The sequence below is a fragment of the Streptomyces sp. NPDC018029 genome, from assembly GCF_044327655.1.
GTDB lineage: Bacteria > Actinomycetota > Actinomycetes > Streptomycetales > Streptomycetaceae > Streptomyces.
Genome location: NZ_JBIRFV010000006.1, coordinates 114,778 through 342,615, shown reverse-complemented (window position 1 = coordinate 342,615; position 227,838 = coordinate 114,778). Strand labels below are relative to the sequence as shown.

Below are 227,838 nucleotides of genomic sequence, written 5' to 3'. Positions count from 1 at the left end.
GTTGCAGACGACGCTCGGGTACGAGGCCCTGGAGGCGGGCACGGCGACGCTGCCGATCACCGTACTGATGCTGCTCCTGTCCGCGTCCGCCGGTGACCTGGCACGGCGTCTCGGCCCGCGGCTGCCGCTCGTCGCGGGGCCGTTGGTGGCAGCCGCCGGGGTGCTCCTGATGCTGCGGGTGCGGCCCGGCGCGGCGTACGTCACCGACGTGCTGCCCGCGGTGGTCGTCCTCGGCCTCGGCATGAGCGTGTTCGTGGCACCGCTCACGGCGACCGTGCTGGCCTCGGTGGACGCGAGCCGCGCGGGACTCGCCAGCGGCGTCAACAACACGGCGGCGCGCATCGCGCAGCTGCTCGTCGTCGCCGGACTGCCGCTCGCGGTCGGCCTCTCGGGCACGGCGTACGCGGATCCGGACGCGCTGAACACCGCCTTCGGCAAGGCCGCCGTGGGCTGCGCGGCCCTGTTCGTCCTCGCGGCGGCGGCCGCCGCGCTGTTCGTCAGGCCGAGCCCGCCGGCCTGGCACGGCGCACGCGGCAACGAGCCGCGGTGCAAGACCTGCTGCGACCTTCAGGCGCCTCCGCTGGAGCCCGGGGGGCGTCCCGCGGAGTGACCGGAGTGACCGGAGTGACCGGAGTGCGCGCAGTGACTGGTGGACACGGCTAGCGGGGCGGTGTCTCGCGTACGAACAGCGTCACCGACACGCTCGCCTCGAAGCCGTTGCGCCGCATCAGGGCGGACGACGCGGTGTTGCGGGACTCGACGTCGGTCACGACGGCGCTCGCTCCCGCCTCCGTGAGCGTCGCGCAGCAGGCCTTCACCAGCCGGCTCGCGATGCCCTGTCCCTGATACTCGGGGGCGCTGGCGATCCACTCCAGGTTGCCCCAGTCGGAGCGCTGGTCGAAGCCCATCGAGCCGAGCACGAAGCCCGCGAGGTGGTCCCCGTCCAGCGCGACCCAGCACGCGGACGCCTCGCTGTCCAGGTGCCTCGCGATCGCGGAGAGCGACCAGGAGGTGTACGGCTTCACGGACGTGTCGTAGACGCGGCGGCCCAGGGCGAGGACGTCGGCCAGATGGGCGGCCGTCATCGGCGCGAGACCGATTCCGGCCGGGTGGTCGGGCGCGGCGGGATGGTCCGGCACGGAGGGGTGGTCCGGCGCGGCGGAGTGGGACATGGGGCCTCCAGGGGGGGGCGGGCGCGGCGCCGCGCCGCGGCTGTCTGCGCCTCACGCTATGAGGCGGCCGCTGCTCGCGCACGCCGAAGCACCGGCCCGGAGCGACCCCCGTGGGCGCGCTCGAAGCGCCGCGACGCGGTGTCGGAACGCTCCCTCGAATGGCCGAAAGGTCGCACCGCCCGCCTCCCACATCCCAACTCACCCGCACCGAAGGTCCTTTGATCGGTTGGACGCCTGTCCGAGGCACCCCTCCGGAGCCCTTATCGTGGACCGCATGTCCGTTCCTGAGCTGATCCGTATCGTCTCCCGCTCCTCCCCCATGGCCCTCGCCCAGGTGGAGCGCGTCCGCACCGAACTCGCCGCGCTGCACCCCGGTATCCGTACCGAGGTCGTGCCGGTCACCACTTCGGGGGACCGCTGGATGGGCGATCTGGCGGCGCTCGGCGGCAAGGGAGCCTTCACCAAGGAGGTCGACGCCGCGCTGCTCGCCGGTGAGGCGGATCTCGCGGTGCACTGCGTGAAGGACGTGCCGGCGGACCGGCCGCTGCCCGCGGGCACCACGTTCGCCGCGTTCCTGAAGCGGGACGACATCAGGGACGCGCTGATCCACCCCGGCGGGCTCACGCTCGACGAGCTGCCCGCGGGGACCCGCATCGGCACGTCGTCGGTCCGTCGCGTCGCGCAGCTCGCCGCTTCGCACCCGGAGTTGGAGTGCGTCCCGATGCGGGGCAACGCGGGCCGCCGGCTGGAGAAGCTCGCCGCGGGCGACGCCGACGCCCTGCTGCTCGCCCAGTCGGGCCTGGACCGCATCGGCCGCCCCGAGCTTGCCAGCGAGATCCTGTCGGTGGAGACGATGTGCCCGCCGATCGGTGCGGGCATCCTCGCCCTGCAGTGCCGCGAGGGCGACACCGCGACCATCGACGCCGTGACGGACCTGGGCGACAAGGACGCCTGGCGGGAGGCGACCGCGGAGCGCATGTTCCTGCACGTGCTGCAGGGCCACTGCAACTCGCCGATCGCCGGGTACGCGCGCTCGGAGCGCGGCGGGGACCTGTCGCTGCGCGCCTGCGTGTTCACGCCCGACGGCAAGACGGTGCTCAACGCGCACGAGTGGGCGGGCCCGCTCGACCCGGCGACGCTCGGCACGTCCGTGGCCGTGGCGCTGCTGCGGCAGGGCGCCCGCGAGCTGATCGACGGCATCGCCCACTGAGCAGCACCGGGTGAACCCGCGGGCGTGGTGCGGGAGATGCGGCAGGTGTGGAAGACACGGCAGATGCGCGGCGGGCGATCCGCGCCTCTGTCACAGAACGTCGACAGCGCCAACCGGACAGCCGGTTGCCTCCTCTTGCACGGCGGACCGACCGACAGCCCGTCCGCCGCGTTCCGCCGTGTGCGGTCACCGAGGAGACCTTCACCATGCCCGAGACAACCGCTTCCGTGCCCCGGCGTCCGCGCGCCCGCGCCACGGGACGCGCCGTGGCCGTTACGGCCCTGGCCCTCGCCGTCACAATCCCGGCGACGGCCGCCACAGCCACGACCGCGACCGCGCAGACCCGTACCACCGCCGCCGACCCGGTCTCCGTCCTGAAGTTCACCGCCGACGAGCGCAAGGACGCCCTCGCCTACTGGACGCCCGCCCGCATGAAGGCCGTCGGGAAGTCGGTGGACCTCGGCCCCACCGGGCCGAAGGCCAAGCCATGGCGCGGCACCGCCTTGAAGACGGTGGGCCGGCTCTTCTTCGTCAACGCGAGCGGCGCCGACACCTGGTGCACGGCCACCGCGGTGAAGAGCGCCAACCGCTCCGCCGTCATGACGGCGGCTCATTGCGTACGCCGGGGCTCCTCCCCCTACAACACCAACTTCTCGATGGTCTTCGTCCCCGGCTACAGCAAGGGCAAGGCGCCGCACGGCGCGTTCGCGGTCCGCCGGGCGGCGACCCCGCGCACCTGGCAGGTGGACTCCGTGAACGACATGTCCGCGCTGACCGTCGACGCCGGCAAGGACGGCAGGAAGCTCACCGACGTCGTGGGCGGCCAGCCCATCGCGTTCAACCGTCCCGTCGGCGGCACCATCTCCTCCTTCGGCTACTCCGCCACCCGCCCGCAGCTCGGCGAGGAACTCCTCCGCTGCGTCGGTACGGCGAAGAAGGAGCACGGCACGCAGGTCATCCCCTGCGACATGAGCGGCGGCTCAAGCGGCGGCCCGTGGCTGGCCGACTTCGACGCGAGCACCGGCAAGGGCGTCCTCGTCTCGGTCAACAGCTCGCTGGACAACCTGACGCCGACCAAGATGTACGGAGAGGTGCTGGGGGCCACGGCCAAGAAGGTGTACGACCGGGCTCAGCAGAACTGACACGGCCGTACGTGCAGAGGGGACGGCGGCGGTGTGTGACAGGACTTCTCGCCAGGTGTGACGGGAGTGCTCCCGGTAGATGATGAAACGATGACAGCGCCCCTGATCTGCGGTTCCGCGGGTTCTGCTGGACGACATGAACACCGAGAACACTCCTTCCCCCCACCCCCGGCGCCCCCTGTGGCGCACGACTGCGATCGCCCTCGTGGCGGCGGGGAGCATCGCCGCTCTCGCCGCCTGCGGTGGCGGCAATGGCGACTCCGGCTCCGGCTCCGGCGACCGGCACAAGAACACGAACGCGGACTCGAAGGCGAACGCACCCAGGGTCCTGTGGATGGGCGACTCCATCGCCGGAGCCGAGGCCCCGGCTCTCGGCGCGGCGTTGCGAGCCGACGGCGCGCCCTTCAAGTCGATGGCTGCCGACGGTGGCGGTGGCGTCATCGGTGAGATCGCCGAGCCGACCTGGGACCAGCTGCCCAAGGAGCTCACGTCCTTCAAGCCGGACGTCGTCGCGTACCAGATCACCACCTACGACTGGGGCAAGCCCGGCGAACAGCGTGCCGCCTACGAGAAGCTGGCCGAGAAGGTCGGTGCCGCCGGCGCCGAACTCGTCTTCGTCACCGCGCCGCCCTTCAAGATCGACGACTTCTACAAGCCGCATGAGGCCGAGATCAAGACGGCCGCGAAATCGGCCCGGGCGGTGGCCGAGCGGCACCAGGGGAAGGTCCGCTTCCTCGACGCCTCCGCCCTGTGGGGCACCGACAGCGGTGCTCCCAAGGCGCAGCGCAGCAAGGACGGCATCCACTCCTGCCAGCAGGGTTCGGCCGCCTTCGCGCAGTGGCTGAGCAAGGAGCTGGGCCGGTTGTACTCCTTCACGCCCGCCCCGGCCGACCGGTGGGCCACCGGTTCGTGGACCGGCGACAAGGTCTACAGCTCGCTGGGCTGCAAGTAGTCACGCCTTCCGGAAAGAAGCCCATGCCCGCGCCCGCCCCTGCCCTGTCCCCCACATCCACCGCCGTCCCGGGCTCCGCCTCCGCGGCGTCCCCGCCCCGCCGTCATATCGCGCCCTTGGACGGTCTCCGCGGGCTGGCCGTCCTCGGCGTGCTGCTCTTCCACGCCGGCCGGTTCAGCGGCGGCTTCCTCGGCGTGGACCTGTTCTTCGTCCTGTCCGGGTTCCTGATCACCGGTCTGCTGCTCAAGGAGACGGCCCGCGACGGCCGCGTCGACCTGGTCGCCTTCTGGGGGCGGCGCGCCCGCCGCCTGTTTCCCGCCCTCGCCGTGGCGCTCGCGGGAACCCTGCTCCTGGTGTGGGCCTTCGGCTCGCCCGCCCTGCTGCGCTTCGGGCTCGACGACACCCCCTGGGTGCTCGGCAACCTCGCGAACTGGCACTTCATCGCCGACCAGGTCGGCTATTGGGACTCCGCCGACACCCGCGTGTTCAGCCACCTGTGGAGCATCGCGGTCGAGGAGCAGTTCTACCTCGTCTGGCCGCCGGTCCTCTGGCTGCTGGCGCGCGGCCGGCGCCCCCGCGGTCCCCGGGCCGTGGGGGTGCGGGTCGCCGTCGTGGCCGCCGCCGGGGCCGCGGCCTCGCTGGCGCTCATGATCGCCTTCACCGGGCCCGTCGACACCACGCGCGTGTACGAGGGCACGGACACCCGCGCCTTCTCGCTGCTCCTCGGCGCGCTGATGGCGACCGGGCCGGCCTCCCGCCTCGTGGCGCGGCTCGGGGCGCGGGCCGCGTCCTGGGCGGCCCTGGTCCTGGCCTGCGGGATCGTGACGTATTGGCTGCTCGCCGACGGGCAGAACTCCCCCTCCCTGTTCCGGGGCGGACTGTTCCTCCACGCGCTGGCCGCGGCCCTGCTCATCGGCTGCCTCGCGCACACCCCGGACAGCCCTGTCGGCCGCGTCGTGGGCAGCGCCCCGCTCCGCTGGTTCGGCGCGATCTCCTACAGCCTCTACTTGTGGCACTGGCCGGTGTACGTCCTGCTGAGCGAAGAGCGCCTGGGCACGGCGGGCTGGGACCGTACCGCGATCATCGTCGCCGTCTCCGTCGCGGCCGCCACCCTGTCCAAGTACCTGGTGGAAGACCCCGTGCGATTCCGCGCCCGCTGGGCACACGGCCGCTCCGGAGCGCTCGCACTCCTGACCGCCCTCGCCGCGCTGGCCGCTCTGTGGGCGGTGATTCCCGAGCCACGGTCCGGGGCCGGGTCCGTGGACATCACCCGGCTCGCCGCCTGCGCCCCAGAACTCACCCACGGCGACAAATGGTAAAGAAGGAGGCAAACATCAATACACGCACACGCCTTAATACGCACCCGGAGAAGAGCGCATCGCCATGCCACGAGTTCTGCTGATCGAGGACGATCCCGCGGTGCAGAAAGGGGTGACGCTGGCACTGCGGCGCCGGGGGCACGAACTGGAGGTGGCGGCGAGCGGCGAGACCGGCCTGCTCACCCTGGAGCGGTTCCGGCCCGATCTGGTGCTGCTCGATCTGATGCTGCCCGGCATCTCCGGCCTGGAGGTGTGCCGCCGCATCCGCGAGACCCGGCAACTGCCGATCATCATCCTCTCCGCCCGTGGCGACGACATCGATCTGGTCGTGGGCCTGGAGGCGGGCGCGGACGACTACATCGTCAAGCCCGCCAGCGGGGAAGTCATCGAGGCCCGGATGAAGGCGGTCCTGCGGCGCGTGGTGCCGCAGGACCCCGCGGCCGATCCCCCGCGGGCCGGGCAGAACGCGTACGCCGGACCGGTCACTCCGGAACGCCACGGTGACCTCTCCCTCGACCGCAGCGCGCTTCTGGTGTCCAAGAACGGTCAGGAAGTTCCGCTGGCGCCCTCGGAGTTGAAGCTGCTGCTCTTCCTGGCCGCCGCGCCCGGCCAGGTCTTCAGCCGCCAGCTTCTGCTGGAACAGGTGTGGGAGCACAGCTTCTACGGCGACGCCCGCCTCGTCGACGCCTGCGTCATGCGGCTGCGCGGCAAGGTCGAGGACGACCCGCGCCACCCGGTGTACATCCAGACGGTACGAGGCTTCGGCTACCGCTTCGGTCCCGTACCGTCATGAGGCCGCGCCCCCCGCGAGGGCTCCGCGTACGCCTCGTCGTCGCCTTCCTGCTCGTGTCGGCGCTCAGCGCGTTGATCACCGCCGCTCTCACATTCCGCCAGGCCCGGTCCGCGATCCTCGATCGTACGCAGGACAACGCGGTCCACGACCTGCGCGCCCAGGTCGACTCCCTCGCCCCCGACCTGCCCTTCCCGCCGACCGCACAGGACCTGCGGAACTTCACCCTCCAGCTCGACAGGGCCGGCAGCTCCCGCGACTGGCACACCGCCGCGTCCTACCGGAGCGGCCCACCCGTGACGGCCCCGGGCGCCCCACAGAGCACGGCGATTCCCGCGGCCCTGCGCGCCGCGGTCGGGGAGCGGCAGGACTCGGCGGTCCGACAGCGGATCGAGCGTGACGGCGCCCCCTGGCTGGTCATCGGCATGCCGGTCGGTTACGCCGCAGACCACCCGGACGACGACGATCGTGCCGCGTCCGGCCTGGTCGTGTACGCCACCTTCTCCCTCGACGGCGACAAGGCGGACATCTCGGCGCTGGTCACGGCGGCGCAGGCGGGCGCCGTCCCCGCGCTGGTCATCGCCCTGGCGCCGGCTCTGATCGCGGCCCGCCGGGTCCTGCGCCCCGTCCGAGGACTGCGCAACGGAGCCGAGAGGATCGCCTCGGGCGAGCTCGGCACCCGGCTCCCGGTGACCGGCCACGACGAACTGTCCGACCTGACCCGCACCTTCAACACGATGGCGGCGCACCTGGAGAGGGACGACGCCGAACTGCGCCGCATGGAGGCCACCGCACGCCGCTTCGCCGCCGACGTCGCGCACGAACTGCGGACACCGCTGGCCGCCATGACCGCGGTGACCGGGGTCCTCGACGAGGACGCGCAGAGCGGGGTCCTGCCTCCGGACACCGCCGACGCCGTACTCCTCATCAGTGACGAGACCCGCAAGCTCGCCCGCATGGTCGAGGACCTGATGGAGGTGTCGCGCTTCGACGCGGGCGCCGCCGCCCTGCACCCGGACGACGTCGACCTGCGCACGCTCGTCGAGAAGACCGTGCAGCTGCGCGGCTGGCGGACGCCGCCGGGGCAGGTCGTGGTGGAGGTGCCCGAGGACGTGCGCGTGTCCGTCGATCCGAGACGCATCGACGTCGTGCTGGCCAACCTGATCGGCAACGGGCTGCGGCACGGGGCCCCGCCGGTCGTCGTCCGGGCGTGGGCGACCGCGGGGACCGACGGTGACGGTGACAGGGCGACTGTCACCGTCACCGATCACGGTCCCGGCATCCCCCACGACGTCCTGCCGCACGTCTTCGACCGCTTCTACAAGGCGGACGCGGCCCGCGCCCGGTCCGAGGGCAGCGGTCTCGGCCTGGCCATCGCCGCCGAGAACGTACGCCTGCATCACGGCACCCTCACCGCCGCCAACTCGCCCGAGGGCGGCGCGGAGTTCACGCTGACCCTCCCTCTCTCCGGCCCAGTCCCCGACGCGGAGGAACAGCAGCCATGAGAAATCGCCTCTCCCTGCTCTCCCTGCTCGTCCCGGTGCTGCTGCTGGCGGCCGGCTGCGGGATCAGCCCCACCGCTCCCGAGAAGGCGGGCGCCCCTGCCTCCGGGATCCAACGCCCCGGTACCGGTGCCGACTTCGCACGCCTCTACTTCGTGGGCCCGTACGGCCTGCGCGCCGCCGCCCGTCCTGCCGACCGCCCGCTCAGCCCGCAGCAGGCCCTGGACCTCCTCCTGGAAGGCCCCACCAGCGCGGAACGCGAACGCGGCCTGATCAGCGAGGTCCCCTCGATGAATGGCCGCCTGACGGCGACCGCGACCACCGGCACGGTCGACGTCTATCTCCCTGTGAACATCAAGGAACTCCAGGTCGCCGCCGTCAGCCAGCTCACCTGCACCGCCGCTCACGCCGACGTGCCCGGGGGCCGGGCTCCCACGACCGTGGACGTCCGCTTCCACGAGAACCTCGGCCGCGCCCCGAGCCCGTGGACCGTACGCTGCGACGCCAACGGCAACGCCCATCCCCTCACCGACTCATGACGTCCCGCACCTCGTCGGGCCCCTCGTTCCTGTCGGCGTCGTACGTTCCGGCGAGTGCGTTCACCGTGTCGGCCATGGCCCGGCGGAGTTCCGCCGGAGCGACGACCTCGACGTCGACACCGAGTCGCAGCAGTTCACCGCAGGCGTGCTCGGTGCTCTCCGTCGGGATGACCGCCTCGGTCCATCCGTCGTCGCCGACAGGGGTCGCGGTGTCCTCGACGGCCCGCGCCACCTCCGGGGGAAGGTTGTCCGGCAGCCGTCGGCGTCCCCTCGGCGAGAGACGGACCGTGGCCGTGCCGGTGAAACGGCGCTTCTCGAAGTCGTCGAGATAGGAGGCCCAGTAGGCGCCCAGGTCGAAGTCGGGCGGTCGGTCGAACCGCTCGTCGCTCAGGGCCGCGTCGAGGACCTGGGTGACGCGGTAGGTCGCGGTCCGGCTCTCCGTGGCGGCCACGAGGTACCAGACGCCCGACTTGAGCACGAGACCGTACGGGCGGAGCCGACGCCGCACTTCCTGCGGCGCGCGCCACCGCCGGTAGCGCACGTCCACCACGTTTCGACCGAGCACCGCGTCGACGAACAAGGTCAGATATGGCGCCGGTTCGGGCTCCCGGTACCAGGCCGGAGCGTCCAGGTGGAACACCGCCGCGGTCCGCGCCGCCTCCTCGCGCGCTCCCGCGGGCAGCGCGGCCAGCAGCTTGAGCCGTGCCGCGGCTACCTCCTCCGCGAGCCCCAGGTCCGCGGCGGGACCGGGCAGCCCGGCGAAGAACAGCGCTCGCGCCTCGCCCTCGCTCATCCCGGTCAGGCGCGTGCGGTAGCCGTCGAGCAGCTGATAGCCGCCGTTGCGGCCCGGCTCCGCGTAGACCGGCACCCCGGCGGCCTGCAGCCGGGCCACGTCGCGGTACGCGGTCCGCACGGACACGCCCAGCTCGTCGGCGATCCCCCGCGCGGACATACGGCCGCGGGATTGCAGCAACAGCAGCACTGACAGCAGTCGACCGGCAGACATGGCCGCATTCTCCCCGTAAACCCTGACAGCCCCTGGCACAAGGCCGCCCTACCGTCGGTGCCCAGCCCCCAACAACTGGCCGCCGCATCGAACGCCACGAAGGAGCCTGCCGCGTGTCTCTCGCCGAGACTTCCAGCCGTCCCGCCGTCATCGAGCTTCGCCAGTACACGCTGCGCCCCGGCCGTCGCGACGAGCTCATCGAGCTGTTCGACCGGGAGTTCGTCGAGACCCAGGAAGCGGCGGGGATGCGGGTGCTCGGCCAGTTCCGTGACCTCGACGACCCGGACCGCTTCGTCTGGCTGCGCGGCTTCCCGGACATGGCGACACGGCACCGCGCGCTGACCGCCTTCTACGAAGGCCCCGTGTGGGCGGAGCACGGCCCGCAGGCCAACGCCACCATGGCCGACTCCGACGACGTCCTGCTGCTGCGCCCCTTGTCGAATCACGACGGTTTGGCCGTCTCCCCCGCCGGGCGGGCTCCTATGGGCGCTCCGACCCCCGAACGGTTCGTCTGCGCCACGGTGTGGTCCTTCGTGCCCGGCAGGGCCGCTGGCAGCGCGCTGATACGGGACAGGCTCCTCCCCGTGCTGCGCGCGACGGGACCCGCGCCCTTCGCCGCCCTCACCACGGAGACGGCCCCCAACACCTTCGCCCGGCTGCCCGTCCGCACCGGGGAGAACGTCACCGTGGTCCTCACGTCGTACCCCGACGAGAGCGCGTACCGCCGGCACCTCGCCGACGTGCTCGCTCACCCGCTCGCTCGGGACGAGATCCTGCCGGGCATCGAACGGGAGCAGACGGAAGCCCCCAGGACCCTGCGACTCGCGCCCACGGGCCGTTCGCTCCTCTGATGTGCAACGGCCGTGGTCAGGCGGCGCCTTTGCCGCGGCGGCGGCTGGTTCCTGCGAGCGCGTCGATCAGCTCGTCCCGGCTCATCTTGGAGCGTCCCTCGATGCCCTGGTCCGTGGCTCGCTGGTACAGCTCGCTCTTGCTGAGTTGCTGAAGTTCGGCCGCTTTCCCGGCCTTGGGCTTGCTCTTCGCCGAGTCTTTGTTCTTCGCCGCGTTCTTGCTCTTGGCGCCGCGGGCCCGGTCGAGGCTGCCCTGCAGGACCTCCATCAGGTCGACGACGTTGGTGGCCTGCGGCGCCTCCTCCGCGGCCTCGATCTCCTGGCCCTCCGCCTTCGCGCGCACCAGCTCCCGCACCTTCTCCTGATACGTGTCGTGGTACTTGGCCGGCTCCCACGGCGCGTCCAGGGCGTCGATCAACTGCACCGCCATGTCCCGCTCCTTGCCCTTGCCCACCTGGCCGGAGGGCAGTTCCGGCAGTTCCTCGCCCGGGTCGCGCACCTCGTCCGCCCAGTGCAGGGTCTGCAACACCAGCACCTTGTCGTCGGCGCGCAGCGCGGTCAGGTACTGCTTGCCGCGCATCACGAACGTCGCGATCCCGGCCTTGCCCACCTCCGCCAGCGCCTCCCGCAGCAGCCCGTACACCTTGGCGTGGTCCTTGCCGCGCGGGGCGACGTAGTACGTACGGTCGAAGTAGACCGGCTCGATGTCGTCCAGGTCGACGAAGTCGCTGATGTCGATGGTGCGGGAGCGGCCCGGGGCGATCTCGTCCAGTTCATCGGGCTCGATGACGACGTACTCGCCCTCAGCCGCCTCGTAGCCCTTCACGATGTCCTCGGACGGCACTTCCTTTCCGGTGCGTTCGTTGACGCGCCGGTTGCGGATCCGGTCGGTGGTGCCGCGTTGCAGCTGGTGGAAGTGGACCGTGTGGTTCTCGACCGCGGTGTACAGGCCGACCGGCACGCTGACCAGCCCGAAGGTGATCACCCCGGTCCAGATCGCGCGTGCCATGAGCGCCCGCTCCCCTCATGTGTCGAAATCTCTGCTGCCCACGCTGGCACTCCCGCGCGGGGAGCGCTCGCTGGGAGCGGGCGAGTGGGCGAGTGGGGCCACCTACGTGCAGGGCCGCCTACGTACGGGAGCCACTCACGTGCGGGAGCCGCCTACGTACGGGAGCCGCCGCGCAGGCGTTCCGCTTCCCGGGCGGCAGCCCGAGCCGCCTGTTCGGCCCCGGCGACGGCGTCAGCCGCCTCCCGGCTCCGTTCCTCGGCGTCCCGCTCTGCCCGGTCGGCCCGCCGCAGCTCCTCCTGTGCCTGACGCAGTTGTTCCTCGGCCGCGGTCATCTGCCGACGCGCCTCCTCGTGCCGGTCGCGCGCCTGCTGCAGCGCCTCGTCGGCGTCCCGGTGTTCGGCGTGCCGCTCGCGCAGCTGCTCGTCCGCCGCTTCGGCGGCCTCGCGGGCCTCTTGTGCGCGCCTTTCCTGCTTCTGGCGGCGCCGCTCGGCGAGTTCGTCCTTCGCCCCGGCGGGCCGCTTCCCCGCGTCCGTCCCTGTCCCTGCGCGTGACCGCTGCGCGGCGCCCTTGGACCGGGCCGACTTCGGCCGCGCGCCAGCGGTGCCGGTGACGCCGGAGGGCGGGAATTCCGCGGGCGGAGTGAGTGCGCTTTCCAGACGTCCGGTCGCCCACTGGTCCGCCGCGTCCTCATCGGCGAGTACGGCGTGCAAGGTGGAGGCGACGTCCTGCTGCGCCGCGTCCGACAGCCGGTGCCCGGCGTCCCTGGCGAGCTCGGCAGCCTGTCGGGACAGGCTCGCGACGACGCTGCCGCGCTGCTTGGACAGCTCTTTGATCTCGGCCGCGTCCAGGGTCCGGTACGCCTCGCGCAGCTCCTGCCCGAGGTCGAGGAACCGTCGGCTCTCTTCCGGCCGGGAGTGCAGCAGCAGGTTCGCCGCCCACGCCGCGAGGGTCGGGCGGCGGGCGGCACGGATCCGCCGGGCGTCCGCCGCGCGTCCTTCCGTCCTGGCCCGCGCGGCCAACTCCTCACGGCGGGAGACGAAGCGGGGCGGCGCGGTGGCGTAGAGCTCGTCGAGCACACTCTCCGCGTCGCGCTCTTCGCTGTCCTTCGCACTCTTGCGCCGCATCCTCCTCAGCCTCCCCCCAGCCGCGTCTCCGTGCACTTCGGGTCGCCCCTAGGGGGCCAGGTCCGGACGCAGTCGGTGCCATACCGGATGGCGCAGAAGTCCGGCCCGGGTACGGGTGGCGTAGCGGACTTCGGCGACCAGCCGGGGCAGGACCCATCGGGCGCCGGGCACGGCGGGCGCGGGCGTGAAGGGGCAGTCGTCGATGGCGGCGACGTCCAGGAGCCGGGCGAGCTCGGCGCGTTCCCGCTCGCTCCACCCCGTGCCCACACTCCCCCGGTAGACCAGGACCCCGTCCTCGTACTCCCCGACCAGGACCGCACCCGGCAGACCGCCGAGGCGTCCCTGCCCCGGCAGCCAGCCGCCGACGACCGCGTCCACGGTGCGCACGTTCCTGATCTTGAGCCAGGCCGGTGAGCGCCTGCCGGGTTCGTAGACCGAGTCGAGCCGCTTCAGCACGATGCCTTCCAGACCCTGCGCGTGGGCGAGTTCCAGGGCCTCGCGGCTGTGGCCGGTGACGGCTGTGGGGATGGACCAGCCCGGCCCCGCCTCGACCAGTTGCGTCAGAGTGGCGCGGCGGTGGGTGTAGGGCATGCGGGTGAGGTCCTGGCCGTCCAGGAAGAGCACGTCGAACAGGACGAGGTGCGCGGGGGCCTGCGCGGCGAGGCGGGCGGCTTTCGCCGGGGAGCCGGCCAGCCCCATCCGGGGCTGGAGAAGCGCGAAGCTGGAACGGCCCGCCTCATCGAAGACGACGATCTCCCCGTCCAGGACCGCCGGCACGTCGCCCAGGACGTCGGACAGGGCGTGGAGTTCGGGGTAGGCGGCGGTGATGTCCTCGCCGGAGCGCGAGCGGATCAGCACGGTGTGGTCGCCGGGCAGGTACACGACCGCGCGCTGCCCGTCGTACTTGGTCTCCGTGCTCCACAGGTGCTCGCTCTGCGGGGGCGGCAGCGAACCCGGGGTGGCGAGCATGGGGGCGATGCGCGGCAGGGGGGTCATGCTTGTCAGCCCTCGCCCCATCCGGTCGCGTTCATGCGCGCCGTCGGCCCATCTCGCCCGGTCGGCCCCGCCGCCCCCGGCTCCGTCCCCGCCGCGGCGGTGGTACGGGGGCGCGCGGTTCACGCACGCCGAGTAACTGTTTTGCGACTCTGCGTAGTAATGCTTCCCGTCCATCCTCTCGATGGGTTTCGCGGGGGTCGACCTTTCTCCCCTTCGTACGCGGGAAGCACGCAGGTGAACGCCGACTCGCGGGAAGGAGGTGACGACTCGATGCGCAAGATCCCGATCCAGGCCCGGACGATGGTGCGCGCCGACCGGCAGGTCCACGGCAACAACCCTCACTGGCAGTGGCGCTGGCGCTGGGTGGCGAAGGCGGCCGGCAACGACGCCCGACGGTAGCTCCGCGCCTGACGGCAGATCCAGGGGCCGGCGCTCCCCCCACGGGCTCCGGCCCCGTTTCCCTCATCCGCCCGCATCGCCTCCGGGAGTCCCCTTGCGGCTGCGTCGTTCGCGCGGTCTGACCTGCTACTGGCACGCAGGCATGTTCGTGCTGCACCCCTACCCGCACGGCACACCGACCACGCTGCACCCGGCGGTGTCCGAGATCCTGTCCGCCTTCGAGGACTGGACGACGCCCCAGGAGGCCGCCAAGGCCCTGGACCATCTCACCCCTGACACCGTCGCCGACGCCGTCGCGGCTCTGGTCGAGGCCGGGGTGCTGCTGGCCGAGGACGACCCCCGGGCGGCACGCGACGACGAGATCGCCCGGCACTGGAGCACCTGGTCGCCCGAGGCGTCGTTCTTCCACTACACCACTCAGGACGTGTACGACGACCTTGAGCAGGCCACTTCTGAGCGGACCGAGGGAGAAGAGCACGAAGGGCAGGTAGGACAGGAAGGGCCCGCTGCCGTGGGAGTGTTCACCGGGTACCCCGACGCGCCCCGCGTCCTGCTGCCCCGGCCCCCGGCGGACCTGTCGGTTCCGTACGGGCAGGTGCTGTACGCCCGGCGTACCGTGCGGGACTTCACCGACACCCCTGTGCCGCTGGAAGCGTTGGCCACCTTGTTGGCCGCGTCATTCGGCCCGGTGCACTTCATCGACTGCGGGCTCGGCGCCCTGTACCTGCGGACCAGCCCGCAAGGTGGCGCGCGCCAGGAACTCGACGCCTACGTCGGGGTACGCAACGTCACCGGCGTGGCGCCCGGCTGGTATCACTACAACGGTCTCCAGCACTCTCTGGAGCTGCTCACCGAGGGCCTGTCCCGCGACGAGGCGGCCCACCTGTGCGCCGACCAGGAGTGGGCCGGGGCGGCCTCTGTCCTCGTGGTCCTTGCCGCCAGGCTGGAGCGGATGAGCGTGAAGTATCCGACGCCGCGCTGTTATCGCGTATCCCTGCTCAACGCGGGCCACCTCGGGCAGACGTTCGCGCTGACCGCGACCGCTCTGGGCCTGGGTCCCGCCCAGACCGGCGCCTTCCGGGACTCCGCGCTGGCCGAGCGCTGCACCTTGGACAACACCGGCCACACCCCGCTGTACGTCCTCGCCGCGGGTCCCCCGCACCCGGAACCCACGGAGGCGCCGCCGACCGCCACCGTCGGGACCTTCGGCGCCACCCGCCTCGTCACGCCCGGTGGTCGGCGGCCGCCTGGGGGCTGAAGTCCGCGAGGGTGGTGACCCCACGGATCAACGAACGTTCACGCCATAAAGAGCGGCGTTCGACGGAAGACCGCCGGTCAGCGAGCCGAGCAGGGCGTAGGCGGTCGGGACGAGGGTGTCCCGGCGGCTGTGGCGGCGAGTGGACAGGGCGACGAGCGCGGTGCCGCTGTCGGGGCGGAAGCCCAGGAAGGCGGTCTGTCCGCTGGTGGCTCCCATGTGGAAGTACATGCTTCCGCCGTCGGCGGGGTGGTGGAACCAGGCCGCGGTGTGGGTGTGCGCGTGGTTCCAGCCGCGGCGCAGCAGCGGGCGGCGCACCTCCTGGAGGGCGGCGGCGAGCGATGAGCCGTCGGGGCGCAGGTGTGCTTCGAGGAAGGTGAGCAGGGCGTCGGGGGTGGCGCGGACGGCGCCGGCCGCCTGGAAGCCGCCGATGCGGAGGGGCGGCGTGGGGGTGGTGCCGTCGGCGCGGTGGCCGGTGGCGTCGATGCCGGGGCCGGTGGGGCGCAGGGCGGTTCCGTCGAGGAGGCCGAGGGGGCGCAGGACGCGCTCGGTCAGCAGGTGTTCCCAGGGGGTCGCGGTGGCCGCCGCGAGGGTGTGTCCGAGGACGGCGACGGCGAAGTTGGAGTAGCGCCAGCGGGTGCCGGGCCGGTGGCGCGGGCGGGCGCGCAGGAAGGCGCGGACGACCCGCTCGGGCGGGTAGTGGGCGTAGGGGTTGGTGGACCAGCGGGGCAGGGCCTGGGGGTAGAAGTCGGCGGGCAGCGGCGGCAGTCCGGAGGTGTGGGTCATGAGGTGCGTCAGGGTCGCGGGGCGCGGCCCCGGTGGTCTGGCGGGGTCAAGCAGGGAGACGGCCGGCTCGTTGCCGGACAGTACGCCGTGGTGGACGAGGTCGGCGAGGAGCAGGCCGGTGAAGGTCTTGGACGCCGATCCGATCTCGTACCGGAGTCGCTCGCGCGGTACGGGTGTAGTGGGCGCGGTGCCGCCGCTGCGGACGGTGCGGTGGCCGTGTCGGGAGAGCGCGAACACGACGTCGGGCGAGTCGACGGACGCGACGGCCGCGTCGAGGAGTCGGGCGTCGTCGCCGTACCGGCCGTGATGGTGGCCGGGGCGGTTCACGCGGGGGCCTCGGCGGTGAGCCGGCCCATGGCCCGCGAGGTGGCGAGGACGGAGGCGAAGGCGGCGACCAGCGTGGAGTGGTAGACGACGTCGAAGACGTCCTCGGGGTCGCCTTCGGGCATGGCGCGCACCGCGGGCATGGCCCCGTCGGGTTGCTGGGCGGCGGCGAAGCCCTCCCAGGAGGGCGCGTCGAGGGTGGGGTCGGGCAGGCAGGCGTCGACGACGAGCAGTTCGCCGAGCAGGTCCCATCGTTCCAGGTCGAGCCAGTCGTCCAGCCAGACCGGCAGCCACTGGCTCAGGTGGTCGGCGACGTCGGCCGGCAGGCCCTCCGGTCGCTCGCCCCAGTCGGTGAGGTGGAAGACGGTGTGGGTGATGTCGTAGGCGGTGCGGGTGTCGACGGTCCAGGGCTCCGGGCGGCGTGCCAGCCATGTCCGGCGGAACGCCTCGTCCTCGGGCAGGGTCGGCGTGAGCCCGAAGCGCCGTTCGAACGCGCTGAGGGCGAGTCTCCGGACGGGCAGGACCTCGAGGGCGGCATAGCCGGTCAGCCGGTGGTTGAGCAGGATCGCCCGTTCCAGCTCGGGCTGGCTGTAGCCGAGTTCACGGAACGGGATGTAGGTCTCGAAGGGGATCGGGGAGATCGGTTCGGTGCGCTGGCCGCGCACCAGCATCCGCCCGCCGTCCAGGACCTCCCGCCAGGCGTGGTCGATCAGCCGGCGGGCCAGGTCGGCCTGGCGGGAGCCGGCGACCCCTTCGCGGAAGAGCACTGTGCAGATGAAGGCGAGTTCGCCGACGGGTTTGAACCGTTCGAGGAATCCGGTCTCGGGGTCGGCGTCGGGTTGCAGCCGGAACCCGTCGCGGTGCGCGAAGAGCCATTCGATGGCTTTCACTCCGACCGTGTGGACAAGACGGGTGCTGGCGGCGGTCATTGCGGCACTCCTCGGTGGGTCACGTCGCTGTCCGGTGCTTCGGCACGACGGGCGGCGGTCAGGGTGGCGGCGAAGGCCGCGACGAGCGTGGAGTGGTAGCAGTTGGCGAAGACCCTCGGGACCTCCTCACCGTGGGGTCCGCGGTCCGTCTCCGGCAGTGCTCCGGAGGTGTCCTGCGCCAGTGCCAGGGCCCGCCAGGCGTCGTCGGTGAGTTCGGGCGCCGGGGGGTCGGGGAGGGATGCGGCGACGGCGAGCAGTTCGCAGCTCAGGTCCCAGAGTCCGGCTTCCACGCAGTTGTCGAGCCAGGCGGGCAACCAGGCGTGCAGGTATGCCGCGATGTCCTCGGGCACGCGGTGCGGGTCGTGGCCCCAGTCCGTGAGGTGGTAGACGACGTGGGTGAGGGTGTACCCGGCGGTCCGCTCGAAGGCCCACGGCTCGGGCAGGCCGCCCAGCCAGGTGCGGCGGAGTGCGGCGGAGGTGGCCTCGTGGGGCGTGAGGCCGGTGCGGCACTCGGAGTTGAGCACGCTGAGCAGGCGGTTCGGGAGCTGTTCCGTCGTCCGCCAGGCCCGGGTTCGGACCAGGGTGGCGGTGAAGTGCTCGTACGCCGGGTTCCGCAGGCCGGCGGAGGCGAACGCGGCGTACACCTCGAAGGGGTACGAGGCCCAGGGTTCGAGCCGTTGCACGTCGAGGAACAGGGCACCGTCGCGGGTCTCGCGCCAGGCGTGCCAGAGCAGGTCGGCGGCGGTGTCGTGCGCCGTCGTGCCCGGCCGGGTGGCGCGGCGGACGCACAGGCACATCTGGGCCAGTTCGCCGACAGGTTTCCAGGAGCCGTTGACGTCGGCGTCCGGTTCGAGCGCGTCGTCGCCGAGCCGGAAGCCGTCGCGGTGGTCGGACAGCCAGCCGAGTGCGCTGTCGGCCAGCCGTCGCACCTCGGTCGTCACCGGTGAGGTCACGGCGCTCCAAGGCTCGCGGGGCGCAGGAGCCGGGCGGCGTGCAGGTGCAGTGCGACGCGTGGGTCGTCGCCGCCCATGAGGGTCACGAACTCCAGCCCGGCGTCCAGGCCCAGCGTCTCGGGCACGTCGTCGAGGAGGGCCAGCCAGCGTCCGGCGCCGGCCGCCTGGAGCCAGCCCCGGCGTCGTACGGCGCGTACGAAGCCCCGGGCGATGTCGAGGGTGCGGCCCGCCGCGGCGCGGGCGACCGCGCTGTCGGCGTCCGGTACGGCGAGCGGGGCCAGGAGGGACAGCTGGTGGGTGAGCGCCTGCCAGGGGAGGTCGTCCAGCCAGGCGGCGTCGGGGTCGGCGTCACCGGGGGGAGTACCGGCCGCCGGTGCGCCCAGTCGCCGCAGTGTGCGGGTCATCGCCCAGTGGGTCCAGCGGGAGGTGACCGAGGCGTCGGGGCCGGGCGGGTGGGCGAGCACCGCCTTCTCGCAGACCGCCAGGTCGACGGGGGCGGGTGGGGCGCCGTGCAGAACGCTCGGCAGCAGGACGTCCGCCCCCAGGACGCGGACCGCGGCAAGGCCGAGGTCGTCGTCCCCGGTGGTGACCGCCGGGCCGGCGGACAGCCGGGAGTGGCCCCCGCTCTCCAGAGCGGAGACCACGTTGGAGGCGAGTTCCCGCACCGCGCCCGTCAAAGGCGTCAAAGTGCTGGGCTGCTCCATCTGGTTGCCCTTCAACGCTTCTTCGGCCGTGGCGTCGGGGGCGACAGGAGCACCCCGCCTTGGCCGCCGGCGAGGGCCAGTGCTGCGCACTCGCGGCTGTCACGGTAAAAGCCCTGGCTTTCGCCCGGGTTGAGGGCCTCTTCGATGTCGGTCTCCGAAACCTTGGTGCTGTCCCGGAGCTCGTACTCGTTCGTCATGCCATCATCCCCTGATGCGGAACGGAATGTCTGCTTCCACTTCCAGTGGACCGCAGCCGTCCACAACACGCAACTGGCGCAAAACCGGCAATGACATACAACGTTCAAGCTCATTCCGGCCAGTTCACCGGACCGGGTCCGGGCGCGCACTGCACGCCGGTAGTTCCACCCACCCCCACCAGGGCGAGAAAAGCGGCAGCTGCGGGGGACGGCGTGAACCGGCTCCAGACCAGACGCTCCACTCGCACGGGTCCGTTGGTGACCGGCACGCTCCGCAGGCCGTGCAGCTCGACGGAGAACAGCGCGGGCAGCAGGGCGACACCCAGTCCGTGGCGGACCATCCGGGCCATCAGCTCGACGCCGGACACCTCGAAGGCCACCTCGCGCCGCAGCCCCGCCGCCGCGAACGCCTCGTCGGACTGGGCGCGCGCCGCACTGCCTTCGGCGAAGTCGACGAACACCTCCTCGACGAGGCGGCGCAGGTCCACCTCACGCTCCGCGGCCAGCGGGTGTTCCGGGGCGACCACGGCGACGTGCTGCCCGTGGGCGAGTTCGTGGTCCCGGACGCCCTGGGGGCGAAACCCCGGCTGTACGCCGAGGAACGCCGCGTCCAGCGCCCCTTCGCGCACCTGCTCCACCAGCCGTTCGCTGGAGCCCGCCCGCAGCGTGATCCGCACGTCCGGATAGCGCTGGCGGTAGTCGCGCAGCACCGCCGGCAGGTCGACGGCCGCGACGGTGGGAATCGAGCCGACGGTCAGCCGCCCCCGTATCTCACCGGTGGCCGCCGCCACTTCCGCCCGGGCCCGCTCCGCCGCCTCCAACGCCTGCCGGGCCGCGGGCAGAAACGCCTCTCCCGCGGCGGTCAACCGCACCCGGCGGCTGGTCCGGTCGAACAGCCGGGCCCCCAACTCCTTTTCCAGCTTGGCCACTTGATGACTGAGCGCGGACTGGACGACGTGGCACCGCTCGGCCGCGCGGGTGAAGCTCGCGGTCTCCGCCACGGCGAGGACGTAACGCATCTGCTGGAGATCCATCGATCCATCGTGATTCACGATGGACCGGATGACAAACATGCGTTGGACCGATGGATCGTCGTTCGGCGATGCTGAACTCACCAACGGGCCACGGCAGTCGCCGGCCGGCCCGCACCTCGCACCCCGGTGCCCTCGACCGCACGGAGACCCTCATGCGCGTGATCGCCTTCGACCACCTCGTCCTCAACGTCGCCGACATCGAGCGCTCGCTCGCCTTCTACACCGGCCCCTTGGGACTGGACCCGGTACGGGTGGAGGAATGGCGTGCGGGCCAGGTTCCCTTCCCCTCCGTGCGGGTCAGCCCCACCACCATCATCGACCTCGTCGAGGGACCCGACGGGGAGCCGAAGGGCTCCAACGTCGACCACATCTGCCTCGTGGTGGAGCCGCTCGACTGGCAACAGGTCATCGACTCCGGCGTCTTCACGGTCGTCGACGGTCCCGGCAAGCGCTTCGGCGCCCGGGGCACCGCGATCTCCCTCTACGTCCAGGACCCGGACGGCAACACCGTGGAACTGCGCTGGTACCCGGAAGAGGACTGACCGGGGGCGCTCAGCCCGCGTGGGAGAGCGCGAAGGAGACCAGGAAGCCGCTCACGGTGATCAGCCCTATGGCCAGATGCGTGTCCTCGAACGCCTCCGGGATCATCGTGTCGGCGACCATGGCGAGGATCGCCCCGGCGGCCACCGCCGTCACCGCCGCGATGACGGAGGTCGAGAAGCCACCGACCACGGCATAACCAAGCACCGCGGACACGGCGCACGCCGCGGCGATCCCTCCCCACACGCCCATGACGTACAGGCGGCCGCGGCCGGCCCGTTTCATGCCCACCGCGCTCGACAGTCCTTCGGGGACGTTGCTGAGGAACACCGCTGCCACGGTCACGAGACTGACCGCGCCGCCGTCGAGCAGGCTGACCCCGATCACCGCGGACTCCGGCACTCCGTCCAACAGGGCACCGAACGCCAACGCCGTGCCCGACCCGGCCTGTTGTGCCTCCGAGGGCTGCGCCTGGGAACTCCGGTGGCCCGAGCGTTTGCGGTGCCGGGCGCCGCGCCGCGCCAGCCACGCGTTGCCCGCGGTGTAGGCCGCGGCGCCGCCCAGCGTGCCGATGACCGCGGGGGCGAGCCCCGCCTGCTCGTACGCCTCCCCGACCAGCTCGAAGGAGACAGCCGAGATCAACACCCCCGCTCCGAAGGCCATCACCGTCGCCACGAGCTTCTGCGGCACCCGCAGCCCGTACCCCACCCCTGCCCCGAGCAACAGCGCGGAGCCCGCCACGAGTCCCCACAGTCCGGCCTGTACGACGTCTTCCATGCGGACCCGTGTACCCGACACATAGACCGCCACGCTCATGCACTGACGGCACACGGACCCCATTCACCCGTGATGATGAGATTTGCCCGCGGTGGTGCATCCATGCGGCGATCTCGTACGGAATGCTGTGCAGAGCACGGCGCATTCCAGGGTGCGCGGCACAGTGACCGGCCGGACGACCGGCGAGGGGGTTCATGCTCGACACGCAGATCGCCATCGTGGGGGCCGGCGCAGCCGGGCTGTCGCTGGCGTACCACCTGGCCGGCGGCGGCTCCGGCGGCCGGACGCCCTCGGTGGTGCTGGTCGACGCCCCGGCGGGCCCCTTGCGGCCGGCCGAGCGCACCTGGTGCTTCTGGGAGGAGCCGGGCGGCGCGTTCGACTCTGCCCTGACGGCCGCCTGGGACATCCTGCGGGTCAGAGCCCCGGACGGCGCCGCCGTCGCCGCTTCGCCCGCCCCGCTGCGCTACAAGATGCTGCGCTCCACGTCCTTCGAGTCCCTCGTCGGCGACCGCCTGGCCGGCGAACCGAACGTGGTCCGGCTCGACGGGGTGGTCGAGAACATCCGCGAACTGGGGCGCGGCGCCGAGATCCACCTGCGTCCCCAGGCCGGGCAGCCCCGCGCGCTGCGGGCCCGCTGGGTGTTCGACTCCCGTCCCCTGCGGGTCCTGCCGCCGGGGCGCACCACGTTGTTGCAGCACTTCCGCGGCTGGTTCGTCACGACCGACCGCCCGGCCTTCGACCCGCGGGTCGCGGACCTGATGGACTTCCGCACGCCGCAGCCCGCCCACGGTCTTTCCTTCGTCTACGCCCTGCCCATGAGCCCCTGTCAGGCCCTGGTCGAGTACACGGAGTTCTCCCGCCAAGTCCTGGACGACCAGGGTTACGACGCCGCCCTGCGCCGGTACCTGTCACACGAACTGGCCCTGGAGCGCTACGAGGTCACGCGGGTGGAGCACGGCGTCATTCCCATGACCGACGCGCGCTTCCCGCGCCGTACCAGCCCTTCCGTCTTCCGCATCGGCACCGCGGGCGGAGCCACACGCCCCTCGACCGGATACACCTTCGCCGCCGTCCAACGGCAGGCCTGCGCCATCGCCGCCGCCTGCCGGCAGGGCCGGACTCCCCGGCCGCCCGCCGCCCACTCACCCTGGTCACGGGCGATGGACGCCGTCCTGCTGCGGGCCCTGCACACCGGACGCGTCAGCGGGGCGGAGTTCTTCACCGGCCTGTTCCGCCAGGTGCCCATGGAGCGGCTGCTCCGCTTCCTCGACGGACGCACCAGTACCCGCGAAGACCTGTCCATCGGACTGCGCACCCCCGTGCGCCCGATGCTGCGCACCGCCCTCGAACTGCCTCTGCTGCCCAAGCACCGCGCCACTCTCGCCCGCTCCCCCGGCACGACGGGCCGCCCAGCCGACCGGAAAGAGAACTGACATGACCGTGCTGCGCGACGACGGCCTGTCCGCCGCGTTCGACCACGCCGCCCGCACCTACGACCGGCTGGTCGCCGTCAACCCCGGCTACCACGCCCACCTGCGCCGCTCGGCCCGCCGACTGCGGCTGCCCCGGGGCGGCGCCGGACTGCGGCTGCTCGACCTGGGCTGCGGGACCGGTGCCTCCACCGCCGCCCTGCGCCACGTCGCCCCGCTGGCCGAGATCGTCGCCGTCGACGCCTCACCCGGCATGCTGGAGCGCGCCGCGGCGAAAGCGTGGCCGCCCACCGTCACCTTCGTGCACGCCCCCGCCGAGCGGCTCGAAGAGGCCGGCGTGCACGGGCCGTTCGACGCGGTCTTCGCCGCCTATCTGTTCCGCAACCTCGCCGACCCCGACGCGGTGCTCGCCGCGGTCCGCGCCCTCATGGCACCGCACGGGCGACTGGCCGTGCACGAATACACCCTCAGCGGCCGTCCGGTCGACCGCCTGGTGTGGCGTGTCGTCTGCAAGGCGGTGGTACAGCCCGCCGGCACCCTGACCGGCGACGGGCCCCTCTACCGGCACCTGTTCCACAGCGTGACCGGCTTCGACACGGCGGACGAGTTCGCCGCTCGTACGCGCGGGGCCGGCTTCTCCGGAGTACGCGTCCTGCCGATGCCCGGCTGGCAGACCGGCATCGTGCACACCGTGCTGGCCTCCGCCGGTGCCTCCCACGAGGACGTGCGGTGAAGCGGCGCACCACGTCACCGGACGGGTCGGCCCGCCGCGGCCTCGACCGCCGCGCCCAGGTGTGGCAGGCACCCGCCGGCCGGTCCCGCCCTGCGCAGGGCCCGCCGCCCACGGCGGCCGTCGTGGGCGGTGGCCTGGCCGGACTCGCCGCCGCCACCGCCCTGGCCGAACGAAGCGTCCAGGTCACCCTGTTCGAGCGCGACGACCAGCTGGGCGGCCGCCTCGCGGGGTGGCCGGTCGAACTCGCCGACGGCTCCACGGCGACCATGACCCGCGGCTTCCACGCGTTCTTCCGCCAGTACTACAACCTGCGCGGGCTGCTGCGTCGGGTGGACCCCGGCCTCGACACGCTGACCCGGCTGCCCGACTACCCGCTGTGGCACAGCGCGGGGTACCGGGACAGCTTCGCCAAGGTGCCGCGCACACCGCCCTGGAGCGCCCTCGGCTTCGCCGCGCAGAGCCCCACCTTCGGCGGTCGCGACCTGACCCGCATGAACCCGCGCGCCGCCCTGCCCCTGATGGATGTGCGCGTACCGGACGTGTACCGGCGACTCGACCGGCTGAGCGCGCAGGAACTGCTGGAGCGCATCCGCTTCCCCCGGGCGGCCCACCATCTGGCGTTCGAGGTGTTCTCCCGCAGCTTCTTCGCCGATCCGCGCCGGCTCTCGGCCGCCGAACTCGCCCTGATGTTCCACATCTACTTCCTCGGCTCCAGCGAGGGCCTGCTGTTCGACGTGCCGCAGGAACCGTTCCCAGCGGCGCTCTGGGAGCCGCTGGCCGCCTACCTCACCGGCCACGGCACGGACATCCGCACCGGGCACGCGGTGGAGAACGTGCAGCCCACCCCGGCCGGCGGGTTCCGCGTCAGCACCAGGCACGGCGAGACGCGGCACGACAGCGTGGTGCTCGCCCTGGACACGGCCGGTCTGCGGCACGTGGTCGCCCGGTCCCCCGGGCTCGCCGACCGCGCCTGGCGCGAACGGATCATGCGGCTGCGGACAGCCCCGGACTTCCTCGTCTCCCGCCTCTGGCTGGACCGGCCCGTCGACCCCGACCGGGCGGGATTCCTGGGAACCAGCGGATACGGCCCGCTCGACAACGTGAGCGTGCTGGAACGGTGGGACGGCGAAGCCCTGCGCCGGGTCGCCCGCACCGGCGGCTCAGTGGTGGAACTGCACGCCTACGCCGTCCCTGAGGGCACCGACCGGATCGCGGAACAGGACCGGCTGCTGACCCAGCTCCACCGCGTCTACCCCGAGACACGCGACGCCAAGATCATCGACGAACGCCACGAATGGCGTGCCGACTGCCCCCTGTTCGCGGTGGGCACCTACCAGGACCGACCCACGGTACGCACCACGGACCCGGCCCTGACCGTCGCGGGCGACCTGGTGCGCACCGACCTTCCGGTCGCTCTGATGGAGCGTGCCGTGACCTCGGGTTTCCTCGCCGCGAACGCGCTGCTCCAGCGCTGGGACCTGCGCGGCCAGACCCTGTGGTCGGTCCCGACCCGCGGCAGGGTGGGCGCCCTGCGGGCCCTGAACCGGCTGGTCGGCACCTGAGCCGGACGGGCCCGCGTGAACCGGAGGCCGTCGGCGGCAGGGATCACTTCGCTTCAACCGGGAAAGCGGCCGGTGCTGCGCAGTGCCCAGCGCCGCTCCGCGTAGGCGATGTCGTCGCGCCACAGGCGCGCGGCCGCCGCGCGCATCAGCGGTCGCAGCGCGGCGGCGGTGGCCCTGGCGGCGACGAAGCCCGGCCGGTCGGAGGTGGCGATCACCGCTTCGACGACGGCGGTCCGGGGCTGCCCGGCACCGGCCGCGGTCAGGGGCGTCGCGTGGGTCTCCACGACCGAGCCCGCGCCTTCGCCGTGGGTGATGTGCATGACGACGGTACGGGGCTCGGGTGCGGTGAAGACAGCCCGCACCGGTACGACCGCACGCCCGCCCACTTTGAAGGACACGTCGACGGTGAACGCGTCGTCCTCGGGGCCGTCCTGACCGTCGCCTTCACCGCTCAAGGGAGCCACGGTCAGATCGACGAAGGAGTACGGATGGAACCAGGCGCCGTGCCACGGGTCGAGGCGGTTGGCGACGACGTCCTCGGGTTCGCAGCGTCCGCTCGTGGTGACCACGGTCGCCACACTCCGCGTGAGGTCCGGGCGCGGGGGGAGCACGGGCCGGTCCAGAGCGGGTTCGCCGCCGACGTCGTCTAACCGGACCCAGGTCAGGACACCGTCGTCGTACGTCGGATACGGCTGCCAGGCCCCGAACGGACCGCCGTCCAGGGCGAGTCCGTGCCAGTGGCAGATCAACGTGCCGCAGCGCACCGGGCTGTCCTTGAGCGGCGCGCCCAGGTGCGGGCAGGCGCCGGGGCCTGCCCGCAACGCTCCGTCGGCGCCGCGCCACACGACGATCTCCAGGCCCGCGACGGTGCGGCCCAGGGGCCGGTCGCCCCTGATGTCCCGGGTGGCACCGAGGACGTACCAGTTTCCCGACGGCCGGCTCTGAGCGCGTTTCGACGCCGCGGCGATCACGGCCGGCCTTGCTTCGCGCCAGGTCGGACGCTGGTGTTCCCAGGCCACGGGCCGGCGGCGCAGCCGCAGGGGGAAGCGTCCGGTTCCACGTGTTCCGTGTGTTCCATGTGGACGTGAGTCACCGGTCATACCGGCTCCTTCGGGGACGGTCGGCGGCGCACGCCGTAGGTGAGGTGCGGTGGTGTGTATCCGGCCGGTTCGGGCGATGGCGGCGGCGGTCCGCCGCCGTTGAGGCGGTGGCGCAGCCGGGCCGCGGCCAGCCTGCACAGGCCGTCGCAGGCGACGGTGGCGCGGCGCCGGCGGGGGACGACCGCCCTGCGGTGCAGGACCGCGTACCCGTCGTCGGCGACGGCGTCGAGGATGGCGCCGTACAGCACGAAAGCCGTGCGGATGCAGGGGCGTGAGACCGGATCGAGCATGGCGAGGCCGGGTGCCGCGATGCGGTAGGTGTCTCGCGTGAGAGCGGCGGCGGCCATCAGCGCCGCGGTGATCCTCGTGTCCCGTCGGCCGGTGGCGCGGCTCCATTGCAGCAACCCTCGGTCGACGCCGTGCGCGGCGAGCAGTTCGCCGGGGAGGTAGGTGCGGCCGCGGTCGAGGTCCTCGCCGACGTCCCTGAGGAAGTTGGTCAGTTGGAAGGCCGTGCCGAGTGCGGCCGCGTGCGGGGCCGCTTCCTCGCGGGGTACGACGGTTCCCAGGACGGGCAGGATCTGCAGGCCGATGACGGCGGCCGAGCCGTGCATGTACCGCTCCAAGTCGTGATACGTGGGGTATTCACTCACTTCGAGGTCCTGCCGCATGGACGCCATGAAGTCGGTGAAGTGCTGGGGGTCGATGTCGTAGCGCCGGGCCGTGTCGGCCAGGGCCGCGGCGACGGGTTCGCTGCTCGTGCCCGTGCGCAGCGCGTGGTCCAGGTGGTGCTGCAGGCGGCGCAGTGCCGTGGCCCGCTCAGCCGGTGGGGCCGTGTCCTCCAGGTCGTCGACGATGTCGTCGGCCCAGCGTGCGAAGCCGTACAGGGCGTGGACGGCGGGCCGTCGTTCGATCGGCAGCAGCCGTGTGGCGAGGAAGTACGTCTTGCCGTGGCGGGCGTTCAAGCGGCGGCAGTGGGCGTAGGCGGAGCGCAGTACGGGGTCGGTGATGGCCGCGGCGTCCAGCTCCCGGGTACTCATCCGGCCCCTCCCTCGGCGACGCGCCCGGATGTGGTGAGGGTCGGCGGGCGGCGGGGTCCCGCGATGCGTGCGGCGGCCAGCTTGCCGGAGAGGAGGACGGTCGGCACGCCGACTCCGGGGGTGGTGCCGCACCCCGCGAGGACCGCGTTCTCCGTGCCGCGCACCAGGTTCCGGGGCCGGAAGGGGCCGGTCTGCGCGAAGGTGTGGGCGGCGGAGAACGGGGTGCCCGCGGCGTGTCCCTGTGCCGTCCAGTCGGCGGGAGTCACGAGGCACTCCTCCTCGACGGCCGCGGCGATCCCGGTGAGCCCGCGCCGTTCCAGTGCGGCGAGGAGGCTGTCCCGGTAGCGGGGGGCCAGCTCCCGCCAGTCCTGGGCGCCGGGGCCGATGTCGGTGTTGGGGCACGGGGCGAGTACGTAGTGCAGGTGGTGTCCGGGGGGCGCCAGGGTGGGGTCGGTGGCTGTGGGGCGGGTGATGAGCAGGGACGGGTCGGACATCAGACGGCCGGTGCGGGTCAGTTCGTGGAAGGTGCGCTGCCAGGCGGCCCCGAAGGAGATCGTGTGGTGCGCCAGGTGGGGCCAGGTGCGGGCACTGCCGAAGTGCAGGACCACGGCGGACGGCGCGTGCCGCAGTGGTCGCGGGCGGTAGGGGGTGCGGCCGAGCAGTTCGTAGGTGCGGGGCAGGTCGGGGGTCAGGACCACGGCGTCGCAGGGGATGCGCTCCTGGTCGGTGACGACGGCCGTGATCCGGTGGCCGGTCCGCTCCAGGGACCGGACGTCCTGCCCGTACCGGAAGTCGGCGCCTGCCTGGGCGGCGGCATCGGCCATGGCCTGCGGCAGGGCGTGCATGCCGCCGCGCGGGAAGTAGACGCCGGCGACGGTGTCCATGTAGGCGATGACCGCGTACGCGGCCAGGGCACGGGCCGGGGGCACGCCCGCGTACAGCGCCTGGAAGGAGAAGACGCGCTGCAGCCGCTCGTCGGAGATGAAGGAGGCGATGCGTGCGTCCAGGCGCCCGAAGCCGCCGAGGGCGGCGAGCCGCGCCAGGTCGGGCGTGAGGAGCTCCAGGGGGGAATCGAAGTTGGTGTCGATGAAGCGGCGCATCTGGAGCCGGTAGAGGCGCTCCAGCCAGGCCCGGAGCCGCCGGTACCCCAGGGCCTGCCGGGCGCCGGCGAAGCGGGCGATCTCCGCTTCCATCGCGTCGGGCCGGGTGTGGACGTCCAGTGAGCTGCCGTCGGCGAAGCGGGCGCGGTAGGCCGGGTGGAGGGCGATGAGGTCCAGGCGGTCACGCATGGTCTGACCCACCGCGGCGAAGGCGTCCTCGACGATGTCGGGCATGGTCAGGACGGTGGGGCCGGTGTCGATCCGGTAGCCCGCCCGCCGCAGCAGTCCGGCCCTGCCGCCCGGGTGCCCGACGCGTTCGACCACCGTCACCACGCGTCCCGAGCCCAGCAGGTGCAGGGCCGTGGACAGGCCCGCGAGTCCGGCGCCCACGACCACGACGTGGTCGGTCGGCCCTGGAACGGTCTTCATAGGCTCCCGCCTTTGGTACGGGGTTCTTCTCGGGCGGTCGGCGGGCCCGGCTCACCGGCCGTGGTCGGACCGGTCACGCGGTGGGGAGATCGTCCCGCAACTGGAGGGCCATTCCGGCACAGCGACCCGCCGGGCAGGGTGTTCTGTCCCCTGCGCATTGCACGTCCTCTCAGCCATTTGATCGATACAGGGCCACAGAACACTTCGGCCCGGGAGCGCTGCCCGGATGCACGGGAAATTCCGAATGCGCGTGGATTCCCTGAGGCGCGTGCTTCGGCGGCCCGGGGGTACTCGGCCCTTTCGCCCCCCTCGGGATTCCGGCGCGGTGGGAAAGGCTGTCGAAAGGGGAACGTGATTTCGGCTCCGCACGAAAGTACGCGGTTGCGTACCGAGACGGTGCTGCTGGAGAAGCAGTGCGTCATCCTCCTCGCCGGCGAGATCGACCTGAGCACCGTCGGCACGCTCTATGAAGCGGTCCGCGCCTGCCTGGACGCCGGTCCCACCCGCGTCCTCATAGATCTGCAAGAGGTGTGCTTCTGCGACTGCGTGGGCCTGCGCGCGCTCCTGCAGGCCAAGGAGGAGATCCTGCGCGCCGGTGCCTGCTTCGGCATACACGGCCCGCTGCGCCCTCTGGTGGCCCGCCTCGTCGAACGCACCCACACCGCCGACCGCCTCGGCCTGGCCCCTGCCTCCCCCGAAGAGCCGGTGTGACCGCGTACCGCCCTGGGACAAGTCTGTTCCGTCCGGCGTTCCCGGAGGTAGCTTGGTAGACAAGTCCCCTGAGGGAGGCTGATCCGATGCCGTGGCTCGCATGGCTGGTCGCCGCCGCCGCGCTGGGCGCCGCGGAGTTCTTCACCCTGACCTTGACCTTCGGACTCCTGGCGGGTGCCGCGCTGGTCGCCGCCGTGGTGTCCGGGGTGGGCATCGGCATCGCGGGCCAGCTCGTGGCTTTCGCCGCGGCGGCGGCAGGTGGCCTCCTGGTCGTCCGCCCGGTCGCGCTGCGTCACATGGCGCAGGCACCCCTCACGCACGAGGGCAGCGATGCCTTGATCGGCAAGCGGGCCGAGGTGATGCGGGAGGTCACCGCGTCCCACGGCCTGATCAAACTCTGCGGCGAGGAATGGTCCGCCCGCGCCCTCGACGAAAGCCACGTGATCCCTGCGGGTGCACTGGTGGATGTCATGGAGATCGAAGGCGCCACAGCCATCGTCTATCCCCGCGAGCTCCTTCCGTGAACGACTGGAACTCGCGAGCTCCTTCCGTGAACAGCTGAAACTACGGCAATGGAGGAAGTGTGGATCCGGTTGTCATCCCGATTCTCGTGGCGGCGATCGTCGTCGTCTTCCTCGTGGCTTCCTCTGTGCGCATCGTCCCGCAGGCCCGCCGCTACAACATCGAGCGGTTCGGCAGATATCGCAGGACGCTGCAGCCCGGCCTGAATCTCGTCGCGCCGGTGGCGGACCGCGTCAACACGAAACTCGACGTGCGAGAGCAGGTCTATTCGTCGCAGCCCAAGCCGGTGATCACCGAGGACAACCTCGTCGTGAACATCGACACCGTGCTCTATTACCAGATCACCGACCCGCGGGCGGCGGCGTACGAAGTCGCGGACTATCTGCAGGCCATCGACCAGCTCACCGTGACCACCCTGCGCAACGTCATCGGCAGCATGGACCTGGAGGAGACGCTCACCTCGCGCGAGGAGATCAACACCCGCCTGCGCACCGTCCTCGACGACGCCACCGGCAAGTGGGGCATCCGCGTCAACCGCGTGGAGATCAAGGCCATCGACCCGCCGAACACCATCAAGGAAGCGATGGAGAAGCAGATGCGGGCCGAGCGCGACAAGCGCGCGGCCATTCTCCACGCCGAAGGGGAGCGGCAGGCCAAGATCCTCACCGCCGAGGGCACGAAGCAGAAGGACATCCTGGAGGCCCAGGGCACGCAGCAGGCCATGATCCTGCGGGCCGACGGCGAGGCCAAGGCGGTGGAGCGCGTCTTCCAGGCCGTCCACCGCAACAACGCCGACCCGAAGGTCCTCGCGTACAAGTACCTGGAGACGCTGCCCCACTTGGCGAGCAGCGACAACAACACGTTCTGGGTGATCCCTGGCGAGCTGACGGAGGCCGTCCGCACCGTCACCGCGGCCTTCGGCGATCACTCGAAGATGGGCCTTCCGGAGACCACGCGCCCCGCCGAGGCGGCCACGGCCGGTGCCGGCGAGACGCCCGCCGAAGGGAGCGCGGAGCTCGCGGCGGGCTCGCCGCTCTCGCTCGACGCCGCCGCGGCCGCCGACGAGGTCGCCAAGCAGGCCGCCGCGGCGGTGAACGACGCCAAGGCCGAGGCCGAGGCCGCGCGGTCACCCCAGGCGCCGGGCCGCGGGCAGAAGGGATAGCGGGCGGAGGGGGTGGCGGGCAGAGGGAACAGGCGGGCGCCGGTACGACCAATTCGCGCCGTTCTCAAGCTCCAACAGGCGCTGCCCGTACGGGAGTTCGTTCGATGCGCACGCCCCGAGAGGCAGATCGGCCAAGCCTACGTTCCTACTTGCGATGCCGCCGCACCGGGTCGCGACACGTACGGTCACTCCTCACCCCTGACCCACCATCGGAACTCCACATTCCGCCACAAGGCCCTACGCTTTCTTCACCGCTCCGCACTGGACTCCAGCCCCTCGGATCACCTATCAGCAGGACAAAGGCATATGCCAGAAGCACCACCGAATCGTGTGTTGCCAAATCCCTTACGGCCCACTCCCCGCTGTGCGAAAGTCGTTAGCGGTCCACCACCCGTCAAGTTGGTCGCACCGCACCTTCAACGGAGCACCTCATGCCGTCCCACGTCTTTGCGGACCACGCAGCCGCCCAGCCGCCGGAGCGCGGCACGGTCGACGCGCTGATCTCGCAGACGCGCCGGCTCCGCGGCGAGGTCGACGCCGTGCGGCGCGACGCCGTGGCCGACCACGCGGACCCCGAGGGGCGCTGGCAGCGGGCCCTGTGCGACCTGGCGGTCCACCAGCTCAACGACCTCGACGACCATCTGGCGCAGTTGCGGGACGGCCCACCGCGGGCGGGCGGGGAGCCCGCGGCACCGGCCGTTCCGAAGCCCACGGCGTCACACCGGGGCTCCCTGCTGAGCCGGGTGGGCAGCGCCGAGTGGAATCTCCTCACCGACGAGGCCAGTTGGTCCGCCGAGCTCTATGACATCCTCGGCCGCGACCCGGCCGCTCCCCCGCTCCCCCTGGACGAGTTCCCTTCGCTGGTGCACCCCGACGACCAGCCCCTGCTGACCGCGATGGTCACGGACTGCCTCGTCGACGGAAAGCCCATCGACGGCGAGTTCCGTGTCCTGCGCCCCGACGGACGCTGGCGCCAGGTGCACATGATGGGCGAGCCCGTGCTCGCCACCGACGGCTCCACCGCCTCCATGTGGGCGGTCCTGCGGGACGTCAGCGAGCTGCGCCGCAGCCAGCGCGTGGTCCGCGAGAGCCGAGACTCGCTGCAGCGCCACCGCGACATCGCACAGACCGAGCACCGCCTCGCGCTCGAACTGCAGGAGGCGGTGCTCCCGCCGTGGCGCGGCTCCCTGCGGCTGCCGCACGGCGGCCCCGCCCGCCTCGACCTCGCCGGCCGGTACCTCCCTTCCTCCACCAGCGCCCTCATCGGCGGCGACTGGTACGACGCGATGGAACTGCCCGAGGGCCACGCGCTGCTGAGCGTCGGCGACCTCACCGGGCACGGCGTCACCGTCACCTCCGGCATGGCGATGCTGCTCGGCGCGCTGCGCGGCATGGCCGTCACCGGTGCGCAGCCGGACCAGATCATGGGCTGGCTGAACCAGTTACTGGACGCCACGGTCCAGCCCGCCCTCGGCAGCGCCGTCTACTGCCGCTACGACCCGGCCACACGGCTGCTGACATGGGCGCAGGCGGGACACCCCGCCCCGCTGCTGTTCCGCGACGGGACGGGGCGCATGCTGACGCCACCGCACGGCGTGCTCCTCGGCGCCACCTCCGGGGCGAAGTACGAGCAGGCCGAAGAGCAACTGCGGCCCGGGGACCTGTTGTTGCTGCACACCGACGGCCTGGTGCCGCGGCGCGACAGGGACACGGCGACGGGCCTGCTGCTCTCCCTCGCGTCCCGCTTGGCCGGGGCGCGTACGGCAGAGGACTGCGTGCGGACCGTCGTCGAGGAGTTCGGCGAGGAACCACGTGAGGACGACGCCTGCCTGCTGGCCGTGCGGATCTGACCGCTCGCTCCGCGCCGCGTCCGCCCCTTGGCGTCCTTGGCGCGCTCGCTTCGCGCCGTGTTCGTTCCGTGCCGTCGCGTGTGTTCCGTAGTGTGTGTTCCTGTGTGCTACGCCCTGGCCGTCCTCCCCTTGGCCGCCCTCGGCAGCGCAAGCTTGATCTCCTCGCGCAGGTCCTGGATCTTCGGATAGCCGGCGTACTGCGCGGTCAGCCGGTACATCTCACGCAACCGGTCCCAGGTGCGGTGCGAGGAGTTCGCCCGCATCGACACCAGCGCCAACCGGGCGTACCTGTCGGCCTGTTCGGGGTCGTCGGCGATGAAGCAGGCCGAGGCGAGTGAGATGTAGTCGAAGATTTGCGACCGGTCGCGGTTCTTGGCCCGCAGCTCGATCGCCTCCTTGGCGTGCCGCTGCGCGGCGCTCGCCGCGGACGCCTCGTGTTCGGCGAGGGTGCGGTAGGCCAGGGCCTGCATGCCGTGCAGATCCGCCTCGTCGAACATCTGCATCCAGCTCGGCGGCGGCACGTCCCCCTTGTCCGACACGAAGAGGTCCTCGGCGATGCCGAGGGTGCGCCGCATCGCCTGGCCGCGGCCCATCGACGCCTGCGCCCACGCCTCGATGGTGTACAGCATCGCCCGGGTGCGGGGCAGGGCCTCATCGCCCGCGCCCGACTTGGCGAGCTTCATCAGGTCCAGGGCGTCGTCCGGCTTGCCGAGGTGCACCATCTGGCGCGCGGCCCGGGACAGTGCCTCACCCGCGCGCGGGCGGTCGCCGCCCTCGCGGGCCGCGTGCGCCGCGATGACGAAGTACTTCTGCGCCGTGGGCTCGAGGCCGACGTCGTGCGACATCCAGCCGGCGAGCACGGCGAGGTTGGCAGCGACACCCCAAAGGCGCCGCTGGAGGTGGTCGGGGTGCCGGTAGGCGAGCATGCCGCCCACTTCATTGAGCTGGCCCACCACGGCCTTGCGCTGCAACCCGCCGCCGCGGGCCGCGTCCCAGGCGCGGAACACTTCGACCGAGCGTTCCAGTTCCTCGATCTCCTGGGAGCCGATGGGGGCGGCCTCATAGCGGTCGAACCCTGCGGGGTCGGCGTGCAGGGGATCTTCCATACGGGGGGCGTCGGCCTTGAGGGCCGGGTCGGTGTGCAGCCAGTCGTGCATGGCGCTGCTGAGTGCGGAGCCTGCGGCAAGCGCAGCGCCCGCGCCCACCAAGCCGCGTCGGTTGAGCATGAGGTCCATTCCCGTGAATTCGGTGAGGACCGCGGCTGTCCGCTCGGGCGCCCACGGCACGCCGTCGGGGTGCTCCACACTCCCGTCGCCACGCCGCTTCCCTGCGCGCCCGTGCCGGACCAGACCTAGATCCTCAGTGGTCACGACACGGCCGAGACGCTCGGTGAACAGAACAGCCAGGACCCGTGGCACCGGATCGCGCGGGATCTCTCCCATGTCGATCCACCGCCGCACCCGCGAGGTGTCGGTGGCCAGCTGGGGGTGGCCCATGGCCGCCGCCTGCCGGTTCACCAGTCTCGCGAGCTCACCCTTCGACCAGCCGGCCAGGCCGAACAGGTCGGAGAGGCGGGTGTTGGGTTGTCCGTTCACGTCAAGCCCCCAGGTTCTCGGCTGAGTTGACAGTAACCGTCTGTCAGTTGCTGAGCGACTATTCGCCAGGGTTCGCCAGGGTGCGCCACATGGTGTGCCAGGGGACGCCGGGTGTCAGGTAGGAGTGCGCCACCCCGACCCGGTCGCCGCCAGGCATTCCCCAGGGTGCACCCGAAGCGATCGGGCCGGGAGGCGCACGCAACTCACAGGCACACGAAGGGATCTGTATCGCCCATGTACGCAGCATCGTCCTCCGTGTCCGCCCCGCCCCGGCCGCTCCGCCCGCGCCCCCCTGTCCACCGGGGACGCGAGGTGCCCCCGGCACCGGGGAGCGGCCCCTATCTGGAGCCGGTGCGCCCCGCGGGCGCACTGCCAGGCGTCGGTCGCACGCCCCGCGTGCCGGGGTCCGGCACGCAACCGCTCAGCGGGAGACTCGACTTGTCCGGCCCCCAGGGGGCGCAACTGCGCACCGCGATCGCCTCGGTGCACCGCATCTGCCCCGAGTTCAATCCGGTGCAGGTGCTGCGCAGAAGCGGCCGCACCGTGCTGCTCATCGGCACGGCCGGGCGCGGCAGCGCCGTCGCCAAGTGCCTGCTGGACCGCTCGTCCGGGTGGGAGGAGCGGATCAGGCACGAAATAGCGGTCTACCGCTCGTTCGTCCGGCACCGCCCGCCGGTCCGAGCGCCGCGGCTCATCGCTGCCGATCCCGACGACTGCACGCTGGTGATCGAGCGGATGCCCGGACGGGTGGCGGCCCTTCTCCGGCACCCTGTCGAGGCGCCGCCGCGTGCGGACATCCGTGCGGTGCTCGGCTCCGTCTTCCGCCTCAACGAGTGGCGGCCGCCGACGGAGATGTTCGGCAAGCCGATGGACTATCCCAGGCGGATCTCCCGCTTCCACGAACTGGGTCTGCTGACGGACCGTGACATGGGCGACCTGCAGAAGCTGCTGCACGGCATCGCGCACTCGGTCGGGCACCAGGGCGGCGGACACCAGGCCATGTGGCAGTTCTGCCACGGTGACGCCCTCCTTTCGAACATCCTTCTCTCCCCCGCCGGCCCCGTCCTGGTCGACTGGGAGCACGCCGGCTGGTACCTCCCGGGGTACGACCTGGCGACACTGTGGACGGTCCTCGGTGACGCCCCGGCGGCACGACGCGAGATCAGTCAGCGGGCGCAGGCCGCGGGCCCCGCGGCGCGCGACGCGTTCCTGGTAAACCTGATGCTGATCCTGACCCGCGAGATCCGTACGTACGAATCGGCCGTGCAGCGTTCGATGCACGACTCGACCCCGGTGGCGCCGGGCCCGCCCCACCCCGGTGCCGCGCCGACCGGCGAGGAACAGCGGCTGCTGCTCAGGCGGCTGCACGACGACTGCCAGCTGGCCCGCCGGGCCGTGCGCGCAGCTGTCGGTACCCGCTGACGGGGGCGAAGGCCCGCGGTGCGCTGTGGACAGGGGCGCATCGCGGGCTTTCGTATGCCTCTGGCGACTACCGCGGGACTATGTCGTCGCGAGGAGAAGCGTGGAGCGAGAAAGCCCCCCGACCGCCGACACACGTGGGGGGACGTGGGGGGCACGTTCCGGAACCGCGGGCGGCAGTATCGGCCACAGTGCCGAGTGGCGCTGACGGCCGGGGCCTTCCGCCCGTAGCGTCAGGGTATGTCCGCAACCGACGCAGAGCAGATCGACCGGGCCAACACCTCCGGTCGCACGCCCGCCGTGTTCGTGCACGGCCTGTGGATGCTGGCGAGCAGCTGGGACCACTGGCTCCCGCACTTCGAGGCCGCCGGGTTCGCTCCGGTCGCCCTGACATGGCCGGGTGAACCGGCGACGACGACCGAGGCCAGGCAGCACCCCGAGGCCATGGCGGGCACGACGGTCGGACAGGTCGCCGATCATCTCGCCGGGCTCATCGGCACGTTGGAGCGCAAACCCGTGGTGATCGGCCACTCCGTCGGCGGGCTGCTGACGCAGATCCTCGCGGGCCGCGGTCTGTCGGCCGCCTCGGTGGCGATCGACCCGGCGCCGTTCCGCGGTGTCCTCGCGATGCCGCTGTCGACGGTGCGCTCGCTGCTCCCCATGATCGCCAACCCGGCCAACCGGAAGCGCGCCAAGCCACTGACGTTCGAGCAGTTCCGCTACGCCTACGCCAACGCCGTCAGCGAGGAGGAGGCCCGGTCCCTCTACGACCGGTACGCCGTGCCCGCGCCCTGCGCCCCGCCCATGCAGGCGGCGCTCGCCAACTTCAATCCGCGCACAGAGGTCAAGGCCAACTGCCGCAATCCCCAGCGCGGGCCGCTCCTGATCGTCTCGGGCGGCCAGGACAACGCCATCCCCTGGGCGCTCGCCAGCGGCGCGTACAAGCGGCAGAAGCGCAGCCCGTGCGTCACGGAGATCGTCGAGCTGCACGGGCGGGACCACGCGCTGACGCTCGACAGCAGGTGGCAGGAGGTCGCCGACGTCGCACTGGCCTTCGTACGCCGCTTCGTGTGACGTGTGCGCCACATCACCCTGTATAGGGCACGCATCTGGAACAACAAGGGGTGGCCCGTCGTTCAGGTAAGTGTGGCTGCGGAGGGGACAGTGTCCCCGGGCCTCACCTATAGCCCATGGGGAAGATCGTTCGGCTGAAGCCCCATGGAGCCTTTCGCCGAGAGGCGACCGCCCTCCGCTCGCCACGCTTTACCGCCCCGGCTGGTCTCCCCCGTCCAGTCGGGGCTTTTTCGTACCGTCGTGCTCGTACCGTCGTGCTCGTACCGTCGCGGCTGTCGTGGACGTCCGTCTCCGCCGGCTCGTCAGCGGCCGGTCGAGCCGTCGATCTGCTCGCGGAGGATGTCCGCGTGACCGGCGTGCCGGCCGGTCTCCTCGATCATGTGCACCAGGACCCACCGCATCGAGGGCGCCGGGCCCCGGCGCGGGGGCCGCGGGGCGAGGAAGGCCAGGTCCGGGCAGGCCTCGATGACCTGGTTGGCCTGCTCGACGGTCCGCCGGTAGTCGGCGAGCACGCTGTCGACGGTGTCCTGCGTGGACGGCCGCATCGTCGCGCGCCAGTCGCCGGGTTCCTCGCCGAGGAAGTAGAACCGTTCGACGAACCCCAGATGCTTGAGCAGCCCGAGGAGGCTGGTGCCCGACGGCACTCCGCCGGTGCGGACCTGCGGTTCGGGCGCGCCCGCGACCTTGTCGGCGACCGAGGTCCGCAGCTGGTCGAGGAAGCTCCGCAGCATGGCTTTCTCGGCAGCCCCGGCCCCGGCCCCGGCCCCGAGGAGTTCGGTGTCCTTCATCGCGATACTCCGTTCCGTATGAGCCAAGGGACTGCGTCAGGCGGTGGCGCGCCGGACGAGCAGGACGTTGTCGATGACGGTGGCCGTCTCGCCGGTGGGACCTGTGGCCCGGCGCCGGGGCATGTCGGCACGCAGGACGGACCAGTACGCCGGGTCGAGATGGAGTTCGGCGGCGGTCTCGGTGGGTGTGGGGTAGTGGGTGTCGGGGTCCTGGTTCCACGACCAGGGGGCGGTGGAGCCGTGGTCGACGACCAGCAGCAGACCACCGGGCCGCAGGGCCTGAGCGGCGGTGCGCAGGACCCGGCCTCGGGGCAGGGCGAACGGGGTCTGGAAGTACTGGGCGGAGACCAGATCGAACCGGCCGTCGGGGAAGCTGTCGGCCAGATCGTGCTGTTCGGTGGTGACCCGGTCTCCGAGGCCCAGGTCCTGGGCGCGTTGCCGCACCCGTTCGACGACGGTGGTGGAGATGTCCACGGCAGTGACGTGCCAGCCCTGCCGGGCGAGCCAGAGGGCGTCGCCACCGGCACCGCACCCCAGGTCCAGGGCCGCACCCGGGCGCAGCGGTGCGACGGTCTCGGCGAGCAGCGGGTTGACGCGTCCGCCCCAGGTGCGCCGGGCGCGGTAGTGCTGCTCCCAGAACAGTTCGGCGCCGCCGCCGTCGGCCCCGTTTGCAGCGTGTCGGCTTCCGGTGGAATCCATGCGAGGTGCCCCTTCGTCGGCCGGCGTGCCGGGCGTGATCCGATCTGCGCCCGTGACGCCGGTGGTGTACCGACAGCATCGGCACCACCTTTTCCATCCGGCAAGAAAAGTTGCGGATCCGCACTGTCGGGGCATCATCGGGCCATGGAGAGCACGGACGGCAGAAACGACAGCAGCCACGACAGCGGGAATGACCGCACCGGAGACGTGCTGGCCGGCGTCGGGCCGCGGCTGCGCGCCCTGCGCCGGGCGCGCGGCACCACCCTGGCGGCGCTGGCGACGGAGACCGGCCTCACGGCGAGCACCCTGTCCCGTCTGGAGAACGGCAAGCTCCGCCCCACGCTGGAACAACTGCTGCCCCTGGCCCGGGCGCACGACGTCCCGCTCGACGACCTCGTCGCGGCGCCGCCCACCGGGGACCCGCGCGTCCACCTGCGTCCGGTGCGGCGGTCCGGTCTCGTGCTGGTGCCGCTGACCAGGCGGCCCGGTGGCATCCAGGCCTACAAGGTGATCCATCCGCCCGCCGGCCGGGCGCCCACGACGAAGCTGCAGACCCATGAGGGATACGAGTGGTTCTACGTCCTCGACGGCCGGGTCAGGTTCGTGCTCGGCGAGCGGGAGTTCCGGCTCGGAGTCGGCGAGGCCGCGGAGTTCGACACCCGCATCCCCCACTGGATCGGCAGCGCCGACAGCCGCCCCGCGGAGTTGCTCGCCCTGTTCGGGGCGCAGGGGGAACGCGCGCATCTGGAACCGTCGCCCGGCCACTGACCGGGGCCCCGTTGTCAGTGGCGGCTGGGAGGCTGGTCCGTATGGACAGCGACGACGAGCAGCTGCTGCGCGGCCGGGTCTACGGCCAGGATCACGACCACCCGGGCCCGCGCCCGGGTCAGTGCTACGCCGAGTTGGTCGGCGGCCCACTGGACGGGCTGCTGCTCGACATCACCGGCTGGACGCAGGAGGAAATCGACGCCGGTGCCGCTCTCCGGACGGAGCTGGGGCAGTTCGGCGCCGGCGGCCGGGCGACGTACCGCCCACGTCCCGGCGCCCCGCGCCGCTTCGACTGGACCGGCGACATCCGGTGACCGCCGACCGACCGCACAGCCGGGCTCGGGTCGGCGCTGTCCGGCACCGAAAATGCACAGGAGATCGAAGAACCGCGCTGTTAGCCTGAGGTCATGGCACGAGGTATCTGGTCGCAGAAGGTCCGCTCCGCCCGCTGACGGCGGCGCCTTCTCCCACTGAACGAGCGCTCGCCGTCCCGGTCCCCGCCGGGCGGCAGCTTTCCGCTGCCCGGCTCCACTGCGAGCTGCGGAGCACCCCGTGAACCTCTTCCCCTCCCCCGAAGCCACATCCCTGTCCGGCTTCCCCGCCCCGACCGGCCTGTCCGGCCTGTCCGGCCTGCCCGTCGAGGCGGGCGACACCGCCCACGTACGCGCCGAAGGCATCAGCGTCACCCTGGGATCCCGGCATGTCCTGAACGACGTGTCGGTCACCGTCTCCGCCCGGTCGCGGATCGCCGTCGTCGGCGAGAACGGCCGGGGCAAGACGACCCTGCTGCACGTCCTCGCCGGGCTCATCACCCCCGATGAGGGCACCGTGCGCCGGGCCGGCACGATCGGCCTGGCCCGTCAGGAGCTGTCCGCGCGGGACGGCGAGACGGTGGGCACCCTCACGTCCGAGGCCCTGGCCGCCTCACTCGCGGCCCTCGCCGCCCTGGACGAGGCGACCCTCGCCATGGCCGAGGGCGACCCCACGGCCGACGACCGCTACACAGCCGCGCTCGACGCCGCCACCCGGCTCGACGCGTGGGACGCCGAACGTCGCGTCGACGTCGCGCTCGAAGCCCTCGGCGCCTGCACGGACCGGCGACGCCCGCTGTCCACCCTGTCGGTCGGCCAGCGCTACCGGGTCCGGCTGGCGTGTCTGCTCGGCGCGCGGCACGACGTCCTGCTGCTCGACGAGCCGACCAACCACCTCGACGCCGACGGTCTCGGCTTCCTCACCCGCAGGCTGCGCGAACACGACGGCGGCCTCGTCCTCGTCAGCCACGACCGCGCGCTGCTCCGCGACGTCGCGGACCGGTTCCTCGACCTCGACCCCACCCGCGACGGCAGGACGCGCCTGTACGCCGGCGGGTACGACGCGTGGCAGGACGCGCGGCGTCGCGAGCGTGAGCGCTGGGAGCAGGACCACGAGGAGCAGCAGGAGGAGCACCGGCGGCTGCGGGACGCGGCGTCGAAGGCCCGCGACCGGCTCTCCACCGGCTGGCGGCCGGACAAGGGAACCGGCAAGCACCAGCGCCAGTCCCGCGCGCCCGGTGTCGTACAGGCCCTGAAGCGGCAGCAGGACGCTCTGGAGGCGCATCGGATCGACGTGCCGGAGCCGCCGCCGGTCCTGCGGTGGCCCGACCCGGGTGTCCGGCCCGGCGCGCCGCAGTTGCGGGCGCACGGCGTCACGGTCGACGGGCGGCTCCCCTGCCCGGTCGACCTCATCCTCGACGGCGGCGACCGGCTGCTGGTCACCGGGCCGAACGGGGCCGGGAAGTCCACGCTGCTCGCGGTGCTCGCCGGTTCGCTCGCGCCCACGGACGGATACGTTCGTACGGCGGCGGGGGCGCGGGTCGTCCGGGTCACCCAGGAGACGGCCGGGCAGCAGCCCGGGCTCACCGCCGACGAGGTGCACGCCCGCCACGTGGGGCAGTTGGTGGCCCGGGGAGTGCTCCGCGACGCCGATGCCGTCCCGCTCGGCTCGGTCGGGCTGCTGGACCGCGACGCGCTGCGCACGCCGGTCGGGCGGATGTCGGAGGGCCAGCGGCGGCGCCTGGACCTGGCGTTGGCGCTGGCCGGGCGGCCCGGCCTGATCCTGCTCGACGAACCGACCAACCACCTGTCGTCCGCCCTGGTCGACGAGTTGACCGACGCGATCCGCGCCACGAGCGCCGCGGTGGTGGTCGCGACGCACGACCGGCAACTGCTGCGGGACCTGGCGGACTGGCCGCGCCTGGAGATCGGGGTGCGCCGCGGTGTTCCGGGCGGCACCGAGGCTGACGGGAGCCGCTAGTTCCGTGCGGTGGACCAGGACGGGCAGGGGGCCAGGACGGGCAGCAGCAGCCCGTCCTGGTGGCGGTGCCAGGTGTCGAAGCGGCGGTGTCAGCTGTCGAAGCGCTGACGCGAGGTCTCGATCTGGCCCAGGTACCGGTGCGTCCAGGCGCACATGCCGTCGACCGTCTCCCGCAGGCGTCGGCCGGGCTCGGTGAGGGTGTACTCGACCTTCGGCGGGACGGTGGGATGCACGGTCCGCTCGACCAGGCCGTTGCGCTCCATCATGCGCAGGTTCTGGGTGAGCATCTTGTGGCTGATGCCCTCGACCTGGCTCCGCACCTCGCTGAAGCGCAGGGTCCCCTCCCCCAGCGCCTCGATGATCAGGAGCGCCCACTTGTTGGCGATGTCCGAGAAGATCTCCCGGGCCAGCGAGTCCGCCCGCCGCAGGTCCGCCTCGTCGGGCGAGCCGTCGTACTGCTTGGTCACCATCAGGTTCCCCAGTCACTGAAAAGTGCGTTCTTCCACGTCAGGGCTGACTCTCCTACGGTTTCCGAGTAACCACAAGAGACCAAGGGCACCTTGGTCGAGGAGGCGGACAACCACATGACCATCACTTTGGTGAACCCCGAAGGCCTGCCGAAGATCGACGTGTACCGGCAGGTGTCGATCGCTTCGGGATCGAGGCTGGTCTTCGTCGCGGGGCAGGTTTCCTGGGACGCGGAGGGGGCCACGGTCGGCGAGGGCGACCTCGCCGCTCAGGTCGAACAGTGCTACCTCAACGTCGGCACCGCCCTGGCCGCGGTGGGCGGCTCCTTCGACGACGTGGCGAAGCTGACCGTCCACGTCGTCGACTGGACCCCCGACAAGATGCCGCTGCTCCTGGAAGGGATCGCGCGCGCCGCCGCCAAACTGGGCGTCACGCCGGTGCCGCCCAGCACCCTGTTGGGCGTCGCGGCGCTTGACGTACCCGCCCATCTGGTCGAGGTCGAGGCCACCGCGGTCCTCGACTGAGGGCGGCCCCGCTGATGGGCCCGCCTTCACTGGTCCACGCCACTGACGCGCCGCAGGCGGTGGGGCCACCCCCGGCGAAAACCCGCCACCGACCCGCCGGAACCGGCGCTGACATGCGAAATCCCGTCTCCTGGGGATGATTGACGGATCGTCGGAGAGCCGGTACCACTGACGCACGCCCGGCCCCGCACGCCCCGTCACGCTTCATCGGCCCAGGAGGCTGCATTGCGAGGATCCGACACCGCCCCCACCTCGTCCGCCCGCAGACGCGCCGTCAGAACGGCGGGCGCCCTCGCGTCCGCCGGTCTGCTGGTGCCGCTGCTCGGCGCGGCCCCGTCGTCCGGCGCTCCCCAGCAGGCCCCCGCGGAACGGCTCCAGGGAGCCTTCGCGTCCGCCGCCGCCGAGTACCGCGTGCCCCAGAGCGTGCTGCTCGGCGTCTCGTACCTGCAGTCGCGCTGGGACGCGCACGGCGGCGCGGCCAGCGTCACCGGGGGCTACGGCCCCATGCACCTGACCGACGCGCGCACCGCCCTGGCCTCGGCCCCGCACCACAGCGAGGGCGACGAGGACCCGCGCGGTGACACCTCACGCCCCGCCCCGCCGCCGCGGGCCAAGCTGCCCGAGGAGACCGAACTCCCCGCACGGCTCAGGACGTTGCCCCGCGCGGCCGAACTGACCGGCCGGTCGGCCGACGAGCTGCGCACCGATCCCGCGGCGAACGTGGAGGGCGGCGCGGCCCTGCTCGCGGCGGCCCAGCGCAAGCTCGGCAAGCCGCTGAGCGACGACCCCGCCGACTGGTACGGCGCCGTCGCCCGCTTCTCCGGCGCGGACGACGAGGCCACCGCGGCCACGTACGCCAACGACGTGTTCGCCGTGATCCGGGACGGCGAGCGGCGCACCACCGACGCGGGCCAGCGTGTCGCGCTGGCGCCCGAGCCGGGTCTGAGGCCCGACTCCGCGCAGCTGAAACGCATGGGCCTGCGCAAGGCGCCGGCAGGGCAGACGGAGTGCCCGAGGACGGTGTCGTGCGAGTGGATTCCGGCTCCGTACGAGGAGTTCAAGGATCCCAACGGCAATCCGGACTACGGCAACCACGACAAGTCGAACCGGCCGAAGAGCCAGAGCATCGACTCGATCATCGTCCACGACACCGAGGGCAGGTGGGAGGGCGTCCTGAACATGGTGCAGGACCCGACCTACGTGTCGTGGCAGTACACTCTGCGCTCCACTGACGGCCACATCGCCCAGCACGTGAAGGCCAAGGACGTCGCCTGGCACGCCGGCAACTGGTACGTGAACGCCAAGTCGATCGGCCTGGAGCACGAGGGCTTCCTCACCGCGCCCGACACCTGGTACACGGAGGCCATGTACCGCACGTCGGCCCGCCTGGTGAAGTACCTCGCCAAGAAGTACGACATCCCGCTGGACCGCCAGCACATCCTCGGCCACGACAACGTCCAGGGCACCGTGGCCTCCACCATCCCCGGCATGCACACGGATCCGGGGCCGTACTGGGACTGGCAGCACTACTTCACGCTGCTCGGCAAGCCGTTCCGTGCCACCGCGGGCCCGGGTGGCGGAGTGGTGACGGTGGCGCCCGAGTACGCCAAGAACCGGCCCGAGTACACGGGCTGCGTGAAGCCCGGCGAGACGTGCGTGCCGCACGGCTCGGCGGCCGTACGCGTGCACACCGAGCCGCGTGACGATGCGCCGCTGATCAAGGACATCGGCAAGCGTCCCGGCGGCCAGGACTCCACGATCGACGTGAACGACGTCGGCGCACGGCTCTCCACCGGCCAGCAGTACGCGGTCGCCGAGCGCAGGGGCGACTGGACGGCCGTCTGGTACCTCGGCCAGAAGGCCTGGTTCAAGAACCCGGCGAAGCAGCCCACCGCGGTCCACGCGAAGGGCCTCGTGGTGACGCCGAAGGCCGGCGCGACCGAGGTCCCGGTGTACGGGCGCGCCTACCCGGAGAAGGAGGCCTACCCGGCGGGCGTCCCGGTGCAGGCCGTCTCCCCGCTGCCGTACAAGATCCTCGCGGGCCAGAAGTACGTGGTCGGCGACAAGGTGCCGGGCGAGTACTTCTACGCCCCGACGTTCGACACCTCGCGGCACACGGTGGTGCGCGGCAAGGACACGTACTACGTGATCCAGTACGGGCACCGCATCGGCTATGTGCGCGCCGCGGACGTGCGGGTGGAACGGTCCGGTTCATGACGCGGTAGCAGCGGTCGGGTCCGGGCCCCGGTGGAGGCGGGTCCGGGCCCGATGGGTCGTCGCCGTACGAGGGACGACGCGCCCGCCGGGGTTCAGTCGAAGACGTATCGCTGCCCTGCGCGCGCCTTCACGGTCTTCGCGCCGCCGTTGAACAGGTCGCTGTGCAGGGTGAGTTCGCGGGTGCGTGCGGCTTTCAGGGCGATGCGGGTGGCGCGGCCCGACGCCCAGTCGATGTCGAGGGTCGCGCCGCCGCGGGCCCGCAGGCCGCGTACGGATCCTGCGGGCCAGGCCGCGGGGAGCGCGGGCAGGATCTCGATGGCTTCGTGCTGGCTCTGCAGGAGCATTTCGACGATGCCCGACGTCGCGCCGAAGTTGCCGTCGATCTGGAACGGCGGGTGGGTGTCCCAGAGGTTGGGCAGCGTCGAGGACTTCAGCTGTTCGCCGAGCATCCTGTGGGCGTGGTCGCCGTCGCGCAGGCGCGCCCAGAAGTTGATTTTCCAGGCCTTGGACCAGCCGGTGCCGCCGTCGCCGCGCGCCATGAGGGAGACCTTCGCCGCCTCGGCCCACTCGCTGCCCGGCTCGATCTGCCGTCCGGGGTGGAGGGCGTACAGGTGCGAGACGTGCCGGTGGTCGTCCGTGCGGTCGTCCACATCCTCCTTCCACTCCTGGAGTTGCCCCCAGAAGCCGATGCGCAGCCCGGGGTCGAGGGCGTCGAGGGTCTTCTCCAGCTCGGCACGGAAGGGCGGCGAGTCGCCGAGCACGCGGGCGGCTTCCAAGGTGTTGGTGAGCAGGTCGTGGACGATCTGCTGGGCCATCGCGCCGCCCGCGGTGAAGTCGCCGTGCTCGGGCGAGTAGCTGGGCGTGACGATCAGGGTGCCGTCGCGCGGGTCGGTGCGCAGGTTGTCGAGCCAGAACTCGGCGGCCTCCTTCATCACCGGGTACGCGGTGGTGCGCAGGTACTCGGTGGAGCCGCCGAAGCGGTAGTGCTCGTACAGCTGCCCGGTGAGCCAGGCGGCGGCCTCCGGGAACCAGAACGCGGTCGACCAGTCGTGGACGCCGGTGAAGCCGTAGGGGTTGGTCTCGTTGTGCACCACCCAGCCGCGACTGCCGAACATCTCCTTGGCGGTGCGCCGCCCGGGTGCCCGCAGGGCCTCGACGAAGCGGTCGTACGGGGCGGTCGTCTCGGGGAGATTGGCGGCCTCGGCGAGCCAGTAGTTCATCTGGAGGTTGATGTTGGTGTGATAGTCGGCCGACCAGGGCGGGGTGGTGCTGTTGTTCCAGACGCCCTGGAGATTGGCGGGCAGTGATCCCGCGCGCGAGGAGGCGATGAGGAGGTAGCGGCCGTACTGGAAGAAGAGCGCCTCCAGCGCCCGGTCGGCGGTGGCGTTCCCCCCGCTCCCGTACTGCTTGAGCAGCCGGTCCGTGGGCACGTCGGCGGGGAGCGCCTGGCCGATGTCGAGGGAGACGCGGTCGAAGAGGGCGCGGTGGTCGCGCAGGTGACGGGCGCGCAGTGCGCGGTGGCCCGCCGAGACGGCTCTGTCGACCGTGCGGGTCACGGCGGTGTGCGGGTCGTCGCCGCGGTAGTCGGGGTAGGTGTCGGCGTAGTCCGTGCCCGCGGCGAGGACGAACCAGACGTGGTCGGCGCCGGTCACCGTGACGCTGCCGTCGCCGTTCGCGACGCGCGTCCCGCCCTGCTGCCTGATGCGCAGCTGGGCCTCGAACTCCAGCGCGTTGTCGGCGAGTTCACCCCGGACCGTGATGCGGTCCTCGTCCGCTGTCGCGGTGAAGTCGGCGCGCGGCGAGGTGTAGCGGAGGGTGCAGGTGACCTGCGCGGCACAGTCGGCGGAGAGCCGTCCGACGATCACCCTGTCGGGGTACGAGGCGAAGAACTCCCTATGGTGGCGCACCTGTTCGTGGACGTACGTGACGGATGCGAGGCCCTGTCCGAGGTCGAGGGCGCGGCGGTATGTGGCGTCGGGGGCGGCAGGCGCGCCCGGCACGTCGATGTGCAGGTCGCCGAAGGTCTGGTGGGCTCCGTAGCCACGCCGGGCCTGGCCCAGCTCCGCGGCGACGGCGTCCGGGGCGAGCCGCCCCTTCTCGTCGAGTGCCTCGCGCACGGCGTCGAGGGCGCTGGGCCTGGGCGCGCGCCAGTTGCCGAAGTCGTAGCCCTCCCGGGAGCCGGGGCCGCCGGTCCACAGCGTCTTCTCGTTGAACTGGAGCCGTTCGGAGGTGAGGGTGCCGAAGATCATCGCGCCCAGGGCTCCGTTGCCGACGGGAAGAGCCTCGCGCTCCCAGTCGGCGGCGGGAGTCTCATACCAGAGCAGTAATTCATCGGAGGTGTCGTGATCCGATGTGCCGGTGTCCGCGGAGGCCGACCGGGCGCCGCCGAGCCCGCCGTCTCCTGCGGACAGAGCGGCTGCGGCGACCGCACCGCCGAGCACGGACCTCATGGTCATCCTTCGCGTGATCCCCTGAGTCATGACCGGTCACGTTAAAAGTCCGATGACTGGGCTGACAAGAGGAGCACGGCACAAAAGTGCCCCGCTCCTTGGACGGAACGGGGCAGTGCTTGGACGGAAGTGCGGGTGTCGGCGTCGACGCGGGTGGTGCGGCGCGGGCCTTGGGCCCTGCGGGAAGAGCGCTGCGGTCAGCCCTGCTGGAACAGCTCCGCGGGCAGCGGCTTCAGGAGCGCGTACAGGTCGTCGGTGATCGGCCGGTCCCAGGCGGCGATGGTCACCAGGACGTTGTCACTGCGGTCGAACTGCACGCAGGAGATCCGGCTCTCGGAGAGCTTGAGACGGCGCACGATGAGGAGGTTGTCGCCCTGCATCACCGGCACGTCCTCGGCGGAGACGACCGTGACGTCCTCGTCGTTCTCCAGCGCGAGGAGCAGCTGGGCCACCTCGAAGGGGATCTCGCCCTCGGCGGTCTCGCGCGCCGGCGAGCCCTCGGGGAGGTTGCCGATGATCATCGCGGGGCCGCGGCCGCCGAACAGGTCGTAGCGCAGGAAGACGCCCTGGCAGCTGCCGTCGGGGGCGGGCAGCAGGCCCGCGCCGAGATTGCCGGGCCAGTCACCGGGGTCCATGGCCAGGACATCGAAGTCCGGGCCCGCGGGGGTGGCGGAGCTGCGGCGGCGGAGGAAGGACATGCGCCTATGGTACGTGGCCTGCGGGGCGTTCCGGCGCGGGGGCGGGCGCGCCTCGCGGGGGCGGACGACGGCGCGACCAGCCACGGAGCTTTCCCGCGTGAACCCGCGTGAACCCGCAAGCCGTCCCGGGCCCGACGCACCCTGGCCCGACGCCCCTGCGCTCGACCCACGCCCCGGAGTCACCCTCGGCCCCGCCCCCAGGCACAATGGCGCCCCCATCGACGGCGGAGTTCCCGTGACCCACGAATCCGTACTGAACTACTGGCGCGACGGCCTCGACGCCATACCGGACGAGGTGTGGCGCCACCCCGGCCCGGAGATCCTGCTCCTGCCTGACAACGCGCTCACGAGCCTGCCCGCCCGCATCGGCACGCTCACCTCGCTGCACACCCTTGACCTCGGCCACAACAAGCTGCGTACGGTCCCCGACGAGATCGGCGACCTCACGGCCCTCAGCCGTTTCCTCTACCTCCACGACAACGAGCTCACCGAGCTGCCCGCGTCCCTCGGCCGCCTCACCCGGCTCGCGTATCTGAACGTCGGCGAGAACCGTCTGACCGCACTCCCCGACACGCTCGGCGGCCTGGCCGGGCTCGTGGAACTGCGCGCCCAGCACAACGAGTTGGCCCGTCTGCCCGAGTCGATCGGCTCGCTCGGCGCACTCCGGGAGCTCTGGCTCCGCGGCAACCGCCTGACCGGGCTGCCGGCGGGCGTCGGCCGCCTCTCCGAGCTGCGCGAACTGGAGCTGCGCGAGAACGCCTTCACCGAGGTGCCGGGCGCCCTGCGCGGCCTGCCCCTGCTGCGCCGCGTCGACCTGCGCGCCAACCGGCTCACGGAGCTTCCCGACTGGATCGCCGAGCTGCCCGCTCTGGAGAAGCTGGACCTGCGCTGGAACGACGTACGCGTCAGCGACCGCCTCCTGGACGCCCTGGACACCCGGGGCTGCGTGGTGCTGCGCTGAGCCCCGGGCCGCCCGCTACGTCAGGTCGAACTCGCCCGCCCGGGCGCCGTGGACGAAGGCCCCCCACTCCGCCGGGGTGAAGATCAGGGAAGGGCTTTCCGGGCGGCCGCTGTTGCGCATGGCGACGAAGCCCTCGACGAAGGCGATCTCCACGTCCCCGCGCCCCTCGCTGCTCGATCGCCAGTCCGCCGTGCTGAGGTCGAGCTCCGGCTTGTCCCAGCCCGCGAGCGGATGCTGCTGAGTGGTGCTGTCGGCCACGTCCGTGCTCCTCCCGAATGCGTCGGTCGGGCGCCAGCCTAGCTTTCACCCCCGGGCGCCGGACAGGCCGCGGGGGCAGGACCTCGATCCGTCCGGCGTCGCCGGTCCCCGTCAGGTGGTGGGCGGTTCGGCGCCGACGAGCCACATGGCGAAGAACTGCGAGCCGCCGCCGTAGGCGTGGCCAAGTGCCCTGCGGGCGCCGTCGACTTGGTGCTCGCCCGCCTGGCCTCGCACCTGAAGTGCCGCCTCGGCGAAGCGGATCATGCCGGAGGCGCCGATGGGGTTGGTCGACAGAACGCCGCCGGACATGTTCACCGGGAGGTCGCCGTCCAGTTCCGTGACGCCGGACTCGGTGAGCTTCCAGCCCTCCCCCTCCGCCGCGAAACCGAGGTTCTCCAGCCACATCGGCTCGTACCAGGAGAACGGCACGTACATCTCGACGGCGTCGATCTCCCGGCGCGGGTCCGCGATGCCGGCCTGGCGGTAGACGTCGGCCGCGCAGTCCTTGCCCGCCTGCGGGGAGACGAAGTCCTTGCCCGCGAAGAGGGTCGGCTCACTGCGCATGGCACCGCCGTGCACCCAGGCGGGCGGCCGGGGCGAACGGGCCGCGCCCGCACGGTCGGTGAGGATCATCGCGCAGGCGCCGTCGGAGGACGGGCAGGTCTCCGAGTAGCGGATCGGGTCCCAGAGCATCGGCGACGCCTGCACCTTCTCCAGGGTGATGTCGTGCTCGTGGAGGTGCGCGTAGGGGTTCTTCAGGGCGTTGCGCCGGTCCTTGTACGCGACGAGGGAGCCGACCGTGTCGGGGGCGCCGGTACGCCGCATGTACGCGCGCACGTGCGGGGCGAAGAAGCCTCCCGCGCCGGCGAGCAGCGGCTGCTGGAACGGGATCGGCAGCGACAGACCCCACATCGCGTTGGATTCCGACTGCTTTTCGAAGGCAAGGGTGAGGACCGTGCCGTGGACGCGGCCCGCGACGAGGTTCGCGGCGACGAGCGCCGTGGAGCCGCCGACGGAGCCCGCGGTGTGGACGCGGAGCATGGGTTTGCCGACGGCGCCGAGCGCGTCGGCCAGGTACAGCTCCGGCATCATTACGCCCTCGAAGAAGTCGGGCGCCTTGCCGATGACGACGGCGTCGATGTCGGCCCACTCCAACTCGGCGTCTGTGAGCGCCTGGTGGGCGGCCTCGCGGACGAGGCCCGCGATCGACACGTCCCGCCGCGCCGCCACGTGCTTGGTCTGGCCGATTCCGACGACCGCCACAGGTTCCTTGGACACGGATTCCTGGGACACGGATTCCTGGGACACGGCTGCCTCAGACACGGGTTCCTTGGACACGGGGCTCTCCTTCCAGGACGGCGACCAGGTTCTGCTGCAGGCAGGGCCCGGACGTGGCGTGGGCGACGGCCCGGTCCGACGCGCCCCGGTGGATGCGGGCGGCGGCCTCGCCGAGCCGGATGAGTCCGGCGGCCATCATGGGATTGGCGGCGAGTGCGCCGCCGGAGGGGTTGACGGCGACGTCGTCCGCCAGCTTCAGGGCCTTGCGCAGGACGACCTCCTGCGAGGTGAAGGGGGCGTGCAGTTCGGCCGTGTCGACGGGGCGTTCGAAGACCCCGGCGCGCTCGGCGGCCAGGCGCGTCGACGGTGAGTCGGTGAGGTCGCGCACGCCGAGTCCGTGCGCCTCGATGCGGTGGTCGATGCCGCGGATCCACGCCGGCCGCCCGCACAGTTCCCGGGCCCGCTCTCCCGCGGCGAGGATCACGGCGGCCGCCCCGTCGCCGATCGGCGGGCAGTCCCCGGTGCGCAGAGGACGTACGGCGTACTCGCCGCGTGCCACCGAACCCGTCAGCTGCGCATGGGAGTTGGCGGTGGCGTCCGTGCGGCTGCGGTGTGCGATCCCCGCGAGAGCCGGCTCGTCGGTCTCCCCCGCGTCGATCAGGGCCTGCGCCTGGAGCGCGGCGAGCGCCACGGAGTCGGGCCAGAGCGGGGCGACGTAGTACGGGTCGAGCTGCCGGGTCAGCACGTCGCGCACGGAGCCGGGCGACGACTTTCCGTAGGAGTAGACGAGCGCGGTGTCGGCCTCGCCGGTCTGCAGCTTCACCCAGGCCTCGTACAGGGCCCAGGCCCCGTCCATCTCCACGTGCGACTCGGAGATGGGCGGCCAGGCGCCCACCCCGTCGAGCGCCATCGTGAAGGAGAAGGCGCGGCCCGCGAGGTAGTCCGACGAGCCGGAGCAGGTGAACCCGATGTCGCTGGTCTTCATGCCGGTGGCGGCGAGCACCTCGTGCAGCACCGGCATGAGCATCTCGACCTCGGAGAGCTCGTCGGTGGTGCGCAGGTGGTCACTCTGCCCGAACGCGACAATGGCGACGTCGCGGGCGGGCCGCATCACGGACGGCTTGCGGGGCGACGACTCGTGGGGCGCCATCTACACCAGCTCCTTGTACGTGTCGTAGTCGGCGTCGGGTTCGCCGGTGGGCCGGTAGTGGTCGGGGAAGCGGCCGCCCTCGGTCCACACCGGTTCGACGCGCAGGCCCATGCGGACCTGGTCGTAGGGGATGCCCGCGATGCGTGCGTGCAGGGCGAGGTCCGCGCCGTCGAGGGCGATGTGCGCGTAGACGTACGGGACCTCGATGTCGAGGTTTTTCGCCTTGATGTTGACGATGCAGTACGTCGTGACGGTGCCGCGCGGTCCGACCTCCACCCGTTCCGCCGTGGCGACGCCGCAGGTGGGGCAGGCGCCGCGGGGCGGGACGTACACCTTGCGGCAGGACGGGCAGCGCTCGCCGACGGTCTTCCGCTCGGACAGTGCCTTGATGTAGGCGGTCTGTGCGCGACCGGGCGCGTAGGTGTAGTCGAGGCGCGCGGCGGCGACGATGCCGGTGACGGGATCGCTGAACTCCCCTGTGTGCGGACCCACTTCACCGCCTGTCGCACCTTCGTCGGCCTCGAAGCAGGCGATGTCGGTGATGGCGCCGATGCGCTCGCCGGCCCAGCGGATCCGGACGCGCATGCCGGTTTCGACGGCGTCGGGGCCCGGCGCGTCCAGGGCGTGCAGCAGGGCGGTGTCGGCGCCGTCGAGCTTCACGAGGACCCATGCGAAGGGCCGGTCCAGAGGCTGTCCCCTGCGGGGTTCGTGGTTCCAGGCCCAGGTGGTGACGGTGCCGGTGGCGGCGACCTCGACCAGGTCACGTATCTCGTCGGCGGTCACGGGGTCGTATTCGACGGGCGGGACGAGCGTGCGCCCGTCGGTGGTCTTCACGCCGAGTACGGTGCGCTCGCGCAGCCCGGTGAGAAAGGCACTCTGTACGGGCCCGAGGGACCGGGTGAACGGAAACTCGACGACGAGAGGCGCACGCAGCACTTCGGGCACGGGGGCGGATGTCATGACCAACTCCGATTCTCGACGATGGGGGCGGAGGGCCGCCCTTTGCAGAGGCGCCCCGAAGGGCGCGGGGAACTGCGCGACCAGCCCCCACCGGCCCGCAGGTGGCATTCGGCCTAGGCCCGCCGGAACTCCGGGGGCCGCTTCTCCGCAAAGGCTCTGGAGCCCTCCTTCGCATCGGCGGTGTCGAAGACGGGCCACCCCCGCTTCAACTCCGCCGCCAGACCGTCCGCCTCGGACATCTCGGCGGCCTCGTACACCGACGCCTTGACGGCCTCGACGGCGAGCGGCCCGCACGCGTTGATCTGTTCGGCGATGACCAGCGCCTTGTCCAGAGCGGCACCGTCCTGGACCACATGGCCGACGAGGCCGATCGCGGCGGCCTCGGCCGCCGAGTAGGGCCGCCCGGTGAGCAGCATCTCCAGGGCGTGCGTACGAGGAATCTGGCGCGGCAGCCGCACGGTCGAGCCGCCGATGGGGAAAAGACCCCGCCGGACCTCGAAGAGCCCGAAGGTCGCCGACTCGCCCGCCACGCGGATGTCCGTGCCCTGCAGGATCTCCGTGCCGCCCGCCACGCAGTAGCCCTCCACCGCGGCGATCACGGGCTTGCGGGGACGGTGGTGGCGCAGCATCGCCTTCCAGTGCAGATCGGGGTCGGCCGTGAGCCGGTCCCGGTACCGCTCGCCCTCCATGCCCTTGCCCGCGAGGGCCTTGAGGTCCATTCCCGCGCAGAACGAGCCGCCCGCGCCGGTGAGCACGATGGAGCGGACCTCGTCGTCCTCGTCGGCCTCGACCCACCCGTCGTACAGGCCCACGAGCATCGCGAGCGAGAGCGCGTTCTTCGCCTCGGGCCTGTTCAGCGTGAGTATCAGTGTGGCGCCTTCGCGCCGCACGGAGAGGTGTTCCGTCCCACCCATTGCCGTGCTCCTTCCATCGACGGCCGGCGAGCGGCCGGCCTGTCGCCTCCGGACCTGGAACAGGTTGCAGTAGCCGGGGAGCCAGTTCAATAGTTTTCTGACACCCAGTCAGTTTCTTTCTGCGGCGGCCCTTCCCAGTTGTGGGCGCCTCTGCTCTGATGACCGCCAAGCGAGATATCAGTGAGGACGCCGGGGTCAGGAGGAGTGCGGTGGAGTACAACCTTGCCGACCTGTTCGAGTCGGTCGTCGACGTGGTCCCCGACCGCGAGGCACTCGTCTACATCGACCACCCCGGCACAGGCGACGAGCGCAGGCTCACCTACGCCGCGCTCGACGCGGCGGCCAACCGCATCGCCCACCACCTCGTCGACAGCGGCCTCGAACCCGGCGAGCACCTGGGTCTGCACCTGTACAACGGCGTCGAGTACTTACAGACGGTCCTCGCCTGCCTCAAGGCGCGACTCGTCCCCGTCAACGTCAACTACCGGTACGTCGAGGAGGAGTTGGTCTACCTCTACCGCGACGCGGACCTCGCGGCGCTCGTCTTCGACGCGGAGTTCACGGACCGCGTCGCGGCGGCGCTGCCGCGCACGGAGAAGCTGCGGCATCTGATACGGGTGGGGGCACCGCCCGCGGACGCTCCCCCGCTCGACGTGGTGGCCTTCACCGACGCGGAGGCGGCGGGCTCACCGGAGCGGGGGTTCGGGCCCCGCTCGGCCGACGACCTGTTCATCATCTACACGGGCGGCACGACCGGCATGCCCAAGGGCGTCATGTGGCGCCAGGAGGACCTGTTCTTCGCGGGCCTCTTCGGGGGCGATCCCGCGGGTGAGCCGGTGAAGCGGCCCGAGGAGCTGGCCGAGCGCGTCGCTGCGGGCGGCCCGGGCCTCGCGTTCTTCCCCGCTCCCCCGCTGATGCACGGCACGTCGACACTGACCTCGTTCATCGCCTTCAACTACGGGCAGCGGGTGGCCCTGCACCGCAAGTACGTGCCCGAAGAGGTGCTGCGCACCATCGAGAAGGAGAAGGTGTCCAGCGTGTCGCTGGTCGGTGACGCGATGCTCAGGCCGCTCATCGACGCGCTGCGCGGCCCGCTCCAGGGCGTCGACCTCTCGTCGCTGTTCAGCGTCTCCTCGTCCGGCGCGATCATGTCGGAGACGGTGCGCGCCCAGTTCCAGGAGCTCGTGCCGAACGTCCTGCTCCTCAACAACTTCGGTTCGTCCGAGTCCGGCTCCAACGGCAAGGCGACGGACGACTCGGGCCCGGAGAAGGGCTTCCGCCTGGAGGTCAACGACCGTACGCGGGTGGTGGACCCGGCGACGCACGAACCGGTCCCGGTGGGTGAGCCCGGCCGGCTCGCGCAGCGCGGACACGTGCCGCTCGGCTACTACAACGACCCCCGGAAGACCGCCGAGACGTTCTTCCAGAAGGACGACGAGCGCTGGGTGCTGCTCGGCGACATGGCGACGGTGGACGAGGACGGCATCGTCACCGTGCTCGGCCGCGGCTCGCAGTGCATCAACACGGGTGGCGAGAAGGTGTACCCGGAGGAGGTCGAGCAGGCCCTCAAGTCGCACCCGGACGTGTACGACGCACTGGTCGCCGGGGTCCCCGACGAGCGGTGGGGCAGCCGGGTGGCTGCGGTCGTCCAACTCCGCGCCGACTCCGCCCCCTTGACCCTGGAGGCGGTACAGACCCACTGCCGCACGCTGCTCGCCGGCTACAAGATCCCCCGCTCCGTGGTCTTCACGGACCACATCCAACGCTCACCCAGCGGCAAGGCGGACTACCGCTGGGCGAAGACGGTGGCGACGGAGGGCCGGGGCTAGGGCTGGAGCCGGGGCCGCATTTCCGGGCGAAGCACACCCCGCAGGCCCCCGCGCCGGAGGAAAACACCTCAACCCTGCCCGATGTCGGGCAGAAATGTGGACGTTCCACTGTCGCCGCCCTAAGGTGATCGCTCATGATCACTCTGGACGCAATAGGGACTTTCGCCCTGATAGTGGGACTTCTCACGCTCACTCCCGGACTGGATTCCGCACTCATCCTGCGCACCGCGGCGCTCGGGGCCCGCCGTCGCACGTGGGGCGTGGTCCTCGGTATCCAGAGCGGCACACTGGTCTGGGGAGTGCTCACGTCGCTCGGCGTGACCACACTGCTGACCGCCTCTCACCTCGCGTACGAGACTCTTCGCTGGGCCGGGGCCGCGTACCTGGTGTGGATGGGTGGCAGGATGCTGTGGGCCACCTGGCGCCGCCCGTCATGCGAGAGCCCGCGGACAGCGGAGGCGGGGAGCAGGGACAGAACGGGCGCCGACGACACCCTGCTCAGTGGCTGGCGACAAGGGTTCGGGACCAATCTCCTCAACCCGAAGATGGGCGCCTTCTACGTTGCGGTGCTCCCGCAGTTCATCCCCTCCGGTGCCTCGCGCCTTGCTCCAGGGGTGCTGCTGGCCGGTGTGCACATATCCCTGGCGGTCATCTGGGCATGTGCGCTGATCGCCTTCGGGCGGGTGCTCCGGGACCGCCTGCGACGCCCCTCGGCCCGCCGTCACCTCGACCGCATCACCGGCACAGTCATCACCGCCTTCGGCGTCCGGCTCGCGCTCGGACACTAGGGCGCCGGTCGAGGCAGCCGTTCAGCTGAACGTGCGCCGGTAGGTCTGCGGGCTGACGCCGGTGGTGCGTTTGAAGCGGTCGCGGAAGGTGGTGGGTGAGCCGAAGCCGACCTGGCAGCCGATGCGTTCCACGGTGTGCTCCGTGGTTTCCAGGAGGTGCTGCGCCTGGCGGATGCGGGCCCGGTGGAGCCATTGGAGCGGGGTGGTGCCCGTCTGGTCGCGGAAGCGCCGGATCAGGGTCCGGGTGCTGGTCCCGGCCCGCTCGGCGATGGCGGCGAGGGTGAGGTCGCGGGCCAGGTTCTCCTGCAGCCAGGTGAGCAACACCTCCAGTTCGGAGCCCTGCGGTGTGGGTGCGTGGTCGTGGACGATGAACTGCGCCTGTCCGCCCTCCCGTTCGAGAGGCATCACTGACAGGCGTGCGGCGTCGGCGGCGACGGCCGAGCCGTAGTCACGGCGGATCATGTGCAGACACAGGTCCATACCCGCCGCGGCACCGGCCGAGGTGAGCAACTGGCCGTTGTCGACGTAGAGGACGTCCGGGTCGACGTCGATGTCCGGATGCCGGGCGGCCAGCAGACCGGCCGCGCGCCAGTGGGTCGTGGCGCGCAGCCCGTCGAGGAGCCCGGTGGCGGCCAAGGGGAAGGTGCCTACGCAGATGGAGGCGATCCGGGTGCCGACGGCGGCGGCCGCCCGCAGCGCGTCGTACACGGCGGGAGGGAGCGGCGCGGCGACATCGGTGACGCCCGGCACGATGATCGTGTCCGCGCCCTCAAGACCCTCCAGACCCCAGGGGGCACGCAGGATGAACGCCCCGGCGTCGACCTCGTCGCGCTCGGCGCACACCCGGACCTGGTAGCCGGGCCGCCCGTCGGGCAGGCGGGTCCGGGAGAAGACCTCGATCGGGGTGGACAGGTCGAACGGAATCACCTGATCCAACGCGAGAACGGCAACCGTGTGCATGGCCAGAACCTACCTGTCCCTCAGCTCGACGGACCTGGGCCGTCCTTCCTGAAGTTCCATGTCATCGCAGTTCACGCCCTTCGAGAAGGTGTTGGCACTATCCCGTCGGAACGTGTCACCAGTGCCACTGGGCGGGCACCCGGGAAGCCGGTTGACTTCGGAACGTCCCGATGGAAAACGACACCGAAGGAACACCCATGCACATCCAGGTCGTCCTGTTCGATGGCTTCGACCCGCTCGATGTCATCGCCCCCTACGAGGTGCTCTACGCCGGCGGCTCGGCGACGGACGGCGCGGTGACCGTCGAGCTGGTCACCGCGGAGGGCCCTCGTGAGGTCGTCAGCGGCACCGGAGGACTGGCACTGCGCGCCGTCGGCGCGGTCGACCTGGAGCGCGCCGACCTGCTTCTGGTGCCCGGCGCGTCCGGCCGCGTGGGCGAACCCGGCGAGGCCCCGGAAGAAGAGCCGGGCCCCGGCGAGCGGCCGCGGGACGAGTTCATCTCCGTGCTGCTGCGCCGCACGCTGACCACCGAGCTCCCCGCGCTCCTCAAGCAGGCCATGGACGACCCGGACATCATCGTCGCCACCGTCTGCGGCGGCTCGCTCGTCCTGGCCATGGCCGGCCTGCTGGAGGGACGGCACGCCACCACCCACCACCTGGGCCTCGACACCCTGGACGCCACCGGCGCCCACGCGGTCCGCGCCCGCATCGTGGACGACGGCGACCTGGTCACCGGTGCCGGGGTGACCTCCGGTCTCGACCTGGGTCTGTACCTACTGGAGCGCGAGGTGGGCCCCCGCGTCGCGCACGCCGTCGAAGAGCTCTTCTCCCACGAGCGGCGCGGCACCGTCTGGCGCGCGCAGGGCCCGACGCCCACCGCCTTCTGAGCACCTCGAGCCCATCTCATCCTTGACGGGCCCCACTCACGGATGCGCCCACCTGTTCGTCCCGGAAGAAGTCATCCCTCATGAACCTCGTGTCACCGGTGATCGTCGGCATCATCTACTGCCTGCTGATGTCCCTGATCAAAGAACCGCACCGCCGCCACTTCAACGCGATCATGGTGGGCGGGGCCGGCGCCGCCTATCTGAGCGGGGGCGGATTCGGCCTCTGGGAGGTCCCGTTCGTCGCACTCATGGCCTATGTCGCCTACCGCGGCCTGGACTCCTGGGCCTTCATCGGCGTCGGCTGGCTGCTCCACACGGCCTGGGACCTGGCCCACCACCTCAAGGGCAATCCGATCCTGCCGTTCTACCACGACGCTTCCATGGCATGTGCCATCTGTGATCCGGTCATCGCCCTGTGGTGCTTCCGCGGAGGACCTTCCCTGATCGCACTCGTCCGCCGCCGATCCAGGACCGACCGGACAGCGGACCACGCGCACGAGCACGGTCCGGCTGCGAGCCGGCAGGCCTGATCTACACCGCGGCGGCGTCGCCCGGAGCGGCCGTGTACTCGACCTGCTGCCGGCCGCAGCCCTCCGCGAGTTCACGGAGAGCTGCGGCTTCGGCCCTGTCGACGCTCAGCGACCACCGCAGCTTCGTCGCCGTCCAGTCGGCCGCGTAGGTGCAGTAGGCGTCGGCGAGCGGCGGCAGCCACTCGGCCGGATCTCCGTCGGCCTTGGCACGGTGGCTCTTCGCCGTGACCGCCACCAAGGAACGTTCGCTGTCCAGGTCGTTGGCGTAGTCCTCACGCCGTTCCGCACTCCACTGGGAGGCACCCGAGTCCCACGCCTCCGCCACCGGCACCGTGTGATCGATGTCCAGGGCCCGCGGCTCGGTCACCGTCTTCCCGTCGTAGTACGAGTACCAGGTGCCCGCGGTGACACGGCAGTCGCCTTCGATCACCGCTCTCGTGCGCGACTCCGCGATGAGGACCTCCGCACGGGTGCTGCAGTGGTCGTGGTCGTCGTCCACCCAGCCCTTGAACGCACCGCGCACGTATCCCTCCCGGGACTCCGCGGCCACCGGCAGCCGGCCGATCGCGTCGGCCAGGCTCAAGGGGCGGGGCTGAGGGAGGGCCGGTGCGGCGTGGGTGGTCGTGGCTGTCATGGGCAGCAGTGCGAAGACGGCGGCTGCGAGGGCGCGCGCGGGCATGTTCATCACGAAGGCAGTGATACCGGGCCCGGCCGCCGCGCGGAGGCTGCCCCAGCCTCGTCTCACCCGTCAGGAGGGAACAGTCGTACCGCAGAAACGACCCGGTGCCCCCTGAAGAAGCCGGCCACTCCTCATGGTGTCCCCCACCGGTGCCGTCGGCGCCGGTCCGGTGGGGGCTACTGGTTCCGTCAGGTGCGGTACGCGAAGTAACGCGCGTCCGGGTAGGACGCGATGACGCTCGCGAGCGACCTGCGGTACGTGTCGGTGGAGTGGTACGTCAGGTACGGCATGCCCCGCCCGTTGCGGTACGTCACCATCATGGTGTGATCCTTGGACCCGTTCTTGTCGAAGTCCACCTGGAGGACGTCACCGACGTCCATCTGGTAGACGTTCGCGAGGTTGGGGGCCCGCCGGTTGGACAGCGTGAACCACGCCAATTCGTTCACGCCGACCCAGGAAGTGCTCTGCTTCGTGGCGTCGTACCACCAGTTCCGGTAGTCGTAGGCGGAGCCGGGCACGGCCTTCCAGCCGCCCGCGTACAGCGCCTGACTGACGAAGTTGGTGCAGTCGCCGCCCGCCCCGTTGAACTTCCGGTACGACGGGTTGTAGTTGTACCAGTACTTCTCCGCGTACCGCGCCATGGCCGCGTAGTCGTAGCTGCCGGCGGTCTTGCCGGAGGGCATCGGAGTGGAGGGGCGCCTGGTGGACGCCGGCGTGCCGTCCGGGTACTGGTTGCCGTCGTCGTCGACGGTGTTCACGCGGGCCACCGACGGCTCGTTGACCGCGGCGGGGCCGTTGTCCCGCGAGGTGATCGCGGTCAGCTTCCAGCCGCCGTCCTTCGTGCCGGCGAGCTTCAGCTCCTGCCGCGTGGAGAACGCGGTGGTGGCCGGTTCGTCCCCGCGCACCTTCTTGTAGGTGAGCGTCGACGACGAGGTGACCTCGACGGTCGCCGTGCGGCCGGTGATCGTGGCGCGCTCCACGGCGACGCGGGTGTCCGCCTTCGTGTAGGCCTCGCCGAGCTTCGCCAGGCGGGACTTGCGGGTGCGCAGGTCCCGCAGCGCCGCGTCCTCGTCCTTCTTCAGCCGGCCGGACATGCGCACCGTGGCCGCGCCGGCGTCGGAGCCGCCGCGTGCCGTGCGCTTCTCCACCAGGGCCTCGGTGCGCCGGGAGAGGATGTCGTCGGCGATGCGGGCGAAGACGGCGACCTGCTCGCGGTCGGCCTTGCGGGGCTTGCTGTCGACGGCGTCCGCGTGCGCGGGGGACACGAGCAGGGAGCCGGACGCCACGGCCGCGGTCACACCTGCCACGGCGGCGGATCTGTATCTCTTGGATATCACTGTGTTTTCCTCTTTTCGCCTGATCACCCCGACTGGGGCACGGAATCTTCGCACAACTGCGTGCCCTTCTTGTGCCGTTGCCCCCCGCGGAACCCGAAGGCCCCCCGCACCGGGGCGCCAGGGCCCCGGCGGCCGCGCCCCGCATACCTCTAAGGTGTGCGGCAAGCGCAGCAGAGGAGGCATACGGGGTGGGTGGGCGCAGGATGGCCGCAGGTCAGGGATCCGGGGGGCGGCGTGCGGCGCCGGGGGGCCGTCGTGCGGCGACCGGTCGGCGCAGGAAGGCCGGGGAGCGGCGCAGGGCGGGGTCCGAGGGCGGCATACCCGGCGCCCTCGCCTGGGCGCGCAGGCAACTGCGGCGGCTGCGTCCCGCGTATCCCCGGCCGGGGCGCAGCGGTTGGCGGCGCTGGGTGCCTTCGTGGCGTCAGTGGCTGGGCGCCTTCCTGTACATGTTCGTCGGCTTGACCGGTTTCGTCGCGATCGCGTACGCCGCCACGGACATACCGGACGACCTCAACTCGTTCGCCACGCAGCAGGACAATGTGTACTACTGGTCCGACGGCACGGTCATGGCCCGCACCGGCTGGGTCATCCGGCAGGAGATCCCGCTGGACAAGGTGCCGCCGAAGGTCCGCGGGGCCGTCCTCGCGGCCGAGAACGCGAGCTTCTACTCGGATTCCGGCGTCTCGCCGAGCGGTGTCCTGCGTGCCGCGACGGCCGCGGTGACCGGTGGGGAGACCCAGGGCGGTTCGACCATCACCCAGCAGTACGTGAAGAACGTCTACCTCAGCCAGGACCGCACCCTGTCCCGGAAGTTCACCGAAGCCCTGCTCGCCGTGAAGCTGGACAACCACACGAGCAAGGACAAGATCTTCCAGGACTACCTCAACACCAGCTGGTTCGGGCGCGGCACGTACGGCATCCAGCGCGCGTCGCACGCGTACTACGGAAAGGACGTCTCGCGGCTCAATGCCAGCGAGGGCGCCTTCCTGGCCTCGCTCCTCAAGGGCGCCGGGCTGTACGACCCCGCCCTCGGCAAGGAGAACCGCGAGCGGGCCGTCGGCCGGTGGAACTGGATCCTGGACCGGATGGTCGAGACCGGCCATCTCTCGCAGGCCGAGCGCGCCACGTACAAGAAGTTCCCCGAGCCCACGAAGCCGGGGTCCGGCGGCACCATCCCCGGTGCGCAGACCGGCTATCTGGTGGAGCTGGCCAAGCGGCACGCGATCAAGGCCGGGCACATCAGGACCGCCGACTACGACCTCGGCGGTTACCAGATCCGCACGACCTTCGACCGGAAGCGCACGAAGGCCCTGACCGCCGCCGTCCACAAGGCCGAGAAGGACTTCGACGCCAAGCGGCGGCCCGGCACCGACAAGTACGCCAAGATCGGCGCGGCGAGCGTGGCCAGGGACGGCCGGCTGCTCGCCGTGTACGGCGGCCACGACTTCCTGAAGCAGGGCTTCAACCAGTCGAACGCGACGACCATCCCGGCGGGTACGGCGTTCACCCCCTTCGTCTACGCCGCCGCGCTGGAGGACGGCGTGCAGCGCACCCGTGAGGGGGGCCGCACCCCCGTCTCCCCGGCCAGCGTCTACGACGGCGACGACCGGATCGCCGTGCGGACGCCGGAGGGGCCGTACTGGGACCGCAGCGGCAAGGTGGTGAAGGGACGCAACGAAGGCGGCCGGGACTGGGGCGATGTGACCTTGCGGCGGGCCGTCGCCGACTCCGTCAACACGCCCATGCTGCAACTCGGTCTCGACGTCGGCCTGGACCGGGTGGAGAGGTACGCCCTGCGGGCGGGGCTGCTCGAATCGAGCCTCGGGGAGCGGATTCCCGGATTCGCGCTCGGGGAGAACTCGACGCCCAGCGCCATCCGGATGGCCGGCGCGTACCAGACCTTCGCCGCCGACGGCATGCACACCGACCCCTACTCGGTGCGCTCGATCACCCGGGCCGGGGACGCGGTGCCGATCGCCGAGCCGAAGCCGTCCCGGGCGGTGTCGCAGAAGACCGCCCGGGCGGTCACGGACGCCCTGCGGGCCACCATGACCGACGGGTCGGCCAAGGCGGCGGGCGGGGCGCACGCCGGTGCCGTGGGCAAGACGGGGACGACGACCGCGAACACGGCGGGCTGGTTCGTGGGCGGCACCCAGGACGAGACCACGGCCGTGGTCGTCTACCGCATGTCGCTCAAGGATCTGGTGCCGCTGCCGCTGAAGGGGCTGGGCGGCGACGCCCCCGGAACGCCCGGCAGCGAGCGGGCGGTGGGCCTGTGGGCCGACTACGTCAAGGCGCTCAAGTAGACGTCGGGGCGGCCCCGCCCGCGCCGCGCTACTTGACGAGCGACTTCCAGTCCGGCGCCTGCGCGGGGTCGAGCAGGCGCATCCGGGCCAGCACCTTCGGGTCCTGGACGTCGAGCCAGTCCGCCAACTCCCTGAAGGACACGCAGCGGACGCCCTTGCGCGGACACACGTCCCGCATGACGTCCTCGACGGCGTTCATGTAGATGCCGCCGTTCCAGTCCTCGAAGTGGTTGCCGATGAACATCGGCGCCCGGCTGCCGTTGTAGACGCGGTTGAAGCCGTTCATGTACGACTTCCGGACCTGCTCCTCCCACGCCGGGAACTTCGCCGGGTCGCCCTGGGTGCTGTCGCCGGACTGGTGGTAGAGGAAGTTGAAGTCCATGGAGAGGACTTGCACCTCTTTGCCCTCCATGGGCAGGAGTTGCAGGGGAAAGTTCCATATGCCGTCGATCTTGGACGGCCATATCTGGAAGTCCCCCGAGGAACTCGCGTCGTAGCGCCAGCCGAACGGTTTGATCGCGGCCAGGAGGTTCTTCTGCCCCTCCAGGCAGGGCGCGCGGCCACCGACCACTTCCCGGTCCGGGTCGAAGGGCAGGGGCGCCTCCTGGGTGAAACCGGTGTTGGTCTTCCACTTCTTCATGAACGAGTACGTCTGCTCGATCTCGCTCTTCCACTCCGCCGGGCTCCAGTCCCCGCCGCCCTTGGGACCGCAGAAGTGCCCGTTGAAGTGCGAACCGATCTCGTTGCCGTCCTTCCAGGCGCCGCGCAGCTGCTCCAGCGTGGTCTGTATGTGCGGGACGGTGGGGTACGAGATGGCGGCCGACCCCGGATTGTGCTGCGGCGGGCGGTAGAGCGTCTTCTTGCTCTCCGGCAGGAGGTAGATGCCGGTGAGGAAGAAGGTCATGTGGGCGTTGCTCTCCCGCGCCGCCTGACGGAAGTGGGAGAAGCGGCGGTCGTCGCCCTCCAGGGCGCCGTCCCAGGAGAAGACCACGAACTGCGGCGGCTTCTCACCGGGCTTCAGCTTCTTGGGCTTGAGCTGTCCGCGCTGCGGCCCGGTGTACGAGGTGGAGCCGTCGCCCAGCACCCGGACCTTGCCGTCCCACTTCTCCTCGCCCTTCTTGGCCCGCTTCGCCGAACGCGCCTTCTCCGCCGCACTGTCCGACGACGTGGACGCGGTCTGCCCGGCGGCGTCGCTCGGGCCCCCGGAGGAGTCCCCGAGGGCGAGCACGGCCGTGGTGGTCACCCCGCCCAGGCCGAGCACCGCCGCGACCACGGCCATGCGCTTGCGCTTCCGGGCCTTCTCGCGCGCCTTGCGGGCGGCGCGGGACTCGGCCGCCCGGGCGGGTCCAGTGCCGTCGGGTTCGATCACTGCGGTCCTACCCCGTGTTCATCGCAGCAGGGCCGCGCGTGAATTGTTTGTATGAATATAGGACCGACGGGGTGGTCTTCAGTACCCCGGGTTGCACACACCACACTCCGACCCCGGAGTCATCGACTGCCTCGGGGCGCGTTTGGGGGGCTCAGTGGGCCGGTGGTTCGGCGGTTCCGGTCCGGGGCGGCCGGTCACTCCGGCCCTTGTTCGGGGCCGCCGAAGTCCGGGGAGGTGAAGTCGGGGGTCACGTACGTCGAGCGGGGAGGCTGGGTGCCGTCGTAGCCGTAGCCGGAGCCGAAGCGGGGTTGGAGGTAGCCGAGCCGGGACAGCTCGGAATCGGTGCCGCGTCCGGACGGTGGGGCGGCACCCGGGTCGGCGAGGGAGGCATGCAGAAAGGGCAGCAGGCCGCGTTCCAGCAGGGCACGCCGCCAGGCCTCTCTGGCCCGGGCCACTTCCTCCTGGCCCTCACCGGGTACGTCCGGCGGAGGCGCCTCCGCGTCATTGCGCAGCGCGGTCACCACCACGCCGAGCACGGCGATGACGAGGCCGACCGCCGTCATGGTCCCGAACAACCACGCGCCTGTGACCATGACTTGCGCGGCTGTCGACCCGGTGCCCAGCGCCTTGAGGAGAAGACCGACGGCCAGGAAGACCAGGGCGGCCACCCCGGAGAGAACAGTGCCGATCACGACGAAGGTGGCGAAGACACCTGCTCCGGCCCGCTGCCGATGGAGAGACGACGGATACGCGGAGAGCGAGGAGTGACGACGCTCGGCTGCCGACGGCGTCTTGGCCGTACGCGGCCTTTGCACCGCCTTCGGTTGCCCCTCTGGGCGTACGCGCATGCCGAGCAGCGCCGCGAGCAGACGGCGGCCGTAGGACATCTCCGCCCACCGCCGATGGGGGACTTCGCCGGTGGTGCGGCGGCCTCCTGGTTCTCCGTCTCCGGCCCCGAGGACGGCCGCGCGCAGCCGACGGCCCGGGCCTGCGGCGGCCGTGGCGGACACGGATGGGGAGTTCGGGGACGAGTACGCGGTGGACGGCCTGGTGACCTGGTTCCGGACCTTCACGTAGTGGTCGTACTCGGCTGCCGCGGCCGTCGTGATGAGGGCGGTGGCGTTGAGTGCCATGGCGCGCAGTTGCTCACGGTTGAGCGGGCCGCCGACCGGGGCGAGTTCCGAGTGGCCCGGCGCCATGCGCAGCGCGTCGTCGAGGAGCCGCTCGTACTCCGCGCGATCCTCGTCCAGCAGGTGTGGAGCGCTGTTCACAGCCCCTCCTCGCCGGTCGTCGGCCTCTGTCGCCATCGTGGCGCGCCGCGTCCGTCAAAGCCAGAGCCAGATCCGGGGCGGCGCGTGGGGTCGGGGTATTCGGCCCCGCCCGACGGGAATTCATCCGGTGCCGGTTCGCGCCCGAGTGCGGGCTCGGTCCCCGGCGCTCGAGCGTCCGCGACGGGGGCGGGCGGCCTGAGCGAAGGTGCGGATACGGGTGGGGGTGTAGGCGTACGCGCAGGCGCAGGCGCAGGCTCGGGAGAGGAAGGCACTGCGGTGTTGGGAACTGCGACGCCCGGCGCCGCCGTCGACGCCGCTGCTGCCGTCGCCGCCGGCGATGCCGCGCCCGAGCCGTCCGCCGGGCCCACGGCCGCAGCTGCCGAAGGCCCACCCGCCTCCGGGGCAGCGGGCGCGGCGGTCGCGTCCGCCGCCGTGGTCGGCTGCCGCTCGCCCGTCACCGCTTCGTTCACCGTCTGGATGCGGCCGAGTTGGGTGAGCAGCATGGGTGCCGACATGCCGACGACCAGGGCGGCGTACTCACCGTTGATCTGATCCGTCATGCCGAACAGCACAGCGGCCCCCGCGCCCATCAGGCTGTGCACGACCGCCGCCGCGGCGTCGACAGCGGGGTCGAAGTACACCTGGAACCGTGGGGCCTGGCCCTGCGCCGCGCCTGCTGCCGTCCACTGCCGGTGGGCGCGCCGGTCGGCCTGCCAGGTCACGAAGCGGGTGTACACGTCCAGGACTCCCCGCAGCAGACCACCCGCAGCCCCCAACAGGATCAACGTCGGGACGTCCACGGTCTCTCCCGAGTGAGGGCGCTGACGCCTGGCTGCGGACTTGCGGGCACCGGACGAGCCTAGAGCCGCCCGCAGGGCACGGGGAAGGCCCCGAGCGAAGTCGCCTGGCGGCCTGAATTCCCTGCCTCAAGAAGACTGCTCGGAAAGGAAGGCAGAGACCGCGTCGGCGAAGCGGTCCGGCACGTCGTGGTGTACGACGTGCCCGGCCGGCAGTTCGACACGGCGGATGGTGCCGGCCAGGCGGGCCACCATGTCCCGGGCGTGGTCGGCCGCCAACTCGTCGCTGTGGGACCCATGGATCAGGAGCGTCGGACAGGAAACCGACAACCAGTCACCCCAGTGATCTCCGTTGAGCGCCTTCTGGGACGCCACCGTGTCGGCGATGTCGAAGGAGAACCCCCAGCCGACATCCGACTGACGGAAGGAACACTCCAGATACGGGGCCGCCCCGCCCAGGGCCGCGACCAACGCCTCCCGGGACGGTGCGACGCCGGGAAGACCCGTGGTGAACGACCAGTCGCAGTCCACGACCGCACCGATGTCCTCGACGATCAGCTCGCTGACCTTGTCCGGGTACCGGGCCGCGAACTGGTAGGCGTTCACCCCGCCCAGCGAATGCCCCAGCACCGCCACCGGGCCGATGTCCAGATGCTGGTGAAAGGCCGCTACATCGGCTATGTACTCGTCCCGCCCGTAACCGTTGGCACGGTCGGACTCCCCGTGCCCGCGCTGATCCAGCGCGATCAATCGCCACCCTGGAGCCAGCGCCGCCGCCAACGGAGCGAATGCCGACGCTTCGTTGTAATGCCCGTGCAGAGCCAGAAGAGGCTTGCCGGGGCCCCCGAAGTCCACGTACGACAGCCTCCGGCCACCCACCATGAAGTATCTACGCATGGTGCGGATGGTAGGAGACGGCACTGACACTCCCCGGCTGGTCGACGCTGCCGCACGACGCAGGCCCCGGCAGGGTTTCCGAACCCGGCCAGGGCCTGTCGATCACTCACTTCAGAAAGATCTCTCGGTGGTCAACCGCTCGTCACTCGGTGACCAGCAGGCCGGCCCGGAGCTTGGCCACGACACGGGAGATCAGGCGGGAAACGTGCATCTGCGAGCAGCCGAGCTCGTCAGCGATCTGCTGCTGGGTCCGCTCCTCGACGAAGCGGAGATGGATGAGCGTGCGGTCCCGCTCGTCGAGGTCCGCGATCAGCGGTGCCAGGGAGTGGAAGTTCTCGACGAGTTCGAAGGACTCCTCGTCGACACCGATGAAGTCGGCCAGCATCGTGTCGGACTCGTCGTCCTGGCCGTTGACCGCCGCGTTCAGGGAGACGGCGCTGTAGCCGTTGGACGCCTTCTGCGCCTCGGCGACCTCGGCGGGCTCCAGCTGCATCAGCTCCGCCAGCTCGGCCGTGGACGGCATGCGCCCGAGCCGGGTCCGCAGCTCCTCCGTCGCCTTGGACAGTTCGATGCGGGCTTCCTGGAGGCGGCGCGGCACGTGCACGGCCCAGGACGTGTCGCGGAAGAACCGCTTGATCTCACCGGTGATGTACGGGACGGCAAAGGAGGTGAACTCGACCTCGCGGGTCAGCTCGAACCGGTCGATCGCCTTGATCAGGCCGATCGTGCCGACCTGGATGATGTCCTCCATCTCCTGCGGGCCGCGGTGCCGGAACCGCGACGCCGCGTACTGCACCAGCGAGAGGTTCATCTCGATCAGCGCGTTGCGAACGTACTGGTATTCGTGCGTGCCCTCTTCGAGTTCGGTGAGGCGCTCGAAGAATCGCTTGCCCACCTCCCGCGCGTCCTTTGGCGCGATCGAGGAGGGGTCCGTGTACGCGCGCTCGACGAGGTCCGCCCCGGCCGAGGTGGTGGCCGTATCCTGCGTCTGCTCCTGCGTCACGGTGATCATGGCGTTCCGCTCCTTGTCAGCTCGGCTGCTTCCCCCGCAGCGCCACGCTTACCCCAAAGGTTGCCGCTCACGCGTGCCGACTTTCGAGCAGTCAGTTCCGCCCGGGGCAAACCCGTCCAAAGCGGCAGTGATCGTCTTCCCTCCGGGCCGTACCTCGACCGTGACGCTCGCACTGAGGCGGTGGACCATCGACCAGCCGAACCCGCCGGGCCGAGCCGGATCCGCGGGCACGTGGCACGGCACCTCCTCACTGCGGTCGCTCACGCCGAGCAGCAGGACACCGTCACGGACCCGGACGAAGAGCCGGGTCAGGCCGCCACCGTGCCGGATCGCGTTGGCCGTCAGCTCGCTGACCACCAGCAGCGCGTCCTCCTGCAGGCGTCGCGCCTCCGCCGGGGGCATCGCACGGCACGCCGGTCGCAGCACCGAGCGGACCTCGGCCCGGGCCTGGGAGCAGGTCGTCCGCTCCGCGTCCGGTGTCTCGGGAGCGCTCATCGGGCTGTGATCCTTTCCCTGCACACGTGCAAACACGACCGGGTCCCACCGTTCCTTCGAGCCATTCCTTCGTGCCGTTCCTCGTCTTCGCATGCCCGACGCCGCAGCCCGCACACCTCCCTCGGGCCCGCAGGCGCCCGCCGCGTTCACAACAGTGAAATGACGCAGGTCAGTGCCGCCTTCCGGCACACGTCACCTTGACATTTCTCGCTGCGACGATGTTTGCCGAGCCGCTGAGCGGCCAGGCGAACCCCAGCACATGATGTCGATGCCAAGGGAGCGTGAGCGGACCATGACCGCCAACGAGAAGGCCAAGGCGAAGACCGAACAGGCCAAGGGCGCGGCGAAGGAAGCCGCCGGCCGCACTGTCGGCAACGAGCGCCTCACCGCCGAGGGCCGCACCGACCGGATGAAGGGCGACGCGCGCCAGGCCAAGGAGAAGGCCAAGGACATCGGCAAGCGCTGACGCGCTCACGGCACCACGCCGTCAGGGGCGGTCCCTTCTCGGGGACCGCCCCTGAGCGCGCTCGGGGGCAGTCCCTGAGCCGGATGGAGGGGGCACCCCTGAGCCGGATGGAGGGGGCGCCCCTGACCTGTTGACGCCGCGTCCAGGTAGAACTGGTTTCATTGCGGTCATGGACATCATCCGCAGGAACAACGTCACTGTGACCGGGAACCCTCACGGACCGGCGGTGATCCTGGCCCACGGTTTCGGCTGTGACCAGAACATGTGGCGGTTGACGGTCCCCGCACTGGAGCGGGACCACCGTGTCGTCCTGTTCGATTATGTGGGGGCGGGCCATTCCGACCTGACCGCGTTCTCGGCGGAGCGCTACGGCTCGCTGGACGGCTACGCCCAGGACGTGGTGGAAGTATGTGAGCGGCTCGACCTGCGCGACGCGGTGTTCGTGGGTCACTCGGTCAGCGGCGTCATCGGGGTACTCGCGGCCCGGCAGGCACCCGAGCGCATCGGGTCCCTCGTGATGATCGCCCCGTCCCCGCGGTACATCGACGACGACGGCTACCGCGGCGGATTCAGCGAGGAGGACATCGAGGAGCTTCTGGAGTCCCTGGAGGCGAACCACCTGGGCTGGTCCGCGGCAATGGCCCCACTCATCATGGGCAACCCCGAGCGGCCCGAACTCGGCGAGGAGCTCAAGAACAGCTTCTGCGCGACGGACCCGGACATGGCGCTGGTCTTCGCCCGGACCACGTTTCTGTCGGACGCCCGGGACGACCTCAAGAGCGTGCAGGTGCCGACGCTCATCCTGGAGTGCACCCAGGACGCCATCGCTCCCCGTGAGGTCGGCGCCTTCGTTCACCGGTCGGTTCCCGGCTCGACCCTGGTCACGCTCGACGCGACGGGGCACTGCCCACACCTCTCCGCACCCGAGGCCACCAACGCCGCGATCCTCGACTTCCTGGCAGGTCTGCGGTGATGTGCCGGACGGGAGCCGATCCCGACGGGCCCGACGGCGAGACCACCTCGGACTCAGCCTTCGCCGCTCTGCTGGAGGACAGCGCCGAGGAACTGTACGACAACGCCCCCTGCGGATATCTGTCCACCCTGATGGACGGCACCATCGCGAAGCTCAACAGCACGCTGCTCGGCTGGCTGGGCCTCGAACGGCAGGCCGTGGTGGGGCGGTTGCGGTTCTCGGACCTGCTGCCCGTGGGCGGCAGGATGTACCACGAGACCCACTTCGCCCCGCTGCTGCGCATGCAGGGCGAGGTCAGCGGAGTGGCCCTGGAGCTCAAGCGGGCCGACGGCGCCCGCATGCCGGTGCTGGTCTCCGCCGCCGTCAAGTACGGCGGCACCGGCACACCCCTGCTGACCCGCATCACCGTCTTCGACGCCACCGACCGCCGCACCTACGAGGCGGAGCTGCTGCGCAGCCGTAGAGCGGCCGAGGAGTCCGCGCGGCAGGCCAGGGCCGACCGGGCCCGACTGCAGCAGGCCCTGGCCGTCCTGCAACAGTCGTTGCTGCCCGCCACTCTGCCCGCGATCCCAGGGGTGGAGACGGCCACGTACTACCACACGGCCTCCCCCGACCAGCTGGGCGGCGATTTCTACGACGTCTTCCCCCTGGACGGCAAACGCTTCGGCTTCTTTCTGGGTGACGTGTGCGGCAAGGGTCCCGAGGCCGCCGCGGTCACCTCGCTGACCCGGTACACCCTGCGCGCCGCGGCCCTGCACGACCCCGACCCCGTGGCCGCGCTCTCCACTCTCAACCAAGTCCTGTACGAGCGGTACTCCGGCGACGACCCGCGGTTCTGCACCGCCGTCTTCGGCGTCCTGGACCCCCACCCCGACGACGGGCGCCTCACCGTCCGGCTCGCCTCCGGCGGCCATCCGCCGGCCCTCGTCCTGCGGGCCGCGGGCACGGCCGACTACCTGCACACCCCCGGTGGCCTGCTCGTCGGCATCCTGCCCGAACCCCGCTTCACCGCCGCCGCCGTCACCCTCAGGCCCGGCGACACGCTCCTGCTCTACACCGACGGTGTCGTCGAGGCCCGCACCGGACCCGACCGTTCGGACCTCTTCGGGGACGAGGGGCTCCGCGCGTTCACCGCCCAGCATGCCGACACGTCCGCCGAGGCCGTCGTGGCCGCGCTGACCGGCCTGCTGGCCGGCTTCGGCGACGGCCTCGACGACGACACCGCCCTCCTCGCACTGGGTGTGCCCTCCGCCGGCCCCGCATCGCACAGCACGCCCTGAAGGCCGGCGTCACACGGCCTCCGGGCCCAGCTCCGGACCGAGGACCGCGGCCGCCAGATGGTCGCGGAACCAACGGTGGCCCGGGTCGGCCGAGTTGCGGGGGTGCCAGGCCATCCCGAGGTCGATCGGGGCGAGGTCGAGGGGGATGGGGAACGTACGCAGTCCGAGTGCGGCGGTGGCGTCGGGGAGCCAGTCGTCCAGGGTGAGGGCGACGAGGTCGGTGTCCCGGGCGAGCAGCATCGCACTCGTGTGGCTGGGAACGACGACCGCGGTGCGGCGCCGCAGCCCGAGTTCCGCTAGGGCGCTGTCGATGGGCCCGTGGCGCTTGCCGAGCCGGGAGATGCCGATGTGGTCGGCCGCGGCGAAACGGCGCGCGTCGATCCGCCCGGAGAAGAGGGGATGACCGGCGCGTGCGACCGCGACCAGCGTCATCCGAGTGAGCGGCCGGGTCCTGATCTCCGGGTCGAGGTGTCCGAGGACGCCCAGTTCGACGTCCACCCAGCCCTGGCGCAGCGCGGGGCCGCCCTCCACCGACTCCGGCAGGAAGACCACGTCGACGTGCGGCGCCTCCGCGTGGATCCGGTCGGTCAGCGTCCCGGCGAGTCCCGCGAGGAGCACGTCGGTGGCCTGCACGGTGAAGCTGCGCCGGAGGTGCACGGCGTCGAAACCGGCTCCGGGCCGCAGGACGCTGTCGCACCCGCGCAGCAACGCGCTCACTTCTCCCTGGAGTTCCAGGGCCCGTGGCGTCGGCACCATGCCCTGGCCCGCGCGGACCAGCAGCGGGTCGCCGACGGCACGGCGGAGCCGGGCCAGCGTGCGGCTGACCGCCGCCGGTGACGTGCCGAGCCGCTCGGCGGCACGCGTCACGCTGTTCTCCTGGAGGAGGGCGTCCAACGCCCGCAGAAGGTTGAGGTCCATGGCCACCGGTGCGCTCCTGAGCTGCGATGTTACGCCTGCGGCAATGACTGGATGCCGATCTTTGCATTGTTCCGCAACGCCCTGCTCCCGAGAGTGGAGGGGTCGACGCAGCTACGCGTGACATCCCTTCACCCCGTTGAGGAGCTCTCCATGCAGCAGAATCCGCGTGCCGGCCGAGACGGCGACGTCCTGGCCGTGGTCAGTCAGAGCGGGCCGACCGTCTCGTTCTTCGACGCCGCGTCCGACCGGTGGCTCGGCGCGGTCGACGTACCCGCCGAGCCGCACGAGTTGTGCTTCGACGCGTCGCAGCGTCTGCTGTGGTGCACCACGGCGTACCAGTCGGGCTACTACCACGCGAACAGCGGCCGCCGCACCGAGGTGACCGTCATCGACCCCGACGCGCGCCGCGTCGTCGAGGTCGTCGATCTGGCCCCGGAACACGGGCCGCACGGCCTGGCGCTCGACCCGGTCCGCCGTCGTCTGTACGTCAGCGTGGAGGGCTCGGCCGACCGGCCGGGCGGCGTCGTGGTGATCGACACGGAGTCCCGGCGGCCCGTGGGCCGTATCGACACGGACGCACCGGGACCGCACTGGTTCGCCGTCGACCCCGCGGGCAGGACGGGTTACGCCACGAACAAGGAGGCGCCGTTCGTGTCCGTCGTCGACCTCGAACACGGCACGCTCACCGCGAAGGTAGAGGTGCCCGGCAGCGAGGGTCTCGCCGTCTCCACCGACGGCGCGTACGTCTACGTCGCCTCGCCCTACGCCATGTTCTCCGCCACCCCGGGCGCGGAGAGGCCGGCTCCCGGGATCAGGGTCATCGAGGCCGCGACGGCGTCCGTCGTCGACCTGCTGCCCACGGACGACGTCGTACTGCCGGTGCACTTGGCGTCGACGGGCAAGCTGCTCGTGGGCGAGCTGCGCATGGAGGCCGACCCGGTGTCGCAGCTCGGGCGCCAGGCCCCGGGCCGCCTGACCGTGTTCTCCGCCGATACCCGCAAGCGGCTGGGCGACGTCGAGGTGGGGAGCGGGCCGCTGACCGTCACGTCGTCGCCCGACGGCCGGATCGCCTACGTGGCCTGCGTCGCCTCGTCCACCGTCGATCTCGTCGACCTGGAGACGCTGCGGGGCCTGGCCCGCATCGACATCGCGAAGCGCGGTGAGCCCGGCGCCCACGGCCTGGCGTACATCCCGCGCCCTGCCTGACACCTGACGCCTCATGGCTTCTCAGGCCACCCAACGCGGTCGGCCGCTGCCGGTCGACGGCCCGAGCCCGTCCGCCAGGGTGGCGGCCATCCGGCGCACCGCCTCGCGCAGGGTGCCGGGCGACGCGGTGTACGGGATGCGGAGCCGCTGCTCGAAGACGCCCGGGTCGGTGGCGAAGCAGGAGCCGCTCTCGATCCGCACGCCGTTGTCGAGCACCCGCTCGGCCAGCGCCGAACCGACGGGCTCGCCGAGGTCCACCCAGAGCGAGAGGCCGCCGGGCGGCAGCCGCCAACTCCACTGGGGCATGTGCTCGTCCAGGGCGGCGGCCAGGGCTGCGCGCCGCTCGCACAGCTCTGTCAGGCGGGCCGGCAGCAGTTCGTCGGTCCGGTCGAGGAGGTCGAGGGCCACCAGCTGGTCGAGGACCGAGCCGCCCATGTCGGTGGCGACGCGCTGCCCCGCGAGTTCGGTGACGAGCCGCGCGGGGGCGCGCAGCCAGCCGATGCGCAGGCCCGCCCAGTGGGTCTTGCTCATGGAGCCGACGGTGATGAGCTGTCCCGCACCGCCCGCCGCCGCGTGCGCGGCGAAGGGCGGGGGCGCGGGCACGTCGAGGGCGAGCTCGGCGAGGGTCTCGTCCACGACGAGCCAGCAGCCGGACCGCTGAGCGGCCCGCGCGAGACGGCCCCGCTCTTCCTCGGGCATGAGACAGCCGGTCGGGTTGTGGAAGTCCGGGATGACATAGCCGAGTCGGGGCGCGGCCTGCCGGAAGGCCGACTCGACGATGCCGGTGTCCCAGCCGTCCTCGGTCACCGGCACCGGCACCGTGCGCAGCCGGGCGCGGCGCAGGGCCTCCAGGGCGTTCGGGTAGGACGGGTTCTCCGCCAGGACGCGGTCGCCCGGGCCGCAGAGAAGTCCCAGGACGAGGGTGAACGCGTGCTGGGCGCCGGAGGTGACCAGGATCTGCTCGGGCACCGAGGCCAGTCCCCGCCGGGTGTAGCGCTCGGCGACGGCGGCGCGGAGCTCCGGCAGGCCGTAGGGGTGGTAGCCGGGGGTGTGCGCGTGGGCCGCCAGTTGCGGGGCGATGCGCGTGACGGTGTCGGTCAACTCCCGCCCCGGCAGTCCGGGGGCGGCTCTGGCCAGGTCGATCGCGGTGTCCTCGGGGGCCTCGGGGGCGAGGAGCCGCCGGACACCGCTGGGGGCACGGCCCTCGGGCAGTGCCGTCCAGGTTCCCGCGCCCTGCCGGCTGTGTGCGTAGCCGCTCTCGCGCAACAGGTCGTACACGGCGGTGACGGTGGTTCTGCTGGTGTCGAGGGCGGCGGCCAGTTCGCGTTCGGCGGGGAGTCTGACGTGCGGGGCGATGCGTCCGTCCAGGATCAGTGCGCTGATCGCCCGGGCGAGGTGGCGGTAGGCCGGGCGGGCGGCGGCCGGGTCGGGCAGCATCGCGGCGAGCCGACGGCTGCCCAGCGTCCGTCCGGTGCCGCCCGCCGTGCCGTCGGACGTGCCACCCATGCGCCGCTCCGAGTCCGTGTCGACCACACCATTCTCCTCGGATTGGCTGTGTTTTGCGGGCCAATCACTCTACAGAGTGGCCGCAATGGCCTTGCGGGCACGGAAGTGGCTTTCGAGGCGCGCACTCGCACACCCGTCACGGAGGCGACCCGACATGCGGCAGGACATCTCCTACGTCCCTTTCCACGAGCACCCGTTGAGACGGCTGCCCCAACTCCTCCTCGGCCTCGCCCTGTACGGGTTCAGCCTCTCGATGCTGGTCAGGGCCGCGCTGGGCGTGAACCCGTGGAGCGTTCTGTACGAGGGCCTGGAGCGTCGCACACCGCTCAGCTTCGGCACGATCAGTGCCGTGCTCGGGGTCCTCGTCCTGCTGCTGTGGATTCCCCTGAGGCAACGGCCGACGTTCGGCACCTTCGCGAACATCGCGGTTCTCGCCGTCTCCTCCGACCTCGGCCTGCTTGTCGTCCCCAACCACCTCGGGCTGCCCGCCCGGATCGGTTTGCTCGTCGCCGGGGTGGTCCTCAACGGCCTGGCCGTCGCCGTCTACGTCGGTGCCCGCTTCGGGCCCGGACCGCGGGACGGGTTGATGACCGGTGCGGCCGCCGCGACCGGCTGTTCCCTGCGGCGGGTGCGCACCCTCATCGAGCTCTCCGTGCTGGCGGTGGGCTGGCTGCTCGGCGGGACCGTGGGCGTCGGCACGGTGCTCTACGCCTCAGCGGTCGGCACGGTCACCCAGCACTTCATGCCGCGGTTCGCCTACCGCCGCCCGTGCGACGAGCGGCGGGTGTCAGTCCGCGCAGACTGAGCGCAGCGCCCGGCCCAGGGCGGTGGAGTGCAGCGCGTCCAGCCGGTCCTCGTGCCGTACCCGCGCGGCCGCGGCGGTCAGCGCGCCCCCGCAGTACGGCGCCGTGCGCGCCGCCGACGACGCGGCGATGCCCCGTACCAGCTCGCCGTTGACGCGGTTGATCTCCTCGCGGACCTCGGCGAGGTCGGGCCGGTCGGCCGGGGCCCGGGACGGATCGGCGTCCCAGCGCCGGAACAGCCCTCGCTGCACGGCCTTGTTGGCCTCGATCTGATCGCGGAAGATCCGCACGGTCGCCTCCGGGTCGGCGCCGAGCTCCCTCGCCTGCCCGGCCACGGCGTCCAGCACCTGCCGCTCGCGGGCGGGGTCGTCGATAGGGCTGCCGGTGCCGTACTTGGCGGCGGCGACGAGGTCGGCGGTGGCCAGGCGCCGCGCGGACAGCTCGGCGAGGGGGTGGAGTCGGGCGTACGGGCCCGCGACAGTGGCGGACGGGGAAGTGGCGGGCACGGGTGCCGCGACGGCCGTGCCGCCGCCCGCGAGCAGCGCGGCGGCCAGCGCTCCTGCGGTGAGCACGCGGCGGGTGTGAGCGGCGAAACGCACGAGGGCCCCCTGGGAATCGGTGAGTGTGATGCCGTCAGTCCTGCGCGAGGAATCCCGCGACCCTCCGCACGAACCACTCTGAGTCGTCCAGCCACGGGAAGTGTCCGCCGCGCGGCTGCACTTGGTGGACGCCGTGGGGGAAGAGCGCGGCGCACTCCTCGGCATGCGCGGGGTTCGGGCCCCCGTCCCACTCCCCCGCGAGGACGAGGACGGGCGCGGCAAGGCCGGTGAGTGCGGCGCGGGTGGCGGGCGGGTCGAAGGCGCCGTCTCCGTAGAAGGCTGCTGCCGCCTCCGCGTTCTTCTCCGTGGCGCTCGCCGCCCGGTGTGCCTGCGCCGCCGCGTCCCAGCGTCCGTAGGCGAGGGGCGCGAGGGCATCCGCCACCTCGGCGATACTGCGGCCCGTTGCGATCTCCCGCAGCGCGGCCTCGGCGGCCGGATACCAGGGCTCGTCCGCGCGCAGCGCCGCGGCGTCGCGGTGGTCCCGGTCGGTGACCGTGAGGCCGAGGGAGTGCGTTGCCGGGGTGATCAGGACGAGCGTGCGGATCCGCTTCGGGTGGCGGGCCGCGTACAGCGTGGCGATGTTGCCGGCCGCCGAGTGGCCGAGCAGGTCGACCTGTTCGAGCCCCAGGTGCTCGCGCAGCGCCTCGACGTCGTCGACGAGCCGGTCGCAGCGGTACGTCGCCGGATCGTCCGGCACCGCGGAGTCGCCCGTGCCGCGCAGGTCGAGCAGGATCAGGCGGCGGTGCGCGGTGAGGCCGCCGAGGTCGCCGAGGTAGGCGGAGGCGCGCATGGGGCCGCCCGGCACGCAGAGCAGCGGTTCGCCGTCCCCCTTCTCGTGGTAGGCGAGCTTCGTCCCGTCGTACGCGCTGAATGTCGGCATGGGCGTGATCATCACATCCGGTGCCCCGCCCGGGCAACGCCGTCCCCGCGGTGGCCCATGACCGTGGCTCATGCCCTCGCGCCGCAGCTCAAAGCCGCTGTGCGCGATCTCTTGACGCCCACGCCCGTGGCTGGATTACTGAGCTCCACAGAAGATCGACGACCGAATGATCGGTCGCCCGTTCAGGACGGGAGCATTCCCTATGACGCGTATGCCGCCACTGCTCGACGCGGCGGAACGGCTCGGCCCGCGCGAGCTCGGGTCCCTGCAGCTGGAGCGCCTCCAGGACACCCTGCTGCACGCGTACGAGAACGTCCCGTTCTACCGTGCAGCGTTCGACAAGGCGGGGCTGCGTCCCGACGACTGCCGTTCGCTCGCCGACCTCTCGCGGTTCCCCTTCACCACCAAGGACGACCTGCGGGCCAACTACCCGTTCGGGATGTTCGCGGTGGAGCAGTCGGAGGTGCGCCGGCTGCACGCGTCGAGCGGTACGACGGGCCTGCCGACGGTCGTCGGGTACACGGAGCAGGACCTCTCCATGTGGGCGGACGTGGTGGCGCGCTCGATCCGCGCCGCGGGCGGCCGTCCCGGCGACAAGGTCCATGTGGCGTACGGGTACGGCCTGTTCACCGGCGGCCTCGGCGCCCACTACGGCGCGGAGCGGCTGGGGTGCACGGTGATCCCCGCCTCCGGCGGCATGACGGCGCGCCAGGTGCGGCTGATCCAGGACTTCCGCCCCGAGATCATCATGGTCACCCCGTCGTACATGCTCACGCTCCTGGAGGAGTTCGAGCGGCAGGGCGTCGATCCCCGTACGACCTCCCTGCGGGTCGGCATCTTCGGCGCCGAGCCGTGGACGGAGGAGATGCGGCGCGAGATCGAGGAGCGCTTCGCGATCGACGCCGTGGACATATACGGCCTCTCCGAAGTCATCGGGCCGGGTGTCGCGCAGGAGTGCGTGGAGACCAAGGACGGGCTGCACATCTGGGAGGACCACTTCTACCCGGAGGTCGTCGACCCCATCACCGGCGAGGTACTGCCGGACGGCGAGCGCGGCGAGCTGGTGTTCACCGCGCTCACGAAAGAGGCCATGCCCGTGATCCGTTATAGGACACGGGACTTGACGCGGCTGCTGCCCGGCACGGCACGGGTCTTCCGGCGGATGGAGAAGGTGACGGGCCGCAGCGACGACATGGTGATCCTGCGCGGCGTCAATCTCTTCCCCACGCAGATCGAGGAGATCGTGCTGCGGACGGCGGGCGTGGCCCCGCACTTCCAGCTGCGCCTGACGCGTGAGGGCCGGATGGACGCGCTGACGGTGCGGGCGGAGGCGCGCGCGGACACGCCGACGGTGCGGCGCGCGGAGGCGGCCCGGGAGATCGCGGCCGCGGTGAAGGACGGCATCGGTGTCTCGGTCGGCGTGGAGATCGTCGACCCGGAGACGCTGGAGCGGTCGGTGGGCAAGTTCAAGCGGATCGTCGATCTGCGGGACTGAACCGACGCCCGTCAGTCTTCCGGGGCCGGGCCCGCCGTGGCGCACGCTTCTGCCGCGCCGGGGCCGGCCGGGTCAAGGGAAGCTGTCCGGTGTACGCCGGACCTCGGGCCCGCGGACGGCGCCGTCGGGGCGCGGCACCCCCAGCGGTGCCTCGGCCGCCGCCTTCGCCTTGGCGACCGCGACCTCGATCTGCCGGCGCACGGCGGCCGACAGGGCGCCTCCCTCGACGGTGCTCACCACGGCCTGCGCCAACAGGTGCAGTTTGATGTTGGTGTTCTGCGACGCGGTGACCAGCACGTCCCAGGCCTGTTCGGGGCTGAGGGCGAAGGACGACATGAGGATGCCGCGGGCCAGGTCGATGGTGGGCCGGGTCTCCATGGCCCGGCGCAGCTGCGCCACGAGAAGGTGCAGATCCTGTTCGTCGCCCTCCGGCGGAATCGCTTCGTGGACGATGGGGCAGCGCGTGTCCTCGTCCTCGGGGCCGGGGGGCATGAACAGGTGGCGGGTGCCGGTCACGTCGAGCAGTCGCTCCACCGCGGGACTGGCGGAGCGGATGACGACGGTCTTGCCCTGTTTCAGGGCGTGCTGACGCAGGCTGAGCAGGATGTTGAGGCCGGAGCAGTCACAGAACTCCACGTCGGCCAGGTCCAGGTCGACCCCGTCGGCCGCGTGGGCGAGGGCACGGAACAGGTCGGCCCGCAGCCACTGACCGGTGTCGAGATCGAGCTCGCCCCGCAGCGCCAGGCTCCTCCTGGCGCCGGAGCCGGCCATGACGGCATCGAGCGGCGCACGCGGCGAAGGGGCCGTCGATGTGCTGCCGCCCTGCTCGTGCTCGCCGCCCATTTCCACGAAGGGCCGCTGTGAGTACGCGGGCTCCGGCATGGCCTCTCCCTCATGTCGCTGCCTACCGCCGTTCCTAGGCTGCCTCTCATTCCACACACACGTCAACTAATACCTGAAATCGAGTACGTGTTTTTGAAACCGTGAATGGCAGGCACTAGAGTTGACGCATGGATGGAGTGCCCGAGCCACACACTGGATGGACCTTTCTCACCAATCACGCCCGCGTACTGGCGGCCATCGCCGACAATCACAACGCCCGCATCCGTGACATCGCCGCGCACTGCCGGCTCACGGAGCGTGCCGTCCAAAAGATCATTGCCGACCTCGAACAGGATGGTTACCTCTCTCACACCCGTGAGGGACGTACCAACACATACCGGATCGATCCAGGCAAGGTGCTGCGTCACCCTGCCGAATCCGGGCTAGCCGTCGCCTCCCTGCTCTCCCTGCTGGCCAGGGATGAGGCCCACCGGACCGGTTCCGAGCAGGAAGACGAGCGACACCACGCCAGGGCCTGACACACGATCAGGCCCCCGACTCAGCCGGCCGTGAAGCGGGAGCGCAGCTCCCGCTTGAGAATCTTCCCGCTGGCGTTGCGCGGCAGTTCGTCCACGAAGAGGATCCTCTTGGGCGCCTTGAAGTGGGCGAGCTTTTCGCGTGTGTGGGCCAGCAGTTCGGCTTCCGTGAGCTCCTTGTCACCGCGTACGACGACAGCGGTGACCGCCTCGATCCACCGCTCGTCCGGCAGCCCGATCACGGCGGCCTCTGCGACTCCCGCGTGTTCGTACAGCGCGTCCTCCACCTGCCGCGACGCGACGAGAACTCCCCCGGAATTGATGACGTCCTTCACCCGGTCGACGACGGTGAAGTACCCCTCGGCGTCCCGCACCGCGAGATCTCCGGAGCGGAACCAGCCGTCACGGAACGCCGCTTCGGTCTCCTCCGGCTTCTCCCAGTAGCCCTCGCACAACTGCGGTGAGCGGTAGACCACTTCGCCCTGGGTGCCGTCCGGCACCTCCCTCCCCTGCTCGTCGACGACGCGCGCCTCGACGAACAGGACGGGCCGCCCGCAGGAGTCGAGGCGGCCCTCGTGCTCGTCGGGACCGAGGACGGTGGCGAGCGGACCGATCTCGCTCTGCCCGAAGCAGTTGTAGAACCGCAGCCCCGGCAGCCTGGCCCGCAGCCGCTCCAGGACCGGCACCGGCATGATCGACGCCCCGTAGTAGGCCTTCCGCAGCGCCCCGAGGTCACGGCTCGCGAAGCCGGGGTGGCGCGAGAGGCCGATCCACACGGTCGGCGGCGCGAAGAGACTGTCGGCGCGGCCGGCCTCGACGAGGTCGAAGATCCGCTCGGCGTCCGGCCCGTCGAGAACGGTGTTCTCGGCGCCGACCGCGAGGTAGGGCATGAGGAAGACGTGCATCTGCGCTGAATGGTAGAGCGGCAGCGCGTGGACGGGCCTGTCGGTCCCCTTGAGGTCCAGGGCGGTGATCGCGCTGACGTACTCGTGGACGAGGGCGCGGTGGGTGAGCATCGCACCCTTCGGCAGGGCGGTGGTGCCCGACGTGTACAGCAGCTGCACCAGGCCGTCGCCGCAGGGCCCTTCACCCTCGTACGCCGATGCCGCGGCGAGCCGCGTGAGCAGCGAGTCGTCCGCGTCCCGCAGGGCCAGGACGGGCACGTCGGCGGGCAGCCGTCCCGCGATGTCCGGGTCGGCGAGGACGAGGGAACTGCCGGACTGCCGGACGATGTACGCGAGGTCGTCGCCGGTCAGATTCTGGTTGACCGGCACATGGACCAGGCCCGCCCGCGCGCAGGCGAGGAACCCGATCAGGTAGGCGTCGGAGTTGTGGGCGTAGGCGCCGACGCGGTCGCCGGGGGCCAGGCCGTGGGCGCGCAGTGCGGTGGCCGCCCGCGACACGGCGTCGTCCAGTTCCCCGTACGTCCAGGACCGTTCGCCGTAGCGCAGGGCCGTGCGCCGGGGTGTGCGGCGCGCGCTGCGCCTGAGGACTCCGTCGACCGTGCTGTCGCGTACACCCGTCATGGCGTGATCCTGTGTCCCCCGACCGCCGGGGGTCAAGAGGCCGGGGACAAGGGGCAACGCAAATGACCAACCGCTTGGTACGCTCAACCGCTCCTTCCCGGAACCCAGTTGGGAGGCACGATGCGCATCCGCACAAGACGCTCGGCGGCCGTGGGAATCACCCTGCTGACGGCGGTGGCCCTGCTGCCGGCGTCCGGCGCGGGGGCCGCGCCCCGCGAGGCCCGCCCCTCCGGCGGCGGCCTGCACGCGACCATCCGCTACACCGAGTACGGCATTCCCCACATCCTCGCGAAGGACTACGAGAACCTCGGCTTCGGCACCGGTTGGGCGCAGGCCGCCGACCAGGTGTGCACGCTCGCCGACGGCTATCTCACCGTCCGCGGCGAGCGCTCCCGGCACTTCGGACCCGACGCCTCACCCGGCTCCGCCCTGTCGTCGGCGTCCACGAACCTCAGCAGCGATCTCTACTTCCGTGGCGTACGGGAGGCGGGGACCGTGGAGAAGCTCCTCGACCGGCCCGCGCCCGCCGGTCCGAGCCGCCGGGCCAAGGACCTGATGCGCGGCTTCGCCGCGGGTTACAACGCCTGGCTGAAGCAGAACCGCATCACCGACCCGGCCTGCGCGAAGGCCGACTGGGTCCGCCCGATCAGCGCGCTCGACGTGGCCAGGCAGGGCTTCGCCGTGCAGGTGCTCGGCGGCCAGGGGCGCGGGATCGACGGCATCACGGCCGCCGCCCCGCCGAGCGCCGCGGCGGACGCGGCCCCCGCGCCCGATCCGAAGCGCACGGCGAGGGCGGCCCGCGAGCTGTTCTCCGCACAGGACGCCGACATGGGTTCCAACGCCGTCGCGTTCAGCGGAGAGACCACCGCGAACGGCAAGGGGCTGCTGCTCGGCAACCCGCACTACCCCTGGCAGGGCGGCCGGCGCTTCTGGCAGTCGCAGCAGACCATTCCCGGCGAACTCAACGTGTCCGGTGGTTCGTTGCTCGGCACGAGCGTGGTCAACATCGGCTTCAACGGTGATGTCGCGTGGAGCCACACGGTCGCGACCGGCGTCACCCTGAACCTGCATCAGATCACCCTGGACCCGGCCGACCCCACCACTTATCTGGTGGACGGCAAGCCGCACCGGATGACGAAGCGCACGGTCACGGTCCCGGTCAAGGGAGGCGGGCACGTCACCCGCACCCAGTGGTGGACCCGTTACGGGCCCGTCGTCACCGGTCTCGGCCCCCAGCTCCCGCTGCCCTGGTCCGCGACCACGGCGTACGCCCTCAATGACCCCAACGCCGTGAACCTGCGCGGCAGCGACACCGACCTCGGCTTCGGCAAGGCCCGCTCCACCGCGGGCATCCTCAAGTCGCTGCGCGACACCCAGGGGCTCCCGTGGGTGAACACCGTCGCCGCCGACCGGCACGGCCACTCGCTGCTCAGCCAGTCCCAGGTGCTCCCCCGCATCACCGACGACCTGGCGCAGCGCTGCAGCACGCCGCTCGGCAAGGTCACCTACCCGGCATCGGGCGTCGCCGTCCTCGACGGCTCGCGCGGCGCGTGCGCGCTCGGCTCCGACAAGGATGCCGTGCAGCCCGGCATCTTCGGCCCGTCGCGGATGCCGACCCTCAAGGACGCTCCGTACGCGGAGAACTCCAACGACAGCGCCTGGCTGACCAACGCGGACCGGCCGATCACCGGCTACGAGCGGATCTTCGGCACGATCGGCACACAGCGCTCGATGCGTACCCGGGGCGCCATCGAGGACGTGGCGGCGATGGCGAAGAAGGGCGACCTCACGGTCCGTGACCTGCAGCGCCAGCAGTTCGCGAACCGCGTGCCCGCGGCCGGTCTCGCGGCGGCCGACACGGCGAAGGCGTGCGCGGCCCTGCCCGGCGGCACGGCAACGGGCAGCGACGGCAAGGCGGTCGACGTCCGCGAGGCCTGCACGGTCCTCTCCCGCTGGGACCGCACGATGGACACCGGCAGCCGCGGCGCCCTGCTCTTCGACCGCTTCTGGCGCAAGCTGACGGCGGCCGTGCCGAACGCGCAGCTCTGGAAGGTGCCGTTCTCGGCGGCCGACCCGGTGCGCACCCCGAACACGCTCGACACCACCCGGCCGGGCTTCAGGACCGCACTGGCCGACGCGGTGACCGAGCTGACCGCGGCGGGCATCGCGCTGGACGCGCCGCTGGGCGAGAACCAGTACGTCGTACGCGGCGGCAAGCGCATACCGGTCTCCGGCGGCACGGAGTCCCTCGGCGTGTGGAACAAGATCGAGGCCAACTGGGACAAGGAGAAGGGCTACACGGAGGTCGCCCACGGTTCGAGCCACATCCAGGCGGTCGGCTGGAACAAGGGCCGCTGCCCCGAGGCCCGCACCCTCCTGTCGTACTCCCAGTCCTCCAACCCCAACTCCCCGCACTACAGCGACCAGACGAGGCTGTACGCGAAGGAGCGGTGGGTGACGTCACGCTTCTGCGAGAAGGACATCCTCGCCGACCCGGCCCTGAAGGTGGTGCGGGTGCGCGAGCGCCCCTGAAGCCTCTTCGGCCGGCCCCTGCGCCGAGGCCGGGCCCGCCGCGCGACCAGCGGTGGGCCCGGCCTCGCGGTGCGCGACGCTGTCAGCCCTCGGTGAGCCCGTCCTCGTACGCCGTCAGCGTGTCGATGAACAGCTTGCGTTCGGCCGGGCTCAGCGGGGCGAGCGCCTTGCGCCAGGCGTGGGCGCCCCGGCCGAGCCATCCGTCGATCGACGGCCGGTGCGCGTCGGCGATGCTCACGATCTTCCGCCTGCGGTCGGCAGGGTCCTCCTGGCGCTCCAGGACTCCCTTGCGGCTCAGGTCACCCACCATGAGGCTCACGGTCGTCGGGGCGACGCCGAGGCGGTCCGCGATGTCGTTGACGCTCAAAGGCCCGTCGAACAACAGGTAGGCGAGGAGCGAGAGGTGTCGGGGCGCCAGCTGCAGCGCCTGGAGCTCGTCCGGGATCCTGATCCGCTTCACGCGTCCGACCATGCGCGGCATGAGCAGCAGCAGCGTCCTGACGGCGTCGTCGACCTCCGGCCCGGTGTGGTCGGCCGGCCGGGCGAGGCCGTCGTGCTTCTCGTCGCCGGTTGACACCCGACACTCCCCTGAATAGCTTTGCTATCAAATCTTCTTTGCTTTCAAAGCAAAGAAGCCTGTGACGCCGATGCTATCGGAGAGGCCACACTCATGCCCGACGACATCGAAGAGTTCAACCTGCGGGTCATCGAGGAGTTCCGGACGAGCGGCGGCCGGGTCGGCGGCAGGTTCGCCGGCACGCCACTCCTCCTCCTGACCACCACCGGGGCCCGTAGCGGAGAGCCGCGCACGAACCCCGTCGGCTACGCCCGTGACGGCGCCCGCCTGCTCGTCTTCGCGTCCGACGCGGGCGCCGCGAGCCACCCCGCCTGGTACCACAACCTCCTCGCCAACCCAGCGGTCACTGTCGAGGTCGGCGACGGAGCGGGCGGCGTGGACCGCTTCCCCGCGACGGCCGAGGTCTTGCGCGGCCGGGAGCGAGACGCCCAGTACCGCGCGCAGTGCGAACGCGATCCGGCCTTCACCGCCTACCAGGAAGCCACAGAGCGCACCATCCCCGTCGTCGCGCTGCACCGGCTCACCGTGACGGAGCCGGCACGCCACCGCGCGATCGCCGACCATCTGGTGCGCGTCCACGGAGAGTTACGCCGCGAGCTGGCCGCCGTACGCGAAGAGGCCGGGCAGCGAAGGACCGGCACCCCGACCCGGCCGACCCAGCCCCTGGGGCAGCAGCTCGCCCGTCACTGCCTCACGCTGTGCGGCGCACTCCACGACCACCACACCAACGAGGACGACGCGTTCACCCGGCTGGAGCGCCAGTTCCCCGAACTGTCCCCCGCCGTGACGCGGCTCCGCGAGGAACACAAGGTCGTGGCACGGGCCCTCGGCGACCTCCAGGCCCTGCTCGCCGACCCGGGCGCCGCCGTCGACCTCGTCGCCGAACTCGACAGGCTGACATCGGACCTGGAGGCGCACTTCACGTACGAGGAGGAGCAGTTGCTGCCGTCGTTGTACGGGTCCCACGGCTGAGCCCCGGGCCGGTCCTGTCACACCGTGCGCTCGCGGCCCTCCCAGTACGGCTCGCGCAGGCGGCGTTTGTACAGCTTGCCGTTGGGGTCGCGCGGCATCGTGTCGATGAAGTCGACGCTCTTCGGGCGCTTGTAGCCGGCGAGGCGGCGCTCGCAGTGGGCGAGGATCTCGGCGGCGAGCGCGTCGTCGGCGGTCCGGCCCTCGGCGACCTCTACGACGGCCTTGACCTCCTCGCCCCAGTCGTCGTGCGGAATGCCGAAGGCGGCGGCGTCCGCGACGGCGGGGTGGGTGAGCAGCGCCGACTCGATCTCGGCGGGGTAGATGTTGACCCCGCCCGAGATGATCATGTCGATCTTCCGGTCGCGCAGGAAGAGATAGCCGTCCTCGTCGAGGAGGCCGAGGTCGCCGACGGTGAAGAAGTCGCCGATGCGGTTCTTCTTCGTCTTCGACTCGTCCTTGTGGTACGAGAAGCCGCCGGTGGACATCTTCATGTAGACGGTACCGAGCTGGCCGGGGCCGAGGATGTTCCCGTCGTCGTCGAACACCGCCAACTCGCTGATGGGCCACGCCTTTCCGACCGTCCCCGGCTTCTTCAGCCAGTCCTGCGCGGTGGCGAAGGCGCCGCCGCCCTCGCTGGCCGCGTAGTACTCCTCGACGCACTCTCCCCACCAGTCGATCATGGCGCGCTTGACGTGGTCGGGGCAGGGCGCGGCCCCGTGGATGGCGTGCCGCATGGAGGACACGTCGTACGCGGCCCGTGTCGCTTCGGGCAGGGCGAGCAGCCGGTGGAACTGGGTCGGCACCATGTGCGTGTGCGTGCACTTGTGTACGTCGATGAGACGGAGCATCTCCTCGGGCGTCCACTTGTCCATCACGACCAGCGGGTGGCCGATGTGCAGGGCGGCGCCCGCGAACTGCAGGACCGCCGTGTGGTAGAGCGGCGAGCAGACCAGGTGGACGTTGCCGTCGAAGGGCTTGATCCCGAAGATGCCGAGGAAGCCCCCGAGGTACGACTCCTCGGGGAGCTTGCCGGAGAGCGGGCGGCGGATGCCGCGGGGACGGCCCGTCGTGCCCGAGGTGTAGTTCATGACCCAGCCGAGCGTGCGGTCGGCGGGCGCCGACTCCGGTCGGCCGTCCAGGAGTTGGGCGTAGGGGCGGAAGCCGGGCACGTCTCCGACCGCGTAGCGGTGGCTCGGGGGGAGGCCCGCCTCGTCGGCCGCCGCGACCGCGGCGTCCCCGTACCGCTCGTGCGCGATCAGCACCTTGGCACCCGAGTCGGCGACGATCCAGGCGATCTCGGGGCCGACCAGGTGGTGGTTGACGGGGACGAGGTAGAAGCCGGCCTGGGAGGCGGCGAGGTACGCGGTGAAGAACTCCACGCCGTTGGGCAGCACGACGGCGAACGCGTCACCGCGCTCCAGGCCGGCGGCCCGCAGCCCGTGCACCAACTGGTTGACGGCGGCGTGCAGTCGGCCCGCCGTCCACTCCTCGCCGTCCGGCGTGATGAGGACGGTGCGGCCGGGGTCGGCCGTGGCCTGGGCCCAGAAGCCGTTCGGCGGGGCGCTGTCGGTCGGTGTGCTCACGACTTGCCTTCCCTTCCCGCGATGCGGATGACACGGTCGACTGCCCGCTCGAAGCCGCGCGTCAGATCGTCGAAGACGGCCTGGACGCTGCGTTCGCTGTTCATCCGGCCGACGATCTGCCCGACCGGCGTGCCGAGCAGGTCCTGCACCTCGTACTTCTGGATGCGCGAGACGGCTTCGGCGACCAGCAGCCCCTGCAGCGGCATCGGCAGCGCCCCGGGCCCCTCCGGGTCGTCCCAGGCGTCGGTCCACCGCGTCCGCAGCTGCCGGGCGGGCTTCCCGGTCAGGGCGCGGGAGCGGACCGTGTCACCGGAGCCGGCCGCGAGCAGCTTCCGGGTGAGGGCGGGCGAATGCAGGTCGGCCTCCGTGGTGGTGAGCCACAGGGAGCCGAGCCAGACGCCCTGCGCGCCGAGCGCGAGCGCGGCCGCGATCTGCTGCCCGCTGCCGATGCCCCCGGCGGCGAGCACGGGCAGCGGCGCCACCGCCTCGACGGCCTCGGGAGTGAGCACCATGGAGGCGATCTCGCCGGTGTGGCCGCCCGCCTCGTACCCCTGGGCGACGACGATGTCGATACCCGCCTCCGCGTGCTTGCGGGCGTGCCGGGCGCTGCCCGCGAGGGCGGCGACGAGGATGTCGTGGTCATGGGCGCGTCGGATGACATCGGCCGGTGGTGACCCGAGCGCGTTGGCGAGCAGTCTGATCGGGTAGTCGAAGGCGACGTCGAGTTGGCTGCGGGCGACCTGCTCCATCCAGCCGGTGATGCGCCAGCCGGACGCCTCGCCCTCGGCGAGCTCGGGCACGCCGTGCTTGGCCAGGGTATCCCTGACGAACTGCCGGTGCTCCTCCGGAATCATCGCCTCTACGTCGGCCTCGGTCAGCGCCCGACCGTCCTGGGCCTCGACCTTCTTGGCGGGCATGACGACATCGAGGCCGTACGGCCGCCCGTCGACGTGCTCCTCGATCCAGTCGAGGTCCCTGGCCAACTCGTCCGGCTCCGTGTAGCGGACCGCGCCGAGCACCCCGAAACCGCCCGCCCTGCTGATGGCGGCGGCCACCGCGGGGAAGGGCGTGAAGCCGAAGACGGCGTGCTCGATCCCCAGTTTCTTGCTCAACTCCGTCTGCATGGGCGCAGGATGCCGCAGCCGCCCATACGAGGGAAGAGATTTTCTGATGCGGTGTCAGATCGAGCTTGCCTCGTCGGACTTGCGGACCACCCGGCCGCCACCACTGTCCGCCTCCTCGTGCCGGCCGCCGCCGACGACCGCCGCCAGGACGGCCACCGCCGGCACCAGCAGGAGCGCCGTCCCGCTGCCCGCCGCGCCCGCCAGCTGCGCCACCACCGCGGCGCCCACCGCCGCGCCCGCCGTGTCGGCGCTCGCGAGCCAGGACATCGTCTCGGTCACCCTTCCCGGGGGCGCGAGATCTCCCCCGAGCGTGCGCAGGACCCCGAAGGCCGCACCGATGACCAGCCCGGCCACCGGGCAGACCGCCAGGACCGCCGTCGGGGAGAACCGGGCGGCCAGGGCCAGGGCGCCCGCGCCCGCCGCGAAGGCGCAGAGCAGCCCGGGGAGCCCGGAACCCCGGCCGCGGGGCAGCAGCGAGGGGGCGGCTCCGAGAGCCAGGCTGCCCAGGACGCTGCCAACGGAGAGGGCCGCCAGATACAGGCCGGTGTAGGGGGCGGCCCCGTGCTCCTTCGCGTAGATCGGCAGGACGACGTCGGCGGCGGTGACGGCGGCGACGAAGAGGCCGTTGGCGGCCAGGAGGCGTCGCAGGGGCGCGGAGGCGAGGGGGCCCGCGTGGCTTTCCGGTGGGCGGGGCGGGACGGGCTGCCGGGTGGGCCCTGGATCGGGCTGCCTCGGTCGCGCGGTTCCTCCAGGCAGCCCGGAGAGTGAGCCGATCAGCAGGACGACCACGCACGTGGTCATCGCGCCGATGACGGCGAACGGCGCGGCTGCCGAGAAGGAGAGGCTGAGCCAACTGGCGAGCACCGGGCCCGTGACGAGGGCGGCGCCCGTCATCGCCGTGTCCAGGGCCATCGCGGTGGCGAGCGTCCGGCTGTCGGTCAACGGATGCCAGACCGTGCGCATCATGACGGCGACCGGAGGTGCCGTGGCGCCCGCACAGCCGGCGAGGACCAGGACCCCGACGGCCGGGCCGCCCCCGTACACCGTGAGGATGAGGAGGGTGAGGGCCGTCAGGTGCCCTGTGAGACAGCAGAGCAGGACCGCGTGCGGCGCATGCCGGTCGACGAGCCGCCCGCGCAGCGGCCCGGTCAGGCCCTGCCCGATGGCGAGACTGCTGACGGCGAGGCCCGCGGTGCCGTACGAGTGGTGCCGGCCCACCAGGAGCAGCACGCTCAGGGCGGTCATGCCGACCGGGAGTTTCGACGCCATGCCGAGCGCCGCGATCCGCCGGAAACCGGTGACCTCCGCCAACTGGCGGTAGCCGCCGAACCGTCGAGGGGCAGAGGGGGCGGCGGGGTCGGCCCCCGTCACGCCCCGCTCCGGGCGCGCAGGGCGCGGACGGCCCAGTCGAGTGCCGGAGCCAGGCTGTCCGGTGCGGGCCAGCCGTTGACGACCGCGAGGAGCCGCAGGTAGTGGTCCCTGCGGGGGTCGTTCATCCCGTCGAGGTGGGTCGCGAGCCGCGCTCGGAGCGCGTCGTCGTCGGGGCTGCCGACGATGCGGGCGTAGTGGGCGGAGAGGGCCTCGACGATCGGGCCGGCGTCCGGCCCTTCGGGGTCGATGCCGTCGCGCAGCGTCGGTTCGGCCAGGGCGCGGACGGCTTCGGCCAGGATGCGGGGCAGGCCCAGGGCGTCGTCCGGCGCACGGTCGGTCGCCAGGTTCCTGGCCATCCCCCGCATGCTGGTGCGGAAGTCGGGGTCCTGCAGCAGTCCGGCGAGCTCCACCCATGCCTCCACCTGCTCGACCTCGGGTTCGTCGGGCAGTTCGGGCGTCAACGAGCGGATGACCGCCGTGAAGGCGGGGTGGTCCTGCAGGCCGTCGAACACGGTGTCGAGGAAGCCGTCGATCAGCCGGCGGCGTTCGTCTTCGGAGAGGCGGGCGAGGCGGTGCATGAGGTCCATGAGCTCCGTTTCGTCAGCCGTGGAGCCGCGGCCGGCCACCACGGTCAGAACCGCCCTGCGCAGGCGCAGGGTCCGTATCTGTACGTCCAGCGCGTCGGCGTGCGCGGCGGCGACTTCCTGGAGCGGCACCTCCCGGTCCACCACCTTGCGGATGGCGGGCAGGTCGATGCCCAGTTCGCGCAGGGTCCGTACGAGGTCCAGGCGGGCGACGGCGTCGATGCCGTACAGCCGGTAGCCGGCCGGGCTGCGGTCCGTCGGCGTCACGATGCCGGAGTCCGAGTAGAACCGGATGGTCTTGACCGTGAGCCCGGTCCGCCGGGCCAGCTCACCGATCGAGTAGAGGATGTCGCCGTTCATGCGCTCACTCTGACGTCTCCCCCTACTGGAGACTCAAGCGCCGCCTTTCGATCACATCGGCACGCGGTGAGGGGGCGGGGTTCCTACGATGGCGGCATGGCCATCGAACTGTTCTCAGGCATCCCGGTCAGCGACTACGCGTCAGCGCTTCACTGGTACGAACGCCTGCTCGGCGAGCCGCCCGCCTTCTGCCCGAACGACGTCGAGGCCGTCTGGGAGCTCGCGGAACACCGCTATCTGTACATCGAGCAGCTGCCCGAGCACGCGGGCCATGCCCGCCACACCGTCTTCGCCGGTGACTTCGACACGCGTGTCGAGCAGATCGCCGACCGGGGCCTGCGGCCCGCCGTCCGGGAGACGTACGCGAACGGCGTCCGCAAGGCCACGTACCGCGACCCCGACGGCAACGAGATCGGTTTCGGCGGCGCGCCGCTTCCCGCGTCCCCGTAGCCGTCGGCCTCGTCAGCCCAAGGCCTCCAGCACCGCCATCGCGGCGTTGTGCCCGGGGATGCCGCTGACGCCGCCCCCGCGCACCGCGCCCGCGCCGCACAGCACGACGTTCGGGTGCCGGGTCCCCACTCCCCAGCGCCCGGCGCTCTCCGCGGCCGCGTTCTCCTGGGCGTAGGGAAAGGCGAGGTCGCGGTGGAAGATGTTGCCGCCGGGCAGCCGCAGGTCACGCTCCAGGTCGAGCGGCGTCTTCGCCTCGATGCAGGGGCGTCCCTGGGCGTCGAGGGCCAGGCAGTCGGCGATCGGCTCGGCGAGGTGTGCGTCCAGTTGGGCAAGGGTCGCTGTGAGGAGCTCGGCGCGTACGGCGTCGTTGTCGCGGGCGAAGAGCCGCGCCGGTGTGTGCAGCCCGAAGAGGGTGAGGGTCTGGTGGCCGCTCTCGACGAGGTCGGGGGCGAGGATCGTCGGGTCGGTGAGGGAGTGGCAGTAGATCTCGGAGGGCGGCGCGGCGGGTGGCGTGCCGGCCGCGGCCTGGGCGTACGCGGTCGCCAACTCCTCGTACCCCTCCGCGATGTGGAAGGTGCCGGCGAACGCCTCGCGCGGGTCGACGGACGTGTCGCGCAGCCGCGGCAGCCGTCCGAGCAGCATGTTGACCTTGAACTGGGCGCCTTCGGCGGGCGGCGGCTGCTCCTCGCCGAGGAGTTCCGCGAGGGCCTGCGGCGACGCGTTGACGAGGACGTGGCGGGCGCCCGCGGTCCGCTCGCCGTCCTCCGTCGCGTACGTCACCTCGGCGCGCCGCCCGTCGGTGGCGATCCGCGTCACCTCGCATCCGGTCCGCAGCCGGGCGCCCGACACACGCGCCGAGTCGGCGATGGCCGCGGTGAGGGCGCCCATGCCGCCGACGGGCACGTTCCAGTCGCCGGTGCCGCCGCCGATGACGTGGTACAGGAAGCATCGGTTCTGGCGCAGGGACGGGTCGTGGGCGTCGGCGAACGTGCCGATGAGGGCGTCGGTGAGGACGACGCCGCGCACCAGGTCGTCGGCGAAGCGCTCCTCGATCGCGGCGCCGATCGGCTCTTCGAAGAGGGTGCGCCACGCGGTGTCGTCGTCGACGCGGGCGCGCAGCCCGGCACGGGTCGGCAGGGGTTCGGTGAGCGTGGGGAAGACGCGGCGGGCGACCTCCCCGGTCATCGCGTAGAACTCGCGCCAGGCATCGTACTCGCGCCGGCCGCCGGTGAGCCGCTCGAACGCCTGCCGGGTGCGGGCCTCGCCGCCGCCGACGAGCAGGCCGGTGGGGCGGCCGCCGCGCTCGGTCGGCGTGTAGGAGGACACGGTGCGGGTGCGCACCCTGAAGTCGAGGTCGAGGTCCCGGACGATCTTCTTGGGGAGGAGGCTGACCAGGTACGAGTAGCGGGACAGCCGCGCGTCGACCCCGGGGAAGGGCCGGCTGGAGACGGCCGCGCCGCCGGTCGCGGAGAGCCGCTCCAGGAGCAGCACGGACCGTCCGGCGCGGGCGAGATAGGCGGCGGCGACGAGACCGTTGTGGCCACCGCCGACGATGACGGCGTCGTACGCATCACGATCAGGCATGGCTCTTCCTAACACGGCCCCCGGCGCCGGGGGCCGTGTACGCACCCGTGGCTCCGGGGGCGTCCGGAAGCGGCCTACCAGTTGTCCGGCCGCACCTCGTAGGTGAGGGTGTAGTGGGCACCGTTGTTGCGGAACACGGCGACCTGCTCGCCGCGGCCGGAGACCGCCGTGCTGATGTGGAAGTCGCCCAGGTGGTCGTCCGGGTCGAAGTCGTCCTTGTCCCACATGGAGACGACGTCGGCCCCGCTGTTGACCATCGTGAACGGCCCGTTGTTGACGTTGATGACCTGGCCGTTGTTGATGTCACCCCGGCCCCAGACGCGCTGGCCGCGGAAGTCCACCCACAGCTCGTCCTCGCCGTTGTCCTCGGTCTCGATGCACCGCAGTTGGTAGAACTTGACCTGGTATCCCATGACTGTCTCCCGGTCCTTCTCCGCGTCGGACGAGTTTCCGACACCCACGAGAATGCGCGCATCGGGACCATCCCCGCGTCCACTCCGGAGTGGATTACCCGTGTACGACCCAGGGGGTACGTTTCTGCGGGGAGAAGAGAAAGTTTCATGGATCCATGAGTGACTGGACCGACCCCATGGATGAGGCAACCGTGCTGGTCACGGCTGCTGACGTGACCCTCGAACCGATCGGCGCCCGGGCGCTCCTCGTCGACAGGGACGCGCTCCTCGTCCCTGATCCGCCGCCGCTCCTCGTCCGTCCGCCGGGAGCGCTGGTCGCCGTGATCGCGCCGGTGCCCGCCGGCTGCGGACCGGTGGAGCGGATCGCCGTGTCCGACGTGGAGCACCTCGGCTCCGGCGAGCCCGCGCCGGGCGTGCGAGCGAGCGTGGTCCGGCTGGCGGGGCGCTCGCGCTACGTGGTGCGTGCCGAGCCCTCCACCCAGCGCCGGCTGACCGAGGCACTGCTCGCCGAGGACGGCGACCTGTGGGCGGCGATGCGCACGCTCGGCTACGACGCGCCGGTGCCCGAGCGGCCCGGGAAGGCGCGCCTGGACCGGGCGAGTGGCGAAAGTCCCGAGGGGTCCAATGCCTTCGAGGCGTTCGACGCCTTCGCGGCCGGTCCCTGCCGGGTCATCCGCACGTGCCTCCCCCACCCGCCCCGCCCCGACGAACCGCACCCGCCGCACGGCGACGACCCGCACCGCGACGGCCCCCATCGCGACGACCCCCACCCGCCGACCGGACCGTGATGGCCGCCGGGTCCGGGGCCGCCCACGGCGGGCTGTATCTGTATCGGGCGGCACCCGCCGTCCAGGACTCGGTGCTTGCCGCCGCCCTGCTGCTGCCCGACCTGTTCCTCTTCTCGGACTTCGCGCTCCCGAACGTCGGCGCGGCCGACCGGCTGATCACGGTCGGGTACGCCGTCCTCGGCTATGCGGCGCTCGCGGCGCGGCGGCGCGCTCCCCGTGCGGTGTTCGGCTACGTGTGGGCCCATGCCCTCGGCGGTGAACTGCTCACGTTCGCCGCGGTGTTCGACTACAGCCCGACGCTGGCGCTGCTCGCCGCGCTGTACACCGTCGCCGCTCTGCAGAGCGCCCGGTCGGCCGTGCTGGCGCTGGCCTGTGTGACGGTGCCGGTCGCGCTGTCGGTGCGGGCGGCGCTCGCCGACGTACCCGCCGCGGAGCGGCTGACCACCCTGCTCGGGGTGGCCTGCTTCTACGGACTGCTCAACCTGGAAGTGTGGGGCGTCGGCCGGTGGGTGCGGGCGGGGCGTGCCGCGGCCGCCAGGGACGGGCTCGCGCTGGCCCGCGCCCAGGAGGCGATCCTGACCGAACGGGCGCGCACGGCACGGGAGTTGCACGACATCGTCGCCAACGCGGTCACCGTCATGGTGTTGCAGGCGGGTGGTGCCCGCCATGTGCTGCGGACCGACCCGGACCGGGTCGAGCACGCGCTCGACCAGATCGAGTCGAGCGGCAAGACGGCCGTCGCCGAGCTGCGGCACATGCTGCTGGTGCTGCGCACCGACGGTGAGCGGCTCGCCGCCGAGGGGGCCGGCTTCGGGCTCGCCGACCTGGACCCGCTCGTCAACGGGGTGCGCCAGGCGGGTCTCGACGCCCGCGTGGAGGTGACGGGCGTCCCCGCCGCGCTCCCGAGGAGCGTCGACCTGACCGCGTACCGGTTGGTGCAGGAGGCGCTCACCAACGCGGCCAAGCACGCGGGCCCCGGAGCGGCCACCGTCGTACGCCTCGACTGGCACAGGGCCGACGGACGGCTGAGCATCGAGGTCGGCGACGACGGCCGGGGCACTCCTGCGGCGGCCCGGTCCGCGCTCTCCACCGGGCACGGCCTGCTGGGCCTGCGCGAGCGGGTGGCCGTCTGCGGCGGCACGTTCGAAGCCGGGCCCACCGAGCAGGGTGGCTTCCGTGTCGCCGCCACCCTGCCGACAGAGGAACACTTCCGGCAGGAGGCCGCGTCATGATCCGGGTACTGCTCGCGGACGACCAGGCGATGGTTCGTTCCGCGCTCGCCATGCTGCTCACCGGCGAGCAGGGCATCGAGGTGGTAGGCGAGGCCTCCGACGGCGACGAGGCCGTGGCCCGCACGGCCGAGCTGCGCCCCGATGTCGTCGTCATGGACGTGCGGATGCCCGGCACGGACGGCGTCGAGGCGACCCGGCGCATCACCGCCGACGCCTTTCCCGGCGAGGCCCGCGTGCTCGTGCTGACGACGTACAACGTCAGCGAGGCCGTCTACCAGGCGCTGCGGGCCGGGGCCTCCGGCTTCCTGCTCAAGGACGCGGCCCCCGACGAACTGGTCGGGGCGGTCCGGGCGCTCGCCGCCGGGGACGGCTGGCTGGACCCCGCGGTGACCTCCGATCTGCTGGCCGAGTTCGCCGCCCGGCCGGAGCGGATCAGGCCCGCCCCCGAGGAGCTGGCAGCGCTCACCGGACGCGAGCGCGAGGTGCTCGTCCTCGTCGCGCACGGCTTCTCCAACGCGGAGGTCGCCACCCACCTCTTCATCGGCGAGGCGACGGTCAAGACCCACCTCGGCCGGATCCTCCTGAAGCTCGGTGTGCGCGACCGCGCCCAGGCGGTCGCCGCGGCCTACCAGAGCGGACTGGTCGCACCGGGTTCCTCCCCGCCGCTGCCCTGACCTGGGGGATCGGTTCAGACGGTCAGCGGCACCGGGTGGACCTCGTCGGCCCGGTGGCCCGCACGTTCGTGGATGCGTTGGACCGCTTCGGCCGACGGTGCTTCGGAGAGGCAGTAGACCGTGCCGGACTGCGGGTCCGCCCACGCCTTCTCGAAGTGGACGCCTTCTTCCTTCTCGATCGCGAGATCTGCCTGGTGGGCCTTCTTCAGGTCCTCTGCCGTGATGCCGTTCATCCCGTGGTGGACGTCCATGAACTTCGACATGGCGCCGCACCTCCTTCTGTCTGCGCTATCTCCATCCTGCGCCCGTACACCGGTGCGGTCGACTCCGTCGGAGCCTCAAAGACAGGCTCTCAGAGACTCCCGGCGCCCCGCCGCTGCCGGAGTGCCGCCACCCGGCGGTACAGCTCGACGGCCTCCGTGCCGCGGCCCAGCTGTTCCAGGCAGTGGGCCTCGTCGTTGCGGCTGGCGAGTGCGTCGGGGTGGTCGGCGCCGAAGACCCGCTCGCGGGCGGCGGCGACCCTGCGGTACTCGGTGAGCGCGTCGGCCCAGCGGCCGAGCCAGCCGAGGCCGACCGCGACCTCGCGGCGGCTCACCAGCGTGTCGGGGTGGTCGGCGCCAAGCACGCGCTCGCGGATGGCGCACACGTCACGGGCCTCCGCGAGGGCTTCCTCCCAGCGGCCCTGACGTCCCAGATTCACCCCGAGGCCGTGCCGGGCGCGCAGCGTTTCGGGGTCGGCGGGGCCGTTGACGCGCGTGCGGTCCTCGATCAGGTCGCGGTACAGCTCCAGTGCCTCGGCGCTGCGGCCGAGCCTGCCGAGGCTTATCCCCACCTCATAGCGCGCGGCGAGCGTGTCGGGGTGGTCGGCGCCGAGGGCCCGCACGCGCGCTTCGGCGACTTCGCGATAGGTCTGCAGGGCTTCCGGCCAACGCCCCAACTGACCGAGCGCGTACGCCACTTCGTAGCGGGTCACGAGCGTGTCGGGGTGGGTCGGGCCGAGCACCCGTGCGCGGGCCGCCGCGACCTCCTCGGCCAGCTGGTAGGAGTCCTCCAGACGGCCGAGGCGGCTCAGGTTGTACGCGAGGTTGTGGCGGCAGCGCAGCGTGTCGGGGTGGTCGGGGCCCGCCGTGCGCTCTCGGGCGGCGAGCACCGAGGTGTAGGTCTGGTGGGCCTCGAAGTGCCGCCCGAGCCGGCCCAGGACGTACGCCATCTCCTGGCGCGCGGCGAGCGTGTCCGGGTGCTCGGGGCCGAGCGTCCGCTCCCGCCCCCGCGCCACGCGGTCGTACTCACGCAGCGCGTCGGCGGCGCGGCCGGTGCGGCTGAGCGTGAAGCCGACCTCGTAGCGGCTGGCGAGCGTGTCGGGGTGGTCGGGGCCGAGGGCGTGCTCGCGTTCGGCGGCGACCGCGCGGTGCACCTCGCCCGCCTCGGCCCAGCGGCCGAGCCGCCCCAGGCTGAGGCCGGCGTTGTGACGGCTGGTGAGGGTGGCGACCAGCTCGGGAGAAGGTGTGGGCCGCTCGGGCTGCCGGGGGGCCGCGGCGCGGCGGGCGTCGATGCGCGGGATCCACTCGCCGGTGAGGCCCGCGGCCGCGTCGGGCGGGGTGGTGCGCAGCACGGACGCGCCGCTCGCCTTGTGGCCGGTGGTCATGCCGCGCGTCCAGGAGGGCAGCCGCGGTTCGTGCGGCGGCAGGTGGTCGTGGCGGCGCACGGGGGGCGTGGCGACGGTCGGGACGTACGTGAGCGAGGTGCGGCCCGCGGCGATGCGGCGGCCGAGCTCCCGCGCGTCGGGCGGGCGGTCGCCGGGCTCCTTGGCGAGCAGGTCCAGGACGATCCGGTCGAAGTACTCGGGCAGTTCGCCGCGGTGCCTGCGGGGTGGTTCGGGGGCGGTGTCGCGGTGTCCGACGAGGACGGCCCAGGCGTCCTCCAGGTCGAACGGCGGGGCGCCGGTGGCGATCTCGTAGAGCACGCAGCCGAAGGAGTAGAGATCGCTGCGCTGGTCGACGGGGTCGCCGCTGATCTGCTCGGGCGACATGTAGTGCGGGGTGCCCATCGCGATGCCGGTGCCGGTCAGGCGGGAGGTGAAGCCGATGTCGGCGCCGAGGCGTGCGATGCCGAAGTCGCAGATCTTCACGGTGCCGTCGGCGAGCCGCATGATGTTCGCGGGCTTGAGGTCCCGGTGCACGATGCCCTGTTCATGGGTGTACGCGAGGGCGGCGGCGACCTGGTCGGCGATCTCCACGACGTCGGCGACCGGCAGGGGGTGCTGTTTGTTGTCCTCCAGGAGCTGGCTGAGGTTGCGCCCTTCGAGGAGTTCCATGACGAGGTACAGCACGCCGTCGTACTCGCCGAAGTCGTGGACGACGGTGACACCGCGGTGCTGGAGCGCCGCCGCGACGCGCGCCTCGCGCCGGAAGCGCTCGCGCAGCACGCGCGTGAAGGACTGATCGTGCTGGTGCCCCATCGGTTTGAGGCATTTGACGGCGACCTGGCGGCCGAGCGACTCGTCGCGCGCCCGCCACACCTCGCCCATACCGCCGCGCCCGATCAGATCCAGGAGCCGGTACCGGCCCTGGATCAGCCTGGTGTCCGCCATCTCGTGTTGTCGCCCCCGTTGCCTCGCTGCGCCCTCCCCGGCCCGTCCAGTATGGCGTTCCGGCTGTCGAGTTTGTACGGGGCGGGGCGGCTGCCGGGCCCGAGCCGGGCCACGGCGCGCAGGATGTGCTTGGGCGGGAGTTGCCAGCGCACACGCGCGGGGATGCGGCGCAGGACGGTGCCGGTGAGGACGAGGCGGCGGGTGACCGTGGCGGGTGGCGGGGCGGCCCTGCCGTACAGCTCGTGGGCGTACGGCGGCAGGGAGGCGTAGGCCAGATTCGCCACGCGCCGCCACAGCAGCTCGCGCGCCGGGACGAGCAGGGGGTGCGTCGGCGGGCGCTGCAGGAAGTCGTCGACGGCGCGGGCGTCGGGCCCGGCAGCAAGCCGGGGCCTCATCTCCTCGAAGTACGCGGCGAGTTCGGCCGTCGACGCGGGTACGTCCGCGGGGTCGAGGCCGACCAGGCGCGCGCTCTGCCGGTGTTCGTCGACGTAGCGGTCGGCCAGCGCGTCGGTGAGGGGGAGGCCTGAGCGGCGTACGACGTGGAGGTAGGAGTCGATCTCCGCGCAGTGCACCCAGAGCAGCAGCTCCGGCTCGTCGACGCCGTAGCGCTCCCCCGTCTCGGGGTCGGTGGCCTTGAGCATCGTGTGGATCTTCCGCACGCGGGCGCCCGCCTTCTCGGCGACCTCGGTGGTGCCGTAGGTCGTGGTGCCGACGAAATGGGCGGTGCGCATGAGGCGGCCCCAGGCGTCCTTGCGGAAGTCGGAGTTCTCCATGACGCCGCGGACGGCGCGCGGGTGCAGGGCCTGGAGGTAGAGGGCCCGGATCCCGGCGATCCACATCATGGGGTCGGAGTGCGCCTGCCAGGTCACGGAGGCCGGCCCGAAGAGCCCGGGGTCGGGCCGGGGCTCGGGCGCGGGTCCGGACGCCGGATCGGGCGGGGATATGTGCTCGGGCATGATGCGACCCTCTCCTGACGGGTGACGCGGACGTCCGCGACCAGTATCCCGGCTCCGTGCCCTGACACCAGCGCCGCCGGGGCGGTCTCTACAGCCCGTACGTCCTGCCGATGATGTCTCGCTGGATCTCGCTCGTCCCGCCGTACACCGTGGACACGACGGTCGAGCGCAGCAGGGCCTCCATGCCGTACTCGGTGGCGTATCCATAGCCGCCCATCATCTGCATGCCCTCCAGGGCCACGTGTTTGGCGAGCTCGGTGCATTTGAGCTTGGCCATGGAGGCCTCGCGGGCGAAGACCCGGCCGGGTTCGGCGTCGATGGCCGCAGCGACGTCGTCCACCAGGAGCCGGGCGCATTCGAGCTCGGTGGCCATGTCGGCGATGCGGTGCTTGAGGACCTGGAAGGAGCCGATGGGCCGGCCGAACTGCTCGCGCTGCCGCACGTATTGAAGGGTGTCGTCGAAGGCGCGCCGGGCGGTGCCCAGCATCAGCGCGGCGAGGATCATCCGCTCCAGGTTGAGGCCGGACATCAGCTGCGGCCAGGCCTGGTCCGGGGCGCCGACGACCGCCGAGTCCGGGACGAAGCAGTCGGTGAAGTACAGGTCGTTGACCTCCCGGCCGCCCATCGTGTCGATGCCCCTGATCTCCAGGCCATCGACATCGCTCGGCACCATGAACTGGGTGAGCCCGTCGTGCTTCGACGCCCCGTGCGACGTACGGGCGATGAGCAGGATGTGGTCCGCGATGTGCGCGTTGGAGCACCAGGTCTTCTGTCCGTTGATCACGTACCCGCCGTCGGTGCGGTCCGCGCGGCAGATGAGCGCGCCCACGTCGGAGCCCGCGCCCGGCTCGGACATCGAGATGGCCTCGACCCGGCCGCCCGCCACGCCTTCGAGCACGACGCGCTTCTGCTCCTCGGTGCCGAACTTGTCGTAGGCCGCGGCGGCGATGACCGTGGTGGAGAAACCGCTGATCGGCGCGAGGCCGTACGCGGTCTCCTCCAGGAAGAGGCACAGGTCCGCCATGCCCAGGCCCGCGCCGCCGTACTCCTCGGGGACGACGATGCCCAGCCAGCCGAGCTCCGCCATCTTCTCGTAGAGCTTCTGGTTGTGCGGCTCCCGGCCGCCCTCGGTCAGCTTGTCCCGCTGCTCCTTGGTGCCGCACTCGCGGCGGCAGAAATCGCCGACCGCCTTGACCAGATCGCGTCGCTCGTCCGTCAGGACTCGGGGCATGGTGCGCGTTCCTCCTCGAACAGGGTCAAGAGCCGAAGGTCAAGGATCAAGGGCACATCGCGTTCACCGGACGGGCGGCGGTCCCAGCATCGGTACCAGGAACCGGCGCGCCACCGCCCGCACCTGCTCCTCGTCGTCGAGGTCGACCACCTGGCCGGGAATGACGAGGAAGGACGCCGACACCCGGACCATCAGCTCGGCGACCACGTCCACGTCCACGTCGCGCGCGACGTTGCCCGCCTGCTGTTCGCGGCGCAGCCTGCCCGCGACGAACTGCCGCACGACGGCCAGCGTGCGGCCCCCGTCCGTGGTCATGGACGGCACGACCGCGTCCGGCTCCGCGTCGATCAGGCCGCCGATGAGCGGGTTGCCGCGAATGGCGCGGAGCGAGCTCACGAAGCCGAGGACCACGCGGTCGGCGACGGTCTCCGCGCCCCGGACGTCGACGATGAACTGGTCGAAGTACCGCCGGAATTCGCGGCGGACGACCTGCTCGACGAGTGCGTCCTTGGAGGCGAACCGGCGGTAGAGCGTGATCCGGGAGACCCCGGCGCGGCGGGCCACGTCCTCCATCGTGGACCGCCTGATGCCCATGCGGCAGAACTGCTCGAAGGCCGCGTCGAGCACGCGTGTGGTGACCTCGTCGTGGTCGTCACCGGTCTGGTCGGCGGCCTCGGCCCGCTCGGCGGCCTCGGCGAACGCGCGGTCCAGCACGGAGTCCGAGTCCTGTGGCGCGGCGAGAAAGGGAAATGCGGGTTCCACAGTCTGGTGCTCCGTTCCGGGTTGTGCTTCTCTCGATGAAACACAGATACGGACTCTGTATCAGAGTATCAGGCAGGGTATCAGCCAGCGCTGAGGCGACTCAAGGAGGAGTTCCGGGAATGGACGAACTCAGCAGGCGCAAGATGCTGCTCACGGGCGGCGCGCTGGGCGCGCTCGGCGTGCTCGGCATGGCGTCGCCGGCGAGCGCGCGGTCCACGTGGACGTGGGCCGCGAGCGGCTCGGTGGCCGGATCGGGGGCGGGCACCGACCCGCAGTGGGTGTGGGACGACGAGGCCGACGAACTCCTTGGAGCCGTCCTCGCACGGGGCGATGTGCCCAGGGTCAACGAACTCCTGCGCACCTGGACCCGCAACGACCAGCCGCTTCCCGGCGCACTCCCCCGCGATCTGCGGCAGTTCATGGAGAAGGCGCGCCGGCTGCCGCCGTGGGCGGACCGGGCCAAGCTCGAGACCGCCGCGAAGTTCAACGAGAGCAGGGGCCTCTACCTCAACATCCTCAACGGCATCGGCGGCGGCATGCTGAGCACCGCCATCCCCCGCGAGGCGCGGGCCGTCTACTACTCCAAGGGCGGCGCCGACATGGAGGACCGGGTCGCCAAGACCAGCAAGCTCGGCTTCGCCGTCGGCGCCCTGGACGCCTACCGGCCCGACGGCACCTGCGTCGTGGAGGCCGTGAAGACCCGCATGGTGCACGCGGCGGTACGCAACCTGCTGCCGAAGTCGCCGGGCTGGACGGGCACCGGGGACGGCCAGAAGATCCCCATCAGCCAGGCGGACATGCTGGTCACCTGGCACACGCTGCCCACCTACGCGATGCGCAAAATGCGGGAGTGGAAGGTCCCGATCACGTCCGCCGAGTCCGACGCCTATCTGCACGTGTGGCAGGTGACCGCGCACATGCTCGGCATCCTCGACGAGTACATCCCCGCGACCTGGGACGCGGCCGAGGCGCAGTCCAAGCAGCTCCTCGACCCGGTCCTCGGCCCCACGCCGGAAGGCGTCGAACTGACCGACATCCTCCTGGGGCAGCTCGCCGAGCAGACGAGCCCCGGCAGCGTCGACCGGCCCCTCGTCAACGCCTTCGCCCGGTACCTCGTCGGCAACCGGATCGCCGACTGGGACGGCATCCCGCGCGAGCCGTTCTGGGAAGCGGCGGTCAAGACCGCCTGGCCGCCGCTGGTGGCCTTCCGCGAGGGCCTCATCAAGCTGCCCCTGGTGCCGCAGATCGCCTGGACGATCGACGAAGCGGCCCGCAAGTACATCTTGTTCTATCTCTCCAAAGGGCGTGAGATTCACATAGACATCCCCGACACCAACCGCCCCGCCTGACCAACGAGCCCTACAGAAGGAGGAGTTCCCTGATGGACGAACTCAGCAGGCGCAAGATGCTGCTCACGGGCGGCGCGCTGGGCGCGCTCGGTGTGCTCGGCGCGGCGTCGCCCGCGAGCGCGCGGCCCCTGTGGTCGTGGGCAGCGAGCGGTTCGGTGGCCGGGGCGGGCGCGGGCACCGACCCGCAGTGGATGTGGGACGACGAGGCCGACCAACTGCTCGGCTCGCTGCTCGACCGCGGGGACATACCGAAGGTCAACCAGCTGCTGCGGAACTGGACCCGCAACGACCAGCCACTGCCCGACGAACTCCCGCGGGACCTCAAGGAGTTCATGGAGAAGGCGCGCCGGCTGCCGCCGTGGGTGGACCGGGCCAAGCTCGAGACCGCCGCGAAGTTCAACAAGACCAAGGGGATCTACGTCGGTGCGCTGTACGGCCTCGGCAGCGGGCTGATGAGTACCGCGATCCCCAGGGAGGCGCGGGCCGTCTACTACTCCAAGGGTGGCGCGGACATGAAGGACCGCATCGCCAAGACCGCGAAGTTCGGATACGACGTCGGGGACCTGGACGCGTACCAGCCGCAGGGTTCGATGATCGCGACCGCGGTACGGACCCGGCTGGTCCACGCGGCCGTACGCAATCTGCTGCCCAAGTCCCCGGGCTGGTCCGGAACGAGCGGCGGTCAGAAGATCCCCATCAGCCAGGCGGACGTGCTGGTCACCTGGCACAGCCTGGCCACCTTCGTCATGCGCAAGCTGCTCGACTGGGACGTTCCGGTCTCCCGCGCCGAGTCCGAGGCATACCTGCACGTGTGGCAGGTGACCGCCCATATGCTCGGCGTCCACGACGAGTACATCCCGGCCACCTGGGACGCGGCCAACGCCCAGTCGCGGCAGCTCCTCGACCCGGTCCTCGCCCGCACGGACGAGGGGGTCAAGCTGACCGAGGTGCTCCTCGACATCGTCGCCGAGCTCGACGCCGGGGTGACGCGGCCCCTGGTCAGCGCGTTCTCCCGGTACACGCTCGGCGACCGGATCGGCGAAATGATCGGGTTGTCCAGGGAACCGTTCTGGCAGCCGCTGATCTCGAAGGCGTGGCCCCTCCTGGTGGCGTTCCGGGAGAAGCTGATTCCGCTGCCCCTGGTCCCGGAGGCCGCCTGGGCGATGGAAGAGGCCATCCGCAGGTTCGTCCTGCTCTTCCTGTCCGAGGGCAGACCCATCCACCTGGAGATCCCCGACGCGAACCGGCCCCACTGACATGGGGGAATCGCAGTCGAGCACGTCCGGCTTCGGGCGGCGTCGCTTCCTCGGTTACGTACTCGCCGCGCCGACCCTGGTGACCGCGGCCCCGCTCGTGTCCGAAGCCGAGGCCGCGGTGCCGTCGCCGGACGTCACCGAGCTGGTCGATCTGAACGACGTGATGACCGCGGCGGCCCTGCCGACCTCGCACCTGATCACGGTCGAGGTCGGCGGGGACGGCACCGTGTCGTTCGCGCTGCCGCGGGCGGAGGTCGGGCAGGGCATCACAACGTCGACGGCCATGCTGATCGCCGAGGAGCTGGACGTGCCGGTGGACCGGGTCCGGGTGACGCTGGCCGACGCGCGCCCCGAGCTGGTGTTCAACCAGCTCACCGGCGCGTCCAACACGACGATCTCCACGTACACCCCGATCCGGGTGGCGGCGGCCGTCGCCCGGCGTCGGCTCCTCGACGCCGCGGCGGTCGAGCTCGGCGCGGCCGTCGGCGACCTCACGCTGAAGGCCGGTGTCGTCACCGACCGCGCGGGCGGCCGGGTCGGCATCGGGGAGCTGGCCGGGAAGGCCGCGAGCCGCAGCCCGCGGCGGATGTCCGTGGAGCTCAAGGAGCGCGAGCGGTTCACCGTCATCGGGCGGCCCCACAACCGCGTCGACGCGCTCGCCGCGGTCACCGGACGCAAGAAGTTCACGCTGGACCTCGACGTGCCGGACGCCCTGCCGACCATGGTGTGCCGCCCGCCGACCCTCAACGGCAAGGTCGGCTCGGTGGCCAATCTCCAAGAGGTACGGGCCATGCCGGGCGTCACCGACGCCGCGGTGATCTCCACCGGGGTCGCGGTGCGCGCGCGGACCTTCGGCCAGTGCATCGACGCCGTACGGGCCCTGCGCGTGTCGTGGAAGCCCGGCAGCGCGGAAGGAAAGTCCGACGAGACGGTGCTCAAGGAGCTGCGGGCGGCCGAACTGCCGCTCGGGCTGCCGCCTGTGACGCCGTCGGTCGAGGCCTCGTTCACCTTCCACTTCCGCAGCAACAGCGCGCTCGAACCCAACTGTGCGATAGCCGACGTGCGTCCGGGACGGGCCGAGATCTGGTCCGCCCTCAAAGCGCCGATCGTCGCCAAGCAGGCCATCGCCGCCCGGCTCGGGCTTCCGCCGAGCGCGGTCACCGTGCACGTGACCGAAGGCGGTGGCTCCTTCGGACGGAAGCTGTTCTTCGACGCCGCGCTGGAGGCCGCCGAGATCTCCAAGGAGTTCGGCAAACCGGTCAAGCTGATGTGGCACCGCGCCGACGACTCCCGCCAGGGACGCACGCACCCCATGGCCACCTCACGGGTGCGCGTCGCGTACGCGGGCGACACCGTGCTCGGCTACAAGCAGCGGCACACCAGTGTCTCGACGGACCTCGGGCACGGCCTCGGCGAGCTCTTCACCGCCATGGCGGCGAAGCTGCCGGTGGGCGACATCGGTTTCTCCCAGACGTTCTTCCACCTCTCCCAGTCGATGCCCTACGACTTCGGCGTGCACAGCCGACTGCTCAGCGAGACCGACAAGGGCTTCAACACCGGCAGCATGCGCAACGTGTACTCCCCCGACGTCACCTGCGCCCGGGAGCTCATCGTCGACCGGCTCGCCGCGAAGATGGGCAAGGACCCCTTCACGTTCCGCCGGGAGTTCCTCCGCGACGACCGCACGCGAGCGGTGCTGGAGAAGGCCGCCGAGGTGGGGAAGTGGGGCCGGCCGATGCCTGCCCACACCGCGCAGGGCATCGCCATGCACTCCGAATACCACGCCACGAGCGCGGTGCTCGTGGAGATCGACTGCCGGCCGGAGACCGTCAACCGGCCCATCCGCGACGGGGTGACCGGACCGCGCGTCACGAAGGCCGTCATCGCCGTGGACGTCGGACTCGCCGTCAACCCGCGCGGCCTGGAGGCCCAGATGATGGGCTGCCTCATGGACGGCATCGCCCTGACCCTGACGTCGAGCCTGCACCTGCGCGACGGATACTTCCTGGAGGCCAGCTGGGACAACTACTTCTACACCCGGCAGTGGAACACGCCGCCCGAGCTGGAGATCGTCGTGATGCCGACCACGACCGGCAGACCCGGCGGTGCCGGTGAACTCGGTGTCGCGGCCTCGACGGCCGCGGTCGCCTGCGCCTACGGCCGGGCGACGGGCACGATGCCGACCACTTTTCCGATCAACCACGGCACGCTCTCCTTCGTGCCCAAACCGACCGTACCGCCCATCCCCCAGTCCCCCACCGACGGCTTGGACCACGTCCGCTGACCACCAGGAGACTTTTGTGCCCGAGCACACCTTCCGACTCAACGGCGAGCAGGTCACGGTCGACGTCGCCGACGACGTACGGCTGCTGTGGGTGCTGCGCGACATCCTCGGCGTCACCGGGCCCAAGTACGGCTGCGGCATCAACGTCTGCAAGGCCTGCACCAGCCACCTCAACGGCAAGGCCGCGAACCCCTGCGCCATCCCCGTCAAGGACCTGCGCCCGACCGACGAGGTCACGACGATCGAAGGCCTCCCGGCCACGGTCGACGCGGAGCTGCACCCGATGCAGCAGGCCTGGCTCGACCAGGACGTGGCCCAGTGCGGCTACTGCCAGCCCGGTCAGATCATGGCCGCCGTCGCCCTGGTCAGACGCGTCGCCGAAGAAGGCCGCCAGATCACCGACGCGGACCTCGACGGCATCCGCAACATCTGCCGCTGCGGCACGTACTTCCGCATCCGCGAAGCGGTCAGGGAGGGCGCCCGCAACATGTGACGCACGGGCGCCGGCGAGTCCGGGACCGGCCCGCCGACGGACCGAGTCACCCGGGCGACCCGGCCGAGGACCACACCCCGAACCACTGCTCGGCACCGTAGTCCTCGTACCGCTCCACCTCGGTGAACCCCAACTTGGCCGCGACCCGCATCGACCGCTCGTTGGCGGTCTGGGTACGCAGCACCACCGACCTGCCGGGAAGCTCGTCCGCGAACCAGCCGAGCGCCGCCGCGCACGCCTCGGCGGCGTACCCGTGTCCCCACGCCTCCGGCAGGAACAGATAGCCGAGTTCGGTCTCCCCGACATCCGGACGGACGTGTCCCGGACGGCTCGCGTCGTGCCGGTCGAGCATGACCGTACCGATCATGGCTCCGTCGAGCTCGACCACGAAGAAGCCGGGGCGCCGCCCGGGCACCTCGGGCACCGCGCGCTCGAGCTCGTCGCGCGGTCGAGGGCCGCCGACGTAGGCGTTCACCTCCGGCGAGGCGAACAGCTCGACGAACGCCGGGCGGTCCCGGGCCTCCGACTCCCGGAGCACGAGGCGCTCGGTCCTGATCGGCGCGGCAGGTGGCCAGGCCAGGGGTGCGGGTTCCGTCATGGCGGGGAACCTATCGCACGTCTGTCGGGGTGCTCTCCAAGAGGCTTGACCCGTCGCGCGGTCCGGAGCGTACCGTGCTGCGCACGATCGCTTCCTTGAAAGCTGCCGCGGCGCGTCCTGTCAGGACGAACCTGCGCGGGCTGTCGTCGGCGCGGGTGAACTGGACGACACCGTCACGTCTGCCGAGGCTGATGTTGGTGAAGATGTAGCCGATCCGGACGGGCTCCGGCTCCCTGCCCGTCAGCCTCGCCGCGACGACGTCGGCCACGCCTCGGCCCATCGGCAGGGCCGCCTGGCAGGACATGCGGCTCGGTGCCCCGCCCACCGAGAGACCGGCCGCCGCGTCGCCGACGGCGTACACCTCGGGGTGCGAGACCGAGCGCAGAGTCGCGTCGACGAGCATCCGTCCGCTCTCATCCGTCGCGAACCCCGCCGCGCGCGCCAGCTCCGGCGCACGGAATCCGGTGGTCCACACCACGGCGTCAGCGGCGAACGGCGCGCCGTCGCGGAGGTCAAGGCCGTCCTCCCGCACTGCTGTGACGAGGGCCCCGGAATGGACCGAGACGTCCAGTCGGCGCAGAGCACGCCGCAAGTGGGTGCGGGCGCGCGGCGTGAGGCCGGGCCCGACGTCATCGGCACCGGTGAAGAGCCGCACGCGCAGCCCGGGGTGGCTCTCGGCCAGCTCGGAGGCGGTTTCCAACCCGGTAAGCCCGCCCCCGACCACCGCGACAGTGCCGCCCGACGCGATCTCCGCGACCCTGTGCCGCAACCGCGTCGCCTCCTCAGGCGTGGCTACGGCGTACGCGTGCTCGGCCGCCCCCGGCACGTCGTCGAGCCATGCCCGGCTGCCCAGCGCGTACACCAGGGTGTCGTAGCCGATCGCTCCGGGCGCGCGGTCCATGACCACGGTCCGGCCGGTGGTGTCGATCGACGTCACGCGTCCGACGGCCAGCCGGACCGGTGTACCGCTGAGCTGTTGACGCAACGACGGCGCCGCCACCCGCTGCCCGGCGGCCAGTTGATGGAGCCGGACGCGCTCCACGAACCGGTCCGAGGCATTGACCAGCGTGATGGTGACATCGCTGCCGCGCAGCTTGCGGGCGAGGCGTCGGGCCGCGGACAGACCGGCGTAGCCGGCGCCCACGATGACCAGGCGATGACTCATGGCATGACTTCCTCTGGGAGTACGGGCACGACCAGGAAGGCTACCGACCGGACGGCAGCGGTAGCGTGCGGGGCACGATGATCCATTCACCTCGCGCCTGGGCACTTGAACAAAACGATCGCCGCGTCGTCTTCGCCTCCGGCGACGAGGCGACGATGTTCGCCGAGTCCCGTCCGTTCCGCGTCGCCCAGCACCGGCTGCCCGCCTGGAAGGCCGTGCTGTCGATCGGCGGCCACGCCGAACTCCGCTCGCCCGGCCGGCCCGTGGTGGCGGCGCCGGGGCTGATCGTTCCGCCCCAGCTGGTCCACAGCTGTGTGTCGACCTCGCCCTACATCGCCTTGTTCATCGACTCCTGGCTGCTGCCCTCACACCCGGGACCGATACGGCTCGATGCCGGCGAGGTCCGTCGCCTGCTTGCCGCGCTCGGCACCACCACCGATGCCGACGGTCCCGGGCCCGGTGCGGATGTGGCCGCCGGATATGCCGAGTTGCGGTCGCTCGCCGGGTCCCCTGCCCCGCTCGCACGGCTCGATCCGAGAGTCGCCCACGCCGTTCGCCTGTGCGTGTCGTGCGATCCGAAGATGTCCCTCGTGTCCGTGGCCGAAGAGGTCGGAGTGTCGGCCCCGCGGCTGCGCGCCCTGGTCCGGCGGGACGTGGGCATCACACTCGCCCACCTGCGCCGGTGGGGCCGGCTCCGCGCGGCCGTCGCGGAGCTGCCGGATTCGACCGCCGCCCTGGCCGCGGCCACAGCAGGCTTCGCCGACCAGGCTCATCTTGCCCGTACGGCACGGGAGTTCCTAGGGCGTACGCCTGCCTCGCTACGACGTAGCGAAGTGTGAGGGCAGACTTCGCGGGAGAGTCGGCGGCGGGGCTCAGCCGTCGCGCAGCCGGATCACCGCGCGGCCCGTCGCCGGGGTGTGCTCCAGCACCACGTAGCGGCTGAGGGCGGCGAGGGCGACGAGGCAGCCGCTCATCTCCAGGCCCTCCTCCACGAGGGTCCCCAGCATGAGGACGGTGCTGTGACCGCCGTCGAGCGCCCACCCGTTGAACGCCTCGGTCACCAACGCCCCGCCCAGATAGACCGCGAGTGCGCCCAGCAGCCCGTACCGCAGGTCACGCGGCAGCCTCCGCGCCCACAACACGGCACACACGGTGCCCGCCACCGCGAGGACCGCGCCGGGCAACACCCAGGCGTGCGTGGGCAGCGAGCCCCCGGCCCACTCCTTCCACGACCGGCCGACCTCGCCGAGTCGCTCGTGCCACGAGACCGTCTCGTCGATGCTGAGCAGGGCCGTCGCGGCGGCGAGACCCAGCCAGGACAACCGCCCGGGGCGCGCGCCGCGCCCGCTGAGCAGCGCGGCGGTCAGCGCCATGCCCGCCACGGCCAGCAGCAGCGTGCTGTTCCACCAGGTGGCGAGGTTGGCCTCGACGTCCACGTTCACCAGCCTGCGGACGGTCGGTATGGGGTCGTAGTGGTTGTAGGCGCGCGTGGCGAGATCGGCGAGGAGCAAGGCCGCGGTGGCGCCCGCGGCGCACCATAAGACGCGGTGGGAGCGGGACGAGGGTCTCGCGAGGCCTCCCGCGACCCGGCCCCGGGTTTGAGAATCGGTCATACGTACGGAGATTAGCCGCTCGGCCGGAGGGCGCAGGGGCTGCGACGCCTCGCGGCGGGCTCCCTCCAGCGAGGCACTAGCGACGCGGTATCAGCGGCGCACCCGCGGCATTCCCAGGCCGATCCAGGAGATGATCTCGCGCTGGATCTCGTTGTTCCCACCGCCGAACGTGAAGATCACCGCCGAGCGGTAGCCGCGTTCCAGCTCGCCGTGGAGGATCGCGCCGGCCGAACCCTCCTTCAGTGCGCCGGCCGCGCCGACGGCCTCCATGAGCCAGGCGTAGGCGTCGCGGCGCGCCTCGGAGCCGTAGACCTTGACGGCCGAGGCGTCCTGCGGGGTGAGGGTGCCCTCCTGGAGGGCGTTGACCATCTGCCAGTTGAGGAGCTTCATCGCGTCGAGCTTGGTGTGGGTCATGGCGAGCCGCCTGCGGACCCAGGCGAGGTCGATGACGCGGCGGCCGTCCGCCAGTTTGGTGTCCATCGCCCAGCGCTGCACGTCGTGCAGGGCGCGAATGGCCATGGTGCCGTGGGCGGCGAGGGTGACGCGCTCGTGGTTGAGCTGGTTGGTGATCAGGCGCCAGCCCTTGTTCTCCTCGCCGACGCGACGGGAGACGGGGACGCGGACGTTCTCGTAGTAGCTGGCGGTGGTGTCGTGCGAGGCGAGGGTGTTGATGAGGGTGCAGGAGTAGCCGGGGTCACTGGTCGGGACCAGGAGCATGGTGATGCCCTTGTGGAGCGGGACGCCCTCCTCGGGGGTGGCGGTGCGGACCGCGAGCCAGACCCAGTCCGCGGTGTCGCCGTTGGTGGTCCAGATCTTCTGCCCGTTGACGACGTACTCGTCGCCTTCCCTGACCGCCCTGGTCTTCAGCGAGGCGAGATCCGTGCCGGCGTCGGGTTCGCTGTAGCCGATGGCGAAGTCGAGCTCGCCGGAGAGGATCCGGGGCAGGAAGTACGCCTTCTGCTCGTCCGTGCCGAACTGCATGATGGTCGGGCCGACGGTGTTGAGGGCCATGAGGGGCAGCGGGACGCCCGCCTGCGCCGCCTCGTCGAAGAAGATGAACTGCTCCATGGGCGAGAGCCCGCGGCCGCCGTACTCCTGTGGCCAGCCGACCCCGAGCCACCCGTCGGCCCCCAGGCGCCGGATCGTCTCCCGGTAGAACCGTTTCTGAGCGGCGGGTTCGCCGTAACGCGCGGCGGAATGGTCCGGCACCAGTTCGGCGAAGTACGCGCGCAGCTCGGTGCGCAACTGCTGCTGCTCAGGCGTGTATTCGAGATGCACGGCCCCTCCAGGCTCTGCTGCCTCACGCTCGGACCGAGAAAATCGCCCGGCCCCGACCTGACGGCGCACACAGTAGAACCCGTTGCAGAAATAGGGAATGGACGGTGCTCAGCTCCGCGCAGGAACCCCTGCGGGACGGAGGCGGCGCAGGGTTCCGATCAGCAGTGGGGGCAGCAGTACGCACTGCAGCGCGACCGCCAGCCAGAACAGGCTCGCGTGGCCGGCCCGTTCGGCCCACGCATAGCCCTCGCCTCCAGCGATACCGCTGGCGAAGGCGCCGATTCCGGCCGCCATGCGCTGGCGGCCGAAGACGACGGCGGGTGAACGGGCGGACCCGGCCAGGGCTTCGAGGTCGTTCTTGAGGAAGAGGACGACCTCGCCGAGGCAGATGAGCAGGGCTCCGGCCAGGATGGCGGCGGGGTGGCCGAGGGCGAGAGCGGCCATGCCGGTGGCGAGCGCCGTGAAGCCGACGCGCAGGGCGCGGGGATAGGGCAGGTCGGCGATCCAGTCCGACAGGAGGGGCTGGGCGACGACGAGCAGCAGGGCGTAGAGCGCGAGGACGAGGCTGTAGAAGAGCGTTGAGGTTCTGCCCACCACGTAGATCGCGAGGTAGTGCTGGAAGAACATGAAGACGTACACGCTCAGCACGGTGATCGCGAAAGGGAGGGACAGAGCGATCGGGCCGTCACCTGGGCGCTCCCCACCCGTCTGTCCTGTCGCTTCCCTCCGCCCCTCGGGCGTCTCCACGGGCAACAGCGCGTGCCCCGCCGTGATCAGCGCGAACAGGACCGTCACAGCGGTGAAGAGCCCTGCCGATGCGGTGAGTATGAACGGGGCGGCGGCGATGGGGCCGAGCGCGATCCCGGCGTTGAGGGCTGAGCCGCTCGCGGAGAGCAGCAGCGGGCGTCGGCTCTCCCCCACGCCGTGCACCAAGTACGCCTTGTTGGCGGGCAGATAGAGCGCGGCCCCGCCGGAGACGAGGAACAGCGCGGTGATCGCGGCCGCCGGTCGGCTCAGTCCGGGCAGGAAGGCGGCGAACCCCGCCGTGCGGACCAGCAGCGCGAGCAGCATGGTGCGCTGCAGGCCGATGCGTTCGGCGATGGCGGCACCGACGACACCGCCCGAGAACTGCACGAACGACGCGACGGCGAGCACCGCGCCGACGGTGCCGAGCCCCATGCCCAGCCGTTCGTGCAGCAGGACCGACATGAAGGGCAGCACGGCGAAGCTGCCCAGGGGTATGAGGAACGAACCGGCCAGCAGGAAGTACTGCGGGCCTGTGAGTTCCGTGAACCGTGCGAGGCGGGAGTCCGGCCGCCCGAGCGGCTTCCGCGACGGCGCCTTTGTCATCCCCGGTCGTCGGCCACGACGGTCGGCCGTATGCTCCCGGCGGCGCTGAGCGCCCGGTGCAGGGCCAGCTCGGCGGTGTCGCCCTCGGCCAGCAGGATGCCGGTGCAGCCGCGCTGGTCGTTCAGGTGCTCGACGCGTCGGCCCGGGACGGCGGTGGGATACCACTCGGGTGATCCGGGGAAGGCGGAGAGGCCGTCGAGCCCGGTCCAGCCGGTGAGGGTGCCGGGACAGTCGGGGTAGACGAGCACGAACGCCGTGGCCGGACCAGCAGAACGGCGCCCGGTGGGCGGGGAGTTCAGCGCGTCCGGAGCGCCCGGCCCTACCACGGCGTCCAGCAGCGCGGGGCGCCTGCCCAGCGCCACGTCGACCATGGCGTCGTAGACGTTCGTGCCCAGGGCGCGGCACAGGGCCTCACCGACGAGCGCGCCGCCGATGCGGCGGTTGATCTCCACCAGCTCCGGGCCGTCCGCGGTGAGGACGAACTCCACATGTGCGAACCCGTTGTCGTGGCCCGCGGCGGCCAGCACACGCCCCACCCAGTCCTCGATCAGGGCGAGTTCGGCGTGCGGGAAGGCGACGGGGAAGGCCGCGGCCTCCTCGCGGACGGAGGGCTCGGGTGACATCTGGCGGCTGAGGACGCCGAGCAGCCTGGTCTCCCCTTCCCAGCCGAGGGTTTCCGCGCTGTAGACCGGGCCGGAGAAGAAGCGCTCGGCGAACAGCCGTCCCTTGAAGGCGCGTTGCGACGCTTCGGCGAGTGCCGTACGGAGCTGCCGCTCGTCGCGTACGGGCCAGACGTTCCGGGAGGAGGTGCCCGCGGAGTCCTTCAGGACGGCGGGCAGGCCGACCGTACGGAGGATGTTGGCGGCCGCGGAGACATCCGCGGGAACGTCGACCGTACCGCTGCGGCTCAGACCCCGCTCATGGAGGAGGGCGCGCACCCGGCTCTTGTCGCGCAGCAGCCGGACCGCGCTCGGGTCCGGCCCCGGCAGGCCGAACTTGGCCGCGAGGTCGGCGCCCGGGACGCCCCACGTGTCGGTCGAGTTGATGAGCCCCTTCAGGTCGGGCAGGGCCGCCAGGGCGGCGGCGCAGGCCGCGGTGTCGTCGGGGTCGACGTCGACGATGTCGAGCGCCCCGGGGTCGAGGTGGGCGAGTTCGTGACGGTAGACGTCACGGTCGCCGGTGAGCAGGCACAGCCGGTGTCCGGCGTTCCCTGCCGCCTCGACGAGGCGCCCCAGGCCGAAGGTGAGTGCTTCGAGTGCGGCGATGGTCACGGTGCCTGGTCCTCCTGGGGCGGCGCGCCGAGCGGGGCAGTCGGCTGCGCGGGTACGGGTGGGTACGCGGGTGCGGGTGCTGGGGGCGCGGGTACGGGTGAGGGGTGCGCCGGTACGGATGACGAGGGTGCCGGTACGGACGGTCGGCGTACGTCGTACCGCCTCCGGTTCCACTCCATCGCCGACCAGGGCGGGGCGAGGTCGCCGAGGTCGGCGATCTGGTGGGGCTTCAGGGTGCGCGGGTCGAGGGCCTCGCGGTGCCGGGCGAAGACGCGATCGGTGTAGCGGTGGCCGGTGTCGGCGCCGATGACCAGGTGCGTGCGGCCGGGATCGCGGGCGGCCTCCCAGCCCGCGACGAGGTGGGCCGCGCCGGTGGACAGACCGGCGAACACGGCGTGCTCCCGCAGCAGGCCGACGGCGCCCGCCATGGCGTGCCGGAAGTCGAGCCAGTGGAGGGTGTCGTAGAGATCGTGGTGGACGTTGTCGAAGGGGATGGAGCTGCCGATCCCGGCGATGATCGCCTCGGGGTCGCTGAACCCCTCGCTGCCGAAGGTGACGCTGCCGAAGGGCTGCACCCCCAGCAGGCGTACGTCGCGGCCGCGCCCGCGCAGCGCCTGGACGAGGCCGCCGCTGGAGGAGCCGGTGCCGACGGCGCCCACCACGGTCAGCGGCACGTCGGGCAGCGCGCGGTCGACGAGGGCGGCGAACTCCCGGTAGCCGGTGTAGTGGACGGCGTCGTGGTACTGGCGCATCCAGTGCATGCCGGGCCGCTCGGCCAGCAGCCGGCGGACGCGCCTGACGCGGCCCTCCTGGTCGAGCCGCAGGTCCTTCGATGGCGGCATCTGGTCCACGGTGGCGCCGAGGACTTCAAGTTGCGCGCGCATCGTGGCGTCGACGGTGGTGGAGGCGACGATGTGGCAGTTCAGTCCGTAGCGGTGGCAGGCCATGGCCAGGGCCAGGGCGTAGATGCCGCTGGAGCTGTCGACGAGGGTCTGGCCGGGATTGACGGTGCCGCGCTCCAGCAGCGTGCGGACCGCGCCGAGGGCGGCGTAGACCTTGAGGGTCTCGAAGCGGGCGAGCACGACGTTGTCGGAGAGCCGCAGCAGGTCGGGCGCTTTGATCGCGTCGGTGATGTGCTCGTGGACCGGGACGGGCGCGGTGCCGGCCGGGGCGGGCGCGGCGCTGACCGGGGCGGGCGCGGGGCTGTGGGCGGGGTGTGTCAGGGGCACGTCGCCGTCACCGCCCGACCGAGCGCAGGTAGCGGCCCAGGTCCTCGGCGCCCGTGACGTTGCGGGGGCCGCTGACGACGTCGCCGTACGACATGACGTGGAAGCGGTTGTTCTTCACCGCGGGGACGGACTTCAGGGACGGCAGCGACTTGAGGTAGGCGATCTTCTCCTTCGCGGGCTGGTCCGCGTAGTCGACGATCACGATGACATCGGGTTTGGCCTTGATGACCGGTTCCCAGCCCACCGTCGTCCACCCCTTGTCGAGGTCTCCGAAGACGTTCGTGCCGCCGGCAGCGGTGATGATGCTGTCTGGTGCGGCGTGCCGGCCTGCGGTGAAGGGCTGGTCGGTGCCCGAGTCGTAGACGAACACCTTGGCCGGGTCCCCCTTGTCGGGCCACGTCTTCTTCACCGCGGCGACGCGGTTCTTGAGGTCCTTCACGAGCTTGTCGGCCCGCTTCTCGACGCCGAAGATCCTGCCGAGGTTGTCCAGGTCGGTGTAGAGCGCCTGGAGCGGTGACACATCGGTGTCACGGGCGTTCTTCTTGCCGTAGTCCCAGCAGGTCTCCGTGTGCAGGTAGCTGGCGACGCCGACCTTGTCCAGCAGGGCGGGCGTGATGCCGCGCTCCTCGCTGAAGCCGGAGTTCCAGCCCGCGAGCACCCAGTCGGCGTTGGCGTCGACGACGATCTCCCGGGTGATGCGCTCGGTGCCGAGCCGCTCGACCTCGGTGTACTTCTCGCGCCAGGGCGAGCCCTTGATGGCGGGGTCGCCGAGCTTGTTCATGACGTATCCGCGCATACGGCCGGCCAGGCCCAGGGCGAACATCTTCTCCGCGCCGCTGACGTCGTAGGCGACCGCCCGCTCGGGACGGGTGTACGTGACTTCCTTGCCGCAGTTGGAGACGGTGACGGTGTCGGGCTTGCCGTCCGCCGCCTTCTGTTCGACCTCGGCGCCGCAGCCGGCGGTCAGCAGGAGCCCGGTGGCCAGCAGCCCTGCGGTGAGGGCTCGGGGAAACGGTGGTCTGGTCACGAGTGTGGTCCTTCCGGGAAAGCGTCGGCGGAGGCCGGTGGTTCAGCGGGAGCCAGGGGCTCGGTGGGGGCGGGGACGGCGGTCGGGTTCGGGATGGCGGTGGGGGCCGGAGCGAGGTCGTAGAGCAGTTGGGGGATGCCGGTACGCGGGTGGGGCACGACGTCCGCGTCGACGCCGAACACCTTCCGCACCAGTTCCGGGGTCAGGACCTCGGCGGGGGCGCCCGAGGAGACCAGGCAGCCGCCGCCGAGCACGGCGATGCGGTCGCAGACCTGGGCCGCCAGGTTGAGGTCGTGCAGCGCGGTCAGCACGGTGAGGCCGGAGCCACGCAGGAAGGACAGCAGCTCCACCTGGTGCCGTACGTCGAGGTGGTTGGTGGGTTCGTCGAGGACGAGGAGGCGGGGTTCCTGGGCCAGGGCACGCGCGACGAGCACGCGCTGCCGCTCCCCTCCGGAGAGGCTCAGCACGCTGCGGTCCGCGAGGTGGGCGACGTCCAGCCGGTCCATGGCCTGGCGGCACAGCTCCCGCTCGCGGCCGGTCAGCGGGTGGTTGCCCTGCGCGTGCGGGGCGCGGCCGAGGGCGACCACTTCCTCGACGGTGAAGTCGAGTTCGGTGTGGCTCTCCTGGGTCAGGGCGGCGATCGAGCGGGCGCTGTCGCGCAGTTTCAGCGACGTCAGGTCGGTCCCGTCGAGCAGGACGGCTCCGGACGTCGGCTTCAGCGCCCGGTAGACGCAGCGCAGAGCGGTCGACTTGCCGCTTCCGTTGGGGCCGACGAGCCCGACGATCGAACCGGCGGCGACGTCGAGGCGCAACCGGTCGACGAGCGCGCGCCCGGCCGCCTCGACGGTCAGGTCGTGCAGGGAGAGGACCATTCACCGGCCTCCGAACAGATAGCCGCGGCGGCGCATCAGGACGACGAACACCGGCACCCCGATCAGCGCGGTGATCACGCCGAGCGGCAGCTCCTCGGGCGCGAACGCCGTGCGCGCAACCAGGTCGACCCAGACCATGAAGCAGGCCCCGGCGAGGGGCGCGACGGCGAGCACCCGCCGGTGCGTGGAGCCGACCCAGATGCGCACCACGTGCGGCAGGACGAGGCCGACGAAGCCGATCGCGCCGCTCACCGCGACGATGAGACCCGTGACGGCCGCGGTGAGCACGAAGAGCCCGCGCCGCAGCGCGTCCGCGTCCACGCCCAGGCTGGCCGCGGTCTCGTCGCCGAGCGACAGCACGTCCAGGGACCTGCTGTGCCGCAGCAGCACCACGACGGCGATCAGCACCGCCGCGGTGACCAGGGGCAGGGACTCCCAGGTCGCCGACCCGAGGCTGCCGAGGAGCCAGAAGAGCACCGTCCGCGCGGCCTGTCCGTTCGGCGCGAGGAACACCAGGACGCTCATCAGCGCCTGGAAGCCGTACGCGAGCGCCACCCCGGTCAGCACGAGCCGCAGCGGTGTCAGTCCCGTCGGACCGCGCGCGGCCAGATACACGAGGACCGTCGCGCCGAGGGCCCCGAGGAACGCGGCGGCCGACAGGGCGTAGACGCCGAGCCCGGCGAAGATCCCGAACACGACGACCCCGGTCGCCCCCACGGAGGCGCCGGACGAGATGCCGAGCACGAACGGGTCCGCGAGGGCGTTGCGCACCAGCGCCTGGATGGCGACGCCCACGACGGAGAGCCCGGCTCCCACGACCGCGGCGAGCAGCACCCGCGGGGTGCGCACGTGCCAGACGATGGAGTACCCCGTCACCTCGTCGGCCCCGATGCCGCCTCCGGTGAGGGCGGCGGTGAGGAAGTGCACGACGTCGCCGAGCGGTACGACGGTCGGTCCCAGCGCGATGCCCGCCAGGACGGACACCACGAGCGTCACGGAGAGCGCCACCAGTGTGGTCAGCAGACGGCCGCGCCCCGCGGGACGGTCCTGCACGAGACCGTCCTCGGGGCCCGGGCGTGGCGCGCCGCGCGAGCGGGCGGCGCGACCCGGAGTCGGCGTCGCGGATGCGGCCTCGGTCATGAAGTCCCCTCGTTCACGTGCGAGTCGGCGGACGCGTCGGGCTCGACTCCGTCCACCGACCAGTAGTCGGCCGCGACCGCCTCAAAGTTCCCGGGTGTTCGCGGCCGGTTCGGGGCGGGTGCCGCTCACCACCAGGCGCTTCGAGTGGTTGTCGTAGGGGCCGCCGTCGAAGTCGCCGTAACAGCGCACGTCGGTGAAGCCGACCGCCTCGAAGAGCGAGCGCAGTTCGGCCGCGCTGTAGAGGAAGGAGGTGAGGGACGACTCGCGCGCCTGCCCGTCCCGCACCAGCGTCCAGTCGGTGCGCAGCCGGGTCCAGCTGTCCAGGACGGTGTCGCGCTGCACGACGTAGGCCCCGCCGTCGAGTTCGACGACCTGCGGCCGGCCGATCCAGCCCGCGAGGACCTCCTTGCCCATCACGTCGACGAGGAGCCGTCCGCCCGGTACGAGGGAGTCGTGGGCGTTGCGCAGCACGCGCTCGTTGTCGAGCGGGTCGTCGAAGTAGCCGAACGAGGTGAAGAGGTTGAGCACCACGTCGTACGTCTCCGGTTCGACGTGGGTGAGCATGTCCGCCCGCACGAGCCGGACGTCGACGTCGGCGGCCGCGCACGCCGCCTCGGCCTGCTTCAGCATGGCCGCGCTGAGGTCGACCCCGGTCACCGCGCAGCCGCGCCGGGCCAGCGGCACCAGATAGAGGCCGGGCCCGCAGCACAGGTCGAGCACCCGGGTGCCGGCCGGGAAGTCGAGCAGCGGCGCCCCGGTGACCAGGGTCTCGACCTCCGTGCGCCTGCGCTCGGAGAACATGGTCTCGGAGAAGTCCGACCAGAATCCGTCGTCCTCGTACCAGTGCATACAGCTGCTACCTCGTTCCACTGCGTGGTGCGCGCGGAGTGCGCGGGGCTCTGGTGCAGTGGTCGGACGGAGAGCCGTTCTGGTTCCCGGCGGGTCGGTGGTCGCGTGATCCCGGTGGTCGCGGGGTCTCGGGTGCTCAGGCCGGTGTGGTCAGGAAGTGCTCAGCCCAGTGTGGTCAGGAAGTCGTCGCACGCCTTCGCGCAGCGGCGGCAGGCGTCGGCGCAGCGGGCCGATGTGGAGTCGAGGTCGCAGAGGGAGGCGCACTGGAGACAGATCTCGCGGCACCACTCGACCTGCATGCGCATCCGCTGCTCGTCCTGGTCGGGCTGTTCGGCGAGGATGCGGGAGGTCGCGTCGCACACGTCCGCGCAGGCGGTGTTGAGCCGGGGCCCGTCCCCGCACTCGGCCGGGCCCTGGCGCACGGCGCAGGCGCGCACGCAGTCGTCGCAGGCCTGGGCGCAGGCGAAGCGGTCCTCCAGATACCGGACGAGGTCCTGGTGGCTCAGCTCCTCCCGCTGCTTCGTCGGCGGGGCTGCGGGCACGGGCGTGGCTGTCACGGGGACCCCTCCCTTCGGTCCCGCACGGGTAGCCGCCACGTGCCGGATGAAACCAGCCGTACCGATGCGGGGCCGCGGCCGTGGCCGCTCGATGCCGCGGAGCCGCTTGCGGGAACGGTCGGCGTGGTCGTACGAGGTCCAGCTTGTCGTCGGGCACGAGCCGACGCTGGATCCAGGTGCCCACAGAAGGCGCGAAGACGAGGAAGGCCCCGCCGCGACGGGGGAGACACGGCGGGGCCCAACAGTCGAGTGCCCGCTGAGGAGGCGCTCACACCCACACGTCGGAATGCGTTCCGATTTCCTCGGTCCGGGCGCGCCCCGCGAGCCACCGTCCGGTCACTGGCCTTCCTTCAGTTTGATGATCTTTCCGTTCTTGTCGAGCGTGTGGTCGCTCCAGTACGTGTCCCACTTGTCCCCCACATGCTCGGGAACCTTGCCCTCCGGGTAGCGGGCGTAGCCCTTCGGCGGCTCCTCCCCGTCGGGCTGGCACGCGGATCCGCTGCCGCCGACCCGCAGGACCGGATACTCCCCGCCGCCGCAGATCGCGTCCTCCGCGGAGCAGCCGGTCAGCAGCGCGGCGGCCGTCGCGCCCGCCAGCGCGAGCCCGACAAGGGATCGCGCGGATCGGCCGCCCGTCGCCCGCGACATCGGACGCGGACGCACTCGCGACACCGGACGGACTCGCATGCTGCCACCCACGGCTGGCTCCCTCTCCACGATCACTTCGACTCTGTACGACCAGCTTGCGGGAGCCGCGTGGAGTGTTCATGAGTACGAGTACTCAGACCGGCGTGTGCAGCCGATGCGCCACCGTGAGCCACACTGGCTCGATATGGCGTCACTCATGTGCCACTTCATGTGCCATGCTGACGTCACAGCGCTTCGTACCGGAGGGGAACACCGATGCAGAACGATTTGTCGACCGATTCCGTCAGCAGCTCGCACACACCTGTCGGCAGCTTTCCGACGTCCCGCGCCGAGGGCTGTCCTTTCGACCCGCCCGCCGAACTGACGCGGCTGTGCCGGGAGCGGCCGCTCACACGGCTGCGCTACCCCGACGGGCACCTGGGCTGGCTGGCCACCGGGCACTCCGCCGCCCGTGCGGTCTTGAGCGACCCGCGCTTCAGCTCGCGCTACGAACTGCTGCACATGCCCATGGCCATGGGGTTCACCGGTGAGCTGCCGCCCGCCCCCACGGGAGACCTCACGGGCATCGACGCACCCGAGCACACCCGCTACCGGCGGCTGCTCGCGGGCAAGTTCACCGTGCGCCGCATGCGGCTGCTCACGGAACGGGTCGAGCGGATCAGCACCGACCACCTCGACGCCATGGAGCGACAGGGGCCTGTCCTCGACCTGGTGCAGGCGTACGCGCGGCCCATCCCCGCCCTCATGATCTGCGAGCTGCTCGGCGTGCCCTACGCCGACCAGGACCTGTTCCAACGGCACACCGAGACGGCCATGACGCTGAGTTCCACCGAGGAGGAGCGCTACGCGGCCATGACCGCGATCGAGGAGTACATGCGGGAACTCGTCCTGCGAAAGCGCGCCGCCCCCACCGACGACCTGCTCAGCGATCTGACCGACAGCGACCTCACCGACGAGGAACTCACCGGCATCGGCGGCTTCCTGCTGGGCGCGGGGCTCGACACCACCGCCAACATGATCGCCCTCGGCACCTTCGCCCTGCTGACCCACCCGGACCAGCTCACCGCCCTGCGCGCCGAGCCCGAACTCGCCGACCGGGCCGTCGAGGAGCTCATGCGGTACGCGACCATCGCGCAGACCGGGGTGCGCGCCGCGCTGGAGGACGTCGAGGTGGAGGGCGAGCTGATCAGGAAGGGCGAGTCCGTCGCCGTGTCGATGGAGGCCGCCAACCGCGACCCGGCGAGGTTCCCCGACCCCGACGTGCTCGACCTGCACCGCAAGGCAGGCGGACATCTGGGCTTCGGCCACGGCGCCCACCAGTGCCTGGGCCAGCAGCTGGCCCGCGTCGAGATGCGGGTGGCCTTCCCCGCCCTCGTCACCCGCTTCCCGACCCTGCGCCTCGCGGTCGCGCCCGAGGACGTACCGCTGCGCGAGGGCATGAACATCTTCGGGGTGCACGAACTCCCCGTCACCTGGGACGCTTCGTAGGCGCCGGCCCGGCACCGAGCGTGTGCGTCAGGAGAGGGTGCGCACCACGTCGCGCACCTGGCCGGCGACGGACTCCGGCAGCGGCGCGTAGTTCAGCCGGGACAGGTCCTTCTGTCCCGCCTTGCTCGCGGTGTAGGTCAGGAAGGACTTGAGCGCGGGCAGGGTCTCCTTGTGGTTCCCCTTGTCGCACACGATCTCGTAGGTGACCTGGACGATCGGATACGCGCCCGGAGTCGAGGCGCCGTAACGGAACTTCAGCTTCATGTCCTTGCCCTCGCCCGCGACGCGGGCGGCGGCCGCGATGCCGGCCGAGGCCGACCCGGGTGTCGGTGCGACCGGCGCGGGCGCCCCCGTGTCGATGCTCACGGTCTTTATCTGACGAGCCCGCGCGAAGGACAGCTCGAAGTAGCCGATCGCGCCGAAGCCGGAGGTCACCGCGGAGGCGACACCGCTGGACCCGCTCGCGGAGGCGCCGCCCGTGCCCTGCCAGGCCTTGCCCACCGGGTGGGGCCAGGCGGCGGGGGCCGCGCCCGCGAGATAGGCCTGGAAGTTCTGCGTGGTGCCCGAGTCGTCGGACCGGTGCACGGGGCGGATGGGCATGGCGGGCAGCTCGGCGCCCGGGTTGAGGCGCCGGATCGCCGGGTCGTCCCACGCGGTGATCTTCCGGTCGAAGATCTTGGCGAGGGTCGGGGCGTCCAGCACGAGGTCGGTCACGCCGGGCACGTCGTAGCCGATCGCGATGGGGCCGCCGACCATGGGCAGGTCGATGGCCCGCCCGCCCCGGCAGACAGCCTTCGAGCGCTCGACCTCGTCGGGCTTCAGCGCGCTGTCGGAACCGCCGAACGCGGTGGCGCCCCGCAGGAACTGCGCGCCGCCCGCACCGGACCCGATCGGGTTGTACGCGATCCGCACGCCCGGGCACGCGGCCTGATAGTGCTTGATCCAGTACTTCATCGCGTTCTGCTGGGCGCTCGACCCGGTCCCCTGGACCTTGCCCGTGGCGGCACAGTCGATCCCCGCGACGGCGGCGGCACCGGCGGACGACGCCCCGCCCCCGTCGTCACCGCCGTCCCCGAGGACACCGCATCCCGTCAGTGACAGCGACAGCAGAGCCGTCAGGGAGACCGCGGTGCGCGCTCTCCCTCCTTGGTACGTACGTCCTGGACGTGGGCGTTGCAACGTTGTCCCCTCGGGGTACCGCGAAATGGATCTCAACCGGACCTCAGATGCTCGCCGATCCACGACATCGCCGGGTAAATCCAGAGCGAACATCGGGCGACACCCCGTGGTACGGAGGTCGATCGGTAGGCTGAACATGACGCAGTGTGAGGTCATACGGTCACTTGGTACACAATGTCCGCATGAACTTACCCGACCAGCTCACTCCCGTACCCGGCGCCGACGGGCTCTTCCTCTGGGCTCCTGACGGCGCGGGCCGTTGGGGATACGCGAACTGCCTATGGATCGTCTCCGGCTCCGAGGCGGCAGTCGTCGACACCCCTTACGACGGCCGGCTGACCGAGGCGATGATCGCCGCGGCCCGGCCCCGGCTCGGCGACCGGACCGTGCGGACCGTGGTCAACACGCACGCGAACGGGGACCACACCTTCGGCAACCACCTGTTCCCCGGAGCGGAGATCGTCGCCACCCGCGCGGCGAGCGACCACCTCCACCACGAGCCGACCCCGCAACAGATGCACGCACTCGTGCAGGAGTCGCCGCCCGACACCCCTCTGGGCCGGTACCTGCGCGAGCACTTCGGCGTCTTCGACTTCACGTCGGCCCGGCTCACCGAGCCCACCCTGACCTTCTCCGGCCGGTACGCGTTCACCGTGGGAGACAAGGAGGTGGAGCTGCACGAGGTGGGGCCCGCGCACCACGCCGGCGACCTCGTGGCCCGCGTCGGGGACGTCGTCTGCACCGGCGACGTCTTCTTCCACGGCGACCACCCCCCGCACTGGGCGGGGCCGCTGCAGAACATCATCGAGGCGTGCGAGCTCGTCCTCGGCTTCAACCCGCGGGTCGTCATTCCCGGCCACGGGCCGCGCACCGATCGGGCCGGGCTCGAAGAGCACCTCGTCTACCTCCGTACCGTGCAGCGCGAGATCCGGCTGCGCTTCGAGGCGGGGATGACGGCGGAGAAGGCGATGGAGGACCTGACCCAACGGGACTTCTACCCGCACCTGGGAATGCCCGAGCGCCTCATGATCGTGACCGCCCTCGAGTACAGCCACCTTCGGGGCGACTCGTCGCCGCCCGGTGTGCTCGACCTCGCCGGCCGAGCTGCGGCCTGGGTGTACCAGTAGTCCACCGTCCGTCGGCCACTCGGAAGCCCCGCCTCCGTTGTCGGCCGGCGCTGGCTACGCTTGTCCGGACGAGCTGTGATCGCACGGGGGCCGACACGATGTGATGCGAGGGGAACGACAAGTGCAGCCGGACGGGCAGGACTTACAGGGGTGGGCGCCGATGCATGGGGTCTGGCGGACGGTCGTCGAGGGAGTCACGGGTTCGATGGCCTACATCGCCGACCGGCGCTGGAACGTCGTGGCGTGCAACGCCGAGTTCGAAGGCCTCTTCCCGGACGGCCGGGCGCCGTCCAACATCATGCGGTGGATGCTGCTGGACGACCGGGCCCGTGAGGGCACGCTGCTGAACTGGGCCGAGGACTGGGCGCGGGGAGCCTGCCCGGCGCTCCGGCAGGCCGTCACGGACCACCCGGCCGACCCCGAACTCGTCGAGCTGGCCAGCGACGTCCGGTTCGACCCCGTCGCCGGGCCCATCTACCTGGCGACGGCGGCCTCGCGCGCCGTGCACCCCGACGGAGCCGTGCGCCGGGTCGACCACGCCGCGCACGGGCCGGGCTGGGTGATCGTGACTGCCGCGAACCCCCTCCCGGACATCGACGCGCGGTTCGTGATGATGCGGTTCCGGCCGGGCACGGTCCGTCCTCAACAGCCCCCGCCCCTGCGAGCCGGACACGCGTCATCGCGTCGGGACGCGCTCGCAACTACTCCTGTCACGTCAAGGAGTTGAGACGCCCGGTGGCGTGAGCACGCGCGTCGATTCGGGGCGTCCGCCGGCCGTCATGGGTGGCTCACAACGGCCCGCCCCCGAGGAGCTGCCCGCCGTCCACGACGAGCGTCTCGCCGGTGATCCACCGTGCGCCGTCGCCCGCGAGGAACGCCACGGCCTCCCCCAGATCCTCCGGTTCGCCGATGCGGCCGAGCGGGGTGGCCGCGGCGACCCGCGCCTCGTTCTCCTGCCAGAGCGCCTCGGCCAGTCTGGTGCGGACGACGCCGGGTGCGATGGCGTTCACCCGGACCTTCGGGCCGAGTTCCAGGGCGAGTTGCTTGGTGAGGTGGATGAGCGCGGCCTTGGAGACGTGGTAGATCCCGACGTCCTGGGCGACCGAGAGCCCGCCGATGGAGGCGGTGTTGACGACGGACCCGCCGTGCTCCCCCATCCACGCCTTCACCGCGAGCGAGGTCCACAGGATCGGCGCCCACAGGTTGACGTCCATCGTCTTGGCGAAGCGCCCGTGGTCCTGGTCGATGACCGGGCCGTACGCGGGGTTCGTCCCGGCGTTGTTGACCAGGATGTCGAGGCTGCCGTACGTCGCGACGGCGTGGTCCACGCAGGCGCGCGCGGCAGCCTCGTCGGTGGCGTGGGCGCCGAACCCGGCGACACTTCCGCCCAGTTGGGCTGCGGCCTCCTTCGCGCGTTCCTCGCTGCGCGAGGTGATCACGACCTGCGCTCCGCGGTCGCGCAGGGCGGCGGCCGCCGCGAGGCCGATGCCGCGTGACGCGCCGGTAACGACGGCGACCCTGCCGTCCAGCGGGCCGCTCATCGCGCGTTCCGCTCGGTCTCGCGGCGCCGCAGCTCGCGCAGCGCGATGGTGCGCTTGTGCACCTCGTCGGGGCCGTCGGCGAGGCGCAGGGTGCGCAGATGGGCGTACATGCTCGCGAGCGGGAAGTCGTCGCTGACGCCCCCGCCGCCGTGCACCTGGATCGCCCGGTCGACGACCTTCAGCGCGACCTCGGGCGCGGCGATCTTGATGGCGGCGATCTCCGTGCGGGCTTCCTTGTTGCCGACGGTGTCCATCAGGTGTGCGGCCTTCAGGGTGAGCAGCCGCGCCATGTCGATCTCGACGCGGGATTCGGCGATCCAGTCCTGGATGTTGGCCCTGTCGGCGAGCGGCGCGCCGAACGTCGTGCGCGACTGGGCACGGTCGATCATCAGGTCGAGGGCGCGCTCGGCCATGCCGATGGTGCGCATGCAGTGGTGGATGCGGCCGGGCCCGAGCCTCGCCTGACTGATCATGAAACCGTCGCCCTCGCCCGCGAGCAGGGCGGTACTGGGGACGCGTACGTCCTCGAAGAGCACCTCGGCGTGGCCCTCGCGGTCCTGGTAGCCGAAGACCGGCAGGTTGCGCAGGACCGTGACGCCCGGGGTGTCGAGCGGGACGACCATCATGCTCTGCTGCCGGTGGCTCGGCCCGTCGGGGTCGGTCTTGCCCATCACGATGAGCACCCGGCAGTTCTTGTGCAGGGCGTTGGAGGTCCACCATTTGCGGCCGTTGAGGACGTACTCGTCGCCGTCGCGGACCATCCGCATCTCGATGTTGCGGGCGTCCGAGCTGGCGACGGCGGGCTCGGTCATCGCGAACGCGGACGCGATCTCACCGGCGAGCAGCGGCTTCAGCCACTTCTCCTTGTGCTCCTCGGTGCCGAAGAGCGTGAGGACCTCCATGTTGCCGGTGTCCGGGGCGTTGCAGTTGGTGGCCTCGGGGGCGAGGTGCGCGCTGCGGCCCATGATCTCGGCCAGCGTCGCGTACTCCAGGTTGGTCAGGCCGGGGCCCCACTCCGGATGCGGGTGGAAGAGGTTCCACAGGCCCTGCTTCCTCGCCTCGGCCTTGAGCTCTTCCAGGACCGGCGGGTGGAAGTGCGGATCGCCCGACTCCGCCATCTGTGCCTCGTACACCGCCTCGGCGGGGTAGACGTGCTCGGCCATGAAGGCGAGCAGCCGCTCCTGGTACTCCTTGGCCCTGTCGGTCACGTCGAACACGCGTCGTCCTCCCATTGCGCCATCGCCCGCTCGGATGCCGCCAACGTAATTGAATCCGGGTTCAACTTCAAGAGTGTCGTGCCGCCGTCCGAGGGGTGCCTGTATGTTTGAATCCAACGTCAAGTTCGCTGGTTTTGACGGAGGTTCCGCACATGCCGACACACATCCCGATCGCCGAGTGGGAGCGCGTCGCGACGCGCGAGGTCACCTCCGGCGACGTCACCCTCCGCGTCTTCGACCACGGCGACGCACGACCGGGCAAGCCCCCCGTGGTGCTGTGCCACGGCTTTCCCGAGCTGGCGTTCTCCTGGCGGCACCAGATCTTCGCGCTGGCGCGGGCGGGGTACCGCGTCCTCGCCCCCGACATGCGGGGCTACGGCGGGAGCTCCCGCCCCGCCGACATCGACGCGTACGACATCCTGACGCTCTGCGGCGACCTGACCGCGGTGCTCGACGACGTGGGCGCGGACGACGCCGTCTTCGTGGGGCACGACTGGGGTGCCATGGTCGTGTGGCAGCTGGCCCTGGCCCACCCGGAGCGGGTGCGCGCGGTGGCCGGGATGAGCGTGCCGGTGTCGCCGCGGCCGCCGGTGCCGCCGCTGCCGATCCTGCGCAAGCGCCTCGGCGACGACTTCTACATGGTGTGGTTCCAGGAGCCCGGCGTCGCGGACGCGGCCCTGAGCCGGAACGTACGCAGGACACTCACCGCGAGGGAGATCTACTCCGCCCGCTGGTCCGAGCAGGAGGACGAGCAGTCGCCGCCCCCGCCGTGGCTCGACGACGAGGAACTCGCCTACTACGTCGACACGTTCGAGCGGACCGGGTTCACCGGCGGCCTGAACTACTACCGCAACCTCGACCGCAACTGGGAGCTCACCGAGCACCTCGCAGACCGGCGCGTCACGCAGCCCTCGCTGTTCGTCACGGGTTCCAAGGACCCTGTCGGCGAGTTCATGCCCGCGAAGGATCTCGACCGGATGCTGACCGATCAGCGCGGCCACATCGTGCTCGACGGCGCCGGCCACTGGATCCAGCAGCAGCGTCCCGACGAGGTGAACGCCGCTCTCCTCGACTTCCTCTCGGCGGTCGGCTGATAGCATCCGCTGCCACCGATACGTACAGTTTCGACCGACAGTGAATGGATCGCAGTGGCTGCCCAGGCCCCGGCCGCAGACGGCGGCCAGAAGCAACCGATCACGCCCCGCAGCGCCCGCGGCGTCAGGACGCGCAACGCCCTGATCGCCGCCGCACGCGAGGTCTTCGAGCGCGACGGGTACCTGGACGCCCGCATCACGGACATCTCCAAGGCGGCGCACGTCGCCTCCGGGTCGTTCTACACGTACTTCAACAGCAAGGAAGAGATCTTCCAGGCGCTCGTCGAGCAGGTGCAGGAGGAGATGCTCCACCCGCACCTGCGCGAGCGCACCGGCATCACCGATCCCCGCGAGCTCATCGACGCGTCGAACCGCGAGTACCTGCGCGCGTACAAGAAGAACGCCCGCCTCATGGCGCTGTTCGAGCAAGTCGCGCAGGTCGACGAGCAGTTCATGGCGTTGCGCATCGAGCGGGGCAACGCCTTCGCCCGGCGCAACGCCAAGCTGATCCGGACCCTCCAGGAGAGCGGCCAGGCCGACACCGAGCTGGATCCGCTCATCACCGCGCACGCCCTGTCCGTGATGGTGAGCCGCATGGCCTACATGGTCTTCGTGCTCGGGCAGCGCATCCCGTACGAGCGGCTCGTCACGACACTCAACACCATCTGGGCGAACGGTCTGCGGCTGCGGGACCCGGCACCGCCCGGGACCTGACCGACGACGGCTTCCCCGCTCCTCGTCACCAGCCGCGCGCGGACTCCAGCAGGTGGTTCCTGACCAGGGCGACGTGCGGGTTGTCCGAGGAACCCGGCCGCTGGACGAGATAGCCGGTGTTGATGGGCGGGTCGTCCGGGTCGTTCAGCAGGACCAGGGCCCCCGACGCCAGTTCGTCGAGGCACAGATAGCGTGGCAGCACGCTGAAGCCGACGCCGCCGACGACGGCGCCCTTGACCGCGCGCAGGTCGGGCATGGTGACGGCGGGCTTGCAGACCAGGCGCTTGCCGAAGACGTGCCGCCAGTAGCGGCGGACGATGGGCAGGTCCTCGGCGTACGCCACCAGGGGGACGCCGTGCAGCGCCGCGGGCCCGTCGGTGGCGATGCGGGCGGGCCCGCCGATCCGCTCCGCCCAGGCCGCCGAGGTGACCAGGACGAACTCCTCGTCGGCCAGGGGGACGGCGGCCAGCGCCCGGCCGCGGGGCCGGGTCGTGGCGATCAGCAGGTCGTGCCGGCCCGCCCGCATCTCCTCCAGGAGCTCCTCCGTCAGACCGGTCGCGATCCGCAGCAGCACGCCCTTCTCCACCAGCGGGGCGAGGCGGGGCAGCACACAGTGCGAGAGGAGCTCCGCAGGGCCCGCCACGTGGACCGGCTCGGCGGAGCCGTCGCCGCCGTGGCCCGCGACCTCCGCGAGGGCGTCCAAGGGGTCGACGATGCGGGACGCCAGCTCGTCGGCGAAGGGGGCGGGGGCCGCGCCGCGCGGCAGCCGCTCGAACAGCTCCCGGTCGAGCTGTCGCTCCAGGGAGCGGATCTGCGCGGTGACGGTGGGCTGCGACAGGCCCAGGAGACGTGCGGCCGCCGTGAAGGACCCGGAGCGGTAGACCGCCAGGAACGTGCGCAGCTGATTCAGGTCGAGCGGCGCGGCGCCCGGCACACCGCCCGGGGTCTCCTCCGCGGGCTCTCCCCCGGCATTCCCATTCCTCTTTCCCATGCTCAGGAGGTTACGGGTGGGCGGGAGGTCAAGGGGTGACCAGGGGGCGCACGTCTTCCGTGACGAAGCGGATGAACCCTTCCGGGTCCGGTTCGTCGGCGGTGGGCTGCAGGACGACCGTGTCGGCGCCCGCCTCGGTCAGCTGCCGGACCGCCTTCGCGACGGCCTCGGCGTCCCCGGCGGCTCCGAGACCGGCCACCCCGTCCAGGCCTCCGCTCCGCTGCTCGGCACGGAGCCGGGCCTCGGCGTCGGGCCCGGTCGCGGTGAGGAGGTAGACCACCACGGGGTGCGCTCCGTCGCGTCCGGCCGACTCCCGCCCCTCCGCGATGAGTTGCCGGGCCCGGCGCACCCCTTCGGGGGCCGTGCTCGCGTCCAGGACGGTGCCGTCGGCGGCCTCTCCGGTGAGCCGCACCGAGCGAGGGCCGCGCGCACCGGCGTAAACCGCGGGGGCCGACGCGGGCGGCCAGTCGAGCGCGACGTCGTCGAGGTGGACGTACCGCCCCCGCGTCGTGACGCGCTCGCCCGCCAGCAAGGCGCGCATCGCGTCGAGATGCTCGCGCAACAGGGTCAGCGGCGACTCGGCCCGCGCGCCCACCTGCCCCATCCAGTCCTGCACCCCGTGCCCGACGCCGAGCATGACGCGGCCCGGGAACAGCCGGTGCAGCGTGGCCGCCTCCATCGTGGTGAGGGCGACGTTACGCAGCGGCACGGGCAGCAGGCCGACCCCCACCCGCAGCCGCTCGGACCACGCGAGGGCGGCGGCCGCGGTCGCGATGCCGCTCTCCAGGAAGCAGTCCTCCCAGAGCCACAGCTCGTCGAGGCCCGCGTCCTCGGCCGTGCGCACCATGGCACGCAGGCGCTCGGGGGGAAGCTGGGGACGGAACACCACGCCGAGAGTCGTCATGACGCCTTCCTATCCCGCTCCTCACCTGAGATCAACAGCCGTACCCGGTAAGGGTTGTGATGCACAAGACCCTTACCTGAGGCTGATCGCCATGAGCCAGCCCACCGAACAGATCACCGGCCGGTCCCACGGCCAACTCACCATGCCCACCACCGGCGTTCGTCAGGCCGTCGAGGCCGACCTCCCCGAACTCGTACGCCTGCGCGCACTGCTCTTCGAGACCCTTGGCGGGGAGTACTTCAACCCCTCGGCAGAAGGGGACGACTGGCGCCACGACCTCGCCGCAGTGCTGAAGGAGAAGCTGACGGCGGACGACGCGCGCATCGTCGTCGTGGACGGCGAACACGGCCTCGCCGCCTGCGGCATCGGCACCGTTGAACAGTGGTTCCCCGGCCCCCACAACCGCAACGGCCGGGTCGGCCACGTGATCGGCGTGGTCACCGACCCCGCGTACCGCCGGCGCGGCCACAGCCGCGCGATCATGCGGGCACTGCTCGACTGGTTCCGCGCGCAGCGGGCCTCTCGCGTCGACCTGTACGCATCGGCCGAAGGGGAACCGCTGTACCGGGACCTCGGTTTCGTCGACCACCCCGACCCAGCGCTGTACTGGCGCCCCTGAAAACGGGCCGGGCGCCGTCAAAGGGATACCGGTCGCCGCCCCTCCGCAGCATGATGAGAGGGAGGCGAAACGGGGGTGTCGCCATGGCTGTCCGCTCCGGTCCCGGCGCCTTTCAGATGCCGGTATGGGCCTTTGCCGTCATCGGGTTCGTCCTGGTGGTGGGGTTGTTCTTCGGGATACGGGGAGTCGCGTCGCCCGACGGAGGGGCGCGGGGAGGCGGCGGAAGCTCCGCGGGCGGGAGCACCGGTACGGATACGGGCACCGTCGGCGGTGGCACGGGCACCACGGGCGGGGGCGACACGACGGGCGGGACAACGGGTGGGCCCTCGGACGGATCCCCGGGCGGATCGACGGACGGGTCCTGGCAGACCGGTGGCAGGGACGGCGGCACGAACGGCGGCACGAACGGAAACCAGGGCGGCGACGGTGACCGGGACGGCGGCGGAAACCGCGGGAACGGGAAGCCGCCCGGCTGGCTCCCGTGGGGGCCCAAGTCGCCGAACACCGACGAGGTACTCGAGCCGGACAGCGCGTACGACCTGCTCCAGCGCGGCGAGTGCCGTCAGGCGTACGAGGCCGCGACCGACCCCGGCAGGCAGCCCGACGGCTCGGCGACCCCGCAGTCCTGGAAGGTCATCGAGGGGCTTGCCGGGATCTGCAAGGCCGCCCAGGGCGAGAGGCAGGGGCTGGACATCGCGGCGAAGGCCGAAGCGGGGCTGCGCGCGGCCGGGTACCGGCCCGCGAACACCGACCAGTTGTGCAAGGACGGGGACGCCTTGGCGGTCCTGCAACGCTTCGTCGCCTACTACCAACGCCACCCCGCCGAACAAGTGGTGTTGCGCCCCGCCCCGGCGGGCGCCGCAGCGTGCGGCAACAAGATCTCCGCCACGGACGCGAGCGTCGCGCCGGGCTCGTCGATCGGCTTCTACGGCACGTGGCCCGACGCGCCGGCCACCGTGGAACTGCGCGCCGCGGAGCTGACGAACCCGATCTCCCTGGAGCCCTTCGGCGACGAGGACGACAAGGCGAGGTGCTGCAAGGACGGGACGGTATCGGTGGACCTTCCGGGAGCCGACCGTTTTGAGGGGCGGCGCCCGACGGCCATCGACGTGACGCTCGTGACGAAGAGCGGCGCCACGGTGACGAAGCGGGCGGCGTTCACCCTCGACTGGAGCGGCGTCCCGCAGCCTCCCTCGCCCTCCTCCGGATCACCCGCCTCCGCCTCGCCCACGTCCGACGCGCTGTCCCGATGAGTGAGCCTCCGGAGCCACGACCGGAACCCGAACCGGCACCGCCCGGCGACCCTGAGCCGACACCCCGGCCCGCCCCCGCACCGGAGCCCACCCCGGCTCCTGATCCGGTCCCGGATCCGGCCCCGTCCCCGTCCCCGGCCCCCTCCCCACCCCCCATCGGCTGGTTGGAGCTGGTCGGCGCCATCGGCTCCCTCGTCACCCTCCTGACCGCGGTCCTCTTCTACTTCGGCTGGGCGAGCACCGACGCCGAGACCAAGGCCCTCGGCCTGCGCGACACCGTCTTCCACTTCTCGACCAGCGACTACCTGTTGCGCAGCGTCGGAGCCCTCTACCTCCCCGCCTGGTTCGCGGCGGGCGTCGCGCTCGGCACGCTCGGACTGCTGCGCTGGGCGGCGGGCGCACCGGAGCGGCTCGCCCGCGCCGTGCGCGTGCTGCGGTTCGCGTGGGCGGTGCCCCTCGCCCTCGTACCGCTGTATCCGCTCAACCCCTGGCTGTTCGACCTGTTGCTGCCGCTCACCGCGATCGCCGGCTTCGCGCTCAACGCGTACGCCCGCACCCGTGACCGCCGGGACCTGCGGCTCTGGGGGCTCACCCTCTTCATCTGCGTCCTGTCGCTGTTCTGGGCCGTGTCGACGTACGCGGCGATCGCGGGCCGCGGCCGGGCGGAGCTGACCGAGCGGATCCTGCTCAGCGACTTCCCGGCTGTCGCCGTCTTCAGCGAGAAGGATCTGATGATCCGCGGCGGCGGCAGCTGCTTCCGTCGCGTCACCGACAAAGGCAGCCAGTACGCGTACGAGTACGGCGGGCTGCGGCTGTTCCACGTCTCCGGAGACCGCGTCTTCCTCGTCCCCCGCTACTGGACGCCCGAGGACGGCACCCTCTACGTCCTCAAGGAGGGCCCGGGACAACGCGTCGACCTGCTCAGCGGGACCGGCCGCCGGGCACAGGAGTGCCGGGGCTAGCCCATCCGGTGGGGCGACGCGTATGGCACCGCGTGTCGCACCTCACTTTTCGGATCCTGCCGTGACCCGGCCCACCGGTGGACGGCGTCGTAAAGTGATCAGCGCAGCTGGTTCGCCCCGTCCGCCAGGCGGGAGCGTCGCAAGAGGGAACCCGGTGGGAATCCGGGACTGCCCCGCAGCGGTGAGCGGGAACGACCGCCGTCACACGCACTGGGACCGGAGACCGGTCCTGGGAAGCGACGGCCAGTAGGCGTCCTCCCCCGTGAGGATGTGCCCGCGAGTCCGAAGACCTGCCCGCTGTCCGCGCGCGAACCGTTTCGGGCGCGGATATCCCGGTGACCTCGAGGGCGGGTCGGCGCACACATCGGACGGACGGCCGCGCCACCCGCGCGATCCCTCCCCCGTCCGGTCGGTCGCCCCTTCGCGCTCTCGTCCCGTCCCCGGGATCTCAGGGATTCATCTCGCGAAGGAGATCTCCGTGACCACCAAGCCCGCAGCCGCGGCAGCACGGGCCACCGTGTACGGCTACCCCCGCCAGGGCCGCAACCGCGAACTGAAGAAGGCGATCGAGGGCTACTGGAAGGGCCGCGTCACCGCCGACGCCCTCCGTACCGCCGCCGCCGACCTCCGCCGCGCGAACTGGCAGGAACTCGCCGACGCCGGCATCGGCGAAGTCCCGACCGGCGACTTCTCGTACTACGACCACGTCCTGGACACCACCGTCATGGTCGGCGCCGTCCCCGAACGGCACCGCGCCGCGGTCGAGACGAACACGCTCGACGGCTACTTCGCGATGGCGCGCGGCACGCAGGACGTGGCGCCGCTGGAGATGACGAAGTGGTTCGACACGAACTACCACTACCTGGTGCCCGAGTTGGGTCCTGGCACGGTGTTCAGCGCCGACTCCACCAAGCAGGTCACCGAGTTCAAGGAGGCCCGGGCGCTCGGCCTTGCGGCCCGGCCCGTCCTCGTCGGCCCTGTCACCTACCTGCTGCTCGCCAAGCCCGCGCCCGGGGTGGCCCCCGACTTCGACCCGCTCACCCTCCTCGACCGTCTCCTGCCGGTGTACGCCGAAGTCCTCGCGGACCTGCGCGCGGCGGGTGCCGAATGGGTCCAGCTCGACGAGCCCGCCCTCGTCCAGGACCGCACGCCGGCCGAACTGAACGCGGCCGAGCGCGCCTACCGCGACCTGGGAGCCCTCACCGACCGCCCCAAGCTCCTTGTCGCCTCGTACTTCGACCGGCTCGGCGACGCACTGCCGGTGCTCGCCAAGGCCCCGGTCGACGGCCTCGCCCTCGACTTCACCGGGGCGGCCGCCGCCAACCTCGACGCGCTCGCCGCCGTGGGCGGCCTGCCCGGCAAGCGGCTCGTCGCCGGTGTCGTCAACGGCCGCAACATCTGGGTCAACGACCTGGAGCAGTCCCTGGCCACGCTCGGCACCCTGCTCGGACTCGCCGACCGGGTCGACGTGGCCGCCTCCTGCTCGCTCCTCCACGTCCCCATCGACACGGCCCTCGAACGTGACATCGAGCCGCAGATCCTGCGCTGGCTGGCCTTCGCCCGCCAGAAGACCTCCGAGATCGTGACTCTCGCCAGGGGCCTGGCGCGGGGCACGCACACGATCTCCACCCAACTCGCCGCGAACCGCGCCGACCTGGCGTCGCGGGCGGGCTCCCCCATCACCCGCGACCCGGCCGTCCGCGCCCGTACCGAAGCCGTCACCGATGCCGACGCACGGCGCTCCCAGCCGTACGCGGAGCGGGCTGCGGCCCAGCGCGCCACCCTCCGCCTCCCCCTCCTGCCGACGACGACCATCGGCTCCTTCCCGCAGACCGGTGAACTGCGGGCCGCCCGCGCCGACCTGCGGGCCGGACGGCTCGACAGCGCGGGGTACGAAGAGCGCATCAGGGCCGAGATCCAGGAAGTCATCTCCTTCCAGGAGAAGGCGGGCATCGACGTCCTCGTGCACGGCGAGCCCGAGCGCAACGACATGGTGCAGTACTTCGCCGAACAGCTCACGGGCTACCTCGCCACGCAGCACGGCTGGGTCCAGTCGTACGGCACCCGCTATGTGCGGCCGCCGATCCTCGCCGGTGACATCTCGCGGCCCGAGCCGATGACGGTGCGCTGGACGACGTACGCCCAGTCCCTGACGGACCGTCCCGTCAAGGGCATGCTCACCGGGCCCGTCACCATGCTCGCCTGGTCCTTCGTCCGCGACGACCAGCCGCTCGGCGACACCGCCCGCCAGGTGGCGCTCGCCCTGCGCGACGAGGTCAACGACCTGGAGGCGGCCGGGACCTCGGTCATCCAGGTCGACGAGCCCGCGCTGCGCGAGACGCTGCCGCTGCGCGCCGCCGACCACCCCGCCTACCTCGCCTGGGCCACGGAGTCGTTCCGTCTCACCACCGGCGGGGTCCGTCCGGACACGCAGATCCACACACACATGTGCTACGCCGAGTTCGGGGACGTCGTCCAGGCGATCGACGACCTCGACGCCGACGTCATCAGTTTGGAGGCGGCCCGCTCCCACATGCAGGTCGCGCGCGAACTCGCCGCCCACGGATATCCGCGCGAGGCGGGCCCCGGCGTGTACGACATCCACTCCCCGCGCGTGCCGAGCGCCGAGGAGGCGGCGGCCCTGCTGCGCAAGGGACTCGACGCCATCCCGGCCGAACGGCTCTGGGTCAATCCCGACTGCGGCCTGAAGACGCGCGGCTGGCCCGAGACCCGGTCCTCCCTGGAGAACCTGGTCGCGGCGGCCAGGACGGTCCGTGCGGAGCTGACCGGCTCCTGACGGCCTGACGCGGTGTGACGGAACCGGGCGGGAGCGGCGTGCTCCCGCCCGGCAGGGCACGCCGGCACAGGGATGTTCCTTCGCGCTCGGCAGCGCGTTGCACTGTGGAAGGATGCGTTCAGCCGGACAGCACTCCCCGCCCCACTTCCAAGGCCGGACGCCATGAGACAAGTTCCCTCCCTCCTGTTCGTCCTGTACGTGGCCTGCGCCGTGTGCAAAGCGCGCGTCGCCCACCTGGAGTTCACGCCTCCCGGCATGGAGCCCGTGAGCATGCCGCGCTGGAGCGCGCTGAGCCGCGCCGCCTACGCCGCCTCGAGAAGTCCCTCGCTCTGGTGGTTCACCGTGGAGAGCGAGGCGTACACGAACGGCGCCGGTGAGAACATCACCGCCGAGGACGCGCGCCGCTACCGCGACGCCTTCCGCTACCCGCGCACCTTCGCCCGCGTCCACACGGCCGGCCTCAAAGGGGACGCGGGCTTCTGCGCGGAGTGCGACGTCCCTTACTGCACCCGGCACTGGCACCTGCGGGACGCGGACGGCGAGAGAGCTCTGTGCCCGCTGGGACACCGGCGCTGACGGGGTACTCGGACCGCCCTTGCGTGGTTCGAGGCACAGGAGGTGCACGTGTTCGAAGGTTTCGCGTTGACGCGCCGTGCGGGCGACGGGGTCGAGCTGCGGGTGCGCCACGGCGGCGACGGTCCCCCGGTCCTGCTCCTGCACGGCCATCCGCGCACGCACGCGACCTGGCATCGCGTGGCTCCCCTGCTCGTCGCGGCGGGGCACACGGTGGTCTGCCCCGATCTTCGGGGCTACGGCGCATCCGAGAAACCCCCGACCGACCCGCGGCACCGCCCGTACGCGAAGCGCGCCATGGCCGCGGACTGCGTGGAGGTCATGCGCGGCCTCGGGCACGAGCGGTTCGCCGTCGTCGGGCACGACCGGGGCGCGTACGTGGCGACGCGCCTCGCCCTCGACCATCCGGAGGCCGTGTCGGCCGTCAGCGTGCTGGACGCCGTCCCCATCGGGGAGGCCCTGCGGCGCTGTGACGCGACGTTCGCCGCGAGCTGGTGGCACTGGTTCTTCCTCGGCCAGACCGACAAGCCCGCCGAGCGCGTCATCAACGCCGATCCCGACGCCTGGTACAAGGCCACTCCGGAGGCGATGGGCGCCGAAGCCTACGAGGACTACAGGCGCGCGATCCACGACCCGGCCACCGTGCATGCCATGTGCGAGGACTACCGGGCGGGGCTCGGTGTCGACCGGGAGCACGACGACGCCGACCGGCAGGCGGGCCGGCGCATCAGCTGTCCGCTCCAGGTGCTGTGGGCCACCCGCGACGACATGACCGATCTCTACGGCGACGTGCTGAGCGTCTGGCGCGACTGGGCGGGCGACCGGCTGGCCGGAGGCCCGATCCTCTCCGGCCACCACATGGCCGAGGAGGCCCCCGCCGAACTCGCCGCCGCCCTCCGCGAGTTCTGGAGAGGTCTCGGCGTACGGCGGGGCCGCACCCACGGATGAGTACGGCCCTGCCGACGAGCCGCTAGTTCACCGTCAGCTCCGCGATCCCTGGGTGCTTCTTCGCCCCCGCGTCGCCGCGCACCGTCACCCGGACGTACCGCGCGAGTCGCGCGTCGTCCGCCTCCGCGCGGTGCCAGTGGCGGCCGTCGAGGGAGAGCTCGACAGTGTGGGCGGCCGGCTCGGTCCCGGTCCAGGTGGGGGTGACCTTGTCGACGCGGACGGGCTTGGTGAGGTCCGTCGTCAGATGGCCGCGCGCCCCGTCCGGGACCCAGGCCGTGGCGGAGCTCCCGTCGACGGCGGCCCCCGCGTACATGCCGGGCTGCTCGGACGAGGCCGTGGCGGTGGTGCAGCGCGCCGCGTTGGTGGTGGGTGTCAGGTCGGGGCGGCGGGTCTTGAGGACGGCCGGGGCACCCTTGCTGACGATCTGCTCGCCCTGCGGGGTGTCGAGCGTCATCGGCGCACCGCCGGTGAGGCGCACGGTGGTGCGGTGGGCGCCGAGCTCGATGTCGTACGTGCGTCCCTGCCAGGCCAGTCCGCGCAGGGTGACACCGCGGTCGAGCTGCGGAGGGAGCATCGGGTCGAGGTGGAGACGGTTCTCCCGCATCCGCATGCCGGTCAGGCCGTTGGTGAAGGTCTGCAGGAAACCGCCCTTGCCGGTGAGGAAGTCGTGCGCGGGCGAGCCCGACAGCGGGTCCTCGGCGCCGGCCTTGTCGCCGCGGGCCTCCGAGAACTGGGCGAACGGGCCGCGCACGAACGGCTTGATGGAACGCTCCAGATAGGTGTAAGTGGAACAGCCGGGCTCACCGATCCCTGCGGCGTCGATGGCGTGCACCGAGTCCGTCATGGCGGGGCCGTCCGGGTCCGTGCGCTGCGCGTAGTAGTCGAGGGTGGCGGCCGCCGCCCCCTCGGGCATCCGCCACTCCAGCGGATACATCAGGAGGACCGTGTCGGCCTGCTTGATGGTGCTGCCGTCATAGCCGTCGTACTGCTGGAAGACCTTGCGGCGCTCGTCGTACGGGATCCGGATGCGGTCGGCGACGGTCTGCCACTCGGCGGGTGCCCGCTCGCCGAGCAGTTCGGCGGCGCGGGTGGCGTGGCGCAGGGCGGTCACGGCACCCGCGTTGGTGAAGACCGCGTCGTCGACGCCGTTGCTGTACTCGTCGGGTCCCGCGGTGTCCTTGATCGAGTAGCTGCCGTCCTTGTTGCGGCTGACGCGGCCCGCCCAGAACTCGGCGATGCCCTTCATCACCGGCCAGCCGCGCTCGCGCAGCCAGCGGGTGTCCTTGGTGGCCAGGTAGTACTGCCAGGTGGCCAGGGAGATGTCGGACTGGAGGTGGATCTGGGTGCGGCAGTGGGGCGGGTCCACGCTGTGGCACTCCTTGGCCAGGTCGCCCGAACTGCCGCTGTTCCAGGGGTAGAAGAGCCCTCGGTAGCCGAGTTCGCGGGCGTTCTCGCGGGCCTTCGCGCGGGTCCGGTAGCGGTAGTCGACCACGGATCTGGCGAGTTCGGGCCGGGTGGCGAGCAGGGCCGGGTACATCCACGTCTCGGCGTCCCAGAAGACGAGGCCCGCGTAGTTGTCGCTGGTCAGGCCTGCCGGAGCGATGCTGTTGGCGGCACCTTCGCGGGTGTTGGAGAGCAGCCCGTACTGCGCGGACCGCACCCACGCCTGCATGTCCCGCCGCCCGCGCACCTCGATGTCGCTGCGCCAGAGCCGCGACCAGGCGGCGGTGTGGGAGCGGAGCAGGGCCTGCCAGCCGCGGTCGGCGGCACGCCGCGAGGTGGCGGTGGCGTCCCGGCGCGGCGCGCGTGAGGTCAGGGCCGTGTCGACGCCCACGTACTTGGTGAAGTCGTACGACTGCCCGCGCCGGACCGGCAGCTCCAGCGCCTGACGTGCGGTCAGCCCCTTGGCCCGGGCCGCCCTGTGCGTCGATGCGGCGTGCGCTCCGCGTCCGGCGCGCAGGGTGGAGGCGACGGCTCCGTCGACCTTCGTGCCGTCCGTGCGGAACGCCACGTCCATGCTCGGTGCGGTCCGGCCACCGCCACGGTGCTCGCCGGTGCGGTCGCCGCCGCCGGTCTGCTGAACACGCCGCGCGCCGCGCCCGTCCAGCATGTCGGTGACGGTCGCCTTGCCGCTCCAGTGCGGGGTCATGCTCATGCGTACGGCGCCCACGTGCGGGTTGGCGCGGTCGGCGAGCACCTCGTACACGAGGTCGGTGCGGCGGCCGTCGGCGGCGGTCCACGTCAGCGACGTCCGGACGAGACCGCAGCCGAGGTGGAGCGACTGACGGTAGTCGGAAATGCGTCCGGACGGCGTCGAAGAGTTGAAGGTATCGGCGTGGGCTCCGCCGGTGCTGAGGGTCAGTGCGGTCCAGGTGGGCAGCGCGGCGACGGCCTGCCGGTCCTCGGCGGTCTTCTTGTTGTGGGCGTACAGGCCGGACACGAAGGAGCCGTCGTAGCGCGGGGTGAACAGCGGCCAGCCGGTCTTGGCCTCACTGTCGGCGTAACCGGCCCCGTTCGGCGGCACGCGCTGCCCCAGATAGCCGTTGCCGACGAAGGCGTGGTGGGTGTCCGTGGCGTCGGAGCGGGTGGTCGTGGTGAGCGTCCAGCCGTCGCCGTTCCCGCCTCGGCAGTCCGGGGCCGCGGCGTTGTCGCTCCGCGCCGGCTGGGAGGCGGCCGGCGGCACCGAGGCGACGAGGGCTCCGGCCAGCAGCACCGCGGTCAGTCGGGCGGCACGCGGCAGCGCACCGAGGGAGTACGTCATTGTTCTCCGTCACTCTGGTCACTCTGGTTCACCTGCGAGGTCCAGGGACCATAAATTTCCTGAACGAGTCACGTCAATAGTTGAGCACTATCAGTCAAGTGTCGAAGACATGAGAGACATGGGCGCGGTGTGGAGGTGGGACGTTTCGGCCCTGGGAGCCGAGCCCGGGCTGCGGTCGCGGCCCTCTCGGCACGAGCAGCGGGCCGGACAGCGCCAAGGCCGTTGTCAGTGCCTCCCCATAGAGTGAACTCATCACTCGGGGAGCTTCGGAGGGGGAGCAGAAACATGTCCGCAAACAGGATCCAGCACAAGGTGAATCACGTCGCGTTGGTAGTGGACTGTTCGGGTTCCATGCGTCCGCACGAGAACCAACTCATCCGCGTCGTGGACGAGTTCGTCGCGGGCCTGAAGGCCGAATCGGACAGCCTCGGCCACGAAACGCGAATCAGCCTCTACTCCTTCGACCACAGGGTGGAGAATTTGGTCTGGGACATGGATGTGAAGCATCTTCCGTCCATGCGGGGCCTGTACCGCGTCAACAATGGAGCGACGGCTCTCATCGAGGCTTCTTTGAAGTCCCTGGACGACCTGGGCCACATCTGGGAGGAGTACGGCGAGCACAGCTTCCTCCAGATCGTCGTGACGGACGGCGAGGAGAACGCCTCCGGAGGCGACCGGCGGCACGACGGTGACATGACCGTCCTCGGCCCCTGGCTCGACAGGATCACGGCGAAGATGGGCGGGCTCCCCGGCCACTGGACCTCCGCGATCCTCGTGCCGAACTCCCTGGCCAAGCGGACCGCCCAGAACTACGGCTTCCCCGCCGGCAACATCGCCATCTGGGACGCGGACTCCCAGAAGGGCGTCGAGGAGGCGATCGGCACCGTGCGCGCCGCCGCCACCAGCTTCCTCCGCGGACGGGAGCAGGGCCTGCGCGGCACGAAGAACCTGTTCGCCGTCGGCCAGGACATATCGGTGGACGAGGTGCGGGCGAACCTCGAACCGATTCCGGCCGACAGATACCGCCTCTTGAAGGTCGACCAGGAGGTCGAGATCCGCCCCTTCGTCAATTCACACCCGGGCGTGACGTACGAACGCGGCGCGTGCTACTACCAATTGGGCGCCCGGGCCCAGGTGCAGCCGAACAAGGAAGTCATCGTGGTGGAGAAGGACACCGACCGCGCCTATACGGGCGACGCCGCGCGCAGCCTTCTGTTCGGCACGGGAATTCAGGGAACCGTCTCCGTGAAGGCGGGCAACAACCCCAAACTGGAGGTGTACGTGCAGAGCCGTTCGGTGAACAGGAAACTCAAGCCGAAGACGCGTCTGCTCATCATGCTCTGAATGCTCTGAAAGTCCTGAATTCCCCGCACACCCCGGAGGTGCCATGTCCCCGCAGATGAAGTTGGCTGCGATAACGCTCGACTGCCCCGATCCACTGGCGTTGGCGGCGTTCTATCAACAGGCCACCGGCTTCGCGCCGCACCCGAAGTCGGACGCCGACTTCGCGGGCCTCAACCGCGACGACGGCCTCTTCATCGGCTTCCAGCGGGTCGACGGCTACCGGGCCCCGAGCTGGCCCGGCCAGACAGTCCCTCAGCAGCTGCACCTCTGCTTCGACGTGGAGGACCTGGACGAGGCCGAGGCCTGGCTGCTGGGGTTGGGTGCGGGGAAGCCGGATCACCAGCCTCACGAGGCCGCGAGGGCGCGGGTTCTCACCGATCCGGCGGGGCACCCCTTCTGCATCTGCCGATCCAACTGATCGAGCTCATCCAGCTCATCCAGCTCATCGAGCTCATCCAGCTCGTCGAGTCGGTCCTTTCTCGACGAGCTGGGCGATGATTCCCTCGACGATCCTCAGCAGCCGCTCCCCCGCCTGGTCGATGCTGCCGTTCTGCGTGCTGACCTGCGCCCCTTCGAGTACGAAGGTGATCGCGGCCGCGGCCTGCTCGGGGTCGGGGAGCCCCGCCGCGGCGCACATGCCGACGAGCCTGCGGGTCTGGCGGGCCTTGTGCTCCTCGATCACTCGCCGGGCGGGGTGGGCGCGGTCGGGCAGTTCGGCGATGGAGTTGATGAACGGGCAGCCCCGGTGCGAGACCGAGGGCAGCCCCTCGGCGATGAAGCGGGCCAGGCCCAGGATCTGCTCCCTGGGCCTGCCGGGGTGTTCCGCCTCGACCCGGTCGAAGGCCGCCTGGTAGTCGGCGGCGACGATCCGCAGCCACTCCGCGACCAGCGCGTCCTTGGTCTCGAAGTGCCGGTAGATCGCCATCTTGGTGGTCTCGGCCCGCTCGGCGATCGCCTGGACGCCCACCCGGCGGATCCCCTCGCTCTGAAAGAGCTCTTCCGCCGCGTCGAGGATGCGCTCACGAGGGGGCAGCTTGGCCACCCTGCTGGGCCTTCTGTCGGTCGATGCCATGTCTGCTACGGTACCAATCCGTCCCGTGCGATACCGATCGGTATCGTTCAGTACTCACTGGTATCGCTTGCTGCGCTGGGAGTGACAGATGAGAGTGACCGAGTACGTGAGCTTCGACGCGGTCGGACTCGCCGAGCTGGTGGCCAAGGGCGAGGTGACGCCTGTCGAGCTGGAGGCAGCCGCCCGCGAGGCCGCAGAGGCGGTCAACCCGCGACTCAACGCCATCGTCGAGACCTGGCCGACCGACGACGAACCCGAGCCCTCCAAGAACAGCGGCAGTGACAGTGGCAGCGCGTCGTCGGGGCCGCTCGCCGGGGTTCCCTTTCTCATCAAGGACATCGGAGTCTCCATGGCCGGGAGGCGGATGGAGTTGGGCAGCCGCCTCGCGGCCGGCCTCGTCGCCGGTGCCGATTCCTCGCTGATGCTGCGTCTGCGGCGGGCGGGCCTCGTGACGTTCGGGCGTACCGCGACGCCGGAGATGGCCTACAGCATCACGACGGAACCGGAGCTGTACGGCCCGACCCGGAACCCGTGGAACGTGGAGCTGAGCGCGGGCGGTTCGAGCGGGGGCGCGGGCGCGGCCGTCGCCGCCGGTGTGGTCCCGATCGCGCACGCCACCGACGCCGCGGGCTCCCTCCGCATCCCGGCCTCCTACAACGGCCTCTTCGGATTGAAGCCCACCCGCGGCCGGGTCTCCATGGGGCCCGACGCCGACGAGGTCTTCAATGGCCTGGCCGTGCACGGCAGTGTCAGCCGCACGGTGCGCGACAGCGCGGCGCTGCTCGACCGGATCCGCGGTCCGGAGCCGGGCGACCCCTACTTCGCCCAGGAGCCGTCCCGGCCGTACGCGGAGGAAGTCTCCCGCCACCCGGGTTCCCTGCGGATCGGTGTGCTCCCCCAGGCGTGGGGCGGACGCCGCACCAGCGGGCCGGTGGCCGACGCGCTCTCTAGGACCGTGCGCCTCCTCGAATCCCTCGGGCATCAGGTGGAAGAGGCGACGGTGGATCTCGGGGTCGGCTGGGAGGAGTTCGTCCTGGCCAACGCCCGGCTGATGACGGCGAACCTCGCAGCGTCGGTCGACGAGTTGGCCGCCGCCTTCGACCGGCCCGTCGACTCCTCGACGCTCGAACCGGCGACCCTCGCCGGCTACCACTACGGGCAGCGGGTCAGCGGCGCCCAGTTCGTCGCCGCTCTCGCGGTCCGCAACCGGGTCGCCCGAAGCCTGGCACGGTACTTCGACACCCACGACGTACTGCTCACCCCGACCGTGCCGGAGCTTCCCATGCCTCTGGGCGCCTACACCGAGGGCGCGGAGGCGCTGGACGGGCTCGGGTGGATCGACCGCCTCAACGACCGTTCGCCGTTCACCATGGCGTTCAACGTGTCGGGCACGCCCGCCATGTCCGTCCCGGTGACGGCCGACGCCGGGACCGGGCTCCCGACAGGCATGCAGTTCGCCGCCGGTTACGGGCTCGAAGGGCGCCTCTTCCGCCTCGCCGGACAACTCGAACAGGCCGACCCGTGGTCAGGCCGGACCCCTGCGGTGTGGGCGGGCGACACCACGGGTCACTGACGGGATTCCGGTGGGTGCTTGTGTGTGGGATCCAGCCGGTAGTCGGGGCATTCGCGGTTCTGACACGCCCCGGGGACCCAGGAGGGCACGTACACCCCGAGGCTCTTGTGCCGGTGAATGGTCAGCGGCACGGTCTTCTTGCAGGTCGGACACGTGTGTGCCTCAACCTCAACCTCAACCTCACGCTTCATTTTGACCATATCTTTACGATATGCCCGAAACGCCCCATCGGAAAGTGGTCCGCTTCCTTCGATTGCCGGGGGCTCCGGCGGTCGTTTGAGGCTGAGCACCACCGAACCCGTCAGGACGACGACGATGACCGCGAGGCTCACCGGTGAGGGGATCTCCGGGATGCCCGGGCTGATCATTTTGTGCGAGGCCTGGAAGATGAGCTTGACGCCGATGAAGGCGAGGATGATCGCCAGGCCCTTGCTCAGGAGGTGAAATCGGTCCAGGAGCCCCGCGAGCAGGAAGTACAGCGCCCGCAGGCCGAGGATCGCGAACACGTTGCTCGTGTAGACGATGAACGCGTCGTCACTGACCGCGAGAACGGCGGGGACGCTGTCGACGGCGAAGATCAGGTCGGCGGCCTCGATCGCCGCGACCACCGCGAGCAGCGGGGTCGCCATCCGCTTGCCGGCCTCCTTGACGAAGAACTTCGCCCCGGCGTACTCGTCGCTGACCGGGATGGCCTTGCGCAGCATCCGCACTGCGAAGCTCTTGCCCGGGTCGAAGCTCTCCTCGTCGCCCTTGAGGAGCTTGTAGGTGCTGTAGAACAGGACCGCCGCGAAGACGAACAGCACCGCCGTGAAGCGGCTGACCACGGCCACACCGAGGCACAGGAAGATGCCGCGGAAGACGAGTGCGCCGATGACGCCGAAGAACAGCACCCGGTGCTGGTAGGCCCGGGGCACCTTGAAGTAGGCGAAGATCACGGCGAAGACGAAGAGATTGTCGACGGACAGGCTCTTCTCCAGCAGCCACGCCGTCGTGTACTCGGTGCCCGCCGTCGTACCGAGGACGACGAAGACGACCGCGCCGAAGACCAGGGCGAGGCTCACCCACACGGCGCTCCAAGCGGCGGCCTCCTTGAAGCCGATGACGTGCGCGCTGCGGTGGGCCAGCAGGTCCACCGCCAGCGACACCACCACGGTCGCGGCGAAAGCCCCCCACAGCCACAGCGGGACCTCGAGCACACCGAACACCCTCGTCACGGCCGGCACGGCACCGGCCTCTGGTAAAAGTGTGCGCCACCGACCAGAAGCGGACCACTCACCCGCTCGCCCTCCCCGGTAGGTTCCCCCGGTGACCTTCAAGGAGACGCGGGGCCTCGCATCGATGACCGACGAGACGCAGTTGAGCTGGACGGCGCTGGGTGACACGAGGCGACGGCCGGCCGTGGTCCTGCTCCATGGCGGCCCGGGGCTGCCGGACTATCTCGCCGATGTCGCGCCCATGGTCGCGGACCTCGCGCCCGTGTACCGCTACGACCAGCGCGGCACGGGCCGCTCCCCCTGGCAGGGCCGCCACTCCCTCGCCCGCCATGTCGACGATCTCGCCGAGCTGCTCGACGTGTGGGACGTGCCGAGAGCCGTACTGATCGGGCACTCCTACGGCACCGATCTGGCGAGCCGGTTCTGCCTGCGGCACGCTGACCGGGTTGCCGCCACGCTGCTGATGTGCGGGCCGTTCGTCGGTGCCTGGCGCGCCGCGGAACGGGCCGAGCGCGCCCGGCGCATGTCCACGGCGCAGCAGGAACGGCTGCGCGAGCTCGAAGGGTTGCCGCACCGCACGGAGGAGCAGGAGGCCGAGCTCCTCACGCTGGCCTGGTTCCCCGACCACGCCGATCCCGGACGGAGGTGGAGCTGGGCCGCTCAGGCCGCTCGGCGGCGCCGCCCGGTCAACTGGGTCATGAACGCCGAACTCGGCGCGGAAGGACGCGCGGATCCGCTGGACGAACACCTTGCCGAGCTGCGCGCGTGCCTGCCCGCGCGGACGGAGCTCCTCGGCGGGGCCGGAGATCCCCGTCCCGTGTCGGCGCTGGAGTCACTGGCGCACCGGCTCGCGCTTCCGTTGACACGGATCGAGGGCGCGGGGCACGAGCCGTGGCGGGAGCGGCCCGAGGCCGTGCGGGCCCACGTACGGCGATTCGTGCGCGGCGCCATGGATGCCGCCTAGGCCTCGGGGCCGGGCCGCTTCCTGCGCGACGAACCCCTCGGCCGCCCGGGGGCGTGCCTCAGTCGGCTCCGGACCCGCCCTCGCCCCCGTCCAGGACCTGCGCGGCCATGCGCAGACAGATCGCGGGCAGCTCTGGAGCGCTGCGCACCCAGTCCTCGGTGTCGACGCCGGCGACCACTCCCGCCGTCCAGATGGTCGCCAGCAGCCGGGTGGCCAGGTCGCGCTCCGCACGCCTGCCCGCCGGAGCCTCGCGGCGGACCGCGACGGTCGCCCGCTCGATCAGCGACGGTTCCAATAACCACCGGATGCCGGCTCCGGCCTCCACGAGGAAGCCGGAGTAGATCGCCATGAAGATGCGCGCGGTGTCGGACTCCTTCTCCAGTCCGACCCGGGCCTGCTCGGTGAGCTGGGAGACCAGGCCCAGATGGTCGCCCAGACGGCTGACGGGGGTCCCACGCCCCCGCCGTTCGCCACTGGCCATGTCCGCACCAACCCGTCTGACCCGTCTGACCCGTCCGATCCATCCGACCCGTCCGACCCGTCTGCCCCGTCGATTCCGGCGTCAGGGTGTCGCCCTGCCGGTCTCGGGCCGACCCTGGCTGTCGCGGGAGGGCTCGTCACCGGCCAGCGCCTCCTCCACGGTGTCGTGGATCGCCAGCAGAGAGTTCAGACCCACCATCCGCAGAACCGCGCGAGGCCACCTGCGGGAGACGACCACCCGCACCGGTACCCCGTGCGTGCCGGCCTGCCGCCGGAAGTCGTCGAGCACCGCGACGCCGGCGATGGTCAGAAACGGCGCGGCCGACCAGTCCACGACCACCGCGGTCGGCCGGTCGTGCGAGGCGGGCTCCAGCAGGGTGCGGCACACGTCACGCAGCTCCTGCCGGAGCGGTTCGGCGTTGCTGATGTCCACTTCCCGCGGCATCTCCACGATCAGACACCCGTGTCTGGCAGAGGTTCGCAGCGTCATCCAGACCACCTCCGTACGGCCAACTCGACTGCAGGAGAGGGAACTTCAGCGCCCAGCAGCAGTATGCCCAATCGTCGAGCGGACTGCAGCCCGCCCCAACTGGACCGCGCACCGCGAACCGTGCGCCCTCATGGATTCGCCGATCAGAAGACGACAGGAGCCGGCCCCACTTCAGCTCCGTACGATCAGCAAAAGCACCGATTGGGGCGACGGGCGTCGATTCCCTACTGAGCCCGCCTGAGCACGGATCAGATCACTAACGTAGGCACCAGTTCCGCAGATTGTGTTACTCGGCGGTCCGTTCGGTGTCTTGGGGGTGAACGATGGCCGCTGCTGATGATGCGGCATCTGCCGGCACAATGCCGGTGCAGCAGCTTCGGGCGGGAGACCACGCCTTTGTCAGCTACGAAGACGATGACGCGGGCCGCGACGTGGTGACCACGTTCGCGTGGACCGGGCTCGCCAAGCGCGAGAAGGTGATGGTCTTCGCCGCGCCGCAGCTGGCCGACAGCGAGGTGTGGAACCGGCTCGAAGTCCCCGGGCCGCTGCTGGGCGCCGCCCGCGAGCGGGGGCAGCTGGTGGTCAGCAGCATGCGCGCGCTGATCCACCCCGCCCCCCACTTCACCCCAGAGCGGCAGTGGCAACGCATCGAGGAGGAGACCGACCGTGCCCTGGAGGAGGGTTTCCGCGGTCTGCGCACCTATATCGACATGCACTGGGTGGGCGACCTGAACGCCGACGTGGCGGTGATGATGCACCGCGAGTCCCACGCCCAGCACCTGTTCACCGACCGCCCGTACACCGAGATCTGTGCCTACGACAGCCGGTGGTTCACTCCCGAGGTGCTGAAAGCCATGCACAGGGCGCACCCTTGTCGGCTGCTGTCCCGCCTCGGAGCCCTGCACGCGGAGCAGTCGGACGGCACCGTGCGGCTGGCCGGAGAGGCGGATCTCGCCACCCGGGAAGAGTTCGTCGCCGCCGTACGCGAAGGGCTGGTGCGCACTTCGGACACGCGGCGGCTGACGGTGGACATGTCCCAGCTCGTCTTCCTCAGCGCGGCCTGCGCCGTGGACCTGCTGAGGCTGGTCGCGGCCTCCGAGCACGACGGAATCCACGTCCACTGTCATCCGGCGGGCGCCCGCATACTGCGCCGGGCAGGTGCCGACAACATGCCCGTCCTGGTGCTCAGCGAGGTGAGCCGCTGATGTCATCACCCGGCTCCCGCGACCTGCCCACCACTCCCCTGCTGGAGTCCCCCCTCACCCAGGAGGACCTGCCCCGGCTGCGCATGCTCATCGACCGGTACGCCGACCGCGAGGGGCTGCCCGAACCACGGCGCGGCGACTTCATCGTGGCCATCGACGCGGTGGCCACCGACACCATCGCGCACGCGGGCGGCGGCGGCACGCTGTCCCTGCAGCGCGCCGACGGCCATCTGGAGTGCCGTATCCACGACCGCGGGTCGGGCTTCACCGCGGACGTCGTTCCCGGGCCGGCCCGCGGGAACGACGGGCACGCCGTGGGGAGCGGACTGTGGCTCGCCGGTCGCATCACCGACCACCTCACGGTCTCCGCGGGCGCCATCGGAGCCGTCGTCACGCTCGTCATGCGGCTGCCCCACTGACGACCGTCTCGTCGTCCTTGACGCGCATGTCCGGGCGTACGGTGACGAGGAGCCACGCGGGCAGCGCCGCGACGCGGAGCGGGCTCGACCCCACACCGACGAGCAGCGCCGGGGTGATCATCGGGGCGAGCGCGCGGGCCTGCCGCGGCACGGTCATGGCGTCACCACGCCTCCGACTCCGATCCGGACCCTGGCCCCGATCGCGACCCCGATCCCGACCCCGAGGACGGTCCGCCGCCCGAGGCAGGGGTCTTCGTGGCTTTCCCCGCCTTGGCGCGCACGCGCAGTGCGAGCAGCGGGAAGACGAGGACGGAGACCATGGCGGCGCCCACCAGGGCCGCCGCCTCCCCCTTCTCCAAGGCGCCCTCGTCGAGGCCGATGGTGGTGATGGCGACGACGAGCGGCAGGCACGTCGAGGAGTACAGGGTCAGGGCCCTGCGGTCGGCCGGGGCCAGATCGCGTGGCGCCAGCGCGTAGGCCGGGAGTCCTCGTACGACGAGGAACAGGAGCAGGAAGACGGGGAGCAGCAGGAGGGCCCGGCCGCCGTCGAGCAGCGAGGCGAGGTCGAAGTTGATGCCGGTGACGATGAAGAACAGCGGGACGAGGAAGCCGAAACCCATCGCTTCCACCTTGCCCAGGACTTCCTCGCCGCTCTCGGGGGCCGCTCCCTGGAAGACGAGCCGGGTCAGCAGTCCCGCCGCGAAGGCGCCGAGCAGCACGTCGAGGCCGAACGCGTGCGAGAGGGCGAGCATCGCGACGAGCAGCAGCATCACGAAACGGACGGCGAACTGACCGCTGGTGTGCAGCGTCGTACGGATGAGCTGGGCGAACCACGGCGGGTGAGGGCGCAGCGCCCAGCGGACCGCCGCCGCGGTGATGACCGCGAAGGCGGCGAGCACCACGGTGGACACCCCTGGCTCGCGGCCGCTGAGCAGCACCGCCATGGCGATGATCGGCCCGAACTCGCCGACGGCCCCGAAGGCCATCATCACGGTGCCGAAGCGGCCGCGCAGGTCGCCGCTGTCGCGCAGGATCGGCAGGACCGTGCCGAGGGCGGTGCTGGTGAGCGCGGTGCCGATGACCACGCTCCGGGACAGGTCCATGCCCGTCAGTGCCAGCGCGATGCCGAGGCCCAGGGCGAGGGAGAGGAGCCAGGCCCGAACCGAGCGGCGCAGGGTGTCGCCCCGGATGGCCGCGAACTCGATCTCGTATCCCGCGAGAAAGATGAGCATGGACAGGCCGAGCTCCGAGAGCGTGTCGATCACCTCGTCGTGGTGCGCCCAGCCGAGCACGTCGGGGCCGATGAGGATGCCGAGGACGATCTCGAAGATGACCAGAGGGACGCGCAGCCGGCGGCCGGCGGCGTGCGCCAGCAGGGGCGCGAGCACGGCGACCGCCATGATCAGGATGAGGGTCCCCGGATGTGTCACGCCGCTGCCCGCTCCCGTGCGCCGGCCTCCGGTGTGCCGCCGTGCACGGCCGGTCAGCCCTTGGCGGAGGCGGCCGCGGCCTCGGCGTCGACGATGCCGAGGCCCAGCTTGGGGAGCTTGTCCGGGTTCTTCGCCGTGCTGCGGATGGCCGCCATGATCTGGTCCGGGGTGCGGTCCTGCTGGTGGAGCAGGGCCGCGACGGCGGAGACGTAGGGAGCGGCCATGGAGGTGCCGTCCAGTTCCCCGTAGCCGCTGTCGTTCTTCAGCGTCTCCTTCGTGCGGTACGTCGGCAGGGTGGAGAGGATGCCGACACCGGGCGCCGAAACGGCTTGCTGTGCGCCGAAGTCGGAGAATTCGGCGGGCTTGGAGTCCTGGGCGCTCGCGCCGACGACCAGGACCGGCGTGGCGGGCTTGTAGGGCTGGAGCGCGGTGCCTTCGTTGCCCGCAGCGGCGACCACGACCGCGCCCTTGTCGTGGGCGTGCGCGATGGCGTCGTTGAGGGTGCCGCCCTTGAGGAGGCGCGCCATCAGGCCGCTCTCGCCGAGGGAGAGGTTGATGACGTCGGCGCCGTGGTCGGCGGCCCAGACGATGCCCTTGCCGATGTGGGCGTTGTCCCCGGTGCCGCCGGCGCCGAGGACCCGCACCGGCATGATCTTGGCGCCGGGGGCGCCGCCCGCGATCCCGACTCCGTTGTCGGTGTGGGCGGCCGCGATGCCCGAGACGTGGGTGCCGTGGCCGTTCATGTCCTTGGGCTCGTCGTCACCGTCCACGAAGTCGTGGCCGTCGACCAGGCGGCCCTTCAGGTCGGGGTGGTCGAGGTCGACACCGGAGTCGACGACCGCGATGACCGTGCCGTCGCCCTTGGTGTCGTCCCACGCGTCGGGCAGCTTCAGCGCGTCGACCGCCCACTGCTTGTCCCGCATCGGATCGGATCTGTCGGAAGTGCCGTCCTCGCCGCCGCACGCGGTAGCGGCCAGCAGCAGCGTGGTGAAGAGGGCGACGGCGAGGCGTGTACGGGTGCGCATGGTCCGAGCGTCGGGGCGGTGGCGTCGTACCGCATGTGGGGGCGGACCGAGCGGGCGATCCGTACGGGCGGAGGACCGTCTATCTGGCCGGGGCCGGGGTGTCGTGTTATGCGACGAACAGGCAGACGCCCCCTGTGAAGAACCCGCGGCATACATACCTTTTGGCTGTTACATCGCTTATGGGTGGGCTTGATGTGAGGTGCGTAACTTCGTGGATGTCGCCGCAACGGGGCGGCCACCCCACGAGAAGACGAGACCCATCCCCAGAAGGGCCCTCTTTCCCATGCGTATGACTCCCCGCGCCCTGCGCACCGGCATCGTCACCGCGACGGCCACCACGGCGATCACTCTGGGCGCCGCCTCCGGTGCTCTGGCGGCCACGCAGCACGTGCCGGCCACCGCTTCCGCCTCGGTGACGGCCGGTACTCACAGCCACACCAAGCCGCACGCCGCGGCAAACTCCAAGGCCAAGACGAAGCGTGTCTACGTGAAGACCGTGCGGCTGGCCTTGAAGGGGCACACGGCCAAGGTGTACAAGCTCGGCAAGAACAAGTACCAGGGCGACATCCTCTTCCACGGCAAGAAGGTCGGCGGTCTGAACGCGTTCGGCAAGACCGCCCTGGGCAACCTGAACGGTCTGCACGTCAAGCTCACCGCACGCGGCGCGCTCTCCTCCTGGGTGGACCGGGCCAAGCCCGCCCCCAAGCCGAAGCCCAAGCCCAAGCCCAAGCCGCAGCCGGGCAAGCGCGAGCTGATCCGCATCGACACGCTGGTGGACGGCTCCATGGCCAAGGTCTACAAGCTCTCTGCCCACCACTGGCAGGCCGACATATTCGCCGGCGGCGCGGGCATCGGCACGCTCGACGCCAACGGTCGCTCCGCCTCGGGCGAGAACAACGGGCTGCATGTCGTCCTGTCCCCGGACGGCAGGCTCAGCTCCTGGTCCGACGACGACCAGGCCAAGAAGGACCCCACCCCCAAGCCAGACCCCACCCCCAAGCCGGACCCGACGCCTGAGCCGGACCCGACCCCCACCCCGGACCCCGAGCCCACACCGGCCCCGGACCCGGACTCCCTCCCGGACAACGACCGGACGCCCGCCCCCGACGTCGTTCCGGACCCCGCGCCGAAGCCCGACGAGGCCAAGCCCGCCCCCACGCCGATCGCCCCGAGCACGGACCCGGGCAAGGTCGAACCGGGCAAGGTCGAACCGGCACCCGCCGCCTGACCCGCGCCGCCCGCAACCGAGGCCCGTACACCCTCGACACCCTCAACTCCCTCGACCAGCCGGAAGGACTGTCCCCGTGCCCGCGCGCCTGCAAGCCCTCCTCATCGTTCTCGGTGCCCTTGCCGCGACAGCACTGCCGACCGTCGCCGCGTTCGCCACCCAGCCGCACGTGCCGCCCACGGTGCCCCACAGCACACCGCGCGAGGAGATCCAGCCCGCCACGAACATCGTCGCCGAGCTCGTCGGCAAGACCGTCGCACGCTCCACCCGCAAGCCGCTGGGCATGGTCCCCGAACGGGCCGCACACTCGATCGCTCCGATCACTCCAGTCACTCCAAACACTCCAATCACTCCGATCGCCCGTTTGGACCGTGTCCTCGGAATGAGCTGATCGTTGATCTTGCCGGGCGTCGGCCGAGTCTGCTGCTCCGGCCGTGTGACAAGTCGCGTTGCGGTCCACCAGGACGCCCCCGGACCGCACCGAACCTCTAGGAGTACTCATATGAAGAAGACGATGAGTGTCGTACTGGGCACCGGTGCCCTTGTGATGGGCAGCGCCGGCCTGGCGGCCGCCGACGCCGGTGCGCAGGGTGCGGCCCAGAACTCGCCGGGCGTGATCTCGGGCAACGCCATTCAGGTCCCGGTCCACGTGCCCATCAACCTGTGCGGCAACACTGTTGACATCATCGGCCTGCTGAACCCGGCCTTCGGCAACACCTGCGTCAACGACTGATCTGGCGCAGCACATTGCGGGAGCCAGCCGGCTCACCGCGACCCGAGCGAGCGCACCGCCGACCTTCCCTTGCGGCGGTGCGCTCGCTCTGCCATGAGTACGGCACTGCTCGCACCGTCTTATTGGTTTGCCGCCCGCCCGTGCGGTCGGATAAGACTCTCGCATGTTGAAGGGGAACAAGATCGGGCTCAGGGCCCGGCACGAGGACGACATACCGGTGCTGCGGACCGAGCTCTACGACGACGTGGTCAACGCCGCGCGGGCCGAGGCCGGGCCGTGGCGGCCGATCACGCCCGGGGCCAAGGACCCGCGGCTCGTCGTGGACGACAAGGAGCAGGGGCTCGTCCCGTTCTCCGTGGTGGAGTTGGACGGCGGCACGCTGGTCGGCACCGCGACGCTGTGGGGCATCGACAACCACCACCGGTCCGCGCACATCGGCCTCGGGCTGCTGCCCTCCGCTCGTGGCAAGGGCTACGGCACCGACGTCGTCGCGACGCTGTGCCACTACGGCTTCATCGTCCGCGGATTGCAGCGTCTGCAGATCGAGACGCTGGCGGACAACGCCGCGATGCTGCGCTCCGCCGAGCGCAACGGCTTCGTACGCGAGGGCGTGCTGCGCTCCTCGGCCTGGGTGCTCGGCGAGTTCCTGGACGAGGTGCTGCTCGGGCTCCTCGCCCATGAGTGGAAGCCGGCCCGGGATTAGCACGACCGGGCGATACCTCCCGTCGGCCAGCCGCTCAGTGGGTTAGTCGATCAGTGGGTTAGTCGATCAGTCAGTCAGTCGATCAGTCGGTGTCCGTTGCCGCCAGTACGGCTAGCCGGCGGTGGTCGGGAGCGAGGGCGGCGATGCCGTAGTCGGAGCCGATCTCGTTGTGGAACCAGTCGCCGTCGGCCTCGAAGTGGAACCACGTGCTCTGCCGGGCGTGGCGCTCCACCTCCTCCGCGCTCGCGCCCGCCGGTGCGCCACTGAGTCCCGCGATCGAACGCCATGCCCACAGCCGGCCGTAGGCGGCCTGCACGCCCGAGCCGCCCATGCCGCCCATCGAGGCGGTGGCGAAGAGCAGGCGCCAGATGTCCGCCAGGGGGCGGACGGCGACTTCGAAGCGGCCGGTGGGGCCGAGGCCGTCGACGCAGGACATGGGCAGCGTCGGCAGCAGCGCGGGCACCCGCTCGGGGGCGACGGGCTCGTCCGGCATGAAGACCCAGGCGTCGCAGGCGCCCCAGTCACCGGCCTGCACGGCGGCCACGATGCTCTCGTGGACGTCCGTGGTGGCGATGTCCCGCAGGGCCGCCCGCTCGGACGTGCGGGGCGTCGGCGGGTCCGTCCGACCGTCGTCGGGCAGCCCGCCCGGCACCCCGCAGGCGGAACCGTGCAGCGAACGGCTCGGGAAGTCGGCGTCGGCCTCGAAGTCGCGGCGGCGCACCGGGAGCCAGGCGAGCGGATGCCAGCCGGGGCGCACGAGCGGCCAGGAGCGCAGGGGCGGGAAGGCGTCGACGTCCACGCCTCGGAGCAGCAACTCGTGGAAGAGGCAGGCGCGGAGCTCGTCGAGCCGTTCCCATTCGGAGCGTTCGAAGACGGTCTCCGCCAGGTCCGTGACCCGATGGTGCTCCGCGAGGAGGGAGGCGACGAAGCGCGGCTGGGCGCCGTGGCCGGACGGGCGTTTCTCGTCGAGGAGTTGGAGCAGCTGGACCAGGCTGTCCGGGCCGGGGGTGAGGGCGAGCACCCTGACCACGTGGGCGAGTTGGCGCTCGTACTCCCGTACCTGCTCGGCGGCGGCCGCGTACCGGTCGGCCAGCAGCGAACCCAGCTCGCCCAGGTACGCCGTGTCACCTTGCGCGGCGCGCTGTTCGGCCTGGGACCACACGAGGTGGCCGAGATCGTCTCTGGCGTCTTCCATGGTCCGTCACCCTATGGCCGGCAACCGGACGCCACCACCGCCCTGCCCGGCGCCCGGGGCGCGGATGTCGAAGGAACCGACGGACGGGACGTACCGCGCGGATTCACCTGGTTCTACGCATAGGCGGTCGGATGGGAGGACCTGTCCGACTGGATTTCTATTAACCCCAACGAGTGGCTCGAATTCAGATTGTCGGGAGCGGACCACAAGAATGACGGACCTCACGGCTGTTGGAGGTCTCGTGTCCCGCTCCGCCTCGCCCCCGTCGAACATGACCACCCTGGGGTGCGCCCTCTTCGCGACCCGTTGGCTCCAAGCGCCCCTGTACTTCGGCCTGGTGGCCGCGCAGGGCGTGTACGTCTACAAGTTCTTCAACGAGTTGTGGCACCTCATCCACCACGTCATCAGCGGGCACGCGGACGAGACGCACGTCATGCTCGCCGTCCTCAAACTCGTCGACGTGGTGATGATCGCCAATCTGCTGATCATGGTGATCGTCGGGGGGTACGAGACCTTCGTCTCGCGGATCGGCCTGCAGGGCCACCGGGACCAGCCCGAGTGGCTCTCGCACGTCAATTCCAACGTGCTGAAGGTCAAGCTGGCCACGGCCATCGTGGGGATCTCGTCGGTGCATCTGCTCCAGATGTTCGTCGACGTGCACCACACGCCTCGGCACGATCTGCTGTGGGGGACGGTCATCCACATGGCGTTCATCGCCTCCGCGGCCATCCTCGCGTACATGTCCGGGCCCATGGCGGCGCACGAGACCAGGGCGCGCACCGTGAAGGAGGGTGCCTACGCCGTGGTCATTCCCGCCCAGCGGGACGGCGGCGCCGCGGACGGCGGCGGGGCGGAGGGCGGCGGGGCGGTGACGGAGCCGGGGTCCGGTGCCGAGGAGCGCATCGAGGCCGCCGGGTTCCCGGCCAGGAAAGTCCTGGAGATGTTCGACGAGGGGCATCTGCGGGCGCCCGAGCCGCATGTGATCACCCGCCTCGGGAAGGTCGACTTCGTCACCCGCAAGGCGAACGTGGTGCTGCTCGGCGGCCCCGGCACGGGCAAGACGCACCTGGCGGTCGCCCTGGGCGTACGGGCCTGTCAGGCCGGCCACCAGGTGCTGTTCGCGACCGCCGCCGAGTGGGGCACCCGGCTCGCGGAGGCCAAGGCCGCGGGGCGGCTGCGCAAGGAGCTGACCCGGCTCGACGCGTACGCGGTGCTCGTCGTGGACGAGGTCGGCTACGTGCCCTTCGATTCCGAGGTCGCCCACCTCCTCTTCCAGCTCGTCTCGCACCGCTACGAACGTGCCTCGCTGATCGTCACCAGCAACCGGCCGCTTAGCCGCTGGGACGAGGTGTTCGGCGACAGCGCCACGGCTTCCGCGACGGTGGACCGTCTCGCCCATCACGCCGAGGTCGTCGCGCTCGACGCCGACAGCTACCGCACACGACGCCTGGAGGGCGCACCGGTCGCGGGCTGGGAGGGCTCCGGGCCGGCCTTCTGACCGCAGGCCGCACCACCCGCTGACCCCAGGCGGCACCACCCTGCCGGGCCCCGGCTTTCACCCCGCTATTCCCTGCGCGGACACCGGTCCGTTGAACCGGCATCAAACCTCGAGCACAAATTCCACACATCCCCTCTCCATAGCCGTCGCGATGGTCTAGATTGACCGTGCTTCAGCTGTTCGGACCTGAAGCAACGAGTAATGATCTATGGGTTCGGCGCCACAACCAGCAAGAAAGCGCTTCCCCGTGCCCTGCGCGGGGTGATCAATTCCTTGTGGCCCGAGAGCGGGCCTCGGATGCGGGGAGCACCCGGGGCCTCGACGGCGGGTTGACCGAATAGCGCTTGAGTGGCCGGAATTGCATGCGCGGGAGGCGGGGGCCTTCCGTGGGGGAGAACGGTGCGGCGCGGGGGACGGTCGTCTCCCGGGGGGAAGTGTGGGCGAACACGCCCAACCACTGGGGACCTGGGGGGTTCTGTGCGGCAGGGGGGATTAGTCAGCCCGATTCCGTCGGCGCGCGGGCGTCTGGCGGACGGGACGATCGACCGGCCCGCGATCGACTGGGAGCAGCGGTACAGACGCACCGTGATCACCAGCGATACCGTTGCCACCGCCTTCGTGGTGGGGGCGATAGGTATCTTCTTCGGGGCCCGGGACGCGGCCAACTGGCATGAGAAGTGGGGAATTCTCGCATTCGGCACCGAGCTGCTGGTGCTGGGGTCACTTGCGGTGAACCGGGCGTGGGCTCCGGCTGTTCTCGGCCAAGGAGCCGAGGAATTCCGCCGACTCGGACGTTCATTGTTTGCGGCGGTCGTCGTACTGGCGCTCGGCGGAATAGCCCTCACCTCGCGCAATATCAAACTCTGGATCTTCGTCGCGATCCCCGCGATCGCACTCGTCACCATGACCGCGCGGTATCTGCTCCGCCTCCGGCTGCACAGACAGCGGAAAGAGGGGCGGTGCCTGATACCGGTGCTCGCCGCCGGGAGTCCGGCCACCGTGCGCGACCTGATCACCCGGTCCCGCAAGCTTCCGCACCTCGGCTGGCGGGTGGACGCCGTGTGCACGACGGACGGCGCCGGGCTCGACGGTGACCACCTGGACGGAGTGCCGGTCGTCGGAGAACTGTCGGACGTCGCGGGCCACGTCCGCCGCGACGGCTACCGCGTCGTCGCCGTCACACCGGACCCGCACTGGTCACCGGACCGGCTGCAGCGGCTCGCCTGGAACCTCGAGGGCAGCGATGCCGAGATGGTCGTGGCCCCCGTCCTGATGGAGGTGGCCGGACCGCGGCTGCACGTCGACGCGGTGCTCGGGATTCCGCTGCTGCGGGTCAGCATGCCGGCCTTCACCGGGGGCCGCCGGGCGGTCAAGGCGGTCGTCGACCGGTTGGGCGCGGCGATCCTGCTGCTGCTGTTCGCGCCGCTGATGGTGCTCGTCGGGCTGCTCGTGCTGGTGGACAGCCGTGGCGGGGCGTTCTACCGCCAGCGCCGAGTCGGCAAGGGCGGCCGCGAGTTCACCATCCTGAAGTTCCGCACCATGGTCCCCGGGGCCGACCGGGCACGTGCCGAGCTGGCCGACCTCAACGAAGGCGCCGGCCTGTTGTTCAAGCTCCGCCGGGACCCGCGGGTGACCCGGGTGGGAGCGGTGCTGCGACGGTACTCGATCGACGAACTCCCGCAGCTTTTCAACGTACTCACCGGATCGATGTCGCTCGTCGGTCCGCGGCCTCCGCTGCCGGAGGAGTCCGCCGCGTACGGCCCGGACATCCGGCGGCGGCTGCTCGTCAAGCCCGGCCTCACCGGCCTGTGGCAGATAAGCGGACGCAGCGACCTGCCGTGGGAGGAGGCGGTCCGCCTCGACCTACGGTACGTGGAGGACTGGTCGCTCGCCCTGGACGCGGTGATCTTGTGGAAGACGCTGCGTGCGGTGCTCTCCGGGCACGGGGCCTACTGATGCGCGGCGGGCGGCGGCTCGGCTGTCCGGCCGACGCGGGGACAGCAGGCCGCAAGGGCCTGCCTGGGGGGAGGGAGAAGTCATGAAGGTCAGCGTTTTCGGGCTCGGCTATGTGGGCTGCGTTTCGGCCGCGTGCCTGGCCAGCATGGGGCACGAGGTCATCGGGGTGGACGTGAACCAGGTGAAGGTCGACCTGGTCAACGACGGCAAGGCGCCCGTGGTCGAGGAGCGCATCGGCGAGCTCATCGCCGAGGTCGTGCGGACCGGGGCGTTACGCGCCACCGGCGACGTCCGCGAGGCGATCATGGAGAGCGAGGTGTCGCTGGTCTGCGTGGGCACTCCCTCGGAGCCCAACGGCAGCCTGTGCACCACGTATCTGGAGCGGGTCACCGAGCAGATCGGCGCCGTGGTGGCCGAGCGGGGCGGCCGCCAGACCGTCGTGTTCCGCAGCACCATGCTGCCGGGCACCTGCCTGAACCTGCTGGTCCCGATCCTGGAGAAGTACGTCGGCGGCACGGCGGGGGTGGACTTCGGGGTCGCGGTCAACCCGGAGTTCCTGCGCGAGGGCACGAGCGTGCGGGACTTCTTCGACCCGCCCAAGACCGTCATCGGCGAGCTCGACCCGGCGAGCGGTGACGCGGTGGCGGCGCTCTACGACGGCCTGCCCGGCGAGGTGTTCCGGGTGCCGGTCCCGACGGCCGAGGCGATCAAGTACGCGGACAACGCGTTCCACGGCCTCAAGATCGGCTTCGCGAACGAGCTGGGCGCGGTGTGCCAGGCGCTCGGGGTGGACTCGCACCAGGTGATGGACGTGTTCCTGGCCGACCGCAAGCTGAACATCAGCCCCGCCTATCTGCGGCCCGGCTTCGCCTTCGGCGGCTCGTGCCTGCCCAAGGACCTGCGCAGCCTGGTCCACGCGGCACAGCGGGCCGACGTCTCGGTCCCCATCCTGTCCCACGTGCTGCCCTCCAACTCCGACCACTTGCAGCGCGCGGTGGACCTGGTCGAGCGGACCGGCAAGCGCCGGGTCGGAATGTTCGGTCTTTCCTTCAAACCCGGCACCGATGACCTCCGCGAGAGCCCGCTCGTCGAGCTGGCGGAGAGGCTCTTCGGCAAGGGGTACGACCTGCGGATCCACGACGCGAACGTCAGCCTCTCCCGGCTGCTCGGCGCCAACCGCGAGTACATCGAGACCCGCCTTCCGCACCTCGCGCAGCTGCTCGCGGGCTCCGTCGAAGAGGTGCTCGAGCACGCCGAGGTGTGCCTGGTCGGGACCAAGGACCCGGCCGTGCTCTCGGCGCTGCCGCACGGCGACGAAGGACCGGTCCTCATCGACCTCATCCATCTTCCCGACGCCGACGCGCGCCGGACCGAATCGGGGTACGTGGGCCTTGCTTGGTGACATATCGCTCGGTGACACGGCCGGCGGCGACCGGCCGAACCGACGCGCACTGATCCTCGTGGAAAACCTGTCGGTGCCCTTCGACAGGCGGGTGTGGCAGGAGTGCACGACGCTGCGGGACGCGGGCTGGCGGGTGGACGTCATCTGCCCGCAAGGGAGCAAGCGGGACACGGAGGCGGAGGCAGAGATCGACGGGGTGCGGATCCACCGCTACCCGTTGCGCGCGGCCACCGGAGGCCCGGCCGGCTACCTGCGGGAGTACGGATCGGCGCTGTGGCACACGGCCCGGCTCGTCCGTGAGGTCGGCCCGGTCCACGTGGTCCACGCCTGCAATCCGCCGGACCTGCTGTTCCTGCCGGCGCGGTGGCTGACGCGGCGCGGCGCGCGGTTCGTCTTCGACCAGCACGACCTGGTGCCCGAGCTGTACCTGTCCCGCTTCGACCGCGGCAAGGACCTGCTCTACCGCGGCGTGTGCGCCCTCGAACGGATGACGTACCGGGCCGCCGACATCGTGATCGCCACGAACGAGAGCTACCGGGACGTCGCGGTCAGCCGTGGCGGCAAGCGGCCGGAGGACGTCTTCGTGGTGCGCAGCGCGCCCGCCGTCGACCGGTTCCAACCGGTGGCGCCCGAACCGGAGTTGAAGCGCGGCAAGTCGCATCTGCTGTGCTATCTCGGCGTCATGGGCCCGCAGGACGGTGTCGACTACGCGTTGCGGGCCCTCGCGAAGCTGCGCGACGAGCTCGGGCGGACCGACTGGCACGCGGTGTTCGTCGGCTCCGGCGACGCCTTCGACGCGATGGTGGAGCTGGCCGGGCGGCTCGGGCTCTCCGACCAGGTGCAGTTCACCGGGCGCATCCCGGATGCCGACCTGGTGCGTTACCTGTCCACCGCGGACGTGTGCCTCTCCCCCGACCCGCGCAATCCGCTCAACGACGTGTCGACGATGAACAAGGTCCTGGAGTACATGGCGATGGGCCGGCCCATCGTCTCGTTCGACCTCCGGGAGGCGCGCGTCTCCGCCGGTGACGCCGCCGTGTACGCGCCCGCCAACGACGAGGCCGCGTTCGCCAAGCTCATCACGGAGCTCCTCGACGATCCGGAGAAGCGGGCCCGGATGGGCGAGATCGGCCGGGAGCGGATCAGCGGGCCGCTCTCCTGGCGGAACTCGCAGGCGGCGCTGCTCGCCGCCTACGCCGCCGCCTGCCGCGGTCGGGCCGCGGTGTCGGCGGGCGGCCCGGGGCGGAAGCGGAGGAGGCCCCTCCGTTGAGTGATGACCCGATACGCCTGGTCATGGTCGGGCGGATCCTCCGTCGGCGCTGGCGGCTGCTCGCCGCCCTCGCCGTGGTCGGCGCGCTCGTCGGCTACGGCGCCTCCGTGGTGTTCCCGCCCCGGTACACGGCGTCCGCGTCCGTGCTGCTGCCGGGGCAGTGGGAGGAGCGCGAGCTGCTCACCCAGGCGGAGATCGCCACCAGTTCCGCGGTGGTCGACCGTGCGGCCGCCTCACTCGACTGGAAGGACGTCAGCGGCGGCGACCTGCGGGACCGAGTGAGCGCCAAGGCCACCGACGGGAACATCATCAAGATTTCGGGTACGGCCGGCTCCCCGGAGCGCGCGCAACGGCTCTCCGACCGGGTGGCCAAGGAGTTCGTCGCGTTCTCCGCGCGGATCGCGGGCGGAAACTCCGATTCCGAAGCGGCCACGGGCCCCGAGGAGCTGCGGCAGAAGGTGGTGGAGACCAACCGCCGCATCAGCGACCTGGCCGACGCGGCCGATCCGGGGCGGACCGTGGAGAGCGTGCAGGCCCGCACCTCGCTGGAGAAGCTGCGGACCTCGCTGGAGGAGGCCATGAAGAAGCTGGACGAGGCCGACCCGGCGTCCAACACGGCCGGCATGGTCGTCATGGGCCCGGCGCCCCGGCCCACCGGCGAGGCGCCGCCGACGAGGACGCAGCTCATCGTCGCCGGGGCGCTGCTGTCCTTCCTGCTCGCGGTCGTCGGCCATCTCGCGGCGGCACGGATGAACCGCCGGGCGCGCACCGAACCGGAGATCGCCGCGGCGCTGGGCTCGACGCTGCTCGGCACCGTCGACGTGCCCGCGGAACGGGCCGCGCGCCGGCCGACGGGCCAGGGGCCGTGGGCCCGGCTCCGCCGGTTCCTCGGCCTCGACACCCGGTGGGACGTGCCGGCTCCACAGGCCTCCGGCGACGAGGCCGGCCGGCGGATCCGCTACCGGCGGGTGTGCGCCCGTCTCCGGACCCGGCTCCCGGCTCCCCGGCGGCTGCTGGTCGTCGTACCGGACGGCGACGAGACCGCCCGCCGGGCCGCCGGTCAGCTCGTCACGGAGGCCAAGAGCGATCCGCTGCTGCGGGTGGTGGACGTGCCGGTGGACCGGCCGATGGTGCCGGACCGCGACACCGAGTCGGGGGCCCTGGTCGTCCTCAGCGCGGGCAGTTGGACCACGGGCGAGCTCGCAGGACTCGCCGAGGCGTGCGCGGAAGCCAGACACGAGGTCGTCGGCATAGTGGTCGCCGGCACCGTCCGAGTCCGTCCGTCGCGGTCCGCCGACCAGCCCGCCGAGAACGCCACGCCGGCGCTCGCGGTCCGCGGCCACGCGACGGGAGGTCCGGAGTGACGACAAGCACGGCTTCGGAGCCGTCCGCGGCCACTCCGCTGCTCGACCTGCACGCGCTGGTGGTCGCGGTGCGCAGGCGCCGCCGCCTCTGGTGCGTCATGGCGCTCCTTGGACTGATGGCCGGGGTGGCGGTGGCCGTCCTGCTGCCGCCCGCGCCGACCGCGGTGACCAAGGTGCTTGTCGTGCACCAGGACGATCAGCCCAACGACACCGGAACGCTGATACGCACCGACGTCGAGCTGCTCGGGACCACACGGATCGCCGGCAAGGCCCTGGAAGCCCTCAAGTCCCCGGAGAAACCCGAAGACTTCATGCAGGACTACCGCGGCACCGGCCTGACCAACAACCTGCTGCAGATCGAGGTGTCGGCCGACAGCGACGCGGCGGCGGTGGCCCGGGCCAAGGCGCTGGCCGACGCGTTCGTCGCGGACCATGTGCGGCGGATGCGGGAGACCGCGAAGGCCGAGGCCAAGGCCCTGCTCGACCAGCGTGACCGCATGCGGGACGAACTGGAGCAGGTCAACAAGGCGATCGGAGGCCGGTCGCCGGACACCGACCCGACGGCGTCGGCCAGCATCGAGTCGCTCTTCGCCCGCCGGGCCGAGCTCAACTCGCGGATCGCCGACTTCGACGAACGCGCCGCCGAGGCCCGTACCGGCACGCCCAAACTCATCGCAGGCACGCAGATCGTGGACGCCCCGCGCGCGGTGCGGCACTCCCTGCCGAAGACCGCTGCCACCAACGCCGCGATCGGCCTCGTGCTCGGGCTCGTCCTCGGGCTCGTGGTTGCCGCGGTCGGCACGGTGGTCGCGGACCGGCCGGTGCTACGCCGGGAGATAGCGGCGAACCTGGGGGCCTCGGTCATCGCGGAGCTGCGCCGCGCACCCCGCAGGCCGGCCTGGCTGTGGCAGCGCCGACGGACCCGGGCGGCGCGCGAACGGCTCACCGCGACGCTGGCCCGTACCGTGCGCGGTTCCTCGGAACCGGTGTCGCTGCTGGAACTTGGCTGCGCGCACACCACGAGCGTGATCGCCATGGACGTCGCCAGGGCTCTGGCGGCACAGGAGCCGGTGGTCGTCATCGACGGTCTGCCCGGCCCGGAACTGGCCGACGGCCGCCGCGAACCGGGAGATCCGAGCGTGGTCAGCGGCGAGCGTGCCGCGGCCGTGCCGCATCGGACGCGCCGGATCGGTCTCGGCTCGGTCGCGCCCGGCACGGCGTGGACCGACCTGCAGTACCTCGGCGGCCAGACCGTGCTCGTCGTGCGTGCCGGGCACGGCAGCGCCGCATGGCTGCACACCGTGGCGCGACAGCTCGCGGACCAGCTCATTCCGGTGATCGGTGTGGTGCTGATCGACCCCGACCCGCGCGACCGGACCGACGGCACGCTGTGGGACGGGCCGCACACCGCGCTGCGCGGACATCAGGAGCGGCCGGCCCGGCAGAACGGTGGGGGCACCGCCCACGCCGTTGAGGCAGTGGGAGAGGGCCGGCCGCGGACGGAACGGCCGTCGAGGCCGGCCGCACGGGTCCCGTACAGCGACCAGGAGGCGCGCTAGATCATGTGTGGCATCGCAGGAACCTACCGCTGGCCGGACGGGAAGGCCGTCACCGACCGGCTCACCGATGTCCTCGCCCACCGCGGCCCGGACGGGGCGGGCCGCTACGGCCACTCCGTCGGTGACGGTGAAGTGCAGCTGGGGCACCGGCGCCTCGCCATCATCGACCTGTCCGAGACCGGCGCCCAGCCGATGGTCTCGGACGGCCTCGCCCTGACGTACAACGGCGAGCTGTACAACGCGCCGGAACTCCGCGACGAGCTGACGGCCGCCGGGGTGCGCTTCCGCGGCACCTCCGACACCGAGGTGCTCCTGGAGGCCTGGCGGCGCTGGGGCACGGACTGCCTGCCCCGGCTGCGCGGCATGTTCGCGTTCGCGGTCTTCGACGAGCGGACCGGTGACCTGGTGCTCGCCCGCGACCAGCTCGGCGTCAAGCCGCTGTTCCTGCTCCGGCGCGGCGGCGGCCTGATGTTCGCCTCGGAGCTCAAGGCGCTCGCCGCGGTGACCGGCGGGTCGCTGCGGGTGGACCATGCGGCGCTGGTGGCCTCGCTGCTCTACTACTGGGTGCCGGACTCACGCTGCGCGTTCAGCGAGGCGGAGAAGCTGCCGCCGGGGAGCTGGCTGCGGTGCGGGCCGGACGGCCGGATCGAACGCGGCCGGTACTGGAACCTCAAGGACGTCGCCCGCGAGGCCCAGGAGCGGGCCCGCGGCGGCGAACTGCCGGACGTGGCCGCCATTGTCGAGGAGTCGACCCGGCGGCACCTGCTCTCCGACGTACCGGTGGCGACCTTCCTCTCCGGCGGTCTCGACTCCAGCTATCTGACGGCGCTGGCGGCCCGCGACCGGCCAGGGATCTCCGCCTACACGATCGGGTTCCGCGCCGAGGACGCCAAGTTCGAGGCGATGCCGGACGACCTGCGCTATGCCCGGCAGGTCGCCGAGCGGTTCGGTGTCGACCTGCACGAGATCGAGATCGCGCCGAACGTGCTCGACCTGCTGCCGCGGATGACGCACCACCTGGACGAGCCGATCGGCGACCCCGCCGCGATCAACACGTTCCTGATCTGCGAGGCCGCCCGGGAGGCCGGGGTCAAGGTGATGCTCTCGGGGATGGGTGCCGACGAGCTGTTCGCCGGGTACCGCAAGCACCTGGCCAACCTGCTCGCGCTGCGTTACCAGCGCGTCCCGCGGCCCCTGCGGCGCGGCCTGTCCGCGGCCGTGGACCGGCTGCCGGTCGCCACGGCCCGCCGGGGGTACCGGTCGGTGCGCTTCGCGAAAAGGTTCCTCTCCTTCGCCGATCTGCCGGAGGAGACCGCGTTCCGGCGCAGCTACACCATGTACGACCAGGACGAGTTGCTCGCCCTGATCGATCCGGACTTGGCCGGGACGGTCGACGACGTACTGACGGAGCACGCGGACGTCTACGAGGACAACGACCTCGACGACTTCGTCAACCGCATGTGCCTGGGCGACGCCCGGATGTTCCTGCCGGGCCTGAACCTCGCCTACACGGACCGCTCCAGCATGGCCGCGTCGACCGAGGTGCGGGTGCCGTACGTGGACGTCGAGGTGGTCAAGGCGGCGTTCACCGTGCCGGGCGACCGCAAGATCGCCGGACGGCAGGGGAAGGCCGTCCTCAAGGAGGCGGCCGCCTCGGTCCTGCCGCGGGAGATCGTGTACCGGCCCAAGGGTCTCTTCAGCGCCCCGCTGCGGGCCTGGATGAGCCGGGACCTGGCACCGCTGGTGCGCGAGGTGGTCAACGACGGGGTGCTCGTCAGCACCGGGATCCTGCGCCGCGACGCGCTGGCGCGGATGGTCGCCGAGGACGCCGCCGGGCAGCGGGACTTCTCCAAGCATCTGTGGCACGTGCTGACCCTGGAGTACTGGTACCGCGGCGCGACTTCTGGCTCCGGCCAGAGCCAGGCGGCTTGACAGTGTGGAAACAAGAGGAGCTCGGGTGAAACAGGTCGTACAGAACTACAAGAGCGGCGAGTTGGCGCTGCTCGACGTGCCGGCACCGGGGTGCAAGCCGGACGGCGTGCTGGTCCGCAGCGCCTACTCGCTGATCTCCACCGGGACCGAGCTCATGAAGGTGTCCGAGGCCGGCATGTCGATGGTGGGCAAGGCCCGCTCCCGGCCCGACCAGGTCGCCAAGGTCATGCAGAGCGTCGCCACCAACGGAGTGCCCGCCACGTACCGCAAGGTGATGGGCAAGCTGGACTCCTACACGCCGCTCGGCTATTCGCTGTGCGGGGTGGTCGAGCAGGTCGGCGCCGGGATCGACGATGTGGCGGTCGGCGACCTCGTGGCCTGCGCGGGCAACGAGCACGCGCTGCACGCCGAGCTGAACTGGGTGCCGAAGAACCTCTACACCCCGGTGCCGGAGGGCCTCGCGCCGCAGCACGCGGCCTTCGGCACCGTCGGGTCGATCGCGCTGCAGGGCGTCCGCCAGGGCGAGCCGCAGCTCGGCGAGGTGGCGCTGGTCATCGGCCTCGGCCTCATCGGGCAGCTGGTGGTGCAGTTGCTCACCGCCTCGGGGGTCCGTGTCGTCGGGGCCGACCCCGATCCGGCGCGCTGCGAGCTCGCCGCGCGACTGGGCGCCGTGGCCTGCGGCGATCCCGCGTCCGGGGCCGTGGAGGCCGCCGTCGCCGAACTCACCGGCGGGCACGGCGTGGACCAGGTGTATCTGGCCGCCGGCGGCGGCAGCAACCAGCCCGTCGAGCTGGCCGCCCACCTGAGCCGGGACCGCGGCCGCGTCGTCGACATCGGCAAGTGCCGCCTGGACCTGCCGTGGAACGCGTACTACGAGAAGGAGCTGGACGTCCGGTTCTCCCGGTCGTACGGCCCGGGGCGCTACGACCCGGCGTACGAGCTCGAAGGACGGGACTACCCGATCGGCTACGTGCGCTGGACCGAGCGCCGCAACCTGGCGTGCTTCCTCGACCTCGTCGCCCGCGGCCGCGTCGACGTGGCGCCCCTTGTCTCCCACATCGCCGACTTCGACGACGCGGTCGACACGTACCAGCGCCTGAAGGACGGCGACCTGAAGGCCGTCGCCGTGCTGTTCCGGTACCCCGGCCGCACCGAGCAGCCGACGGAAGCTGTGGCCCCGACGGTGACCGTGCCCCCGGTTAAACGACGCGGCGACAAGGCGCCCGCCCCGGCCCGCACCGCCAAGGCACCGGTGCGCCTCGCGTTCGTCGGCGCGGGGAACTACGCCACGTCGATGCTGCTGCCGCACCTGGTGGGGCGCGACGGCGTCACCTTGTCGACCGTCGTCACCACGACGGCGCTGTCCGCGGCCAACGCCAAGCGGAAGTTCGGCTTCGACGAGGCGACCACCGATCTCGACGCCGTGCTCGGCGACAAGTCCATCGACGCGGTGTTCGTGGTCACCCGGCACAGCTCGCACGCCGAACTGACCCGGCGAGCACTCCTCGCCGGGAAGACGGTGTTCGTGGAGAAGCCCCTGGCCCTCTCCGAGGACGAGCTGGCCGGCGTGCTCGCGGCCGTGGAGGAGTCCGGCAACGACCGGCTGCAGGTGGGATTCAACCGCCGGTTCGCGCCGCTGCTCCAGGAGGCCAGGCAGCGGTTCGGCGCCCGGACCGGCCCGGCGAGCCTGCGCTACCTGGTCAACGCGGGCCGGCTCCAGCACGGCAGCTGGTACCTCCAACAGGGCACCGAGGGCTCGCGGTTCGCCGGGGAGGGCGGGCACTTCATCGACACGGCGAGCTGGCTGCTCGCGGCCGACCCGGTCTCGGTGTACGCGGTCGCCCCGGCAGGCAACGAGGACCTCCAGGTCGTCCTGCGCTATCCGGACGGATCCACCGCCACCATCAGCTACGTCACCACAGGGCCGGCCGGCTTCCCCAAGGAGACGCTGGACCTGGTCGCGGACGGCAAGGCGCTGCGGCTCGACGACTTCGTCCGCGCCTCGGTGTACGACGGCGGCCGCAAGCGGTGGGTCAGCTCGCGGCTGCCCAAGGCCAGGGACAAGGGCCAGAACGCCGAACTGGCCGCGTTCGTCAGGGCCGTGCGGACCGGCGGGCCGATGCCGGTGCCGCTGGAGTCGCTGGTCGCCACGACGGCGGCCACCCTCGCCGTGCCGGCCGGTCTGGCCGGTGGCACGCCGGTGACGCTGGCGGGCGTGCGATGACGATGAGTGCGGGCTGGTACCTGCGGCGGCTGTCCCGGATGGGGCCGCGGGAGGCCGCGGGGCGGGTCGGTGACGCGGTGCGCAGGCGGCGGTGGCGGTCGGCGCTGCCGGACTGCCCGGACGTGAGCGGCGCCCGGTTCACCTCGGTGCTGCCCGCGGGTGCGCTCGCCGCGGTGCCGCCGGACGCCGCGAAGCGTCTCGTCGCCGAGGCGGACCGGCTGTTGGCCGGGCACGCCGAGTTCTTCGGGGTGGTCCGCGACGACCTGGTCGACCCGGACTGGTGGTACGACCCGAAGACCGGGCTGCGGGCCCCGTGGGGCTACGCCTTCGGCCTGCCGTACCGCGACGAGGACACGGTCGGGGACATCAAGCAGATCTGGGAGCCCTCCCGGCACCAGTACCTCACCGTGCTCGCCGCCGCCTACGCGATCACCGGGAACGAACGGTATGCCGAGCGCGTGGCCGAGCACCTGCGCTCGTGGTGGTCGGCCAACGCGCCGCTGCACGGAGTGCACTGGATCAGCGGCATCGAGCTGGGGATCCGGCTGCTGTCCTGGGTGTGGATCCGCCGGCTGCTCGACGGCTGGCCGGGGACGGCCGCCCTCTTCGAGGACAACCCGGTGGCGCGCAACCAGATCTGGCACCACCAGCGGTGGCTGGCCGCCTTCCCCAGCCGGGGGTCGTCGGCGAACAACCACGTCATCGCGGAGACCGCCGGACAGGCCGCCGCGGCCTGCGCGTTCGGCTGGTTCCCCGAGTCGGCCCGCTGGCGGGCCGACGCGCTGCGCTCCCTCGAGCGGCAGCTGCGCGCCAACACCTTCCCCTCCGGCCTCAACCGCGAACTGGCCACCGAGTACCACGGACTCGTCCTCGAACTCGGCCTGGCCGCGGTGGCCGAGGCGGACGCCGCCGGTGTGCCGGTCCCGCCGACCGTCCGCCTCGTGCTGCTCCGTATGACCGACGCGCTGGCGGCCATGGTGGACAACCGGTTGCGGCCGCCGCGCCAGGGGGACGCGGACGACGGGCACGGGCTGGTCCTGGACGGCGCGGGCACCGACCGCTGGGCGTCGCTCCTCGCCACCGGGGACGCCGTGTTCGGGCGGCTCTCCTGGTGGCCGACGGTGACGGGCACCGATGTGCGCACCCCGCTCCTCGCCGCGCTCATCCGGCCGTACGCGAAGGACGGCACCGCACCACGGGTGACCCGCCCCGCGCACCGGCCGGCCCACTTCGCCGGCGCGGGCATGACGATCCTGCGCGGCCCGGGAGACATCTGGTGCCGCTGCGACGGAGGCCCGCACGGCTTCCTGTCCATCGCCGCGCACGCCCACGCGGACGCGCTGTCCGTGGAGGTCCGGCACGACGGGGTGGACGTGCTCGCCGACCCGGGGACGTACTGCTACCACGGGCAGCCCGAGTGGCGGCAGTACTTCCGGTCGACGCTCGGCCACAACACCCTGCAGTTGGACGGTGAGGACCAGTCCGTCTCCGGCGGGCCGTTCCTGTGGACCCGGCACGCCCGCAGCCGCGTCCTGGTCGCGGACACCTCCGACGCGTCGGTGGCCCGCTGGTGCGCCGAGCACGACGGCTACCAGCGGACCGTGCACCGCCGCCGGGTGGAGCTGACCGCCGCGCGTCAGGAGCTGCGCGTGGTCGACGAGGTGCGCGGCCCGCGCCGGGCGGCGCGTCTGGCCTTCCACCTCGGTCCCGCCATCACCGCGGACCTGACGGGGAACCGGGCCGTGCTCACCTGGACCCGGGACGGCGAGGACCGCTCCGCGGAACTCGACCTGCCCGGACAGCTGACCTGGCGGGCCCACCGCGGCGGGACCAACCCGCCGCTCGGCTGGTACTCCGCGGGATTCGGCCGCAAGGAACCGTCCACCACGCTGATCGGCACCGGCTTCGCCGACGGCGCGGAGGGGTTCACCACCGTACTCAGGTTCCGGGGCTAGGGGGACGCGTGGGGATCACGTGGCGGAAGTGGGCGGTGCCGACGGCGGCGCTGGCCCTCCTGGCGACCGGCTGTGAGAGCACGCCGAGCGCTCAGGCGGAGCCGACCGTCGCGCCGTCCACGTCCGCGACCCGGCCGGTGGCCCGGGTGTGCGCCAAACCGGCGGCCGGGCCGGCGAAGGCGCCCGCGGGCGCGGTGACGGTCGACCCCGCCGTGGTCGGTGACCTGGCCGCGAAGACCAAGAGCAACCCCTCGGGCACCACGTTCTGGCTCCGGCCCGGCAGGCACAGGCTCGAACCGGACCGGCACGCCCAGGTCATCCCCAAGAAGGGGAACCGCTACCTCGGCGCACCGGGCGCGGTGTTCGACGGCCGGAAGACCAACCAGTACGCGTTCGGAGGCGCCGCCCGCGACGTCACCATCCGCCATCTGACGGTGCAGGGTTTCGTCGCGCCGCACGACGAGGGCGTGGTCAACCACGACTCCGCCGACGGCTGGGTGATCGAACACGCCAAGATCCAGTACAACTCCGGCGCCGGGCTGATGGCCGGTGCCCGCCAGCGGGTCCGCGCCAGCTGCCTGCGCGGCAACGGTCAGTACGGCATGAACGCCTACAAGGGCACCGGCCCCCTGCGCGACCTGGTGCTCGACGGCAACGAGATCGTGGGCAACAACACCGGTGACTGGGAGCGGCGGCGGAAGGGCTGCGGCTGCACAGGAGGCGTCAAGTTCTGGGCCGTCGACGGCGCCGACATACGCGGCAACTGGGTGCACGACAACCGCGGAGTCGGGCTGTGGGCGGACACCAACAACAACGACTTCCGCATCGAGGACAACGTGCTGGAGGCGAACGACGGGGCCGCGCTGATCTATGAGACCAGCTACAACGCGGTCATCCGAAGGAACACGTTCCGGCGGAACAACTGGGTCGAGGGCCGCAAGTACGCCGACCGCGGCGACAGCTTCCCGTTCGCGACCATCTACCTGTCCGAGTCCGGCGGCGAGCCACGGGTCAAGGCCCGCACGGACAAGATCGAGGTCTACCGCAACGTGCTGGAGAACAACTGGTCCGGGATCACCCTGTGGGAGAACGCCGACCGGTTCTGCAACAGCCCGGCCAACACCTCGTCCGGCGACTGCACGTTGCTGGTGCCGGACACCGACCGCTGCGCGCGGCCGGCCATCGCCACCGCGCCGCTGTACGCCGACTGCCGGTGGCGGACCCAGCGGGTGGACATCCACGCCAACCGCTTCGTCCTGGACAAGTCCGTCGTCAAGTGCTCGGAGAAGTGCGACCGGATGGCGGTCCTCGCCAACTACGGCACCTATCCGAAGTGGTCGCCGTACAAGGGCGAGCGGGTGGCCGAGGCGATCACCCACAAGCAGCACAACCGCTGGCACGACAACGTCTACCGCGGCCCGTGGAAGTTCGTCGCCCACGATCCGAGCCGGGTGCTGGACTTCGGGCAGTGGCAGAGCACGCCCTACGAGCAGGACGCGGGCAGCACCCTCGACCTGCGGGCCGGTGGTTGAGATGCGCGAAGACCCGTACTCCACCGGCACACCGAGGCTCGTCGGGATCGTCTGGGGGCTGCTGATCCTCAACACCCTCGGCTCCGCCGGGGCGAAGACCATCGTCCCGCTCCCCCGCTCCCTCATCCAGCTCGTCACCATGGGCGCGCTCGTCGTCGCCTTCACGCTGGCGCTCGCGCTCAACCTCCGGCTGCGCGTCCGGGCCAGCGCCTTCGTGCTCCTGCTCACCCTGCTCCTCGTGCCCAGCCTCATCTCCAGCCTGCAGTTGGAGTCCGGATTCGGCGCGCTGTTCCGCTGCGCCAGGCTGGCTCTCTTCGTCGCGACGCTCTGGCTGCTCAGCCGCTGGTGGGACGGCGGCGTGACGTTCGTGCGGCACCACATCCGGATGTACTTCGCGGTGCTCGGGTCGGTAGCCGCGGGAGCGCTCATCTCACCGGGCGCGGCCATGCCCGACCTCTACGGCGGGCGCCTCGTCGGCGCGTTGTGGCCGCTCACCCCGCCGCAGATCGGACAGTACGCGGCGGTGATCATCGGGCTCACCGTGCTCCTTGTCCTCGGCCGCAGGACCGACAAGACCAGCGCGGCCGTCATCGTCGTGCCCTCACTCGTCCTGCTCGCGCTGACCCATACGCGTACGGCCACGCTCGGCCTGCTCATCGGCCTCGCCCTGGCGATCGGCTCGCTCGTCCTGACCAGTGCGGCCGCCCGCCGGTTCTTCACCTGGGCGGTGCTGTGCGCCGCGGTGGCCGCGGTCGGGTTCGCCTCAGCGCTCCGGGCGTGGTTCCTGCGCGGGCAGAGCGAGGAGAACCTCACCAGCCTCACCGGCCGGGCCAAGGTCTGGGACGCTCTCCTTGCCGCGCCCCGGTCGACCTCGGAGAAGTTGTTCGGCACGGGCCTTGGCGACAAGTCGTTCGGCGGTCTTCCGATCGACAACAGCTGGCTGGCCGTCTACCACGAACAGGGCTGGACCGGCATCACGTTGGTGGCGGCGATCATCGTCGTCCTGGCCGGCGTCGCGTTGCTGCGGCCGCCGTCGCTCGCGAGGGCCTGCGCGATCTTCCTGATCAGTTACTGCGGGATCGCGTCGTACACCGAGGCCGGTCTGGGCGACGCCTCGCCGTATCTGCTGCATCTGGCCGTGGCCGCCTCGCTCCTCGCGACACCCGCCCCGGCCGCGCCCCTCGCGGCGCCCGCCCTTCCCCGACGACGCGTCCCGCGCTGGGCCCAGGAAAGGAGGTGACCCCCACCATGCGTGTGCTCGTGGTGCACAACCGCTACTCCTCGGCGCAGCCGAGCGGGGAGAACAAGGTCGTCGATCAGGAGGTGGCGCTGCTGCGCGCGGCCGGTCACCAGGTCGAGGTGTTCGAGCGGCGCAGCGACGACATCGCCGCCATGTCCCTGCCCGGCAAGGTCGCGGTGCCGCTGCTCGTGCCGTGGAATCCGGCGGTCCGCAAGGATCTCGCGGCCCGGCTCCGCGCCGAGCGGCCGGACGTGGTGCACGTCCACAACGTCTTCCCGCTCCTGTCGCCCGCGGTCCTCGCCGCCTGCGCCGACGCCGGTGTGCCCGCCGTCGCGACGCTGCACAACTACAGCCAGGTCTGTCCGCCCGGCACACTGCAGCGGGACGGCCGGCCGTGCACCGAGTGCGTCGGCTCCGGGCCGCTGCCCGCAGTCCGGCACGGCTGTTACCGCGGTTCCCGCCTCGCGACGGTGCCGCTCGCGGTCAGCCTGTCGGTCAACCGGCGGCGGTGGTGGTCCGGCGTGGACCGGTTCTTCTGCATCTCCGCGGCGCAGCGCGACGTCCTGGTGCGGGCCGGCATGCCGGCCGGGCGGCTGGCGGTCAAGCACAACTTCGTTCCCGACCCGGGCGCCCGCCGGACGGGCGCCGGCGAGCACCTGCTCTACCTCGGCCGGCTCGCGGAGACCAAGGGCCTGCGGCTGCTCATGACCGCGTGGGACGAGCTCGCCGCGGACGGCGGGGTGGGCGTGCCGCTCGTGATCGCCGGTACGGGCCCGCTGGAGCGGGAGGTGGCGGCCTGGGCGGCGGGCCGGGACGACGTGCGGTACGTCGGCCTGTACGACCCGGAGCAGTGCCGGCGGGCCGTCGCCCGGTCGGTCGCCGTGGTCGCTCCCTCGACGTGGCTGGAGACCTTCGGCCTGGTGGTCGCGGAGGCGATGGCGGCCGGGGTGCCGGCCGTCGCCGCCGGTCACGGCGCCTTCGTCGAGCTCGTCGAGGACGGGGCGACCGGGCTGCTGCACCGGCCGGGAGAGGCCGCTTCGCTCGCGTCCTGCCTGCGCCGGATCACGGCCGATACGGCCCGCAACCGGGAGATGGGCCAGGCGGCCCGGCGCCGCTACGACCAGGACTTCAGCCCGGCCGTCGGGCTGGAGCGCCTGGTGGACGGGTACCGCACCGCGATCGCCGGGCGGACGGAATCAATGGGGGGCACCACATCAATGGGGGGCAACACATGACACGATGCCGACTCTGTGGCTCGGAGGCGATGGCGAGCGTCGTCGACCTCGGGGCGACACCACCGTGCGAGAGCTTTCTCGCCGCGGAGCAACTGGACGAGCCGGAACCGGCGTACCCGCTGCATCTGCGGGTCTGCACGGAGTGCTGGCTGGCGCAGCTTCCGCCGCTGATCACGCCGGAGGAGACGTTCAAGGAGTACGCGTACTTCTCCTCCTTCTCGACCTCCTGGGTGGAGCACGCGCGCACGTTCGTCGCCGACGCCGTGCAGCGGGTGGGCCTCGGCCCCGACGCGTTCGTGGTGGAGGTCGCGAGCAACGACGGGTATCTGCTGAAGCACGTGGTGGACCGGGGGATCCGCTGCCTGGGCGTCGAGCCGTCGGTGAACGTCGGTGCCGCGGCGCGGGAGGCGGGTGTGCCGACGCTCACCGAGTTCCTCTCCCCCGCCACCGGGGCGGCCGTCCGCGCCGAGCACGGCCCGGCGGACCTGGTCGTGGCCAACAACGTGTACGCGCACATCCCCGACGTCGTCGGGTTCACCGAGGGGCTGCGCGCCCTGGTCGCCGACGACGGCTGGGTCTCCATCGAGGTGCAGCACCTGCTGACCCTGATCGAGGAGAACCAGTACGACACGATCTACCACGAGCACTTCCAGTACTACACGGTCGCCTCGGCGATGCGGGCCCTCGCGAGCGGTGGACTCGCGCTCGTGGATGTCGAGTTGCTGCCCACGCACGGCGGCTCCATCCGGCTGTGGGCACGGCCGGCCGAGGTGGCGGGCGAGCCGTCCCGCCGGGTGGCCGAGGTGCTCGACCGGGAGAAGGCCGCCGGGCTGCGGGAGCTGTCCGGGTACAACGAGTTCTCCGCCCGGGTGGCGAAGGTGCGCAGGGACCTCCTCAAGTTCCTCGTCACCGCGGCCGAGCGCGGCGAGACGGTCGTCGGCTACGGCGCGCCCGGCAAGGGCAACACCCTGCTCAACCACTGCGGCATCCGGCCCGACCTGCTCCCGTACACGGTCGACCGCAACCCCTACAAGCACGGCAGGTTCACCCCGGGCACCCGCATCCCGATCCTGCCGCCCGAGCAGATCGCCGCGGACCGGCCGGACTACGTCCTCGTCCTGCCGTGGAACCTGCGGGCCGAACTGGCCGAGCAGCTGTCGTTCGTGCACGAGTGGGGCGGCCGGCTCGTCTTCCCCATCCCGGAACTGAGCATCGTCGAGGTGAAGTCATGAAGGTCGTCCTGTTCTGCGGCGGTTACGGGATGCGGATGCGGAGCGGCGCCGCGGACGACGTGCCGAAGCCGATGGCGATGGTCGGGCCGCGCCCGCTGATCTGGCACGTCATGCGCTACTACGCGCACTTCGGGCACACCGAGTTCATCCTGTGCCTGGGGTACGGGGCCCACCACATCAAGAACTTCTTCCTCAACTACGAGGAGACGACGTCCAACGACTTCGTGCTGAGGGGCGGGCGGACCGAACTCCTGTCCACTGACATAGCCGACTGGACGATCACGTTCGCGCAGACCGGCATCGAGTCACCGATCGGGGAACGCCTCCGCCGGGTGCGGCACCACTTGAACGGCGACGAGATGTTCCTCGCCAACTACGCCGACGTGCTCACCGACGCCCCGCTGCCGGAGATGATCGACAACTTCAGCCGGCGCGACGCCGGTGCGTCGATGATGGTGGTGCCGCCACAGTCCTCCTTCCACTGCGTGGACCTGGGCGAGGACGGCCTGGTCGGCGGCATCACCGCGGTGAGCGATCTGCCGCTGTGGGAGAACGGCGGCTATTTCGTGCTCCGTCAGGAGGTCTTCGACCACATACCGGAGAACGGGGACCTGGTCGCCGACGGATGCACCGAACTGGCCAAGCGCGGCCGGCTGGTGGCACATCAGCACCGCGGCTTCTGGAAGCCGACCGACACCGTGAAGGAGCGGGCCGCGCTCGACGACGCGTACGCCCGCGGGGAGCGCCCGTGGGCCGTGTGGGAGCGGGACGCCGCCGGGGTGGGCGCGTGATCCGGCTCGGCGCGGGGCGCCTTGAGGGGATCGCCGCGGTGGGCGCGCACTGCGACGACATCGCCATCGGCGCCGGCGGCACGCTGCTCACCATGTGCCTCGCACACCCGGGCCTACGCGTCGACGCGCTGGTGCTCTCCGGTGGCGGCGGGGAGCGGGAGCAGGAGGAACAGGCCGCGCTCGCCGCCTTCTGCCCCGGCGCCGACCTGCGCCTCACCGTGCTCAAGCTGCCGGACGGCCGGCTGCCCGTGCACTGGGACGAGGCCAAGGCCGCCGTCGAGGAACTGCGCGAGCGGACCGATCCTGATCTGGTCCTGGCCCCGCGCACCGACGACGCGCACCAGGACCACCGCGGCCTCGCCCGGCTGATCCCCACCGCGTTCCGCGACCATCTCGTACTCGGCTACGAGATCGTCAAATGGGACGGCGACCTCGGCCGTATGGCGGCCTATCAGCCGCTGTCACCGGAGACCGCCGAACAGAAGGTGCGGCTGCTGCAGGAGCACTACCCCTCGCAGCGGCACCGTCCCTGGTACGACCGGGAGGCCTTCCTCGGCCTCGCACGGATCCGCGGCATCGAATGTCACGCGCGGTACGCCGAGGCGTTCGCCGTCACCAAACTCACGCTCGATCTCGGCACTTCCACTCTGGGGGAATGAACCTTGCGCGTACTGCTCACCGGACACCAGGGGTACCTGGGCACCGTGATGGCCCCGGTCCTCGCGGCCGCCGGACACGAGGTCGTCGGTCTCGACGCCGGTCTGTTCGCCGACTGCGTCCTCGGTCCGCCGCCCGCGGACCCGCCGGGGCACCGCGTGGACCTGCGCGACGTCACGGCCGAACACCTGGCCGGGGTGGACGCCGTGATCCACCTGGCTGCGCTCTCCAACGACCCGCTGGGGTCCCTGGCACCGGAGCTCACCTACGACATCAACCACCACGCTTCCGTGCACCTCGCCCGGCTGGCCCACGACGCCGGGGTGCGGCGCTTCCTGTACGCGTCGACCTGCTCGGTGTACGGCGCCGCCGGCGGCGGTGACCTGGTGGGCGAGGACGCCCCGCTGCGCCCGGTGACGCCGTACGCGGAGTCCAAGGTGCGGGTGGAGGACGACCTGCACGCCCTGGCCGACGACGGCTTCAGCCCGGTGTTCATGCGCAACGCCACCGCCTTCGGCTACTCGCCGAGGCTGCGCGCCGACATCGTCCTGAACAACCTGGTGGGCCACGCGCTGCTGTCCGGCGAGGTCCTCGTGATGTCCGACGGCACCCCGTGGCGCCCGCTGGTGCACGCCGCCGACATCGCACAGGCCTTCGCGGCCGCGCTGACCGCGCCGCGGGACGCGGTGCACGACCGGGCCTTCAACATCGGCAGCGAGACCAACAACGTCACGGTCGCCGAGATCGCCGAGCAGGTCGCCGAGGCGGTGTCCGGCTCGAAGGTCGTGATCACCGGGGAGACGGGCGCCGACCCGCGGTCCTACCGGGTCGACTTCTCCCGCTTCCGCGCCGCGGTGCCCGGCTTCGAATGCGAGTGGACAGTGAAGCGAGGCGCCCTCGAACTCGCCGACGCCTACCGCAAACACGGGCTGACGCGGGAGGACTTCGAGCAGCGCTTCACCCGCCTCGCCGTGCTCCGCGCGGCGTCCGAGTCCGGCGCCGTCGACGACACCCTGCGGTGGCGCCCGTGAGCACGTCCGGCGAGAAGATGTACGAACTGGTGGAGCGGCTCTACCCGCTCTGCCGGAGCATCACGGGCGACGGTGTCCGCGCCACCCTGAGCATCGTCGACGAGTACATCCCGCTGCAGGTGCACGAGGTGCCGACCGGGACGCAGGTGCTCGACTGGACGGTGCCGCAGGAGTGGAACATCCGGGACGCGTACATCGCCGACGCCGACGGCAACCGGGTCGTCGACTTCGCCGCGTCCAGCCTGCACGTGCTCGGCTACAGCGTGCCGGTGTCGACGACCATGCCGCTGGCCGAGCTGCGCGAACACCTGCACACCCTGCCGGACCGCCCGGCCTGGGTGCCCTACCGCACCAGTTACTACAAGCCGGAGTGGGGCTTCTGCCTGGCCCAGGAGACCCTGGACGCGCTGCCGGACGGCGACTACGAGGTGCGCATCGACTCCACACTCGCCGACGGTCACCTCACTTACGCCGAGCACGTAGTACCCGGGCAGGTCCCGGACGAGGTGATCGTCTCCTGCCACGTGTGCCACCCGTCGCTCGCCAACGACAACCTGGCCGGCATCGCGGTGGCGACGTTCCTGGCCCGGGCGCTCGCGGAGACGACGCCGTACTACACCTACCGGTTCGTCTTCGCGCCCGGCACCATCGGCGCGATCACCTGGCTGGCCCGCAACGCCGAGCGGATCGACCGGGTCAAGCACGGGGTGGTGCTGGCCTGCGCCGGCGACCGGGGGGACCTGACGTACAAGCGGAGCAGGCGCGGCGACGCGGAGATCGACCGGGTGATGCGGCATGTGCTTGCCGCGTCCGAACGCCCGCACCGCGTCACCGAGTTCACTCCGTACGGCTACGACGAGCGGCAGTACTGTTCGCCCGGCTTCGACCTCGGGGTGGGCTCGCTCACCCGCACGCCGTACGCCGGATACCCCGAGTACCACACCTCGGCGGACAATCTGGACTTCGTCTCCCCGGAGGCGATGGCGGACACGCTCGCCGTGTGCCGCGAGGCGTTCGCCGTGCTCGACCGCAACCGGCGGTACGTCAACCTCAGCCCCTACGGCGAACCCCAGCTGGGCCGACGCGGGCTGTACGACGCGCTCGGCGGCCGCAGCGACACCAAGCAGGCCCAGATGGCCATGCTGTGGGTGCTCAACCTCTCCGACGGCGAGCACAGTCTGCTGGACGTCGCCGAGCGGTCCGGGCTGTCGTTCGACACCGTCGCGGGCGCGGCCGACGCCCTGCGGGGCGCCGGGCTGATCAAGGCATGAGGCCGATGGCCACCGAGGGGAAGGATCCGGGTCCGGCGGCGCCGACGCCGCCGGCCGGATCCGCCCGGCGGGCCCTCGCAGGCCGGCTGTCCTGGGGCCTTGCCGACCAGGCGGCCTCCAGCATGAGCAACTTCGTGGTGGGGGTCTACGTGGCCCGCTCGCTCGGGGTGACCGCGTTCGGCGTGTTCAGCCTGGCCTGGGTGACCTACGGCGTAGTGCTCAACGTCTCCCGCGGCGTTGCCACCGACCCTCTCGTGGTGCGCTTCAGCGGCGTGTCGGACGTGTCCTGGCGCGGGGCGGTGGCCCGTTCGTCGGGTACGGCGCTCGGCGTCGGCACCGGCCTCGGTGTGGTGTCCGTGGTGGCGGGACTCGCTCTCGGCGGCCGCCTTGGGACCGCGTTCGCCTGCCTCGGCGTCGTCCTGCCGGGGCTGTTGCTGCAGGACGCGTGGCGGTTCGCGTTCTTCGCCGCCGGGGCCGGGCGGAAGGCGTTCGTCAACGACCTCGTGTGGGGCGCCGCGCTCGTCCCCGCCATGGTGGTGGCGGCCCAGGTGGGCACCGTGACCGCCTTCGTGCTCGCCTGGGGCGGGTCCGCCGCGGTGGCCGCGGGGTACGGCTGGTTCCAGTCCGGCATCCGGCCCCACCCGGCCGGAGCGCGCGCGTGGGTGCGCGAGCACCGTGACCTCGGCTACCGGTACCTGGTCGAGAACGTCAGCAACAGCGGCGCGAGCCAGCTGCGGGCCTACGGGCTCGGCGCGATCGTCGGGGTCGGCGCGGTCGGTGTGATCAGGGGCGCCGAGCTCCTGCTCGGCCCGTTCATGGCCGTGCTGATGGGTCTTTCCCTCGTCACCGTCGCGGAGGCGGCCCGGGTGCTGCGGCGGGCCCCGCACCGCCTCGGCGCGTTCTGTCTCCTGCTGGGCGGCGGGCAGGCCGCCGCCGCGCTGCTCTGGGGCGGGGCGCTGCTCCTCGTGCCGGACCGGCTCGGCGAGCTCGTGCTCGGCGGCGTCTGGGGCGCCGCCTCCGAACTCATCGTGCCCGTCACGCTCGGTGTCGCGGGCGCCGGGCTCGGCACCGGCGCGGCGGCGGGCCTCCGGGCGCTCGGCGCGGCCCGGCGCAGCCTGCGCAGCCAGCTGTTCGCCTCCGCCTGTTACGTGGGCGGCGGGCTCGGCGGGGCGGCCGCCGGCGGCACGGTCGGCTCGGCCTGGGGCGTCGCCGCCGCCACCCTCGTCGGCTCGGCCGTGTGGTGGCTGCAGCTGCGGGCCGCCCTGCGTGAGCACCACCGCAACTCGATTCCCGAAGTGAGGACTTCATGACCGCGCACCCCAGGCTGAGCATCGGCCTGCCCGTCTACAACGGCGAGGAGTACCTCGCCGAGGCGCTCGACGCCCTGCTCGGCCAGACCTACGAGGACTTCGAGCTGGTCATCTCCGACAACGCCTCGACCGACGGGACCCAGGACATCTGCCGCCGGTACGCCGCGCTGGACCCGCGCATCCGCTACATCCGGCTGCTCCGGAACATCGGCGCCGCGCCGAACCACAACTACGTGTTCACCCAGTGCCACGGCGAGCTGTTCAAGTGGGCCTCGCACGACGACCTGTACGCCCGGGACCTGCTGCGGCGCTGCGTGGAGGCGCTGGACGAGCGGCCCGAGCTGGTCCTCGCCCACTCCGGCCAAGCGGTCATCGACGGCGAGGGACAGGTGAAGGTGCCGTACGAGTACGGGCTCGCCACCGACTCGCCGCACGCGCCGGAGCGCTTCCGCAGTCTGCTGTTCGAGCCCGGTGGCGACGACTTCTACGGGGTGATGCGGGCCGACGTGCTGCGCCGGGTGAAGCCGCACGACAGCTACCACCACGCGGACCGCACGTTCGTCGCCGAGATCACCCTGCACGGCCCCTTCCACCAGGTGCCCGAGCTGCTGTACTTCCGCCGCGACCACCCCACCCGCGCCGAGCGTGCGAACCCTTCCAAGCGCTCCCGGTGCGTCAACCTGGACCCGCGCCGGGCGGGCCCGCTGCACCCGACGCCCCGGCTGCTCGCCGAGTACGTCTGGGGTTTCGTCGCGGCGATCCGGCGGGCGCCGCTGTCCCCCGCCGACCGGCGTGCCTGCTACGGCCACCTGGCCGCGTGGATGACCAGCCGGGTCAGGCCGGGCGCCGGCGAGCGGGTCGAGGACCGCGCCCCGGTCGACCCGGCCGAGCTCGCCGTCTCCGTCGACGCCCTCGTCGCGGGCCGCGAGGGGAGGCGGCCGTGACCCCGGTGCGGGTGGGGGTGTTCGGCCTGCTCGGCTCCGGCAACCTCGGCAACGACGGATCGCTGGAAGCCGTGCTCGGATACCTCCGCGCCGAGCACCCGGAGGCGGTCGTGGACGCGCTGTGCGGTGGGCCGGAGGTCGTCGCGTCCCGGTACCGGATCCCGGCGACGCGACTGCACTGGTACCGGGGCGAGTACCGCACTGCCTCCCGCGCGGGCGCGATCGCGGGGAAGGGGCTCGGCAAGCTCGTCGACGTCTTCCGCACCGCCGCCTGGGTGCGCCGGCACGACGTGGTGATCGTGCCGGGCATGGGCGTCCTGGAGGCCACGCTGCCGCTGCGGCCGTGGGGCTTCCCGTACTCGCTGTTCCTGCTCTGCGCGAGCGGCCGGTTGCTGGGGACCCGCGTCGCGCTGGTCGGGGTCGGCGCCGCTCCGATCACGGACCGGCCGACCCGGGCCCTGGTGCGCCGGGCGGCACGGCTCGCCGCCTACCGCTCGTACCGGGACACCCTGTCCCGCGACGCGATGCGGGCGATGGGCGTGGACACCGCGCGCGACGAGGTCCACCCGGACCTCGCGTTCGCCCTGCCCGTGCCGGCCGCCGCCGCGTCCCCGGGCACGGTCTGCGTCGGTGTCATGGACTTCCACGGCGGCAACGACGACCGCGCCAGAGCCGAGGAGATCCACCGCCGCTACCTCGCAGGGACGACCGCCTTCGTGCGCGCCCTGGTCGAGGACGGCAGGACGGTCCGGCTGCTCACCGGCGACGCGTGCGACGCGCCGGTGGCCGAGGCCATCCTCGCCGCGGTGGACTCGCCGCTGGTCACCGCCGCCGAAGCGGCCTCGCTCGCGGACCTGTTGAAGGAGACGGCGGCCGCCGACAGCGTCGTCGCGACCCGCTACCACAACCTGGTCTGCGCGCTGAGGGCCGGCACCCCGACGCTCGCCGTCAGCTATGCGGCGAAGAGCGACGCGCTCATGGACCGGATGGGCCTCGGCGCGTACTGCCATCCGGCCCGCGAGGTCGACGCCGACCGGCTGCTCGAACAGTTCCGGGCCCTGGAGAAACACGCGGCGGAGCTGCGCCGGACCCTCACCGAACGCAACGAGGCCGCCGCCCGGCAACTCGCCCGCCAGTTCGCCGCGTTGACCACGGCCCTGTTCCCGCCGACCGCCCCGCAGGAGACCCGATGAAAGCGACCGAAGTCCCGGCGATCGCCGGGGCGTACCTCTTCGAGCCGACGCCGTACGCCGACGAACGCGGCTTCTTCTGCCGTACGTTCGACGCCAACGTGTTCCGCTCGGTGGGCCTCGATCCGCACGCCTTCGTCCAGGACAGCCTGTCCCGCTCGGTCCGTGGCGTGCTGCGCGGCCTGCACCTGCGCTCCGGCGCCGGCGAGGCCAAGCTGGTGCGGTGTTCGTACGGGAAGGTCTTCGACGTCGTCGTGGACCTGCGGGCGGACTCGCCGACGTACCTGGGCCGCGCCTTCTTCGAGCTGTCCGGCGAGACGCAGACGACCCTGTACATCCCGGCGGGGTGCGCGCACGGCTTCCAGGCGCTGACCGAGACCGCCGACACCTCGTACCGGATCGACCGCCCGCACGATCCCGCCGAGGACGTGACGATCGCCTTCGACGATCCGGAGCTCGCCATTCCGTGGCCGCTGCCGGTCACCTCGATGTCCCAGCGGGACCGGGAGGCGCCGAGCCTCGCCGAGGTCCTGAAGCAGAAGGAGAGCTGAACCCACCGTGGACGACGAAGAGTTCTCCCTGCCCCGGTCGTGGGCGGCGAACGAGCGGCTGCACGCACTGATCCCCGGAGGCGCGCACACGTACGCCAAGGGCGACGACCAGTACCCCGAGAACCTGGCCCCGGTCATCAGCCACGGCCACGGTGCCCATGTGTGGGACATCGACGGCAACCGCTACATCGAGTACGGCTCCGGCCTGCGGTCGGTCAGCCTCGGCCACGCCCATCCACGCGTACTCGAAGCGGTGCGGCGGGAGATCGACCGCGGCGGCAACTTCGTCCGCCCGTCCATCGTGGAGGTCGATGCCGCTGAACGCTTCCTGGCCACCGTGCCGACCGCCGAGATGGTGAAGTTCGCGAAGAACGGCTCCGACGTCACCACCGCCGCGGTGCGCCTCGCCCGCGCCGTCACCGGGCGCCCGCGGGTGGCGATCTGCGGCGACCATCCGTTCTTCTCCGTCGATGACTGGTTCATCGGCACCACGCCGATGTCCGCCGGCATCCCGGCGGCGACCACGGAGCTCACGGTGGCGTTCCCCTACGGAGACCTGGCCGCGACGGAGGAGCTGCTCACCCGCCACCAGGACGAGGTCGCCTGCCTGATCCTGGAACCCGCAGGCCACACCGAGCCCCCGCCCGGCTACCTCGCGGGCCTGCGCGAACTGGCCGACCGGCACGGCTGCGTGCTGATCTTCGACGAGATGATCACCGGCCTCCGCTGGTCGGAAGCGGGTGCTCAGGGCCTGTACGGCGTCGTGCCCGACCTGTCCACGTTCGGCAAGGCGCTGGGCAACGGATTCGCCGTCTCCGCGCTCGCCGGGCGCCGCGAGCTGATGGAGCGGGGCGGCCTGCGCCACTCCGGTGACCGGGTGTTCCTGCTCTCCACCACGCACGGCGCGGAAACGCACGCGCTGGCGGCCGCGATGGCCGTGCAGACCACGTATGTCGAAGAGGGCATCACCGCGCGGCTGCACGCGCTCGGCGAGCGGCTGGCCGCCGGTGTCCGCGAGGCCGCGGCCGGCATGGGCGTCGGCGACCACGTCGTCGTCCGGGGCCGGGCCAGCAACCTGGTCTTCGCCACCCTCGACGAGAACCGGCGGCCGTCGCAGGAGTACCGCACCTTGTTCCTGCGCCGGCTCCTCGCGGGCGGGGTGCTCGCCCCGTCGTTCGTGGTGAGCAGCGCGCTCGACGACGCCGACATCGACCGCACCGTCGAGGTGGTGGCCGAGGCGTGTGCGGTGTACCGGAAGGCGCTGGACGTCGCCGACCCCACGCCCTGGCTGGCCGGACGACCGGTGAAGCCCGTGTTCCGCCGCTTGGCGTGACGCGACGTCAGCGGCGGCCGTGCCGACGGGAGTCCGCCACCCGGTCGACCAGCCACGCGGTCGCGGGTACCACCGCCAGCGCGGTGCACCAGCCGCCGAGGACGTCGGTCGGGTAGTGCGCGCCCAGGGCGACCTGCGCCCAGCCCATGGCGGCACCGGCGACCAGCGCCGCGGCGAGCACGAGCGCCAGGGCGGCGGCCCGGCCGAGGCCGAGCCGACCTGCCGCGAGCAGCGCCACCACGAGGGCGAGCGCGGTGAGGAAGGCCGTGTGCCCGCTCGGGTAGGACAGGTTGCCCTCACCGTGGATGGTGCGTCCCACCACGGGCTTGAGCAGCGTCGTCGCCCCCACGGTCAGGGCCGCGCCGGCGACGACGAGCACCGCCGCGCGCGGCCACCGAAGCAGCAGACAGCCCGTCACGGCGGCCACGACCAGCGTCGCCGCTCCCCCGGGCTCCCCCAGGAAGTCCGTGGCCAGAGCGGCGTACCGCCACGGGGGCCGCACGCTGTCCGCCGTCGGCTCGACGAACCACCCGTCCACCCGGCCGGGCTCGCTGTGTCCCGCGTACAGAACCCCGAGCACGAGGACTCCCAGCGCGGCGAGACCGGCGATCAGCCCGAGCCACGCGCGCAGCGACGGCGGCAGCAGCGGCGTGGACGCGGGCCGGTCGGCCGGCTCCCGGCCCGGACTTCCCGGGGCAAGGCAAGGCTGCGCGTCCTCGTCCGACCGGTGGACAGTCATGAACCAGCGCCTCCCTGGCGGCCCGGGCCCATGCCGCGCATTTCGCGTTCCGAGCCCACCCTAACCAACAACGCGTGTGCGGCACATCGGCGTTGAGGAGTCCGCGCGGCGACACGCGGGCCGCACAGCCGAGGGGGGCGGACGGAGACCACCCGGTCGAAGGTGTGGCGTGCCGCCCTCCGCCGTGTGGCCGACCCTACGCTGCCGTTCACGTCCATCAGCTCCCGCCCGGAAGGGGCCCTCGGCATGAGTGAGTCGGGTCTTCGCACCAAGTACGTCCGTCGTTTCCACATCCTGGATTCCGCAGGTGACGGGTATGTCGACCGTTCGGATGTCGAGGAGCGCGCGCAGCGGCTCCTCGACGGGGTGGGCGAGCCCGCGGGGACGCCCAGGGCGGCGGCGGTGCGGGAGGGAGCAGTGTCGTTCTGGCAGCAGTTGGCCAAGCACGCCGGCGTCCAGGACGGGGACCGGCTGGACGAAGAGGCCTTCGTGGGCGCGCTGCTTCGTGCGCGTGAGCTGGGCACGATCGGTGACCTGGTGGGGCCTTCGGTGGAGGCTCACATCACCCTGATCGACAGGGACGGGGACGGCAGTGTCAGCCTGGAGGAGTTCCTGCGCGCGCAGGTGGTGTGCGGGCTGCCCGAAGCCGACTCCCGGCGGGCGTTCGAGCAGCTCGACCGGGACGGTGACGGCCGTCTGGACGTCGACGAGTGGCAGCGTGCCGTGGTCGACTTCTACACCAGCACGGACGCGGACCTGCCGGGCGACCTGATCATGGGTGTGCAGGGCTGAGGACACCGAGCAGGGCGGAGAGCTTCCGCGCCGTTTCGGCGTGTTCGGCGTCCGGGCGTGAGGCAGGCAGAACGCCCGCGCCGGCGTGGAGCCGCAGGCCCTGCTCACCCAGCGTTCCGCAGCGCAGGGCGACGACCCACTGCCCGTCGCCGTGCCGGTCCGTCCATCCGACCAAGCCGGTGTAGTACTCCCGGGGTTCCTTCTCGAACTCGGCGATCAGTTCGCGTGCCGCCGTCCGTGGTACGCCGCAGACGGCGGCGGTCGGGTGGAGCAGCGCGGCGAGTTCGAGCGAGGTCGGGGCCGGGCGCCGCAGCCGGGCCCGGATGCGGGTGGACAGGTGCCACAGGGGTCCGGCCGCCGTCAGAGAGGGCCGGGCCGGCAGGTCGAGGGTCACGCTCAACGGCCGGAGGCGCTCAGCCAGTTCCTCCGTCACCAGTTGGTGCTCGCGCCGGTCCTTGGCCGAACGCAGCAGGCCGTGCGCGTGGGCGCGGTCCCTGGCCGGGTCCTGGTGGCGCGGGGCGCTGCCGGCCAGCGGATTGAGCACGACCCGCTCCCCCCGGCGCGCGAGCAGCAGCTCGGGGGAAGCACCCAGCAGTACGCGCCGTGAGCCGGCGGCGGACAGGTCGACGCCGAAGACGTACGCGCTCGGGTAACGGCCGATCAGACGGGCCACGATGCTTCCCGCGTCGTCGATGCCGGGACCGCTGATGTCCAGGGTCCTTGCGAGCACCGCCTTCTCGGCGGCTCCCGCCCGCAGGCGGCGCACCAGGCCGGTGACCGCGGCGAGGTAGGCCGGGTCGTCCGGGGGCACGGCGACGGCTCCCGGGACGACGGGCCGCGTCGGCTCGCACAGCCGGGGTGAGGTGGTGACCGTCGTCAGCGCCAGTATCGCCGGGACGTCCTCGTCGTACGGAATCGCGCCGGTGACGACATGGCCGTCCGGTGCCTCGGCGAGCACCCGAGCGGCCGCGTGGGCCAGCCGGGCGTACAGGCCCGGCCCGGCCCGGACCGGAATGGGTGTGCCGGTGCCGGCCCGCAGCACACGTCGCGGGGTCGCCAGCAGCCAGGGCTCAGCCATGCAGAGCGGCCCCGCCGTCCACGTACAGGCTGTGCATCGTGATGTGCTTGGCCTTCTCCGACAGCAGGAAGACCACCGCGTCGGCGACGTCCTGGGGAGAGGCGACCCGCCCCAGCGGGATTCCCGCGCGGAAGACGGCCGGGTCGCCGCGGACCGCAGCCCCCGCCGCGCCCGGTCCCATGGCGGCCAGCATCGGTGTGTCGGTGGAGCCCGGGCACACCGCGTTGCACCGGATCCCGTGCCCGGCGGTCTCAAGCCCGAGGCCGAGGGTGAATGCCACGGCCGCCGCCTTGGACGCGGCGTACGCGGCCATGCCCGCCCGCGGCACGCCGACGGCGTTCGAGGCGACCGTGACGATCGACGCGCCGGGCCGCCCCGCCATGCGCCGCGCGGCCGCCGCCGACCACAGGAACACCGAAGTGGCGTTCACCGCGAACAGCGCGGACCAGTCCTGGAGCGAGCAGTGCGCCGCCGGGCCTCGCCGCAGCACCCCCGCCACGTTCACCAGGGCGTCCACGGGCCCCAAGTCGCGTTCCACGTGATCGAGTACGGCTTCCACTCCGTCGCCGTCCGCGACATCGGCGACGTACGCTGCGACGACCCCGCCCGCCTTGCCCGCCGGGTCCCCGGTGAGAGCGTCCAGCGCGCGCGTATCGTGATCGACGGCGGCGACCAGGGCCTTGCCGGCCGAGAGGCTGTGGCAGACGGCCGTACCGATGCCGCCCGCTCCTCCCGTGACCACGACCACTCGACCGTCCAACCCGTCCAACCCCGGTACCTCCCGTCGCGTGCCTCCGTCCTCACCGGACCGTCCTGTCAGTCGAGCACGCACCGGTGCGGCCCGGCAGGGCGCACGTAGGGAAGCAGATGGCCCGTCAGGGGCGCATGGACGGCGCGCGGGGGCGGCACGACCCTTCGTGTTCTCCTCCTACCGGACAGCGCCCGGCGCACACCTCGCAGGTCAATGCTTCCGGGCGCCCTTCAGCAGGCCTGGACCCGCCCCTGGCATGCCCACGACCGTGAAGGGCGGTACCGCCTCCCCCAGCCCCGACGCGAGGAAGCGACATGATCCACATCAGCGAGACCCTGGTCCTGCAGACCGTCGAGGACTTCCTGTCCCAGGACGAACTCACCCACCTGCGCAAGATCATGAACGCCGAACTCGACGCCACGGGCTGGACACCCCGCCATCAGGCGGAGGTGCTCGCCGCCCCGCCCGCGGCCCAGTACATCCTCCAGCACGCCACCTCCCGCGCGCTGCCCGCCATCCGCCGCGCCATGCCCTCCATCGCCGCCGCCGCTCCCTGGGCGTACACCGAGCTGGCCGTCGGCCAGGAAGTCCCCACCCACCTGGACGGCATCCCCGACCCCGGGACCGCGCCGCGTCGGCTCGGCCGCATCGGCGTCACCCTCGACGACGCCGAAGCCGGCGGGGAGTTCTACATCGAGACGACGTCGAGCCCCGGCATCTGGACCGGCGAGCACCTCGGCCGGGCCGAGGGCTTCCTGCCGGACACACCGCTGTCCCGCAGCCTGCCCCATGCCCCGGGGCCGGACGTCCACGCGCACGACGCCGCGCCCGACTGGCTCACGTCCGCCGACCGCACCCGCTGGATCACCGACGCCGTCGCGGGTACGGCCGTCTTCTACGGCTCGCAGGTGATCCACGGCGTCCGGCCCGTACGCGTCGGCCACCTGCGCAAGTTCGTCACCGACCTGTTGGACACCGCCCCCTGAGCAGGGCGGCTGCCCCGGATGTGACATTGAAAAAGGGCCGGGCCACGGGAAGTGTTCCCGTGGCCCGGCCTCATGACGTGGCCGCTGGGCCCGTCACTGATGTGGACGTCGCGTCACGGCGCCAGCCGGTACGCGTTGGTGATCGTCTCGGTCACGGTGTTGCCCGCCGTGTCCTTCAGGTACACGCGGTACGACACGGCCTTGGCCGTTGCCGGGTGCTTGACGCTCGCCGTGTGCGCCCCCGTGGTGCCGGTCGTGACAGGGGCCGACTTCCATGTGCTGCCGCCGTCGTAGGAGACCTTGACGGTCAGGGTGGCGATCCTGTCGGAGTCCGCCGCCGCGCCGGCCACCTTCAGCGGCACCTTGAGCGTGCTGCCCGCCGGGGCCGTGCCGTTCAGTGCCAGTTTCGGGGCGAGGCGGACGGTGGAGAGGGGCAGTGTGGTGGGCGGCTCGTCGGGCGTCTTCGCCGACTTGAACGTCCAGACCGCGGCCACCTTGGTGCTGGTCGTGGCGACCTTGGCCGCGCGGGTGGCCTCCATGGTCAGGCGGTAGGAGGCGGAGGCGGCCGGGAGTTCGGCGTTCACCGCGCCGGGGCCGCCCTCGGCGAGGACGCGGCCGCCGGACTCGAGCCGGGTGAAGCCGCCGGTCGTCACGGAGCTTCCCGCGTGCCCCGCGCCGTCGCTGAAGAGCTGGACGTACGCGTCCATGGCGTTGCCCGCGCGGCGCGCTCCCTGCCCGTCATCGGCGTCGAGGTCGGGGCCGACGACGCCGGTGTTGAAGTTCAGCGTGTAGCGCTTGCCCGCCTTGTACGCGACCGTGTCGGTGCCGTAGTCGATGGTGGACTCGCCCGCGTCGTCGAGCTGTGCCATAGACCAGGTCCAGCGCATGTCCTTGGTGCTGACGAAGCTCGTGCCGGAGGCCGGGAGCTTCATCGCGGTCATGGGCTGGAGAGGCGGGTAGTAGTCGTTCTTGCCGATCGGCATGGCGGACAGCGTGCCCTTGCGCCCGGCGGCGGAGGAGCCGACGCCGTACTTCACCTCGGCGAGTTCGGCCCTGGTGGCGGCGTGCTTCAGGCCCGAGAACCAGCTGCCGCTGCGGCTGAAGGCCAGCCGGTAGTCGACCTTGTTCGCCGCCGTGCCCGAGCCCTTCCAGACGCCGTTGTACTGGGCGTTCAGGGTCGGCGATTCGGCGCCGATGCCCAGGGTGCGGATGACGGTGCCGTCGCCGAGGCTCCAGCTGCTCGCGATGCCGAGGGCCGTGTCGTCGTAGCTGATCTGCGACTGCGTGAGACGCGCGCCGGCGTTCGGGGTGGTGACGGCGACCGGCTTGGCCTTGCGCGAGTCGAGCGTGACCGTGGCGTTCGCGCCGATCTTCAGCTTCGGCTGGACGAAGACCGCGAAGCTCCTGCTCGCGCCGTAGACGGAACTCTCCAGCGCGTACGTGCCCTTCGGCACCCGCAGGGTGACCGGCCCCTCGCGGAAGGGCACCTCGATCTTCCGCTGCGTGCGGTCGGTGAGCGTGGTGGTGTAGTTGGACGAGTTCCTGCCGTTGACGTCGAGGTGCTTCAGGGTGAGGTCGTACGACTCGACCTCACGGTCGACGACGAGGCCGGTGCGCACCTCCTGGCCGTCCCCGGCGGCCAGGAGTGTCCCGCCGTAGATGCCGTCGGCGGTGCCGAGCCTGGTGTCGGCGGTGACGGTGGTCTTCGCGGTGCCGCCCGCAGGGACGGTGAGCTTGGCGTCCTTGACGGTGAACATGCCCGCCGGGCCCGGGCGGCCCTTGGGGTCCAGGGCGTCGGCGGAGAGCGTGAGGGTGACGGGCTCGGTGCCGAGGTTGCGGTAGGTGACGGTCTTGGTGACCGGCTTGTCGTCGGTGTGCGGCCAGGCCTGTGTGCCGAAGCCGACCGTGCCGGGCTCGGGGACGACGGACGCGGTGACGGCGCGCGTCAGGTCGACGCGGCCCGCTCCCTGCTCATAGGCGTTGAGCTTGGGGTGGGGCTTGGCGGAGCCGGTCAGTGCGGCCTTGAGCTGCGGTCCTGTCCACTTCGGGTGCTGCTGGAGGAGCAGGGCGGCGGAACCGGCCACGTGCGGGGTCGCCATCGAGGTGCCCGACATGGCGACATAGGGGTCGCCCTCGGAGCCGTCGGACATCTGCGTGGAGCGTGCGGCCGTGATGTCGTCGCCGGGCGCGGTGAGGTCGGGCTTGGTGACACCGTCGGCCTGCGGGCCCCGGCTGGAGGTCTCCGCGATGTTGTCCTGCTTGTCGACGGAGCCGACGGTCAGGGCGTCGGGGGCGCTGCCGGGCGAGTTCAGCGTGCCGGCCTCGGGGCCGTCGTTGCCCGCCGCGATGACGAAGAGGGCCTTGCCGGAGAGCCGTGCGACGGCCTCCTCCAGCGGGTCGACTCCCGGCGAGTCGAGGCTGCCCAGGCTCAGGTTGACGATCTTCGCCTTGCTGTCGACCGCCCACTGCATGCCTGCGGCGATGCTGGACTCTGTGCCCGTGCCCTCCACTTCGGAGATGACCTTGCCGTCCAGGACCTGTGCGTCGGGCGCCACGCCCTTGTACTTGCCGCCCGACTTGGCGCCGGAGCCCGCGAGGGTCGAGGCGACGTGGGTGCCGTGGCCCATGCGGTCCTTGGCGTCGGGCGAGGACTCGGTGAAGTTCTTCTCGGTGACCTCGACGTTCTTGAGGTCCGGGTGCGTCTGGTCGACCCCGGTGTCCAGGACGGCGACCTTGACGCCCTTGCCGGTGTAGCCGGCCCGCCACATGGTGGGGGCGCCGATCTGCGGCACGCTCTTGTCGAGGGCGGGGCGGACCTTGGCGTCCAGCCAGACGTGCGCGATGGACGGGGCCGCGGTGGTACGCGCGTTCGTACGGCTCCCCGTCCCGCTGCCCGTACCGCCGGTGAGCTCAGCCCAGACCTTCTGCGTCCCGGACTTGGGCGCGTCGAACGCCTCGCCGCCGATGGCGGGCAGCGTACGGCGGTCGCGGGCCAGGCCCCGGAAGGTGTCGCCGGAGCGGCTGTTGACGCGGCCCGGCCGGTACTTGACGATCAGCGGCAGCGACGTGCGGCGGGCGTCGTCGTACTTGTCCCTGACGAGCCGGGTGACGTCGAAGAGACGCCGGTCAAGTCTGCCGGCGCTGATCAGCGACTGGGCGTCCTGCGGCACGACGTATGTGTGTCCGGCCTCGCGCCGCACCGCGATCGCGACCTCCTCGCGGCCCTCGCCGCGGATCAGCCGGACGACCTGCTTGCCCCCTGCCCGGACGACCACGCGGTCGCCGGTCACCAGCGTGACGGTCTTCGTCTTCCCGCCCTGCGCGGCCCGGCCGGCCTTCGTCTCCCCACCGGTACCGGTCCGTGTGTCCGCGGTGCGGTCCGGCCCTGTCCCGGAGTCGGCCGAGGCCGCCCCCGCGACCAGAGCGCCGGACACCACGGCGGCTATCGCCGCCGTCCCCACCCTCGATATGACTGCCACCCGATTTGCCTGTCTTTTGAGCGTGCCTGATGTGGTCGCCCGTAACACGTGATCTTGCAGGCGTTTGGTTCTGGGGAGGCGGAAGATTCCTGAGATATTTTTGGGAACGGCGGTCGATATACCGTCAGAGACGGTCAAATCCCCCCAAGTGCGGGGGCTCTACGGATTCTGGTCGGGCTCCGTGATCCCGAGGTCGACACGCATCACTCGGCGCATCCTCCACAAGGGATCCCACAGCTCGTCCATCTTCTCCAAGGCTGCGTCCAGGTTCTCTCCCTCCTGTGCCGTGCCACCGTCGAGTCGCATCAGCAGGCCGTAGAGATCACCAAGATGACGGTTCGCCGTACTGGCCGCCTCCGCCACCGTGTCGGGCAGCACCATCTGGGCCTCCGCATGACGCAAGCGGTGCTCACGTCGCGCCCGGTCCAGATCCGACCGCAGCTCCTCGGTGACTTCGCCTCTTTCGAGGGCGTGGAGGACCTTCGCCATCACGTTGGCCAAGTCGCGCGTACCTGCGCTCAGCGTGGCGTAACACGTGCGCCGCGCCTCGAACTGTGCCTGACGCGTGGCGTGTTCGCGCTCATCCTGCTGGAATTGCCTGGTGTGCTCCAGCTCGCGGGCCCTGGCGCGATCGGCACCGCGCTGCGTGATCAAGGCGGCTGCCAGCGTGCCGCCGATGCCCAGGACCGCGATCACGATCTGGCTGATTGCACTGTTCAAACTACCCCCCGGCTCCGAACGGCTCGCCGGGACTGTACCGCCGGGCCCGCCACGCCTGCTCCGTACCGGTGCCGGCGTGGCTCAGGCCGTCAGCGGCGCAGGGTCAGCAGGCCCGGGCGGTAGGGCAGGAGGCCGTAGTCGCCGCCGGAGTTGGGGTTGCGTCCCTGGTAGAGCAGTTGCAGGTTGCAGGGGTCGACGGTCATGGTCTGGTCGGCGCCGGTGCGGAGCAGTTCGCCGTGGCTGATGTCGTTGGTCCACGTGGCGCCGCTGTTGGCCTTGCCGGCGAAGGGATTGCTCTCGGTCGCGGCCTGGGGCGTCCATGTGCCGTTCAGACTCGTGGCCGTGAACGAGCGGAAGTAGCGGCCCTGCGAGCCGATCGCCTCGACGATCATGAGGTAGCGGTTCTGGCCCTGGAGCTTGTAGACCTGCGGGGCTTCGAACAGGTTGTTCGTCGTATCGCTCATGACGACCGTCGAGGTCGCGCCGAAGCTGCCCGGGAAGTTCCCGATCGGCATACTGGCCCGGTAGATCTTGCCGTTGTCACCGGCGAAGAACAGGTACATGTTCGTCCCGTCACCGATGAGCGTCTGGTCGATGGGTCCGGTGCCGGAGCCGGGGATGCTTCCGGAGAAGAGCACCTGCTCGGACGACCAGCCGTTCGGGTTGGTGGGGTCGCTCGACGTCCGGTAGGAGAAGGAGGTCCCGCCCCACTGGTAGGCGAGCACCCAGATGTTCTTCGGCGCGAAGTAGAAGAGCGTGGGCGCGACGGTGGACGTCGACATCGCGTTCTGACTGGCCGAGCCCATTTCCGACCAGTTGGTGAACAGGCCGAAGTTCATCGAACCCCAACGCGTCCCCGTGTCGTGCGTCGTCGCGTAGACGAGCTGCTTGCCGTTGTACGGGACGACGGTGAAGTCCTTGAGCGAGACCCACCCCGGCTTGGGCTGCGCCAGCGCGCCCGTGGAGCTCCAGCGGTATGTCGACGGAAGGTCGCACGGGCCGGGGTTGCCGCTGCCGACCTTGACGAGCTGCCACTGCTGGTTGGCGCCGCCCCAGTCGTCGTACTGGACGATGTTCGCGTTGTCGGCGGTGGAGGCGCCCTGCACTTCGAGGGCCTTGCCGCTGTGGCGCGCGATGAACCGCACGTAGCCGTCCGAGCTCTCGGCAAGGCGCCACTGCTGGTTGGTGCTGTTCGAGTCGGCCCACTGGACGATGGAGCCGCCGTTGGCGGTGGACCGGTTGGAGACGTCCAGCACCTTGCCGGAGTGGCGGGACTTGATGCGGTAGTTGCCGTCACCGGAGTCGACGAACTGCCACTGCTGCTGGTTCTGGTCGTTCCTGGCCCACTGGGTGATGCGCGCGCCGTCATGGGTCGCCAGATTGTGGACGTCCAAGGCCTTGCCGCTGTTGCGGTTGAGCAGCACATACCAGGCGTTGGTGTCGACGGTCGGCGCCGCGGCGGCGGGCGGGGCACCGAGGAACGTGGCGGCGAGCAGCAAGGGCGCCAGAACGGCGAGTAAGCGTCTCAGGTGGGTCATGGGCGGATGGCGGAGCGACATCGGAAGACCTCCCGAAAACTTTCGGAAAACTCTCGAATCAACTGACGCCACAAGCTAGGTAGGTGGGTCCTCTCGGTCAAGACCTGTCACCGAGCTGTCCGCAAACAGCGGTTCTCCCCCAAGCAGGAGCCCCCTTTCGGGCTCGATCAGCATGCCGGGCCGACCGGAAAACTTTCGGAAGTTCATGACCAGGCAGGTCAGGCCCTGGCCGTCACACCGTCAACTTCCCTATGCATCCGCACCTGTTGACGACCGTCCCGCACCTCATTACTGTCCGCCTCGAATCTCCGACGTACCGACCGTGGTTCGATATTTCGACTGGGAGCGCTCCCAGTCTCCGGCGCCGCGCCCCCTCCCCCCATCCCCCCTCCTCCCAACACCGGAGCCGCTCATGTCCCCCGCCCCCACCCTCGCCACTTCGTTACGCAGACCCAGACGCGTCGCCGCCACCCTGCTGACGAGTTCCCTCCTCGTCGGGGGCCTCCTGACCGCGCCCGCAGCGGCAGCCGTCCCCTCCACGGCGACCGCGACCACGGCCGTACGCGTCAACCAGGTCGGCTATCTGCCGGACGGACCCAAGCGCGCCACCGTGGTCACCACGGCGACACAGTCGCTCGCCTGGCAGTTGCGCGACGCGTCCGGAAGGGTGGTCGCCTCCGGTGCGACGGTCCCGCGCGGCGCGGACGCCCCGTCCGGGCAGTCCGTTCAGGTGGCCGACTTCTCTTCGTACCGAGGGTCCGGCTCGGGGTATGTCCTGGCGGTGGACGGCAGCGGCAGCGTGCCCTTCGACATCCGCGCGAACCTGTACGACGCTCTGCGCTCCGACGCGATGGCGTTCTTCTACCACCAGCGCAGCGGCATCCCCATCGACGCCTCCCTGGTGGGCTCCGCCTACGCGCGCCCGGCCGGACACCTCGGTGTCGCGCCCAACAAGGGCGACACCTCCGTTCCGTGCCAGGCCACCGTGTGCGACTACAAGCGGGACGTCAGGGGCGGCTGGTACGACGCCGGCGACCACGGCAAGTACGTGGTGAACGGCGGCCTTTCCACCTGGCTGGTGGTCAACTCCTTCGAGCGTGCCGAGCGGGCGGGCAAGGACGCGGCACTCGGCGACTCGACCCTGCGGGTCCCCGAGCGGGACAACGGCGTACCCGACGTCCTGGACGAGGCGCGATGGGAGCTCGACTTCCTGATGCGGATGCAGGTGCCGCGGAACAAGCCGTACGCGGGCATGGCGTTCCACAAAATCCACGACGCGGAGTGGACCGGCATACCGACCCGCCCCGAAGAGGACGCCCAGCCCCGCGAGCTGCACCGTCCGTCCACGGCGGCGACCCTGAACCTCGCGGCGGCCGCGGCACAGTGCGCCCGCGTCTTCCGGCCCTACGACGCCGCGTTCGCCGACCGCTGTCTGTGGGCCGCTCGCCGGGCGTGGACGGCGGCCCGGGCCAACCCGGCCCTGTACGCGCCGGATTCGGACAGCACGGGCGGCGGAGCCTACGGCGACACCAAAGTCACCGACGAGTTCTACTGGGCGGCCGCCGAGCTGTACGCCACGACCGGCGACAGCCGTTACCGGGACGCGATCACCGAGTCGTCCTGGCACACCTCCCCAACTGACTTCTCTGCCTACGGATTCGGCTGGGCGGACACAGCGGCGCTCGGCCGGCTCACCCTGGCCACGGTCCCCAACGGACTGCCCACCGCGGACCTGGCCCGCGTCCGCTCGTCGGTGACCTCCGCCGCCGACGGCTATCTGTCCAGGATGGCCGGCCACGGCTACGCGGTGCCCGTCCCTGCGGACGGCTACTTCTGGGGCTCCAACGGTGAGGTCGCCAACGACGCGATCGTCCTGGCCGTCGCCGGGGAGTTGACCGGCAAGCGGCGCTACCGCGCCGGCGCGCTCGAGGCGATGGACTACCTGCTGGGCCGCAACGCCATCGGCCAGTCCTACGTATCCGGTTACGGCGAGACGTCCTCGCGCAACCAGCATCACCGCTTCTGGGCACACCAGGCGGATGCCTCGTTGCCCCATCCTCCGGCGGGGTCCCTGGCGGGCGGGCCGAACAGCGCGCTCCAGGACCCGGTGGCGCAGGAGAAGTTGGCCGGCTGCGCGCCCGCCGCCTGCTACATCGACGACATCGGCTCGTACTCCACCAACGAGGTGGCGGTCAACTGGAACGCCCCACTTGCCTGGCTCGCCGCGTACGCCGCCGAGCGGCCGTGACGCGTCCCGCTGCTCTTCAGTCCTTCCGTGATGTCTACCTTGGAGGCACAGTCATGTCTTCGCATGCCATTCCCCCACCTGCGTCTGCTGCGCCCGCACCCGCCGTCCGCCGGAGGTTCGGCGGTCTCCTCATAGCGCTGATCGTCGGCGTCCTCGGCGCGGTCGCCTCGCCGGTCGCGCCGCCGGCCGCACACGCCGCCGAGAGTGCGGCCGAGAGCACGCTCGGCGCCGCGGCGGCGCAGAGCGGCCGCTACTTCGGCACCGCCATCGCCTCGGGCAGGCTGGGCGACTCGGCGTACACGACGATCGCGGGCCGCGAGTTCAACTCGGTGACGGCCGAGAACGAGATGAAGATCGACGCCACCGAACCCCAGCGGGGCCGGTTCGACTTCACCGCCGGTGACCGCGTCTACGACTGGGCGGTGCGGAACGGCAAGCAGGTGCGCGGCCACACCCTGGCCTGGCACTCCCAGCAGCCCGGCTGGATGCAGAGCCTCAGCGGCAGCTCCCTGCGCCAGGCGATGGTCGACCACATCAACGGCGTGATGTCCCACTACAAGGGCAAGATCGCCCAGTGGGACGTCGTGAACGAGGCCTTCGCCGACGGCAGTTCGGGCGCCCGGCGCGACTCCAACCTGCAGCGCACCGGCAACGACTGGATCGAGGTCGCCTTCCGCACCGCGCGCGCCGCCGACCCGGCCGCCAAGCTCTGCTACAACGACTACAACGTCGAGAACTGGACCTGGGCCAAGACCCAGGCCATGTACTCCATGGTCCGGGACTTCAAGCAGCGCGGCGTACCGATCGACTGCGTCGGCTTCCAGTCGCACTTCAACAGCGGCAGCCCGTACAACAGCAACTTCCGCACCACACTCCAGCAGTTCGCCGCCCTCGGCGTCGACGTGGCCATCACCGAACTCGACATCCAGGGCGCCCCGGCCTCGACCTATGCCGCCGTGACCAACGACTGCCTGGCCGTCCCGCGCTGCCTCGGCATCACCGTGTGGGGTGTGCGCGACACCGACTCCTGGCGGCCGGAGCACTCGCCGCTCCTTTTCAACGGTGACGGCAGCAAGAAGCCCGCGTACACCGCCGTCCTCAACGCACTCAACGCCGCCTCCCCCACACCCCCCGGTGATGCCGGACAGATCAAGGGCGCCGGTTCCGGCCGCTGCCTTGACGTGCCCGGCACCGGCACCACCGACGGCACCCAGCTCCAGCTGTGGGACTGCCACAACGGCACCAATCAACAGTGGACCCGCACCGCCGCGGGTGAGCTCAGGATCCACGGCGACAAGTGCCTGGACGCCGCCGGCACCGCCAACGGCACCAAGGTGCAGATCTACAGCTGCTGGGGTGGCGACAACCAGAAGTGGCGTATCAACTCCGACGGAACCATCGTCGGCGTCCAGTCCGGCCGCTGCCTCGACGCCACCGGGGCCGGCACCGCCAACGGCACCCTGATCCAGCTCTACTCCTGCTCGAACGGCAGCAACCAACGCTGGACCCTCACCTGAGGGACCCGGCTGATCAAGCTGTCGTGTCGTCCGGTGGCGGCGGCTGCGGTTGCGTTGCGGCCGCAGCCGCGTCCGGCGGCGTCGGGGCTGGTCAGACGGCGATGGTGGCGAGGTTGCCGGGCTCGTAGGTGCCGCCCTGGTTGTTGAGGATCACGCCGAGCCGGTTGGTCGCGTTGATCATGGCGATCAGGGAGACCAGGGCGATGGCCTGGTCGTCGTCGTAGTGCTTACGCACTCGGGCCCAGGTCTCGTCGGAGACACCCTCGTAGCCGTCGATGATGCGTGTGCCCTCCTCGGTGAGGGCCAGCGCGGCCCGCTCGGCCTCGGTGAACACGGTGGAGTGGCGCCAGGCGGCGACCAGGTTCAGCCGGGCCGAGGCCTCACCGGCGGCCGCGGCGTCCTTGGTGTGGATGTCGACGCAGAAGCCACAGCCGTTGATCTGGCTGGCGCGCAGCTGCACCAGCTCCTGGGTCGGCTTGGGCAGCGGCGACTCCTGGATCACCTGGCTGACGGCGAAGATCCGCTTCCCGATCTTGGCGCCGATCTCGTGGGCGAACAGGTTCATACGGGGTTCCATCACAACGTCCTCGCTTGTGGAAGCGTGTGCCGCGCGGATCGTCCGCGCGGCGTCCTGACGCCCATAAGGCGCCGGTCGCCGTGGGGTTGTGACGGTCCGGCTGTGTGATGAGGGCCACCAGGGTTCGGTGTCACAGGGGCGTGGCGGGCGGCGTCTTGTGCGCGACAGGGGCAAGAGACGCGACAGGCGGGAGCCACGATGGACGAGGACACCGAGCGAGCGACCGGCGTGACGGGGCACAGCCCTCACGCCGATGAGGCGGACTCCGCCACCGAGGCGTTCGTCGCCCACCGCAATCTGCTGTTCACCGTCGCCTACGAGATGCTCGGCTCTGCCGCCGACGCGGAGGACGTCCTTCAGGAGACCTGGCTGCGCTGGGCGGACGTCGACCACGACACGGTGCGGGACCCGCGCGCCTTCCTGGTTCGCATCACCACGCGCCAGGCGTTGACCCGGCTGCGTACGCTGCGTCGGCGCAAGGAGTCCTACGTCGGACCCTGGCTGCCCGAACTCCTGCTGACCGCGCCCGATGTCGCCGAGGACATCGAGCTGGCCGACAGCGTCTCCATGGCGATGCTGCTCGTGCTGGAGACGCTCACGCCGACCGAGCGGGCCGTGTTCGTGCTGCGCGACGTCTTCGACCTCGGGTACGACGACATCGCACAGGCCGTCGCAAAGACCCCCGCCGCGGTCCGGCAGATCGCCCACCGCGCACGGGCCCACGTCGCGGCACGCCGGCCGCGCGAGGTCGTCTCCCCTGATCAGACACGCAGTGTGCTCGCGGCTTTCCAACGGGCCGTCGAAACGGGGGACTTGCGGCGCCTGCTCGACGTGATCGCTCCGGACGTGGTGCTGCTGACCGACGGCGGCGGAGTCGTACGGGCTGCGCTGGAGCCCGTCGTGGGAGCCGAAGCGGTGGCCGACGTGTTGTGCAGGCTCACGTCCGCGACCTTGCAGCCGGCACAGGTCAACGGCCACCCCGCACTGATCCTGCGCACGGGCGGCGAAACCGACACCGTCCTGGCGGTACACCTCGAAGGCGGCCTCATCGCCGGGCTCTACGCCGTCCGCAACCCCGAGAAGCTGTCACGTATCAGCCGGGTGACCGCAGTGGGCCGCTGAGCCGACCCGAACCCCAGAGAACTCTTCGCAGAGGATTCTTTGCGAAGAACTCTTTGCGAAGAGTTCTTCGTGGAATACCGTGAGGGTCATGGCTGATGCAGTGGAGAGGCCGAACGGCCCGAACGAGGAAGACGATTCAGTGGTCCTGGATGCCAAGGGGCTGCGCGCCCTGGCGCATCCGGTGCGCGTGCAGTTGGTCGGGCTGCTGCGCAAGCACGGCCCGTCGACGGCCACCCGCCTCGCGGAGCGGCTGGACGTGAATTCCGGTACAGCGAGCTACCACTTGCGGCAGCTCGCCGCGGCCGGCTTCGTGGCCGAGGACACCGGAAGAGGGAACGCGCGGGAACGGTGGTGGCGTTCGGTCCACCAGCTGACGCGCTTCAACCACGAGGACCTCGCCGAGCGGGAACCGGAGGCGGCGCTTGCCTACCTGCGGTCGGTGCACAACGCGCACGTCCTGCGCACCCAGCAAGGGCTCAACGGCTTGCAGACCCTGCCCCGGCCGTGGCGGGAAGTCTTCGACATGAGCGACGCCACGCTCCGGCTCACCCCCGCACAGGCCCAGGAGTTGCGTACCGAGATCCTGGCGGTGATCGACCGCTACCCGCGCGCTGCGGCTGACGAGGAACCCGAAGCCACCGAGCGGGTCTGGGTGAACTTCCAAGTCCTGCCGGAAGCCGACATACCCTCGCACGAGGTGGGCTGATGCGGTACGAGAAGACAGCGGAGACCGACCGGGGCCGGTTAAGGCCGCTCGCAGGAGTACTCGCGGCGCTGCTGGTCGCGCACAGCGGCACCAGGATCTCGGCCATCGCCATTCCGTGGTTCGTGCTCGTGACGACCGGCAGCGCCACGCAGACCGGTCTGGTCGCGTTCTGTGAGATGGCGCCCTATGTGGTGGTCAAGGCCTTCGCAGGCCCACTGGTCGACCGGGCAGGGCCCCGCCGGATCTCCTGGATCGCGGATGTCGTCAGCGCGGCCGCCGCCCTCCTGATCCCCCTCTTGCACACCGAAGGCCTGCTGTCCTTCGGCGTGTTGCTGGCCCTGGTGGCCGTCATCGGCACGGTCCGCAGCCCCGGGGATCTCGCGAAGGACGTCATGATCCCGGAGGCGGCCGAACGCAGCCGGGTGCCGCTGGAGCGGGCGACGGGACTCCAGGGCGTGTTCGATCGCCTGGCAGGAACCGTGGGGCCTGCCGCCGGTGGCACGCTGGTGGGGCTGGTGGGCCCCATGGTCGGGTTGGGCGTCAACGCCGCCTGCTTCGCGCTGGGTTCGCTGATCATCGCCGTCGCGCTGCCCGGCGGTATGGGGCAACCGCAGAAGCACCCTGCTGGGGAGGGCACGCGAGAAGCCGAAGAAACAGCGGAAGCCGAAAAGCCAGCGGAGGCTGCGGGAACCCATGATGCGCGGGACGGCTACTGGCACAGCCTGCGCCAGGGCTTCGCGTTCCTGCGCCGGCAACCGATACTGCTCGCCCTCTACACCATGCTCGGCATCACGAATCTGCTGGACGCCGCATATGTGGCCGTGCTCGTTCCGGTCTGGGCCTCGGAGTCGGGTTACGGCCCCGGCACGATCGGACTGGTGCTGGCATCGTTCAGCGTCACGGCGACCGTCGGCAGCCTCGTCGCTGCGGCGGTGGCCCATCGGCTGCGGCGCCGGCCGGTGTTCTTCCTCGGCTGGCTCGTCACGGGCGCGCCGCGGTTCCTCATCCTGACGACGGACGCGCCCTTGTGGTGCGTGGCGATGGTGATCGGTATGGGTGGCCTGGGGGGCGGCTTCATCAACCCGATCATCGGTGCCGTCACGTACGAACGCATCCCGCCCGACATGATGGGCCGAGCTCAAGGCATCGGCGACGCCATCACGTGGGCCGGGATTCCCCTGGGCGGTCTGCTCGCGGGCGCCGTCGTGGCGGGCGTGGGCCTCACCCCCGCGCTGTTGGCCGCGGGCGCCGTGTATTTCCTGACGACCAACCTCACGGGCCTGCGCCCGGAATGGCGGGAGATGGACCGCCATCGCGGCAAGGGGCGGGCCGGGCAGACCCCCCACGCGACCCCGGCGGAGCCCGCATCGTCAACGTCCTAGAGACCGGGGTTTCGCCCCGTGTGACGCGGCCCGCCGGCGCACGCGCGGTCCCTGTCCCCCACCGGGTGGAACCGAATGGGAACTTCCTCCCCCGGGAGGAGACAGAGCGGCGCTGATCAGCGGACATGCCCACACCCGCAGAGGTCCGCAGCGCTTGTGCGAGGCCACTCGCGAGTGCGGCGCCGACTCGTCGACACCTATATTCCACGCGTCCGCCGCGGCAGCTTCCCGCACCCGGCGCCGGCCGGGCTGCGCGAACGCGGGATTGAGTCAGATTTCGGCCGGTCAAAGCTTGGAGAAATGATGACGGAGTCCAGCGAGTCGACATCTCTGGTTCTATCGGCCGGGCCCGGCACGGCGGTGGCCACCCCCTCGGCGGAGGCCGGTGCTCACGGGGCCCCGGCACCCCAGGGCCTCCTCTCGGGATGGGCCCCGCGCCGGGTCATCCGGGCCAAGACGATCCATGGCGGGTTCGAGGCCCAGGCCTCGCGCGTTCCGCACAGCATCGCGGTACGCGCCCGGGGTCTGACCCTGACGTACGAGGAACTCAACACCCGGGCGAACGTCCTGGCACGCCAACTGCGCGCCCACGGCGTCAGGGCCGAGTCCCTGGTCGTCGTATGCCTGCCGCGGTCCGTGGAGTTGCTGGTCAGCTTCCTCGCGGTCATGAAGGCCGGTGGGGCCTATGTCCCTCTGTCGCCCGGTGACCCGGTTCAACGGCGGCGGCACATCGTGGAGGACGCGCGGCCCACGGTCGTCCTCACGGACGCCACCAACCGTGACGCCGAGGAGTTCGCCGACTCGACGGCCCTGTGCGTCGACGAGCTGCTGGAGTCGGTCGCGACCGCGAGCCCGGCCGAACGGAGCGACCTGGCCGAAGAGGTCAGGCCGGAGCAACTGGCCTACGTCATCTACACCTCCGGATCGAGTGGCCGGCCCAAGGGCGTGCAGTGCCCGCACCACGGGGTGGCGAACTACCTGGACTGGGCCGTCGAGACCTACACCACGCTCGGCACCGACGGCGCTCCGCTCTTCTCCTCGGTCGGCTTCGACATGGTGGTGCCCAACATCTACGCGCCCCTGTGGTGCGGCCAGCCGGTGCGGCTCGTCCCCGACGACCAGGACCTGCCTGCGCAGATCTCCGAGGTGCTGTCCAGCGGCCCCTACGGTTTCATCAAACTGACACCCGGTCAGCTCGACCTGATCACCTCGATGACCGATGCGGACGGGGCGCGGAGCCTTGCGGGGCTTCTCGCCGTGGGGGCGGACCTCTTCCCGGTGCAGTCGCTGCAGCGTTGGCGCGCACTGGACACCACGACACCCGTGCTGAACGAGTACGGGCCGACGGAGGCCTCGGTGGCCAATGCCTTCTTCATGATCCCGCCCGGCTTCTCCAGGGCGACCATCCCGATCGGCAAGCCGATCGAGAACACCTCCATGTACGTCCTGGACGACGATTTCCAGTTGGTTCCCGAGGGCGCGGAGGGCGAGATCTTCATCGGCGGGGTGTGCTGTGCCCGCGGCTACCTGGGCCGGCCTGAGCTGACCGGGGAGAAGTTCGTTCCAGACCCCTACTCCCCCGAGCCCGGGGCCAGGATGTACCGCACCGGAGACCGGGCGACCCGGGACGGCCAGGGCAACGTGGTCTTCCTCGGCAGGTCGGACCGCCAGCTGAAGATTCGCGGCTACCGCGTGGAACCCGGCGAGACCGAGTCGGCACTCCGGCGGCACCCGGACATCCATGACGCGGCCGTCGTGGGCCACCGCGCCGACCCCGATGCGCCGCTCGTGCTCAAGGCCTACCTCGTCGTCGACGGGGCCGTACCGGAGGGCCTTGTCCCGTGGCTGTCCGAACAGGTACCGGCCTACGCCGTCCCGCGGCAGTACGCCACTGTCGACGCGATACCGCTCGACGCGAACGGGAAGGTCGACCGCTCCGCACTCGCGCGGCAGGACCCGGAACCCGACGACACCACCGAAGGACCGGGGACGGAAAGCGTCGAAGACGTGCTGCGCGAGGCGTGGAAGTCCGTCCTCGGCGTCACCTCGGTGGCGCCCGATGCGAACTTCTTCGAGCTCGGCGGCGACTCGATCTCCACTGTCCGCCTCGCGTCGAAGCTGCGCGAGCAGGGTTACGAGCTGAGCCTCACCGATGTCTTCCGCTGTCCGACGCTGCACGACCTGGCGTCGTCGGTGGTGCGCTCGGACACGGTGGCCGAGGCCGCGCTCGACGTCAGCGGGCCGCTGCCCCCGACACCGATCCAGCAGTGGTTCTTCGATCGCGAGCCGGTGGACCAGGACCACAACAACCAGTCGATCCTCCTGGAGTGGCAGGGCGAACCCGAGGTCTTCGCACTGGAGTCGGCTCTCGAGGCACTGGTCGACGCCCACGACGCACTCCGGCTGCGCTTCACGCTCGTCGACGGCCGGTGGCAACAGGAGGCCGGCGAGGCACCGCCCGGCTTCGAGCTGCTGACCGAAGTCTTCCTCGACCAGGACGCCGATGGCGACCGCGGGCTCCAGGACGTCGCCACCGAGTTGCAGCGCTCTCTCGACATCGAGAGCGGACAGGTGCTGCGCGCCGCGCTGATCTCCGGCGCCGGACGCCCGAGCCTGCTGCTGATCGCCGTCCACCACCTCGCGGTCGACACCTTCTCGTGGCCGACGATCGTGCGTGATCTCGACGTCGCCTACACGAACCTCGTCGCCGGGCGTGAGCCCGGACTGGCCGAGGACTCTTACGTCTTCTCCCAGTGGGCGAGCGCGCTGGCCGCCGTACGCCCGCGCGAGGCCGCACTGACCGGAGGCGGGCAGGACACGCGGTCCGAGCCGGTGTCCCTGCCTCGGGACATCGCGGACGGCGCCAACACCGTGGGCGGAGTCGCGTGCGTCGACATGCGGCTGCCGGCGTCCACCACCAGACATCTGCTGCGGGTGACGCCGAGCGACTACAGCAGCCCTGTGGAGGCGGTGCTCCTGACGGCGCTCACCGACGCGCTGAGTTCGGCCCACGACGTGCCGGCTGTCTCCTTCGACGTGGAACGGCACGGTCGGGACAGCCGCGTTCCCGGCCCCGACCGCTCCGAGGCGGTGGGCTGGTTCGCGGGAGTGCACCGAGTGACGCTCGGTTCTTTCACCCTGGACGCGGAGAGCGACCCCGGGCTGCGCGACGCGGTGCACCGTGTGCAACACGCGCTCGCCACCGGGCCTTCAGACCGGCTGGGGTGCGACATCGAGGCCGCTCCGGCCAACCCGGGCCGGATCATGTTCAATTACTCGGGCCATCTGGAGACCCAGTTCCAGGCGGAGAACTTCAGCGCGGCGCTGGGCGCCGCCGGCGAGGAGCGCTCGGCCCGCCAGGAGCGCAGCCATGACATCGAGCTCGAAGTCGAGGTCATCGACGACCGGCTCACCTTCCGCTGGCTCTACGCCCCCACGCTGCACACACGGCCGACGATCGAGTCGGTCGCGCGGCGCTGCCTGAGCGCCGTCGAGCTTCTGGTCCGGCGGGGGGCGGGGGCACGCACGGCACGGGTCCCGTCGGACTTCCCGCTGGCATCCGTCACACGGGAGCAGCTGGACGCGATCCTCAAGGAGACCGGTCCCGCGGACGACGTGTACGACCTCACGCCCCTGCAGAGCGGAATGCTGCTGCACAGCCTCATGGGCGGCGGCTACGGAGGGTGCCACCTCATCGACTGTGCTCCCGGCCTCGACGAGTCCGTGGTGGTCGAGGTGTGGCGCGAGCTGGTCCGACGCCACCCGGTGCTGCGGAGCAGCGCGCACTGGCAGGGCCTGGACCGGCCGGTCCAGGTGGTGCACCCGGTGGAGTCGGTGGACGTCGCGATCGCCGACTGGTCGGAGGACCTCATCGACACGGCGAGCGACCCGGCCCGGGACTGGCGCCCGCTGGTGACGGTGGCGCGCACCGGTGAGGGCCGGCTGAAGGTGGTGCTCAACTGCCACCACCTATGGATCGACGGCTGGAGCGTCGGTGTGCTGACCGAGGAGGCGAGCCTGCTGTACGCGGCGCTGACGGGCGGCGGAGAAGAGCTGCCGGCGCCGGTGCCGTACCGCCGTTTCGTGGAGTGGCTGAGCGACCCGGAGCGGCAGCACGCGGCCCGCACGTACTGGACGGGCCGGCTCGCGGACAGCCGTGCCTGCTATCTCGACTCGTCCGGCCGGGCCGCCGGGGGCGAGGAGCGGCTGCTCACCGTCGATCTGTCGGCGGCCACCAGGACGCACTTCCAGCGGCTGGTGAGCGGGCACGGTGTGACGCCTGCCGTCGCCACTCTCGCGGCGTGGGCCGTCACGGTGTCGGCGGCCGTCGGCCGGGACGACGTCATGGTGGGCTGCGTGGTCGACGGGCGTACCTGGGACCTCGCGAAGATCGACCGCGTCGTGGGGCTGGTGATGAACACCGTGCCGGTCGTCTGGGATCCGGCCGATGCGGAGACGGTGTCCGCGGCGCTGGCCGGTCTCAGGGACCAGCTGAGCGACTCCGTGCGCCACGGTCATCACTCCCTGGCCGACCTCCAGCGGAGCGTGTCGGACGCGCAGGGCGAGCCCTTCGACACCCTCTTCGTCGTCGAGGACATGTCGGACGGGAGCTCCGCCCTGACGTTCCGGCGGGCGCTGGGGTACGAGGAGGTGCACTACCCGCTCTCGCTCACCCTCCTGGTGGAGGACGGCCGGCCGGTCGCGCTCCGGTTCGCCTTCCACGAGGGCGGACTTGACCCGGCGTGGGTCCGGACGCTTGCCGACCGTGTGGTGGTGGCGCTCGAGTTGCTGGAGTCGCACGCCTCCGGGCCGGCGGCCGCGCTCCGGACGATGCTGTAGGGAAGCCGGGAGGAGGCGCCCCCCGTGCGCGGTATTCGCGGGGGCGCCTCCTCCCAAAACGTGTGGGGCCGGCCGGGACACAAGTCCCGGCCGGCCCCACCACGTTTCCGGCTATCGCGCGGGCAGCAGATCGGCGAAGTGGACGGCTTCGCCCGTGCACCCCCGGCGGAGTTTCGGTGAGTCATGCCCGATGCCGAGCTCCAGCCGGTGTGCCCCGCGCTCGATGGCTGCCCGCAACGGGCCCAGCAGACAGCCGAAGTGGTAGACCGCTCCGCGGTCGAGGCCCGGTGTGTCGAGGATTCCCAGGGTGTGTGCGTCCATGGTGTCGTCGAACATCCGGCACAGCATGTGCGCGATCACCCTCCCCTGCCACCGGGTGCGGACGAAGAAGTGCTTCCCCGGGCGCCGGCGGTAGTTGCCGATCCGCCACCTGACGACGTCGGGGGATTCGTTCATGTCGTTGCGCTGCGAGACACTGGCGATGCCCGCGGCGGCCTCCGCGACGACCTCGTCCGAGAAGGGCACGACGTCGTGCTCAAGGCCGAGTTCCTCGGCTTCGCGGATGTCCCGGATCCAGTGCCGTCGGCGCTTCGCCGGAAGGCGCTGCAGAAACTCCTCCATGCCGGTGGCCCCGCCGATCTCCAGGGTGCACCAGACACCGTGCTCACGGAGGGCGGCCGACGGCGCGGCGTCCAGGTACGCCGGCAGGTCGGTGGAGGTCAGGAACGGGGACAGGACCGCGTCGGACGTCTGCGCCGCACGGTCGACGGCCTCGGCGACCAGTGCGGCCAGCAGCTCCCGGCGCTCCTCGGGCCCGATGCCCGCTAAGGAGCTGCCGGACCGCAGGCGGGCCGGCCCTCCGCCGATGAAGGCCGCCGACCCCTGGTGCGACGTCAGGCCGAGGTACTGGCGGTAGTCGCCGTTGAGGGACTCGACCTGCTTGACCGTCACCACGGGGAGCCGTCCGCGCCCGCGCCCGGTCCGTGCCTGGACCTCGAAGTAGTCGAGCCTGACGTCCAGTGCGCAGAGCGCCCTGTCGTCCCTCATGGCGAGAGCGTTGCGGGCCAGGACGGGCTCGGTGACGGCGTCGGGGGACGGGCTGGTCACCATGCCCTTCGCCCGTTCCACAACAACTCGCGTACGTCGTCGGGCCATTCGGCGGGGCGTGGGCCGTGGGCGGACACGAGCGCGAAGGCGAGCCGTTCCAGGCCGAAGCCGACACAGGCGCTGTGGACCGGCTCCCCGTCCGCCGAGCGGATGTCGAAGATCCGCCCGAAGTGATCACGGTGGTAGTTGATCGACGCGACCGCGACAGGGTGATCGCCGATCGGGACGACCACCTCGGCCTTCATCCCCTCCTCCCGCTGGTTCTCGGCCATGACCTGGCCGCTCGTCCCGAAGAACGGGTCCGACGCGGCCTCGACCTCCACCTTGAGGCCGAGCCGCCGCACGAAGGCGGACGCTCGCTCGTACCACTGGCTGAACCAGGCGGAGGCCTCGGCCGGACTTCCGATCCGCACGAACTCGCGCAGCCGGAACGACACCAGGCGTCCTGGTTCGGTCGACGGCTCGTGCCGGAAGCAGAATCCGCTCGCGTCCACCGTCCGGCCCTCTGCCACCACGGTCCCGCCGAACAGGGGGTACACGGAGTAGCACACGGCCGGAGCCAGCACGAAGTCGGTCAGTCGCGTATGCCCACTCCAGTCCTCGCCCGTCGTGACGGCCCGCTCCAGGCTCTCGTGTGCGCACTCGTCGCCCTGGAACGCGTGTACCGCACCGAAGAGTTGGGGGAACGAGGCCACGTATTCGCTCTTCTCGAACACGGCACGCGGAATGACGGGCGGGAAATGGAGTTCGGTGGGCCCCATTTCCGTCACTTCCACGGACAGCGCCTTCGTCAGGCCTGAATAGATTGATTCGAGTTCCGCACCCCATCCGTACAGTCCGGTGGCCGTGTTGACCAGGAGACCGTGGTTGCGCAGCTCATCCGGAAGGCTGGCCGGAACCCTCTCCCCGAGCCCCTTCATCGTCTCGTCCGTCATCTTTGCTCCATCCTGGAGGGGAGTTCGATCACTGACTGCCACCAGTTCGCAGTCGCGCCTCGACTGGCGCCTGGAATATAGGCTCGACCCGCCCGATGCCGCACACGGCAGCGCCCTCCCGGAGGCTTTCCTTCATCCGCCCCGGCACGACGTATGCGCAGATCACAGTGGTTGCGCCTCCTCCACGAAGATGAACTTTTCAACCAGTTCAGCCCGGTGGTGGATGGTGATCCGCCTCGCCCGGAAGCTAACTTCTCCACCGAATGGTTCGACTCCCCGCGAACAATGCGGGGCCTTCCCGCTTCTCGCTCAGAAATTCATGGAGTGGCCATGCCCATTGAGGAAAAGTTCACCGTGGTGGTCAACCACGAAGAGCAGTACTCGATTTGGTGGTCCCATCGACCGCTGCCGCCCGGTTGGGACGACGCCGGCTTCAGTGGAAGCCGGGAATCGTGCCTCTCCCACATCTCCGAGGTATGGACCGACATGCGTCCGCTCAGCCTGCGGAAGCGTATGGAAGGAGCGCCCGCGTGACGAACGGGAACAGCGTGTCGGTCACGGAGGAGCAGGCACAACCGAGCGCGCCTGCCACCGACATCGAGAAGGTCATCGGCGGAATCTTCCAGGACGTGCTCGCCACGGACGACCCCGTGGACGTCACACGCGACTTCTTCCGCATCGGCGGCACGTCCATCCTGGCCGCCAAGGTCGTCGCCCGTGTCTCGGCCCGCTACCGGGCCCAGTTGTCCCTGCGGACCATCTTCGAGTTCCCGACCGTCCGAGAGCTGGCGCGGGTGGTCGAAGCCGAGATCCGAAGTGACGTTTCCGGCCTCTCGGACGCCGAGGTCGTCGCACTGACGACGCGTGAGAAGTGAGGACAGGCATGGCCGAGAACATTCAGGCCCTCCGAGACGACATCCTGAGAAGCCGCCTCGAAGGCACCGCGACAGCGGCGGCCCCCACCACACCCCTGACCGGCCGCGGCGATCGCGTGCCCCTGTCGCCCAGCCAGCGCCGGCTCTGGTTCCTCGACTCGATCAACCCGGACAGCGGCGAGTACCACGTGCCCATGGTGCTGCGGCTGCGCGGTGCGGTCGACGCCCCGGCCCTGCGGCGGGCCTGGGCGCGGGTCCTGGAACGCCACGAGGTGCTGCGGACCCGCTACCGCATGGAGCGGGAAGAGCCGGTGCAGGAGGTGACCGGCGGTCCGGAGAACACCTTCGTCCACAGTGACCTCCGCGATGAGGCCGTCGAGCTGCGGGAGAGCCGCGCGCAGGAAGCGGTGCGGCGGCTGGCCCGCTCCCCGATGTCCCTGGCCGAGGGCCTGGTGGCGCGTGCGGGCCTGGTCACGCTGGCAGCGGACGACCACTACCTCGTGGTGTCGATCCATCACATCGCCTTCGACGCCTGGTCCGAGCCGATCCTCTGGCGGGACCTGGCGCTGGCCTACCGGGCCGAGACGGGCGACGGCAGCGTGGAATTCCCGCCCCTGCCGATGCAGTACGCCGACTACTCCGAGTGGCAGCGCACACGCCTTCTCGACGGCACGCTGGCGGAGTCCCTCGCGTTCTGGAAGCGGCAGCTCTCCGGTGTCACGCCCCTGGAGCTGCCGACGGACCGCCCGCGCCAGGCGGTGCGGTCCTCCGCGGGCGCCTCACTCCCGATCACCGTCCCGCCGGCCGTCGCGGAGGCCGTCCGGGCAGCCGCGGCGGAGCACGGCACCACTCCGTTCCTCGTGCTCCTGACGGCCTTCCAGATGCTCCTGAGCCGCTACACCGGCCAGCGGGACATCGCCGTGGGCGTGCCCATGGCCGGCCGGGACGAGCAGGCGACGCAGGAGCTGATCGGCTGCTTCGTCAACACGGTCGTCATCCGCACCGGCTGGTCCGACGGCCCCGCCTTCGCCGATCTCCTGCGCCGCAACAAGTCGCGGTTCCTCGACGCGGTGGAGCACGCGCAGATCCCGTTCGACGTCCTCGTCAACGAGCTGGCGCCGGACCGCGACCTCTCCACGCCGCCGCTGGCGCAGGTGATGTTCAGCTACGGGAACGGAGACCCGGAGGGGATCGCGCTCGCAGGGGTCGAGGCCACCCGCGTGACGCCCCTCAGCGAGAGCTCCAAGCTGGACCTGACCCTGCAGATCGACTCCGCGGCCGACGGCACCATGTCCGGTGCTCTGGAGTACTCGACAGCGCTTTTCGACCCGGACACCGTGGAACGGTTCGTCGGCAACTTCTTCGAGCTCCTGCGGAGCGCGACCAGCAGCCCCGGCACGCCGCTGTCCGATCTCCCGTACATCACCGAACAGGAGCTGGGCGAACTGCTCGACGCGGCGGACGGCGGCACCGCCGACCGGCCCCGGGGAGCGCTGCACGAGTTCATCGCCGAACAGGCCCGGCTCGCGCCGGACGCGCCGGCCGTCCTGGCCGGTGACACTTCCCTGACCTTCGGCGAACTGGACGCCGCAGCGAACCGTCTCGCCCAGCACCTGCGCAGCCGCGGTGTCGAATCCGGCTCCGTCGTCGCCGTCCATCTGCCGAGGAACGCCGACCTCGTCGTCGCGCTCCTCGCGGTCCTCAAGGCCGGCGCCGCCTACGCCCCGCTGGACCCCGGCGACTCCGCGACACGGCGCGGCTACATCCTGAGCGATGCCGGTGCCCGGGTCGTGGTGACCGACGAGCCCGGCGCCGACGCCCTGGCCGACGGCCTGGACGGGCTCACCGTCGTCCTGGTCGACCGCGACGCCCGGCTCATCGGCGTGCAGCCGAGCGACGATCCGGGCCTTCCCTTCGCCCCCGACGCTCTCGCGTACCTCATCTACACCTCGGGAACGACCGGGCTGCCCAAGGGAGTCATGGTCACGCACCACGGGCTGATGAACTACCTGTGGTGGACGGTCGACACCTATCTGCAGGCGCCGGGCGGAACCGCGCTGTTCTCCTCCGCGGCCTTCGACCTGGGTGTCCCGAACCTCTACACCTCGCTCCTGCGGGGCCGCCCGGTCCACCTGCTGCCCGACGGCGAACCCGCGGAGCTGGGTGCGCGCCTCCTCGCGTGCGGGCCGCTGAGCTTCGTGAAAATGGCACCGGGACACCTCGAACTCCTCGCGGAACAGCTCGATCCGGAGCAGCGCCGAGCACTCGCAGGCCTCGTCATCGCGGCGGGCGACCGCTTCACCGGCACGCTGGCCAACAGCTGGCTGGCCGACGCCGGTCCGGGCAGTGTCGCCGCCGAATACGGCCCCACCGAGATCACGGTCGGCAACAGCGGCTGCCGCCTCGAACGGCCCGTCGACACGGAGCTCGTCTCGATCGGCACGGCCATGCCCAACACCACGATGTACGTCCTGGACGCGCACATGCGCCCCGTGCCCTTCGGTGTCGTCGGCGAGGTCTACATCGGCGGGGCCGGAGTCACCCGCGGCTATCTGGGCAAGCCCCACCTCACGGCGGAGAAGTACCTGCCCGACCCGTTCTCCGCGGAGCCGGGCGCACGGCTGTACCGCACCGGCGACCTCGTGGCCCTGCGGCCCGGCGGCGACGTGGACTTCGTGGGCCGCGTGGACAAGCAGGTCAAGATCCGCGGCTACCGGGTGGAGCCGGCCGAGGTGGAGAGCGCCATGGCCGCGCATCCCGGTGTGCGGACCGCCGTCGTGGTGGCGCGGCAGACCGACGGCGGCAGGCCCGAGCTGGTCGGTTACGTGGTGCCGGCGGCCGGTAAGGACTCCCCCGGCCAGGCCGCCCTCCGCGCCTTCGTCGGCGAGCGGCTGCCCGAGTACATGGTGCCGTCCGCGATCGTCGTCCTGGACGCGCTCCCGCTGACCGACGTCGGGAAGATCGACACCGATGCGCTGCCTGCGCCCGACCGGCAGTCCCGCGGCATCAGCAGCGACCTCGTGGCACCCCGCTCCGACGCCGAGGCGGAGATCGCGGCGGTGTGGCGCGAGGTGCTCGGCACCGGCGACTTCGGAGTCCGCGACAACTTCTTCGTCATCGGCGGGGATTCCGTGCGCGCGGTGGCCGTGGTGGGCGCCCTGCGCAGGGAGGGGTACCGCGTCACCGTGCGGGACGTCTTCGAGCACCGCACCGTCGAGGCCTTCGCCCGGATCCTGGGCCCCCGCTCCGCGGACAGTGTCGACGCGCCCGTGGTGCAGCCGTTCGCGATGCTCGACCCGGCCGACCGGGCGCGCATACCCGACGGGGTGACGGACGCGTACCCGCTGTCCCGCATCCAGCTCGGGATGATCCTCGAAATGGAGTCCTCGGGCAACGAGGGCAACTACCACAACGTCACCTGCTATCTGGTCCGTGACGGCCGCCCCTACCGCCACGACCTCTTCCAGGCGGCCATCGACGCCACCGTCGCCCGGCACGAGGCCCTGCGCACCACGATGGACCTCGCGACCTACAGCGAACCGCTCCAGCTCGTGCACAGCGAGGCGTACCTGCCCGTCGGGTTCGCGGACGTCCGTCGGCTGTCGCCACCGGCGCAGCGGGACGAGGTGCGCTCCTACATGGCGGCCGAGCGCGACCGCCGGTTCGACCTGAGCACGGCGCCGCTGTTCCGGTACTTCACCCACATGTGCGAGGACCAGTGGTGGGTGACCTTCACGGAGTTCCATCCCATCCTCGAGGGCTGGAGCTTCCACGTGCTTCTCTCCGAGGTGTTCGGCCGGTACCACGCCCTGCACGACGGCACGGAGTACACGCCCCAGCCCCTGCCCCAGATCCGGTACGCCGACTTCATCGCCCTGGAGCGGAAGGACCTCCAGGACCCTGCGCACGCCGACTACTGGCGCGACGTCGTGGCGCACCACGCCAAGCTGGAGCTGCCCTCCGCGTGGGGCGGCGGCTCGGGACCCGTGAAGCAGCTGGTCACGCCGTACGACGATCTGCTGGACGACTTGGCCAAGCTGGCCCGTACGGCGGACGCGTCGCTGAAGAACGTGATGCTGGCGGCCCATCTCTCGGTGATGAGCATGATCACCACAGAAGAGGCGTTCTCCACCGGCCTGGTGTGCGACACCCGGCCCGAGGCCGAGGGCGCGGACCGGGTCGCGGGCCTGTACGTCAACACGGTGCCCTTCCCCTTCCGCCGTGGCGCCCGGACCTGGCGGGAGCTGGTCCAGCAGGTGCGCGACACGGAGATCGAGATGTGGCCGCACCGCCGGTATCCGCTCGGCGAGATCCAGGAGGGCAGCCGCCATGCCCGCATGATCGATGTCGCTTTCGTCTACCTGGACTTCCATGTCCTCGACTGGGACCTCATCGACGACGACGCCGTCGTCGACGAGAGCCCGAACGAGTTCCGGCTGATGGCCGTCGCCCAGACCGGCCAGCTCACGGTGTACAGCCGACCGGGAGACGCGGGTCCGCACGCCCAGGCCATGCTGGGCTCCCTGTACCGCGCGGTCCTGGAAGCGATGGCGGCCGACCCGGACGGTGACACCGACCAGGTGCTGACGCCTCCGGCGTACCACTCCGTGGCCTATGGGCCGGAGTCGACCGTGGCGCTCGGCGAGCGGGCGGGCGCGCCCGTCACCGCCGCTGACGAGGAGCCGTCCGTCCACGGACTCGTGGAACGCCAGGCCGACCGCACACCGCACGCGCTCGCGGTGGTCTGCGGCGAGGACGAACTGACCTACCGCGAGCTGAACGCCCGCGCGAACCGGCTCGCACGTCGCCTGATCGCCACCGGTGTCGGCGCCGAAGCGGTCGTCGCCGTCCACCTGGAGCGCTCCGTCGACCTCGCCGTCGCCTATCTGGCCGTCCTCAAGGCCGGTGGCGCCATCCTCCCCGTCGATCCGGAATACCCACTCCAGTGGCGACGCGCGTTGCTGGCCCAAGCCGGGCCCGACGCGCTGGTCACCGAGGAGGCGTGGCTGCCCGAACTCGGCGACATCCGGATACCGGCCGTCTGTCTGGACGCCGATCCCGGCCCGCTGGCCCACGCGGCGGACTCCAACGTGCCGGGCAACGGTTGCGAAGGCGACCGGCTCGCGTACGTGATCTACACCTCCGGATCGACGGGACGTCCCAAGGGCGTGGAGAACACCCACCGTGGGCTGGTCAACACGCTGGAGTGGGGGCAGCGGCGCATCCCGCTCGGACCCGACGACGCGGTGCTGCAGATGGTCCCGATCAGCTTCGACGTATCGCTGTGGGAGATCTTCAGGCCGCTGACCGTGGGCAGCCGGCTCGTGCTGGCGCGGCCCGGCGGTCACCGGGACACGCACTATCTCGCCGACCTGGTGGCCGACCAGCGGGTCACGGTGATCCACCCCGTGCCCTCGGTGCTCTCGATCTTCCTGGACACGCCCGGGGTGGCGGGCAAGTGCGCCGGTCTGCGCCACATCGTGCCCGCCGGCGAGGCGCTGCCGGTCGAGCTGCGGCAGCGGACGATGCGGGAGCTGCCGGGGGTCCGGCTCCACAACCACTACGGCCCGGCCGAGACCGCGATCATCGCCACCGCCTGGGAGTGCCGGTCGGACGACGGACGGACCACGGTGCCCATCGGCCGCCCCATCGGCCGCAGTTGGGCTCTCGTGTGCGACCGCGACCTCAATCCGGTGCCGACGGGCGCGACGGGTGAGCTCTGTCTGGCCGGCGATCTGATGGGGCGCGGGTACCGCGGCGCCCCCGCGCTGACCGCGGACCGGTTCGTTCCCGCGCCGCTGGGCCTGCCGGGCGAGCGCATGTACCGGACCGGCGACCTGGCGAGGATGGGGCCGGACGGCGTCATCGAGTTCCTTGGCCGCATCGACCGGCAGGTGAAGCTGCACGGCGTACGCATCGAACCGGGCCAGATCGAGACGGTCCTGGTCGAGCACCCCGCGGTCCGCGACGCCGTCGTGGTGGTGGACGGTTCCGGCGGCGGGAAACGGCTGCTGGCGTACGTGGTGCCGCACACCGAGGTGCTCGTCGCGGACCTCCGCGGCTGGTGCCAGGAGCGGCTTCCCCAGGCGCTGGTGCCGAGTTCCGTCGTCCTCATGGACGCCTTCCCCCTCTCCCACAACGGAAAGCTCGACCAGGCGGCGCTGCCCGCACCTGCCGCGGTGCCGGCCGGCCCGCAGTCGGCCCCCCGCAGCCGGACGGAACTGGAGCTGCTGCACATCTGGGAGCGGATCCTGCGGACCACCGGCATCGGTGTCGAGGACGACTTCTTCGAGGCCGGCGGGAACTCCCTGCTCGGTGTGCGCCTCATCTCGATGATCAGAAAGGAGCTGGGGATCAGCCTGCCGATGGCCAGCCTGCTGGAGGCCCCGACCGTGGCGGCCCAGGCCGCCTCCCTCGTCGCCCAGCGCCCCCGGCAGCCGCGGACCTTGCTCCCGCTGCGACTCGGCACCGGACGCCCCACGTTCTGTGTCGCGCCCGTCGGAGGCACCGCGTTCTGCTATCTCGACCTGGCACGGTCCCTGCCCGGCGACGGCCCGGTCCTCGGGTTGCAGTCGATCGGCGTCGAGCCGGGCGAGGAACCGCTCACCAGCGTCGCCGACATCGCCGCGGGCCACCTCGCGGTCGCCAGGGAGGCCCAGCCCGAGGGGCCGTTGCGGCTGGCCGGCTGGTCGTTCGGCGGTCTGGTGGCGTACGAGATGGCCCGGCAGTGCGCCGAGAGGGGTGAGGAGGTCGAGCTGCTCGCTCTGCTCGACCCGGCCCTGCCGCCCGCGCTCCTGCCACACCCGCCGACCGCGACCCGGCCCGGCGAGGAGGAACCGGACGTCATCGCGGCCTATCTCTCCTTCCTCGACCGGCTGCACGAGGTCGACTTGGCCGTCGACGCGGAGACGCTGACGGCGATGCCGTCGGCAGCACGGCGCCAGGAGCTGGTGGCGCGGATGCGCGCCGCGCAACTCGTCCCGGCGGACGCCACCACGGGTGAGGAGCTGCGTCTGTTCGAAGTCTTCCGTGCGAACTGGCGGGCGCTCAGGGGCTTCCGGCCCCTGCCCTATCCCGGCCGCACCCTGATCTTCAGCGCCGGCGACGCGGCCGAGGACGAGCAGGCCGCAGCGGCCGGCCGGCAGTGGCTGCGGCTGTGCACGGGCGATACGACTGCCCTCTCTCTCACCGGCGACCACTACGCGGCCGTGAAGGCCCCCAACACCGACGTCGTGGCCCGTGCCGTGGCGGCGTCCTGATGTCCCTCTCGGATCGCGCACTGGAGCAGAAATGACGGAAAACAGCCCTCTCACCACGACCCTGGAGAAGGACTCGATCTACCTCGACCTGGACGTACGACGGGAGGTCAAGCGGCTCGCCGAGCTCCTCGCGGAGAGCGCGCCGGGCCTGCTGGACGAGCCCCGCTGGCTGGCGGCGGCACGTGATGTGTCCTGCGCCCTGCCGACCGCCCTGCGCACGGCGCTGCGGAACTTCTCCGCCGACTCCGGCCAGGCGGGCGTGCTGCAGATACACGGCCTGCCGGTCGGACCCCTGCCCCCCACTCCCACCCGGCAGGAGTCCGTGGAGCGCCGGGCCACCGTGCCGGCGTCGGCACTCGTCCTGTGCGCCATGGCGCTGGGTGAGGTGGTCGGCTTCGAAGGCGAGAAGAGCGGCGCCCTTGTGCAGAATGTGGTTCCGGTGCCCGGCGAGGAGCGGAGCCAGAGCAACGCCGGGTCCGTCAACCTGGAGATGCACACCGAGAACGCGTTCCACCCCCACAGGCCCGACTTCGTCGCCCTGTACTGCCTGCGCCAGGACTCCGACGGGGAGGCCGGACTGCGTATCGCCTCGCTGCGGCGGGCGATCGGTCTGCTCTCCGCCGAACAGCGCGAGACCCTCGCCGAGCCCCGCTTCAGGACCGACCCGCCGCCCTCCTTCAACGGATCGGGCTCGACGGTGGCGCACGGGGCCATCTCCGGTGCGTACGAGGATCCGGACGCCCAAGTGGACTTCCACGCCACCACTCCCCTGGATGCGAGTGCCGGACGGGCCATGGCCGCTCTCCGGGAGGCCCTCGAAGCGGTCGTCGACACCGTCTACTTCGCCCCGGGCGACCTGGCGATCGTCGACAACCGGGTCGCCCTGCACGGACGTACGCCGTTCACCCCGCGGTACGACGGCCAGGACCGCTGGCTGCACCGCGCGTTCATCCACACCGACGCCCGCCGGTCCCGGGCCAGGCGCAACGGAGGCGGACATGTCGTCAGCTGAGCACCCGTCCGCACGGCGCGCCCGAACGCAGCACGTCCCGACCTCACACTCCTCCTGGGCCGGCGCACGCCCCCAGAACCGGATCGCCACGACAGGTGGTAACCATGCCTGACTCTCTGACCGTTGCCGGCACGTCCCGCTCCCGCACCTCTCCGCGGATCGACGGCGCACGGCTGCTCGACCGGCTCGACCGCCTGGCCGCCATCGGCGGCGGCGAGGACGGCGGCGTCACCCGCATGGGCTTCAGCGACGCCGACCAGGAAGGGCGGGCCCATGTCACCCGGCAGGCGGTGGAGGCCGGGCTGACCGCCACCGTCGACGCCGGCGGGAACCTGCTCATGCGGCGCCCCGGCGACCACCGCCGCTCCACTCGCCCTCCGGTCCTCGTCGGCTCGCATCTCGACACCGTCGCCAACGGCGGCCGGCTGGACGGGGCCTACGGCGTCATCGCGGCGCTGGAGGTGCTGCAGACCCTGCACGAGGCCGGCGCCGAAACGGACCACGAGACCGTCGCCGTGGGGTTCGCCAACGAGGAGGGCGCGCTCTTTCCCCAGCCGTTCTGGGGCTCCATGGTGCTCGCCGGGCGACTGGACGCCCTGCCCAGCGAGCCGGAGGACTACGCCGGCAGGCCGCTGCGGGAGGCCCTGGCCCGAGCGGGCGGCGATCTGTCCCGGCTCAAGACGGCCGCGTGGGCGCCGGGCTCCCTCACCGCGTACCTGGAACTCCACGTGGAGCAGGGGCCCGTCCTCGAACGGCTGGGCAGGTCCATCGGCGTGGTCGAGTCCATCACCGGTCGGGTCCAGATGTCCGTACAACTGCACGGCAAGGCGGGCCACGCGGGCACCACTCCCATGGAAGGGCGCCAGGATCCCTTGGTCGTGGCGGCGCGCCTGATCAGCGCCGTCCAGAGCCTCGGGCAGGAGGAGAAGCTGTGCCGCGTGGCCACCGTGGGCCGGATGGAGGTCCAGCCGAACTCCCCCAACACCATTCCGGACGTGGTGCGGCTCGACATCGACCTCCGGGACAGCGACCCCGTCCGGCTCGATGCGGCCGAGCAGACCGTACGCACGGCACTCGCCGCCCTGGCACGCTCGGGGAACGTCCGCGCGGAGATCGAGTCGACCATGCGCAGCGCTCCCGTGCACACGGACCCGGGCATCCAGGAAGCCATCGCGATGTCGGCGGCCGAGCTCGGACACGCCCACGCGACGCTGCCCAGCGGAGCGGGACACGACGCGCAGATCGTGGCCGATCTCGCGCCCGTCGGAATGATCTTCGTGCCGAGCATCGACGGCGTCAGCCACGTCCCCTCGGAACGCACCGCTCCCGAAGACCTGGTCGCCGGTGCCGAGGTGCTGCTGCGCACGGTGCTGAAGCTCTGACGCCCCCCCTTTCCGCGTCGTGCGGAGCGATCCGCACGACGCGCTCCTCCTCAAGCTGTGAATCGGAGACACGTATGCCCGACATTCATCGACGTGCCGCGGTCATCGCCACGTTCTGCGGCGCACGTCCCGGCACTGACCCCGCGTACGTCGCTCTCGCCGAGGACTTCGGTGCCGCGCTGGGCCGCCGGGGCTGCGGACTGGTCTACGGTGCCGGGGGCGTCGGCGTGATGGGGGCGGTGGCCGGAGCGGCACTGGCCCACGGCGCCCCCGTCACCGGAGTGGTCCCGCACGACCTGCACGAACGGGAGCGGTCCCAGAAGGCGCCGGGGCAGATCTTCGTCGTACAGAGCATGCACGAGCGCAAGGCGCTGATGTACCGGCTCGCCAGCGCCTTCGCGGTCCTGCCCGGTGGCTTCGGAACCCTGGACGAACTCATGGAGGTGGCCACCTGGAACCAGCTCGGCATGCATCGCAAGCGGGTGGTCCTGGTCAACGCGAAGGGTTACTTCGACTCGCTCCTGGGCTTTCTCGACATCGTGGCGCGGGAGGGCTTCATGACCTCCGAGGAACGCGACCTCATCCATGTCGCCGACCATGTCGACGAGGCCCTCGACCTGCTGACGGCGGAGCCGTGGGAGTCCGTCGCGGCAGCCACCGTCCCGGCGGCAGAACGCCTCCCCCTCACGACGTGATCCTCCGGCGCCCCTGCACGGATGCGCCAGGCCCCGAAAAGGCCTGGCGCATCCGTGCAGGGGCCGTCCGCTCAGGCCGCGGCCCTGCCGCGGGCCCTCTGCCGGAACACGGTGGACGGTGCCGGGCGGCGGAGCGGAGCGTGGACGAGCATCACCACGTCGAGCCGGCTGGTCAGTCCGAGCTTCTTGAGAATTCCCCGCACATGTGTCTTCACCGTCGAGTGGGCCAGTGTGAGCGAGGCGGCGATCTCCATGTTGGACCGACCGCGGGCGAGCAGATGGAAAACTTCCCGCTCCCTGGGGGTCAGGAGACGGATGTGTGCCGCCTCACCCGCCCTCGCCTCCAGCGCACGGTGGGCGAGCTGTTGCGCGAGGCGCCGCTCCACTGGGAGATAGCCGGCGGCGAGGAGTCTGACCGAGGAGACCAGGTCCGCGGAGCTCAGGCGTGATCTCTCGAGGACGCACGCCCCCAGCCTGAGCAGCTCCGGGTCCGACTGGACGCCGTCGTCGGCAAGGAGGACCAGCGGCCGGTCCGCCAGGTCGACGAGCGAGCGGATCCGTTGCGCGTGGACTTCGCCGGCGCCCCGGAGCCCGGAGGCGTCGATGACGAAGAGATCCGGATCCCCTCGTCGTCGCACTTGCGGTATGTCGGCGAAATCCGCTGCTTCGCCCACCACGTCGACCGTCCGGTCGACCGACAGCATGGACCGGATCCCGTCCCTGACGAGTGCTTCGGCGGCGATGATGGCTGCCTTGGTGTGCATCACCCGACTCCCTTCTTGTCACCACAGGTGTCTTGTCGTCACAGCTCTCTCGGCGTCACGGCTCTTGTCGCCACGGGCTCCTGTCGTCACAGGTCGATCAGTGAGGACGACTGCCAGTCCGCGACGGCCGCGTCCGGCCCATCGCCGTGCACCAGGAACCCGAGCAGCGACTGGAGATCGCGGGCGAAGCGCTCCACGGACGCCGCGTCGAAGAGGTCGGTGGCGTAGGTGAACGAGCAGGAGATCTGCTCCTTCGACTCGACACAGGTCAGATCGAGATCGAACTTCGACGAGGACATCGGCCAGTGCCGGTGCGTCGCCGTGGCGCGCGGCAGCTCCCAGCGCGGCATGTCGTCCGGCGTCTCGTGGGAGAAGAACACCTGGAAGACGGGGTTGCGGTCCAGATACCGTTCGGGACGCAACTCCTCGACGACCTGGTCGTAGGAGACCCGGTTGTGCTTCATGGCGCCGAGGGTGGCCGCCCGTACCTCCCTCAGGACGTCGCGGAAGGTCCGGTCACCGGAGACCGCGCTGCGCAGCACCATGGTGTCGGTCAGGAAGCCGACCAGCTGGTCGAGTTCGGGAAGGGAGCGGCCTGTCATCGCCGCGCCCACCGCGATGTCGTCCTGCTCGCTCCAGCGGGCCAGCACGGCCTGGAACGCGGCCAGCAGGACCATGAACGAGCTGGCGTTCTCCTCGCTGCCGAGCTTCCGCAGGCCGAGGACCACGTCGGGCGCCAGCGTGCACTCGACCGACGCGCCGTGTCCCGACCAGTAGGGAGGCCTCGGGCGGTCGACGGGCAGCTCCAGGACGGCCAGGTCCTTCAACTGACCGCGCCAGTACGCCAGATCGGCATCGGCCTCCTCGGCCGACCGTTGCCGGGCCCACACGGCGTAGTCGAGGAACTGAAGTCGGGGCTCCGCAAGCCCGTCATGCTGCTCGCCGGCCGCCTGCCGGTACAGGGCCTCCAGATCGCGCAGCACTGTGGAGAGCGAACTGCCGTCGATGGCGATGTGGTGGAAGACCAGCAGGAACAACGCCTCGCCCGCATGGCGGTGGTCCGTGAAGAGCCCGGCCCGCAGGAGCGGTGCCGCGCCGAGGTCGAACGGCTCCTCGGCGAAGGCGCGCACCTTCTCGGGAATACCGCTCCCGGCGAACTCCACGGAATCTCGGGCCAGTTGGAATGAGCCCCCATCGGCCGGTCGGACAACCTGGCGGGGGCCGTCCTCCCCGGCGACGAACACGGTCCGCAGGATCTCGTGGCGCCGGACCAGCGCGTCGAGCGCCTCCTCGAGTGCCGCGGGGTCCACTTCCCCCGACAGGTGCCACAGCGAGGGCACGTTGTAGTGGTAGCCCGCGGGGTCGAGGCTCTGGATGATCCACAGCCTCTCCTGACCGGCCGAGAGGGGTCCCTCGGTCCGCCCCGCGCTCCGCGTGGGCCCCGGGGTGCTGCCCGCCGCCTCTTGGAGGGAACCGGTCGCGGCGGCCATGCCGGCGACCGTCGGGTGCTCGAAGACCACCTTGAGCGGTATGTCCCTCCCGGTCGCGGCGCTCGCCCGGGAAGCGAGCTGGAAGGCCAGCAGGGAGTGTCCACCGAGGTCGAAGAAGTTGTCGTGCACGCCCACGTCGTCACGCTTCAGCACGTCGGCCCAGATCGCCGCCAGCAGGGCCTCTGCCGGGTTCGCGGGCTCGGCGGCAGGTGTCGCGGAGGCGCGTGCCGGGACGGGGTCGGGCAGGGCCTTGCGGTCGATCTTGCCGTTCGGCGTCATGGGGAAGGCGTCAAGCTCCACAACGGCCGCGGGCACCATGTGGGCCGGCAGCACCGCTTGGAGCGCCTTGCGCGGCTCGGCACTTCCCCCGGCCCCGGCGGTCCTCGTCACGTACCCGACCAGTTGGGCATCGCCCGTGGCATCGGGGCGGGCGACGACGGCCGTACCGGTCACTCCGGGCAGTGCGGCCAGCGCTGCCTCGACCTCTCCCAGCGCGATTCGGAATCCGCGGATCTTCACCTGGTCGTCGACGCGTCCCAGGAATTCCAGCGCACCGCCGGGCAGCCGCCGGGCAAGGTCTCCGGTCCGGTAGAGACGACCGCCCGGCGGGCCGAAGCGGTCCGGCACGAACTGCTGCTCGGTCAGCGCGGGTTGGTTGAGATACCCGCGGGCGACTCTGTCGCCGCCGATGACGATCTCCCCCACCTCTCCCGGTCCGACCTCTGTTCCGTCCTCGCCCAGCAGATGGACGCGGGTACGGGGCACGGGCCGCCCGATGGGAACGGTGTCGCCCTCCGCCACCGCACCGACCTCCTGGACCATGGCGGTGATGGTCGTCTCGGTCGGTCCGTAGACGTTGAGGACGCGCTTGCCGGCGAGTCGGGTGCGGGCCGCCCGCACGATGCCGGAGCGGATCACGTCGCCGCCCGAGATCACCAGCCGGACGGTGTCCAAGCCGGTGCTCTCGCGCAGCACCGCGTCCAGGTAGACCGGCGTCATGTTGAGGACGGTGACGGCATGCTCGTGCACGTAACGGATCACGTCCCGGGGCGCGACGACGTCATCGGGCTGGATGACCGTGGTCGCCCCGCAGATGAGGGGTGTGAGCATCTGCTCGATGGACACGTCGAACGCGGCGCTCACCGTGACGAGGGTCCGGTCGTCCTCGGTGTAGCCGAAGGCCTCCGCGATCGCGGTCAGGTGACTGCTCAGGGCGGCGTGCTCGACCATCACGCCCTTCGGTTTCCCGGTCGAGCCCGACGTGTAGATGACGTACGCGAGATCTCGCGGACCGAGCGCCGGCCGGCCGGCCGTACGTGTCCCTTCCCGGCCCGGCTCGTCGAGGACGACGGTCCGGGCCGGGCCGTCCGCGAGCCCGGGGGCGAGCGCCCGTGTGGTCAGGACGACCGGTGCCGCCGTGTCCCGCAGGACGAACGCGTTGCGCGCCGCGGGGTACTTCGGGTCGAGGGGCACATAGACGCCCCCCGCCTTCAACACGCCGAGCAACGCCACCACCAGGTGCGGCGAACGCTCCACGCGGACCACCACGGGAACCTCCGGTCCGACGCCGGCGTGCTTCAGCCGCCCGGCCACCTCGTCGGCCCGCGCGTCCAGCTCGGCATAGGTGAGCGACCGCGTACCGGAGAGCACCGCCGGGGCGTCCGGCCGGGCCTGGGCCCGGGCGGCTATCAACTCATGGACGAAGCCCTGATCGGGCATTGAGGTAGTCAACGCTCATTGCTCCAGACGTCATCGAGGGGTTACGGATGCGGAGTTGCTGGGACTACAGGCGGGGGGTTACGGCGGCTGCGGGCCGTGCCGTGGTGGCCTCAGCTGTCCGGCAGCCGCCAGCGTGCGAGGCGGGGGGTGCGCTCGATCGCCCGCTGGCATGCCGCGCGGGCGACGAGCAGTGCCTCGGCCTCGTTGTCCGCGAGGAGGAAGAACGCCAGGTCGACGTTGCCCGCGGTGGGGCGGGTCCACAGGTGTTCGATGCGGTCGCCGGGGATGAAGTGGTCGCGAAGCAGCTCACCGATATCGGCTGCGGCGGCTTGCTCTCCGCGAGGGACGGTTAATCGGAAGGTGATCATGTGCATGGCGGTCTCCGTGGTGACTGCCGTGCTTCATGGGACGGATCAGGCCGGGTCACCGTCGGCGGGCGAGCTCCACCCGAATCCGTCGTCGGCGACGGTGTGCTGAGTGACCGGCGTGTCCTCGACCGTCACGACGGAGGTTCCCGCAGCGACAGCGACGAGCAGGACAGCGGGGGCAAGCAACAGTGCGGCGATCCGAGGCATGGCAGACTCCACCCGTTGAGGAAGCAAGGGATTTACCGCTTTTGGCGGCATTTACGCCCTGAAGGGCGTTGCGTTCGATGGGCAAAGCTTTGCCCACCCGGCCGGGCCATGTCACGAGCCCGGCACCGACACCAAGGTGCCTGGCACCTTCGGGACACGTCGGCACACGCTTCTACGACCGCATGTCATCCGGCCAACCGGCGATGCCTTCCAGCCGCGGCCAACGCCCTCTTCAAATAAGGCTGGTGAATGAACAACAATCATTCGTCGCGATCAAAAGCAGTCACGAGGAGGTCCGTCATGCTGCAGATTCTGGGACTGTCACAGCGATCGGAGACGGTGTACCGGGCCATGCTGCGTCACCCCGACCATGGTGTGGCCGCTCTTGCCTCGGACACCGGACTGACCGAGAGCACGGTGCGCGAGGCCCTGAACGAGCTGGCGTCCTTGGAACTGCTCAAGCCGTCCGACCAGGAGGCGGGTGCCCTGCGGCCGGTCAGTCCCACGGTCGGCCTGACCGCTCTCCTCGCCGACGCCGAGGCCCAGGCCGTCGCGCAGCAGGCGCGGGTCGACTCCACGCGCGTCGCGATCGCCTCGATCGCCGCCGAACAGGACCGCCCGTACGACGACGACCGCGCCCTGCGGTTGGAGGGGCTCGACGCGGTGCGGGCCCGCCTCGAAGAGCTCCAGCAGGCCACCACGTTCGAATGCCTGTCCCTCAACCCTGGCGGCGCCCACCGCCCCGACGCGCGGCAGGCCGCCGCCCCGCTGAACGAGGCGGCGCTCGAGCGCGGTGTCACCATCCGGGCGGTGTGCCGCGAGAGCTTCCGCAACGACGCCGACACCCTCGCGTACGCGCGGTGGCTGACCGGGTACGGCGGCCAGATGCGCACCGTTCCCCTGGTGCCGATCCAGATGATCGTCGTCGACCGGAAAACCGCCATCGTGCCGATGGATCCCACCAATCCCAGAGCCGGCGCCCTGGAAATCCATACGCCCGGCACGGTGAGCGCCCTGTGCGCACTGTTCGAGCAGGTCTGGGAGCACGGAACGCCCTTCGGCGAACAGCCCCCCACCGACCCCAACGGCTGCACTCCCACCGAGCGGGTCCTCCTCCACATCATCGCCGCCGGCGACACCGACGAGACCGCCGCCCGCCAACTCGGCGTCTCCCTGCGCACCGTCCGCCGCATGATGTCCAGCCTGATGGAACGCCTCGACGCCACCAGCCGCTTCCAAGCCGGCCTGAACGCCGCGAAGCGCGGCTGGCTGTGACCGCGAACCTCTCAGGAAGTCGAGAGCCTGTCATGGCCCCGGAGCCTGGCCGGACATGTCGCGGATGCCCTTGCTGCGCGTGGCCGTCACCGCGGCGACGGCCACCAGGGCGGGAAAGACCAGCATGGCCGGTGTCGGGCTGAAGCGGGCGAGGAGGGCACCGGCCAGGGCGGGGGCGAGTGCGGCGGCAGACCCCGCGGCGAGCAGTACCCCGCTGACCACGCGGCCTTGCAGGTGGTCCGGTGTGACGGCGGCCTGGTGGGCGAAGAGCGCCGCGTTCGCCGTGGGCCCGAGGAAGACAGCGGCGGCCAGCGGTACGGCGGCCGGCACACTGCCCGCGAGGAGCGTGCTCACCGCCATCAGCGCGGCGGTCGTCCAGCACAGCAGCCTCATCAGGACGGGCAGCCGCAACCGCCGTTGCAGCGCGGGCGCCACGAGGGCGCCGAGGAAGCCGCCCAGCGCGAAGATCGTGGAGGCGAGGCCCACCAGGGCCGGTGAGACGCCCGCGTCGAGCAGCGCGAGTGTCATCGCGAAGATCATGCCGGTGAAGGCCATGTTCAGCGGGGCGGCGATCAGCAGCAGTGCGCGCAGGAAGGGATGGCCGAGGAGGAAGCGCAGGCCTTGCGCCGCGGAGACGGTGACAGGCTGGGCCGCCTCCCGCCGGGCCTCCCGTTCGGTCTCCTGAAGAGGCCGCCGGATACAGGCGACGGCCACCAGGGAGAGCAGGTGGCTCAGCGCGTTGCCGAGGAAGGGCAGGGCGCGGCCGAGCCCGAAGAGCAGGCCGCCCAGCGGCGGACCGCTCAGTGAGACGGCGTACGCGCGCGCCTCGTTGCGGGCGACGGCCGCGGTGAGCTGGTCGGGGCGGACCAGGCTGCGTATCGAGGCGTGCTCGGCCGTGCTGAAGACGGCCGTGGCGGCGGCCGTGGCGATCACCACCGCGACGATCACGGGCAGGCTCGCGGTGTCCGTGG

Annotated in this window: 201 protein-coding genes, 1 pseudogene and 1 riboswitch (2 of these 203 cut by a window edge); of the genes and pseudogenes, 108 read left to right on the top strand and 94 right to left on the bottom strand. The window is 71.4% G+C overall.

The window, feature by feature from the left end; all coding sequences use genetic code 11:
* On the top strand, window positions 1-610 hold the 3' end of the coding sequence (locus ACH4D5_RS20625) for an MFS transporter (RefSeq protein WP_398304313.1). 935 nt of this gene lie to the left of the window's left edge; only the last 610 of its 1,545 coding nucleotides appear in the window; the start codon falls outside the window, past its left edge; it ends in the stop codon at window positions 608-610.
* A gap of 49 nt (window positions 611-659) precedes the next feature.
* On the opposite strand, the gene ACH4D5_RS20620 is transcribed toward ACH4D5_RS20625, so the two are convergent.
* Window positions 660-1,172, bottom strand: a complete 513-nt coding sequence (locus ACH4D5_RS20620; protein ID WP_398304310.1) for a GNAT family N-acetyltransferase — start codon at window positions 1,170-1,172, stop codon at window positions 660-662.
* Window positions 1,173-1,446: 274 nt separating this feature from the next.
* Between ACH4D5_RS20620 and hemC the strand changes: the two genes are divergently transcribed.
* From hemC to ACH4D5_RS20585, 7 genes are all read left to right on the top strand, one after another.
* Window positions 1,447-2,382, top strand: a complete 936-nt coding sequence (gene hemC, locus ACH4D5_RS20615; RefSeq protein WP_398304307.1) for a hydroxymethylbilane synthase — start codon at window positions 1,447-1,449, stop codon at window positions 2,380-2,382.
* A 206-nt stretch (window positions 2,383-2,588) separates the two neighbouring features.
* Complete coding sequence (locus ACH4D5_RS20610; protein ID WP_398304304.1) at window positions 2,589-3,524, top strand: trypsin-like serine peptidase; 936 nt, start codon at window positions 2,589-2,591, stop codon at window positions 3,522-3,524.
* Window positions 3,525-3,660: 136 nt separating this feature from the next.
* Window positions 3,661-4,476 (top strand): SGNH/GDSL hydrolase family protein, encoded by an 816-nt coding sequence (locus tag ACH4D5_RS20605; RefSeq protein ID WP_398304301.1) that lies wholly within the window; start codon window positions 3,661-3,663, stop codon window positions 4,474-4,476.
* Between the two features lie 23 nt (window positions 4,477-4,499).
* On the top strand, window positions 4,500-5,795 hold the full coding sequence (locus tag ACH4D5_RS20600) for an acyltransferase family protein (protein ID WP_398304299.1): 1,296 nt from the start codon (window positions 4,500-4,502) through the stop codon (window positions 5,793-5,795).
* 64 nt (window positions 5,796-5,859) lie between these two features.
* Complete coding sequence (locus ACH4D5_RS20595; RefSeq protein ID WP_398304296.1) at window positions 5,860-6,588, top strand: response regulator; 729 nt, start codon at window positions 5,860-5,862, stop codon at window positions 6,586-6,588.
* Window positions 6,585-8,090 carry an ATP-binding protein gene (locus ACH4D5_RS20590; RefSeq protein WP_398304293.1) on the top strand — a complete coding sequence of 502 codons (1,506 nt, stop codon included), beginning with the start codon at window positions 6,585-6,587 and terminating at the stop codon, window positions 8,088-8,090. Before ACH4D5_RS20595 ends, ACH4D5_RS20590 begins: the two co-directional genes overlap by 4 nt.
* Window positions 8,087-8,626: a hypothetical protein gene (locus ACH4D5_RS20585; protein ID WP_398304290.1), complete on the top strand. Its 540-nt coding sequence runs from the start codon at window positions 8,087-8,089 to the stop codon at window positions 8,624-8,626. Before ACH4D5_RS20590 ends, ACH4D5_RS20585 begins: the two co-directional genes overlap by 4 nt.
* Here the strand turns inward: ACH4D5_RS20585 and ACH4D5_RS20580 are convergent.
* Complete coding sequence (locus ACH4D5_RS20580; RefSeq protein WP_398304287.1) at window positions 8,613-9,632, bottom strand: helix-turn-helix transcriptional regulator; 1,020 nt, start codon at window positions 9,630-9,632, stop codon at window positions 8,613-8,615. The two genes, ACH4D5_RS20585 and ACH4D5_RS20580, sit on opposite strands and share 14 nt — an antisense overlap.
* A gap of 113 nt (window positions 9,633-9,745) precedes the next feature.
* Between ACH4D5_RS20580 and ACH4D5_RS20575 the strand changes: the two genes are divergently transcribed.
* The gene (locus ACH4D5_RS20575; RefSeq protein WP_398304284.1) at window positions 9,746-10,483 is read left to right on the top strand and encodes an NIPSNAP family protein; all 738 of its coding nucleotides are present in this window, start codon (window positions 9,746-9,748) and stop codon (window positions 10,481-10,483) included.
* 16 nt (window positions 10,484-10,499) lie between these two features.
* On the opposite strand, the gene ACH4D5_RS20570 is transcribed toward ACH4D5_RS20575, so the two are convergent.
* From ACH4D5_RS20570 to ligD, 3 genes are all read right to left on the bottom strand, one after another.
* Window positions 10,500-11,489 (bottom strand): Ku protein, encoded by a 990-nt coding sequence (locus tag ACH4D5_RS20570; RefSeq protein ID WP_398304281.1) that lies wholly within the window; start codon window positions 11,487-11,489, stop codon window positions 10,500-10,502.
* Window positions 11,490-11,641: 152 nt separating this feature from the next.
* Window positions 11,642-12,613, bottom strand: a complete 972-nt coding sequence (locus ACH4D5_RS20565) for a hypothetical protein (RefSeq protein ID WP_398304278.1) — start codon at window positions 12,611-12,613, stop codon at window positions 11,642-11,644.
* Between the two features lie 48 nt (window positions 12,614-12,661).
* Window positions 12,662-13,609 (bottom strand): non-homologous end-joining DNA ligase, encoded by a 948-nt coding sequence (gene ligD, locus ACH4D5_RS20560; RefSeq protein WP_398304276.1) that lies wholly within the window; start codon window positions 13,607-13,609, stop codon window positions 12,662-12,664.
* A 270-nt stretch (window positions 13,610-13,879) separates the two neighbouring features.
* Between ligD and ACH4D5_RS20555 the strand changes: the two genes are divergently transcribed.
* Both ACH4D5_RS20555 and ACH4D5_RS20550 read left to right on the top strand, forming a co-directional pair.
* On the top strand, window positions 13,880-14,008 hold the full coding sequence (locus ACH4D5_RS20555; protein ID WP_398304273.1) for a hypothetical protein: 129 nt from the start codon (window positions 13,880-13,882) through the stop codon (window positions 14,006-14,008).
* 94 nt (window positions 14,009-14,102) lie between these two features.
* Window positions 14,103-15,266, top strand: coding sequence for a SagB/ThcOx family dehydrogenase (locus ACH4D5_RS20550; protein ID WP_398304270.1), 1,164 nt, complete (start codon window positions 14,103-14,105; stop codon window positions 15,264-15,266).
* 27 nt (window positions 15,267-15,293) lie between these two features.
* Here ACH4D5_RS20550 and ACH4D5_RS20545 read toward each other — a convergent pair whose 3' ends face one another.
* The 6 genes from ACH4D5_RS20545 to ACH4D5_RS20520 form a co-directional block, all read right to left on the bottom strand.
* A complete protein-coding gene (locus ACH4D5_RS20545) occupies window positions 15,294-16,376 on the bottom strand; it encodes a serine hydrolase domain-containing protein (RefSeq protein WP_398304267.1) in 1,083 nt (360 codons plus the stop codon).
* Window positions 16,373-17,302, bottom strand: coding sequence for a DUF6895 family protein (locus tag ACH4D5_RS20540; protein WP_398304264.1), 930 nt, complete (start codon window positions 17,300-17,302; stop codon window positions 16,373-16,375). Before ACH4D5_RS20540 ends, ACH4D5_RS20545 begins: the two co-directional genes overlap by 4 nt.
* Entirely contained in the window at window positions 17,299-18,255 is a 957-nt protein-coding gene (locus tag ACH4D5_RS20535) for a DUF6895 family protein (protein ID WP_398304262.1), read from the bottom strand. The genes ACH4D5_RS20540 and ACH4D5_RS20535 overlap by 4 nt, the downstream gene beginning before the upstream one ends.
* Window positions 18,252-18,959, bottom strand: coding sequence for a hypothetical protein (locus ACH4D5_RS20530; protein WP_398304259.1), 708 nt, complete (start codon window positions 18,957-18,959; stop codon window positions 18,252-18,254). The genes ACH4D5_RS20535 and ACH4D5_RS20530 overlap by 4 nt, the downstream gene beginning before the upstream one ends.
* An 11-nt stretch (window positions 18,960-18,970) precedes the next feature.
* Complete coding sequence (locus tag ACH4D5_RS20525; protein ID WP_398304257.1) at window positions 18,971-19,156, bottom strand: hypothetical protein; 186 nt, start codon at window positions 19,154-19,156, stop codon at window positions 18,971-18,973.
* 110 nt (window positions 19,157-19,266) lie between these two features.
* Entirely contained in the window at window positions 19,267-20,190 is a 924-nt protein-coding gene (locus ACH4D5_RS20520) for a LysR family transcriptional regulator (protein ID WP_398304254.1), read from the bottom strand.
* Between the two features lie 152 nt (window positions 20,191-20,342).
* Here ACH4D5_RS20520 and ACH4D5_RS20515 point away from each other — a divergent pair, with 152 nt between their 5' ends.
* A complete protein-coding gene (locus ACH4D5_RS20515) occupies window positions 20,343-20,732 on the top strand; it encodes a VOC family protein (protein ID WP_398304865.1) in 390 nt (129 codons plus the stop codon).
* A 10-nt stretch (window positions 20,733-20,742) separates the two neighbouring features.
* Here ACH4D5_RS20515 and ACH4D5_RS20510 read toward each other — a convergent pair whose 3' ends face one another.
* Window positions 20,743-21,507 carry a ZIP family metal transporter gene (locus ACH4D5_RS20510; protein WP_398304251.1) on the bottom strand — a complete coding sequence of 255 codons (765 nt, stop codon included), beginning with the start codon at window positions 21,505-21,507 and terminating at the stop codon, window positions 20,743-20,745.
* Window positions 21,508-21,701: 194 nt separating this feature from the next.
* Here ACH4D5_RS20510 and ACH4D5_RS20505 point away from each other — a divergent pair, with 194 nt between their 5' ends.
* From ACH4D5_RS20505 to ACH4D5_RS20495, 3 genes are read left to right on the top strand one after another with little or no spacing between them, the layout of a single operon-like run.
* Window positions 21,702-22,940 (top strand): lycopene cyclase family protein, encoded by a 1,239-nt coding sequence (locus tag ACH4D5_RS20505; RefSeq protein ID WP_398304249.1) that lies wholly within the window; start codon window positions 21,702-21,704, stop codon window positions 22,938-22,940.
* Between the two features lies 1 nt (window position 22,941).
* Entirely contained in the window at window positions 22,942-23,670 is a 729-nt protein-coding gene (locus tag ACH4D5_RS20500; RefSeq protein ID WP_398304246.1) for a class I SAM-dependent methyltransferase, read from the top strand.
* Window positions 23,667-25,232, top strand: a complete 1,566-nt coding sequence (locus tag ACH4D5_RS20495; RefSeq protein ID WP_398304243.1) for an FAD-dependent oxidoreductase — start codon at window positions 23,667-23,669, stop codon at window positions 25,230-25,232. Before ACH4D5_RS20500 ends, ACH4D5_RS20495 begins: the two co-directional genes overlap by 4 nt.
* Window positions 25,233-25,285: 53 nt before the next feature.
* On the opposite strand, the gene ACH4D5_RS20490 is transcribed toward ACH4D5_RS20495, so the two are convergent.
* The 3 genes from ACH4D5_RS20490 to ACH4D5_RS20480 are packed head-to-tail and all read right to left on the bottom strand — an operon-like array spanning window position 25,286 to window position 28,898.
* A complete protein-coding gene (locus tag ACH4D5_RS20490) occupies window positions 25,286-26,332 on the bottom strand; it encodes a DUF5914 domain-containing protein (RefSeq protein ID WP_398304240.1) in 1,047 nt (348 codons plus the stop codon).
* Window positions 26,329-27,369, bottom strand: a complete 1,041-nt coding sequence (locus tag ACH4D5_RS20485) for a phytoene/squalene synthase family protein (RefSeq protein ID WP_398304237.1) — start codon at window positions 27,367-27,369, stop codon at window positions 26,329-26,331. Before ACH4D5_RS20485 ends, ACH4D5_RS20490 begins: the two co-directional genes overlap by 4 nt.
* Window positions 27,366-28,898, bottom strand: a complete 1,533-nt coding sequence (locus ACH4D5_RS20480; RefSeq protein WP_398304234.1) for a phytoene desaturase — start codon at window positions 28,896-28,898, stop codon at window positions 27,366-27,368. Before ACH4D5_RS20480 ends, ACH4D5_RS20485 begins: the two co-directional genes overlap by 4 nt.
* A 381-nt stretch (window positions 28,899-29,279) precedes the next feature.
* Here ACH4D5_RS20480 and ACH4D5_RS20475 point away from each other — a divergent pair, with 381 nt between their 5' ends.
* The 4 genes from ACH4D5_RS20475 to ACH4D5_RS20460 all read left to right on the top strand — a co-directional run bounded on the left by ACH4D5_RS20475 (window position 29,280) and on the right by ACH4D5_RS20460 (window position 33,143).
* Window positions 29,280-29,609, top strand: a complete 330-nt coding sequence (locus ACH4D5_RS20475; RefSeq protein WP_398304231.1) for an STAS domain-containing protein — start codon at window positions 29,280-29,282, stop codon at window positions 29,607-29,609.
* Window positions 29,610-29,695: 86 nt separating this feature from the next.
* Window positions 29,696-30,133, top strand: coding sequence for an NfeD family protein (locus ACH4D5_RS20470; protein ID WP_398304229.1), 438 nt, complete (start codon window positions 29,696-29,698; stop codon window positions 30,131-30,133).
* A 59-nt stretch (window positions 30,134-30,192) separates the two neighbouring features.
* Window positions 30,193-31,293 carry an SPFH domain-containing protein gene (locus ACH4D5_RS20465; protein WP_398304227.1) on the top strand — a complete coding sequence of 367 codons (1,101 nt, stop codon included), beginning with the start codon at window positions 30,193-30,195 and terminating at the stop codon, window positions 31,291-31,293.
* Window positions 31,294-31,724: 431 nt separating this feature from the next.
* Window positions 31,725-33,143, top strand: a complete 1,419-nt coding sequence (locus tag ACH4D5_RS20460; protein WP_398304224.1) for a PP2C family protein-serine/threonine phosphatase — start codon at window positions 31,725-31,727, stop codon at window positions 33,141-33,143.
* 107 nt (window positions 33,144-33,250) lie between these two features.
* Here ACH4D5_RS20460 and ACH4D5_RS20455 read toward each other — a convergent pair whose 3' ends face one another.
* On the bottom strand, window positions 33,251-34,738 hold the full coding sequence (locus tag ACH4D5_RS20455; protein ID WP_398304221.1) for a hypothetical protein: 1,488 nt from the start codon (window positions 34,736-34,738) through the stop codon (window positions 33,251-33,253).
* Window positions 34,739-34,972: 234 nt separating this feature from the next.
* On the opposite strand from ACH4D5_RS20455, the gene ACH4D5_RS20450 reads away from it, so the two are divergent.
* Together ACH4D5_RS20450 and ACH4D5_RS20445 are read left to right on the top strand one after the other, a co-directional pair.
* Entirely contained in the window at window positions 34,973-36,160 is a 1,188-nt protein-coding gene (locus tag ACH4D5_RS20450; protein ID WP_398304218.1) for an aminoglycoside phosphotransferase family protein, read from the top strand.
* 237 nt (window positions 36,161-36,397) lie between these two features.
* Window positions 36,398-37,231 carry an alpha/beta hydrolase gene (locus ACH4D5_RS20445; protein ID WP_398304215.1) on the top strand — a complete coding sequence of 278 codons (834 nt, stop codon included), beginning with the start codon at window positions 36,398-36,400 and terminating at the stop codon, window positions 37,229-37,231.
* 302 nt (window positions 37,232-37,533) lie between these two features.
* Here the strand turns inward: ACH4D5_RS20445 and ACH4D5_RS20440 are convergent, their stop codons facing one another.
* Together ACH4D5_RS20440 and ACH4D5_RS20435 are read right to left on the bottom strand one after the other, a co-directional pair.
* Window positions 37,534-38,019 (bottom strand): DinB family protein, encoded by a 486-nt coding sequence (locus ACH4D5_RS20440; RefSeq protein WP_398304212.1) that lies wholly within the window; start codon window positions 38,017-38,019, stop codon window positions 37,534-37,536.
* Between the two features lie 36 nt (window positions 38,020-38,055).
* The gene (locus ACH4D5_RS20435; protein WP_398304209.1) at window positions 38,056-38,718 is read right to left on the bottom strand and encodes an SAM-dependent methyltransferase; all 663 of its coding nucleotides are present in this window, start codon (window positions 38,716-38,718) and stop codon (window positions 38,056-38,058) included.
* A gap of 144 nt (window positions 38,719-38,862) precedes the next feature.
* On the opposite strand from ACH4D5_RS20435, the gene ACH4D5_RS20430 reads away from it, so the two are divergent.
* The 3 genes from ACH4D5_RS20430 (at window position 38,863) to ACH4D5_RS20420 (ending at window position 41,778) form a co-directional block, all read left to right on the top strand.
* Window positions 38,863-39,486 (top strand): helix-turn-helix domain-containing protein, encoded by a 624-nt coding sequence (locus tag ACH4D5_RS20430; RefSeq protein WP_398304206.1) that lies wholly within the window; start codon window positions 38,863-38,865, stop codon window positions 39,484-39,486.
* 41 nt (window positions 39,487-39,527) lie between these two features.
* A complete protein-coding gene (locus tag ACH4D5_RS20425; protein ID WP_398304203.1) occupies window positions 39,528-39,800 on the top strand; it encodes a hypothetical protein in 273 nt (90 codons plus the stop codon).
* A gap of 238 nt (window positions 39,801-40,038) precedes the next feature.
* Window positions 40,039-41,778, top strand: a complete 1,740-nt coding sequence (locus ACH4D5_RS20420; RefSeq protein ID WP_398304200.1) for an ABC-F family ATP-binding cassette domain-containing protein — start codon at window positions 40,039-40,041, stop codon at window positions 41,776-41,778.
* An 89-nt stretch (window positions 41,779-41,867) separates the two neighbouring features.
* Here ACH4D5_RS20420 and ACH4D5_RS20415 read toward each other — a convergent pair whose 3' ends face one another.
* Window positions 41,868-42,248 (bottom strand): winged helix-turn-helix transcriptional regulator, encoded by a 381-nt coding sequence (locus tag ACH4D5_RS20415; protein WP_398304197.1) that lies wholly within the window; start codon window positions 42,246-42,248, stop codon window positions 41,868-41,870.
* Window positions 42,249-42,362: 114 nt separating this feature from the next.
* Between ACH4D5_RS20415 and ACH4D5_RS20410 the strand changes: the two genes are divergently transcribed.
* Window positions 42,363-42,770, top strand: a complete 408-nt coding sequence (locus ACH4D5_RS20410) for a RidA family protein (RefSeq protein WP_398304194.1) — start codon at window positions 42,363-42,365, stop codon at window positions 42,768-42,770.
* 225 nt (window positions 42,771-42,995) lie between these two features.
* Window positions 42,996-44,987, top strand: a complete 1,992-nt coding sequence (locus tag ACH4D5_RS20405; protein WP_398304191.1) for an N-acetylmuramoyl-L-alanine amidase — start codon at window positions 42,996-42,998, stop codon at window positions 44,985-44,987.
* Window positions 44,988-45,079: 92 nt separating this feature from the next.
* On the opposite strand, the gene ACH4D5_RS20400 is transcribed toward ACH4D5_RS20405, so the two are convergent.
* Window positions 45,080-47,311: a glycosyl hydrolase family 95 catalytic domain-containing protein gene (locus tag ACH4D5_RS20400; protein ID WP_398304862.1), complete on the bottom strand. Its 2,232-nt coding sequence runs from the start codon at window positions 47,309-47,311 to the stop codon at window positions 45,080-45,082.
* Between the two features lie 323 nt (window positions 47,312-47,634).
* Complete coding sequence (locus ACH4D5_RS20395; RefSeq protein WP_398304189.1) at window positions 47,635-48,135, bottom strand: hypothetical protein; 501 nt, start codon at window positions 48,133-48,135, stop codon at window positions 47,635-47,637.
* Window positions 48,136-48,370: 235 nt separating this feature from the next.
* Between ACH4D5_RS20395 and ACH4D5_RS20390 the strand changes: the two genes are divergently transcribed.
* Window positions 48,371-49,096, top strand: a complete 726-nt coding sequence (locus ACH4D5_RS20390; protein WP_398304187.1) for a leucine-rich repeat domain-containing protein — start codon at window positions 48,371-48,373, stop codon at window positions 49,094-49,096.
* 15 nt (window positions 49,097-49,111) lie between these two features.
* On the opposite strand, the gene ACH4D5_RS20385 is transcribed toward ACH4D5_RS20390, so the two are convergent.
* The 5 genes from ACH4D5_RS20385 to ACH4D5_RS20365 all read right to left on the bottom strand — a co-directional run bounded on the left by ACH4D5_RS20385 (window position 49,112) and on the right by ACH4D5_RS20365 (window position 53,656).
* Complete coding sequence (locus tag ACH4D5_RS20385) at window positions 49,112-49,354, bottom strand: DUF397 domain-containing protein (RefSeq protein WP_398304185.1); 243 nt, start codon at window positions 49,352-49,354, stop codon at window positions 49,112-49,114.
* Between the two features lie 111 nt (window positions 49,355-49,465).
* Window positions 49,466-50,632 (bottom strand): thiolase domain-containing protein, encoded by a 1,167-nt coding sequence (locus tag ACH4D5_RS20380; protein WP_398304183.1) that lies wholly within the window; start codon window positions 50,630-50,632, stop codon window positions 49,466-49,468.
* 37 nt (window positions 50,633-50,669) lie between these two features.
* Window positions 50,670-51,782, bottom strand: a complete 1,113-nt coding sequence (locus tag ACH4D5_RS20375) for a thiolase domain-containing protein (RefSeq protein WP_398304181.1) — start codon at window positions 51,780-51,782, stop codon at window positions 50,670-50,672.
* Window positions 51,783-52,727, bottom strand: a complete 945-nt coding sequence (locus ACH4D5_RS20370; RefSeq protein ID WP_398304859.1) for a Zn-ribbon domain-containing OB-fold protein — start codon at window positions 52,725-52,727, stop codon at window positions 51,783-51,785.
* 128 nt (window positions 52,728-52,855) lie between these two features.
* Entirely contained in the window at window positions 52,856-53,656 is an 801-nt protein-coding gene (locus ACH4D5_RS20365) for a crotonase/enoyl-CoA hydratase family protein (protein ID WP_398304180.1), read from the bottom strand.
* Between the two features lie 209 nt (window positions 53,657-53,865).
* Here ACH4D5_RS20365 and ACH4D5_RS20360 point away from each other — a divergent pair, with 209 nt between their 5' ends.
* On the top strand, window positions 53,866-55,485 hold the full coding sequence (locus ACH4D5_RS20360; protein WP_398304179.1) for an acyl-CoA synthetase: 1,620 nt from the start codon (window positions 53,866-53,868) through the stop codon (window positions 55,483-55,485).
* Between the two features lie 134 nt (window positions 55,486-55,619).
* Complete coding sequence (locus ACH4D5_RS20355; RefSeq protein ID WP_398304178.1) at window positions 55,620-56,273, top strand: LysE family translocator; 654 nt, start codon at window positions 55,620-55,622, stop codon at window positions 56,271-56,273.
* Between the two features lie 21 nt (window positions 56,274-56,294).
* Here the strand turns inward: ACH4D5_RS20355 and ACH4D5_RS20350 are convergent, their stop codons facing one another.
* Entirely contained in the window at window positions 56,295-57,233 is a 939-nt protein-coding gene (locus tag ACH4D5_RS20350; protein ID WP_398304176.1) for a GlxA family transcriptional regulator, read from the bottom strand.
* Between the two features lie 197 nt (window positions 57,234-57,430).
* Between ACH4D5_RS20350 and ACH4D5_RS20345 the strand changes: the two genes are divergently transcribed.
* Both ACH4D5_RS20345 and ACH4D5_RS20340 read left to right on the top strand, forming a co-directional pair.
* A complete protein-coding gene (locus tag ACH4D5_RS20345) occupies window positions 57,431-58,120 on the top strand; it encodes a DJ-1/PfpI family protein (protein ID WP_398304174.1) in 690 nt (229 codons plus the stop codon).
* 80 nt (window positions 58,121-58,200) lie between these two features.
* Window positions 58,201-58,650 carry a DUF6010 family protein gene (locus ACH4D5_RS20340; RefSeq protein WP_398304172.1) on the top strand — a complete coding sequence of 150 codons (450 nt, stop codon included), beginning with the start codon at window positions 58,201-58,203 and terminating at the stop codon, window positions 58,648-58,650.
* A 1-nt stretch (window position 58,651) separates the two neighbouring features.
* Here ACH4D5_RS20340 and ACH4D5_RS20335 read toward each other — a convergent pair whose 3' ends face one another.
* On the bottom strand, window positions 58,652-59,338 hold the full coding sequence (locus ACH4D5_RS20335; RefSeq protein WP_398304170.1) for a DUF1524 domain-containing protein: 687 nt from the start codon (window positions 59,336-59,338) through the stop codon (window positions 58,652-58,654).
* 179 nt (window positions 59,339-59,517) lie between these two features.
* Window positions 59,518-60,636, bottom strand: a complete 1,119-nt coding sequence (locus tag ACH4D5_RS20330) for an amidase domain-containing protein (RefSeq protein WP_398304168.1) — start codon at window positions 60,634-60,636, stop codon at window positions 59,518-59,520.
* A 233-nt stretch (window positions 60,637-60,869) separates the two neighbouring features.
* On the opposite strand from ACH4D5_RS20330, the gene ACH4D5_RS20325 reads away from it, so the two are divergent.
* The gene (locus tag ACH4D5_RS20325; protein WP_398304166.1) at window positions 60,870-62,972 is read left to right on the top strand and encodes a transglycosylase domain-containing protein; all 2,103 of its coding nucleotides are present in this window, start codon (window positions 60,870-60,872) and stop codon (window positions 62,970-62,972) included.
* 28 nt (window positions 62,973-63,000) lie between these two features.
* On the opposite strand, the gene ACH4D5_RS20320 is transcribed toward ACH4D5_RS20325, so the two are convergent.
* The 6 genes from ACH4D5_RS20320 to ACH4D5_RS20295 all read right to left on the bottom strand — a co-directional run bounded on the left by ACH4D5_RS20320 (window position 63,001) and on the right by ACH4D5_RS20295 (window position 68,813).
* Window positions 63,001-64,341: a hypothetical protein gene (locus ACH4D5_RS20320; RefSeq protein WP_398304164.1), complete on the bottom strand. Its 1,341-nt coding sequence runs from the start codon at window positions 64,339-64,341 to the stop codon at window positions 63,001-63,003.
* Window positions 64,342-64,535: 194 nt separating this feature from the next.
* A complete protein-coding gene (locus tag ACH4D5_RS20315; RefSeq protein WP_398304162.1) occupies window positions 64,536-65,612 on the bottom strand; it encodes a hypothetical protein in 1,077 nt (358 codons plus the stop codon).
* A complete protein-coding gene (locus ACH4D5_RS20310; RefSeq protein ID WP_398304160.1) occupies window positions 65,609-66,412 on the bottom strand; it encodes a hypothetical protein in 804 nt (267 codons plus the stop codon). Before ACH4D5_RS20310 ends, ACH4D5_RS20315 begins: the two co-directional genes overlap by 4 nt.
* A 126-nt stretch (window positions 66,413-66,538) precedes the next feature.
* Entirely contained in the window at window positions 66,539-67,264 is a 726-nt protein-coding gene (locus ACH4D5_RS20305; protein WP_398304158.1) for an alpha/beta fold hydrolase, read from the bottom strand.
* 184 nt (window positions 67,265-67,448) lie between these two features.
* Window positions 67,449-68,318 (bottom strand): SigB/SigF/SigG family RNA polymerase sigma factor, encoded by an 870-nt coding sequence (locus ACH4D5_RS20300; RefSeq protein ID WP_398304156.1) that lies wholly within the window; start codon window positions 68,316-68,318, stop codon window positions 67,449-67,451.
* Between the two features lie 48 nt (window positions 68,319-68,366).
* Entirely contained in the window at window positions 68,367-68,813 is a 447-nt protein-coding gene (locus ACH4D5_RS20295) for an ATP-binding protein (RefSeq protein ID WP_398304154.1), read from the bottom strand.
* Between the two features lie 292 nt (window positions 68,814-69,105).
* On the opposite strand from ACH4D5_RS20295, the gene ACH4D5_RS20290 reads away from it, so the two are divergent.
* The 3 genes from ACH4D5_RS20290 (at window position 69,106) to ACH4D5_RS20280 (ending at window position 71,532) form a co-directional block, all read left to right on the top strand.
* Window positions 69,106-69,279 (top strand): CsbD family protein, encoded by a 174-nt coding sequence (locus tag ACH4D5_RS20290; RefSeq protein ID WP_398304152.1) that lies wholly within the window; start codon window positions 69,106-69,108, stop codon window positions 69,277-69,279.
* Between the two features lie 169 nt (window positions 69,280-69,448).
* The gene (locus ACH4D5_RS20285) at window positions 69,449-70,252 is read left to right on the top strand and encodes an alpha/beta fold hydrolase (RefSeq protein ID WP_398304150.1); all 804 of its coding nucleotides are present in this window, start codon (window positions 69,449-69,451) and stop codon (window positions 70,250-70,252) included.
* Window positions 70,252-71,532, top strand: coding sequence for a PP2C family protein-serine/threonine phosphatase (locus tag ACH4D5_RS20280; protein WP_398304148.1), 1,281 nt, complete (start codon window positions 70,252-70,254; stop codon window positions 71,530-71,532). The genes ACH4D5_RS20285 and ACH4D5_RS20280 overlap by 1 nt, the downstream gene beginning before the upstream one ends.
* 9 nt (window positions 71,533-71,541) lie before the next feature.
* Here ACH4D5_RS20280 and ACH4D5_RS20275 read toward each other — a convergent pair whose 3' ends face one another.
* Entirely contained in the window at window positions 71,542-72,450 is a 909-nt protein-coding gene (locus ACH4D5_RS20275) for a LysR family transcriptional regulator (RefSeq protein WP_398304146.1), read from the bottom strand.
* Between the two features lie 150 nt (window positions 72,451-72,600).
* On the opposite strand from ACH4D5_RS20275, the gene ACH4D5_RS20270 reads away from it, so the two are divergent.
* Window positions 72,601-73,656 carry a YncE family protein gene (locus tag ACH4D5_RS20270; protein ID WP_398304144.1) on the top strand — a complete coding sequence of 352 codons (1,056 nt, stop codon included), beginning with the start codon at window positions 72,601-72,603 and terminating at the stop codon, window positions 73,654-73,656.
* A gap of 21 nt (window positions 73,657-73,677) precedes the next feature.
* Here the strand turns inward: ACH4D5_RS20270 and ACH4D5_RS20265 are convergent, their stop codons facing one another.
* Window positions 73,678-75,189, bottom strand: coding sequence for a PLP-dependent aminotransferase family protein (locus ACH4D5_RS20265; protein WP_398304142.1), 1,512 nt, complete (start codon window positions 75,187-75,189; stop codon window positions 73,678-73,680).
* Between the two features lie 127 nt (window positions 75,190-75,316).
* Between ACH4D5_RS20265 and ACH4D5_RS20260 the strand changes: the two genes are divergently transcribed.
* Window positions 75,317-75,967 carry a YitT family protein gene (locus ACH4D5_RS20260; RefSeq protein ID WP_398304140.1) on the top strand — a complete coding sequence of 217 codons (651 nt, stop codon included), beginning with the start codon at window positions 75,317-75,319 and terminating at the stop codon, window positions 75,965-75,967.
* On the opposite strand, the gene ACH4D5_RS20255 is transcribed toward ACH4D5_RS20260, so the two are convergent.
* Entirely contained in the window at window positions 75,950-76,564 is a 615-nt protein-coding gene (locus tag ACH4D5_RS20255) for a chorismate mutase (protein ID WP_398304138.1), read from the bottom strand. The two genes, ACH4D5_RS20260 and ACH4D5_RS20255, sit on opposite strands and share 18 nt — an antisense overlap.
* 34 nt (window positions 76,565-76,598) lie before the next feature.
* On the bottom strand, window positions 76,599-77,444 hold the full coding sequence (locus ACH4D5_RS20250) for an alpha/beta fold hydrolase (RefSeq protein ID WP_398304136.1): 846 nt from the start codon (window positions 77,442-77,444) through the stop codon (window positions 76,599-76,601).
* Between the two features lie 211 nt (window positions 77,445-77,655).
* On the opposite strand from ACH4D5_RS20250, the gene paaK reads away from it, so the two are divergent.
* On the top strand, window positions 77,656-78,939 hold the full coding sequence (gene paaK, locus ACH4D5_RS20245) for a phenylacetate--CoA ligase PaaK (RefSeq protein ID WP_398304856.1): 1,284 nt from the start codon (window positions 77,656-77,658) through the stop codon (window positions 78,937-78,939).
* A 72-nt stretch (window positions 78,940-79,011) separates the two neighbouring features.
* Here the strand turns inward: paaK and ACH4D5_RS20240 are convergent, their stop codons facing one another.
* Window positions 79,012-79,821 carry an anti-sigma factor antagonist gene (locus tag ACH4D5_RS20240; protein ID WP_398304134.1) on the bottom strand — a complete coding sequence of 270 codons (810 nt, stop codon included), beginning with the start codon at window positions 79,819-79,821 and terminating at the stop codon, window positions 79,012-79,014.
* Window positions 79,822-79,949: 128 nt separating this feature from the next.
* On the opposite strand from ACH4D5_RS20240, the gene ACH4D5_RS20235 reads away from it, so the two are divergent.
* Complete coding sequence (locus ACH4D5_RS20235) at window positions 79,950-80,300, top strand: helix-turn-helix transcriptional regulator (protein ID WP_398304133.1); 351 nt, start codon at window positions 79,950-79,952, stop codon at window positions 80,298-80,300.
* A 20-nt stretch (window positions 80,301-80,320) separates the two neighbouring features.
* On the opposite strand, the gene ACH4D5_RS20230 is transcribed toward ACH4D5_RS20235, so the two are convergent.
* Window positions 80,321-81,823, bottom strand: a complete 1,503-nt coding sequence (locus ACH4D5_RS20230; RefSeq protein ID WP_398304131.1) for an acyl-CoA synthetase — start codon at window positions 81,821-81,823, stop codon at window positions 80,321-80,323.
* Between the two features lie 120 nt (window positions 81,824-81,943).
* Between ACH4D5_RS20230 and ACH4D5_RS20225 the strand changes: the two genes are divergently transcribed.
* Window positions 81,944-84,355: a penicillin acylase family protein gene (locus ACH4D5_RS20225; protein ID WP_398304129.1), complete on the top strand. Its 2,412-nt coding sequence runs from the start codon at window positions 81,944-81,946 to the stop codon at window positions 84,353-84,355.
* Between the two features lie 82 nt (window positions 84,356-84,437).
* Here the strand turns inward: ACH4D5_RS20225 and ACH4D5_RS20220 are convergent, their stop codons facing one another.
* A complete protein-coding gene (locus ACH4D5_RS20220; RefSeq protein ID WP_398304853.1) occupies window positions 84,438-84,836 on the bottom strand; it encodes a MarR family winged helix-turn-helix transcriptional regulator in 399 nt (132 codons plus the stop codon).
* Between the two features lie 189 nt (window positions 84,837-85,025).
* Between ACH4D5_RS20220 and ACH4D5_RS20215 the strand changes: the two genes are divergently transcribed.
* Window positions 85,026-85,904, top strand: coding sequence for a nitroreductase/quinone reductase family protein (locus tag ACH4D5_RS20215; protein WP_398304127.1), 879 nt, complete (start codon window positions 85,026-85,028; stop codon window positions 85,902-85,904).
* 17 nt (window positions 85,905-85,921) lie between these two features.
* On the opposite strand, the gene ACH4D5_RS20210 is transcribed toward ACH4D5_RS20215, so the two are convergent.
* The 4 genes from ACH4D5_RS20210 to ACH4D5_RS20195 are packed head-to-tail and all read right to left on the bottom strand — an operon-like array spanning window position 85,922 to window position 90,926.
* Window positions 85,922-87,487 carry an acyl-CoA synthetase gene (locus tag ACH4D5_RS20210; protein WP_398304125.1) on the bottom strand — a complete coding sequence of 522 codons (1,566 nt, stop codon included), beginning with the start codon at window positions 87,485-87,487 and terminating at the stop codon, window positions 85,922-85,924.
* Window positions 87,484-88,611, bottom strand: coding sequence for an NAD(P)H-dependent flavin oxidoreductase (locus tag ACH4D5_RS20205; protein WP_398304123.1), 1,128 nt, complete (start codon window positions 88,609-88,611; stop codon window positions 87,484-87,486). Before ACH4D5_RS20205 ends, ACH4D5_RS20210 begins: the two co-directional genes overlap by 4 nt.
* 54 nt (window positions 88,612-88,665) lie before the next feature.
* The gene (locus tag ACH4D5_RS20200; RefSeq protein WP_398304121.1) at window positions 88,666-89,982 is read right to left on the bottom strand and encodes an MFS transporter; all 1,317 of its coding nucleotides are present in this window, start codon (window positions 89,980-89,982) and stop codon (window positions 88,666-88,668) included.
* Window positions 89,979-90,926, bottom strand: a complete 948-nt coding sequence (locus tag ACH4D5_RS20195; RefSeq protein WP_398304119.1) for a MerR family transcriptional regulator — start codon at window positions 90,924-90,926, stop codon at window positions 89,979-89,981. The genes ACH4D5_RS20200 and ACH4D5_RS20195 overlap by 4 nt, the downstream gene beginning before the upstream one ends.
* Before the next feature lie 96 nt (window positions 90,927-91,022).
* Between ACH4D5_RS20195 and ACH4D5_RS20190 the strand changes: the two genes are divergently transcribed.
* Window positions 91,023-91,376, top strand: coding sequence for a VOC family protein (locus tag ACH4D5_RS20190; RefSeq protein WP_398304117.1), 354 nt, complete (start codon window positions 91,023-91,025; stop codon window positions 91,374-91,376).
* 12 nt (window positions 91,377-91,388) lie between these two features.
* On the opposite strand, the gene ACH4D5_RS20185 is transcribed toward ACH4D5_RS20190, so the two are convergent.
* Complete coding sequence (locus ACH4D5_RS20185) at window positions 91,389-92,960, bottom strand: phytoene desaturase family protein (RefSeq protein WP_398304115.1); 1,572 nt, start codon at window positions 92,958-92,960, stop codon at window positions 91,389-91,391.
* Window positions 92,961-93,034: 74 nt separating this feature from the next.
* Window positions 93,035-93,373, bottom strand: a complete 339-nt coding sequence (locus ACH4D5_RS20180) for a hypothetical protein (protein ID WP_398304113.1) — start codon at window positions 93,371-93,373, stop codon at window positions 93,035-93,037.
* A gap of 155 nt (window positions 93,374-93,528) precedes the next feature.
* Here ACH4D5_RS20180 and ACH4D5_RS20175 point away from each other — a divergent pair, with 155 nt between their 5' ends.
* The 3 genes from ACH4D5_RS20175 to ACH4D5_RS20165 are packed head-to-tail and all read left to right on the top strand — an operon-like array spanning window position 93,529 to window position 96,067.
* Window positions 93,529-94,161: a hypothetical protein gene (locus ACH4D5_RS20175; RefSeq protein ID WP_398304111.1), complete on the top strand. Its 633-nt coding sequence runs from the start codon at window positions 93,529-93,531 to the stop codon at window positions 94,159-94,161.
* On the top strand, window positions 94,161-95,393 hold the full coding sequence (locus ACH4D5_RS20170) for a sensor histidine kinase (protein WP_398304109.1): 1,233 nt from the start codon (window positions 94,161-94,163) through the stop codon (window positions 95,391-95,393). The genes ACH4D5_RS20175 and ACH4D5_RS20170 overlap by 1 nt, the downstream gene beginning before the upstream one ends.
* A complete protein-coding gene (locus ACH4D5_RS20165; protein ID WP_398304107.1) occupies window positions 95,390-96,067 on the top strand; it encodes a response regulator in 678 nt (225 codons plus the stop codon). The genes ACH4D5_RS20170 and ACH4D5_RS20165 overlap by 4 nt, the downstream gene beginning before the upstream one ends.
* A gap of 14 nt (window positions 96,068-96,081) precedes the next feature.
* Here ACH4D5_RS20165 and ACH4D5_RS20160 read toward each other — a convergent pair whose 3' ends face one another.
* The 5 genes from ACH4D5_RS20160 to ACH4D5_RS20140 all read right to left on the bottom strand — a co-directional run bounded on the left by ACH4D5_RS20160 (window position 96,082) and on the right by ACH4D5_RS20140 (window position 101,606).
* Window positions 96,082-96,330 carry an SCO4226 family nickel-binding protein gene (locus ACH4D5_RS20160; RefSeq protein WP_398304105.1) on the bottom strand — a complete coding sequence of 83 codons (249 nt, stop codon included), beginning with the start codon at window positions 96,328-96,330 and terminating at the stop codon, window positions 96,082-96,084.
* Window positions 96,331-96,419: 89 nt separating this feature from the next.
* Window positions 96,420-98,657 (bottom strand): tetratricopeptide repeat protein, encoded by a 2,238-nt coding sequence (locus ACH4D5_RS20155; RefSeq protein WP_398304103.1) that lies wholly within the window; start codon window positions 98,655-98,657, stop codon window positions 96,420-96,422.
* Window positions 98,639-99,613 (bottom strand): oxygenase MpaB family protein, encoded by a 975-nt coding sequence (locus tag ACH4D5_RS20150; RefSeq protein WP_398304101.1) that lies wholly within the window; start codon window positions 99,611-99,613, stop codon window positions 98,639-98,641. Before ACH4D5_RS20150 ends, ACH4D5_RS20155 begins: the two co-directional genes overlap by 19 nt.
* Window positions 99,614-99,701: 88 nt before the next feature.
* Window positions 99,702-100,844 (bottom strand): acyl-CoA dehydrogenase family protein, encoded by a 1,143-nt coding sequence (locus ACH4D5_RS20145; RefSeq protein WP_398304099.1) that lies wholly within the window; start codon window positions 100,842-100,844, stop codon window positions 99,702-99,704.
* Window positions 100,845-100,907: 63 nt separating this feature from the next.
* On the bottom strand, window positions 100,908-101,606 hold the full coding sequence (locus tag ACH4D5_RS20140; RefSeq protein WP_398304098.1) for a TetR/AcrR family transcriptional regulator: 699 nt from the start codon (window positions 101,604-101,606) through the stop codon (window positions 100,908-100,910).
* 119 nt (window positions 101,607-101,725) lie between these two features.
* On the opposite strand from ACH4D5_RS20140, the gene ACH4D5_RS20135 reads away from it, so the two are divergent.
* Genes ACH4D5_RS20135 through ACH4D5_RS20120 form a run of 4 tightly spaced genes read left to right on the top strand, consistent with a single transcriptional unit; the run spans window position 101,726 to window position 106,988 of the window.
* A complete protein-coding gene (locus tag ACH4D5_RS20135) occupies window positions 101,726-102,955 on the top strand; it encodes an oxygenase MpaB family protein (protein ID WP_398304096.1) in 1,230 nt (409 codons plus the stop codon).
* Window positions 102,956-102,987: 32 nt separating this feature from the next.
* The gene (locus ACH4D5_RS20130; RefSeq protein ID WP_398304094.1) at window positions 102,988-104,211 is read left to right on the top strand and encodes an oxygenase MpaB family protein; all 1,224 of its coding nucleotides are present in this window, start codon (window positions 102,988-102,990) and stop codon (window positions 104,209-104,211) included.
* A gap of 1 nt (window position 104,212) precedes the next feature.
* Window positions 104,213-106,495 carry a molybdopterin cofactor-binding domain-containing protein gene (locus tag ACH4D5_RS20125; RefSeq protein WP_398304092.1) on the top strand — a complete coding sequence of 761 codons (2,283 nt, stop codon included), beginning with the start codon at window positions 104,213-104,215 and terminating at the stop codon, window positions 106,493-106,495.
* Window positions 106,496-106,511: 16 nt separating this feature from the next.
* Window positions 106,512-106,988, top strand: a complete 477-nt coding sequence (locus tag ACH4D5_RS20120) for a (2Fe-2S)-binding protein (RefSeq protein WP_398304090.1) — start codon at window positions 106,512-106,514, stop codon at window positions 106,986-106,988.
* Between the two features lie 46 nt (window positions 106,989-107,034).
* Here the strand turns inward: ACH4D5_RS20120 and ACH4D5_RS20115 are convergent, their stop codons facing one another.
* Window positions 107,035-107,586, bottom strand: coding sequence for a GNAT family N-acetyltransferase (locus ACH4D5_RS20115; RefSeq protein ID WP_398304088.1), 552 nt, complete (start codon window positions 107,584-107,586; stop codon window positions 107,035-107,037).
* A 10-nt stretch (window positions 107,587-107,596) separates the two neighbouring features.
* Window positions 107,597-108,751, bottom strand: coding sequence for an NAD(P)/FAD-dependent oxidoreductase (locus ACH4D5_RS20110; RefSeq protein WP_398304087.1), 1,155 nt, complete (start codon window positions 108,749-108,751; stop codon window positions 107,597-107,599).
* A 77-nt stretch (window positions 108,752-108,828) separates the two neighbouring features.
* Between ACH4D5_RS20110 and ACH4D5_RS20105 the strand changes: the two genes are divergently transcribed.
* Complete coding sequence (locus ACH4D5_RS20105) at window positions 108,829-109,590, top strand: helix-turn-helix domain-containing protein (protein WP_398304085.1); 762 nt, start codon at window positions 108,829-108,831, stop codon at window positions 109,588-109,590.
* 33 nt (window positions 109,591-109,623) lie between these two features.
* Here ACH4D5_RS20105 and ACH4D5_RS20100 read toward each other — a convergent pair whose 3' ends face one another.
* The 11 genes from ACH4D5_RS20100 to ACH4D5_RS20050 all read right to left on the bottom strand — a co-directional run bounded on the left by ACH4D5_RS20100 (window position 109,624) and on the right by ACH4D5_RS20050 (window position 120,585).
* Window positions 109,624-110,262: a hypothetical protein gene (locus ACH4D5_RS20100; RefSeq protein WP_398304083.1), complete on the bottom strand. Its 639-nt coding sequence runs from the start codon at window positions 110,260-110,262 to the stop codon at window positions 109,624-109,626.
* Between the two features lie 192 nt (window positions 110,263-110,454).
* Window positions 110,455-111,642 carry an acyl-CoA dehydrogenase family protein gene (locus ACH4D5_RS20095; protein WP_398304081.1) on the bottom strand — a complete coding sequence of 396 codons (1,188 nt, stop codon included), beginning with the start codon at window positions 111,640-111,642 and terminating at the stop codon, window positions 110,455-110,457.
* 108 nt (window positions 111,643-111,750) lie between these two features.
* A complete protein-coding gene (locus tag ACH4D5_RS20090; protein WP_398304079.1) occupies window positions 111,751-112,992 on the bottom strand; it encodes an MFS transporter in 1,242 nt (413 codons plus the stop codon).
* Window positions 112,989-114,263: an ATP-grasp domain-containing protein gene (locus ACH4D5_RS20085; RefSeq protein WP_398304077.1), complete on the bottom strand. Its 1,275-nt coding sequence runs from the start codon at window positions 114,261-114,263 to the stop codon at window positions 112,989-112,991. Before ACH4D5_RS20085 ends, ACH4D5_RS20090 begins: the two co-directional genes overlap by 4 nt.
* Window positions 114,260-115,396 carry a pyridoxal-phosphate dependent enzyme gene (locus tag ACH4D5_RS20080; RefSeq protein WP_398304850.1) on the bottom strand — a complete coding sequence of 379 codons (1,137 nt, stop codon included), beginning with the start codon at window positions 115,394-115,396 and terminating at the stop codon, window positions 114,260-114,262. Before ACH4D5_RS20080 ends, ACH4D5_RS20085 begins: the two co-directional genes overlap by 4 nt.
* Before the next feature lie 103 nt (window positions 115,397-115,499).
* A complete protein-coding gene (locus ACH4D5_RS20075; protein ID WP_398304075.1) occupies window positions 115,500-116,519 on the bottom strand; it encodes an ABC transporter substrate-binding protein in 1,020 nt (339 codons plus the stop codon).
* Window positions 116,516-117,391: an ABC transporter ATP-binding protein gene (locus ACH4D5_RS20070; protein ID WP_398304073.1), complete on the bottom strand. Its 876-nt coding sequence runs from the start codon at window positions 117,389-117,391 to the stop codon at window positions 116,516-116,518. Before ACH4D5_RS20070 ends, ACH4D5_RS20075 begins: the two co-directional genes overlap by 4 nt.
* The gene (locus ACH4D5_RS20065; protein ID WP_398304071.1) at window positions 117,392-118,531 is read right to left on the bottom strand and encodes a FecCD family ABC transporter permease; all 1,140 of its coding nucleotides are present in this window, start codon (window positions 118,529-118,531) and stop codon (window positions 117,392-117,394) included.
* 81 nt (window positions 118,532-118,612) lie between these two features.
* Window positions 118,613-119,380 carry a class I SAM-dependent methyltransferase gene (locus tag ACH4D5_RS20060; protein WP_398304069.1) on the bottom strand — a complete coding sequence of 256 codons (768 nt, stop codon included), beginning with the start codon at window positions 119,378-119,380 and terminating at the stop codon, window positions 118,613-118,615.
* Window positions 119,381-119,541: 161 nt separating this feature from the next.
* A complete protein-coding gene (locus ACH4D5_RS20055) occupies window positions 119,542-119,937 on the bottom strand; it encodes a ferredoxin (protein WP_398304067.1) in 396 nt (131 codons plus the stop codon).
* Window positions 119,938-120,273: 336 nt separating this feature from the next.
* Window positions 120,274-120,585: an SCO0607 family lipoprotein gene (locus ACH4D5_RS20050; protein WP_398304847.1), complete on the bottom strand. Its 312-nt coding sequence runs from the start codon at window positions 120,583-120,585 to the stop codon at window positions 120,274-120,276.
* A 255-nt stretch (window positions 120,586-120,840) separates the two neighbouring features.
* Here ACH4D5_RS20050 and ACH4D5_RS20045 point away from each other — a divergent pair, with 255 nt between their 5' ends.
* Window positions 120,841-122,073: a cytochrome P450 gene (locus tag ACH4D5_RS20045; protein ID WP_398304065.1), complete on the top strand. Its 1,233-nt coding sequence runs from the start codon at window positions 120,841-120,843 to the stop codon at window positions 122,071-122,073.
* Window positions 122,074-122,100: 27 nt separating this feature from the next.
* Here ACH4D5_RS20045 and pstS read toward each other — a convergent pair whose 3' ends face one another.
* Window positions 122,101-123,252 (bottom strand): phosphate ABC transporter substrate-binding protein PstS, encoded by a 1,152-nt coding sequence (gene pstS, locus ACH4D5_RS20040; RefSeq protein WP_398304063.1) that lies wholly within the window; start codon window positions 123,250-123,252, stop codon window positions 122,101-122,103.
* A gap of 182 nt (window positions 123,253-123,434) precedes the next feature.
* Between pstS and ACH4D5_RS20035 the strand changes: the two genes are divergently transcribed.
* Both ACH4D5_RS20035 and ACH4D5_RS20030 read left to right on the top strand, forming a co-directional pair.
* Entirely contained in the window at window positions 123,435-124,379 is a 945-nt protein-coding gene (locus ACH4D5_RS20035; protein WP_398304061.1) for an MBL fold metallo-hydrolase, read from the top strand.
* Between the two features lie 160 nt (window positions 124,380-124,539).
* On the top strand, window positions 124,540-125,106 hold the full coding sequence (locus ACH4D5_RS20030; RefSeq protein ID WP_398304059.1) for an XRE family transcriptional regulator: 567 nt from the start codon (window positions 124,540-124,542) through the stop codon (window positions 125,104-125,106).
* Window positions 125,107-125,167: 61 nt separating this feature from the next.
* On the opposite strand, the gene ACH4D5_RS20025 is transcribed toward ACH4D5_RS20030, so the two are convergent.
* Window positions 125,168-125,920, bottom strand: coding sequence for an SDR family oxidoreductase (locus ACH4D5_RS20025; protein ID WP_398304057.1), 753 nt, complete (start codon window positions 125,918-125,920; stop codon window positions 125,168-125,170).
* Window positions 125,917-127,137 carry an acyl-CoA dehydrogenase family protein gene (locus ACH4D5_RS20020; protein WP_398304055.1) on the bottom strand — a complete coding sequence of 407 codons (1,221 nt, stop codon included), beginning with the start codon at window positions 127,135-127,137 and terminating at the stop codon, window positions 125,917-125,919. The genes ACH4D5_RS20025 and ACH4D5_RS20020 overlap by 4 nt, the downstream gene beginning before the upstream one ends.
* A gap of 152 nt (window positions 127,138-127,289) precedes the next feature.
* On the opposite strand from ACH4D5_RS20020, the gene ACH4D5_RS20015 reads away from it, so the two are divergent.
* The gene (locus ACH4D5_RS20015; protein WP_398304053.1) at window positions 127,290-128,231 is read left to right on the top strand and encodes an alpha/beta fold hydrolase; all 942 of its coding nucleotides are present in this window, start codon (window positions 127,290-127,292) and stop codon (window positions 128,229-128,231) included.
* 54 nt (window positions 128,232-128,285) lie between these two features.
* Complete coding sequence (locus tag ACH4D5_RS20010; protein ID WP_398304051.1) at window positions 128,286-128,945, top strand: TetR/AcrR family transcriptional regulator; 660 nt, start codon at window positions 128,286-128,288, stop codon at window positions 128,943-128,945.
* A 25-nt stretch (window positions 128,946-128,970) separates the two neighbouring features.
* Here ACH4D5_RS20010 and ACH4D5_RS20005 read toward each other — a convergent pair whose 3' ends face one another.
* Window positions 128,971-129,936, bottom strand: coding sequence for a LysR family transcriptional regulator (locus ACH4D5_RS20005; protein WP_398304049.1), 966 nt, complete (start codon window positions 129,934-129,936; stop codon window positions 128,971-128,973).
* Window positions 129,937-129,964: 28 nt separating this feature from the next.
* Window positions 129,965-130,840, bottom strand: coding sequence for an LLM class flavin-dependent oxidoreductase (locus tag ACH4D5_RS20000; RefSeq protein WP_398304047.1), 876 nt, complete (start codon window positions 130,838-130,840; stop codon window positions 129,965-129,967).
* 91 nt (window positions 130,841-130,931) lie between these two features.
* On the opposite strand from ACH4D5_RS20000, the gene ACH4D5_RS19995 reads away from it, so the two are divergent.
* From ACH4D5_RS19995 to ACH4D5_RS19970, 6 genes are all read left to right on the top strand, one after another.
* Window positions 130,932-131,459 (top strand): GNAT family N-acetyltransferase, encoded by a 528-nt coding sequence (locus tag ACH4D5_RS19995; protein ID WP_398304045.1) that lies wholly within the window; start codon window positions 130,932-130,934, stop codon window positions 131,457-131,459.
* An 83-nt stretch (window positions 131,460-131,542) separates the two neighbouring features.
* Window positions 131,543-132,712, top strand: a complete 1,170-nt coding sequence (locus ACH4D5_RS19990) for a hypothetical protein (RefSeq protein ID WP_398304043.1) — start codon at window positions 131,543-131,545, stop codon at window positions 132,710-132,712.
* Window positions 132,713-132,876: 164 nt separating this feature from the next.
* Complete coding sequence (locus ACH4D5_RS19985; protein WP_398304041.1) at window positions 132,877-133,674, top strand: hypothetical protein; 798 nt, start codon at window positions 132,877-132,879, stop codon at window positions 133,672-133,674.
* Window positions 133,675-133,765: 91 nt separating this feature from the next.
* A riboswitch (cobalamin riboswitch) is annotated at window positions 133,766-133,987 on the top strand.
* Window positions 133,988-134,152: 165 nt separating this feature from the next.
* Window positions 134,153-136,471 carry a 5-methyltetrahydropteroyltriglutamate--homocysteine S-methyltransferase gene (metE, locus tag ACH4D5_RS19980; RefSeq protein ID WP_398304039.1) on the top strand — a complete coding sequence of 773 codons (2,319 nt, stop codon included), beginning with the start codon at window positions 134,153-134,155 and terminating at the stop codon, window positions 136,469-136,471.
* A 162-nt stretch (window positions 136,472-136,633) separates the two neighbouring features.
* Window positions 136,634-137,047, top strand: a complete 414-nt coding sequence (locus ACH4D5_RS19975; protein ID WP_398304037.1) for a hypothetical protein — start codon at window positions 136,634-136,636, stop codon at window positions 137,045-137,047.
* 48 nt (window positions 137,048-137,095) lie between these two features.
* Window positions 137,096-137,992: an alpha/beta hydrolase gene (locus ACH4D5_RS19970; RefSeq protein WP_398304035.1), complete on the top strand. Its 897-nt coding sequence runs from the start codon at window positions 137,096-137,098 to the stop codon at window positions 137,990-137,992.
* A 22-nt stretch (window positions 137,993-138,014) separates the two neighbouring features.
* Here the strand turns inward: ACH4D5_RS19970 and ACH4D5_RS19965 are convergent, their stop codons facing one another.
* Window positions 138,015-140,753: a glycosyl hydrolase family 65 protein gene (locus tag ACH4D5_RS19965; RefSeq protein WP_398304033.1), complete on the bottom strand. Its 2,739-nt coding sequence runs from the start codon at window positions 140,751-140,753 to the stop codon at window positions 138,015-138,017.
* Between the two features lie 285 nt (window positions 140,754-141,038).
* Between ACH4D5_RS19965 and ACH4D5_RS19960 the strand changes: the two genes are divergently transcribed.
* Together ACH4D5_RS19960 and ACH4D5_RS19955 are read left to right on the top strand one after the other, a co-directional pair.
* Window positions 141,039-142,097, top strand: a complete 1,059-nt coding sequence (locus ACH4D5_RS19960) for a VWA domain-containing protein (protein WP_398304031.1) — start codon at window positions 141,039-141,041, stop codon at window positions 142,095-142,097.
* A gap of 43 nt (window positions 142,098-142,140) precedes the next feature.
* Window positions 142,141-142,515 (top strand): VOC family protein, encoded by a 375-nt coding sequence (locus tag ACH4D5_RS19955; RefSeq protein ID WP_398304029.1) that lies wholly within the window; start codon window positions 142,141-142,143, stop codon window positions 142,513-142,515.
* 33 nt (window positions 142,516-142,548) lie between these two features.
* On the opposite strand, the gene ACH4D5_RS19950 is transcribed toward ACH4D5_RS19955, so the two are convergent.
* Window positions 142,549-143,169, bottom strand: coding sequence for a TetR/AcrR family transcriptional regulator (locus tag ACH4D5_RS19950; RefSeq protein ID WP_398304027.1), 621 nt, complete (start codon window positions 143,167-143,169; stop codon window positions 142,549-142,551).
* A gap of 88 nt (window positions 143,170-143,257) precedes the next feature.
* Between ACH4D5_RS19950 and ACH4D5_RS19945 the strand changes: the two genes are divergently transcribed.
* Window positions 143,258-144,742 carry an amidase gene (locus ACH4D5_RS19945; protein ID WP_398304025.1) on the top strand — a complete coding sequence of 495 codons (1,485 nt, stop codon included), beginning with the start codon at window positions 143,258-143,260 and terminating at the stop codon, window positions 144,740-144,742.
* Window positions 144,743-145,002: 260 nt separating this feature from the next.
* On the opposite strand, the pseudogene ACH4D5_RS19940 reads toward ACH4D5_RS19945, so the two are convergent.
* A pseudogene (locus ACH4D5_RS19940) lies at window positions 145,003-145,938 on the bottom strand (TerC family protein); the annotation flags it as partial.
* 109 nt (window positions 145,939-146,047) lie between these two features.
* Between ACH4D5_RS19940 and ACH4D5_RS19935 the strand changes: the two are divergent.
* Window positions 146,048-146,920, top strand: coding sequence for an alpha/beta fold hydrolase (locus tag ACH4D5_RS19935; protein ID WP_398304023.1), 873 nt, complete (start codon window positions 146,048-146,050; stop codon window positions 146,918-146,920).
* 58 nt (window positions 146,921-146,978) lie between these two features.
* Here ACH4D5_RS19935 and ACH4D5_RS19930 read toward each other — a convergent pair whose 3' ends face one another.
* Together ACH4D5_RS19930 and ACH4D5_RS19925 are read right to left on the bottom strand one after the other, a co-directional pair.
* Window positions 146,979-147,401 carry a hypothetical protein gene (locus ACH4D5_RS19930; protein ID WP_398304021.1) on the bottom strand — a complete coding sequence of 141 codons (423 nt, stop codon included), beginning with the start codon at window positions 147,399-147,401 and terminating at the stop codon, window positions 146,979-146,981.
* Between the two features lie 81 nt (window positions 147,402-147,482).
* Window positions 147,483-147,890: an STAS domain-containing protein gene (locus tag ACH4D5_RS19925; RefSeq protein ID WP_398304019.1), complete on the bottom strand. Its 408-nt coding sequence runs from the start codon at window positions 147,888-147,890 to the stop codon at window positions 147,483-147,485.
* 359 nt (window positions 147,891-148,249) lie between these two features.
* On the opposite strand from ACH4D5_RS19925, the gene ACH4D5_RS19920 reads away from it, so the two are divergent.
* Both ACH4D5_RS19920 and ACH4D5_RS19915 read left to right on the top strand, forming a co-directional pair.
* Window positions 148,250-149,095, top strand: coding sequence for an MEDS domain-containing protein (locus ACH4D5_RS19920; protein WP_398304017.1), 846 nt, complete (start codon window positions 148,250-148,252; stop codon window positions 149,093-149,095).
* The gene (locus ACH4D5_RS19915; protein ID WP_398304015.1) at window positions 149,095-149,514 is read left to right on the top strand and encodes an ATP-binding protein; all 420 of its coding nucleotides are present in this window, start codon (window positions 149,095-149,097) and stop codon (window positions 149,512-149,514) included. The genes ACH4D5_RS19920 and ACH4D5_RS19915 overlap by 1 nt, the downstream gene beginning before the upstream one ends.
* Here the strand turns inward: ACH4D5_RS19915 and ACH4D5_RS19910 are convergent.
* Genes ACH4D5_RS19910 through ACH4D5_RS19900 form a run of 3 tightly spaced genes read right to left on the bottom strand, consistent with a single transcriptional unit; the run spans window position 149,495 to window position 151,969 of the window.
* The gene (locus ACH4D5_RS19910) at window positions 149,495-149,671 is read right to left on the bottom strand and encodes a hypothetical protein (protein WP_398304013.1); all 177 of its coding nucleotides are present in this window, start codon (window positions 149,669-149,671) and stop codon (window positions 149,495-149,497) included. The genes ACH4D5_RS19915 and ACH4D5_RS19910 overlap by 20 nt on opposite strands.
* Before the next feature lie 4 nt (window positions 149,672-149,675).
* The gene (locus tag ACH4D5_RS19905) at window positions 149,676-150,944 is read right to left on the bottom strand and encodes a cation:proton antiporter (protein WP_398304011.1); all 1,269 of its coding nucleotides are present in this window, start codon (window positions 150,942-150,944) and stop codon (window positions 149,676-149,678) included.
* Between the two features lie 53 nt (window positions 150,945-150,997).
* Window positions 150,998-151,969 (bottom strand): S8 family peptidase, encoded by a 972-nt coding sequence (locus ACH4D5_RS19900; protein ID WP_398304009.1) that lies wholly within the window; start codon window positions 151,967-151,969, stop codon window positions 150,998-151,000.
* A 283-nt stretch (window positions 151,970-152,252) separates the two neighbouring features.
* On the opposite strand from ACH4D5_RS19900, the gene ACH4D5_RS19895 reads away from it, so the two are divergent.
* From ACH4D5_RS19895 to ACH4D5_RS19880, 4 genes are all read left to right on the top strand, one after another.
* Window positions 152,253-153,197, top strand: a complete 945-nt coding sequence (locus tag ACH4D5_RS19895) for a hypothetical protein (protein WP_398304007.1) — start codon at window positions 152,253-152,255, stop codon at window positions 153,195-153,197.
* Between the two features lie 76 nt (window positions 153,198-153,273).
* Complete coding sequence (locus tag ACH4D5_RS19890) at window positions 153,274-153,588, top strand: hypothetical protein (protein WP_398304005.1); 315 nt, start codon at window positions 153,274-153,276, stop codon at window positions 153,586-153,588.
* A 111-nt stretch (window positions 153,589-153,699) separates the two neighbouring features.
* Window positions 153,700-153,930, top strand: a complete 231-nt coding sequence (locus ACH4D5_RS19885; protein ID WP_398304003.1) for a chaplin — start codon at window positions 153,700-153,702, stop codon at window positions 153,928-153,930.
* 163 nt (window positions 153,931-154,093) lie between these two features.
* A complete protein-coding gene (locus ACH4D5_RS19880) occupies window positions 154,094-154,633 on the top strand; it encodes a GNAT family N-acetyltransferase (RefSeq protein ID WP_398304001.1) in 540 nt (179 codons plus the stop codon).
* An 82-nt stretch (window positions 154,634-154,715) separates the two neighbouring features.
* Here ACH4D5_RS19880 and ACH4D5_RS19875 read toward each other — a convergent pair whose 3' ends face one another.
* On the bottom strand, window positions 154,716-155,828 hold the full coding sequence (locus ACH4D5_RS19875) for a DUF6183 family protein (protein ID WP_398303999.1): 1,113 nt from the start codon (window positions 155,826-155,828) through the stop codon (window positions 154,716-154,718).
* A gap of 271 nt (window positions 155,829-156,099) precedes the next feature.
* Here ACH4D5_RS19875 and istB point away from each other — a divergent pair, with 271 nt between their 5' ends.
* From istB to ACH4D5_RS19765, 22 genes are all read left to right on the top strand, one after another.
* The gene (gene istB / locus ACH4D5_RS19870; RefSeq protein ID WP_398304844.1) at window positions 156,100-157,326 is read left to right on the top strand and encodes an IS21-like element helper ATPase IstB; all 1,227 of its coding nucleotides are present in this window, start codon (window positions 156,100-156,102) and stop codon (window positions 157,324-157,326) included.
* A 477-nt stretch (window positions 157,327-157,803) separates the two neighbouring features.
* Window positions 157,804-159,282, top strand: a complete 1,479-nt coding sequence (locus ACH4D5_RS19865) for a sugar transferase (RefSeq protein ID WP_398303997.1) — start codon at window positions 157,804-157,806, stop codon at window positions 159,280-159,282.
* A gap of 82 nt (window positions 159,283-159,364) precedes the next feature.
* Window positions 159,365-160,684: a nucleotide sugar dehydrogenase gene (locus ACH4D5_RS19860; RefSeq protein ID WP_398303995.1), complete on the top strand. Its 1,320-nt coding sequence runs from the start codon at window positions 159,365-159,367 to the stop codon at window positions 160,682-160,684.
* Window positions 160,674-161,954, top strand: a complete 1,281-nt coding sequence (locus tag ACH4D5_RS19855) for a glycosyltransferase family 4 protein (RefSeq protein WP_398303993.1) — start codon at window positions 160,674-160,676, stop codon at window positions 161,952-161,954. Before ACH4D5_RS19860 ends, ACH4D5_RS19855 begins: the two co-directional genes overlap by 11 nt.
* Window positions 161,951-163,318: a Wzz/FepE/Etk N-terminal domain-containing protein gene (locus ACH4D5_RS19850; protein WP_398303991.1), complete on the top strand. Its 1,368-nt coding sequence runs from the start codon at window positions 161,951-161,953 to the stop codon at window positions 163,316-163,318. Before ACH4D5_RS19855 ends, ACH4D5_RS19850 begins: the two co-directional genes overlap by 4 nt.
* A complete protein-coding gene (locus tag ACH4D5_RS19845; RefSeq protein ID WP_398303989.1) occupies window positions 163,315-164,877 on the top strand; it encodes a Wzz/FepE/Etk N-terminal domain-containing protein in 1,563 nt (520 codons plus the stop codon). The genes ACH4D5_RS19850 and ACH4D5_RS19845 overlap by 4 nt, the downstream gene beginning before the upstream one ends.
* 3 nt (window positions 164,878-164,880) lie before the next feature.
* Entirely contained in the window at window positions 164,881-166,809 is a 1,929-nt protein-coding gene (gene asnB, locus ACH4D5_RS19840) for an asparagine synthase (glutamine-hydrolyzing) (protein WP_398303988.1), read from the top strand.
* Window positions 166,810-166,834: 25 nt separating this feature from the next.
* Window positions 166,835-169,033 carry a bi-domain-containing oxidoreductase gene (locus ACH4D5_RS19835; protein WP_398303986.1) on the top strand — a complete coding sequence of 733 codons (2,199 nt, stop codon included), beginning with the start codon at window positions 166,835-166,837 and terminating at the stop codon, window positions 169,031-169,033.
* Window positions 169,030-170,988: an alginate lyase family protein gene (locus tag ACH4D5_RS19830; RefSeq protein ID WP_398303984.1), complete on the top strand. Its 1,959-nt coding sequence runs from the start codon at window positions 169,030-169,032 to the stop codon at window positions 170,986-170,988. Before ACH4D5_RS19835 ends, ACH4D5_RS19830 begins: the two co-directional genes overlap by 4 nt.
* 8 nt (window positions 170,989-170,996) lie before the next feature.
* The gene (locus ACH4D5_RS19825) at window positions 170,997-172,520 is read left to right on the top strand and encodes a right-handed parallel beta-helix repeat-containing protein (protein ID WP_398303982.1); all 1,524 of its coding nucleotides are present in this window, start codon (window positions 170,997-170,999) and stop codon (window positions 172,518-172,520) included.
* Between the two features lies 1 nt (window position 172,521).
* On the top strand, window positions 172,522-173,760 hold the full coding sequence (locus ACH4D5_RS19820; protein WP_398303980.1) for an O-antigen ligase domain-containing protein: 1,239 nt from the start codon (window positions 172,522-172,524) through the stop codon (window positions 173,758-173,760).
* A gap of 8 nt (window positions 173,761-173,768) precedes the next feature.
* A complete protein-coding gene (locus ACH4D5_RS19815) occupies window positions 173,769-174,995 on the top strand; it encodes a glycosyltransferase (protein ID WP_398303978.1) in 1,227 nt (408 codons plus the stop codon).
* On the top strand, window positions 174,992-176,227 hold the full coding sequence (locus tag ACH4D5_RS19810; RefSeq protein ID WP_398303976.1) for a class I SAM-dependent methyltransferase: 1,236 nt from the start codon (window positions 174,992-174,994) through the stop codon (window positions 176,225-176,227). The genes ACH4D5_RS19815 and ACH4D5_RS19810 overlap by 4 nt, the downstream gene beginning before the upstream one ends.
* Window positions 176,224-177,018: a glucose-1-phosphate cytidylyltransferase gene (locus ACH4D5_RS19805; RefSeq protein WP_398303974.1), complete on the top strand. Its 795-nt coding sequence runs from the start codon at window positions 176,224-176,226 to the stop codon at window positions 177,016-177,018. Before ACH4D5_RS19810 ends, ACH4D5_RS19805 begins: the two co-directional genes overlap by 4 nt.
* On the top strand, window positions 177,015-177,677 hold the full coding sequence (locus ACH4D5_RS19800) for a PIG-L deacetylase family protein (RefSeq protein ID WP_398303972.1): 663 nt from the start codon (window positions 177,015-177,017) through the stop codon (window positions 177,675-177,677). Before ACH4D5_RS19805 ends, ACH4D5_RS19800 begins: the two co-directional genes overlap by 4 nt.
* Window positions 177,678-177,680: 3 nt before the next feature.
* Complete coding sequence (locus tag ACH4D5_RS19795; RefSeq protein WP_398303970.1) at window positions 177,681-178,706, top strand: NAD-dependent epimerase/dehydratase family protein; 1,026 nt, start codon at window positions 177,681-177,683, stop codon at window positions 178,704-178,706.
* Complete coding sequence (locus ACH4D5_RS19790; RefSeq protein WP_398303968.1) at window positions 178,694-179,977, top strand: DUF4910 domain-containing protein; 1,284 nt, start codon at window positions 178,694-178,696, stop codon at window positions 179,975-179,977. Before ACH4D5_RS19795 ends, ACH4D5_RS19790 begins: the two co-directional genes overlap by 13 nt.
* Window positions 179,974-181,287: a hypothetical protein gene (locus ACH4D5_RS19785; RefSeq protein WP_398303966.1), complete on the top strand. Its 1,314-nt coding sequence runs from the start codon at window positions 179,974-179,976 to the stop codon at window positions 181,285-181,287. Before ACH4D5_RS19790 ends, ACH4D5_RS19785 begins: the two co-directional genes overlap by 4 nt.
* Window positions 181,284-182,231 carry a glycosyltransferase family 2 protein gene (locus ACH4D5_RS19780; protein ID WP_398303964.1) on the top strand — a complete coding sequence of 316 codons (948 nt, stop codon included), beginning with the start codon at window positions 181,284-181,286 and terminating at the stop codon, window positions 182,229-182,231. Before ACH4D5_RS19785 ends, ACH4D5_RS19780 begins: the two co-directional genes overlap by 4 nt.
* Window positions 182,228-183,424: a polysaccharide pyruvyl transferase family protein gene (locus ACH4D5_RS19775; RefSeq protein WP_398303962.1), complete on the top strand. Its 1,197-nt coding sequence runs from the start codon at window positions 182,228-182,230 to the stop codon at window positions 183,422-183,424. Before ACH4D5_RS19780 ends, ACH4D5_RS19775 begins: the two co-directional genes overlap by 4 nt.
* Window positions 183,421-183,972 (top strand): dTDP-4-dehydrorhamnose 3,5-epimerase, encoded by a 552-nt coding sequence (gene rfbC / locus ACH4D5_RS19770; protein WP_398303960.1) that lies wholly within the window; start codon window positions 183,421-183,423, stop codon window positions 183,970-183,972. The genes ACH4D5_RS19775 and rfbC overlap by 4 nt, the downstream gene beginning before the upstream one ends.
* A 7-nt stretch (window positions 183,973-183,979) precedes the next feature.
* Window positions 183,980-185,305: a glutamate-1-semialdehyde 2,1-aminomutase gene (locus tag ACH4D5_RS19765; protein WP_398303958.1), complete on the top strand. Its 1,326-nt coding sequence runs from the start codon at window positions 183,980-183,982 to the stop codon at window positions 185,303-185,305.
* A 7-nt stretch (window positions 185,306-185,312) separates the two neighbouring features.
* On the opposite strand, the gene ACH4D5_RS19760 is transcribed toward ACH4D5_RS19765, so the two are convergent.
* Window positions 185,313-186,044 (bottom strand): phosphatase PAP2 family protein, encoded by a 732-nt coding sequence (locus ACH4D5_RS19760; protein ID WP_398303956.1) that lies wholly within the window; start codon window positions 186,042-186,044, stop codon window positions 185,313-185,315.
* A gap of 246 nt (window positions 186,045-186,290) precedes the next feature.
* Between ACH4D5_RS19760 and ACH4D5_RS19755 the strand changes: the two genes are divergently transcribed.
* Window positions 186,291-186,836, top strand: coding sequence for an EF-hand domain-containing protein (locus tag ACH4D5_RS19755; protein WP_398303954.1), 546 nt, complete (start codon window positions 186,291-186,293; stop codon window positions 186,834-186,836).
* Here the strand turns inward: ACH4D5_RS19755 and ACH4D5_RS19750 are convergent.
* Window positions 186,817-187,914 carry an isochorismate synthase MenF gene (locus ACH4D5_RS19750; RefSeq protein ID WP_398303952.1) on the bottom strand — a complete coding sequence of 366 codons (1,098 nt, stop codon included), beginning with the start codon at window positions 187,912-187,914 and terminating at the stop codon, window positions 186,817-186,819. The two genes, ACH4D5_RS19755 and ACH4D5_RS19750, sit on opposite strands and share 20 nt — an antisense overlap.
* Window positions 187,907-188,656, bottom strand: a complete 750-nt coding sequence (locus ACH4D5_RS19745) for an SDR family oxidoreductase (protein ID WP_398303950.1) — start codon at window positions 188,654-188,656, stop codon at window positions 187,907-187,909. Before ACH4D5_RS19745 ends, ACH4D5_RS19750 begins: the two co-directional genes overlap by 8 nt.
* Window positions 188,657-188,979: 323 nt before the next feature.
* Between ACH4D5_RS19745 and ACH4D5_RS19740 the strand changes: the two genes are divergently transcribed.
* Complete coding sequence (locus tag ACH4D5_RS19740; RefSeq protein WP_398303949.1) at window positions 188,980-189,651, top strand: hypothetical protein; 672 nt, start codon at window positions 188,980-188,982, stop codon at window positions 189,649-189,651.
* Between the two features lie 113 nt (window positions 189,652-189,764).
* Here the strand turns inward: ACH4D5_RS19740 and ACH4D5_RS19735 are convergent, their stop codons facing one another.
* The 3 genes from ACH4D5_RS19735 to ACH4D5_RS19725 form a co-directional block, all read right to left on the bottom strand.
* Window positions 189,765-193,130 carry a S8 family peptidase gene (locus tag ACH4D5_RS19735; RefSeq protein ID WP_398303947.1) on the bottom strand — a complete coding sequence of 1,122 codons (3,366 nt, stop codon included), beginning with the start codon at window positions 193,128-193,130 and terminating at the stop codon, window positions 189,765-189,767.
* A gap of 159 nt (window positions 193,131-193,289) precedes the next feature.
* A complete protein-coding gene (locus ACH4D5_RS19730) occupies window positions 193,290-193,850 on the bottom strand; it encodes a hypothetical protein (RefSeq protein ID WP_398303945.1) in 561 nt (186 codons plus the stop codon).
* Window positions 193,851-193,939: 89 nt separating this feature from the next.
* A complete protein-coding gene (locus tag ACH4D5_RS19725) occupies window positions 193,940-195,409 on the bottom strand; it encodes a non-reducing end alpha-L-arabinofuranosidase family hydrolase (protein WP_398303943.1) in 1,470 nt (489 codons plus the stop codon).
* Window positions 195,410-195,800: 391 nt separating this feature from the next.
* On the opposite strand from ACH4D5_RS19725, the gene ACH4D5_RS19720 reads away from it, so the two are divergent.
* Window positions 195,801-197,636, top strand: a complete 1,836-nt coding sequence (locus tag ACH4D5_RS19720) for a glycoside hydrolase family 9 protein (RefSeq protein ID WP_398303941.1) — start codon at window positions 195,801-195,803, stop codon at window positions 197,634-197,636.
* A 53-nt stretch (window positions 197,637-197,689) separates the two neighbouring features.
* Complete coding sequence (locus ACH4D5_RS19715) at window positions 197,690-199,153, top strand: endo-1,4-beta-xylanase (protein WP_398303939.1); 1,464 nt, start codon at window positions 197,690-197,692, stop codon at window positions 199,151-199,153.
* A gap of 91 nt (window positions 199,154-199,244) precedes the next feature.
* Here ACH4D5_RS19715 and ACH4D5_RS19710 read toward each other — a convergent pair whose 3' ends face one another.
* The gene (locus ACH4D5_RS19710; protein ID WP_398303937.1) at window positions 199,245-199,730 is read right to left on the bottom strand and encodes a carboxymuconolactone decarboxylase family protein; all 486 of its coding nucleotides are present in this window, start codon (window positions 199,728-199,730) and stop codon (window positions 199,245-199,247) included.
* Between the two features lie 198 nt (window positions 199,731-199,928).
* On the opposite strand from ACH4D5_RS19710, the gene ACH4D5_RS19705 reads away from it, so the two are divergent.
* The 4 genes from ACH4D5_RS19705 (at window position 199,929) to ACH4D5_RS19690 (ending at window position 207,779) form a co-directional block, all read left to right on the top strand.
* Window positions 199,929-200,852 carry an RNA polymerase sigma-70 factor gene (locus tag ACH4D5_RS19705; RefSeq protein WP_398303935.1) on the top strand — a complete coding sequence of 308 codons (924 nt, stop codon included), beginning with the start codon at window positions 199,929-199,931 and terminating at the stop codon, window positions 200,850-200,852.
* An 88-nt stretch (window positions 200,853-200,940) separates the two neighbouring features.
* Complete coding sequence (locus ACH4D5_RS19700; protein WP_398303933.1) at window positions 200,941-201,558, top strand: ArsR/SmtB family transcription factor; 618 nt, start codon at window positions 200,941-200,943, stop codon at window positions 201,556-201,558.
* Complete coding sequence (locus tag ACH4D5_RS19695; protein WP_398303931.1) at window positions 201,558-202,940, top strand: MFS transporter; 1,383 nt, start codon at window positions 201,558-201,560, stop codon at window positions 202,938-202,940. The genes ACH4D5_RS19700 and ACH4D5_RS19695 overlap by 1 nt, the downstream gene beginning before the upstream one ends.
* Before the next feature lie 300 nt (window positions 202,941-203,240).
* Window positions 203,241-207,779, top strand: a complete 4,539-nt coding sequence (locus tag ACH4D5_RS19690; protein ID WP_398303929.1) for an amino acid adenylation domain-containing protein — start codon at window positions 203,241-203,243, stop codon at window positions 207,777-207,779.
* A gap of 111 nt (window positions 207,780-207,890) precedes the next feature.
* Here the strand turns inward: ACH4D5_RS19690 and ACH4D5_RS19685 are convergent, their stop codons facing one another.
* The gene (locus ACH4D5_RS19685) at window positions 207,891-208,889 is read right to left on the bottom strand and encodes a hypothetical protein (protein WP_398303927.1); all 999 of its coding nucleotides are present in this window, start codon (window positions 208,887-208,889) and stop codon (window positions 207,891-207,893) included.
* Entirely contained in the window at window positions 208,883-209,821 is a 939-nt protein-coding gene (locus tag ACH4D5_RS19680; RefSeq protein WP_398303925.1) for a hypothetical protein, read from the bottom strand. Before ACH4D5_RS19680 ends, ACH4D5_RS19685 begins: the two co-directional genes overlap by 7 nt.
* A gap of 330 nt (window positions 209,822-210,151) precedes the next feature.
* On the opposite strand from ACH4D5_RS19680, the gene ACH4D5_RS19675 reads away from it, so the two are divergent.
* From ACH4D5_RS19675 to ACH4D5_RS19650, 6 genes are all read left to right on the top strand, one after another.
* The gene (locus tag ACH4D5_RS19675) at window positions 210,152-210,355 is read left to right on the top strand and encodes an MbtH family protein (protein WP_398303923.1); all 204 of its coding nucleotides are present in this window, start codon (window positions 210,152-210,154) and stop codon (window positions 210,353-210,355) included.
* Window positions 210,352-210,696: a phosphopantetheine-binding protein gene (locus ACH4D5_RS19670; RefSeq protein ID WP_398303922.1), complete on the top strand. Its 345-nt coding sequence runs from the start codon at window positions 210,352-210,354 to the stop codon at window positions 210,694-210,696. Before ACH4D5_RS19675 ends, ACH4D5_RS19670 begins: the two co-directional genes overlap by 4 nt.
* An 8-nt stretch (window positions 210,697-210,704) precedes the next feature.
* Window positions 210,705-217,955: an amino acid adenylation domain-containing protein gene (locus ACH4D5_RS19665; protein ID WP_398303920.1), complete on the top strand. Its 7,251-nt coding sequence runs from the start codon at window positions 210,705-210,707 to the stop codon at window positions 217,953-217,955.
* 31 nt (window positions 217,956-217,986) lie between these two features.
* Window positions 217,987-218,967, top strand: coding sequence for a TauD/TfdA family dioxygenase (locus ACH4D5_RS19660; RefSeq protein WP_398303918.1), 981 nt, complete (start codon window positions 217,987-217,989; stop codon window positions 218,965-218,967).
* 104 nt (window positions 218,968-219,071) lie between these two features.
* Window positions 219,072-220,349, top strand: a complete 1,278-nt coding sequence (locus ACH4D5_RS19655; protein WP_398303916.1) for a M20 family metallo-hydrolase — start codon at window positions 219,072-219,074, stop codon at window positions 220,347-220,349.
* 74 nt (window positions 220,350-220,423) lie between these two features.
* Complete coding sequence (locus tag ACH4D5_RS19650) at window positions 220,424-221,044, top strand: TIGR00730 family Rossman fold protein (protein ID WP_398303915.1); 621 nt, start codon at window positions 220,424-220,426, stop codon at window positions 221,042-221,044.
* A gap of 71 nt (window positions 221,045-221,115) precedes the next feature.
* On the opposite strand, the gene ACH4D5_RS19645 is transcribed toward ACH4D5_RS19650, so the two are convergent.
* From ACH4D5_RS19645 to ACH4D5_RS19630, 4 genes are all read right to left on the bottom strand, one after another.
* Complete coding sequence (locus tag ACH4D5_RS19645) at window positions 221,116-221,808, bottom strand: LuxR C-terminal-related transcriptional regulator (protein WP_398303913.1); 693 nt, start codon at window positions 221,806-221,808, stop codon at window positions 221,116-221,118.
* Window positions 221,809-221,894: 86 nt separating this feature from the next.
* Window positions 221,895-225,017, bottom strand: coding sequence for an amino acid adenylation domain-containing protein (locus ACH4D5_RS19640; protein WP_398303911.1), 3,123 nt, complete (start codon window positions 225,015-225,017; stop codon window positions 221,895-221,897).
* 110 nt (window positions 225,018-225,127) lie between these two features.
* Entirely contained in the window at window positions 225,128-225,391 is a 264-nt protein-coding gene (locus ACH4D5_RS19635) for a hypothetical protein (RefSeq protein WP_398303909.1), read from the bottom strand.
* Between the two features lie 39 nt (window positions 225,392-225,430).
* Window positions 225,431-225,592 carry a hypothetical protein gene (locus ACH4D5_RS19630; protein ID WP_398303908.1) on the bottom strand — a complete coding sequence of 54 codons (162 nt, stop codon included), beginning with the start codon at window positions 225,590-225,592 and terminating at the stop codon, window positions 225,431-225,433.
* A 300-nt stretch (window positions 225,593-225,892) separates the two neighbouring features.
* On the opposite strand from ACH4D5_RS19630, the gene ACH4D5_RS19625 reads away from it, so the two are divergent.
* Complete coding sequence (locus ACH4D5_RS19625) at window positions 225,893-226,867, top strand: LuxR C-terminal-related transcriptional regulator (protein WP_398303907.1); 975 nt, start codon at window positions 225,893-225,895, stop codon at window positions 226,865-226,867.
* Window positions 226,868-226,897: 30 nt separating this feature from the next.
* Here ACH4D5_RS19625 and ACH4D5_RS19620 read toward each other — a convergent pair whose 3' ends face one another.
* Window positions 226,898-227,838 carry the 3' portion of an MFS transporter gene (locus tag ACH4D5_RS19620; RefSeq protein ID WP_398303906.1) on the bottom strand. It continues 337 nt past the right edge of the window, so only the last 941 of its 1,278 coding nucleotides appear in the window; its start codon lies off the right edge, out of view — the gene reads right to left on this strand; the stop codon is at window positions 226,898-226,900.

Coding starts and splice junctions, on each gene's coding strand:
- ACH4D5_RS19880 (WP_398304001.1), top strand. CDS start 154,094: ATGTTGAAGGGGAACAAGATCGGGCTCAGGGCCCGGCACGAGGACGAC.
- ACH4D5_RS20270 (WP_398304144.1), top strand. CDS start 72,601: ATGCAGCAGAATCCGCGTGCCGGCCGAGACGGCGACGTCCTGGCCGTG.
- ACH4D5_RS19995 (WP_398304045.1), top strand. CDS start 130,932: ATGAGCCAGCCCACCGAACAGATCACCGGCCGGTCCCACGGCCAACTC.
- ACH4D5_RS19990 (WP_398304043.1), top strand. CDS start 131,543: ATGGCTGTCCGCTCCGGTCCCGGCGCCTTTCAGATGCCGGTATGGGCC.
- ACH4D5_RS20530 (WP_398304259.1), bottom strand. CDS start 18,959: ATGGAGCAGCCCAGCACTTTGACGCCTTTGACGGGCGCGGTGCGGGAA.
- ACH4D5_RS20225 (WP_398304129.1), top strand. CDS start 81,944: ATGCGCATCCGCACAAGACGCTCGGCGGCCGTGGGAATCACCCTGCTG.
- ACH4D5_RS19640 (WP_398303911.1), bottom strand. CDS start 225,017: ATGCCCGATCAGGGCTTCGTCCATGAGTTGATAGCCGCCCGGGCCCAG.
- ACH4D5_RS20155 (WP_398304103.1), bottom strand. CDS start 98,657: ATGGCGGACACCAGGCTGATCCAGGGCCGGTACCGGCTCCTGGATCTG.
- ACH4D5_RS19960 (WP_398304031.1), top strand. CDS start 141,039: ATGTCCGCAAACAGGATCCAGCACAAGGTGAATCACGTCGCGTTGGTA.
- rfbC (WP_398303960.1), top strand. CDS start 183,421: ATGAAAGCGACCGAAGTCCCGGCGATCGCCGGGGCGTACCTCTTCGAG.
- ACH4D5_RS19755 (WP_398303954.1), top strand. CDS start 186,291: ATGAGTGAGTCGGGTCTTCGCACCAAGTACGTCCGTCGTTTCCACATC.
- ACH4D5_RS19860 (WP_398303995.1), top strand. CDS start 159,365: ATGAAGGTCAGCGTTTTCGGGCTCGGCTATGTGGGCTGCGTTTCGGCC.
- ACH4D5_RS19760 (WP_398303956.1), bottom strand. CDS start 186,044: ATGACTGTCCACCGGTCGGACGAGGACGCGCAGCCTTGCCTTGCCCCG.
- ACH4D5_RS19710 (WP_398303937.1), bottom strand. CDS start 199,730: ATGGAACCCCGTATGAACCTGTTCGCCCACGAGATCGGCGCCAAGATC.
- ACH4D5_RS20220 (WP_398304853.1), bottom strand. CDS start 84,836: ATGCCGCGCATGGTCGGACGCGTGAAGCGGATCAGGATCCCGGACGAG.
- istB (WP_398304844.1), top strand. CDS start 156,100: ATGACCACCCTGGGGTGCGCCCTCTTCGCGACCCGTTGGCTCCAAGCG.
- ACH4D5_RS20460 (WP_398304224.1), top strand. CDS start 31,725: ATGCCGTCCCACGTCTTTGCGGACCACGCAGCCGCCCAGCCGCCGGAG.
- ACH4D5_RS20125 (WP_398304092.1), top strand. CDS start 104,213: ATGGGGGAATCGCAGTCGAGCACGTCCGGCTTCGGGCGGCGTCGCTTC.
- ACH4D5_RS20025 (WP_398304057.1), bottom strand. CDS start 125,920: ATGAGCGGCCCGCTGGACGGCAGGGTCGCCGTCGTTACCGGCGCGTCA.
- ACH4D5_RS19965 (WP_398304033.1), bottom strand. CDS start 140,753: ATGACGTACTCCCTCGGTGCGCTGCCGCGTGCCGCCCGACTGACCGCG.
- ACH4D5_RS19625 (WP_398303907.1), top strand. CDS start 225,893: ATGCTGCAGATTCTGGGACTGTCACAGCGATCGGAGACGGTGTACCGG.
- ACH4D5_RS20525 (WP_398304257.1), bottom strand. CDS start 19,156: ATGACGAACGAGTACGAGCTCCGGGACAGCACCAAGGTTTCGGAGACC.
- ACH4D5_RS19805 (WP_398303974.1), top strand. CDS start 176,224: ATGAAGGTCGTCCTGTTCTGCGGCGGTTACGGGATGCGGATGCGGAGC.
- ACH4D5_RS20425 (WP_398304203.1), top strand. CDS start 39,528: ATGGACAGCGACGACGAGCAGCTGCTGCGCGGCCGGGTCTACGGCCAG.
- ACH4D5_RS20325 (WP_398304166.1), top strand. CDS start 60,870: ATGGCCGCAGGTCAGGGATCCGGGGGGCGGCGTGCGGCGCCGGGGGGC.
- hemC (WP_398304307.1), top strand. CDS start 1,447: ATGTCCGTTCCTGAGCTGATCCGTATCGTCTCCCGCTCCTCCCCCATG.
- ACH4D5_RS20150 (WP_398304101.1), bottom strand. CDS start 99,613: ATGCCCGAGCACATATCCCCGCCCGATCCGGCGTCCGGACCCGCGCCC.
- ACH4D5_RS20300 (WP_398304156.1), bottom strand. CDS start 68,318: ATGATCACCGTGACGCAGGAGCAGACGCAGGATACGGCCACCACCTCG.
- ACH4D5_RS19885 (WP_398304003.1), top strand. CDS start 153,700: ATGAAGAAGACGATGAGTGTCGTACTGGGCACCGGTGCCCTTGTGATG.
- ACH4D5_RS20050 (WP_398304847.1), bottom strand. CDS start 120,585: ATGTCGCGGGCGACGGGCGGCCGATCCGCGCGATCCCTTGTCGGGCTC.
- ACH4D5_RS19875 (WP_398303999.1), bottom strand. CDS start 155,828: ATGGAAGACGCCAGAGACGATCTCGGCCACCTCGTGTGGTCCCAGGCC.
- ACH4D5_RS20340 (WP_398304172.1), top strand. CDS start 58,201: ATGAACCTCGTGTCACCGGTGATCGTCGGCATCATCTACTGCCTGCTG.
- ACH4D5_RS20480 (WP_398304234.1), bottom strand. CDS start 28,898: ATGAAGACCGTTCCAGGGCCGACCGACCACGTCGTGGTCGTGGGCGCC.
- ACH4D5_RS20585 (WP_398304290.1), top strand. CDS start 8,087: ATGAGAAATCGCCTCTCCCTGCTCTCCCTGCTCGTCCCGGTGCTGCTG.
- ACH4D5_RS20105 (WP_398304085.1), top strand. CDS start 108,829: ATGATCCATTCACCTCGCGCCTGGGCACTTGAACAAAACGATCGCCGC.
- ACH4D5_RS19820 (WP_398303980.1), top strand. CDS start 172,522: ATGCGCGAAGACCCGTACTCCACCGGCACACCGAGGCTCGTCGGGATC.
- ACH4D5_RS20415 (WP_398304197.1), bottom strand. CDS start 42,248: ATGGTGACCAAGCAGTACGACGGCTCGCCCGACGAGGCGGACCTGCGG.
- ACH4D5_RS19785 (WP_398303966.1), top strand. CDS start 179,974: ATGAGGCCGATGGCCACCGAGGGGAAGGATCCGGGTCCGGCGGCGCCG.
- ACH4D5_RS20295 (WP_398304154.1), bottom strand. CDS start 68,813: ATGAGCGCTCCCGAGACACCGGACGCGGAGCGGACGACCTGCTCCCAG.
- ACH4D5_RS20030 (WP_398304059.1), top strand. CDS start 124,540: ATGCATGGGGTCTGGCGGACGGTCGTCGAGGGAGTCACGGGTTCGATG.
- ACH4D5_RS20500 (WP_398304246.1), top strand. CDS start 22,942: ATGACCGTGCTGCGCGACGACGGCCTGTCCGCCGCGTTCGACCACGCC.
- ACH4D5_RS19725 (WP_398303943.1), bottom strand. CDS start 195,409: ATGTCGCTCCGCCATCCGCCCATGACCCACCTGAGACGCTTACTCGCC.
- ACH4D5_RS19685 (WP_398303927.1), bottom strand. CDS start 208,889: ATGGTGACCAGCCCGTCCCCCGACGCCGTCACCGAGCCCGTCCTGGCC.
- ACH4D5_RS20235 (WP_398304133.1), top strand. CDS start 79,950: ATGGATGGAGTGCCCGAGCCACACACTGGATGGACCTTTCTCACCAAT.
- ACH4D5_RS20160 (WP_398304105.1), bottom strand. CDS start 96,330: ATGTCGAAGTTCATGGACGTCCACCACGGGATGAACGGCATCACGGCA.
- ACH4D5_RS20470 (WP_398304229.1), top strand. CDS start 29,696: ATGCCGTGGCTCGCATGGCTGGTCGCCGCCGCCGCGCTGGGCGCCGCG.
- ACH4D5_RS19925 (WP_398304019.1), bottom strand. CDS start 147,890: ATGACGCTGCGAACCTCTGCCAGACACGGGTGTCTGATCGTGGAGATG.
- ACH4D5_RS20610 (WP_398304304.1), top strand. CDS start 2,589: ATGCCCGAGACAACCGCTTCCGTGCCCCGGCGTCCGCGCGCCCGCGCC.
- ACH4D5_RS20440 (WP_398304212.1), bottom strand. CDS start 38,019: ATGAAGGACACCGAACTCCTCGGGGCCGGGGCCGGGGCCGGGGCTGCC.
- ACH4D5_RS19900 (WP_398304009.1), bottom strand. CDS start 151,969: ATGCGCACCCGTACACGCCTCGCCGTCGCCCTCTTCACCACGCTGCTG.
- ACH4D5_RS20195 (WP_398304119.1), bottom strand. CDS start 90,926: ATGAACGGCGACATCCTCTACTCGATCGGTGAGCTGGCCCGGCGGACC.
- ACH4D5_RS19910 (WP_398304013.1), bottom strand. CDS start 149,671: ATGACCGTGCCGCGGCAGGCCCGCGCGCTCGCCCCGATGATCACCCCG.
- ACH4D5_RS20000 (WP_398304047.1), bottom strand. CDS start 130,840: ATGACGACTCTCGGCGTGGTGTTCCGTCCCCAGCTTCCCCCCGAGCGC.
- ACH4D5_RS19700 (WP_398303933.1), top strand. CDS start 200,941: ATGGCTGATGCAGTGGAGAGGCCGAACGGCCCGAACGAGGAAGACGAT.
- ACH4D5_RS20190 (WP_398304117.1), top strand. CDS start 91,023: ATGGCCATCGAACTGTTCTCAGGCATCCCGGTCAGCGACTACGCGTCA.
- ACH4D5_RS20015 (WP_398304053.1), top strand. CDS start 127,290: ATGCCGACACACATCCCGATCGCCGAGTGGGAGCGCGTCGCGACGCGC.
- ACH4D5_RS20035 (WP_398304061.1), top strand. CDS start 123,435: ATGAACTTACCCGACCAGCTCACTCCCGTACCCGGCGCCGACGGGCTC.
- ACH4D5_RS20110 (WP_398304087.1), bottom strand. CDS start 108,751: ATGAGTCATCGCCTGGTCATCGTGGGCGCCGGCTACGCCGGTCTGTCC.
- ACH4D5_RS19975 (WP_398304037.1), top strand. CDS start 136,634: ATGAGACAAGTTCCCTCCCTCCTGTTCGTCCTGTACGTGGCCTGCGCC.
- ACH4D5_RS20250 (WP_398304136.1), bottom strand. CDS start 77,444: ATGCCGACATTCAGCGCGTACGACGGGACGAAGCTCGCCTACCACGAG.
- ACH4D5_RS20510 (WP_398304251.1), bottom strand. CDS start 21,507: ATGGAAGACGTCGTACAGGCCGGACTGTGGGGACTCGTGGCGGGCTCC.
- ACH4D5_RS20285 (WP_398304150.1), top strand. CDS start 69,449: ATGGACATCATCCGCAGGAACAACGTCACTGTGACCGGGAACCCTCAC.
- ACH4D5_RS20485 (WP_398304237.1), bottom strand. CDS start 27,369: ATGAGTACCCGGGAGCTGGACGCCGCGGCCATCACCGACCCCGTACTG.
- ACH4D5_RS20290 (WP_398304152.1), top strand. CDS start 69,106: ATGACCGCCAACGAGAAGGCCAAGGCGAAGACCGAACAGGCCAAGGGC.
- ACH4D5_RS19950 (WP_398304027.1), bottom strand. CDS start 143,169: ATGGCATCGACCGACAGAAGGCCCAGCAGGGTGGCCAAGCTGCCCCCT.
- ACH4D5_RS19680 (WP_398303925.1), bottom strand. CDS start 209,821: ATGACGGACGAGACGATGAAGGGGCTCGGGGAGAGGGTTCCGGCCAGC.
- ACH4D5_RS20445 (WP_398304215.1), top strand. CDS start 36,398: ATGTCCGCAACCGACGCAGAGCAGATCGACCGGGCCAACACCTCCGGT.
- ACH4D5_RS20145 (WP_398304099.1), bottom strand. CDS start 100,844: ATGCCCCGAGTCCTGACGGACGAGCGACGCGATCTGGTCAAGGCGGTC.
- ACH4D5_RS20590 (WP_398304293.1), top strand. CDS start 6,585: ATGAGGCCGCGCCCCCCGCGAGGGCTCCGCGTACGCCTCGTCGTCGCC.
- ACH4D5_RS19715 (WP_398303939.1), top strand. CDS start 197,690: ATGTCTTCGCATGCCATTCCCCCACCTGCGTCTGCTGCGCCCGCACCC.
- ACH4D5_RS19650 (WP_398303915.1), top strand. CDS start 220,424: ATGCCCGACATTCATCGACGTGCCGCGGTCATCGCCACGTTCTGCGGC.
- ACH4D5_RS20215 (WP_398304127.1), top strand. CDS start 85,026: ATGCCCGACGACATCGAAGAGTTCAACCTGCGGGTCATCGAGGAGTTC.
- ACH4D5_RS20065 (WP_398304071.1), bottom strand. CDS start 118,531: ATGACCGAGGCCGCATCCGCGACGCCGACTCCGGGTCGCGCCGCCCGC.
- ACH4D5_RS20090 (WP_398304079.1), bottom strand. CDS start 112,992: ATGACAAAGGCGCCGTCGCGGAAGCCGCTCGGGCGGCCGGACTCCCGC.
- ACH4D5_RS19895 (WP_398304007.1), top strand. CDS start 152,253: ATGCGTATGACTCCCCGCGCCCTGCGCACCGGCATCGTCACCGCGACG.
- ACH4D5_RS20435 (WP_398304209.1), bottom strand. CDS start 38,718: ATGGATTCCACCGGAAGCCGACACGCTGCAAACGGGGCCGACGGCGGC.
- ACH4D5_RS20595 (WP_398304296.1), top strand. CDS start 5,860: ATGCCACGAGTTCTGCTGATCGAGGACGATCCCGCGGTGCAGAAAGGG.
- ACH4D5_RS20005 (WP_398304049.1), bottom strand. CDS start 129,936: ATGGGAAAGAGGAATGGGAATGCCGGGGGAGAGCCCGCGGAGGAGACC.
- ACH4D5_RS20395 (WP_398304189.1), bottom strand. CDS start 48,135: ATGTCCTTCCTCCGCCGCCGCAGCTCCGCCACCCCCGCGGGCCCGGAC.
- ACH4D5_RS20580 (WP_398304287.1), bottom strand. CDS start 9,632: ATGTCTGCCGGTCGACTGCTGTCAGTGCTGCTGTTGCTGCAATCCCGC.
- ACH4D5_RS20555 (WP_398304273.1), top strand. CDS start 13,880: ATGCGCAAGATCCCGATCCAGGCCCGGACGATGGTGCGCGCCGACCGG.
- ACH4D5_RS19655 (WP_398303916.1), top strand. CDS start 219,072: ATGCCTGACTCTCTGACCGTTGCCGGCACGTCCCGCTCCCGCACCTCT.
- ACH4D5_RS20130 (WP_398304094.1), top strand. CDS start 102,988: ATGGACGAACTCAGCAGGCGCAAGATGCTGCTCACGGGCGGCGCGCTG.
- ligD (WP_398304276.1), bottom strand. CDS start 13,609: ATGACCCCCCTGCCGCGCATCGCCCCCATGCTCGCCACCCCGGGTTCG.
- ACH4D5_RS19660 (WP_398303918.1), top strand. CDS start 217,987: ATGACGGAAAACAGCCCTCTCACCACGACCCTGGAGAAGGACTCGATC.
- ACH4D5_RS20515 (WP_398304865.1), top strand. CDS start 20,343: ATGCGCGTGATCGCCTTCGACCACCTCGTCCTCAACGTCGCCGACATC.
- ACH4D5_RS20345 (WP_398304174.1), top strand. CDS start 57,431: ATGCACATCCAGGTCGTCCTGTTCGATGGCTTCGACCCGCTCGATGTC.
- ACH4D5_RS19780 (WP_398303964.1), top strand. CDS start 181,284: ATGACCGCGCACCCCAGGCTGAGCATCGGCCTGCCCGTCTACAACGGC.
- ACH4D5_RS20490 (WP_398304240.1), bottom strand. CDS start 26,332: ATGACCGGTGACTCACGTCCACATGGAACACACGGAACACGTGGAACC.
- ACH4D5_RS20570 (WP_398304281.1), bottom strand. CDS start 11,489: ATGGCACGCGCGATCTGGACCGGGGTGATCACCTTCGGGCTGGTCAGC.
- ACH4D5_RS20430 (WP_398304206.1), top strand. CDS start 38,863: ATGGAGAGCACGGACGGCAGAAACGACAGCAGCCACGACAGCGGGAAT.
- ACH4D5_RS19945 (WP_398304025.1), top strand. CDS start 143,258: ATGAGAGTGACCGAGTACGTGAGCTTCGACGCGGTCGGACTCGCCGAG.
- ACH4D5_RS20540 (WP_398304264.1), bottom strand. CDS start 17,302: ATGACCGCCGCCAGCACCCGTCTTGTCCACACGGTCGGAGTGAAAGCC.
- ACH4D5_RS19810 (WP_398303976.1), top strand. CDS start 174,992: ATGACACGATGCCGACTCTGTGGCTCGGAGGCGATGGCGAGCGTCGTC.
- ACH4D5_RS20165 (WP_398304107.1), top strand. CDS start 95,390: ATGATCCGGGTACTGCTCGCGGACGACCAGGCGATGGTTCGTTCCGCG.
- ACH4D5_RS19645 (WP_398303913.1), bottom strand. CDS start 221,808: ATGCACACCAAGGCAGCCATCATCGCCGCCGAAGCACTCGTCAGGGAC.
- ACH4D5_RS20450 (WP_398304218.1), top strand. CDS start 34,973: ATGTACGCAGCATCGTCCTCCGTGTCCGCCCCGCCCCGGCCGCTCCGC.
- paaK (WP_398304856.1), top strand. CDS start 77,656: ATGCCGCCACTGCTCGACGCGGCGGAACGGCTCGGCCCGCGCGAGCTC.
- ACH4D5_RS20505 (WP_398304249.1), top strand. CDS start 21,702: ATGCTCGACACGCAGATCGCCATCGTGGGGGCCGGCGCAGCCGGGCTG.
- ACH4D5_RS19930 (WP_398304021.1), bottom strand. CDS start 147,401: ATGGCCAGTGGCGAACGGCGGGGGCGTGGGACCCCCGTCAGCCGTCTG.
- ACH4D5_RS20410 (WP_398304194.1), top strand. CDS start 42,363: ATGACCATCACTTTGGTGAACCCCGAAGGCCTGCCGAAGATCGACGTG.
- ACH4D5_RS19750 (WP_398303952.1), bottom strand. CDS start 187,914: ATGGCTGAGCCCTGGCTGCTGGCGACCCCGCGACGTGTGCTGCGGGCC.
- ACH4D5_RS20170 (WP_398304109.1), top strand. CDS start 94,161: ATGGCCGCCGGGTCCGGGGCCGCCCACGGCGGGCTGTATCTGTATCGG.
- ACH4D5_RS20620 (WP_398304310.1), bottom strand. CDS start 1,172: ATGTCCCACTCCGCCGCGCCGGACCACCCCTCCGTGCCGGACCATCCC.
- ACH4D5_RS20375 (WP_398304181.1), bottom strand. CDS start 51,782: ATGGCGCCCCACGAGTCGTCGCCCCGCAAGCCGTCCGTGATGCGGCCC.
- ACH4D5_RS20365 (WP_398304180.1), bottom strand. CDS start 53,656: ATGGGTGGGACGGAACACCTCTCCGTGCGGCGCGAAGGCGCCACACTG.
- ACH4D5_RS19675 (WP_398303923.1), top strand. CDS start 210,152: ATGCCCATTGAGGAAAAGTTCACCGTGGTGGTCAACCACGAAGAGCAG.
- ACH4D5_RS20355 (WP_398304178.1), top strand. CDS start 55,620: ATGATCACTCTGGACGCAATAGGGACTTTCGCCCTGATAGTGGGACTT.
- ACH4D5_RS20260 (WP_398304140.1), top strand. CDS start 75,317: ATGCGGCAGGACATCTCCTACGTCCCTTTCCACGAGCACCCGTTGAGA.
- ACH4D5_RS20230 (WP_398304131.1), bottom strand. CDS start 81,823: ATGACGGGTGTACGCGACAGCACGGTCGACGGAGTCCTCAGGCGCAGC.
- ACH4D5_RS20605 (WP_398304301.1), top strand. CDS start 3,661: ATGAACACCGAGAACACTCCTTCCCCCCACCCCCGGCGCCCCCTGTGG.
- ACH4D5_RS20115 (WP_398304088.1), bottom strand. CDS start 107,586: ATGACGGAACCCGCACCCCTGGCCTGGCCACCTGCCGCGCCGATCAGG.
- ACH4D5_RS19815 (WP_398303978.1), top strand. CDS start 173,769: ATGCGTGTGCTCGTGGTGCACAACCGCTACTCCTCGGCGCAGCCGAGC.
- ACH4D5_RS20240 (WP_398304134.1), bottom strand. CDS start 79,821: ATGCCGGAGCCCGCGTACTCACAGCGGCCCTTCGTGGAAATGGGCGGC.
- ACH4D5_RS19665 (WP_398303920.1), top strand. CDS start 210,705: ATGGCCGAGAACATTCAGGCCCTCCGAGACGACATCCTGAGAAGCCGC.
- ACH4D5_RS20565 (WP_398304278.1), bottom strand. CDS start 12,613: ATGCGGCGCAAGAGTGCGAAGGACAGCGAAGAGCGCGACGCGGAGAGT.
- ACH4D5_RS20175 (WP_398304111.1), top strand. CDS start 93,529: ATGAGTGACTGGACCGACCCCATGGATGAGGCAACCGTGCTGGTCACG.
- ACH4D5_RS19830 (WP_398303984.1), top strand. CDS start 169,030: ATGACGATGAGTGCGGGCTGGTACCTGCGGCGGCTGTCCCGGATGGGG.
- ACH4D5_RS20180 (WP_398304113.1), bottom strand. CDS start 93,373: ATGGGATACCAGGTCAAGTTCTACCAACTGCGGTGCATCGAGACCGAG.
- ACH4D5_RS20135 (WP_398304096.1), top strand. CDS start 101,726: ATGGACGAACTCAGCAGGCGCAAGATGCTGCTCACGGGCGGCGCGCTG.
- ACH4D5_RS20275 (WP_398304146.1), bottom strand. CDS start 72,450: ATGGACCTCAACCTTCTGCGGGCGTTGGACGCCCTCCTCCAGGAGAAC.
- ACH4D5_RS20185 (WP_398304115.1), bottom strand. CDS start 92,960: ATGCCTGATCGTGATGCGTACGACGCCGTCATCGTCGGCGGTGGCCAC.
- ACH4D5_RS19705 (WP_398303935.1), top strand. CDS start 199,929: ATGGACGAGGACACCGAGCGAGCGACCGGCGTGACGGGGCACAGCCCT.
- ACH4D5_RS20600 (WP_398304299.1), top strand. CDS start 4,500: ATGCCCGCGCCCGCCCCTGCCCTGTCCCCCACATCCACCGCCGTCCCG.
- ACH4D5_RS20280 (WP_398304148.1), top strand. CDS start 70,252: ATGTGCCGGACGGGAGCCGATCCCGACGGGCCCGACGGCGAGACCACC.
- ACH4D5_RS19695 (WP_398303931.1), top strand. CDS start 201,558: ATGCGGTACGAGAAGACAGCGGAGACCGACCGGGGCCGGTTAAGGCCG.
- ACH4D5_RS19635 (WP_398303909.1), bottom strand. CDS start 225,391: ATGCACATGATCACCTTCCGATTAACCGTCCCTCGCGGAGAGCAAGCC.
- ACH4D5_RS19920 (WP_398304017.1), top strand. CDS start 148,250: ATGCCGGTGCAGCAGCTTCGGGCGGGAGACCACGCCTTTGTCAGCTAC.
- ACH4D5_RS20060 (WP_398304069.1), bottom strand. CDS start 119,380: ATGCACTGGTACGAGGACGACGGATTCTGGTCGGACTTCTCCGAGACC.
- ACH4D5_RS19720 (WP_398303941.1), top strand. CDS start 195,801: ATGTCCCCCGCCCCCACCCTCGCCACTTCGTTACGCAGACCCAGACGC.
- ACH4D5_RS20520 (WP_398304254.1), bottom strand. CDS start 20,190: ATGGATCTCCAGCAGATGCGTTACGTCCTCGCCGTGGCGGAGACCGCG.
- ACH4D5_RS19630 (WP_398303908.1), bottom strand. CDS start 225,592: ATGCCTCGGATCGCCGCACTGTTGCTTGCCCCCGCTGTCCTGCTCGTC.
- ACH4D5_RS19690 (WP_398303929.1), top strand. CDS start 203,241: ATGATGACGGAGTCCAGCGAGTCGACATCTCTGGTTCTATCGGCCGGG.
- ACH4D5_RS20045 (WP_398304065.1), top strand. CDS start 120,841: ATGCAGAACGATTTGTCGACCGATTCCGTCAGCAGCTCGCACACACCT.
- ACH4D5_RS19740 (WP_398303949.1), top strand. CDS start 188,980: ATGATCCACATCAGCGAGACCCTGGTCCTGCAGACCGTCGAGGACTTC.
- asnB (WP_398303988.1), top strand. CDS start 164,881: ATGTGTGGCATCGCAGGAACCTACCGCTGGCCGGACGGGAAGGCCGTC.
- ACH4D5_RS19915 (WP_398304015.1), top strand. CDS start 149,095: ATGTCATCACCCGGCTCCCGCGACCTGCCCACCACTCCCCTGCTGGAG.
- ACH4D5_RS20205 (WP_398304123.1), bottom strand. CDS start 88,611: ATGCAGACGGAGTTGAGCAAGAAACTGGGGATCGAGCACGCCGTCTTC.
- ACH4D5_RS20350 (WP_398304176.1), bottom strand. CDS start 57,233: ATGCACACGGTTGCCGTTCTCGCGTTGGATCAGGTGATTCCGTTCGAC.
- ACH4D5_RS20070 (WP_398304073.1), bottom strand. CDS start 117,391: ATGGTCCTCTCCCTGCACGACCTGACCGTCGAGGCGGCCGGGCGCGCG.
- ACH4D5_RS19955 (WP_398304029.1), top strand. CDS start 142,141: ATGTCCCCGCAGATGAAGTTGGCTGCGATAACGCTCGACTGCCCCGAT.